This is a genomic window from Bradyrhizobium sp., from assembly GCF_035935975.1.
Classification (GTDB): domain Bacteria; phylum Pseudomonadota; class Alphaproteobacteria; order Rhizobiales; family Xanthobacteraceae; genus Bradyrhizobium.
In genome coordinates, this window is the sequence record NZ_DASYWN010000013.1 from 55,110 (window position 1) to 279,336 (window position 224,227).

The following is a 224,227-nucleotide window of genomic DNA, read 5'->3' on the forward strand; positions in this document are numbered from 1 at the left end:
TCGCCGGCGATGCCGCGGAAGTAGCATTCGCCATCGATCGCGCCGTACATCACGGTGTTGCCGACGATGATGCTCTCTTCCGGCACGATCGCGGAGTTCTTCGGCGGCTTGACGATGATCTTGCCGCCCGAGAGACCCTTGCCGACATAGTCGTTGCCTTCACCCTCGAGCTCGAAGGTGACGCCGTGGGCGAGCCACGCGCCGAAGGCCTGGCCGGCGGTGCCCTTGAGGCCGACATGAATGGTGTCGTGCGGCAGGCCGGCATGGCCGTAGATCTTGGCGACCGCGCCCGACAGCATCGCGCCCGCGGAGCGGTTGGTGCTGTTGATCTTGGTCTCGATCTTCACCGGCGCGCCGCGGTCGAGCGCAGGCTGCGCCTTCTCGATCAGCGTGCGGTCGAGCACCGCCTCCAGATGATGGTTCTGGCGCTCGGAGTGATAGATCTTCTGGCCCTTCTCTTCCTTCTGCTTGACGAAGAGCTTCGAGAAGTCGAGGCCCTTGGCTTTCCAGTGCGCAACCAGCTTGGTCTGGTCGAGCAGCTGAACCTGGCCGATCATCTCGTTGAAGGTCCTGAAGCCGAGCGAGGCCATGATCTCGCGGACTTCCTCGGCGACGAAGAAGAAGTAGTTGATCACGTGCTCGGGCTGGCCGGTGAAGCGCTTGCGCAGGACAGGGTCCTGGGTCGCGACGCCGACCGGGCAGGTGTTGAGATGGCACTTGCGCATCATGATGCAGCCGGCCGCAATCAAGGGAGCGGTGGCGAAACCGAACTCGTCGGCGCCCAGCAGTGCGCCAATCACGACGTCACGGCCGGTGCGGAAGCCGCCGTCGACCTGGACCACGATGCGGCTGCGTAGCCGCTCGCGCACCAGCGTCTGGTGGGTTTCGGCAAGGCCGATCTCCCACGGCGAGCCGGCATGCTTGATCGAGGTCAGCGGCGAAGCGCCGGTGCCGCCCTCGAAGCCCGCGATGGTGACATGGTCGGCGCGCGCCTTGGCGACGCCCGCGGCGACCGTGCCGACGCCGATCTCGGAGACGAGCTTGACCGAGACGTCGCCCGTCGGGTTGACGTTCTTGAGGTCGTAGATGAGCTGCGCCAGATCCTCGATCGAGTAGATGTCGTGGTGCGGCGGCGGCGAGATCAGGCCGACACCCGGGGTCGAGTGACGCACCTTGGCGATGGTCGCGTCGACCTTGTGGCCGGGCAGCTGGCCGCCTTCGCCGGGCTTGGCACCCTGCGCCATCTTGATCTGCATCATGTCGGAGTTGACGAGATACTCCGTGGTGACGCCGAAGCGGCCCGAGGCGACCTGCTTGATCGCCGAGCGCATCGAATCGCCGTTCGGCATCGGCTTGAAGCGATCGGCTTCCTCGCCGCCTTCACCGGTGTTCGACTTGCCGCCGATCCGGTTCATGGCGATCGCAAGCGTGGTGTGTGCCTCGCGCGAGATCGAGCCGAAGCTCATCGCACCCGTGGCGAAACGCCTGACGATGTCCTTGGCCGGCTCGACCTGGTCGAGCGGCACCGGCTTGCGCTTCTCCTCGTCAGCGTTCTTGATCCGGAACAGGCCGCGCAGCGTCAGCAGACGCTCGGACTGCTCGTTGAGGATCTTGGCGAAGGCGCGATAGCGCTCCAGCGAGTTGCCGCGCGCGGCATGCTGCAGCAGCCCGACCGATTCCGCGGTCCAGGCATGGTCCTCGCCGCGGCTGCGATAGGCATATTCGCCGCCGACATCGAGCGCGGTCTTGTAGACCTGCGCCTCGCCGAACGCGTCGGCATGACGGCGCACGGCTTCTTCGGCGATCTCGGCAAGGCCCACGCCCTCGACGCGGGTATGCGTGCCGGCGAAGAACTTCGTGACGAAGTCCGCCTTGAGGCCGACCGCGTCGAAGATCTGCGCGCCGCAATAGGACTGGTAGGTCGAGATGCCCATCTTGGACATCACCTTCAGCAGGCCCTTGCCGATCGACTTGATGTAGCGCTTGACGATCTCGTAGTCGTCGAGCGAGCCGGGCAGGCGGTCCTTCATCGCGACGATGGTTTCGAACGCGAGGTAGGGATTGATCGCTTCGGCGCCGTAGCCGGCAAGGCAGGCGAAGTGATGCACTTCGCGCGGCTCGCCGGATTCGACGACGAGGCCGACCGAGGTGCGCAGGCCGGTGCGGATCAGGTGATGATGCACGGCGGCGCAGGCCAGCAGCGACGGGATCGGAACCCGGTCGGTGCCGACCATGCGGTCGGACAGGATGATGATGTTGACGCCCTCGCGCACCGCGCTTTCGGCGCGCGCGCAGAGCTCGTCGAGCACTTGGTCCATACCGGCCGCACCAAGGCCGGCGTGGAAGGTGGTGTCCAGCGTGCGCGACTTGAAGTGCGACTCGGCGACCTCAGAGATCGAGCGGATCTTTTCGAGGTCCGCGTCGGTCAGGATCGGCTGGCGCGCTTCGAGACGCTTGGTGGTGGCGAGGCCCTGCAGGTCGAACAGGTTCGGCCGCGGTCCGATGATGGAGACGAGGCTCATCACCAGCTCCTCGCGGATCGGATCGATCGGCGGGTTGGTGACCTGCGCGAAGTTCTGCTTGAAGTAGGTGAACAGCGGCTTGGCCTTGTCCGACAGCGCCGAGATCGGTGTGTCGTTGCCCATCGAGCCCGCGGCTTCCTCGCCGGTGGCCGCCATCGGCGTCATCAGGATGGTGATGTCTTCCTGGCTGTAGCCGAACGCCTGCTGGCGATCGAGCAGCGACAGGTTGGAGCGCACGCCGGTGGTCGGCACCTTCGGCAGCTCTTCCAGCACGATCTGGGTCCGCTCCAGCCACTCCTTGTAGGGATGGCTCCTGGCGAGCTCGGCCTTGATCTCGTCGTCGGGAATGAGACGGCCCTGCTCGAGGTCGACCAGCAGCATCTTGCCGGGCTGCAGGCGCCACTTGGTGATGATCTGGTCCTCGGGGATCGTCAGCACGCCCATTTCGGACGCCATCACGATGCGGTCGTCCTTGGTCACGAGATAGCGCGCCGGCCGCAAACCGTTGCGGTCGAGCGTGGCGCCGATCTGGCGGCCGTCGGTGAAGGCGATCGCGGCGGGGCCGTCCCACGGCTCCATCAGCGCGGCGTGATATTCGTAGAAGGCGCGGCGCTTCTCATCCATCAGCGGATTGCCGGCCCACGCCTCCGGAATCATCATCATGACGGCGTGCGGCAGCGAGTAGCCGCCCTGCACCAGGAATTCGAGCGCGTTGTCGAAGCAGGCGGTGTCCGACTGGCCTTCGTAGGAGATCGGCCAGAGCCGGTTGATGTCCTTGCCGTAGAGCTCGGAGCTGACCGAGGCTTGGCGCGCCGCCATCCAGTTGGTATTGCCGCGCAGCGTGTTGATCTCGCCGTTATGCGCGATCATGCGATAGGGATGCGCCAGCGACCACGCCGGGAAGGTGTTGGTCGAGAAGCGCTGGTGAACGAGCGCGAGCGCGCTCTCGAAGTCCGCCTCGTGCAGGTCGGGATAGTACTTGCCGAGCTGGTCGGCGAGGAACATGCCCTTGTAGATCACGGTGCGGCAGGACATCGAGCACGGGTAATAGCCGGCGCCGCCGCGGTCGCGGCGCTGGTAGATCGCCTGCGAGATCGACTTGCGCAGGATGTAGAGCCGGCGCTCGAACTCGTCCTCGGTCTTGGCGATGCCGTTGCGGCCGATGAACACCTGCACGCAGGCGGGCTCGGTCGGCTTCACGGTGACGCCGAGCGAGGAATTGTCGGTCGGCACGTCGCGCCAGCCGAGCAGCGTCAGGCCCTCTTCCTTGATCTGGTCGGCGATGATGCTCTTGATGACGTTCCGCCAGGCGGTGTCGCGCGGCATGAACAGCGCGCCGATGGCGTATTCGCCCGGCGCGGGCAGCGTGAAGCCGAGCTCCTTGGCCTTGCGGGCGAAGAAGGTGTGCGGGATCTGCACCAGAATGCCGGCGCCGTCACCGGCGCGCGGGTCGGCGCCGACGGCGCCGCGATGCTCGAGGTTGCAGAGGATGCTCAGCGCGTCCGAGACGATCTCGTGAGACTTCTTGCCCTTGATGTTGGCGATGAAGCCGACGCCGCAGGAGTCCTTCTCCAGGCTCGGATCGTACAGGCCTTCAGCCGGCGGGCGCGAATTGTGCTCCTGAATCGGATCGGTCGTTTTCGAGGCGACCGTCGCCGACAGTTCTTCTGCCACGATGTTTGCGCGCTCGAATTGCGACCCGTTCATTGTTCCAATCCTCTCCATGCGGCAAGCTGCCTCACCGCTCTCTTCGGCGCACCTTGGGCGTTCCGCGGCACCCGCCTCTGGGTCACCGCTCGTCCGCTGCGAGCCGCATTTTCTTAAATTCAGGCCTCGGCGTTCTTCGTCCCCGAGAACGGTTTGGCCTGTTACCTTATGGCGCTCGAGAGCACCGACTTTCGCTGCAATCCCTATGCCGGAACCGCAGGCAAAATTGAGACAGTCTTCCTGTCCTAACAATCACCTTGCCAAATTTTTGTCTATCACACAAGCGCGCGGAAGTCCCGATTCCCGATATGTCAATCAATCGCTTTCCGAAAGTTGCGCGGCCCCGCTTTTGAAGCAAACGCGCCCTGATCCGGCCCTGTGGACGCCGAAATCCCGAATGAAGCTTCGGATAGCCCCTTCGGAAGGCGCGCCACGCCGCAAGAAGCGAAAGAGCGCCTGCCGTTCGAGGCCTGACAGGAGCGTCTCGACCATGAAGTTTTTCACAGGATGTGTGGCCGCCGCCGCGCTGGCACTGGCTGCGACTGCGGGACATGCGCAGATTTTGGCTCAGGTTCCGTCCGACGGTATTGCGAGAGGGGGCGTGATCCCGGTGTCGGATTTCGACGGACCCTACGGGCCGGGCGCAGCCGCGCCGCCACCGCCGCCGCGCTACGGCTATGGCTATGGCTATGAGGAGCGCGGCCCGGCCCCGGCGCTGCTGCCTTCGATCGAGGTCTACGCGGTGCTGCGTGACAACGGCTTCTCGCCGCTCGGCATCCCGCGCCTGCGCGGCAGCGTCTACACCATCGCGGTGATCGACCGCCGCGGCGACGACGGCCGGCTGGTGATCGATGCCCGCGACGGACGGATCATCCGCTTCCTGCCGAGTGCGGATGCCTACGGCATGGCGCCGGCCTATGAGGAGCCCATGGCTGCGCCCTATCGTCCGCAAAGTGCGCTGCCGCCAGCGACGATGGTCCGTGGCGGCCCGCCGCGTCCGCCGGCCCCGATCCCGCATGTCGCCAGCCGCACCGTGCCGCTGCCGAAGGCCGCTCCACAGCGCGGCGAGACGCCGGTCGCTGCGGCAAAGCCCGTTGAGCCCAAGACGCAGCAGGCTACGCAGCAGGCCCCGCAGCAAGCCCAGGCGCCGCAGGCTCCGCCCGCGCAGCAGGCCGCCGCCGTGCAGGCCGCGCCGCAAGCCGTCGCTCCGACCGTCGTCCAGGCGAAGCCGGCTCCCACGATCTTGCCGACGCAGGAGATGCCGGCCGCGCAGGGGCTTGATTAGACCCGAGCAGAACAAAAGCGCCCGATGACGTCGGGCGCTTTTGCGTTGTCGCGATGGAGCCCTAGCTGCGCGGATATCCCGCAGCGTCCAGGATCAGTTTCACCACTTCCTTCGGATGCGACACCAGCGAGAGGTGGCCGGCGTCGAGCTCGATCGTCGTGGCGTTCATGCGCTTGGCGAGGAAGCGCTCGAAATCGGGATTGATGGTGCCGTCGTTCTTCGACACCGCGTACCAGCTCGGCTTCGAATGCCACGCAGCCTCAGTCGTACGGCCGGCAAAGATCGAGGCGGCGGTCGGCCATTGCACCGCGTAGAGCTCCTTCGCCTGCTCCGGCTTCACGCCATTGGCAAAATACTTCAGGAAGGCGTCTTCCGAGAGCTTGGTGTAGCCGTCGCGCTCGACGATGCCGGCGCGCGCCGGACCCGCCGGAAACTGCTTCGACAGCGCAACGAAATCCTCATTCGCGTCGGGCGCGCGGGCGGCAATGTAGACAAGGCCGGTGACCTTCGGATCGGTGCCGACCTGGCTGATCACGGTGCCGCCCCAGGAATGCGCGACCAGCACGGTCGGCCCATCCTGCTCGGCCAGTGCGCGCTTGGTCGCCTCGACGGAGTCCGCAAGCGACGACAGCGGATTTTGCACGGCCGTCACGTGCAGGCCCGCGGCCTGCAGGATCGGGATCACCTCCGACCAGCTCGAGCCGTCGGCCCAGGCGCCGTGCACCAGCACGACGTTGGTCGCCTTCACGGTCTGCGGGGTCTGCGCATGGGCAAGGCTGATGGGAGCCGCCAGCAGGCTCGCGGCGACGAAAAGGCTGCGCCAAAGTGACATGATCGTTCTCCGTCTCGTTTTGGGTTCGATACCCAAAGGACGGGGCGCGAGGCCACGGCGTTACGCGTTCACCACCCTGTGATGCAGCGCAAAAAACGCCCCGGGGCACCGGGGCGTTTTCGCAAACCTGGAAGTTGATGGGCGCTTAGGCGGCGACCGAGCTCTCGATCACTTGCGCCTTGGGCGCGCCGGCGTTGATCGCGATCTGGCGCGGCTTCTTGGCTTCGGGAATCTCGCGGAGGAGGTCGACGTGAAGCAGCCCGTTCTCGAGCGAGGCGTCCTTCACCTGCACGAAGTCGGCAAGCTGGAAGGCGCGCTCGAAGGCGCGTGCGGCGATGCCGCGATAGAGCACTTCGGATTTCGAGTTCTCGTTGGCGACTTTCTCGCCCTTGATCGTCAGCGTGTTTTCCTTCGCGACGATGGAAAGCTCATCCTTGGCAAAGCCCGAGACCGCAACGGTGATGCGGTAGGCGTTCTCGCCGGTGCGCTCGATGTTGTAGGGGGGATAACCCGGGCTGCCGTCCGAACCGGCCTGGTCGAGCAGGTTGAAGAGGCGGTCGAAGCCGACGGTGGAACGATAGAACGGGGTGAGATCGTAGGTACGCATGGTCTAGTCCTCCAATGAGCGACTGTTTCGGTAACCCGCCCGCCAATCGGGCCGGGCTTTAGTCTGTGTGCAGCCTGATGTTCCGGTTCCGAAACACTGGTAGCGGCCTGCACTGAGGTGATATGGGTGAGTCCAGACGGCGTTCAAGAGGGCGGCACTGGCGCCTTTTCGGCGCTCCCGCCCCTTGATTTGCAGCACTTGAGTACAGCACTTGGCGCCCAAGCACTCCCAATCATGACGCTGGTCTCGATTCCGTCCAACCCCGTTCCCGAAGACGTCGTCAGCGGCACCATCAAGACACCTGACGGCGCCGAGCTTCGTTTTGCCCGCTGGGCGCCGCCGGCCAACCGCAAGGGCACCGTCTGCGTCTTCACCGGGCGCAGCGAGCAGATCGAGAAATATTTCGAGACCGTGCGCGATTTGCGCGACCGCGGCTTTGCGGTGGCGATGATCGACTGGCGCGGGCAGGGCCATTCCTCGCGGCGCCTGCGCGACCCGCGCAAGGGCTATGTACGCGACTTCTCCGATTTCGAGATCGACGTCGAGACCTTCGTGCAGCAGGTGGTGCTGCCGGATTGCCCGCCGCCCTTCTTCGCGCTGGCCCACTCCATGGGCGGCACGGTGATGCTGCGGGTGGCGCATGCCGGCAAGCGCTGGTTCGATCGCATGGTGCTGTCGGCGCCGATGATCGACCTGCCGGGCCGCACCACCTCGTGGCCGGCGCGAACGCTGCTGAAGACGATGCGCCTGATGGGAATGGGCGGTCGTTATGTGCCCGGGGGCAGCGACCGCATCACCGGGCTCGATCCCTTCATCAAAAATCCCGTGACCAGCGATCCCGTCCGTTATGCGCGCAATGCCGCGATCCTCGAGGAGGACCCGACGCTCGGGCTGGCATCGCCGACGGTCGCCTGGGCCGATACCGCCTTCCGCGCGATGCACACCTTCAGGGGCATGCACTACCCCTCGGAGATCCGCCAGCCGATCCTGATGCTGGCGGCCTCCAACGACACCGTGGTCTCGACCGCGGCGATCGAGGAGTTCGCCTATCATTTGCGCGCCGGCTCCCATCTCGTGATCGCCGGGGCCAAGCACGAGATCCTGCAGGAGCAGGACCGCTACCGCTCCCAGTTCTGGGCCGCCTTCGACGCCTTCGTGCCGGGGACGCCGCTGTTCAAGTAGCCGCATCCTCCGTCATTGCTTCGTCGCAAGTGCTCCTCGCAATGACGGCGTGGACGCATTCCGGCCTCTCCCCGCGAGCGGGGAGAGGCGAACGGCAGCTCACAGCGTCTTCAGATACTCGATCAAATCGTAGCGCTCCTGCTCCTTGAGCACGCGGCCGATGGTGCCGTCCTTGCCGGGGCCCGGCGTGCCATCGAAGGAGTGGCCGGCATTGCTGTTGCCGTACAGGTCGGTGCCGTCGGACGCGCGCGTCGAGAAGCGCGACTGCCCGGTCTTGCAGCTCTCGCCGTCGGAGACCGCAAAGCCCACCTGCTTCGGATCGTAGTCGCGGCCGCCACCCATGCAGAACGATTTGGGGCGGTCGGCCGCGGGGCTCAGCATCCAGTAGAGCGAGGGCACCGATCCGTTGTGCAGGTAAGGCGCAGTGGCCCAGACGCCGTTGAGCGGGCGCGCGCGATACCAGGGCGGCGGCTCATTTTTCTCGGCCGGCTGCGGACCGGGATTGGGGCAGTTCTTGCGCTTGCCCCACCAGGCCTGCTGAACCTTCGGGTCGATCTTGGCATCGTCCATCGCCTTGCGGCTGACGATGTCGACGAGCACCATCAGGCCGACCGCGTACGGCATGTCGGTCGACGAAATATCCTGCAGCTTGCAGTCCCACCAGGCATTGAGATTCTGCGTGGGGTCGAGCTTGAGGAAGCCCGGCACCTGAACCGTTCGCGTCGCCAGCACATTGGCCTGAGCGGGGTCGGTCCCCATGCCCTTGGCGCTCTTCTGGACCTCGTTCAGGAATTTGTCGTCGCCGATGGTCTCCCACCGTGACGAGGACCAGATGCTCTGCTGCGGAAATTCGGCGTCGAACTTGGCGTCGTTGACCGGGCCGAGATGGCATTCGGCGCAGATCTCAGCATAGAGCTTGCGGCCGCGATTGACGCGCTCGTCATCGATCTTCCAGGCGGCATCGCCGAAGATGTCCGACGGCCATTTCGGCGATACCAGTCCGGAGAGCTGCTTCTTCGGATAGGGCGCCTGCCCCTTCAGTAGATCTTCGATCCAGTTCAGGTTCTTGATGTCCATCGACGAGCGGAACAGCGTGTCCTTGGGCGTATTGTCGGACAGGTTGAGCAACGCGGTCACGCCCAGCGCCTCGCCGGCGTTGCGGATCAGCGGCTGCTCGATCGACGCGTCATATTGCGCGTATTTGAGCCAGGGCACGGTCCAGATCGGCGGGAAGCTGACCGGCGCGTCCTTCGCGTGCAGGTTCTTCTCGAAGCCGCTGAGGCCGCTCAGCGCCATGTCCTGGGAGAAGACCTGGTTGCCGATGCGGTTGAGCGCATCGAGGCGGCCATAGCCTTCCTCGGTGTCCTGCTGCGGCTCGTTCTGCTTGGTCTTCTCGTTGAACCGCGTCTTGCCCTCGATGGTCTTGGCGTAGGTCTTCTCCCAGTCGACCAGGAACGTGCCGATCGCGCTCAGCTTCTGCTTCAGCGCATCGCGGTCCGCATCGCTGGCGGAGGGGCCGAGCACACGGTCGGCGAAGCGCTTGAAGCGGCCCGGAACGTAGAGCGTATAGGCGATCGACAGGCCGGTCGTGACCTCGAGCTTCCTGAGGTCGGTCATCGCAGGGCCGCCGTCGAAGCGGATGTCGATGCCTTTATAGTGGATCTGGCCGGTGTGGCAGGCGGCGCAGGTGAGACCAATCCGGTCCTCGCCGACCTTGCCGGTCGCGGGATCAGGTACGCCGGTCATGCGTGCAAAGCCGACGGGCAGGCCGTCGACGTTCTCGGCCTGGGCACCCCAGTTGACCGGCGGGTCCCAAAGCCGCGCCGGCACCGGCTTGGTCTTGTCGTAGACGTTGGCATAGCCGAACCGGCGCAGCGTGGCGTCGTCGGTGTTGATCGTCTGCGGGCTCGGGATGAAGCCGAAGCGCTGCAGATGGTCGCTGTCATGGAGCATCCCGGGCTTGGCGAAGAAATGCAGGCGCGGCTGCTCGAGCGCCATGAACCAGGTATAGGGCACCGGGAAGGTCGCGGTGCCCTGGCTGGCGTGATGAAACCAGTGCCGGTCCTCCAGCGCCCAGTTCTGCTCGAGCCAGTACGCGGCCTTGGGTTCGACCAGCTTCGGCAAGGGCGGCGCCACGAGGTCGCCGAGGATGCCGGGCAGCATCGGCTGGAATTGATCGGGAAAGCGCAGCGCCACGACGCCGAAGATGAAGAGCGCGGCGGCTAATCCGCCGATCGCGCGCAAGAGCGGCGAGGGCGGGGTGACGGGCTGGGCGACGACCCGTTGGGTGACCCTGCCGGGGAATTTGCGCTCGTTGAACAATGTCCTCACCTCGGCCACGCTGAGATAGCGGTCGTCACCTTCGCCCTTGCCCATGATCCTGAGCAGGATCGGCCACTCGAACTTCATCAGGATCGGGTAGTACCAGCGCGCCTGATTGCCGGCGCGCTTGAGATTGTCCTTCATGAAGGTCTGGATCTGCGAGGCGTTGAGCCCGGTCTCGGTCCCGCCATCCGGATCAGTATAGGTGCCGCCGAAACTGGCGAGCCGCGCGATCTCGTCCTCGTTGACGTGCCCGTCGACGCCGAGGATGCGCGAGCCGGCCCCGAGCTTGTCGAGCGGGCCGCCGCGCAGCCGGTCGAGCTGCGCGCCCCAGAAGATGCTTTGCAGAATGTGACAGGCGCCATTGGCGATCAGCGCGACGCCGCGGACCTGGATGCGGGCCGAGGTCTTCTTCAGCCCGGTCTCGCCGCTTGCATTTGCGATGGTCTGCGACACCGTCCGCAGCGGCACGGTGCCGCCATCGAGAAAACCTTCGCCGACGAGGCCGCGCAGGAAGGGACAGGGATTGTTCGGTGAGACCTGGATCGAGGGGTCGAATGGCGGCTTCGGAGCGGGGTGATGCATGGCCCAAATCCTGAAAACGGCGAATCGCAAAAACCGGACGCGCCGATCAAGCGCGGAAAGTCCTAACAAAACGACAGCAGGCTATACTACTTCAGCGTGTAACGAAGTGTGGCCGAATTCACTGCCGTGTCAATAAAAGCCGGCGCGATGTCGCGGGGAAACTGACAGGAGATTGACCGCCGCGGCTCGCCCTCAGGACTCGGCGGCGCGTTTGAGGTCGCCCTGGACCAGGGTCAGCTTGCCGAGCGGCACGCCCGCCTTCAGCAGGCCCTCGCGGTAATGCGCGAGGTCCTCGGGCCGCTTCCAGTGGAAATTGCGCAGATGACGGTCCACGTTCAGGGTCGGGTAGTTGCCCATGAGTACGATTGTGGCCTCGCTCGCTTCGGCCGTCCGTCCCAGTTGCGCCAGCGCTGCGGCGCGGATCGCCAGCGCCTGCATGTGGTTCGGGTTGATGTAGAGCTGCTCGCGGGCCCATGACAGCGTCGCGTCATACTGCCTCAGGAGATAATGGCTGAAGGCGTTCAGCGCGGACCATTGGTAGCGCGGGTCGCTGTTGTCACGCTGGGAGGCCATCGAGAACAGCTCGATCGCCTCGCGGTGCTCGCCGACGACGAAATGGCAGATGCCGAGCACGCCGCGGGCGCCGTTGTCATAGGGATTGAGCGCGACCGCACGCTTGGCGGCGTCCATCGCGGCCTCGTAATGTCCCTCCAGCGCATGGGCCCAGGACAGGATCGAGAACGCGAAGGAGGAGCGCGGGTCGAGCCGGACGCTGGTCTCGGCGAGGTTCATCGCCTCCGCCCACATCTCCCGCGTCCCCTTGACCCAGCCGAACTGGATGCTCTGGATCTGGATCGTGGCGAGATAGGCGTGCGCGATCGACAGTTTGGGATCGAGCCTGATGGCCTCCCGGAACAGGTCGACGGCGGTGGCCAGATCCTCTTTGGTCTGCCGGTAGTAATGCGACAGGCCCTTGAGGAAACGGTCCCAGGCGCTGACGTCGGTCGAGATCCGCGCCGGCGCCGAGGCCTCGGCACGGACGATCTCGGTGGCGATGGCGGCCGACAGGTTGGTGGTGATCTCGTCCTGCATCGCAAAGAGATCGCCGATGTCGCGGTCGTAGCGCCCGGTCCAGAGCTGCTCGCCGGTCTCCGGCGCGATCAGCTCGGCGGTGACGCGGATCTTGGCGCCGGCGCGCCGCACCGAGCCCTGGATCAGATAAGTGGCATCGATCTCGCGCGCGATCAGGCGTGTGCTCACGTTCTTGCCCTTGAAGGCGAAGGTCGAGTTGCGGCTCAGCACCCGATAGAAGGATTGCAGCGAGAGCGCGTGGATCAAATCCTCGGTGAGGCCGTCGGAGAAATACTCGTCCTGGGCATCGCTGAGATTGGCGAAGGGCAGCACGCCGACGATGGCGGTGCGGTACTGCTGCGAGAGGGCGGAGGCCTCCCTCAGCTCGGGGGCGAGCGCAGGCGCGCCCTCGGGCGTCCAGGTCCAGACCCCGACCGCATCCTTGATGTTCTTGAAGCGATGGTTGCCGGCATCGGTCAGCAGCACGGAAACATGCTTGCTGGCTTCGCGATAGGCCTTGGCCGAGATGGCGAAGCCGCCGGGGCTCGCCACGGATTCGAGGCGGACGGCAATGTTGACATCGTCACCGAAGACCTCGTCCTCGTCGGCGATGACGTCGCCCATGTGGATGCCGAGCCGGAACTGCATGGCGCGCTCGGCGGGCAGATGGTGGTTGCGCTCCGCCATCAGCGTCTGCATCGCGATCGCCGCCTCGGTGGCGCCCACGATCGAGGCGAACTCCAGCAAAAAGCCGTCGCCGGTGTTCTTCACCACCCGGCCGCCGTGATTGAGGATGATCGGATGAATCGCGCTGCGATGGGCCTTGAAGGCGGCATGGGTGCCGGCCTCGTCGCTGCCCATCATGCGCGAATAGCCGGCGACATCGGCGCAGACAATGGCGGCCAGACGTCTTTCCATAGCCCCGGAGCTCCAAGGGATCGGAGACCAGCCACGGCGTGGCAGTCGCCTCGAATCCCGCATTTCAAGAACCCTGCCTTTATAGAGCAGATGTGGCCGAGCGATAGTATGAACCGCATTGCAAATTCCACGTAAATTTGACGCATACCGGCGGTGGACGGAGAGCAGCGAACCGACTAAGCCCGACTTCCAAGGCCGCAAGGCGGGCCGGGTGGGGGATTTCACATGCTGGGCATTCACGAGATCTGGCTCTTCATCCTGTCGGGCATACTGCTCAACATCACGCCCGGGCCGGATAGCGTCTATGTGATCGGCCGCAGCATGCAGATGGGCTGGCGGGGCGGCGCCGCGGCTGCGCTTGGCATCAGCTTCGGCTGCTTTTTCCACGTCGCGGGCGCCGCGATCGGCCTTTCGGCGTTGCTGATGGCCTCCTCGACGGCGTTCTCGATCCTGAAGCTGGTCGGCGCGGCCTATCTGGTCGTCACCGGGCTTCAGATGCTGTGGTCGCGCCCGGCGCTGGCGTCCGCCATCGACGAGCGGGCGCGGAGCTCGCTGCGACGGGTGTTCCTCCAGGGCGTCTTCACCAACGCGCTCAATCCCAAGGTCGCGCTGTTCTTCCTGGCCTTCCTGCCGCAATTCGTCGCAGCCGATTCCGCCCACAAGCCGCTCGCCTTCCTGACGCTCGGCCTGATCTTCATCTCGACGGGAACGCTGTGGTGCCTGGTGCTGGCCGCATTCGCGGCCAGGGCCGCCCACCGGCTGCGGAGCTCCGAAGGCGCGATTGCCTGGGTTAACCGCGCGCTCGGCGGCCTCTTCATCTATCTCGGCATCCGCGTCGCCATGCTGGAGACGCGGTAGATTTGTGTTGATCAAGGCCATGTCGACATCACCCAACTGAACGGATGCCTCGCGGGTCGCTATTCCGGTTCGAGGCGACGTAGTCGATCTCGCCACGCGCAATCCCGATATCCATGAGTTCCCGGTCGTTGAGGCTGCAAAGATCGGCGCGCAGCCGCGCCCGCTTGCGCCGATCTTGCAATTCACCCCAAAATTCCCTGAGCGCTCCGGAGAATCGCCGGTTCAATCCGGTAGTCTGGGTCGGGCGCGTCGGCGTGTAGATCGTGCTCATGCAGGATCTCCGGGGCATGCTCTCTCAGAGCCTGAGCGAGCGTGCGTTTGGCTGCGGGTTGGACGTTCCAACTCTCTGCTCTTTTTTGACTTTGCTCTCCGATACCTTCGCGCGCCCCCTCCGAATGGATGGGGCGACGGGAAATCATTCCGTTCAATGAGGGTGCATTGGGCGATGCCCGCTTTCGGTGCCGCGACAACCGGATGTTGCTCGGCAAAAATGGGTTGTACGATATGGCCAAGGCTCGCGCCGGGCGATTGCGAATGTGACGGTCCTGTCGGCACACCGCGATCAAGCCACCGCAATCAAGAAACGCCTGAAATCAGCAAGTGAGACATAGCATGACCGAAGCTCGTGATCTCTCGCAACTGCTGGCGGCAATGTACGATTGCGCCATCTCTCCCGACCTGTGGCCGCACGTTTTGCCGCTTCTGGCCGGCTACATGAATAGCCGGACCGCAGCCATCGGCGCCCGCCGCCGCGCCGCCGAGAGTCCTCATTTTTTTGTAGAGTTCGGTTTCGAGCCTGACGTGCACGAGATCTATGTTTCGAAATATCACGCAATCAATCCACGCGTGAGCGCGATGAGGATGTTCGGCGTAGACGAGCCGGTCCGGACCGAGGACCTTCTGGATATCGAGGAGTTCCGGCAATCGAGATATTACAAGGAGTTCAATCGGCCCTATGATGTGGGAGATGTTCTTGGCGCGAAGATCATCGAAGACGCAAATCGCATCGTGTCCTGTAACGTCAGCGGAAAAGACGGATACAGTCTTGAGGATGTCGAGCGATTTCGTGAACTCTGTCCGCATTTGCGCCGCGTTCTGACGATCTCGGATTTGCTCGAACAGAAGACGGTCGAACGCAATTCGCTTGCTGAAGTGTTGGACCGTCTCGCCGTCGCCGTCATTCTCGTTGACCGGAAGCAACGCATCATTCACGCCAATGCGGCCGCCCAAGAGTTCCTGTCCGACAACAAGGGCCTGAGTTCAGTGCATGGCGTGCTTACGGCGAACGATCCCCGCAACCGGGAGGGATTGCGCCGGGCTTCGCGAATGCCTGATCTGGATGCAAAATCGCTTCCACTGGAGACTGAAGAAGGGTGCTTTGCGGTCGCGACGCTGTTGCCTCTGACGAGTGGCCTTCGCGCAAGCTACGGCGGGCAGCTTTCTGCCAGCGCCGCAATCTTCGTGCACCATCAACCTTCGTTCGACGAAGGCATGGTGACCACATTGACGTCGGCCCTCGGCCTCACGGGCGCCGAGGCGCGTGTGTTGTCAGCCTTGCTCGAAGGTCTCAGTCTCGCGGACATCGCGGTGCGATTTCAGATTTCGATCAACACCGTCCGCTGGCATCTCAAACGGCTCTTCGAGAAGACCAACACCAAGCGACAAGCGGAGCTGATCCGATTCGCCTCGAGTGCCGTCCCGCAAGTCCGCATCGCCGGCGATGGGATGGGCAGTATTCATTGAGCATTGCGATTCGTTGAGCGACGATGTCGCGCTCGCGCGCTAGCGGAACTCCGTCACCAGCGCGCTGCCGGCCAGATAGAGGCCGAGGAAAATCATCGCGACCAGGAACCAGCGGCGAAACGCTTCCGCCGGCATCCGCGCGCGCACCGACTGGCCGATGAACATGCCGGCGAAGGCCATCGCCATGCCCACGGCGCCCGGCACGGCGTTGGCCGGTGTCAGCAAGCCGCCGGCGGTGAGGTTGAAGGCGAGCGCCAGCGTCGCCGTCGTAAAGAACACGCCGAGCGCCTGCACCAACTCGTCCTTCTCCATGCCGATCGCCTGCATGAACGGCATCGAGGGGATCACCTGCACGCCGGTCGAGGCCGAGATCATGCCGGTGATCACGCCGACCACGCCGCCGACCCATTTCTCGTGCCCCGGCGCGACGTGGAACTTGAATTTGCTGAGGCCGACGATGGCGTAGATCACCAGGAGGATGCCGAGCACCACGGTGCCGTAGCGCGCATACGGGCCGGTCAGCGCGCCGGCATTGAGCCAGCAGCCGATCACGGTGCCGATCATCAGCGGCCACAGCCGCCGCAGGATGTCGCGCAGATAGGGGCCGGCAAAAGTCTGCCAGATGTTGGTGACGATGGCGGGCACGATCACGATGGCGATGGCGCGGCTCGGCGCCATGCTGACGGCGAGCAGGCCCATGGACACGGTCGGAAGGCCGAGCCCGACGACGCCCTTGACGAATCCGGCGATCAGGAAGACGGCGGCGATGAGAATGAGAAGCGGGTCGATCATGGCCTGCACATTGACCGAAGCCGCGCGCCGGCACAATCTGAAGGTTACGGAGATAGCCTTCGTTAGCTACGAAGGCTAGTGCATGATCCGGAAAAGTGCGCGGCGGTTTTCCGGCGAGATCATGCTCCGATAAGAAGGCGGACCTGCCATGCGTTTCGACCTCGTCGACCTCCAGCTCTTCATCGCGGTCGCGGACCAGCGCAGCATCACGCGCGGCGCCGAACGTTCGAACCTCGCTTTGGCTTCCGCCAGCGCGCGGATCAAAGGGCTCGAGGACGCGCTCGGCGTCGCGCTGCTCAAGCGCGGGCGCCGCGGCGTCGAGCTGACCGCGGCCGGCGAGAGTCTGCTCGATCATGCGCGGGTGGTCATTCACCAGATCGACGCCATGCGCGGCGATCTCGCAGGCTTTGCCAGCGGCGTGCGCGCCAGCGTGCATTTCCTCGTCAACACCTCGGGGTTGTCGGAGCACCTGCCGAAGGCGCTGGCCGGATTCCTGCACGAGCATCGCGATATCGCCGTCGACATCGAGGAGCGCGAGAGCACCGATATCGCGGCCGCGATCACCGCGGGTGCCGCCGATCTCGGCTTCGCCGCCGAGCACGCGCTGCCCGACCATATCGAGCGCTTCGTCTTCAGCGAGGATCATTTGACATTGGTGACGTCGCGGCGCGGCCCGTTTGCGGGGCGCCGCCAGATCGACTTTCAGGAGACGGGCGCTTGCGACTTCATCGGGCTTACCAGCGCGACCGCGCTTCAGATGCACATTTCGAAGCATGCCGCCCGGCTCGGCATGCGCCCGCATTACCGCGCGCGCCTGCGCGATTTCGACGCGATCTGCCAGATGGTCGCCGCCGACGTCGGCATCGCCCTGGTGCCGGTCTCCGCCGCCCGCCGCTGCGCAAAACTGATGCCGCTTGCGATGGTCCGCCTGCGCGACGCCTGGGCCAACCGCAAGCTCGTGATCTGCGCGCGCAGTTTCAAGGCGCTGCCGCGCCCGGCCAAGATGCTGGTGGAGCATTTGAGGGCAGAGGCGGTGTGAAACCTACTTCGCCGTCTCCACCCCGGCGTCCTTGATCACCTTGCCCCACTTCTTCGTCTCGTCCGCGATGAACTGACGAAAATGCTCCGGCTCGTCGCCGATCAGCGTCGCGCCCTGCTGGGCGAGCTTCTCCTTCACGCCGGGATCCGCCATGGCCTTGGTGGCGAGGCCATGCAACGCGGTGACGATCTCCTTCGGCGTGCCCTTCGGGGCGACCATGCCATACCAGTTCTCGATGCGCAGGTCGGGAAAACCCGCTTCCGCCAAGGTCGGCACGTCGGGCGCGGTCGGTGCGCGTTCGGCCGACCCCATCGCGATCGGCCTCAAGGCGCCGGCCTTGACCTGCGGCAGCAGCACGGGGAGATCGAGGAACGTCATCTGCACCTGCTGGCCCAGCAGGTCGTTCACCGCAGGGGCTGCGCCGCGATAGGGCACGTGGACGATGTCGATCCTGGCCGTCAGCTTGAACAATTCACCGGCGAGATGCGGCAGGCTGCCGGGGCCGGAGGAGGCGAAGTTGAGCTTGCCGGGCTGCGACTTGGCGAGCGCAATCAGCTCGCTGATGTTGTTGGCGGGCACGTTGGTGGCGACGACGAGCATTTCCGGCACGGTCGCAACCAGCGTCACCGGCGCAAGATCGACCTGCGTGTCGTAGGCGACCCGCTCCATGCTCGGGCTGATCGCGAGCGCGCCGGCCGAGGAGATGGCGATGGTGTAGCCGTCGGGCGGGGCCTTGGACACCGCGTCGGTGCCGAGCACGCCGCCCTGGCCGCCGCGATTGTCGATCAGCACCGGCTGCCCCGACAGTTCCGACATGCGCTGGCCGATCACGCGGGCGATGATGTCGTTGGGGCCGCCGGCCGGGAACGGCACGATCAGCTTGATCGGTTTTGCGGGGAAATTCTGCGCCACCGCCGCTGACGGCAGCAGCGGAGGCAATCCAAGGAATATTCCAAGGAACGATCCAAGCAACAATCGAACAAGCGGCCTGCGTGAGATGGTCATGCAAGCCTCCCGCTCGCGTTTCTTATTGGTTGAGAAGCCTCAGTGCTTCTTCATGCACTCTTGCGTCGCCGGCGGCAATGATGCGGCCGCCGCCCTGGGCCGGCTTGCCTTCCCAGGTGGTGACGACGCCGCCGGCGCCGGTCACGATCGGGATCAGGGCCGCGATATCATAGGGTTTCAGCTCGGTCTCGACCACGAGGTCGACATGGCCGGCCGCCAGCATGCAATAGGAGTAGCAGTCGCCGCCATAGCGCGACAGCCGCGCGCTTTTCTCGATCCGGCCGAAGACGGCGCGGTCGCGCTCGTTCATCAGCAGCGGAGAGGTGGTGTAGGTCGTCGCCTCCGACAGCGAGGCGCAGCGGCGGACCTGCAGCCGGCGCTCGCCGGACGGGCCTTTATAGTTGGCTGAGCCGTTGTCGCCGGAAAAACGCTCGCCGATGAAGGGCTGGTGCATCATGCCGTAGACCGGCGTGCCCTTGTGCAGGAGCGCGATCAGCGTGCCCCAGATCGGAAAGCCGCCGATGAAGGACTTCGTGCCGTCGATGGGATCGAGCACCCAGACGTAGTCGGCGTCCTCGCGCTCATTGCCGAATTCCTCTCCGACGATGCCGTGCTGGGGGAAGCTCGCCTTGATCAGCCGCCGCATCACCGCTTCCGCGGCGCGGTCGGCCTCCGTCACGGGATCGAAATCCTTGGTCTTGCTCTTGTCGTCGATCGACAGCGAGGTGCGGAAGAACGGCAGAATGGTCTCGCCGGAGGCGGTGGCCAGCCGTCCGATGAAGGCAGAGAAGTCGATCACCGTCACGGCGTATCCTCAAAGCGAAAGTCGGGTGAAGCTCATCTTGCCTAGCTCAATTCGCCTTGCGCGTGCAGCGCTGTGTTGATTTGCACCCTGGTATTTTGGATGCCGGAAGCCGCTGCCCCATCTCAGTCATATGCTGGCCAAATATCGATCATTGAGTTGAAAACTTAGTTCCGAACATGCCTTGTTGGTATGCAAACGACTATCAACCCATTGAATTTCCTTATCAAAGAAACTGAATCCAGGTTTCTCTTAAAGCAATTGAGCCATGTGCGTATTGCATGGGGAATCGCTCAAAAGCCCTTGCACTTTGTGCGTCGCGGCCGCATATTGTTGCGGTGCGGTAGCGCTCTGCGTTACCGCTGCCCTCCTTGGGCGTTTCCTCCCTAGACTTGGGCCGCTTCTTCATCAGAAGCGGCCCTTTTTTCTGTCCGCCTCTGTTTTCAGTTTAGCGCGCGTAGCGATGCGAAGCGAAGGCGCATTCGCGCCAACCGCTCGCGGGACAATCGTTCAAAGAAAAAGCGTCTCGTCTATTCTGCCGCGGCCTGGAACGGGCCGAGATCGCCGAACGGGATCGTGGTCGCCAGAACGTCGGCGAGCACGCCGAAGTCGGATGCGACTTGCCCAAACCGCGGACCGCGCTCGCGCCGCCGCTCGTCCATGTAGATCCCGCGGTTGAACTCGAGCTGCACCGCGTGCAGGCCGCTCGCGGGATTGCCGTAATGCTCGGTGATGAAGCCGCCGGCATAGGGCTTGTTGCGGCCGATCGAATAGCCGAGCCCGCCCATGGTCTCCTCGACCCGGTCGGGCAGCAGCGGCGTACAGCTGGTGCCGTAGCGGTCGCCGATCACGATGTCGGGCCGGCGCGGCTCGTCCCTGCTGACGCCGACCGAGGGCATCGAGTGGCAGTCGACCAGCACCACGGTGCCGAACATCTGGTGGACCTTGTTGATCAGCCGGCGCAGCGCGCGATGGTAGGGCTTGTACAGCGTCTCGATCCGCGCCAGCGCATCCTCGACCAGGATGCGGTCGCGATAGATCTCCTGGCCGTCGCCGACAACGCGCGGAATGGTGCCGAGGCCGCCGGCGACCCGCATCGAACGCGTGTTGGCAAAGCTCGGCAGCCGCCCGCTGAACATGCGCGGGTCGAGCTCATAGGGCTCGCGATTGACGTCGACATAGGAGCGGGGAAAATTGACCCGCACGGTCGGAAAGCCGCGATCGCTCAAGTGGCCGATCAGCTCGTCCATGAAGGAATCTTCGGACCGCCGCAGCTGCGGCAGGTCGATCCGCGATGCTGCCAGGAATTCGTCCGGATAGGTCGAGCCGGAATGGGGCGAGTTGAAGATGACGGGCGCGCGCCACTCGGCGGGCTCAAAGATCTCGAAGGCTGGCGAAACCTCGCCGTCAAACCGGGTCATCTTCTCAGGCTTCGTCCCACATTCTCAGGCTTCATCCCTCGGCACCGCAGGTTCCCGGAAAACGTCCGGCGAAGACCTGAGCGCTATGATTCGGCCGTCCAACGGCTCTTATCTGTCCGTCATTGTCCGGAATCACAACCATTCTGCCAAGCGAAAAGATGTGATTTGCCGCTGGAACATGTCTTAACCGTGTGGGCAGGCAGGTGGGGACGCGCCGGTGCGGCTTGATTGATTCGCAGCCCGTTCGGGTTCACAAGGAGCCGGCAGTGCGCGCCGCCAGGGTAAAGATTTTCACCCCAAATTTACCGTCTGTCGGGCTTAGTGACCTCTGCTGATAATCCTCTGGGGATTCGACGTTTCCTGCCATGCCAAAGATCCTGCTCGCCGAAGACGACAACGACATGCGCCGTTTCCTGGTCAAGGCGCTGGAAAATGCCGGTTTTCAGGTCTCGTCCCATGACAACGGCATGGCCGCCTATCAGCGGCTGCGGGAAGAGCCGTTCGAGATGCTGCTGACCGACATCGTGATGCCGGAAATGGACGGGATCGAGCTCGCCCGCCGGGCCTCGGAACTCGACCCCGACATCAAGATCATGTTCATCACCGGCTTCGCCGCGGTCGCCCTGAACTCGGATTCGGACGCCCCCAAGAACGCCAAGGTGCTGTCCAAGCCCGTGCATCTGCGCGAATTGGTCAGCGAAGTGAACAAGATGCTGGCGGCCTAAATCGGCCCCGTTCCGTCCTTGCGCCGGGTCCCCCGAGCCGTTATAGGGACCCCACCCGATCTAGACGACATCTAGGGCACGTAGCTCAGCGGGAGAGCACTACCTTGACATGGTAGGGGTCACAGGTTCGATCCCTGTCGTGCCCACCATCTTCTTCAATGACTTAGGCGCCCCGCGCCTGAGGTCTGAAGGGGTGGTTTCCACGAGATTTCCACGAAGGCCCATTTCGACGCGGGCTGCCCCGTCCAGATGCGGCTGGCTGCCCAAATGCAGGCGCTCGGTTTCCGGCCCCCCGGAGAGGGATGCCGAAGCATAGCCTCGCTTCCCCCACGTTACTCCGAAGGTAACGCAGAAGGCCGCGTGCTCTTTCTCGATCGTCGCCTTGGACGTAGCCATCACTTCTCTATCTCGCATCGAGCGCGCTGGATCGTATCGATCTGGAGACAGTGCACGTGAAGAGTGTCACGCGAAGCGCCTCTTTCGTCAACAGCGCGTTTCTCGTGTTTAAGCCAGTGCACTGGCCTATACTAATGGGCCCTTCGCCTCTCGATTCGGCTCCGCAGCGCATGTCCTCATCTCCAGGCAGAATTGCCAGCGAGTGGCTCGCTTACATTCGGCCTCACGTCCGACCCTACGAGGCGCTGGGCCGGGGCGATCGCCGCGACTACATCGCCAAGCTGTCGAAGCGGGTGAAGCTGAGCGACAACACGCTCCGGCGTTTCATCTCGGCTGCCCAATACCTGGAGGCCGAGGGCATCACTGAGCTGCCGTCCGGAGTTCGGATGCCCGTGGCTGCCGTCGAGCGCGTCGCTCGCATTGCAGCACGCCAACCCGAGAAACGACAGCAACTGCTGAAGGATGTTGCCGAGGGTAGGCTCACGATCATTGAACTCAGGGGCCTTCTCAAGAAGAGCACCAAGGCTGCTGCCAAGCGCGAGCGCGCTGCACACCGTGAAGAGCCGCTGGAGCAGCGGGCGTTGGCGGCGCTCGAGGCGCGAGGCGTTCTCAAGCGTGCCGAAGCGTTGCTCGCGACGTTTCAGGATATGGACCACTGGTCGTACTTCGATTCGCACACCAAGCCTGTCCTGGTTATTCAGCTTCCGCGGGACCGGCGCATCGTCGTCATGGATGACAGATCGGTCGGTGGCACAGCCGCCTCGTTCATGAGGCAGCGGAAGGAGTTCTTGCGCAACATTCTCGCCGGCACGGGCCTCTATGACCAAGTGTGCGTCTTCGCTTCGATCTGGCACGAGGACGTCGGGAAATTGATGCGAGCGATGCGGCCGCAGATGCGGCGGCGCGTCATTTTGGTAGGGCCGGAAGAGTAGTAGTGGCGGTGCGCATCGGGCGGATGAGTTGATGTCCGCGCCCGCGAAGCTGCCTTTTGTTCGGCAGCGACCAAACAACAAGGGCAGAATGGCAAGCGTTTCAAGTGCTCTTGCTTCGCAAAAGCGTCTCGGATGGCGACTCACCAAACGTGACCTTATAAAGGTGCGACAGCTCTCCCATGTGCGAAAAACCGTTTGCGAATGCGGCCGATGACACCGACGTGGCCGGCATGCCTTTCGCGAGTTGCGCACGTAAAGCCCAAAGCCTTTTGTTGCGGAGATGTTGATGCAAGCTCGCTCCGTGAACTGCCTGGACAGCAAGCTGGAGCGTTCGGACTGACGTTCCCAGCTCTCGAGCTAGGCTCTCACTGTAGAGAGGCATTTCTGGATGCAAATGCGCAAATTCATCCAGCTTCGAAACCAGCTTGCGGTGCCTTTCGAAAGCGCGCGAGCTTGAAGATTTGGCGCTCTTGGGGACCAGCACATTATCCAAAGCATCTATCAAATCGTGTCGAAGCGATACGGCAGCAAACGCAAATTGCTGATGATGCATTGAAGCAGACGACAAGGTCAAAGCGCTTCGAATAACGTGTTGTAGACGTTAAAGGCACTCAGCGCTCGTATTGTGCAAACGTAGTCGTCCTTCGGACTCGTCCCATCCACGATTCTGCATGTCGGAAGAGAACCGGATGACAGCGAACGTATTAGGAGACGGCTCGCGAAGGTCGAGCAGGATCTCGCTTCTCAGCAATCCGACTTCGGACGAGCTCCAGGTCTTCCCGTTGAAAACGGCATCTGTCTGGTTGCTCATCGGTACGACCAAAGTGCAACCCATGGCATTCATCATCCCCGAAAGTGTGCGAGGCGATGTTTGCTCGAGCATAATCAGCATGCCAGGCAGCGCGGTGATCGCGCGACCGTAGAAATACGGTCCGAGCAAGGCGTAACGCTCCATCTCCAAAAATCCGATGGCCCTGAATTCGTCAGGGCTAGAGACGTGCTGCAGTCTCAGATGAGCGGATTGCTTCAGCTTCGAAATGGCACGGGTTTGCACCGAACTATTGAGTAGGATCAATATCGACCGAATTCCGATAGGCACGTTGGTTATCGTTTATATGACTGCCAGCATACTATCAATGCAATCATTGATAAGAGGAAAATGCCTCATGTCCAACATCGTACTCGCTGATCGAGGTCGCCCGGGAACGGGCAGACGGTTTGACTGTTGCTTTGTCCGCAATTCGGTCGGCCCAAGCTGGATGAGCATGGCGATGGCACAGCTATGCCGCGCAACTCGGTAATGATGACGAACTAAAAGCAAACCTGCCGATTTCCGATAGCAAGCGCAAGCGAGGTTTAAGGGCGGCCAAGTATGCAGTGCTGAAGCTCCGGCTGCTTGTTTTGGGGGATGCCGTGCAGGTTCGTTTGACCATTTCGCGTTCCATCGTAGTCTTCGGTATTGCCGTCGTCCTTGGACTCGCTGCCATCATAGGCACCAGCAGCTACGTCCTTCAGCAGATCAAAGTTGGCGGGCCGGTGTACGAAAGGATCAAGCTAGGCAACGACCTGATCGCCGATATTCTGCCGCCGCCAGAATACGTAATCGAGGCCTATCTGGAGGCGACGCTTGCGCTGCGCGATCCCGGCTTGCACATCGAGCGCCGTGAGCGGCTGTCGCAGCTCCGGAAAGACTACGATGACCGTCGGGAATTTTGGTCGAAGTCGGGGCTTGATCCAGCGTTGAAATCGCTTCTGGTTGAGAAGTCAGACGCCGAGGTTAGCCGTTTCTGGAGAGCTATCGAGGAAGGATTGCTGCCGGCCCTGTCGGCCGGCAGGATCGACGCTGCGGTCACGGCTTATGAAGCGACAACCTCGGCTTATAAGGCGCATCGCGCCGTCATTGACGAGGTTGTCAAAAGGACGACCGACGCGAATACGGCCGCCGAGGCCAGTGCTTCATCAACGGTCAGCACGCTTTCGAATGCTGTGTGGGGCGTATCCGCGTTCGTAGTTCTAATGATCTGCGCGGGCCTTGTTGCCGTGGCGCTGGGCGTCGTACGGTCGATCAGGTCCATGACCTCGGCGATGGAGCGGCTCGCCGGCGGCGACCCTGATGCTTCCATCCCCTCCGCCTCGCGCCGCGACGAAATTGGCGCAATGGCGCAGGCCGTGCTGGTGTTTAAGGACAATGCCGCGCGTGTGCGTGAGATGGAGACTAATCAATCTGCACAGCGCATTCTCGCTGAGCAGGAACGCAAGATTAAGTTCGCGCGCATGGCAGACGAATTCGAGGCGACTGTCGGCGGCGTCGTGGGCATTGTCTCTTCCGTATCCTCAGACATCGAGGCGACCGCTGTAACGCTCGCCGATGCCGCTCGCTCGACGCGCACTCTCACGGAAGGCGTCTCCATTGTATCAGAGAGTTCGTCCAAGAGCGTCGGCTCGGCGGCGGCAGCATCTGAGGAAATGGCGGCCTCTGTTGGTGAAATCGGCCGCCAGGTCGATGAAGCCAACCGCATCACCAGCGCCGCGGTTGGCCAGGCGCATCGCACCAATGAGCTAATGGCCGCATTGTCCGGGGCTGCAAGTCGCATCGGCGAGGTCATCAAGATGATTACGGCGGTCGCAGAGCAGACCAATCTGCTGGCTCTCAACGCCACTATTGAAGCAGCTCGCGCTGGCGAAGCTGGGCGCGGCTTTGCCGTGGTCGCTGCCGAGGTCAAGGCTCTGTCGGCCCAGACGGCGAAAGCAACGGACGAAATAGGCAGCCAGATCACCCAAATGCAGGCAGCGACAGAATCTTCAGTCGGCGCGATCCGGCAGATCGGCAGCACGATCTCGCGGCTCTCGGAGATCTCGGCAACCATTGCCGCAGCCGTGGAGGAGCAAGGCGCAGCGACTAAAGAAATCGCCCGCGGCGTGCAGCAAGCCGCAGATGGCAGCGACGAGGTCGTCAGCAGCATCCGGCAAGTCAATCGCGGCGCGGCCGATACTGGAGCGGCGGCAGATAAAGTGCGCCACGCGTCGGAAACACTTAGTGGCGAGACAGCACGTCTGACAACTGCGGTTCGGCGGTTCGCGGAGACAATCAGAGCGGCTTGACGTTCTCTTGATTTGATGATCGCCTACGTCCAAGCGCGAAGAGCGGCTGAGTTAGTTCGCATTGGATCAAACTAGGCAAAGCACATCGCGACCGCCCCCGATGGTTGGGGTGGACAGCCCATCGCCGGGAAGGTGGTCCGGGTGGACCCGGCCGGTTTCCTGAAGGTCTCCGCGCTCGGCATCGAGGAGCAGCGGGTCCGCGTGACCATCGATTTCAGTGACCCGCTGCAGGCATGGTCGCAACTGGGGCATGACTACCGTGTGGTCGTCCACGTGACCACTTGGAGCGCTCAGGACGTCCTGACTGTGCCGGTAAGCGCTCTATTCCGAAACGGTGATCAGTGGGCCGTTTTCGCCGATGATAACGGCCGTGCGCGGGCCAAGCCAGTTCAGATAGGTCACCGCAGTAACCGGTTCGCCGAGGTATTGTCCGGACTGACTTCGGGGGATCAGGTTGTTGTACGTCCAAGCGACCGAATCGTCGACGAAAGCAGGATTGCGCAGCGAGGGAGGTAGAGGCGCCTCGGGCCTTCGAAGCGGCTGCTTCTGGCGCAAAGCGGATGTTCGGAGGAACCCGCACCGGCTGCCTCGACTTTCGAGAAGGCAGTATGTCTTCCCCGTCGACGCCGCGGCCGGTCCTCCGCGCTTGATCTAGCGCAAGAAACTGGGATCGCTTTCAAGATAGCTTCCATCATTCAATGGCTCATTGGAGGTCGCAATGATCATTGAGGGTCTGTCCCGGGAACATCGCAACATCGAGACGCTGCTCGCCGTGCTTGAGCGCGAGCTTCAGATTTTCGATCGCGGGGACCACCCTGACTATGAGGTCATTCGCGCGATCATCAACTACTTTGAGCTCTATCCGGAGCTGTACCATCATCCCCAGGAAGAATTGGTCTTTGCCAAGCTAAAGCTTCGAGATCCAGCTGCGGCCGCAAGGGTCGGCGATCTGACGCTTGAGCACCAAAAAGGGACCCAGCGTTTGCGCCGCGTGGCTCAGGCGATCGACAGTGTTCTGGCTGATCGAGAGATTCTTCGGCAGAATGTGAACAACATCATTCGCGATTTCATAGAGAGCGAGCGGCGTCACATCATGATCGAAGACCGCGACTTCTTCCCCGCCGCCCTCAAGGCTCTCAAGCCTGCAGATTGGACTGAGATCGCTTCGGCCACAACCAATCATGAGGATCCGCTGTTTAGCGAGGCTGCCGAAACAACCTTCGACGCGCTACGAGCGCGCATCTTGCAGATGGAGCAAGAGTCCGAAGTCGAACGGCGTTAGAGCGTGCTGCGGGCTGGTTGACGAGCGTCCCAATGGCAGATTCTGTGCCTTGTTCGAGTCTATGGAAGGCAGTTAGATCAATTGCGTGCAGAAGCCTCCCGAGTTGCACGAGGCGATGCACGTGTCAGCTATGGGGGAGAGCGAGCAGATCGTTGATCTAGATCATTTCGCTATACCGCCAAGGAACGCATGCTGCGCATCGGATACGAGGAAGGTTCCATATGGCGCCGGTCTCAGCACCTCATAACGGAAAATGCCCTCGCGGTGGTTCTGGGCTGGTTCATCGCGAGTGGTACGAACGTATCAATGCTCAGGAAGCCCAAGAGCTCTGGCGCTGCTGGAACTGCGAGCGCGAATTCATCACCGCCGTCGCATCTGACGGGACAGAGCCATCAGTCACTGGGATCACCGAACCGTTCTTTACGAACCTGCTTGTCTAGTCATTGACGCCTGGGCCGATCGACAAGGAATTCGTTTGATGCGCTCGGTCGGTGCGTCGAGATATCGCCTTGGTGCCCGCGCATGACGTCAGTCATTTGGAAAGGTGTTGATAGGAATCGGCGCCGAGCCTGGCCTTGCCTCATCTTTTCGAGCGCTGGTATGAAGTGCCGGACGCTGCTGACCGCCGCGATCGTCGCCATGCTCCCGCTATTTAATGCGGGGGCAGAGAATCTGCCTGCTGGCAATGCGTCAACGCAACTATCCGACCTTATGGTCGCGCTCCAATTCCAACACATCAAATTATGGTTCGCCGGAAAGCTCAGCAACTGGAGCTTGGCGAATTACGAGCTTCGACAGATCGAAGCCAACTTGCGGAAGGCAATGCCCCGTCCATCCGAAAGCCTGCGATTGTCCCAAGCTAACGAACAGTTGCAAGCCCTGGATCGTGCGATTGAACTGAAGGATAGTGCAGCTTTCGCCAAGGCTTACTCGGATCTCACGAACGGATGCAATACCTGCCACCGCGCCAGCGGATTCGGTTCGATCACCATCCAGGTGCCGGTCAATTCGCCGTTCGGCGATCAGCTGTTCGCGGATCAGGTCGCGGAGGGTCGTGCGCTGGCTCGCGGGACCTGCGGCCTATGTCACGTCATCTCGGATGCTTCAAAGGAGACACCAGCCTTTCGCTTCCCCGCGCCAAGCTTCAGCGAAATTGCCAGTCGACCATCCTTCTCAGCCAGCGATCTCCGACTGTTGTTGGCGTCAAGCCACCGTCGCGTCGGCCCGAACGAAGCAATGCTCAAGCCAAAGCTCGCCGAACACCAGATTGACGCGATCGTGGCGTTCTTCGAGACCTTGCAGGCCGACCGGGCTCGCTAAGAACCCAGCCTACGGCACGGTCGCGGCGATCAGCGTTCTAGTCCTGACTCTTTAGGCTGAGGATATAATTCGCGAGAGCGTCGGCCTGATCGGGTGCGATGACCAGGTTAGGCATGTTCTGATGGCTGGTCTTCAGGAACACTTTCAGCGAAAGAGCTGTCGTTCCATGCCTGTTTGCGATTGCCGCGAAGCCCGGTGCCTGATCCGACGTCCCCGCCATGTGCGGTTCGATTGCATGACACGGCTTGCACCATGCTTCCGCGAGGCGGCGTCCTTCCAGCGCGCTGTCCGCAGCAAGTCCGTCCGCGTTGTGCACGCGGACGAGGAAAAAAGCTGCCAGCGCGACCAAAATCGCGAGGCTCTTGCCGACTTGGATGCTGCGAAACATGTTTCCTTCTCAATTCGCGGTTGGGCTCATAGCAACACCGCGAGCGCCCGCGGGTATTAGCTTCATCGCCAAAAACGCCGGCTGATCGGCTGCTTCGGCGAAGAAAAGCAAAAGGGCCGAGCGCAACCGCCTTGGCGGAGGCCGCGGCTCCCTAGCACGCGATCAGGTCGGTATGTCCAAATCCCTTTGAGTAGTCGAGCAGGGAAACGATCGTCGGTGTCAGGCGGAAGACGCAGACATCCGAAGTTGTCGGCATGGGAAGATCAAGGCCCCCTTGGTTTGGATATCGCGAGATCAGGAGCCGCAAGGCTTTTTCGAATTCGGCGGGATCCGTCACGAGCTTCGCGTGTGCCGCCATCGACAGGCCGGCGATGTCCATCACCTGGGCGGGATCGTCGTCCACCGCTAGCGAGACCCGATCGTCCCTCGCCAGGTTAGCTGCCTTCTGGCTGTCTGCTCCACAAAGGAAATAGATGACGAGCCCGTCATTGGCGTAACCAACCGTCGTCACCTGGGGCCAGCCGTCAGATCGTAGCGTTGCGATCCTCGTAGTCCGGTGCTGATCCAGAAGCCGAAGGATTTTCCGCTTGAACGTTTCGTCCATTGGTCGCCTCCGATTTGGATCAGTGTAGCCCCGAAGAGGCTTGCAGGTTTTGAGGCAGGTCAAGTATCGGAGCAGCCGGCCGTCAAGCCTCGGCGCAACCGGCCTGCCCATACCCTTGAGAGCAGTTACGCCAATCGCTTTCGGCGGGCACGGTGCCATTTGGCGGTCATACTTGTCGCTCCAGCGAGCCCTATCACCATCGCGCTCATCCTTTGAGCTGCATCAAGCCGACCTTCAACGGCGATGACATCGTGTGGGCTCGGAGGGCTGCTTCGATGCGCCGATTTGCCATGAAAGCCCTATTCACGGCTCTGGCTTTCAGAAGGGCCGAGAAGGAGCGAATCGATTGGGATCGAAATATTTCGATCCTCTCGACGGCGGTGACCGTCGGATTGGTTACGCTCTATGTTTACGGGAAGGCGACCTCGCGCTGGTGAACCGGAACGACTGCGATGATGCGATGCTTGCTGATACTTTCGACAATAGCCCTCTGGTCGAGCACCGGCGCCCACGCGCTCGACGAGGAATATCGACATGGCAAGGAGCTGCTGCAAAAAATGTGCGCCCGCTGTCACGCAGTTGGCAGGACCGGCGCGAGTCCTAACAGGCAGGCGCCACCTTTTCGCAGTTTTAGCGAAACCAAGCTCTACGACAGCGACTTCCTGCAGCGACTTCAGGATGGCTATAGCAGCATTCATCCTGCAATGCCGACCTTTCGCTTCAACAGGGATGATGCCGAGGCAGTTCTAAACTACATGAAGTCCGTTCAGGAAGCACCGAAGCCGAAACGATCTCTACAGGGGGGGCCGTCTCTAGGGCGGTAGCATTCCCAATGTTGTTGATTCCGGTCAGGCAACGAGGCTGGTTTCGGAAGAGAGTGATCTGCATGTGAAAATGCCGAACCAAACCATGTCGTTTGAGCGGGTTTGGCGGTGGACCCTGGTTGCGATCGCAATCGCGGGACTGACCGCGGGTATTGTTGCGCGAGCCGCAGGTCGACCTGATTTTGCCGATCTCGCATGGGCAATCGGCACGGCACCCGTGATAGGGGGACTGGCCGTTTCGATTGTCAGGGACTTGCTGGGCGGCCGCCTGGGGGTGGACGCGATTGCTCTCCTGTCGATGAGCGCGGCGTTGGCGCTCGGCCAACCGCTCGCGGGGGCTGTGGTCGCGCTGATGTATTCCGGTGGAAATGTGCTGGAGGATATCGCGATCGCACGAGCGGAGCACGACCTGCGGTCTCTGGTCGATCGTGCGCCGCGCCAGGCCCATCGCAAGACCGGCGAGGGGGTGGAGGAGGTGCCGGTCGAGGTAGTTTCCGTCGGCGAAGAGCTCCTGGTACGCGCCGGCGAGATCGTGCCGGTCGACGGCATCGTCCATTCGGCCGCGGCGACCATCGACGAGTCGGCCGTTACGGGAGAGCCGATACCTGTCGAGAAGACGCGGGGCAGCGCTGTTCATTCTGGTTCGCTGAATGCGGGAGAGACGTTCGAGTTGACCGTTACCGCACCGGCTGGCGAGAGCACCTACGCCGGTATTGTACGCATGGTAACGGCGGCGCAAACGGCGAAGGCGCCTTTTGTGCGCTTGGCCGACCGCTATGCGTTGATCTTCCTGCCGGTGACGCTCGTCATCGCCTTCCTGGCGTGGCAGATCTCCGGCGATCTGACCCGCAGCCTTGCCGTGCTGGTGGCGGCGACACCTTGTCCTCTGATTCTGGCCGCGCCGGTTGCCTTCATCGCCGGCGTGGCGCAAGCCGCCCGCCGTGGAATCTTGGCCAAGGGTGGAGGTGCGCTGGAGGCGCTGGCCCGCGCGCACACCGTCCTGTTTGACAAAACCGGTACCTTGACGGTGGGAGGTGCGCGGTTGCTCTCGATTGAAGTCGCCCCGGGGGAAAATCCCGACGAGGTCCTCACTCTTGGGGCATCGCTTGAGCAGGCCTCGCATCATGTCCTTGCCAAGACCGTCGTTGCTGCCGCCGTTGATCGCGGCCTCAAGCTGAAAACGCCCGAACAGGTCAAGGAGACCGTGGGCACCGGCTTGTCTGGCCTGATCGACGGCCGGCAGATAACCGCTGGCTCGCGAGAGCTGATTCGCTCGAGTGCTGAGCTGTCGCCGTGGGAGTTGCGGGCAATCCGGCGCGCATCTTGGCGCTCGGCGTTGATCGTCTTTGTTGCCGTGGACGGACGTCCGATCGGTGCGCTGCTGTTGGCCGACGAACTGCGGGCTGATACGCCGCGAGCGATCCGGCTGCTGCGCGACGCGGGCATTGCGCGAATGGTCATGGTCACGGGCGATCGCGCCGCAGCGGCGCAGGCCATCGGAGCAGCGCTCGACCTCGATGCCGTGCTGGCCGATCGCGTTCCCTCTGACAAGGTCGAGGCCGTGCGCACGGAGCAGCGGCTGCATCCGACCATCATGGTCGGCGATGGCATCAATGACGCCCCGGCACTGGCCGCGGCCGATATCGGAGTCGCGCTCGGCGCGCGCGGCGCGAGCGCCTCGTCCGAGGCGGCAGATGTCGTGATCCTGACGGATCGGCTTGATCGCGTAGGGGAAGCGATCATAATTGCGCAGCGAGCACGGCGTATTGCCCTTCAGAGCATCATTATTGGTATGGGATTGTCGTTGGCGGCCATGGTGGCCGCCACCGTTGGCTGGCTGAATCCCGTCCCGGCAGCGATCGTGCAGGAGGTGATCGATGTTGCCGTCATCCTGAACGCGCTTCGGGCGCTCACGCCAGCCCATCGGATTGCCGGCCGCCGGATATCCGCAGAGCAGGGGCTGACGCTTCATCACGAGCATCAGGCGCTGTTCAGAGATCTCGACCGGCTGCGGAAGATCGTCGATGCGATTGACGATGCGACCCCAGACACGGCGGCGACCTTGATCGAAGAGGCTCATCGCCTGGTCCAGGGCAGCGTTGTGACGCACGAGCGCGAGGATGAGGGCAGCGTCTATCCGAAAATTGCAGAGGTGCTGCGAGAACGCCATGGCCTTTCGGCCATGAGCCGCGCGCACCGTGAGATCCTACACCTTGCGCGGCTGCTCGCGCGGATCGCGGCCGACCTACCGTCAGAAAAGATCGATCGGTATCTTATACGGGACGCCCAACGTGTTATCGAGGCGATCGAAACGCTGGTGCGCATGCATACTGCTCAAGAGGAGGATATTTACGAAGCAGTGTCCGCGCAGTAATCAGGGGCGAGCTTTACGCTGTCTAAGCGCCAGGCGACAAAGCCCTGTTGATTAGTCGATCGTGCCGAATTCCGCCACGGGCAGGATCCAATAGACGAGATTGGTGCCGGTAAACGAAGCCCGAACCCGGTCCAGCAAGCGCTCGGCATCGCTCCGTGGCAGGATAATCCATACAATGACCTGATCGGCGTGCCCTTTGACGCGTTCGGCCGGGCTTTGGAGCCGCACGCCGGCGCCGTGCCCGGCCGCATCGGAGGCCGTGAAACCCCTCACCAGATCGGTCTGTTCGCCGAGATAGTCGAACAGCTCATCGCGAAGCTGGCGCGGCAGGATCAGTGTGAGGCAGACGGAGCCGCTCGTCATTTGGTCCCCTTCGCAGCGCCGCCGTAACGGCGGTACAGGATCGGCAGCAGGATCAGCGTCAGCAGTGTAGACGAGACCAGGCCCCCGATCACGACGATGGCCAGCGGTCGCTGCACTTCCGATCCTGGACCCGAGGCAAACAGCAGCGGGATCAACCCGAGCGCCGTGATACTGGCCGTCATTAGAACGGGCCGAAGTCTTCGCATGGCGCCTTCGACGACGATGCGCCCCTCGCTCAGCCCATGAGCGCGGAGCTGGTTGAAGTAGGAGACCAGCACGACGCCGTTCAGCACGGCTATGCCGAGCAGTGCGATGAATCCTACCGACGCCGGAACGGACAGATATTCGCCGCTCGAGACCAGCGCGAATACGCCGCCGATCAGGGCGAAGGGGATGTTGACCAGCACCAGCAGGGCGTGGCGGACTGAGCCGAACGTGGTGAACAGCAGCACGAAGATCAGGCCGATGGCGACTGGCACTACGACAGAGAGCCGCGCGGCGGCGCGCTGCTGGTTCTCGAACTGGCCGCCCCAGGTCAGCCGATAGCCGTCTGGCAGCGGAAGCTCGGCGGCAACCTTCTGCTGAGCTGCCTGGACGAATCCGACCATGTCGCGGCCGCGGACGTTGGCGCGAACCACGCTCATCCGATTGCCGTTTTCGCGGTCGATCTTCACGGGTCCATCGACGCGCTGGATACGGGCGACCTGCGACAGAGCGACGTGCTGCCCGGACGAAAGCGTCAATGGCAGGCTGGCGAGCAGAGTCGGCGCTTCCCTGGTCGTCTCGCTGCCGCGGACCAGGATGGGCGTGCGGCGTCCCTCCTCGAGTGCCGTCCCGATGGTGCGGCCCTCGATCTGCGTGCGCAGCGAGTTGGCAATGAAATCGACCGTCAGGCCGAGGCGGCCGGCCTCCATCCGGTTCACGGCTAAAGTGTAGTATTGGGCGCCTTCGTTGAGGGTGGTATAGACATCCTCGGCACCATCGATGCCGGACAGGATGGACGTCAGTTTCGCCGCGATCTCATTGAGCCTGACGATGTCCGGCCCGAAGATCTTGACTGCGACGTCGCCGCGTACGCCGCTGATCATCTCCTGCACACGCATGTCGATCGGCTGGGTGAAGCTGAGCGAGATGCCGGGAAAGCCCGCCAGAACCTCGCGAAGCTTCTGAAGCAGGGCCTCTCTGTCCGTAGTCTGCCGCTCTGCCGCAGGCTTGAGCACGAGAAACGTATCGGTTTGATTGGGACCCATGGGGTCGAGGCCGAGCTCGTCCGATCCGGTCCGGGCGACAATGCCGGCAACGTCCGGCACCTTCAACAACGCCGATTGCAGCCTGGCATTGATGGCGAGCGATTCGTCCAGGTTGACGGAAGGAAGCGTCTCCACGCTGACAATGACGTCGCCCTCGTCCATCGTCGGCATGAAAGTCTTGCCGAGTTTCGTGTAGGCAAAGCCTGCGGCGGTCAGGCCGATCAGCGCTGCCGCGACGACCTTGCGCTCATTGTTCAACGCCCAACCCAGGGCAGGGGCGTAGGCGCGCTGCGCGGCCCGGATCAGGAGCGGATCTCCATGCGAGGCGGACTTGAGCAGGAAGGAGGTCGCGACTGGAACGACGGTGAGCGCGAGCAGCAGCGAACCGGCCAGGGCGAATATGATTGCGAGCGCGACTGGAATGAAGAGCTTTCCTTCCAGTCCCTGCAGGGTCAAGAGCGGTACGAACACGATGATAATGATCAGGACGCCGGACGCGACAGGTTGCAGGACTTCGCAGACCGAGCGGAACACGATGTGGATCAGCGGCGTGGCTCTGCCGGGATCGTGCTTGCTGAGGTTGCCGACGATGTTCTCGACCACGACCACAAGTGCGTCGATCAGCATTCCAATCGCGATTGCAAGGCCGCCGAGACTCATCAGATTGGCCGACATCCCGACCGCCCGCATCACGATCAACGCCATAACGATGGCGAGCGGCAGGCTGAGCGCGATCACGAGCGATGCGCGCCAGTTACCTAGGAACAGCAGCAGAAGCACGATCACGAGCACAGTGGCTTCGCCGAGCGCCCGCACGACGGTGCCGACGGCACGGTTGACCAGATGGCTGCGGTCGTAGAACACGTTGATCGAGACGCTCTTTGGCAGCGACGGCTGCAGTTCCGCAATCCGCGCCCGGACGTCGCGAACGAGCTGGCCGGCATTGGCGCCACGCAGGCCGAGCACCAACCCTTCGACCGTCTCGCCGCGGCCGTCGGCCGTGACCGCCCCGTAGCGGGTCAGCGCGCCGACCTTGACGCGGGCCACGTCATTGACCCGGATCGGAATGCCGTCGCGGGTATCGACAACGATTGAGCGGATATCGTCGACGCCGCGAATGCTGCCTTCGATGCGAACCAGCGCACTGTCTTCACCCTGGTTCACGCGGCCCGCGCCGTCGTTGCGGCTATTGGCCTCGATGGCCCGGCGGAACAGGTCGTAGGAGATGCCGCGGGCGGCAAGCGCGTCGTTCCGCGGAACGATCTCGAAGGCACGGACATAGCCGCCGAGCGCGTTGACATCAGCAACGCCGGGAACCGTGCGCAAGGCCGGGCGGATCACCCAGTCGAGCAGGGTCCTCCGCTCCGCGAGCGAGAGCTCGGGGCTGTCGATGGTGAACATAAACATCTCGCCCAACGGACTCGTGATTGGCGCAAGCCCGCCGCTCACGCTGTCCGGAAAATCGCGCGAGATGTTTGACAGGCGTTCCGAGACCTGGTTGCGCGCCCAGTAAATGTCGGTGCCGTCCTCGAAATCGACGGTAATGTCGGCCAGCGCGTATTTGGTGGTCGAGCGTAGAATCTTCTTGTTGGGGAGTCCGAGAAGCTCAAGCTCGATGGGAACCGTGATGCGCTGTTCGACCTCCTCGGGGGTGAGGCCCGGCGCCTTCATGATCACCTTCACCTGAACCGGCGATACGTCCGGAAAGGCGTCGATTGGCAGGCTCGGAAGAAATACGGCGCCGGCACCGATCAACAGCAGCGCGCTCAGGACGACGAACAGTCGCTGCGAAAGTGCAAATGCGACGAGGCGCCGGAGCATCTATTGCCCCAACCCAGAGAGAATACCGCGCAGCGCCGAGATGCCGCCGATCGCGATCTCGTTATTGTCCGTGATAGGGCCGGATACCACCACGTGGTCCTGATCTTCCGCGAGCAGAGTGACTGGAACGAGGCGGAAGCCGCCGTCGATGGCCACGAAGACAGAAGTCTGTTCGCCGCGGCGGACCAGCCCGCTATAGGGAATCTCCCAAGCGCTTTCGCCGGCGGAAAGGAAGCCGATGCGTGCCGCAGCTGTCTGGCCAGGATGCAGCTCACCATTGTTGGGGATTACCGCGCGCACCAAAATGGTCTGAGTTGCCGCATCCGTGGTCTCGGAGACCAGCACGACGTTGCCCGGTATGGCATAGCCTTCGATTTCAATCTTCGCACCGGTGCGGATCGCACGGATGTTGGACGCTGGAATTGCGATCTCTGCCCAGAGTGACGATAGCTGCGCGAGCTTGACGAGCGGCGCGGACTGCTCGAGCCGCTGGCCTGGCGAAACCGCGATATCAACGACGGAAGCCGCCTGCGGTGCGTGGACGGTCAGCCTCGCGCTGATCGCCGCCTCGTTGGTCAGCCGCGAGACGGCCTCATCGGACAATCCGCTCAGGCGCAACATCTGGCGTCGCTCGGCGACCGCGATGCTCGCCTGCCGCGCCTCGGTCTGGCTCGCCTCCAGCACACGCTGCGGCACCGCCTTTCCTTCAAACAGGTCGGCGCTGCGCCTGAGTTGCTGGGCGGCGAGAACTTCTTGCGCGATCGCTTGCAGATACTCGCGTTGCTGCGAAACGAAGCCCGGGCTTTCCAGCGTGACGAGTGGCTGACCGGCGCTGACGCGGTCTCCGCGAGCGACAGCCAGATTGGAGACCATCCCTGCAACGGGAGCGCTGACGACCCACAATTGCGGCGTTGGAATCACGATCTGGGCCGGGTAGGGTAGCGTCTGGTCCGTACGACTCGATACCGGATGCGTGACCCGGACTCCGAGATTCTGAGCCTGCTCCGCGCTCAGCTTCACTTGATCTTCCGCTATCGACACGGAGGGCAGAAAACCGAGTGGGAGTGTAAGAAGAGCCCGGACCACGGTGCGAAAGAGGCTCGGACGGAAGGTCGCCTTCCGGAAGTGCATGACGGATGTCCTCTATCGCCGGGCAGCCGGAGCGCCGTGATTGCGGATCTTGCTTACTCTCCCAAGGCCATGATGGATTGATTTGCGTCAACCACGCCCCGCTTGTCGCCCGTAGGTGATGCAGTCGGGTGCTTCAACGGCTTCCCCGTGGGTCCTCGTACCGCCCCCGGAAATTCGAGCGGACGTGCGATCGGCTGCGCAATTTCGCCCGCGGTCACCAATGCATTGCGAGTTTCGCAGACTTACGCAAATCCGGAGTTCTGCTTCGCGTCAATACACGAAGGTCGGTGTCTCAAGCAGGTGATCATTCACTGTCACGACGCCAGGAATAGCTTCGGCCGCTACGCGGATGGCTGTCCGTTCGGCCACGGATGGTGCGAAGCCCCAGAGGTCGACGACCCCGTTCCGTACCGTTGCGTTCAGGTTGAACGTATGCGCCCAAGACTGCTTCTTGAGCTCCTCGAGGAGACTCTTCCTGATGGATGCATCGGAAAGCGACACCTCGAGCTTCGGCCTGGCGCTTGCGATCGCCTGAAGCAGGTTGGCCCGGCTGACGATTCCGACAAGCTGGCCGAGCTGGTTGACGATTGGCACACGTTTGATTTGATTGTCCTCGAGCCGCATTGCGATCTCGTGCAGCGGCGTCTCCGGCGCAGCGGTTACGACGTCGCGCGTCATGATGTCGTCGACCTTGACTGCGTGCGATTTGACATAGTCGGTTGCGAGTTGAGCATCGCCGGTCAAAAGACGCAGCCACCAGGAGTAGGGGCGTTCGGTGCCGGCTTCGGCTCGGTGGATCAGATCGCCTTCGGTCACAATCCCGAGGATCTTGTTGTCGGCATCGACGACAGGCACCGCGCTGATGCGTCGAGCAAGCAGGAGTTGCGCGACCTCGCGGACCGTGGCGTTTGCGTCGACGGTTATAACGGGGGAAACCATCACGTCTCGTGCCTGCATGACAACCTCCGTGTCAATCGCTCAGCTTCGATTTGTCGGCATCTTGCCGGATTGGGGGCGGTCGAGATTGATCGGGATCAAGCGACAGGGCCTGCCGAGCGGTCAGAATGATCGACCTTCGAGGGAGGACATTCGCATGACCAAGATACCGCATCGTGCCGTTGTGTTCGTCGGTGATGGGCGAAGGGCGCTATTCTTCCGGAACGAAGGCGACGAGAAGTTCCCGCATTTGAAGGTAGAAGCCGCCTTCGAGGATCAGAACCCGCCGGCCCGCGACCAGGGAAGCGATCGGCCTGGCCGGGTGAGCAAAGCCTCGCATAGCGGGCAGAGAAGCGCCGTGGAGGCAACCGATTGGCATGAGCTCGAGGAGCGCCGCTTTGTGAAGCAGGTGGCGGTTGCCGTGGAACGCATTGTGCGCGGCGAGCCGTTGACGGCGCTGATCATCGTCGCACCGCCGCGCACTCTGGCGGCGCTGCGGTCGGATTTTCATCCTGATGTAAAGCGACGGATCGTGGCGGAGCTCGCCAAGGACCTCACCAGGCACACGGTCGGCGACATCGAAAAGCATTTGCTGGACGAGTAGGGCAGACCGTCTGGAGTAACCTGTCCGAGCTCGCCTCCGACCACAAGCGATCGAGGACAGACGGGAATACCCCGCTTGATGTGCGTCAAGTCTGGAAACGTCCGAATGCAGGATAAGCGGCCATCGCGTCAGGTATTGGAGCACGGACATGTCTCTTGCCAGCGTCATGGTGTACGTCGACCCAAAGCAGCAGGAAGAGGGACAGATTGCTGTCGCTGAAGGCATCGCAGGAGGTTTTGGAGCGTCCCTGGTTGGTGTCTCGGCCGTCGCAGTAGAGGCCCCGTTCGTTGCCGAGGGCGTTATCATCGAGCAGACAACGGCCGAGGATCTCGAGCGAATACGGGCGATGCTTTCGGCCAAGGAAGCATGGTTCAGGCGGATTGTCCGCCTGCCGAGTGAAAAGGTGGAGTGGCGCTCGGCGATCGCACCTCCGACCGAGTTCCTGGTGGAGCAGGCCAGGGCTGCTGACCTTATCGTGGTCAGGGGCAAGAAGCTTAACGTCAATTACACCCGCCGTCTCGATCCCGCCGGCGCCATGCTGCGAATGGGCCGTCCAACGCTTTCGGTGCCGGACGGTGTAACGCAACTAGCCGGCGATCGAATCGTGATTGGCTGGAAGGATACCCGGGAGGCGCGTCTCGCCGTTCGTGAAGCGTTGCCGTTCCTTACGAGGGCGTCGAGGGTCGCAATCGCCGAAATCTGCACATCTGAGGAGCAGGATGCGGCGCATAGCCGGGTGCGGGATGTGGCTGGCTATCTCAAGAAACACGGAGTGAGCTGCGAACATGAAGTTCGTGTGCATACGGCAGAGCCGGATGCTGGCTATCTCATTCGCTTGGCTGCGGACGTGGGCGCCGACCTCATCGTTACAGGAGGTTATGGACATAGCCGGTTGGGCGAATGGATGTTCGGCGGCATGACGAATAGCCTTCTGCAGCAGGCGCGAGCCTGCCTGCTGATGGTCCACTAGGCCGCGATGCTCGCTCTCGACAACGGCGGTTCGACGCTGCAATCGAGAAAGCCCGGCTCGCGATTTTGATGGGAGACAGGCAATGCGAGCGTCAGATATCATGCGGAGGTCGTTTGCAACCGTGAAGCCGGAAGCGCCGCTGCTGGAGGCGCTCCATCTCCTGCTCGAGACCAATCAACGTGGCCTGCCGGTCCTCGATAATGAAGGGTCCTTGGTCGGCATCATTGCCGAAGGCGATTTCCTCCATCGTCACGAGCTGGGCGTTACCTATCCCGAGGGGTGTTGGCTCGAATGGCTACTGGGGAAGCAGGAAGGCGAGCTCGCTCGTGAGCGAACCAGAGGACTGCGGGTCGAAGCAGTCATGAGCCGTCATCCCGTTTGCGTCGACGAGAATGCGACGATCGATGCGGTCGTCAAGGAAATGGATGTCTACCAGATCTCGCAGGTGCCGGTGCTCCGCAAGAGAAAGGTCGTGGGTATCGTTGGCCGAATGCAGATGCTTACAGCGCTGGAGAGCTGTCTTAGGGAGCCTGGGCGAGCCTTACGGGAATAGGATTGGCGGGCGAAAATATTCTGAACAATCGCGATGGGCCCACTCGATAATATACCAGACCGAGACATTCGGCTCGATGCCTGCAGAGGCATTGCACTCTGGTTTGTCTTCATCAACCACATCCCGGGGAATATCTGTAGCTGGCTTACGTTGAGCCATTATGGATTCAGCGACACCACAGAGGTCTTCATGTTTGTCTCGGGGCTGACGTGCACGATGGCATATGGACACGTGTTCAGAAGCGCTGGGACTTGGGCGACGATCTGTCATACGGTTCGACGGAGCTGGGAGATTTATTCGGCATTTCTGCTGTTGACGCTGTTTCTGGTCGTGGCCGTCCATCGGATGGATGCCGACCTCGCAGACGAGGCAAATGTGGCGATCGTCCTGCAGCAACCGGGAGAAGCGCTGTCGCGTGCGGCAATCCTGCAATACCGGCCCGTCAATACGGATGTGCTGCCGACCTTCGTGCTCTTCCATTTGGTGTTTGCACCGTGGCTTTTGCTTTTGCTTAGATGGCCAAATGCCACTTTGGCCGCTTCGGCCCTGTTGTATGGCCTGGTTCAGATATACGGCTGGAATTTTCGGGGATGGCCGACGAACGACTGGTATTTCAACCCGCTCGCCTGGCAGTTTCTCGTCACGCTCGGTGGATGGTGGGTGGTGGTGGGGCGCTGGCGGCTAATGGCATTCGTGACGTCACGTCCGGTGATCGTACTGTCGGCCGCATACCTGATTTGGTCGCTAGCAGTTGCAATGAGTTGGATCAGTCCGGCTCTTGAGCTCGCAGTTCCGCAGTTCCTGAAAGGCTTGATCTACCCGATAAACAAGCCGGATCTTGATCCGCTGCGACTTCTGCATTTCCTTGCGCTTGCGATCTGTATCACCAATCTCGTGCCGGCGCATTGGGCCGCTTTGCGGTCGAGCGCGCTGCTTGGAGCCGTTCGTTGCGGAGAGAATTCGCTTGAGATCTACTGTGTGGGGGTCCTGTTGTCCCTTGCGGCATATATCGTTCTGAGAACCGTATCTGACGGCGCGCTCGCTCAAGTCATAGTCAGCGGCACGGGCATCGCCCTTCTGACCGTCTTTGCCACCTTGCTGACAGGGTTCACCCGCCTTGCCGCGCCTCGAACAAGGCTACTTTGATCAAGTACATCTTCGACATTTCGGACCGTTCACATGCCTTCAGGCGCTCTGCGCAATTTTCGGATGATCACGCCCGTGAGTCGTGGGGCGCCGGCGATGCGGCCGCCTCAGTGAGATCGATGCGCTCGTAATGTCTCCAGGCACGCGGCAGGTTGAGTTGGGGGCTGGCGGGCTCCTCAACAGGTCCTCCGACTTGATCCGTGTCAAATGACAGGCATCGGAAGCAGCTACCATTAGATCGCAGGCGGAGCAGCGATTATGTTGCCGTTTTCTGTCGAGCAATTTTTCGGGGTCTTCGCAAGCTACAACAGAGCGATCTGGCCGGCACAGATCGTTGCCTTGATCATAGGGGCTCTGGCGTTCGCACTGGTATTCCGCAGGTTCAAGCGATCCGATGAGATCATCGCCGGTGTTCTTGCCGCGATGTGGGCGTGGACGGGGCTCATCTATCATTTGATATTTTTCGCGCCCATCAACAAAATGGCCTATGCATTCGGTGCGCTGTTCGCAGTTCAGGCCATGGCGTTTGGATACGTTGGTGTCATACAGGGTCGAATGACTTTCGGCCGGAGCAACGGTCCGGCGGCGTGGATTGGCATTGCATTCGTTCTCTATGCGGCTGCCATCTACTGGCTTCTTGGAGTGGCGACCGGTCATGACCTTGCGGAACTGCCTGCGTTCGGTGTAACGCCATGCCCCCTCACGATCTTCACGTTCGGGATGCTGCTGCTCACAATCCGGCCGATTCCCCGCCTGCTGCTGATCATTCCTGTCCTCTGGTCGCTCATCGGCGGCAGCGCGGCAATCCTGCTGCACGTGCCGCAGGACTGGGCGCTGCTCGTGAGTGGAATCGTATCAGCCGCTTTGCTCGCTGGCCGCGACCAGAGGTTGGCGCCAGCCTCCTGACGATGAGCGGTAGCATTCTGTAATCTTGCTTCACTTTCGTCAGCTCTGGGTCCAGAAGACGACATCACAGACGATAGCGGCTGGCCTGCCTCAAACGCAGGTCTCCGCTCCTCCTTTCAGCGTCACGGGAATGGTGAGATAGCGTACTCCGTTGGCTTCGGCAGGTGGAAATTTGCCGGCGCGGATGTTGACCTGGATAGACGGCAGCAGCAGCCTGGGCGCCGAGAGCGTGGCATCGCGCGCCTGGCGCATGGCCACGAACTCAGCCTCCGTGACGCCCTCCTTGACCTGGATATTCTTCTTGCGCTGTTCGCGCACCGTGGTCTCCCAGGCGTATGTGTCGCGGCCCGGCGCCTTGTAGTCGTGACACATAAATAGCCGTGTCTCGGGCGGCAGCGCCAGGAGGCGCTTGATCGACCGGTAGAGCTTGTGCGCGTCGCCGCCGGGGAAGTCGGCCCGCGCAGTGCCGTAGTCCGGCATGAACAGGGTGTCGCCGACGAACAGGGCATCCTCGATCTTGTAAGAGACGTCGGCGGGCGTGTGCCCGGGTGTGAAGATCACCTCCACGTCGAGTTCGCCGACCTTGAAGCGCTCGTCGTCCCGGAAGAGGCGGTCGAAGTCGCTGCCGTCCGTCTTCAGGTCGGTGGCATTGAATATCGGCCGGAAGATGCGCTGCACGTCCTTGATGTGCTCGCCGATGCCGATTTGGGCACCTGTCTTCGCCTTGATGAAGGGGGCGCCTGAGAGATGGTCGGCATGGGCATGCGTCTCGAGCACCCATTCGATCGTGTAGCCCGCCTCTTCGGCGGTCTTCAGCATGGACGCAACCGATCGCGTGTCCACCTCGCCCGAGTTGTGGTCGTAGTCAAATACGGGGTCGATGATAGCGGCCTTCTTGGTCGCGGGATCGGCGACCAGATAGCTCACCGTGTTGGTCGGCTCGTCGAAGAACGCTCGGATGATGGGTTGTCCTGACATGGCTTGAACCTCCTGATGTCACCGGTTCGTTTGAACTTGACATGTATATTAGAACTTACTAAATAAGCAATATCTAATATATGGAGTTGGGCCAATGGCCTCCCGGGCCTTCGATCTGGAGACATTCGAAAAGCAGGCCGTTGAGGTCGCCGGAATCCTGCGCGCGCTCGCCAACGAGCGTCGGCTGATGATCCTGTGCAACCTCGTCGAATGCGGCGAGAGCAACGTGAATGCCCTCGCGGAAGCCGTGGGGCTGTCGCAATCGGCGCTGTCGCAGCACCTCGCGAGGATGCGCGAGGAGGGCCTCGTCACCTTTCGGCGCGAAAGCCAGACGCTCTGGTACCGGATCGCCGATCCGCGCATCGAGCAACTCTTTGCGACGCTGCACGAACTCTATTGCAAGCCCGTCAAGGCGAAGAGCTGATTTAGGAAAGTAGAGGAGCTAATCATGTCACTACCCACAATCAAGCCAGCTGAGGCACGCCGCCTGCTCGACAGTGGCGCCCTCCTGATCGACATCCGCGAAGCTGACGAGCACGCCCGCGAGAAAATTCCTGGCGCGCAGCACCTTCCCCTCTCGAAGCTCGACGAGGCCGACTTCGCCTTGCATCGGGGCAAGCCGGTCATCTTTCATTGCAAAAGCGGCGCCCGCACTCAGGCCAACGCGCCACGGCTCGCGGCGAAGCTGAGCGAACCCTGCGAGGCCTTTATCGTCGAAGGCGGGCTCGACGCCTGGCGCAAGGCCGGCCTGCCGGTCGTGAACGACCGGCGTCAACCGCTGGAGCTTCAGCGCCAGGTGCAGATCGGGGCTGGCAGTCTTGCGGTCGTGGGCACGCTGCTCGGGCTCTTCGTATCGCCGTGGTTCTTCGCCGTACCGGCCTTCGTCGGTGCGGGGCTGGTCACGGCTGGTGTCACGGGCTTTTGCGGCATGGCCCGCATTCTCACGCGCGCGCCTTGGAACCGCAGCGTCTACGGCCCGCCCAGACGGGCCGCGTGACAGTGCTTTAAAGCGAGGAGTTGCCCACAATGCTGTCGCTGACCCAAAGTGCGCTCGGCCTCGCCTCTGGCTCGGTGGTCGGCTTTTCGCTGGGGCTGGTCGGAGGAGGCGGTTCGATCTTGGCCGTGCCGCTTCTCGTCTATCTCGTCGGGGTGTCGGATCCGCATGTGGCGATCGGCACCAGTGCGATCGCAGTTGCGGCAAACGCTGCAGTGAACCTCGTCAACCACGCCCGGGCTGGTAACGTGAAGTGGCGTTGCGCTTCCGTGTTCGCGCTCGCAGGCATGGCCGGCGCCTTTCTCGGCTCTACCCTTGGCAAGGTCATCGAAGGACAGAAGTTGCTGGCGTTGTTCGCTATCGTCATGATGGCGGTGGGTGCGCTGATGCTGAAGGGCCGCGCCGGCGCAGGCGAGCCATCGGTCCGGCTTAGCCGAGAGAACCTGCCGAAACTCTTCGCCCTGGGAGGTCTCACGGGAGCCTTGTCCGGCTTCTTCGGGATCGGCGGCGGCTTTCTAGTCGTTCCGGCGCTGATTGCGGCCACTGGCATGCCTATCCTCTATGCGGTCGGTTCCTCCCTCGTGGCGGTGACAGCCTTCGGGCTGACGACGGCGGCCAACTACGCCCTGTCCGGTTTGGTGGATTGGTATCTCGCTGCGTTGTTTATCTCCGGCGGAGTTCTTGGCGGGATGCTCGGCGCCGGCTCGGCAAGCTCGCTCGCCGCGCGCAAAGGTGCATTGAACACCGTATTCGCTGCCCTCATATTCGCGGTGGCGATCTATATGCTGGTCCGCAATCTCGGCTTCACGTGATTGAGACCTCCGAAAAAACAAGCGATCGACGCCCTAGTTTTCCGGTGTTCGACTGGCAAACCCGCGGGTGGCCGCTTGACTGGCATGCGAGCTGACCGAGCGTTTATGAATCCTGGTGCGGATGGACGGAGTGCTGGCGCTTCCTTTGTCGCATCGACGACGACATGGCATGTTCCGCAAGATGAGTGAGCGAGAGATCGCCCCTCCGCTACTTGGTCGACGAACAATTGATTGGGGACTGGTAGTTGCTTGGCGGGATTTGCTTGCGCAGGGTCGGTCAGAAATCTGCCGGTAGCTTCAAGATTGGCGTCGATTTGTTGGATCTCATAGGTAGCCAAGCCCCAGTTGCTGAGCTTGCCCGCAAACCAAAGCTTTGCGTGCTGAAGCTGAAGTTTGGTCATGAGATCAGACAGTGTTGCGGACACGTCAGCCGGTGCCCCGGCACTGGAAGCCGACAGCGTCACTAGAATCGCGACCAACAGTAGGGTTTGCAGGTGCATAGTCGAGTTTTTCCGATGTCAATCGCCAAGTTGGCACCTCCACTCGTCCCGGCGTTGATTTCGATCAAGACGCTATCGGGCCCGGGACATATCTCTTGGACCTTTCCGGAGTGAACGATTTGCGCGCGCATCACATCATGTCCCGGCGGGTCCTGACCATACGACCCGAGGCTTCGGTCGCCGACGCCGTCAAATTGATGCTTGAGCATCACATCAGCGGCCTGCCGGTCGTGGATTCGGCGGGAAGCTTGGTAGGCATGCTGTGCGAGAGCGATTTTCTCAGGCGGAGCGAGATCGGAACCGAGCATGAGCGCAATCGGTTGCTTTCGATGCTGCTTGGAGCAGAGCGAGTCGCCGGGGAGTTCGTGAAGGAGCGCGGACGCAAGGTGGAACAGGTAATGAGCCGTCGGCTTGTGACGGCCAACGAGCAGGCGGCGCTCGACGAGGTGGCAGACATGATGGAGTGCCGGCACCTGAATCACATTCCGGTCATGCGCGATGATCGCATCGTCGGCATCATCACACGATCCGACTTCTTGTCGGCTGTCGCTGGATCGCTGGCGGGTGCTTCAGGCTATTCCGGAGGTGACAATCAACTCCGCCGCGCGGTTCTCGCCGCCCTCGCCAAGATTGCGTGGCAGCCGATCGGATTGAATGTCAGAGCGAAGGACGGCGTGGTCTCGCTACGTGGCGTCATCAGGGGTGAGAATGCGCACCGAGCTGTCATCGTAACTTGCGAGAACGTTCCTGGTGTTCGTCGGGTAGATGACCGCCTCTGTCTTCAATCTACGTGTCCGGACCCGGAGGATGATTATGGTGGCGGCGATTTTGTTTCACCTCAGATGGAGCCGTCCACGCTCGATGACGAGCCGCTGTAGCATCGTCAGTTAAGCCCGCGGTATCATGGCGCGGCGGCATCGAAGGACGCACGCGTGCATCGCACCATTGGACCGACCGAGCGTCCCGCCCCCTCAGTGCTCGCTCGAACTCGCGGCGCGCTTTCCGGCGTCGCGGCGAGCGGATCGCGCGGCGAGCCTCTCGGTGGATGACGACAGGAGCGCAATTTCAAGCACGCCGTAGAGGGCAAATAGCAGCAATACCTTGATCAACTCGTTGGTCATTTTGACGTCCTCCGCCAATCCGATTTAGATCGGACGCTTCTCGGCTTGGGTCATTTGGGTGAGGCTATTGCCCGGACGGGGTTTGTAGATCGTCTGAGTTGCCATTGCTTGCCCATTCGTGTCCGAATGAGCGATCTTGGCGCCCAGCGTTGTCGCCATGATGGCGATGCTTGCGAGCAGGACAGCGACGACAACCTTCAAATGGGTCGCCCGATCCGCCGTGTAAATCGAGTGGTTCATTGCTGGCTCCATTGGCAACGAGCCGAACGCTTTATTTGCGGATTGTTCCTACCGCATCGGGCGAGCGATCAAAATTCAGGGAGGTCACCTAGGGAATTATCCGGAGGTCCCGATTCGCTGGGATGCGCGGGAATTTGCGAATCCTCAAATCGAATCCAGCGCGGTTGATTAGGCTGTTCCGGCAACGTCACTCGGATCGCCTGAGGGGGCGCCATGCGAAGCGGTATATTTCGCCGATGTTTAGAATGGATCGCCGTCTCTCTATGCGGTCTGCTGCTGGTTGCCGACTCCAGCCCCTGTTTGGCCAACGATTATCAAGATCTGGGAGAGATGGATCCGACGAGAGGCCTGGCGGTTCTCGCGAAGCGTATCTCGCCGGCCGTGGTCGGAATACGAGGCTGGGGCGTGCCGTCCGAGCCGCGAGTATTCGATCCCGAAGCAGGTTTTCCGGATCCCCCAACGCTTCGCGAGTGGCAGGGGTCAGGCGTCGTCGTGGATGCATTGGCAGGCCTGATCGTCACTGCAAATCACTTGGTGGCAAACGCGACGACCGTAAGGGCATTTCTCCAGGATGGCCGAGTTCTTGACGCCGTCGTGCTTGTAAGATCGGAGCGAGATGACGTTGCGCTGCTTCGGATCGAGCCCGGAAACCTTCGAGCGTTGATTTTGGAGTATCCAGGCGTGCCCGATGTGGGGGAGCCGGTAATCGCGATCGGAAATCCACAGGACTGGGGGCAGAGCGTGACATTCGGCATCGTGTCGGCCCTGCATCGCTCCTGCCCAGGTATTGCGAACAGCGATCTAATTCAATCAGATGTCCGGATCGGTCAGGGGAGTTCGGGCGGAGCATTGGTGAATCTAAAGGGCAAGGTCATCGGCATAGTCGTTGCGCGAAGAAGCGGCTTCGCCTTCGCCGTGCCAGTAGACGCGGTCAGGAGGCTTTTTGTGGCTGCCCGTTAGACTTTCTCCCGCTGGAGAGCGCTCGCCATGATGTTCTGCGTCAACAGCGAGGCTGCGAGCGCCCAAAAGGCTGCTCCCGATTCCTTCGGGTTCAGCCCGCGGCCTTCAAGTCCTCTGGGGATTCGACATAATAGCCGGAGTATGAATCAACCAAGCAAAGGTGGTCGTGGACGTCCTTGACGCCATCGGTATTCTCGGCGGCGATGATCGTCGCCCGCCGGGCCTCGTCGGTCGTAATGAGGCCGTACAGGTGAACGACGCCTTTGCGGACATCCACCCTGAAACCAATCGGACGCCAGTCGGTACCGTTGACCGCACGCGTGATACGCTCGCGAATGTGCTCGTCATCGGCGGTCGGATCCGGAATTTCGTGCGCGAGGCTTGCCATCGCCTGCAGCAGATTGCTTCGCGAAACGATCCCGATCGCCGCCTTGCCCCGCATCACCGGAACGCGTTTGATGTCGTGCTTCTCCATCAAGTCGACCAATTCGGCCAGTGAGGTTTCTTCCCGAGCGGTCACGACCTGCCGCGTCATGACGTCTTCCACCTTTCGGCCGCTCTCGTGAACGAACTCGGCTGCGGCCCTTCCAGGTCCCATGAAGAATTTCAACCAGGCTGCGTGCTTGCGTCCGGTGCCGATCTCGCTGCGGCGGAGGAAGTCACTTTCCGAGACGACGCCAACGAGATTGCCGGCATCGTCGATGACAGGAAGGCCGCTGATGTGCATCTGGAGCATGATCTTGGCGGCTTCTTCGATCGTCGTATGAGGCGTCACGGAGACGACGTCTCTGGTCATCACGTGAAGTGCGTGCATGATGTGGCCTCAATATCACGGGGGTGCGATGTTGAGTGAGGCTGCGATGCAGCCTCACTCCGGCAGGCTATCAGGCCGCCTTCACGTTGATCGTCTTGGCCGGCTTCTGGGCTTCCTCGGTTTTCGGAAGAACGACCTTCAGTACGCCATTCTTGAAGGTTGCCTCGATCTTGTCGGCGTTGACGCTTTCCGGCAGCGTGAAATAGCGCTCGAAGGTGCCATAGCGGCGCTCGGAGACGTAGTAGTCCTTCTTCTTTTCCTCGGTCTCCTCGCGCTTTTCGCCTTTGATCGTGAGACCGCCGTTGGCCACCTTGATATCGATGTTCTTCTCGTCGAGCCCCGGCAGCTCGGCCGTGATCTCATACGCCTTGTCGCTCTCGGCGACGTCGACGGCAGGAGCGGAGATCGACTTGGAGAAGTCACGCTCGAGCCGCGCTAGCGAGCGGAACGGTCGGTTCCAGAAGCCGTTACCGAAATCGTCGAAGATCTGGTCGATCTCGTTTCTCAATGCCTGAAGAGGCCGCCATGTCTCGCCGGCGACAGCGGGCGGAGTAGACGATTTCGTGACGGGCAGTTTTGTTTCGGTTGCCATGATCATTTCTCCTTGGAGGCTTGACCATCTCGGTCGTCGAGGAGAGTAGCCACGGTCGTCCGTCGGAAAATTGATTTTGCTCAAGCCTTGAGTTTGACACGTTGAAATTCGTCGCTTCGGCAGACCGCGATAATCGAAGGCGCGCTGCTGGATTTGCAGACTGAGTATGCTGTGAACTTATCGTCTCCAACGGTCTGTGCGATGATGAGGCAGGAAGGCAGACGTTTTCCAATCTTCAGGCAGCTGTCAGTCTCGGTCCAATGCCATCGACTTCGGCACCCAGTGGTCATTGAGTTTAACGTATGAGCGCTTGACGGCCGACCAAGCCGTTCGGTGTGCGATCTCTTCCTGACGAATGTCTGCGGCATGCGAAGCAAAGGAATGGTTGAACGCTTCCCTTAGATATCCAGGGCGTGAGACGGCAAGTGACGTCGCAGTCTTGCAGGGAGATCATCGTTTGATCGATAAGGCACCGCCCACGCCTCCTGTCAAAGCACCATCGTCGCATGAATCGGTCGACGACGGCCGGATGTCGGAACCGCCAGCGCGAAAACGCGACCGCTACATGGCCAATTCCGTCTCGGGCAGCCTCTCACGTTTCGGCTCCGGGATTTCCGTCATCGTCGCTTCGGTCAATAGGAGCACGCTTGCGACGGAAACCGCATTTTCGAGAGCTGTCCGTACGACCTTTACTGGATCGACGATGCCGGCCTCGGCGAGATCGACATAGATTTTGCGGGCCGCGTCGAAGCCGAAGCTGCCTTGACTTTCGAGCATCCGCGAAACCACGACGCCACCGTCGGCAGCGGAATTCTCGGCAATCTGGCGCGCGGGCGCCTCGAGTGCGCGTCTCAGGATCTGTACGCCAGTCCGTTCGTCGCCCTCACAGGCTGCTTCCTCCTTGGCCACAGCCGCGACCGCACGAAGCAGTGCCAGCCCGCCGCCGGGCACGATACCCTCTGCGACTGCCGCTTTCGTCGAACTGATAGCGTCATCCAGGGCTTCTTTCTTCGCTTTCATTTCAGCCTCGGTCGGCGCTCCCACCCGGATCACCGCGACGCCACCCGACAGCTTGGCGAGGCGCTCCTCGAGCTTTTCGCGATCGTAATCGCTGCTCGTTTTGTCGATTTCGACGCGGATCTGCGCCAGTCGCGCATCAATGCGGGTGCGATCGCCACCGCTGCCGATCAACGTTGTATTCTCCTTGTCGGCGACCACGCGTGCGGCACGGCCGAGTTGCTGGAGGGTCGCGCTTTCCAATTTGAGGCCGAGTTCTTCCGAGATCACCTGGGCGCCCGTCAGGATCGCGATATCCTCGAGCATGGCCTTGCGCCGGTCGCCGAACCCGGGGGCCTTGACGGCGCAAGCCTTGAGCACGCCCCGCAATTGATTGACGATGAGCGTGGCCAGCGCTTCGCCCTCGATGTCTTCCGCGATGATCAGAAGCGGCCGGCCGCTTTTGGCGACCTGCTCGAGAACAGGGACCAGATCACGCAGCGCGCCGATCTTGTGATCGCAGAGCAGGACGTAAGGGTCCTGCAATACCGATTCCATCCGATCGGCATCGGTAACGAAATAGGGTGAAAGAAAGCCGCGGTCGAATTTCATCCCCTCAACAACGTCGAGAAGGGTTTCGGTCGTCTTGGATTCCTCGACCGATATCACGCCATCGCCGCCGACCTTTTCGATCGCATCCGCTACGAGCTCGCCGATCGACGCATCGTTGTGGGCCGAAATCGTGGCAACTTGCGCCTTCTCCGCCCTGGAGTTCACAGGCTTGGCCATGGCGCGCAATGCGGCGATGGCGGCCTGCGTCCCGCGATCAAGGCCACGTTTGAGGTCGATGGCGCTCGCGCCCGCAACTACGTTTCGGACGCCATCCGAAAGGATCGCGTGGGCGAGAATGGTTGACGTACTGGTGCCGTCGCCGACGACGTCGCCAGTCTTCTCGGCGGCCTGCCGAAGGACCTGGGCGCCGAGGTTTTCCTCTGCGTCCTTGAGATCGAATTCCTTGGCAATTGTCACGCCATCATTGCAAACGATCGGCGCTCCCCAGGCCTTTTGAATCAGAACGGATTTTGACTTCGGACCGAGCGTGACGCGAATGGCGTCTGCCAGCAGCGATGCGCCGCGCAGGACTTTCTCGCGGGCCGCGGAGTGAAACAAGACCTGCTTGTGCGCCATTTGAATGCCTCAAACGTTTTGTCGTCGCCAATCCGGATAGTCACTTTCGTACGGTTGCGCGCGGCTCAGCTTGATCCTGGTCAATTCATGGCTGAGGTCATCGAGGCGCACATTGCCGAGCTGCCCTCAATAGGGACGCTTGTGTTGACCTAGCGCAATCTGAGCGGCGCGCGGCGGCGCTATTTGTCGGCGAGAGTTCAACGGAGCCCCGCTTACCAGATCGGCTGACGGGCACGGCATCGCCATGGTCGAACAGGCATTTCCACTCCCAAGGCGGGAGCATAAGGGCAGCATCCCTGCCGCAACGGTATGGTCCGGGCTCGTTGCCCACAGATGGTTTGTCCTTGCGACCGCATTATGCCTGGGGGCCGTCGCCTGGCAGGGCATCCGAATTTTGCTGGGCCCCGCGGTCGTGGTGGATCAGGTCGAGCGTGGGCGGTTGATCGAGACCGTGGTTGCGAGCGGGCATGTCGAGACCCCATACAGGGTCGAGATTGGAAGCCAGATAACAGGAACAGTGGAAGACGTTCTGGTCCAGCAGGGTGAAAGAGTTGTAAGAGGCCAACCGCTGATCTTGCTGGAAGCACGTGAGCTGAAAGCATCTGTCGTGCAGGCACAGGGCGCGGTAGCCCAGGCCGAAGCTCGGATCAAGCAGCTTGAGGAGCTCACGCTTCCGTCCGCGAGGGAGGCACAGGCACAAGCTCAAGCGACACTTCTCAACGCCCAGCAGACTTATGATCGAACAGCGCAGTTGGAGCGCAACGGCTATGCGACGCGCGTCGCGCTCGATGAAGCGCAGAAGACGCTCGACGTGGCTCGGGCCGTCAAGCGCGCCGCCGAGTTTCAAGTCTATACCGCGAGCCCCGGCGGCAGCGACTATGTCATGGCCCAGACGCAGCTCAATCAGGCGCGCGCGAATCTCGACACCGCAGAATCCCGCCTCGGTTATGCTACGATTGTCGCGCCGCGCGACGGTGTGCTCATCACCCGAAGCGTCGAGCGGGGCACTGTAGTCCAGGCAGGAAAGGCGCTGCTGGTACTCGCGCCTGCAGGCGAGCTGCAGCTGGTTCTTCAGATCGACGAACGAAACCTCGGCAGGCTCGCACTCGGGCAGACCGCGCTGGCCTCTGCTGATGCATATCCGGACCGGCGCTTTTCCGCGACTGTCACTTATATCAATCCGGGCATAGACATATCGCGGGCAACCGTCGAAGTGAAACTCACGGTGCAGGAGCCGCCGGATTTCTTGCGCCAGGACATGACCGTTTCTGTCGATATCGAGGTCGCCGCGAAGGAGAATGCAGACGTGCTTCCCATGCGTTCTGTACATGACATCCTCTCCGGGCAGCCGTGGGTGCTTGCGGTCAGGAATGGACGAGCGATCCAGCATCCTGTGACGCTCGGACTTCACGGGACCAGCCAGATGGAAATACTGGAGGGGCTGGATGCGGGCGATATCGTCGTCCCGCAGAGCTCAGGTGTCCGCGCTGGGCAGCGCGTACGGCCAGTCCTGCCATGAACCACTGGCTTCCTTTCGAATGGATCGCCGCCGTGCGGTTCCTGCGTGAGGGGCGGCTACAGACCGTCTTCATCATCGGAGGCATCTCGATTGGCGTTGGGGTCATTGTCTTCATGTCGGCGATGTTGGCCGGTCAGGAGGCAAATTTCATCAGACGTGTACTCGCCTCCCAGCCTCAGATCCAGCTTGTTACACCGGACCAGATTGCGCGTCCTCTGCGCAACGCGGCCGGTGAGATCGAGGATGCAGTCGTGCAGCGACCAAGCCAAAGGGTCATCTCAATTGATCAGTGGCCGAAGATCATGAGCCAGATGCGCGCAATGCCCGAGGTCACCGCGGTCTCGCCGACCATCACCGGATCGGTCCTGGCGGTCCGCGGCGACGCCAGCCGGGCCGTGACGCTGACGGGTGTCGAGCCGGAATCGTATTTCAACATTGTCAAGGTGCCCGAGTACATCGTCGTGGGAGCGGCGCGTCTAACCAGTGAGGATATCGTTATCGGTACCGAACTCGCCAAGAACCTCGGCGCGACTGTCGGCGACAAGTTGAACCTGCAAGCCGCGGCAGGCGGCAATCGTGTATTGACGATCTCCGGACTGGTCGATTTCGGTAACAAGAGCATCAATCAGCGCGTGAGCTTCGTCGCACTGCGGACTGGCCAGTCTCTTCTTGGCATGATCGGCGGCATCACGACCATCGACATGACGGTCAAGGACATTTACGCGGCCGAAATCGTCGCCCGGCGCATTCAGGCCGCAACGACTGTCGAAGCCGACAGCTGGATCGCCACGAATGCGCAATTCTTCACCGCGGTCCAGGCGCAAATCTATACGAATACCCTGATCCGCATCTTTGTCGGCTTGTCAGTGGCCTTCGGCATCGCCGCGGTTCTGATCGTTTCTGTAATCCAGCGATCGAGGGAAATAGGAATTTTGCGTGCAATGGGCACGTCGCGTGGCCAGATCCTGCGCGTGTTCCTGCTCCAGGGAGGACTGCTCGGCTTTGTCGGCTCTCTGTTCGGCGCGGCCTTGGGCGCCGTCGCACTGGTGTACTGGCACGCCGTGGCCCGGCAGGCGGACGGCACCGAACTGCTTCCGCTTGTCCTGGAAGAGAGCCTGTTCATCTACACAGCGCTGCTTGCCACGGTGACCGGGCTGCTGGCCGCGATGGCACCGGCCGTGCGGGCTGCAAAGCTCGATCCAGTGGTGGCGATCCGTGGCTGACGAGATCCTCAAGCTCGAGCGAGTTTGCAAGGGCTACAATCTCGGCCTGCCCACCGAGGTTGAAGTTCTGCACGATATCGACCTCGAGCTCGACCGTGGCGAGTTTCTGGCATTGATCGGCCCGTCCGGCTCGGGCAAGAGCACGCTGCTCAATGTGGTCGGTCTGTTGGATCGGCCCACGAGCGGTCGCCTGCTGATCAAGAAACGCGACACGGCGTTGCTCAGTGACGATGAGCTCACGCATCTGCGGGGGCACACCATAGGCTTCGTCTTTCAGTACCATCTGTTGATTTCGGCCTTCACCGCCCGCGAGAACGTCATGATGCCGATGCTGGCGGATCGCGGCTTTTCGAGCGCGGAGATCGAAGATCGGGCCGATGATCTCCTGCGCCAGGTCGGTCTGGAGAAGTTCGGGAGCAACCTTGCCAACAACTTGTCGGGAGGACAGCAGCAGCGCGTGGCAGTTGCCAGGGCGCTGGCCATGAGCCCGGATCTGGTGCTGGCCGACGAACCGACGGGTAATCTGGACACGAAATCGGCGGATGCCGTCTTTGAGTTGATGCGGCGGGTCAACCGCGAGAGCGGCACGAGTTTTCTGTTGGTCACCCACAATCTGGATCTGGCACGTCGGTGCGATCGGATCATTCAGGTGGTTGATGGGCGCATTGCGGGCCACCAGGTCGAGAGCCTGGGCTGATGAACCGCTTCAGCGGCGACCACGGAGCGCAGCCGCCGCGGCATTCAGTAGCCTCTTTTTCGTGGCTCGATAGCGGGGCGGCCGGCCATGTCCCGTGCTCTTGAACCGTCTCAAGTCGCGCGCATCCCCCAGCGACGTATGCAGCTGCTTGGCAACGTCGCGAAAAAGCAAATCTTGAAAGGCCAAGCCGGCTCCCAGCTCCAGCAGCGAGTCGACGACATAGCGATAATACTTGCACTTCAGCCTCAGGCGATGTTGCTGCTTCGGGTCGAGCTTTCCGAGATGACGACCTGACTGTTGGATTTCGCTTCGCCATTCTGGCAGCCGCATTTCGGCGAACAGAGCCACGTCGGCGGAATGAGGTTCATCGTCGATGGGCAGCGCGGGCCGACGGGCTTGCTGGTCGATATCGCGCAGGAGGCGTCGGTAACCGCCCGAGCAAAGGTTGGCAGCCAATTTGCGATAGCGTTTCGCTCTTGTTCGTTCGACCGAACGCAGGTTGCCTTGCGCCCATCCGCGGTAGCGTCGTCGGCTCGAATATTGAAGCATGACATCCTGGTCGCGGGCTCTTCCGAGCCGGGAGTTCAGCGACCGAACGCGCGATGCTATCCTGCTCCATCCCGAGTCCGTAAGGATCGGCGAGAAGAATAGCAGAGCCGAACTGAGACGCGTCAGTTCAATGCGCATCTTGTGAACTGCATCTGCGTCGCCGTCGGCGGCAGGGGATCTGTGACCCTCCAAAGCTTGGACGCAGCCGATCAGGATGTGCTGGAGCGCTGCTCTGCAATCGGAATGCCCGGCTTGCGGATGGGGCGCCTCGTTAAGGAGCGGTGCGTTCCGTTCCATTTGGCAGAACTTGCCAGAGATTGTTCAAGTAAGCATCAGGCCAGCTTTCGGGATACCTGCGTTGACCTGAATCAAGCACACTTCGTTCGCCCAAATTACCATCTCCGGCGATTGATCCGGACGGGAGGTGCACGTGGACTCCAATCATATCTCGCGAAAGCAGACGATGATGATGGCCGTCATCTTCGCGGCGGGCATGCTGCTTGTTGTCCTGCAATTCATTGCGACGACTTACAATTCAATCGAGACCATCCCTTACAGCCAGTTCGAGCAGCTGCTTGCCCAGGACAAGGTCACCGAAGTTTCGGTCGGTCCCGATACGATCCAGGGAAAACTGAAGGAGCCGCTTCCTGGAGGAAAATCAGCTTTCGTGACATCGCGCGTTGACATGGCCTTGGCCGAGAAGCTGGCGGCCAAGGGCGTAAGTGTAACCGGTGTTCCGGGGAGCGGCCTGCTTCAGGGCCTGCTGTCCTGGGTCTTTCCGCTCGTCGTCTTTTTCGCGATCTGGTACTGGGCGGGACGCAGCATGAGCGGCGGCCAGGGTTTCGGCGGGTTGATGGCGATCGGGAAGTCCCGCGCCAAGGTCTATGTCGAGAAGGACATTAAGGTCACTTTCGCCGATGTCGCCGGCGTCGACGAGGCGAAATTCGAGCTTCAGGAAGTGGTCTCGTTTCTGAGGGATCCCGCGAGTTATGGCCGATTGGGAGCGCATGTGCCCAAGGGGATCTTGCTGGTGGGGCCGCCAGGAACAGGAAAGACCCTGCTCGCCCGCGCCGTGGCCGGAGAGGCGGGGGTTCCATTCTTCTCGATCTCAGGTTCGGAGTTCGTTGAAATGTTCGTCGGGGTGGGCGCGGCGCGTGTCCGGGACCTTTTCGAGCAGGCCCGCAAGGCCGCTCCATGCATCATTTTCGTCGACGAACTTGATGCACTCGGACGCAGTCGCGGGCCGCAGTCGTTCTCCGGCCACGACGAGAAGGAGCAGACCCTCAATCAGCTTCTGTCGGAACTTGACGGCTTTGATCCGAGCGCCGGCGTCATCCTGCTGGCGGCCACCAATCGCCCCGAAATCCTGGATCCCGCGCTTCTGCGGGCGGGGAGGTTCGACAGGCAGGTTCTCGTCGACAGGCCGGACAAGACCGGGCGCACTGCCATTCTCAATTTGCACGTCCGCAAGATTCGCATGGCTGAGAAGGTCGATCTCGACAAGGTGGCAGGCCTCACGACCGGCTTCACGGGTGCAGACATCGCCAATCTCGTCAACGAGGCTGCGATTGCCGCGACCCGGCGGGGAGGCGACAAGGTCTTGTTCGGCGATTTCGTCAGCGCCATTGAGCGGATCGTCGCCGGCGTCGAGAAGAAGAGCCGGGTGCTCGGCAAGGACGAGCGGCGCAGGGTCGCCTATCACGAGATGGGGCATGCTCTCGTGGCGGCGAGCCTGCCTGGCGTCGATCCGGTGCAGAAGGTTTCGATCATACCGCGTGGGATCGGCGCGCTCGGGTACACCATTCAGCGTCCGACCGAGGATCGGTTTCTGCTGACGGTCGAGGAGCTGAAGAACCGCATTGCCGTGCTGATGGGCGGACGGGCGTCGGAACGTTTGATTTTCGACGGCGCAATCTCGACCGGCGCCGCCGACGATCTTCAACGCGCGACTGAAGTCGCCATCGAGATGGTGACCAAATACGGCATGGACGAGGTGGTCGGGCAGCGCACCTACGCGCCCAAGCCTCAGGCATTTCTCGCGGCTCAGGATGCGGTCGTTACCGCCGCAGAAGCTACGGGTCGCGAGATCGATCTCGCGGTGCGAAACCTGATCGAGGAGGGTGACCGCCGCGCCCGCGACATTCTGCAACAGCGGCGTGCCGAGCTTGACGCCGGTGTCGAGCTCTTGATCGCGAATGAAACGGTGACTGCGGAGCAGTTTGCTCCGCTGCTTGCCACGAGCGCCGAAATAAACCAGCCGGTCGCCGCATGAGCGCGGGCCAGCGGTAGGGCGCAGCAGCCGTGCGACACCTCGCGCGGCTGATCGGGGCCGACTTTAGGAAGGAGGAAGGCCGCTTCCGCCTCAGCCCGTAGCACGCATCAGCGGATCTCGACGAGCATCCACCGGCTGTTGGCTGACCACGACGTCATGCCACAGCTTGGCGATGCTTGCTTGGGTCTCCGGCGCCACGAAACAGTGGCCCTCGTTGTCGAAGTCGCAAAAGCGTGCGTCGGTATCTCCGCGCAATTCAGCTAAAGCCGAACTGATGGCCCCCAAACCGACCATTACCTGGTCGATACTCTCCAGCTTGCTGTTGTGCAGCATATCCATCAGCCGGAAACTTCTGACCGGCGGCTCTCCAAAGGAGATACCGGGGTGCCTGAACTCGAACAGCACACTGAGGGCGGCTGGCATTCCACGCAGCCGGCCGAAGACCGCCGCCATGTCGTTTTCACTGCAAACAGCCAAGTGGCTGGAATGTGCCTCGGGCGGGACGGGAGCAGTCGGTGCCAGGCGAAGGCCGGTGATGACCTCATGCTCGATCCAGCGTCGCACTTCGATTGGCGCGTTGCAAATCTGATCCGCCGTTAATGTAATCCCGATCATGGCCAGCTCCTATTTTTGCTTACCATAACCGCCAGCTTGAGGCTGATATTGACGTCCATCAAAGGGGCGTGGTCACGTGGCGGCGCCCACCGCCCTGTTCGCTCTTAGTCCGAGCGTGACCCGACCGTATTTCGCAAGCGGTGGCAGAAGTCATCGAGCAAGTGTGAACATTCTCGAGATGAATCAAGTGCCGTTCCGCGCCTTGTGATGTGCCTGCGGCGAGGGAGTCGCAGATGGATGCCGCTTGTGCGACCTCTTGCCTGCTGACCGCAACCTTACTCTCGGCAAACGCGAGGTGCTCGGCATCATTGCTCAGTTTGTTCAACTCGGCGATGAGCAACGATGTTGTCGTGCTGCGTTGCTGCATCGTGAGCGTGGCGCCTCTCAGAATGCCTAGGTAGTGGTCGATATTTGCCCGGGCGACATACCGGTGCATGGCGTACTCCCCGCTACGCGTACCTGCCGAATGTTACCACTCACAGAGCGTCGCGGCGATATTGGGTTCCGCGCAGTATAGCAGGGTTACGGTATTTTAAGACCTGTAGGGCCCGGCGCCCCAAGTGATCCTCCCGAGTTGCTCAGCTTAGGGCGAAAGCGCAGCTAAGGAGCACGGAGAATTCATGTCCAATACCTTATTCCGCTGTCCCAACACCGGTATGAATGTTCAACACCTTATCGGCGAGTCATCCTCGGAGAAGGAGAGAGCTGTCGTGGTGGTGACTTGCCCAGCCTGTGCGAGAATTCATCTCGTTAATGCCGCGACGGGTGAGCTGGCGCGCGATGCCAAGACCCGATAGTGCTCGAGGTCAGATTTGACCCTGATCAAGTAGAGGCAGTGCGAGTGGCGTAGATTGTTGGCACGTAGCTGACCCACGGCTACGTCCCCAAGTCGCCGCCGAGGCCCCGACCCAAGTCCTCGGCGGCATTTCTTTGCCTTCAGCTGATAAAGACAGGTTGTATCGATGCACACCTACTATTTCGACATGAAGGACGGCGTTCCTGTTCGGGACAGGACAGGTGTGGAACTCGTGAGCGATGGCGCTGCGATTGCGCACAGCAAGCAGTTGGCCGACAAGGTACGGATCGAAAAGCCAGCAAGCGATCCGGACCTGCGGATCGTCGTCATCGACGAAAGCGGGCGTGAAGTTCACCGTGAGCAAGTCTACCCGTGAACTATCTGATCGAGCCCTCGGATATCGACTGCGGCCAGTTAACGCGAATCTAGCTCAGGCGAAAGTGCCTAGGCCGACGATCGGATGGAAGGCGCCGATCGAGCGGCCCAAGTGTGCTTTCAATGCGGGGCTGGTCTTAGCGATGGTTCATTCAACGGGGTATGAACTCTCACTCGCCACAGCGTCACGGCGAGAATGAGATACGCTGCACAAGTCCACAGTGACTGCCAATTGGCCGGCCCCTCGTTGAACCCTACGTAGATCGCCGCGAACAGGAATACGCCGGCGTATATCGACTCCGCCATGGGGCGAACCCCTCCGTCGACGGGATTGATCAGCATCACGGCGGCGAAGGGCACGGCTGCCATGGTCAGAGCTGCATAAGGAAAATCCACAAAACGCGGGTCGAACACGAGGCCGATCGCGGTCGCTGTGCCGATCACGATTGTTGCGATCCAGGACACTCCGTGCAGGATCGCAAGCGTGGATCTCGTTCGGTAAAACGCCGGACCCAACAATTCCAGGAGGGTGGGCGATGGACGGCCTGACATGAGGGCCGCGGCGCCAAACAGCGGCGAAACGGTTGCCGCCAGAAGAAGCGAGCCCCAGAGCGGCCAGCCAGTAGCTCCATAGCTTTCATAGACGATCTTTTGTGTGGCCACTCCAAACAGGATTCCCGACGTTGTGGCCGATATTGCGACTGCAAACCACGCGACGAGTCCAGGCTCCCTATAGTTGAGGCGCAACGTGAGCCAAGCCGCGCCGAATATCAGGATTGCCAGCCCCATCCCGATGCCCATCTGCAGCTTCCACGTTGGAAAGTTGCTGATCGGAGCGCCAGGCGGGTATTTAAGGCTACGCTGTTCGGCATCGAAGAGGCCCCAAGATCCCCCGACGGTGCCCTCGATCTCCCGTTTCCAGGATTCGTCATAGGCCTCGAACAGATTGACACGAAAATTCTCGCGCTGGGCCAAGTCGAGGATTTCGGAGACCACCCGAGCTTGATTCACCGGCGACGGCAAGGCTGAATCGCGCATTCGTCCTGCACTTGGCCAACCTATTTCTCCGATCAGGATTTCCTTTCCTGGAAATTCCGAGGCTATCCGGCGGCGAATTTCGCCGACATGAGCGGCAGCAGATTCTGCTCGGATCGGCACATTTTCCCAATACGGCAGGATATGAACGGTGACGAAATCGACGGAGTCATAGAGTTCGCGGTTGCTCAGCCAGAATTCCCAGACATCGGCATAGGTAACGGGGACGTCGACCTGTGACTTGACTGATCGCAGTGTTGCAGCGAGATCAGAGGCCGTGATGTCCTTGCGCAGCAAGGTCTCGTTTCCAACCACGAGCGCGATGATCGTGTCGGGGTATTGCTTCGCGAGGCGAACCGCCGTTGATATCTGGGTCGAATTCTTCTGGCGGTCCTTGTCGAGAAAGATGCCCTGAATGACTTTCAGCCCCTGCTTGGCTGCGAGTTCGGGAATCTCGTCAAGACCGAGATCGGTCGCATAAGTCCTGACGCAGTTGGATATCTGAGCGAGTTGGGCAAGATCTTCCGCGATCTGCTCACGCGATACCTGCGTCGCCTGGGAAAGCGACGTCTGATGATTGCGAAAGGGAGCGTATGATATGCATTGAAGCTTGTTGTTCGGATCGATCGGCGCGCGCACCAAATCGGCCGGTAGGCCGAGCCACCACCACGCAACAGCGATAACGGCCAGCGATACCAGCGGAAGCGCCAACTGCGTGTGAAAGGAAACTTGGCGCTTTCGTCGTGCGGAAATGATTTGCGTGGCGCTTTCGAGGCGCGTGATCCGAAGGTCGTAGGCCTGCGTTTGTGGAAGTTCTGCCATATCGAGTGCGCGCTATCCCCATCAGGGACAATATAGCGGAGCGATCAATGGGCTGCTTGTGACGCGATAGCTCGCCCAAGTGCTGCGGTCTACTTATCCTGAAGGCGGGAGACGTATTCGGTCAAGAGCAGAATTCGCGTGCGCACCAGCGCATCGCGGCTACCACGAATGTCGTCATGCATTCACTCTGCCAGAGGGCCCTGCGAAAACTGTGAGCTGTATCGATCACCCCAGATCGGCATGTCGCTTGGTCCATGCCCTGCCACCTGCTCGCGGCCATCGATCATCCCGTAGACACGTGCGACTGGAAAGACGCCGCCGTTTTCCTTGGCAAGAGTTGTCAGGCTAGGAACGCGGCTCTTGAGAGCCGGCGCAAACGGACCCTTGCCATCTCCCAGCAATCCATGACAGGCAGCGCAGCTGGTCTGGTACTCCAGCTTTCCCGGATCGTAGATCTTCGCGTTGCTCTGTTGCGCTGGAGCGGTGCCGGAAAAAGCAGAGACCGCCGCCAGCAGCATGATCGACCAAAATCCGGAGTGCATCTGCTTCCCTCCTGTCGAATGAAGGGACAATGCTGCGGACAAGGCAGGCAGGTCTTGACTTGCGTCAAGATGGATCGTCGCCCCGTGAGGCGGAAACCAGCAAGTGTATGGGGAGGCATTCGTAGAGAGCAATATTCTGCTCTCCAACGAAGCGTTGCATTCTCGGCTCTTGCGAGTGCGCAGACCTGCTGACCGCCTGCGCACGAAAGTGCGTTTGCCATCCGATGAGCGCCCTCAGCTCGCCTGGTTACATTATCGCGGACGACAGCCGGCTGCATTGGTCTCGTCAATTGCCTTCAGGACAGGTCACAAAGCGTCGGCGCTGTCCGCGAGCGGTACTCGGTGGCCGCGGTTTCCGTAGGAATACGCAGCCGCCGGCAAAATTGTTCTAGATCAAATTTGCTCCGTTTGCTCCGTCCTAGCATTTCCAAAAATCTAGGGAGGTAGCGATGCTAGTCAGGACCAGTGCGGTATGCGCGCGCCCGCCTGCTGGGATGTTGTCTGCCTTGGCCGGTGGACAGATATTCTCCAGCGAATTCAGGTATCGCAGAGGCGAGGAAGTTTTCGGTGAGGGTGAGGAGGCGCAGTACGTCTATCAGATCCTCTCTGGCGCCGCGCGTACTTACAAGTTACTTCCGGACGGTTGTCGTCAAATCAATTCATTCCACCTCTCGGGTGACATGTTCGGCTTGGAGAATGGAGCGAGCCATCGCTTTACGGCAGATGCGGTTGTCGAGACCAACGTCAGCATCATGAAGCGGGTCAGTCTCCTGGACGCCATGACGCGGTACAGGACGGGACCAGGCAGCCTTCTCAGTCTTGTCACACGAAATCTTGTACATGCTGAGACGCACATGCTTCTGCTCGGCCGGAAGACCGCTCTCGAGAAAGTGGCCGCTTTCCTGCTTGAAATGGATGAACGGCTGACCCATCCGGCGGTCTTGACCCTGCCGATGAGCCGGCGAGACATTGCCGATTATCTCGGAGTAGCGCTCGAGACCGTATCGCGTACACTTTCGATCCTAAAGGACGAAGGCCTGTTGCAGTTCTATGGGCCCACGCAAAGGCGCGTCGTGCTGCTTGACCGCGAAGGGCTTGCCAGGCTGGAGGCACAAGGCTGAGTGGCGGTGCGGACATCGCGCAAAGTTCACATCTGGACTGTTGCAGGGGAGGAGGTTGGAATGACCATTCGTCTATTACTCCATGATTGCTCAGCGCCAGCAGATGAAGTCAGTAAATTGTATGGGGCCTACCGCAGGACGCTTCGCAGCCTCTACCTGGTCGATCGTGGCGATCCTGTTTGCGAAATTGTCGCTCGTCGGATCATCGAGATTGCCGAAGCGGGGGTTCGAGATCCAAAGCTGATATCTCGGATGGCGATCGAACAATTTGATGATAGCGGAATGAGTAGGAGGATCGGATGACCAATCTCGGCGGCGCATTCGCAAAGGCTCATGAGAACAACATTGATCGCTGAGCGCAATTACATCGAAGCCGAATCTTGGCGGAAAGGGCCGCACTCCAGGCGCTCGGCACGGCTGATGACCGCGGGCTGGCGGCGACGGTCGCCGGCATGCCGGAGCCACGAGACACCGTCGGTGCTGATTCTGGCTCGAAATCAATCGAATGGATCTAGCGCCTCGCGGAGCCCGGCGGCGGCCTAATGCTTACCCGGGGGCGTAAAGATTTGATTGGCGGGCGCGCGTTGGTCGGTCGGTATGCCAATGGTGATGAAGCCGCGTTCCATCGAGGTGTGGCAAGCGTTGCAGCCGTCGGTCAGGCCACGCATGGAGGCTGCAAACTTTTTGCCGTCGCCCGCCGTAATGGCGTCAGCGACCGACAGCAGGGGGTCTTTCATCGTCGTGACGTTACTGACCGGCACTCCGGGGTAGAATATGGCAGCTTGGGCCATGCTGTCGGTCAATTGACGCAGCTCAAAATTGGCCAGGTCCCAGTTCTTCGACTTGCCTGCATACCAGAGCTTTAGATGCTGGAGCTGTGCGGCATTCATGGCTTCGACCAAGCGAGGCGCAACCCTTGCGTTCGGCGAGGGTGGAAAGTCGGGCTGTGCAACTGCGACAGACGTCACCGTTGCCGAGACCGCCAGGATCGCACACCAATTCCGCAGCTTCATTTGACCAATCCCGTTTGACTGAAGAAAGACTATCAGCATGACGGGTAAGCCTGTTGCGCTGAATCAAACGAAGCGTCGGCCTCAGATCGGTCGGCCGCGTCCTCGCTATGCGGCTCAATCCTTGGCGTCCGGTTGCGCCTACTGTGAAAGTGTGGATTTCCCGGAGTTCGAGACGGCATGGGCTCAAGCTGTCGCCGGGTCCGGAACGCACTGCCATTCATCAATCGGGAAGCGGTTCCACATGCTGAATGACGTCCTCGTCCATATCCCGAGCGAGCGGGCTTTTCGGCCCGTCGTGGATGTTGCGGTCTCGCTGGCCTCGATGTTCAACGCTCATGTTGACGCGATTTCCACCAGCTATGTCATGGGCCGCACATCCTATGCGATCCCTCCAGTCAGAGAGCGGCTCGATGCCGAGCAGCGTCGAGCTGTCGAGTGCAGCCGGAGGGCACTCGAGTTGTTCGAGACGACGGCGAACGGCCGCGGAGCTTCATATGAGTGTCGTTCGATGGTCGGTCCTCCGGCTCACGTGAGCTCCAGTTTTGGCGAGGCCGCCCGCGTTCGCGACCTGACGGTCGCTCTGCCGCCGGGCGCAACAGATCAATCACTCGATGACGCGCTCACCACGGAAGCACTTTTCCAAAGCGGCGGTCCCGTTCTCTTCATACCCGCCGATTGGGCTGGCTCCTTGGCACTCAAACGTATCGGCGTCCTCTGGGATGGCAGCATGTGTGCCGGGAGAGCGCTCAGGGATGCCCGACCATTCCTGTCTCGCGCCCACGCTGTCGTGATCGTTGCGGTTGCCGGAAACAAGACGATGCCGACCGCAACCGGCGCAGGAAAATTGGGCCACCATATGGGGCGCGTCGGATTGGCCCCCGAGCTGCTCGAGTTGACAGTGACGCAATCTGACGTCGCGCCCTTGATCTTGTCCGCAGCCGGCGATCAAGAGTTCGACATGCCGGTCATGGGCGCCTACGGACATTCTCGAGTGCGGGAGGGGTTATTCGGCGGCGTGACACAGGACATGCTGTCGAGGATGCCGGTACCGACCCTCATGTCGCACTGACGGTGCGACTATCGAGATTGTGTGCCCGATTGCGCTCGTCGCTCCGTAGTCGATCATGGGCGCAACACCGCGGCCCCAACGAGCTTGCCGTCTCTCAAGCGAGCGAGTGCTTCGTTGGCCTTGGCGAGCGGGAATACCGTCGTGTGCGTCTGAATATCCGTTCTCGCCGCGGCGGCGAGGAAATCGATGCCGTCTTGTCGCGTGAGATTTGCAACCGATATGACCTGCCGCTCGCCCCAAAGGATATTGTAGGGGAATGACGGAATGTCGGACATATGAATGCCTGCGCAGACGACGCGGCCGCCCTTTCTCACCGCGCGCAGGGCAAGCGGCACCAATGCGCCAACCGGTGCATATATGATCGCGGCGTCCAGCTCGGTCGGCGGCCTAGCCTCGGAAGCGCCGGCCCATGCCGCGCCAAGTGAAAGCGCCAGCTGCTGCGCATCTTGATCGCCGCCCCGCGTGAAGGCGTAAACTGATCGCCCTTGGGCTCGCGCGATCTGCGCCACGATATGGCCGGCAGCTCCGAAGCCGTAGATGCCAAGCGTTTTGCCTTCACCGGCCATCACCAGGGACCGCCAGCCAATCAGGCCAGCGCAAAGCAGCGGCGCAATGGCTGCGTCATCACCGTGCTCGCCGAGCGGAAAGCAATATCTCGCATCGGCAACCAGGTGGCTCGCAAAGCCGCCGTCGCGGGTGTAGCCGGTGAACTTGGCGCGGTCGCAGAGATTTTCCTTGTCTGCCCGGCAGTAGTAGCATGCTCCGCAGGTGTGGCCGAGCCAGGGCACGCCTACGCGCATGCCCAGCACCAGATCCTCAACACCTTCTCCTAGTGCGTCGATGCGGCCGACGACCTCGTGGCCGGGAATGATCGGATAGGGAATATCGGGCAGGTCGCCATCGACGACGTGCAGATCGGTTCGGCAAACACCACAGGCGCCGACCTTGACCTGGACTTCGCCCGGCCCAGGGCTGGGGTCTGGCCGCTCTTGGAGGACCAAGGGCGCGCCCGGCGCTTTGAGAACCATTCCATACACGTTGCAAGCGCTCCATTATCGTGGCTTCGCCGACTTTGGCCTCCTCGGTCGAGAGGTCGAAGGATGCAGGTTACGCTCCCTCCGCCCGGCGCGTAACGGCCTAATCCAATTCAAAGGCGGAACGGCAATCCTGCTTAAGACCGGGATTCTGGTCGTTCTTCCGCAGCACGCAGTTACCGATGACGAGCGCATCCAGTTCGTTACCCATGAAGCAGCGGAACGCGTCTTCTGGCGTGCATACGATCGGCTCGCCGCGCACGTTAAAGCTGGTGTTGACGAGAACCGGACACCCGGTCCGCGCCTTGAAGCGCGTCAGCAGCAGATGAAAACGCGGATTTGTCTCTGCAGCGACCGTCTGGATGCGGGCGGAATAATCGACATGGGTGACTGCGGGAATTTCTGAACGTGCGATGTTGAGCTTGTCGATGCCGAACAGTGCCTGCTCTTCGACGCTCATGCCGCGCCGCCTCTCCTTTCTCACGCCGGCAACGAGCAGCATATAAGGACTGTCCGTATCGAGCTCGAACCAGTCGGCGACGTCCTCGCGCAGCACCGCCGGCGCGAATGGGCGAAAGCTCTCACGGTACTTTACCTTGAGGTTGAGTGTCTTCTGCATGTTTGGTGAGCGTGGGTCGCCGAGGATCGAGCGAGCCCCCAGCGCGCGGGGGCCGAATTCCATGCGGCCCTGAAACCACCCGACTGCGAGCTGATCGGATAGTGTTTCGGCCGTCGTTTCAATCATGTCGTTCTCGTTGAGGACGGCGAAGTGCGCGCCGCAAGCGGTTAGCCTGCGCTCGATATCGCTTTGGGAGAATTCGGGGCCGAGAAACGCTCCGGACATTCCGTCAGTTGCGGCAATGCTGCGCTGCCCGCTCCTGAACTGATGGAAGGCCGCAAGCGCGGCGCCGACGGCGCCGCCGGCATCGCCCGCGGCCGGCTGAATCCAGATCCGATCAAACTTGCCGTCGCGCAGGACCTTGCCATTGGCCACGCAGTTGAGCGCCACGCCGCCAGCAAGGCAGAGATTGCGCGCGCCGGTTCGGCTCGCGAGGTCGCGGGTCAATCGGAGCACCGCCTCGTCCAGCACGGCCTGGATCGATGCTGCGATGTCCATGTGGAACGACGTCAGCAATTGGTCGGACGAGCGCACTGGGCGGCCGAACAGCTTTGCGAACCGTTCATTGGTCATGGTGAGGCCGGTGCAATAATCGAAATAGGACATGTCGAGCCGGAACGATCCATCCGGCTTCAGGTCGATCAAGTGGTCCAGCATGAGCTGCGCGTATTTGGGCTCGCCATAAGGCGCCAAACCCATCACCTTGTATTCGCCGGAGTTCACCTTGAAGCCGGTGTAATAGGTGACGGCCGAATAAAGCAGACCCAGGGAGTGGGGAAAGTGGATCTCCCTGAAGATCTCGAGGCGGTTGCCTTCGCCCGTCGCCGCCGAGGTCGTCGCCCATTCGCCGACCCCGTCCATGGTGAGAACCGCGGCCTTCTCGAACGGCGAGGGGTAGAAAGCGGACGCAGCGTGACTTATATGATGCTCGACGAACAACAGCCGTTCCGCTGCAAAGTCCTCGTCGAATTCCTGAAGCTTGGTCCGCAGCAGGCTTTTCTGGAACAGCTTTTCCCTGAGCCACAGCGGGATTGCCATCTGGAAGGAGCGGAAACCTCGCGGCGCCAGCGCGATATAGGTCTCCAGCAGGCGCTCGAACTTCAGGAACGGCTTGTCGTAAAATACGACATGATCAATCTCAGAAAGTTTGGCGTCGGCAGCTTCCAGGCAGTAAGCGACTGCATGGCGCGGAAACGAGGCATCGTGCTTTCTGCGGCTGAAGCGCTCCTCTTGCGCTGCAGCAACGATGCTGCCGTCCTCGACCAGCGCCGCAGCACTGTCGTGATAGAATGCCGAAATGCCGAGGATGCGCATCGGTTCAGAACAGCGTGTAGATGAACGGTGCGACCACGGAGCCCTTCGTCAGCACGGCAAGCCCACCGAATACGACCATCATGATCAGGATGGGCATCAGCCAGAACTTCTTCCGCGCTCGCGTGAAACGCCAGAGGTCGACTAGAAATTCCATCATCAGAACTGGTCTTTCATTGTTTCCGGTGCTGGTCCCGGCGTGCGCGCAATCCAATAGCTCTCGGCGTCGGGCTCGCGTTTCAGCCGTAGGAGGTCTTTGCCGCGCTGCCGCATGACGAGGCCTGTCGGCAAAATTGTACCGTAGAAAAGAAGGCCCATGACGATCGGGTTAACGATCTTGTGCAAGAGCAAGCCAAGTTTCGTCCAACGACGGTTCAGGGGATGCAACAAGGACGGCCTGCTCCAGGCGACGGCACAAAGCATCCCCGCGGCAGACAGAGTCCACGGCCACAGCCGCCCGTGATGCCAGCCGTTCAGGAGGCTCAAGAGGGCGAGCGCACCGGCCATGACCCAGCCGAAAGTCCGATCCGAGCCCGGACCCGGTGCCTCGTCGCGGACGAGATTCTCGTGGGTTGCTTGCGGCATCGTAGCTCACCAAGCCTCCAAGGATAATCCAGGCGATTAGCTATTCTTGCGCTGATCACCTAGGATTCTATTGATCGAAAGCAAGCTCAGTCCTGAACTTGATGCATTTATTGAGGGATTGAGAGTTTCATTCCGGAGATTTTCATGAAGCCGTGGTTTCGCCGGCTGGTGCATGGAGCGTTGCTCTTCATCAGCTGGGGTGCGATTTTCGAGATCGGACTGCGGCTGCAGCAATATTTTGGGCCCCTGTTCGATTTGGAGATGGCGAGCGTCAACCTGAATTGGGAATCCAACGTCCTGAACCATAAGCCGGCTCCGGAAAACCAGAGCCTCTGCATTTACGGCGATGTGACCGGCTTCAGCTACCGGAGGCTCTTTGACGAGAACGGTGTCAGGGTAATCGACGACAAGGCTCTACTCGAGGGATGTAGCAAGCCGCCGTCGGTTCTGTTTCTCGGCGATTCCTTCATGGAAGGCTACGACGACGAGAACACGCTTCCGTATCACGTTGCACAATACCTCAAGAAGGAGCACGGGGTCTGTCTGAAGACCCACAATGCCGGATACACGTCTTATTCTCCGGCAATCTTCGTGCCCCAGGCAAAGAAGCTGCTGCCCATCGTACATCCCGATTATATCGTCGTCGACGTGGACGAGACTGATCTCTATGACGACTTCGCGCGCTATCGTAAGTTGATCGTCCGCAACGAGCGCGGACAGAACGTCGGCGTCAAGGCCTCACCCATCGGACACGAATGCAGCGTCGGTCTGATGAAGGCTCGTGAGCATCCCTTGTATCTGATGCGGCTCGCGGCGAAAGGCTGGCTCTCTCTTGTACGTATGCCGGCAGTGATCAGGCAAAGCCGACCGGATGACTTTGTTCTCTTCGGCTATTCGAAGGACCAAAGCGCCGATATCGAGGGAAAATATGCGGAACCGCTCGCGACGTTCCGACAGAACCTGCGGGAGTTGGCTGACGTCCTGAAGGGTTACACCGCGGATGGGAGTCGGGTGCTCTTCATTTTTCATCCTCATCTCGGGCACTTGAAGGCCGATGCCGAAGGGCATCTCTGGAACAATCTCGTCAGCTCTTCTGTCGAGAAGATGTGCATCGACAATGGCTTTCTGTTCTTCAATGCTACCGAGACGTTGAAGCGGCGGTTCGGATCGCGGCCCGAGCGGTTTTATTGGTCGCGCGACATCCATTTCACCTTTGAGGGGTTGAAAGAATATTCCAAAGCAGTCGCGGCTTTCATGGCCTCGGATATGTTCAAGCGAAGGGGTAGTGCGCTTGATGATGGCGACCGATCTCACGCCGCCACGGGGCTCGTCGTACCCTCCGCGGATCAACTGCAATGAGAAGGTCCGGACTCGCGTTCACGTTCGGGCCGCATGATCTTCATCCAGGGCAAGCAGCAGAGAGGCAACCCGATTGGCCGAAGCGGCCCATTCGGCGAGCTTTGCATAATTGTCGGTGAACCAGTTGAAGGCGGTTTGCACGATGACGAACGCGGCCGATGCCTGAACGACTTCGCCCAGGGTCATCGTGTCGGCGAGATATTTGGGAAGGCAAAGCAACAGGCCGATCACCGGAGTGACCAGCAGGCTGCTGTAAGTCACGAGCGTCATTCGCATCAACTGCCAGCAGTAGATCCGCCAGATGTGGATTACGGCCTTCAATGCCGCTCCGACGTCATGACGTCCATTCGGGTCCGCAAGCGATGCTGTGCTTTCGCCTCTTTCGCGAATATGAGTGCCGATTGCCCGGACTTCGGCCTCCATCCGTTTGTTTTCCTCGATGATGCGTGTCAATCGGCCAGCCGTGAGCCAGATTCCAATCGCGAGCAGCGCCGAATACGCGACGGCCGCGAGGACGAGGTAGCCGGGGATGGTCAGAGAAAGTCCGTGGACGTCGATTGTCAGGTCGCCTCCCACCGACCAGAGCACGCCTATGAAGGTCGCGATCGTGAGAAGCGATTGAAGTAGCCCGATCGTGAGATCGACCGGCAAGTCGGTTGCCACTTTGGCGTCCTCTGCGATGCGGTATTCAGGGGCCTGATGATCGCCGACGATGAAGCGAAGGCGGGTGTGACGGTCATCCTGGAGCCAGTAGTCGTAGAGCACATTGCTGAGCCATGCACGCCACGACCGCTGGAGGGTCATGCGGGCCCATACTGAATGCACGGCAAGGGCGATGCTGGCAGCCGCCAGCGGTGCGAACCGCAAGGCGTGGTGCAAAAGGTCCGTTCCATCTTTGCGCCCGACGGCGTCGAAAAAATCGCGGTTCCAGATGTTCAGTTCGTATTGTGTCAGGAGTTGCAGGATCACATTCGCGATCAACGTAATAACTAGCAACCAAGGACCAAAGGCGGGTGGCGCCCGCCAATAGCCCGAGGCGCTTCGCCAGAAGCGAAGTAGCAACTGCGTTTCATCGGAGTTGAAGCGCGTTCGTGTAAGCATCGCAGCGACACCCACAATAGGTTAGCCATCGACCACGGCCCGCAATTGACCTGAATCAACATCGGGTGGCGCGCTGACGGCCGGCGTTCACTCGACCCGGTACTGCGCAGTATCCAGGTGTTCGGTGCGGCCGATACTCGAGAGAACTAGAGTCGTACGCGGATCAACCCAGCTCGACACACGTGAAATGAAGTGTTGTCGGTCATCCAGATCCGTCGGATATGACCTTTGTCGGATTTAATCGTGTGCTGAGGCTTGCGCACCCATTCTTCGCCGCGCGCTTTTGTGTACCGACGCGGGCAGACATCGACCCCGGAACTGTCGAGGGTCCCGCGATCTTTGGCATCGGGTGGGGAATGCGGCTTTTGCCCGGGGCCTGCGCTGACAGCGCTCGGTTTCGGCTCGGCGCCCGCGTTCATCTTCGTAACCGCGATGTGCGTGGGCATGGTGCTCGCTCGCTTCATCACTCACCTGCCGTCGTTAACGCGTTTATGCCACGCCAGCCGATCCCCTCGAAACCTGACATCAGCAGAGAGTAAGTCGCATGGATAAGGACTATCCCGAGATCATCCGGCAGATCTCCGCCAACATGCAGAAGCTGCGCGACGACATTCCCGACGCGATGAAGGGATTTGCCGCGCTTGCCCAGGCCGCCACGCGCGATGGCGCGCTCGACAAAAAGACCAAGGAGCTAATTGCGCTCGCGCTGGGCGTTGCTGCGCATTGCGATGGCTGTGTTGGACTTCATACCGAAGCTCTCGTCAAGCTTGCCGCGACACGCGAAGAGGTCGAGGAAGCACTCGGCATGGCCGTCTACATGGGTACCGGCCCGTCGCTGATGTACGCCGCGGACGCAATCGCGGCCTACCAGCAGTGTGCGAATTGCAATCGCGTCGTTCCGTGAGAAATAGCTGAATTTCCGGTGTGAGCCACAAGCGGGAGCCGCGGGTGCGTTTTCCCCGACGCTTGACGATACCAGGGAGTAAGATCCATACGGGTCGTCTCAGCTCCACTGCCCTGCTAAATCTCTGCTCCCTTGATTTTGCTCAAATCGCACGATCCAGCGCGTGCTAGTTGCTCTTGTACTGTTGCAACTACTGGGAGAGCCAAAATGAGCAAGGGCATTATGGTTTGCTGTCTCGCTGGCGGCTTGTTCAGCGGAAGCGGAGTTGCGATTGCGGATACAATCGGACGTTACGAATGCAACGTTGTCGGCACGCAGGCGCCTGAGCCTATCGGTGATCGCAACGGACACACCCTGGTAAGTACGCAATTCTCATGCTTTGGCGTCGATGGCATCTTCAAGAATGCCGTTTATTCGGCGACAAACGTCACGGAGTGGGACGGCCCGGGCAAGGCAAGGCAGTTGCAGGCTGGCGGCGTTCATCGTACGGCGGGCGGATTGGCAGTTACCCAGATTGTGGAAGGCACCGGCTCGATGATCATGAAGGACGAGAAGCCGATTGGCGGGCAAAGTTCAGGGACGGCGGCCGTTAGATTTTCCTCCGGGACTTTGGCGCCAATTTCTGGGAAAACCCTCAAGTTCACGACAAGGACGACCGGGCTTGGTCGATTTGTTTTGGAGTTCTCAGAGTAAGGCTTGTCCCGTTTGCCGGGCGTCCAAGTAAAATCGCGGCCTATGTTCTGCCGCCGCGCTGGTGGCGTCTGCACAGCCAGCGCAGCAGCGCTTTGATCGAAATTGAGCACTACCGACGCTCGAGCAGCAGTCGGGCAAACCTTAATAGAGCGGTTCTGGCGGCGAAACCAGGCGGTCAGCTTCGGGCCAAAAGGCGATGTGAATGATGGCGAGACGTTGCTTTATCGAGCGAGCAAGGCTGACTGTGACGCTTGTGCTTTGAGGCCACGTTGCTACCCGGACACGCCTGCTCGAAAGGTACCTCGTTCGATTCGTGAGAGGGCCCGCGACATGGCGGGTGCGATTGCTAACTCCTGGGAAGGTCGAACATCACGACGACTGCGCAAGAAGGTCGAAATGTTGTTCGCTCACCTCAAACGCAGTCTCAAGCTGGACCGACTGCGACTACGTGGACCGAATGGTGCCCGTGACGAGTTCCTTCTCGCCGCCGCTGCCCAGAACCTCCGGAAACTAGCTAAGCTGGTCCCAATGCCGCAGCCAAAACCGGCCTGAGAGGTGGTCGGTTCGCGCTGCAATTTGCGGCCGCCTCCGTCGCGGACGACTTCTTCAACGGAATCGACCCAGAACGGACATCTCGCAAGAGGCGTGGTTGATTAAAACGAGAACGGAATGCTGGCGCGCCCACGCACCGACCAAACGAGGAAGTCATTGCCGAGGCCGCCCAGTTCACCTCCGACGCTCCCGCGAATGCCGCCTGCGACATCGAAGTTGAGACCTCCTGTCACACGCGCCGACCAACCCTGCACGAATTGCGTCGGCAGAAGGGGCGCCGTGCTGCTATTGTTGAAGTAGTAGTCCGCATATGCCCCGACATAAGGCGCAACCGTCATGGTCGCGCCAAAGAGCCACGGATAAGCGACTTTCGCGCCGCCGCTCGCCCGACCGCTCGAGAAATCGTAAGCGCTCTGCAACGTCCCAAGACTGTCGAGATACTGGTTGTCGTGCTCCCACAGGATATAGACCTTGGCCGAGGGCTCGATCTCCAGAAGCGCAATCTTGTACATTCCGGTCAGGGCCGCAGTACCGATCCAGCGGCTGCCGGGGAAGGTCGCTGAGGCCGTCCCTGACACGCCGTCATAACTCACACCCGAGCGCGCCAGCCCGGCGTCGAAGCGAATGCCGGGAGAGATTCGCCAGCCGAGGTACCCACCCACTGTCCAGCCGTCGCCCTTCAACCGGCCGTTGAGCGTCGTCGAGGAATAGTTGAAGTTCTCGTAGCCGCCCACCGCGCCGATGAGGAAGTCCGGCGTGAGGCGGCGGGTGACGCCGAATAGCGCATTCACCTGGCCACCCACGATATCGCCCGCCGAGAGGCCGGTATTCCAGCCGGTGCCGCGAATGTCGGCCCAGAACTGCCACTCCCGAGGCGCAGGTACGGGCCGAAGCGGAGCCTTGGCGGGCATCGGATTGCCGGCGTAAGCAAGCGCCCCGAACGTGTCGTTGATGCGCGCATTGTTGACGGGCGCATTGGTGGGCGCTTGCCCCGGATAGGGCGTCCCAGTCCAGAGCCCCGTCTCGCGCAGCACGCTTTCGCGCGCGCTCATGGTCGAGTTGAACTCGCCAGGTGTCCCGCGAAGGCCGGCTTGGGGCTCGGCCCCGAAGTTGATATGCATCCCCCCACCGGTCGAAGTGATCAACGAACCGCCGCTGTCGGAGAAACCGTCCGCGATCGCGCCACCGACGGCGCCCTCGAACGCAGCCCCGGAGGCGTGTGCCTCGACGTTGGTGACGGCAAGTTGCAGCGCTCGCAGCCGCGTGCTGTCTGCAGGTACGCCAACGACCTGGGTGAGCGGCACCGACACGCTGGCCGCGAAGCCGCCGCCTCCGGGGAAGCTTGCGGTGATCAAATGCGAACCGACCGAAAGCGTGGCCGTCACGAAGGTCGCAACCCCGCCCGTCAGGACTCCAGTGCCGATGGCGCCGCCCGCATCGAGGAAGGTGATCGTGCCGGTCGGCGTGCCGCCGCCATTCGCAACGGTTGCGGTGAAGGTCACCGCCTGACCGTGGCTGCTTGGATTAAGTGAGGAACTCAGCGTCGTGGTCGTTCCCGCGGTATTGACCGAGATGGTGGCGCTCGCCGCCGCGCTGGGCGGAGCTTCGTTGGACGTCACACTCGCGATGGTGTTGGTCTTGGTGCCCGCAGTTGTTGCGGTGACGTTGATGGTGATCACGCAGCTTCCACTCGCAGCCAGCGTCCCGCCGGAGAGCGACAGGCCGGCGCCGCCGGCTGCTGCGCCGGCGGTTCCGCCGCAGCTATTGGTCAGTGCGTTCGGTGTCGCAACCACAAGGCCAGCAGGAAGACTGTCGGTGAAGGCCAGACCAGTTAGCGAGGTCGGGTTGGCATTGCTGAGTGTGACGGTAAGAGAAGTCGTTCCCCCGATTGCGATATTGGCCGCGCCGAACACTTGCGAAACTGCAAGAGGAGTGGCCGACCCGACCGTGATGGTCGCGCTCGCCGCAGCGCTGGGCGGAGCTTCGTTGGACGTCACACTCGCGATGGTGTTGGTCTTGGTGCCCACGGTTGTTGCGGTGGTGTTGATGGTGATCACGCAGCTTCCACTCGCAGCCAGCGTCCCGCCGGAGAGCGACAGGCCGCCGCCGGCTGTAGCGCCGGCGGTTCCGCCGCAGCTATTGGTCAGTGCGTTCGGTGTTGCAACCACGAGTCCGGCAGGAAGAGTGTCGGTGAAGGCCAGGCCGGTTAGCGAGGTCGGGTTGGGATTGCTGAGCGTGACGGTGAGAGAAGTCGTTCCACCGACCGCTACACTGGCTGCGCCGAATACTTGCGAAACTGCAGGAGGTGTGGACGAGCCGACCGTGATGGTCGCGCTGGCCATGTTGCCGGCGCCGCCAAAGGAGCTTACGACAACCAAGTTGGTCTTCGTGCCATTCGACGTGCCTATCACATTGACTGTGACGGTGCAGGATCCGCCCGATCCGCTTATTCCGAGAACGGGATTGACGAAACTGATACTGCCGCTGCCTGCCACTGCGGTGGTCGTCGGAGGGCCCGCGTTCGTGCAGGACTCCGAGAGGCCGTTCGGCGTCGCCACCACGAGGCCGGCCGGCAAACTGTCGGTAAATGTAACGTTGGCGGCTGAATCAGTCGAACTGGTATTCGTTACGGTAAAGGTCAGTGTCGTCGAGCCATTCAACGGGATCGACGCTGCACCGAATGACTTGGTGAGAGTGGGAATTGCGGCTTGGGCCAATGCCGGGCCGGCAAACGAGAACAACCCCAGCACGACTGTCGCAGCCACCGCAACGCCGCGCGCCCATCCCCCCTTTGGGCCAACAAAAGTCTGCTGGAATCGCCCAGCCGCGCGAGCTTCGCACCGACGTTGCAAACCGGTCTCCGCATCATCAGCCCCAGCCGAGTTCCGCGAACTTCCCGATATCGCCAAGCATATATTCGCAAGGGACTTCCAACAATTCGTGCCTTACGCAATCTCTGCGGGAACTTTCCTTTTTGTTCTCCGATGTTGCGACAAAGGCACAGCACCCCTCAATGCGACGAGCGCCGTTAAGACGGTGACGCACTCTTTTGATCCTGCGGACCGCTCCAGCGCCCGCCATGATCAATGGAAGCTGGGCGCCCCGCCGATGCGGGAGACAATCTTGATGGCTTTGGTTGTGGTGACGATGTCAGTTTGTGGCCCAGGCTGTGTGATAACCCTTTTGTCGATTGGCAGGTGGAGAGGCCCGGGATCGGTTTCGCGGCTAGAGTTGGCTTCGATACAAACTCCCCTATGTCTGCATCGCCTCCAGCAGCGTTCGGCAACCCAAGATCGCTATTACGCGTTTCATATTGTAGGCGAGCACATTGAGCGCCATCTCGGTCGCAACCTTGTGCTGTCTTCGCATCAGGAAGTGCGTCGCACCCATCCAGGCCTTTATGGTCCCGAACGGATGCTCCGCGGTCTGCCGGCGCAAAGTCATCTTGTTGGGGTCTTGGTCGAGCCGCTGCTGAACCTTCTCCAGCACAGCCTCGTGCTCCCAACGCGCGATGCGCCGTTCGGGGCCAGTCGTGCACAGAGCTTTGAGCGCGCAGGTTTGGCAAGCGGTCGTCCAGTAACGGCGCAGCATCTTACCATCCTCGTAGCCGGTGAAGTGGTACGTCAGCCGTTCACCGGCAGGGCAGCGATAGATGTCCTCGGCCGCGACATAGATGAAGTCCTGCTTGCCAAAACGGCCTGCGGCCTTCGCTCCTGAGGTCAGCGGTTTTGGCAATGTGACCGTGATGCCAGCCTCCTCGCAGGCACGAATCTCTTCACCATCGTAGTAGCCGCGGTCAGCAACGGCATCGATCGCCTCGACAACCATCTCGTCACGCGCCTGCCTGGCCATGTTCGTGAGCTGGTGCCGATCGCTGCCCACGTTGGTCACCTCATGGGCCACAATGAGATGATGCTGCGTATCAACTGCAATCTGCACGTTGTAGCCCACAATGCCGGTGTCCTTGCCACTCGTCGCCATCGAGCGGGCGTCAGGATCGGAGAGCGAGATCTGCTTGTCCTCGCTCTTCATCATCTCCGCGTTGATCGCGTTGAGCCGAACGATCTCTTCCTTGAGCTTTTCGATCTTGCCTTTCAACCGCTCAACCTTCGCCTCCGGCACCGCATCGCCGTGGCGATCGGCGGTTTCAAGCTGTGAGAGGTAGCGGGCAATGCTCTCATCGATCCGCTCAAAACGCCTCTTCATCTTGGCTTCGGTGAAGTTCTTGTCCCGTGCATTGACAGCCTTGAACTTTGATCCATCAATCGCGACGCTCGCTGCACCGAACAGATCAAGCTTGCGGCATAGCGCGACGAACTCGCGACAGACCTCACGAATGGCCTTGCCATTGTCCCTTCGGAAGTCCGCAATGGTCTTGAAGTCCGGCGCCAGCTGCCCGGTCAACCAGATCATCTCGATGTTGCGCTGGCATTCCCGCTCCAGGCGCCGGCTCGACGGAATCCGATTGAGATAGCCGTAGACGTAGAGCTTGAGCATAGTGCTGGGGTGATAGCTGGGCCGGCCGGTCTCCAGTGGCTGGACACCCACGAACCCAAGCCTGTCGAGATCGAGACCGTCGACGAACACGTCGACCGCTCGCACCGGGTTATCCTCGCTCACATAATCGTCGAGCGATGCCGGGAACAGCGTGCTCTGCCCGCGACCCACCCCTTCAACAAAGCGCTTCATCAGATGCCCCGCAAAGTTGGGGAATCTTATCGCGCGAATCACTTCAAATAGAGCGTTTTCACACAGCCTGGACCCATTGCAGACCTGTGGCCGATCGTTTCCGCCGACGCAATGAGGCGACATGTCCGAAGTCGGGAATCTGAGCTTCCGAAATACAGGGCGGACCGAAGTAATCGCCCCCAACGGTTGGTCCGTTGATTATCCAAGGTCGTCGAGCGATTCGTGCAGCGCTTCATGCAAACGAATGATGTTTGTGCGATGCTTGTTCAGTTATATGCGACGTTATGGAGACTTGACAGGGAGTGATGCATGGCACTGGCCAACGCAACGCCCCAAGCCCTTGGGCCCTTAAGCGCATTGAAAGAGCATGATACCGGGATGATCCGTTTCGTCCCTCGATCGGGCGGAGCAGTTGTCGACGGCGTTGAGTGGAAAGCAGTGCGGGAGCGGCCGCTGGATGATGGCGGCCCAATCAATCCTTTCGAAGTGCTGCCCCTCGAATTTTCCAGCGTTCCGGCGATCGAACATCTGGGCCGCGTCGTTGACCGCTTTCCCCACAAGATCTGCGTTGATGACGGAACGAACCAACTGACATTTGAGCGGCTTCATTCCGTCGCGGTCAACTTGGCCAATCTACTCTCTGCGCTCGTCCCTGCAGGACAAGCAGTGGGGCTGATGATGCCGAACTGCATATGGCAGCCTGTTGCGATGCTTGCCTGCATGGCGGCAAAGCGACCTTGCCTTCCCCTTAACTGCCGTGACCCAGCTAGCCGAAACGCCGAAATTTTGACCGACGCAGGACTCACTGTCGTGATCGGCTGCGAGCAGGACGCTTCGCCGAGCTTGGCAAACCTCGCGGAGATACGCTGGATCGACATCACGAATTTGACCGACGAAGAAAATGGCGGCTCCGTCCCTTCCCCCGCGCACTCCGTCGATGAGCCGGCTCTCATCCTCTACACATCGGGAAGCACCGGACGTCCGAAAGGCATCGTGAACAGCCAACGCAGCATCCTCCAGCGCGTATTGCAGTACGTAAATGCCGCCCATCTGACCCACGAAGATGTGTTCTTCCCGTTGAGCGGGCCCACCACGATTGCCGGCTGCAGGGAGATGCTCGCGTCATTACTGATTGGTGCGAGGCTATATATTGCGGACATTGAGGCCCTTGGACTTCATGGGGTGCGGCAGGCAATTGGATTGGAGCGCGCTACGGTCATTTATTCCGTTCCCACGCTGCTCCGCGCCATGATCTCGGCCGGACATCACGACGATTTTCAGTCCGTGCGGATCCTCAGAATTGGCGGCGAGAAGGTCTTAACGGCTGACATCGAGTTTTTTCGTCAGGCAATGCCGCGCGCTTACGTTCAGATCGGCTACTCTTCGACGGAGACGACAGGCTCCCAGTGCTTCCCTCCAGCACAATTCGCCGAGGGAGCCATCGCGGCTCCGGCCGGGCGCCTGCTGCCGGGGATTTGGTTTGCCGTGGTTGGCGACGACGGAACTTCCGTTGCAGAAGACAAATGCGGCGAGCTCATCATATCCAGCCCCTTCGTAACGCTCGGGCGATGGGAAAAGGGGGGACTGGTTCCATCTCGCAGTGATCCCACCGACCCGAAGCGTCGGATACATGCCACAGGCGATCTCGTCATGTTCGATGATCGAGACGTCATGCACATTGTCGGTCGTAAAGACCGGCAGATCAAGGTCAATGGAAGACGCCTCGAACCCGCGGAGCTCGAGGTTGCGGTTCGCCGCATTCCACACGTGGCTGACGCGGTCGCCGTCGTCACGGTTGCGAGTGAATTGGTGATCTTTGTCGTTCTTGAATCCAACTCCGGAATTGTATTCCCAGGCGCGATCTGGGAAGCCATCCGCAGAACCGTTCCGGGATCGCTTCACCCCAAGCGAATACATGAAATAGCGAACATCCCTCGACTTGAGGGCGGCAAGATCGATGTCGTCGCCCTGCGTGCCCAGGATGAAGCTTTCGCCGGAACCGGTCTCGTCTCGCCCGCACGGCAGGCACCAGATGAACTCCGTTATGCGTACTCGGCAGTCGAGCAGGGATGGAAACGGGTGCTTGGGACGCGGAGCGCGGTGGGGTCGTGGGATGAAGCGGGAGGAAATTCTCTGCAGCTTCTCCAGCTTGTCATGGAATTGGAAGACCGAATTGGCAGGCAACTTGACCTGAGGGCATTTGCATTGGACGCGAACGTCGCCCGTATGGCTGCCGCGGTAGCACGCGCACTCGGCGAGAATGCGGATCTGGATTGTGACCAATCAAGCAAGCCGCCGCTGTTTCTGGTGCCGGGTTCAGTCGGCCTCGGTCCGAGCCTAATCGCTTTCGGGGCCACGTTGGACGATGTGGCCCAAGTCACCACCATCCGATATCCGGCACTGAATGCGCTGTTATCCGGCCAATCAGAAGTCGCAGACATTGCGGCTGCAGCCATGGAGCAGATCTGCCGCGTCCAGCCCAGTGGCGACGTAAGGCTTTTGAGTTATTCGCTGGGAGGTGCAGTTGCTTTCGAACTCGGGCGTCGGCTCATAGCCCAGGGTAGGAAAGTAAGGTTCTTCGGCATACTGGACACCAATGTGGGAGATGAATTTAGCGGTTACGCGGAAACAATCAGCCGGACGCTTCAGCGCATCCGGACTCACCGAGTTACCATCTACAGGATGCTCTGCCGTTCCTTTACCAAGGTCATTGTACGCTTGGGTCGAGAGCAACTGCTCCGTCGCGTGCTCGAGTTCAGGCAATGGAAGCTCGCTCCAGCTACCCACTTTATGCTCACGCTGGAGACAGAGGAAGTTTTGCGTATGCGCGCGTTTCGGGATTGGGTCCGTCAAGCCCATGAGCAACTGCCAATCACCGGCACGCTTTTCTCCTGTAGACGCCCCCATGTCGCTCCGCGCATGGGCTGGGATCGGCTGGTGGAGCGAGTGGAGGTCATTCCAGTCAGTGGCGAACACCTGGACCTCATCGTTGAACCACATTTGGCAATCAATCAGCCGCTGATCGAAAGGGCTCTAATCGCAACCTACCGAACGTCGGCGATCCGCTAAGCGAGCTGAAAAGTGGGTCGTCTAACGGGATGCCGGCGATTGCAAGCGACCTCGTACGGCTTGGCATAGGGACGGAAGCGCCAACGACGCACCGCCCTATAGATATGGGACTGCACCAGGTAGCCGCCCGGCTGCCAGACGTGCATGCGATTTTTGCAACCGGTGAACAGCGGCTGCGTCAACAGCTTGAGCAGTTCCTCGTCATCGAACGCGTCGCGCGGCAGCGGTGCCAGGTTCTCCGGATTGATGCACTCAAACGTGTAGCGCACGCCGCTGTATTGCTTCTCCCTGGTCCAATCGATGAACTTGTACAGGCCTCCCCAGTATCTGCTTTTGATCGTGGTCGTGGTGACGCGGGTGAGCTCGGACCAGCCGCGCGCTTCCGCGTACTTGAAGCGCTGGTAGAGTGTTTTTGCAGCCTCGCGCGGGATGTCGTCGCGGTTCGGGACATCGGGCAGCGCCTCGTCGAGCAACTTCCACTTGTCGTCGGTGAGCTCGTTCATTCGGGGATCGCCAAGGAAGTCGATCGCGAACTGCACGACGGCCTCCGCCTCGCCACGGCCCTTCATCGTGTGCTGGCGCTTCCGGCTGGCCGGCCGCAGAAATTCCTGCAGCAGCGAGGACATGCGATCGGAATTGCTCGTGGTCGGATTGTCGGAGTTGGTCGGCTGGGCCGGGGCAATGATCGCGAGCGGCGCGATGGACGGCGCGACGGGGCGACATTGGCCGGCACCAATTGGGCCACGCGCTGGGCCACTGCGTCCTGAACGAGCCGATCGATCATGGCGATCGGATCGAAGGCGTCGGGCCGGGCGGGCAAGGCCGTCTTCGGCCCCGGCGCGCAGCCTTCGTTAGTTGCTTCGGTGGCCTCGTGGCGGCCGGCTTCGTAGGAACGGCGGACGTTGAGCCGGGCGATGTTGGTCTCGGCGGTCTTGTTCTGGTTGACGAAGTCGACCCAAAGGGTCGGCATCTGGGGAAAGCGCATCGGGTAGGCGTAGCCGCGTTCCTGCGCCCGCGTGAGAAAGCGCCGTACCTCGTGCTCGAAGGCGCAGCGCTCGGCCAAAAGCCGCTCGTCAGTCGGCGAGCCGCGGCCAACATAGGCGCGCAGCCGTACGTCGAGCACAGTTCCCATGGCTTCCAGGTCGGGAGCCTCGATCAGCTCCTGTACCATCCCTTCGTCTCCTTCTTAGGTGTCTTCATCATTCAAACTCCTGATTTGAGCTAGCAGTGCCGCGGAGCGGCGGGCGTGTGCCGGCAGGACGAAACCTGCCGGTCCGTTCGGTTCAGTCCGAACAGAACTGAGGCCGGGTAAGGGAGCCGGCGGTTGTTGAACGGGAAGAGGTCGGGGCAGGCCGCCAAACGAGCCGGTTTCTTCCTCGTTCTGTAGGGCATTGCAGGCCGATGCAGGGCTCGGCAGGGGCATGCAGGACCGGCCGAGGTGGCGGTGCGGCGGCCGGCGCGTTCGCGCGCACGGCTCAGGGCGCTGGTAAGAGTCCCATCCGGCAGGATCGTACCGTCCCTGCGCGTCACGCCGGCGGCCGCGAGCACCTCGCCGATATCGACCGCGGTCGCGCCATTGGCGGCCAATCGCTCGAACAGATGCAGGTTCTGATCGAAAATGTCCTGAAAGCGGATGCGGCCAAATATGTTTTTGGCACGCCGCCCAAGCGTGATGAGCTCGTCACGGAGCTCCCACGGTAGGCGGTTGAACAGGGCTTTCCGGTGCGCCGTGGATGCCTCCTTGCTCATGCGGGCACCCAGAGCGAGAGGCGGCCGTTTCCACGAACCTTCCAGGAAAGGCCGAAAACCCGCGCAAACGAGGCTTCACCGGACGTAACGAGCTGGAACGAATGTGAACCAAAATCAAGGGGATACGCCGGCGCGGCGAACCTTGACATGGTAGGGGTCACAGGTTCGATCCCTGTCGTGCCCACCATCCTTCGCTCGCGATAGCGAGAGAAGGATGCCGCGCCGAAGCCCAACGGGCGCAGGCGGGCTGAAGCCGAGGGCTTCGGCCAGTAAGCCACCGAAAATTTCAACGTGAAGCGTGTCCGGCGAATCTCGCGAGCGAAGACGGACTGGAACGCGCCCAAGACCGACCACGTCGCCCTGCACAAGGGCAGGGCGTTGCGATTGCTGCGAAGCTGAGCTCTTAGCGCGGATGCTGCATCCCGCTATTTCAGTTCCGTGTTCGCCACCGGCATGATGGAGGCGACGTGCCAGCCGTTCGCATCCTGAACATAGGTCTGGCTGATCAGAAATGTATTCTGCTGGGGCGGCTTGCCGGGAAGGGCGCGGGTGAAGACGATCGGGACGAGGATCTGCATGACCTCGTTCGAAATCACGGCAACGTGGAATTTCGACATGTCGGGTTCGAGCTGCCAGGTGCCCTCGTAATACGCCTTGAAGCGGGCTGCGACCGCATCACGGCCTCTCGTCTCGATCCCCCGGGCAAACAACAGCGTGCTCGGCGAATTCCAGAGCATCGCCTTCACGTCGTCCGCGTTGTGCGCATTTTGCGCGGCGATGAATTTCTCGAAGGCGGCTCGTGCCTCGGCATCGTTCGCCGCGGCCTGCGCGGGTCCGGCTGACCCGACTGTCGCGGCGAGGAGCAGCGCCGCGGCGGTTGCCGCAAGGCGACGGTTTCGTGTCAATGGTCGTGGACGGGTGCTGCCTGGAGATATCACGGGTCGGATCATGTTCACCTCTCGCCGTTGGCTGGTGGCGTTTGAATGGCGATCGTCATACCATTTGTGGCTTCGTCGACGTTTCCCGATCGCACGATCGGCGGTCACCGTGACATCACGGATGCGTTGGCAAAGGCCCTCGGATGTCGCGGGGACGCAACGGGCAAGCTCTCGCCGCCAACGCCAGGTTGAGCTATCGTCTCGCGGTGCCGTCCGGCCCGACGGAGCCAACCGGCGCGATGGATCACGGTGAGGGGAATGCGCATGATGCGGGTGACCTGTCTGGCCTTGGCGATGCTGGCGCTGTTCGCGTCGCACGCGGATGCCGCGATCATCGACTGGCAGGCCGAACTGCAGCGCTGCCGCACGCTGCGCGAGAACGTCGCGCCGCTGCTTCAGGCCGGTGAGGGGATTTCCGCCGTCGGCCGCTCCAACAGGTCCGTCCGCCGCTGCATCTGGATCCAGCGCATGGCGGTGCGCAAGAAGATCCCGGGTGCGGAGGTGTGGTAGCCGACGCGCTCGTTAAGCGGGCTTGCTCGTCCGACTGAGCAGCGCGTCCTTCAGTCCGGTCGGATAGAGGTGCGGTCCGCCCGCGACATCGAGATCGGCGAGGTCGAACCAGCGGGCGACGATCTGCTCGCCGTTATCCTCACGGAAATCGATGCGGTCCTGGCCGCTGAACGACCCGTCCGGAAACGCGACCTCGGCGATGAACATCACCTCGTGGCCAGTCGATCCCTCGTGCGCGAAAATGTTCTCCATCACCAGCGGCTCCCCCGTGATGGTGATGTCGATGCCGAGCTCCTCGTGAAACTCGCGCAGGAGTGCCGCCCGCCAGCTCTCGCCGAACTCGATCTCGCCACCGAGCGGGCGCACACCGTTGATCCGCCCCGCATCGTCACGCACCTCGGCCGCCAGCAGCCGCCCGTCCCGCCAGTGCAGGCCGATCGCGACGACGCGGATGTGGGGATGCGGGCGCCATGTGGTCATGGGGCATGGTTATCGCGCGCGCCGCGGCTGCGCAATGCGCGTGGGCGAGGTGTTGTCGGGCCGGAACCGCATTGCCTTCAGCATGCAAAGCTTCGCAGCCTTGATCCGTGAGGCCCCGCCTGCCATTGTCCTGTCATCCGCCCCGGGGCGACGAGCCCGGTGAGAGATGCTGATGGGGCGTTCGGCGACATGTGTCGCTTCGGACGTGAAGAGAAGGCCCGTTTTCGAGATGAGCAGCGTGAACAAGCCCGGCGGCAACTATTTGCCGGTGATCATTCATGATGGAGTTGCCTATGTCAGCGGCCAGCTCCCGCGTCGTGGCGAAGACCTTCTGTATGCGGGCAAGGTCGGCGCAGATGTCGATATCGCGGCCGCGCAGCAGGCCGCAGCCCTCTGCGCCGATCTCTGCATTGCGGCCATCAACCACGCAACGGGTGGAGAGGACAGGATCGTCCAGGTCCTGCAGCTCGTCGGATACGTCGCTTCAGCGCCTGGATTTACCCAGCAGTCGCAAGTCATGAACGGGGCCTCCGACCGGCTGATCGAGCGCCTCGGCGATCGCGGCCGTCACACGCGCACGTCCGTCGGCGTCGCCGAGCTGCCGCGGGGCGCTCCGGTCGAGCTGAGCATGATTGCCGCCGTCCGGTCGTAGCAGGCCGCCTTATGTAACGAGATATCTGGCGACCGCCGCCTCGTCCCATTCAATGCCGTTGCCGGGCTCCTCGCCCGGCAGTGCAAAACCGTCCTTGATCGCCAGCCGCGTCGCCAGCACCGCATCGGCCCAGTCGACATATTCCAGCCAGTGCGCGGTCGGCGTCACGCAGAGCAGATGCGCGCTGACTTCCGAGAACAGGTGCGTGGACATCTCGATGCCGGCGGCGTGCGCCAGCGCCGCGGCGCGGAGCCAGCCGGTGACGCCACCAATGCGCTGCACGTCTGGCATCACGTAGTCGCAGGCTTCCGCCGAGAGTGCGGCCTGCATCGAGAAGGCGCTGTCGAAATTCTCGCCGATCTGGACCGGCGTGCGCAAGGCGTCCGCGATGCGGGCGTTCCCGGCATAGTCGTCGTGGCGGATCGGCTCCTCGATCCAGCTCAGCCCTTCGTCGTCGAGCATCTCGCCGCGGCGGATCGCCTCCGTGACGGTCAGCGCCTGATTGTAATCGCACATCAGCGTCACCTCGTCGCCGACGGCCTTGCGTACCGCGCGCACCACGGCGAGATCCTCGCGCGCATCGGGCCGGCCGACGCGGATCTTTGCGGCGTGAAAACCTTCGGCCAGCAGCTTGTGGGCCTCCTCCACCGCGGCGCCGGCAGGCATGATGCCGAGCCCCTTCGAATTGTAGGCACGCACCGGCTTCGGCGCGCCGCCGAGCAGGCGCGCGAGCGGCAGGCCCTTGCTGCGCGCCAGCGCATCCCAGGCCGCCATGTCGATGCCGGATTGCGCCAGCCGCTGCAGGCCGGCGAGGCCGAGCAGGGTGAAGCGCTGGGTCAGCTTGCGTTCGATCTCGAACGGCAGCAGCTCGTCGCCGGCGAGCAGCTCTGACATTTCCGTGACCATCGCGGTCAGCGGTTTCAGGGCCGACGGTGTGATCGAGAACAGATAGGCATGCCCCACCGCGCCCTGGTCGGTCTCGCAGTCGATCAGCACCAGCGGCGCCTTTGCCACGGCCCCGGTCGAGGTTTTCAGCGGCAAGTTCATGGGCACGATCACGGGGCGCGCGTTGAAGCGCTTGATACGGATGTCGGTCATACGGAGGATCTCCCGGCGGAGTGAATGCAGGTTCATGCTCGATCTTAAACATTCGTCGTGAAACGAAAAGCCGTCTCGTCCGACCACCATAAAATGGGGTTGCGCGGGGGCGCGTTTATTGGCTCTGTGCGCCCCGATGTTGTGCCGCAAATCCTCCGGATTTGCGACAAAAACGCACACAACGGAGCCACGACGTGAAACAAGAGATCTCCGAAGAACAGCGCAAGAGCGGCATCCTGATGGGGGCCGCGGTCGCCTTCCTGCTGCTCGCTCTGCCGCTCGCGGTGTGGCTGGACCTGACCGAGCTCTCCAAGACGGCGCTGCGCCGGCAGGCCATCGATCTCAATTCGGTGATCACGAGCGTGCGCAGCTATTACGCCTCGAACGTCGTGGGGCGCGTGCTTGCCAACCCCAACGGCACCACCCGCGTCGTGCACAACTACGAGTCAATTCCCGGCGCGATCCCCATCCCGGCGACGCTGTCGCTCGAGCTCGGCCGGGTGATTGGCGCCCAGCAGGAGAACATCACCTATCGCTTCGTCTCGGATTTCCCGTTCCAGAACCGCGCCCCGCACCAGCTCGACAAGTTCGAGAAGGACGCGCTCGATGCGCTACGCAAGGATCCCGAGCAGAAGATCGTCGAGACCGAGACCTCGCTGTTCAACGACAAGGTCCGTCTGGTCGCGCCGGTGACGATGGGCCCGGCCTGCGTGAGCTGTCACAACAGCCACCCCGAAAGCCCGAAGAAGGACTGGAAGGTGGGGGATGTCCGCGGCATCCAGGAGGTGATCATCGCCCAGCCGATCGCCGCCAATATCTTCTCGTTCAAGTTCCTGCTGGCCTATTTCCTGATCGCGGCCGGCAGCGGGCTGTCGTTCCTGTCGCTGCAGCGCCGCCAGGCGCGCCGCATCAAGGGCATGAACAAGGAGCTCGAATCCGCCAACGACTTCCTCGCCTCGCTGTCGATGAAGATCTCGCGCTACATCCCGCCGCAGGTCTACAAGAGCATCTTCTCGGGCCAGAAGGACGTCACCATCCACACCGAGCGCAAGAAGCTCACGATCTTCTTCTCTGACATCCAGAATTTCACCGCGACCGCCGAGCGGCTGCAGCCGGAGCAACTGACCCAGCTCCTCAACGAATATTTCACCGAGATGTCGGCGATCGCCCATGAATATGGCGGCACCATCGACAAGTTCATCGGCGATGCCATGCTGATCTTCTTCGGCGATCCCGAGACCAAGGGCGATCGCGCCGACGCGCAGGCTTGTCTGCAGATGGCCTGGCGCATGCAGCAGCGCCTCGCCGAGCTCAACGCGAAATGGCGCGCGTCCGGCATCGAGCAGCCGTTCCGCTCGCGCATGGGCATCAATTCCGGCTATTGCAATGTCGGCAATTTCGGCAGCAGCGACCGCATGGACTACACCATCATCGGCGCCGAAGCGAACCTCGCCGCGCGCCTGCAATCGATCGCCGAGCCGGGCGGCATCGTGCTGAGCTACGAGACCTTCGCGCTCGTCAGCGACATCGTTCGGGCCCACGCGCTGCCGGCGATCACGATGAAGGGCATCAGCCGCGAGGTCATTCCCTATTCGGTCGACGCGCTGAACGATGCGGCGGCGGAAAAGAGCGGCGTCATCACCGAGCGCGCGCCGGGGCTCGAGCTCTATCTCGATCCGGCCGTGGTGAAATCCGGCGATGCGGCACGCGTGCGCTCGCTGCTGGAGAGCGCGCTGGCTTCGCTGAAGCCGGTGTGAGGGGGCCGCTCGCGAGTATCTTCTTTCTCGTCGAGAGAGTCCCCGTGCGGCACCCCTCTCCCTAACCCTCCCCCGCAAGGGGGGAGGGAACGCACCGTTGTCGTGGCGCGAGTTCGTTCCGTTCAATTGCGACGATGCTGAATGCGACGATGCAGTGAGGCACAGCGCCGCGGCACACTCGGCTGCGCTCCCCCCTTGCGGGGGAGGGCGGGGGAGAGGGGTGGCCCAGCAAACGGTCTACCCGAAGCACCTCACCTTGCCGCGCCCTCCGTAAACGCCGTCTCGATCACCTCGCCGAACGGCTGCCAGGAGCGGCCGTCGAATTGCACCAGCCGCATCTGCTTGATCGGCAGATAGCGGTCCGGCGAGGTGTTCATCCTGATTTTGGGCAGCGCGAGGGAGGGCTGGTAGGCCTTCAGCGACGCCGCCTGCCGCATGATGTTGTCGCGCGAAAGATCGTCGCCGCATTGCTTCAGCACCTGCGTCAGCGCCTCGGCCGCGGCGTAGCCATAGACCGCCGCGCTGTTGTTGGTGCTTTCGACCTGGTGATACCTGTCCATGAAGGTGAACCAGTCCTTCATGGCGGGATCGTCCTTCCATGCGGGATCGCTCGGGTCCTTCAGGAAGGCTGCCGAGATCACGCCGGCCGAATTCTCCAGACCCGCGGGCGCCATCGCATTGGCGATCGACGCCGAAGCGTCGTTCACGATGACGACCGGGCGCCATTTGAGCAAGGCCGCGATCTGGATCACCTTGGAGGCTGTCGACGGCACGCCGAGAAAGACGAAGATGTCGGCGCCGGTGCGCTTGAGGATCGAGACGTGTCCTTCGAGATGCTCGTCGTTGATGTCGAAGGCGATGTCGACGAGGATGTGGCGGTTCAGATCGCCGAGGCCTTCCTGGATACCCTTGTAGAGCATGCGGCCGAACTGGTCGTTCTGCCAGAGCACCACGATCTTCTTCTGCGGATAATAGGCCTGGATGTAATTGGCGTAGATGCGCCCCTCCGACCGGAACGACGGCTGCCAACCCATGGTCCAGGGAAACGCCTTGGCCTGGCTCAGCTCCTCATCGCCGGAAGCGACGAACAGCTGCGGGATCTTCCTCTCGTTCAGATACCAGCGCGTGGCGATATTGCCGGGCGTGCCGAATGATCCGAACATCAGGTGCACATCGTCCTTCTCGACCAGGTTTCGCGTCAGCTCCAGCGCGGCCGCTGGATCGGAATTGTCGTCGCGCGTGATGAAGCGGATCTTGCGGCCGTTGATGCCGCCGCGGGCGTTGACCATGTCGAAATAGGCGGCCTCCGCCTTGCCGATCGCGCCGAATTCCGAGAGCGGTCCCGAATACGGCATGACATTGCCGATGCGGATGTCGTTGTCGCTTGCTGGTTGCTCGGTGTGCTGCTGCTGTTGCGACATCGCCCCGAGCGACGCGAGAGCGGCGATCAAAACGAACAGCATCCTGCCGGTGACGCGCATGCTCGACACCTTATCGTTGGCCCCCAACGAGGTCGGCTCAATCCGCACCCAAGCGAATTGATCTACGTCAAGCGTTTGGCGATCGTGTGGCTAGGTGGTGCGCTTCAAAGTGGCGCACGGCAGGCTGAACGAAACGGCAGGCGTGTTGACCGGGCTGCTACGGTCTTTGTGCGTGGCGTTTCTCTGATCGAGAGAGTCCCCGTGTGGTACCCCTCTCCCTAGCCCTCCCCCCTTGCGGGTGTTCAGACCGGGGAGATAGTGGACGGGTGTTCGGAGACATCGTGGACACTTTCGAGCCGTCCGTCGAGGGGCCGGATGTCGGCGGTTGCAATCGTCTGGGTTCTGAAAACGACGTCGAAGACGCCATCTTTTGTGGTTGGCCGGAACGCGATGTCTTTGCCGCGGAAGGCCTTGGGGAGTTTGAGGTTGCGGCCGCGAAAGCTGACGTGACCGCCTTGCTGGACCCGGCGCACAGTGTCGCTTGGTGCGTATTCGAAGGGCGTGATGGTCTCGACATAGTCGCGCGGGCTCGGCTGATAGCGGCTGGCCGGCACAGCGAGGTCGAGCGCTTCGTGCGGCCGTTGCGTGTTGTAGACGGTGCGCCATCGCTCGAACGCATGCTGGGCCGCGGCGATGTCGGCGAAGGCAGGAGCGGACAGAACCTCGGCCTTGAGGCTGCGGTGGAAGCGTTCGTCCTTGCCCATGGTCTGCGGATGATAAGGTCGGGAATGGCTGATTTTGACGCCATGCTCGATCAGCCAGACCCCAAGCGGGGTAAACGGGCTGCCCGGACCGTCGCCCCAGGGCGAACCGTTGTCGGTGATCAGCCTCTCGGGCAGGCCATAGCGGCGGAAGGCCACGATAAGATGCTGTCTGACCGTCTCGGTCTGCTCGTCGGCGCATGCTGCCAGTGTCACCGAAAAGCGCGAATGATCGTCGAGCACGGTCAGCGGGTGAAGCCGGCCGGCGTGCATGGCCACGTGGCCCTTGAAGTCCATCTGCCATAACTCGTTCGGTCGCGACCGCTCGAAGCGGGTGAAGGCAGGCGAACCACCGCCGAATTTGCCTAGTTCCACTCCGTGTCGCTTCAGAATCGCCGTGACTGTCGAGGGCGCCGGAACTGCCTCCCGCCCTAAATCCTTCAGTCGCCTGGCGATCTTCCGCCCGCCCCAGGCCGGATGCTCGGCACGTACCGAAAGCACGGCATCCTCGACCGCCGAAACACTGCGCGCTGGAGAATGCTGTGGCCGACGAGACTGCTCTTGAAGTCCGCTCGTCCCGGCTGCTCGCCAACGCTCCAGCCACTTGTAGCCGGTCGTCGGGCTGATGCCGAACCGGCGGCACAACTGCCGAATATTGGCTCCTTCTTCCGAGGCCAACATCACAAACTCCAATCTCGCGTCCATCCGGGACACCTCGTGGAACGGCATCCGACAACCTCCTTACTGAGCTGTCGAAAGTGTCCACGATGTCTCCGAACACCCGTCCACTATCTCCCCGGTCTGAACAGCGGGGGAGGGCTGGGGAGAGGGGTGGCCCAGCAAACGGTCGAACTAATGAGCCCGCCGCCCCGCTACGGCAACCCCCGCGCCTCGAGCTGATGCACCAGCAGCAGCGTCGGCTCCGCAAGACTGTCGCCGGAGCCATCGAGCCCGAACGCGGCGGCGATGCCGTCGCGGTTGCGCAGGAGGGCGGCGCGCGGGCAGTGGCCGGCGCCACAGAGCGTCTTCTTCAGCGTCTCGCCCTGCGCAACGATGCCGGCGGAATCGTCCGTGGCCCAGGCCAGCACGATCGGCACGTCGACATTGAGGATGCCGGGGAAGGCCGACCGCTTGTCATATTGGGTGGGGTCGGTGCCGAGATAGGCCTTCTCGCTGTCGCTGGCATCCTTGCCGGCGCGGTAGACCCCGGACACCAGCACGACGCCCGCGACCTCGGCGCGATCGGTCTGGAGCTCGGGATGCGCCAGCAGGGTGGCGACGTGGAAGGCGCCGGCGCCGTAGCCGACCGCGACGATCTCGCGGGCATCGCCGTTGAACAAATCGATATTGCCGTGGATCCAGGACAGCGCCGCCGCGACGTCGGTGGCGCCGACCGGCCAGGCCGCCGACGGCGCCAGGCGATAATTGACCCGCACGCCGATCATGTCGTTGCGCGCGGCAAAGCACATCACCTGGTCCTGGATCTCGCGCGACAGGTCCGGCGCACCGCGGTCGCCGGTAAAGGTGTCGCCGGCCACGAACAGCAGCACCGGCCGCGGCGTGTCCGCCTTGGTCGTGCTGGCGGCGACATCGAGCACATTGGCCTCGGTCTCGCCGTAGCGCAGGCCGCGCGAGAAGGTAACCTGTTCACACAGCCGCGCCGTGCCGCCGGCGGTGGTGTCGGAATCGGTGAGGCCGACGCGGACGAGATCGGACGGCGCCAACCGCGATGCCGGCACGGGGCCATGCGCGGAGGCTGTCGTGACGGTCAGGAAAAGCAAAAATGCGAGACAATTCTTCATGGCGATGGGGCCTTGCGCGCCATATTGGCTCGCTCTCGGGGCCTGTCTTTTCTATTCGCCTTATTAGTTGGCTGGTGTTGAGGCGATTTCACGGCACCTCGCGGCTGCCCTCAGGACCGGCTCAATTCCCCGGCTGGAACGTGCAATCGGCACCGCTGCCGTCCTTCCGCCTGATCGCATTGGGGTCGATCGTGCAGCTCAGCTTGGTGAGGCTCTCGAAGTTCGATCCTGCCGCGCCATCGGGCGGAACGCCGGCCAGCGCTTCGGTGGCGAAGATTTCGTTGGCGGTGGAGCCGTTCACCGTCTTGACCTTCTTGCCGAAGGTCACCTCGCAGTTGCGAATGGTGATGTCGACATTGCCGGTTCGGCAGACGATCCGGTCGGCGGTCACGACGATCGGCTTCTTGTAGGGGATGTCGGCATTGGCGGCGAACAGCATCGCCACCGCCTTCTTCTCGGGCCCGGTCAGGTCCGGCGACAGCGGCGCGATCACGCCGGCGAGCGCCAGCGCGGTCGCGCCCGAGATTTTGCCGGGCGCGGCTGCGGCGGCGCCCTGTGTGCAGATCGCAAGGACGCCGCAGCCAAGGATCAATCGACCGAATTTCATCTTGCCCCGACCTGCCGTTCAGGCGGCTTTCTTCCGCGTAGCCGCCTTCTTGGCGACCTTCTTCGTGGTCTTTTTGGCCTTTTTCTTCTTCGCCGCCTTTTGCGCGGCGAGATACGCCTCGACCTTCTTGGAAGAATGCCCGGCTGCGGCGACGGCGGATTTCAGCTTGGCCGGGGTGATCTTGAACTTCTTCGACCAGTAGCGGACCTCATAGGCCTCGCTCAGCGCAATCCGGCTCTTGTCGGCGGCACGGTGCTTCTGGAGCTTGATGTACGCCTCGACCTTCCTGGCGGAGTGGCCGACCTTCTTGACCGCGTATTTCAGCTTGGCCGGCGTCACCTTGAACTTCTTCGACCAGTAGGCGACTTCGTACTTCTCCGTCAGCGCGATCAGTGCCCGATCGGCCCCGCCGCGCTTTGCCTTGTCGTCGGCCATGCTTTCCTCCTGCCCTGGATGGCGTCCAGTCTAGCATGCAACCCGATTTGGAAGGCAAGACGCCGTCTGCGCGGCGATTGCGCGGAGCTGCCGTTTTGCACTGATGTCTCAAACCGTTGCGTCGCGCGACCGCGTCTCGAGCGGGAAGCGGCGTTCTACTGTGCATGGGGTTGTTTTCGCACTTTTTGTTTTTGAGGTGCCTGTCACACCCGCTTCATCGTCCGGAAGGTGATGGAGTAGCGGCGTGCCTCGACCGGCGGAATGCTGTGCTCCCATTGCGACCGCGCCTCGCCGTCCATCAAGTAGAGCGAGCGCGGCAGGGCCTCGAGCGTGTGGCGCTCCCATTTGTCGCCGCTGCGGCGGCGGAAGCGGAATTTGCAGGCCGAGCCCAGCGACAGGCCGAGGATCTTGTCGAAGTGCGGCTTGTCGCGATGCCAGCCGATGCCGACACCGGCGTCGTATTCGGTGCACAGCACCTGCCGCACGCTGCCCTCTACCAGCCCCGCCCAGGCCTCGACCTGCCGTGCGACGGGGCGCACCCAGTCCGGGATCGGCGCGGCCTCGGTGAGCCGCTGCAGCGTGTAGTCATAGCTGTAGCCGAACCAGGCCACCCGGCGGTTGCCCTCGCAGGCGCCGAACTGGAAGCGCTGGAGCGGCAATGCTGCGATGCGGCCGATCAGATCCCGCTCGGCGGCGGCGTCGATAAAATTGTCGGTATGGCGAAGGCCGGCCGGTCCTGCCTCCGGTTCGGCGAATAAACCAAGCTGCGTCATTCCTCGCATTTCCGTGATGGAACCTTCTGGCGTCTGAAGCGACTTATCTATGACGCGGAAAAAAACGTGCGAGGCTGTCATGGCAGAGAAGCATACCGCCGATCCGGCAGAGATCATGCGGGCGACCGGTCATCCTGAGCTGGAATATGCCGCCGGCTGGACCATCGCCGGTCTGGTCACCATCGGCACGATTGTCGCCGCCTGGGTGTTTGCAATTTAGGCTGCGGGAAACTGGAGCTCGAAGGCGACGCCTTGCTCGGAGGGTTTGAGCCTGATCGAGCCGCCATGGCTCGCCATCACCGCGCGCGCGATCGCAAGGCCCATCCCGGTGCCGCCCTGGTCGCGGCGGGTGGTGAAGAACGCATCAAAGATCCTGTCGCGGTTCGGCGCCGAGATCGGCTCGCCGTCATTGCTCACCGTCAGCAGCAGGGTCGTCCGCTCGTCCATCGCTTCCAGCCGGATTGACGTCGCCTTGTGCCGCATCGCGTTGTCGGCGAGATGCGACAGCACGATCAACGCCTTCTCGCCGGACATGCCGATCGCCCGGTCTAGGCTGCCGCTGGCCTCGATGGAGCTTTCCGGAAACCGGTTCTTGAGGTCGGCGATGACGGGCGCGAGCTCCGTGCGTTCGTTCTGCGGCAGGCTTTCGGCGCGGGCGAGCTCGCGCAGCCGCTGCGCCATCGCCTCCAGCCGCTGGGTGTCCGACAGGATGTTGGCGATGAAGGTCTTCTGTTCGGCCGGCGTCAGGCCCTCGGGCTTGCCTTGAAATGAATCCTGCAACAATTCGGCCGCGCCCTTGATCGAGGTCAGCGGCGATTTCAGCTCATGGGTGAGATGGGCCGAGAACGTCGCGATATAGTCGGAGCGCCTCGCGAGCTGCTCGGCCATGCCGAGGAAACTGTGCGAGAGCTGGGCGAACTCGCGGGTGCCGTAATGCCGCAGCGGCTGGAACGCCTCGCGGTCTCCGCGGCCGATCCTGGCGGCGCGGTCGATCAGCTCGCGCATCGGCAGCGTGATGGTGCGGGAGAACACCAGCCCAATCGCGATCGTGCCAAGGATGACGGCCAGCCCCGCCAGCACGAACTTGCCGCGCTCCTGGTAGAGATGGTCGAAAATGTTGCTCGGCGTCCGCGTGGTGTAGATCACCCCCGCGACGCGGTTGTTGACGATGACCGGCATTGCCGAGAACACGTGCACGCCGAGGCCGCGACTGAAGGAATAGATCGGTGGCGGCGGCCTATCAGGGACGCGGTTGCGCAAGGTGGCGCGGTACTGCCCGTGCAGCGCGTCCGCGACCTCCTCGATATGGGCGAGCGACTGGCCGACCTCGTAGCGTCCGGCGATCACGACGCCCTGCGGATCGAGGATGCGAAAGCCCGCCAGCGTCACCTTCTGGGTCTCGCGGATGATCGGCGTCAGCCTTGCGCCGATCTCGACATAGGCGGGCTGTGCCGGCTGGGATGCGGGCAGCGCGTCCGGCCGGCGCCGCAGCAGATCGTTGGCGGTGAGGTCGAGCGCGGGGCGGATCGGCGTGACCTGGTCGCCGGGGTCGGGCAGCACGTTCGGCGGCACCTCTGGGCCGAGCACCAGGCCGCTGTCGAGCCTTGCCGTGACCTCCTGCGCATAGATGGTCGCGAGCACGCGGCTCTGCGCGATCAGCTCGGCCTGGGTCTGGCGGATCAGCTGGTTGTCATAGAGGCGGAAGAAGAACAGGCCGACCAGCGGGAGTATCGCGACGGTCGCCAGCACCGTGAAGATCACGAGCCCCAGCGACGGCCGCCATTTGTCGGGTGCCGCGCTCATGCCTCTTTCTCGCAGCGGCCGAGCTTGAAGCCGACGCCGTGGATGGTCTCGATCACGTTCTCGCAGTCTTGCGCCGCGAGCTTTGCGCGGATGTTGCGGATATGGCTGTCGATGGTGCGGTCGGAGACCTGGATGTTGAGCTGATAGGCCGCCCGCATCAGCTGCTCGCGGTTGAACACCGAGGTCGGCCTTGTCAGGAACGCGCGCAGGATGCCGAACTCGATCGCGGTCAGCTTCAGCGGCGTGCCGGCGAAGGTCGCGACATGCTGCTCGGGATCGATCAGCAGGCCGCCTTGCGACAGCGCGGCCGGACTTGCTTTGGCCTCGCCATTGCGCGGGCTGAGGCGGCGCAGGATGACGTTGACCCGTGCCACCAGCTCGCGCGGGCTGAACGGCTTGGTCACGTAATCGTCGCCGCCGATCTCGAGGCCGAGGATGCGGTCGATCTCCTCGTCGCGCGCCGACAGGAACAGGATCGGCATGTCGGAGCCTTTGCGGATCTCGCGGCAGACGTCGAGGCCGTCGAACTCGGGCATGCCGATGTCGAGCACGATCAGGTCGGGCTTGTCGGCGGCAAAGCGGGCGAGCGCCTCCTTGCCGTCGCGCGCCTCGATCACGTCCATGCCGGCCTTCTTCAGGGCGACGCGGATGACCTCGCGGATGTGGCCCTCGTCGTCGACGATGAGAATGCGATGCGCCAAGAATCTCTCCGCTGCCCCGTCAGCCGGCCGGGCGATTCGCCGCCTGCGCGTCCAGCCTGCGCTGGAGCCGCCAATTACGGAAGCCCCAGCTCCGCCAGGCCAGATCCTGGCGCTGCTGTTCTACAAGGCGGTCGCGGCGCGACACAAGGCAGCTCTCGGGGTCGCCGGGTCTGAGCATGATCGCCTTGTCGATCGCGGGCAGCGCCTGCGGCCCGAGCGTCAGCAGATAGTTAATGTCGATCTGCACGCCGTTGCCCGAGGCCTCCCGGCTGTGGGCGACATTGTAGTTGGCGATGAAGGCATCGAAATTCACCAGCGAGCAGCCATAGAGCACGATCGCCAGCGCGATCAGGTTGACGCCGACGAGCCATTCGTTGGACCTGTCGAGCACGATGCGGGCGACGATCAGGATCAGCCCGAGCGCCACCAGCCCCATCCAGATGAAGGCCGCGATGCGCCAGTAGGTCAGCATGTAGACGTCGACGTAGAGGTCGAGCCGGAGGATGGACGACGCGACAAGCAGCACGTTCTGCCCCACCCAGAGATAGACCAGCGGCCGGATCACTTTCGATTTCTCGGCCGGCCCGCCCGGGCGCATCGCCACCAGCACGAAAGCGGCGGCGAGCAGGGCGGTCGCGATCAGCGGATAGGCGCCGCGATGGGCGTACCACGCATAGGTCAGATTATCGGGCAGCCCCACCTGGCCCCAGAGATAGATCCCGTCGAGCACGGACTGCGCCGCGAACAGCAGATTGAACAGGATCAGCGATCGCAGAATGGTGGCGGGGCCCAGAAATTCCGGCGAGACGAAGGGCGGAAGCGGGGGCGGCTCGACAGTATTGACTTCGGTGGCGACGGTAACCTTCCTGCGCCGCCAGCGCACGTGAATGAACGGCCAGACTAGCGCCAGCATCAAGGTCCAGAACAGCACGCGCGAGACGCTGACATATTCGAAGATCACCTTCGGATTGAGCAGCGATACCCATTGCTCGATCACGGGATTGGCTGCGGCGAACAGCGCCACGAACACGGTGCCCAGCACCACCGGCATCAGCCACAACGCAAGGCCGCGGGTGAACGCCGACATGTTGAACACCTGAAGCGCGTCGGGGAAAAATCTGATGGGACCGAGCAGGACAAGGTTTCGGAGCGCGCGAGCACGGTCCGCGAGGCCGGTCGTCTCTGGATTGGTCGCGAGCAGGAGGGCGATGATCAGCGCCGTGACAAGGACGAAGAACGAGAGCGTGTTGAGCTCCTCGATGGCTGGCACGAGCCCGAGCGCGACGACTGCGCCACCGATCGCTGTGCGCCGAACGTCCAGGGACGCATGGTTGGCGAGCAGCGATGCGCAGACGAGAGCGGCCGCGAAGATCACCAGCGCCAGCCCCACCCTCTGACCGTAGAACAGCCAGTCGGCGAGTGCGGCGAGCACCAGCGCCATCACGAGCTTGACTGATACCGCCGAAGGCCTGATCGGTCGGATGTCCGTCGCAGGTGTCGTAGCCAGGCTCGTCATGTGCAAATGACCTTTCGTGAATATCGCTATCGTGCAATCTGCACGGCGCTTGCGCAGAAGCCGGGGCCTTCGTCTGCACGGTTTCAGGAGTCTTTTGCAGTTTTCGTGCAGGTGCGCTTTTGCCCCTCGCGCAGCTTCAGTCGCGCTGATAGGTGCGGTGCGTTCATCATTTTGGACGTGACGCATCATGCAATTCCTCAATCGCATCGGTCTCATCCTGCTCTGGCTCGTGGCGCCTCTTGCCGCGTTCGCCGCCGCCAACAAGAACGATCCTTATCTGCTGGTGTTGCGTGGCGCCGGAAACATCGCCCTTGTCGTCGCAAGCCTCCTGATCGTCGTCGTCCTGCTACGTCGCGGGCGCTGGCGCAGCATCGCGGGCAAGCTGCTCGTCATGCTCTGGTGCCTGCCGCCGGTCCTGATGTCGACAGCGCATCTGAAGTTCGAGCTGCGCAAGCGCGATGTCCTCGCCGCCAGCGCCGCCGAGGCGCGCCGGCTCGGGCCGCACTTCATGGTCGGCTATTCCTCCTTTCCCGAGGTCGCGCGCCTGGCCGAGCAGGGCTTGATCGGCGGTGTCTACGTCACGCGCCACAACATCCGCGGCCGGACCGTCGAGACGCTGCGGGCCGAGATCGCGGCCTTGCAGGACAAGCGGCGTGCCGCCGGCCTGCCGCCGCTGGTCGTCGCCGCCGACCAGGAGGGCGGCATCGTCGGGCACCTGGCGCCACCGCTGACGAAAGTGCCGGCGCTGGCGACGCTCGCAGGCCTCGCGCCCGACGAGCAGCAGGCCAAGGCCGAAGAGTTCGGCCGCACCCACGGGCGCGAACTCGCCGGCCTCGGCGTCAACCTCAACCTCGCACCCGTGCTCGATCTCAAGCCGCCGCAGCGGCGCAACCGTCTCGACTTCCACACGCTGATCGGCCAGCGCGCGATTGCGACCGATCCCGCCGTCGTCAGCGCCATCGCCAGCGCCTATGTCCGCGGACTTGAGGAGTCAGGCGTAGGCGCCACGCTCAAGCATTTTCCCGGTATCGGGCGCGTGCGCACCGACACGCATCATTTCAGCGCCAGCCTCGATACGCCGGTGAGGGAGCTCGAAGCCACCGACTGGCTGCCGTTCCGGCAGGTGCTGTCGCATTCGCGCAGCGCGCTGATGGTCGGCCACGTCACGCTCACCGCGGTCGATCCTGACCGTGCCGCCTCGCATTCGAAGCGCGTCGTCGACGGCATCATCCGCGGCACATGGGGTTACCAGGGCATGGTGATGACCGACGACCTCGTGATGGGCGCGATCTACCAGAACGACGTCTGCAAGGCCGTGGTCGAGGCCATCAATGCCGGCGTCGATATGCTGCTGGTCGCCTATGACGGCGCGCAGTTCTATCGGGTCTTTGCCTGCGCCCTGGAGGGATCGCGGCAGAACAGGCTCGACGCGGCCATGCTGCGTGCGAGCGAGGCTCGGCTGGAGCGGGGTCTTCCGATCCAGCAGGCGCAAGCGGCGTCAGGCGTGGTGCGAATCGTCGAGCGCCACTAGCCCTTGGCGAACTGGCGATAGTCCGGCTCGCGGTGAAACCAAAACTTGTAGCCGGTAATGGCCTTCTGCATGGCGACATCGTGGATCGGCTGGTTGAGCGGAACGACGGGGACATCGCGCATGCAGAGCGCGATGAAATCCTTCACCGCCTTGTCGTACTCGGTCGCATCAGAGGTGAAGCGTGCCTTGTCGATCAGCGCGTCCATCTCCTTGTTCTGGTAGGAGGAGATGTTGAAGATCGAATTGTTGCCGTGGAAATTCCAGTAGAAGTAATATTCGGGATAATCCAGCCAGCCGCTGAAGCGGTTGAGCGCGAGCGGCAGCTCCTTCTTGTTCAGCGTGGTGCGCCAGTTCGCGCCCGGAATCTTTTCGATTGATGCCTTGATGCCGATCTTGGCGAGGCTCTCCTGGATCAGGATGGCGGTCGGCTCGCCGACCGTGGCCGTGCCGGTGTCGAGCGACAGCGTCGTCTCGAGGCCGGATTCGAAGCCTGCCTCCTTCATCAGCGCCTTGGCCTTGTCGAGATCGGTGACGTAAGGAGAGGTCTGCGGCCAGACCGGCTTTGAGACGTCCGCGGCTCCGCCATACATCGGCACGGCGCGGCCGAAGAAGGCACTGCTCTGGATCTGCTCATAGGGCATCGCCCAGGCGATCGCCTGCCGCAGCTTGACATTGTCGAACGGCGGCTTCGCCGTGTTCAGCGCGACGTACCAGAGCGCGTTCGGGATCGGCACGCCCGAGACCTTGACCTTGCCCTCCTTGATGATCTGCTCGAAATCGCGCGGCGCAAAGCCGCTGGAGATATCCGCATCGCCACGCTCCAGCATGGCGCGGCGCGTGCCGGCGGAGGGGACGTCGCGCGCGATCACGCGCTTCACCTTCGGCAGCGGCCCGCTCTTCCAGTCGTCGAAGCGCGCCAGCACGGTCTCGCTGCCGGGCTTCCAGCTGTCGATCCTGTAGGCGCCGCCGCCGGCCTCGTTGGTCCTGAGCCACGCCAGCGCCCACGGGTCTTCGGCCGTCGCGTTCTTTTTCGCGAGCTCGGAGTTGATGATGAAGGGCACGACCACGGCGACATTGAACAGCAGCATCTTGTCCTTGCGCACATAGTCGATGCGGAAGGTGTGGTCGTCCACCACGACGAACTGCTCGGGCTTTTCCAGCGACCCCGCCGACATCTGGAAGGTCGGAAAGCCGCCGACCTTCACCGCGCGATCGAACGACCATTTGACGTCCTTCGCCGTAACTGGCGTGCCGTCGTGGAATTTGGCGTCCTTGCGCAAGTGGAAAGTGCAGGACATGCCGTCGGCTGCGACCTCCCAGCTCTCGGCGAGTTCGGGCGCGAGTTTTTCGCGGTCGTAGGACAGCGTCCCATCGGGCAGCGTCTTGGAGGCGTAGGTCAGCAGGCGGTCGTAGCAATTCCAGGACAGTCCGTTCACGGTCTGGTTGGAGCCGACGCCCTGCATGTCGAGCGAGTTCGGTCCCAGCTCCTGCACCACCAGCAGCGTCTCGGCGCGTCCCTGTGCCCAGGCGAAACGTGGCGCTAGCGCCGTTGCTCCGGCAGCTCCGAGGCTGCCAAGCACGACGTTACGGCGGCTGATATGGAATGTTGAATCGCTCATCGAAGCCTCTGGGAGAGAATTGTCTCGGGATCGAGAGGCAAGGTGTATGCCATCGGCGCGCTTCAAGGTGTCGCAAGCGGCGTCCTAGCACAGCTCGTCAGCGAGGAAGTCGACCAGCGCGCGCACCTTGGTCGAGGGACGCGGACCGGCCGGGAACACGGCGTAGACGTCGACCGGAGCGAGCTTGTAGTTCTTCAGCAGCGGCACCAGCACGCCTGCCGCGATCTCGGGGCCGGCCATCACGGGTGAGGTCATCGCGATGCCGAGCCCGGCCAGCACGCTCGCGAACACGCCCGGTCCGGAGTCGGTGGTGATGCGGCCGCGGACCTCGACCGATGTCTCCGCGCCGTTACGGGTGAACGACCAAGTGGTATGGCCGAACAGTCCGGGACCGAAGATGCAGTCATGCGAGGCGAGATCAGCCGGCGTCTTCGGGGTGCCGCGCATCGCAAGGTAGGTGGGTGCGGCGACGAGAAAGCGCGGCAGGGTCGCCAGCTTCCGTGCACCAAAGCTGGAGTCGCTCAGCGGGCCCAGGCGAATGGCGACGTCGGTGCCTTCCACGACGAGATTTTGCCGTTCGTCGGCGACGGACAGCTCGACGCGCAACTGGGGGTGCAGCCCAAGGAATTTCGGCAAGCGCGGGATGATGTGTCGCGTGCCGTACACGATCGGCATCGTGATGCGGATGGTCCCACGCAGCGAATCGATACCGCGCGCGGCGTCCTCGGCGTCCTCGATGTCGGCCAGTACTTCGCGCGCACGCGTCAGGAACAGCGCACCAGCGTCGGTGACGGTGATGCGCCGCGTGGTCCGCAGCAGCAGTTTCACGCCGAGCCGCGTCTCCAGTTCGCCGATGATGCGCGAGACCGAAGGCTGCGACAGGCCGAGCTCGCGCGCGGCCTTCGAGAAGCTGCCGCTCTCTGCGGCACGGACAAAAACAGCCAATTCCTGAAGACGGTCACTCATCTGAATTCCAAATAAATGTTCTCCATATTGTCCATATACCCCTTCGTTTGCAAATGATCCAGATAGGACGGGCCAACAGCAACCGATGGAGCTTCTCATGGCCCTGCAAGACAAACTCGACGCTCTCAAAGCCGACTTCGAAGGCGGCCGCTTCCCCCTCAAGCCGACGAAGGAAGCGTTGGACACGATGCATCGCGCGACCGCCGAGCTGATCGCGAGCGGCCGGGCGCAGCGCGCGAAGAAGGCTGGTGACGCCGCGCCGGAATTCACCCTGAAGGATCCCGACGGCAAGCCGGTCTCCTCGCGCGACCTGCTTGCGAAGGGACCGCTGGTGGTGTCGTTCTATCGCGGTGTCTGGTGTCCGTACTGCAACCTCGAGCTCCAGGCGCTTCAGGAGGCGCAGCCGGAGATCGCCGCGCGTGGCGCCAGTCTCGTTGCGATCTCGCCGCAGACCGCGCCGAACAGCCGTAAGTCGCAGCGTGATAACAAGCTGTCGTTCCCTATCCTGAGCGACATCAGGAGCGAGGTCGCCGGCGCCTTCGGCATCCGCTTCGCGCTCTCCGATGAGCTCGTCTCGCTCTACAAGTCCTTCAAGAACGACCTGCCGACCTTCAACGACGACCCGTCCTGGGTGCTGCCGATGCCTGCGCGTTACGTCATCGGCCGCGACGGCGTCATCGCCTATGCGGAAGTGAACCCGGACTACACGCACCGTCCCGATCCGTCCGAGCTTCTGCCTGTGCTCGACCGGTTGCGCACGGGCAAAGCGGCCTGATCGCTACGGCGTCACCGCTCCGCGTGCCACCGCGCGCGGGGCGGTCAGTTCCTTCCATGTGGAATTGGCGACATGCACCGGCGAGAACGCCGGACGCTCGACATAATGTCCGTCGCCGGCCTCGGCACGCAGATCGCCATCCTTCCAGACAATGCGGCCGCGCGAGAGCGTTGCCGCCGGGCCGCCGGTGCAGGCAAAGCCTTCGAACACATTGTAGTCGATCCGGCTCATCTGCCGCTTCGCGCTGATCGTCTTCGTAGCCTTGGGATCCCACACCACGACATCGGCATCCGAACCGACGGCAACCGCGCCCTTGCGCGGATAGATGTTGAGGATGCGGGCGATGTTCGCCGAGGTCACTGCGACGAATTCCTCCTTCGTCAACCGTCCCGTGGCGACGCCCGCGGTCCACAGCAGCGCCAGGCGATCTTCGAGCCCGCCGGTCCCGTTCGGGATCTTTCTGAAGTCGCCGAGCCCGAACCGCTTCTGCTCGGTGGTGAAGGCGCAATGGTCGGTCGCGACGACTTGCAGCGAGCCGGCCTGCAGGCCCGCCCACAGGCTGTCCTGATGCGACTTGTCGCGGAACGGCGGCGACATCACGCGCTGCGCGGAATGGTCCCAGTCCTTGTTCTGATATTCGCCATCGTCGAGCAGCAGATGCTGGATCAGCGGCTCGCCATAGACGCGCTTTCCTGCGGCCCGTGCCCGCGCGATCGCCTCATGCGCCTCGCGGCAACTGGTGTGCACGATATAGACCGGGGTGCCGGTCATATCCGCGATCATGATGGCGCGGTTGGTGGCTTCACCCTCGACCTCCGGCGGCCGTGAATAGGCGTGGCCCTCGGGTCCCGTGACGCCGCGCGCGATCAGCGCCTCCTGCATCTGGGCGACGACGTCACCGTTCTCCGCATGCACCACAGGCATGGCGCCGAGATGGGCGCAGCGCGCGAACGAGTTGTAGAGCTCGTCGTCGTTCACCATCAGCGCGCCCTTGTAGGCCATGAAATGCTTGAAGGTGTTGATGCCGTAGGTTTTGACCACGGTCTCCATCTCGTCATGGATCTGCTTCGACCACGACGTCACCGCCATGTGGAAGCCGTAGTCGGCTGCCGCCTTCTCGGATTTGTGCCGCCACTCCTGATAGGCGGCGAGCATCGACTGGCCGGGATCGGGCAGGCAGAAATCCACCACCATGGTGGTGCCGCCGGTCAGCGCGGCCTTGGTTCCCGATTCGAAATCGTCGGCGGTCACCGTGCCCATGAACGGCATTTCGAGATGAGTGTGCGGATCGATCCCGCCGGGGATGACGTAAGCGCCGCCCGCATCGACGATCTCCGCGCCTGCCGGTGCGTCGAGCGATGCCCCGATTGCGACGATGGTCCCGCCATCGATCAGCACGTCCGCACGGCGCGAATGATCATGATTGACGACGGTGCCGCCGCGGATGAGGAGGGGCATGGGGAACTCCGGCGAGAAAACGGGACGCCGCGAAAGCTAAGCGTGCGGCCTGCGATGCGACAGGCGAAATTTTAGTCAGGCACCGCCGACAATCTCGCTGTCTCCCGGCCGCTAAGCCGCCCGCGCGATCAGACCGTCGACCATCGCGCGCACGAGGCCCGCGATCTCCTTGCGCAGCGCCGGCAGCGGCACGGCGACCAGCTTCTGCTCCAGTCCCAGCGCCACCATGCCATGCACCGCCGAGAACAGGCTGCGCGCGGTGATGCCGAGCTCCTCCGCGCCTCGCTTTGGGAACAGCTGCGTCAGCGGCTGGTAGATGTGCCGGAACAGCTGCATCTGGTCTTCGATCGACCAGTCGGGCAGGGCCTTGTCGGCGTCCATGCGATGCTCGAACAGCGCGCGCCAGAGCTGGAGATTTTCCGCGGCGAAATCGCAATAGGCAATCGCGATGCGGACCAGCGTCTCCTGCGGCGAGGGATCCCCGGCGCCTTCCGCATCGGTGAGCGCCTTATCCAGTCGAAGCAGCGTGCGCGAGCCGACGCGCAGGATCAGCTCGTCCACGTCCGTGACGAGATTGTAGACCGCGCCGTTGGCGCAGCCGATCTCGCGGGCCAAATCGCGGGTCTTCAGGCCCGCCAATCCGCGGTCCGCAATCATCCGCTCCGCCGCCTGGATCAGGTCGGCGCGTAATTTCTCTCGACGTTCCAGGGCTTTAGTCATCTGTTAACCATTGGCGTGAGCATTGCTCAAATATTTCTTGAGCGTTGCTCAAGATGTGCTACAAAGCATCCGTGAGCAACGCTCATAACAGGGAGCAGCAAATGTTCAAGACGGTAGTGACACTTTTCCGCGGCAGCGTTGCCGCCGCAGGCGAGGAGCTGGAGGACCGCACGGCGCTCCTGATCCTCGACCAGCAGATGCGCGATGCGGCCGCGGCCGTCGAGCGCAGCAAGCGGACGCTGGCACTGGCGATCGCGCAGGACCAGCAGGAGGGCCGCAAGCTCGAGACGACCATCGCCCGTATCGCCGATCTCGAGACCCGCGCTATTGCGGCGCTCGACGGTGGCCGCGAGGATCTCGCCAAGGACGCGGCCGAAGCCATCGCCGGCCTGGAAGCTGATCGCGATGCGGCCATGACGGCCCGCGCGCTGTTCGCGACCGAGATCGCGCGGCTGAAGCGGCATGTCGCCAACGCGCAGGCCCGCATCACCGAGCTCGATCGCGGCCGCCGCGTCGCCCGCGCCTCGGAAGCGGTGCGTTCGCTTCGCCGCAGCGGAATCGAGGCGGCTCGCCCTTACGAATCCACGCTGCCGGAAGCCGAGAGCACTTTGCGACGCCTGCGTGAGCGGCAGATGGAAGCCCAGGCCGCCGATGACGCGCTGGTCGAGCTCGATGCGGCCACCGGCCCGCTCGCCACCGCCGAAAGACTCGCCGAGCAGGGTTTTGGCCCCCGGCTCAAGACGACCGCGGACGACGTGCTGGCGCGGTTGAAGTCTAAGCGCATGCCGACGGCCTGATCTCGAACCCGATCTCTCACAACCCCATCATCATTCGAACCAACAGGAGACCATCATGAACCAGAACGGCCAACCCCACAGCGGCGCCTGGGTGACCTTCACGTACGCGTCCTTCGCAGCTTCCGCCTTCCTCGTCGCGATCGGCATCTTCTTCCTGCCGATCGATCTCTGGATGAAGGGCTATCTCACCATGGGCATCGTGATGCTGATCCAGACCTGCGTCACCCTGACCAAGACCGTCCGCGACAATCACGAGAGCGGCCGCCTGGTGAACCGGATCGAGGATGCCAAGGCCGAGCGCCTGCTGATGGAGGTCTCCAAGGCGGCGTGAGAAGGCGGCTTAAGAAGGCGGCTTGAGACCGGCCGCAGCAAACAAGCAAAAGGGCGGCGGAACAACTCGTTCCGCCGCTGTACCCAAGCTATCGCTGTCGCCGACGAATTGTATCCCGTCAATTTGCTCCGCGTTGGCGTTATCGCGCCTGCGAAATGCAACCGACCCATGACGGATCGCACATATGTGCGCTCTTGCGCCGTGGCACCGGCCGGAGCACTCTGCGCGAGCGGTGCTGAGAATGCCGCCAATAAAGACGTGCTTATAAAATTTTGGCGAGGAAGCATCCATGGCGGTGACGCGGATCGACTGCGACATCCACCCGGCGGTTGGTGGCACGCGCACGACGCTGCTTCCCTATCTCAGCGATCACTGGAAAGAGCAGGTGGTGAGCCGCGCTATCGACGGCCTCGACCTCACCTCCTATCCGCCGAGCATGCCGCTGACCGGCCGCGCCGACTGGCGGCCGGCCAATGGCGCGAAGCCGGGCTCTGATCTGGCGATGGTGCAGAAGGGTGCGTTCGACCAGTTGGGCGCGAGTCACGCCATCCTCAACGTGCTCTACGGCGCGCAAGCCGTGTTCGATTCCTACATGGCGGCCGATTTCTGCAAGGCGATCAACGACTGGATCGCCGCCGAATGGCTGTCGCGTGACCCGCGCCTGCGTGCCTCGATCGTGGTGCCGATGCAGGCGCCGGATCTGGCGATCGAGGAGATCGAGCGCCGCGCCGGCGACGTCAGGTTCGTCTCCATCCTGGTGCTGGCGCAGGGCGAGACGCTGCTGGGCCGGCGGCATTTCTGGCCGGTCTACCAGCTCGCGGAGAAATACAAGCTGCCGCTCGCGATCCACGCCGGCACGCAATATCGCCAGGCACCGAGCTCGGCCGGCTGGCCGTCGCACCGCTACGAATATTACTTCGTCGAGGCCCAGGCGTTTCAGGCGCAGATCCTGAGCCTGATCTATGAAGGCGTGTTCGGCAAATATCCCGATCTCAAGGTCGTGCTGATGGAGTCGGGCGTGAGCTGGCTGCCGGCCTTCATGTGGCGCGCCAACAAGACCTGGCGCGGCGTCCGGGTCGAGGTGCCCTGGGTCGAGCGCGAGCCGGCCGCGATCATCCGCGACAATTTCCGCGTCACGATGCAGCCGTTCGATGCACCTGGCGATGCCAAGAGCGTTGAGGAAATCATCGACCAGATCGGCTCCGAAAAGATGTTCCTGTTCGCGTCCGACTATCCGCATTGGCAGTTCGACAGCGACGATCCGATCCCGCCGCATCTGCCGAAAAGCATCATCGACAAGATGTGCGTCGACAATCCGCTGGAGACGTTTCCGCGGTTGTCTCTTGTCAACTAATCCTGGAGGTTCGCATGAGTGAAGTCATCGACCGTCCGCTGCGTGACGACGAGAAGCCCGCTGCGAGCCGGCTGCGCATCGTCGATTGCGACGTGCACCCCAGCCTGCACTCGTTCGACGACCTCAACGAGTTCCTGCCGAAACGCTGGCAGCAGCACCTGAAGGAATATGGCAGCCATCTGCGCACGCCCTATCTCTTCACCACGCCCTATCCGCGCTCCTCGCCGCTGATCGCGCGGCGCGATGCGTGGCCGCCGACCGGCGGGCCGCCCGGGTCCGATCTCGCCTTCATGCAGAAGCAGCATCTCGATCCGCTCGATGTCGAGTTCGGCATCCTGCAGGTGCTCGACCTCTTCATCTTCTCGCAGCAGAACCTCGAATTCGGCGCCGCAATCCAGCGCGCCATCAACGACTGGCAGCTGGCGTTCTGGTCGCATCGGGATCCGCGCCTGAAGGCCTCGATCCTGGTCGGACAGGACGGGGTGGACCTCGCCATTGCCGAGATCGAGCGCTGCGCCAAGATCGGCGAATACATCCAGATCAACGTCTCGCCGCGCGCCAACGAGCCGCTCGGCCGCCGCCGCTACTGGCCGATCTACGAGCGCGCGCAGGAGCTCGACCTGCCGCTCGGCATCCATGTCGGCGGCTACGGCGGCCACGCACCGACCGGCGGCGGCTGGCCGTCTTATTATGTCGAGGAGCACCAGTCGAACGCGCACACCATCGCGGCGCAGCTCGCCAGCCTCGTGATCGAGGGCGTGCCGGAGCGGTTTCCAAAACTGAAGATCGTCTTCATCGAGGGCGGCTTTGGCTGGATCCCATCGGCGGTGTGGCGGATGGACCAGCATTTCGAGCGCTTCCGCAGCGAGGTGCCGCATCTCAAGCGCAAGCCGTCGGAGTATGTTCGCGAGCACTTCTGGTTCACGACCCAGCCGATCGACGAGCCGGACGAGGCGCGGCATCTGCGCGCGCTGATCGAATGGGTCGGCATCGACCGCCTGCTGTTCTCGTCGGACTATCCGCACTGGGATTTCGACGATCCGCGCTTCGCCTTCAAGACGCCGCTGACCGAGGCCGAGCGGAAGAAGATCTTCAGCACCAATGCCTGCGCGGTCTACAAGTTCTGAGATCGGCATGGCCCGTCACATCGTCGCGACCACCTCGGAGATCCCGCCCGGCGGCAACAAGGTCGTCGATATCGCCGGCCGCGATATCGTCGTGTTCCATGTCAATGGCGAGTTTTTTGCGCTCCTGAATCGCTGCCCGCACGAAGGTGCGCCGCTGGAGAAGGCGGCGTGCGTGGCGCGCCTCACCTCGCCCGAGCCCGGCGTCTATGAGCGATCACGTGTCGGCGAGATGCTGCGCTGTCCCTGGCATGGCTGGGAATTCGACATGCGCAACGGTCAGTCCTGGTTCGATCCGAAACGCGTCAAGATCCGGTCATATCCGGTTGCGGTGGAGCGCGGCGACGAATTGCAGAAGGGTCCGTATGTTGCCGAGACGTTTCCGGTCCATGTCGAAGACAGTTATGTGATTGTCGAGGTCTGAAGCGGCATTGCCGATTGAGATTCGAACGCAGGTGCGATATGGCTCTCGCGCTTTCCAGAGGCGGAGATGAGCTTTGTCGAAACAATCCCTGCGTGAGGAGGCCGAGCGCCTGATCCGCGAATCGATGGAAAAGAAGACCATCGTCGTCAAGCAGGGCACGACCCGCATCGAGGCCGTCTGCGGCAAGTGCGGCGCGCCAAACCGGGTTCAGGCGGAAAAAGGCCAGAGCCGGGTCAAGTTCTCCTGCAAGAATTGCGGGCACCAGCAAGAGACGCTGTAGGGCTGTCTGATCGCTCGGCGTCGTAACTCTATCCCCTCATCCTGAGGAGCCCGCAGAATGCGGGCGTCTCGAAGGATCGAGGCCCCAGCCGGGCCTGCATGGTTCTCAAGGCGATGCGAAGCATCGTCCGGGAGACGCGCGTTCCGCGCTCCTCACCATGAGGGTCTGATAGTCACTCCTCCTTCACGAACCTTGCGAACGCATCCGCATAATCCGGATGCCAGCGCGACAGCGGCGGGCGGTTCTCGACGATGTCGCCGGCGGCCCACAGCATGCGCTTCTCGTCGAGCGCGCGCGGCACGTCGTTGTCCGGGCACAGGATGTAGAAGTCGCCGGCCGCGAGCCGCGCCAGCATGAAATCCACCGTCTGCTCCGGCGTCCAGGCGCCGGCCGGTTTTTCGGTGCGGCCCTTCGCGGTCAGCCCGGTGAAGACGAAGCCGGGGATCAGCAGGTGCGCGGTGATGTGGCAGTCCCTGGTGTTGCGCAGCTCGTGCTGGAGCGCTTCCGTGAATGCCTTCACGCCGGCCTTGGAGACATTATAGGCGGGATCGCCCGGCGGTGTGGTGATGCCCTGCTTCGAGCCGGTGTTGATGATGAGGCCGGCCTTGCCGCGCGCGATCATGCCGGGCGCGAAGATGCGCGAGCCGTTGATGATGCCCCACATGTTGACGGCGATGATGCGCTGCCAATTGTCGGGCTCGCCGAACAACGTGCTGCCGGGCTGGATGCCGGCATTGTTCATGAGCAGGTCGGTGCCACCGAAATGCGCGCCCACCGCGCGTTCCAGTTCCCTGACGCTCTCCGCCTTGCCGACATCGACCGCGAAGGTCATCACATGTGTGGCAGAAGTAACGGATGACAGTTTTGTTGCGGCCGCGGCCAGCCGCGCCTCATCGACATCGGCGATGCACACCTTCATGCCGGCGCGCGCGAAGGCTTCGGCGGCGGCAAGCCCGATGCCGGAGGCGCCGCCGGTGATCACGGCAACATTGTCTTTGACGATGGCTGGATGTGGCATGGCTCGTCTCCGGGCAGGGGGCTTGGTCGAGCTATAACATGGCGCTCGCGCCACCCTGCACAAGTCGGCATGGGAGGTCTTCGTTCCGCGCCGCCTTTACGCCCCTCCGGCAGCGCTGTATTCTCTTCGACCTAACGATCCCGCCGAGATCGAACCCAATCAATCACCTGACAGGGAGTGCAGCCATGGCTGTGTCGCAGGCTATTCCGATCACGCGTCATCCGTTCGCCAACGGGTCCTACAAGCAGATGCTGATCGACGGGAAGTGGGTCGACGCCGCTTCCGGCAAGCGCTTCGAGACCCATAATCCCGCCACCGGCGAATTGCTCGCAACCGTCGCCGAGGGCGACAAGGAGGACATCGACCGTGCGGTCGCCGCCGCCCGCCGCGCCTTCGAAGGCCCCTGGAGCAAGGTCAAGCCGTTCGAGCGCCAGAACCTGCTGCTCAAGCTCGCCGACCTCGTCGAGAAGAATTTTGACGAATTGTCGCAGCTCGACACGCTCGACATGGGCGCGCCGCTCAGCCGCACCCGCGCCTATCGCCTCCGCGCCGTCGGCATGTTGCGCTACTATGCCGGCCAGACCACCGCGATCCATGGCGAGACCATCGAGAACTCGCTGCCCGGCGAGATCTTCTCCTACACGCTGAAGGAGCCGATCGGCGTCGTCGGCGCCATCATTCCTTGGAACGGCCCGCTCACCGCCACGATCTGGAAGATCGGCCCGGCGATTGCGACCGGCTGCACCGTGGTGCTCAAGCCCGCCGAAGAGGCGCCGCTGACCTCGCTGCGCATCGCCGAACTCGCGATGGAAGCCGGCATTCCGCCCGGCGTCATCAACGTCGTGCCCGGCTATGGCGAGACCGCGGGTGCCGCGCTCGCTTCGCATCACGATGTCGACAAGGTCGCCTTCACCGGCTCGCACGTCACGGGCCAGTCGATCATCCGCGCCTCCGCCGGCAACCTCAAGCGCGTCTCGCTCGAGCTCGGCGGCAAGTCGCCGGACATCGTGTTCGCCGATGCCGATCTCGATGCTGCCGTCCCCGGTGCGGCGATGGCGGTGTTCGCCAATTCGGGCCAGATCTGCAGCGCTGGCACGCGCCTGTTCGTCGAGCAGTCGATCTATGAAGAGTTTGTCGGCCGCGTCGCCGAGTTCGGCAAGAAGCTGCAGGTCGGCAACGGCCTCGATCCCAACGTGCAGATCGGCCCGCTGGTCTCCGAGCAGCAGCTCGAGCGCGTCACCGGCTATCTCGACATCGGCCAGAAGGAAGGCGCGCGAGCGCTCGCCGGCGGCGGCCGCGTCACCGAAGGCGCACTGTCGAAGGGCTTCTTCGTGTCGCCGACGGTGTTTGCGGGCGTGCAGGACAACATGCGCATCGCGCAGGAGGAGATCTTTGGTCCCGTTATCTCCGCGATCGCGTTCAAGGATATGGATGAACTGGTCAAGCGCGCCAACAACACCACCTTCGGTCTCGGCTCGGGCCTGTGGACGCGCGACGTCACCAAGGCGCATGCGGTCGCGAAAAGCTTGCGCGCCGGCTCGGTGTGGGTGAATTGCTACCAGGCGATGGACCCGGCCGTGCCGTTCGGCGGCTACAAGATGAGCGGCTACGGCCGCGAGTCCGGCAAGCAGCACGTCGAGGAATATCTCAATGTGAAGGCCGTCTGGATCAAGACGGCGTAAGGCCTGTTCTCCCCCGCGTTCCGCGCGAGGGAATATCTGCTTTTGTGAGGGGCGGCGCCTTTTCCGGCGGCCGCCCCTCGCTATATGATCCGCATCCTTTCATAGCCATCCGGGGTCCCCATGAAATTCGAGGCGTTGTTCAAGCCGTTGCAGGTCGGTCCGTACAAGCTTGCGCATCGCGTCGCGATGGCGCCGCTGACGCGCATGCGCGCCGAGCGCGAAAGCTTTTCGCCGCGCCCGCTCAACGCCGAATATTACGGCCAGCGCGCCACGAAAGGCGGCCTGCTCATCGCCGAAGCCTCGCCGGTGCTCTCGCACGGCCGCGGCAACCCCGCGACACCAGGCATCTATTCGGAGGCGCAGATCGCCGGCTGGCGCAAGGTCGTCGATGCCGTGCATGCCAAGGGCGGCATCATCTTCCTCCAGCTCTGGCATGTCGGTCGCGTCTCGCATTCGTCCTATCATGGCGGTGAGCTGCCGGTGTCGGCCTCGGCTATCCCGATCAAGGCCGAAGGCATGAAGGCGATGACCGCCGACGGCAAGATCGCCGATTATGAGACGCCGCGCGCCCTGGAGACCGACGAGGTCAAGGGCGTCGTCGAAGCGTTCAGGCAGGGCGCCAAGAACGCGCTCGCGGCCGGCTTCGACGGTGTCGAGATCCACGGCGCCAATGGCTATCTGCTTGAGCAGTTCCTGCAGTCGCGCAGCAACGAGCGCACCGATCAATATGGCGGCTCGATCGAGAACCGCGCGCGGCTGCTGCTCGAGGTCACGCAGGCCGCAATCGACGTCTGGGGCGCCAACCGCGTCGGCGTCCGGCTGTCGCCGCACGGCATCGCCAATGATTCCGGCGAGCCCGATCCGATGCCGCTCTACGCCCACGTGGTGAAGGCGCTCGACAAGCTCGGCCTTGCCTATCTGCACTTCATCGAGCCGCGCTCCAGCGGCGCCGGCCGCGCCGACGTTCACTGGGACAACGTGCCTTCTGCGATGGTGCTGTTCCGTCCGCTCTACAGCGGCGTGCTGATGACCGCCGGCGGCTTCACCGGCGAGACCGCAAATGCGGCGATTGCCGATGGCTACGCCGACATCATCGCCTTCGGCCGCATCTTCATCTCCAATCCGGATCTGCCGCGGCGGCTGGAGCATGATTATCCGATCACGCCGTATAACCGCGCGACGTTCTATGGCGGCGAGGAGAAGGGGTACACGGATTATCCCGTCTATGACGAGCTGACGCCGGCGTAGGCGACTTCGTAGCCCGGATGAGCGCAGCGAAATCCGGGACTTTCGCCTGAGCAAGAGCTTTCCCGGATGTCGCTGCGCTCATCCGGGCTACGGGGCTATTGTGACGCCGCGACCGCACCACAAATTCCGTCATTGCGAGCCAACGGGTTCGCGCTTCGCGCGGACCCGTTGGCTCGCAATGACGACGGAGGGACGTTCATGGCCAAAGCCGCAGTCGCCGCAGGAACCGCCACCGGCCAATGCCTCTGCGGCAAGGTCACCTTCGAGATCGACGTTCCCGCCCGCTGGGCCTGGCACGATCACTCCGCCCCCAGCCGTCGGGCCCACGGCGCGGCTTACGCGACCTATGTCGGCAGCTGGAAGAAGCGCTTTCGCATCACCTCCGGCAAAGCCGCGCTCGCCCGCTACGAGGACAAGGCCACCAAGACCACGCGCAGCTTCTGCTCGCATTGCGGCACGCCGATCGCCTATGAGCGCCCGCGCGGCCCGCACATGGTCAACATCCCCCGCGCCCTTTTCAAGGAGCGCACCGGCCGCCAGCCGCTCTATCACATCGCGATCGAGGAGTTGCAGGAATGGGCCTATACCGGCGAGCCGCTGGTGCCGCTGAAAGGTTTTCCGGGCGTGGTCTGGCAGCGCTCGAAAAAGAAGAAGCGTGCGGGTGGCGAGGATCCGTTCGAACTGGGGCGGGAGGAGATGTAGCGCGACTCTCGTGCCCCGGACGCGGAGCGGCACGAAGTGACGCACCGCTGAGCCGGGGCCCATGTAGCGGCGATGGTGGTGCCAATTTCTGGGTCCCGGCTCTGCGCCGCACCGCTGCGCGCTGCGTCGCGTCCGGGACACGAGCGCGCAGTTTGCCGCTCTCGCGCAACGCAGCCATGACCGCGCTCCATTGCGCGTCGCCTCTGACTTCGTCCATCATGCTTTCCGTCCTTGCGGCAACGTCCGCTCCTGGAGGAAGCATGAAGAACAAGATCACCGGCCGTTCCGCCTTTCTCGCGCTGCTCAAGGACGAGGGCATCACGCATCTGTTCGGCAACCCCGGGACCACCGAGCTGCCGATCATGCATGCGCTGAAGGACCATCCCGACCTCACCTATGTGATGGCGATGCAGGAGAGCCTGGTGGTCGCGATCGCGGACGGCTATAGCCGTGCCTCCGGAAAGCTCGTCGCCTGCAACGTCCATGTCGCGCCCGGCCTCGGCAACGCCATGGGCTCGCTCTACAACGCCCAGTTCACGGGCACGCCGATGATCCTGACCGCCGGCCAGCAGGAGCAGGGTCACGGCCTGATGGAGCCGGTGCTGTACGGCCCGCTGGTGCGCATGGCCGAGCCGCTGGTGAAATGGGCGGTCGAGGTGACGCGGCTGGAGGATCTGCCGCGCATCGTGCGCCGCGCCGCCAAGGTCGCGATGACGCCGCCCACGGGGCCGGTGTTCATCTCGTTGCCCGGCGACATCCTCAACAGCGAAGCCGGCATCGACCTCGGCCGCTCCACCCGCATCGACGCCCGCACGAAGCCATCGGATGAGGCGCTGAGGGCGTTTGCCGCACGCCTGCTCAAGGCCGAGCGGCCCGTGATCGTCACCATGGACGAGGTGGTCAAGAGCGATGCGCTGAAGGAGGCCGCCGAACTTGCCGAGCTGCTCGGTGCGGCGGCTTACCAATCCTCGACGCCCTATGGCTCGCACTTCCTGTCGGAGAGCCCGAGCTTCGTCGGCACGCTCGCGCGCGTGCAGAAGGTCGCGCGCGATACGCTCGCGCCTTACGACCTGCTGATTGCGCTCGGCGGCGATCCCTTGCGGATGTCTGTTTATAGCGAGGTCGACGCATTGCCGGATGGTCTCGGCATCGTGCAGATCGGCCTCGTCGATTGGGAGATCGCCAAGAACTACGGCGCCGAGATCGCGCTGAAGGCGGATCTCAAGGAAACGCTGCGCGCGCTGATCCCGGTGCTGAAGGAGATGGGCGGGGCCGCACTGGCAAGTCGCGCCAGGGGGCGGCTCGCCGAGCTGGCGCCACAGAACTGGACCGCACGCCGCGCCGCTCTTGTCGAGCAGATCGGCAGGGCCGCGGGACGCGCGCCGATCGATCCGGACTTTCTGGTGCTGCAAATGGTCGAGGCCATGCCAGACAACGCCATCCTCGTCGACGAAGGTCTCACCTCCAGCCGCCAGATCACGGCGCTGCGCCCGCATCGCGACCGCTATGGCTATCACGGCCTTGCCTCCGGCGGCATCGGCTGGGGCCTGCCGGCCTCGGTCGGCGCCAGCATCGCCAATCCGGATCGTCCCGTCGTGTGCTTCTCCGGCGACGGGAGTGCGATGTATTCGATCCAGTCGCTGTGGACCGCGGCGCATCACAAGCTGCCGCTCAACGTCGTCATCGCCAACAATGGCGGCTACCGCATCATCAAGCAGCGCCTGCTCGCTTTCCATGGCGACGACAATTACGTCGGCATGGACTTCGCCGATCCACCGGTGGATTTCGCCGGCGTCGCCAAGGCACTCGGCTGCGAGGCGATCAGGATCAGCGATCCGCGCGAGCTGAAGGCGACGCTGGCGTCGGCGTTCAACCGGCCGGGGACGAAGCTGATCGAGGTGATGGTGGACGGGAAGGTGTGAGGCAGGCTCTCTCCACCGTCATTGCGAGGAGCACTTCCGACGAAGCAATCCAGACTGATTCCGCGGAGGGACTCTGGATTGCTTCGCTGCGCTCGCAATGACGGAGAGATAGTGAACTCTACCCCTTCTTCCCCACGCGATACCCTGCCGCCGGATGCGGCGCGTCGAGCCGTGCGCGGCCGTCGCCGAACAGTTTTTCGCGCAGCGTGCCTTTCGCATATTCGGACTTGTAGCGTCCGCGCCTGGTCAGCTCCGGCACCAGCATGTCGGCGATGTCCTCGAAATCGCCGGGCGAGATCGCGAACGCGACGTTGAGGCCGTCGACGTCGGTCTTCTCGAACCAGTCCTCGATCTTGTCGGCGACGCTTTCGGGCGTGCCGACCACGACCGGGCCGGCGCCGCCGATGCCGACATGCTCGATGACGTCGCGCACGGTCCAGACGCGGTCAGGGTCGCCGCGGGTGACGTTGTCGAGCGCACTGCGGCCGGCATCGTTCTGGACGTGACGGACCTGCTGGTCGAGCTCGTAGCCGGAGAAGTCGATGCCGGTCCAGCCCGACATCAGGGCGAGCGCGCCTTCCGGATTGATGTGCGACCGGTAGTCGGCATATTTCGCCGCGGCTTCCGCTTCGGTGTTGCCGAGGATGATCGTCATCATGTTGAACATCAGGATCTCGGCCGGGTTGCGGCCGAGCGCGGCGGCCTCCTGGCGGATCGCCGCGACGCGCGGCGCGATGATCTTGGCCGACGGTCCCGACATGAACACGCATTCGGCGTGCTTGGCGGCGAACTGCCGCCCGCGCGGCGAGGTGCCGGCTTGGTACAGCACCGGCGTGCGCTGCGGCGACGGCTCGCTGAGGTGGATGGTGTTGTTGATGCGGTAGTTCGCGCTCTCGTGGTTGACGCGATGCACCTTGCTGGGATCGGTGAAGATGCCGCGCTTGCGATCGCGCAGCACCGCGTCGTCCTCCCAGCTTCCTTCCCAGAGCTTGTAGACCACCTCCATATATTCGTCGGCGATGTCGTAGCGGTCGTCGTGCCCGGTCTGCTTGTCCTTGCCGGCACCGCGCGCGGCGCTGTCGAGATAGCCGGTGACGACGTTCCAGCCGATCCGTCCCTCGGTGAGGTGGTCGAGCGTCGACATCCGCCGTGCGAACGGGTAGGGCGGCTCGAAGGAGAGATTGCTGGTGACGCCGAAGCCGAGATTTTTCGTCACCGCCGCCATCGCCGAGAGCAGCAGCAGCGGCTCGTTCGACGGCGTCTGTGCCGCATTGCGCAAGGCTGCGTCAGGGCTGTTGCCATAGACGTCATAGACCCCGAGCACGTCGGCCAGGAACAATCCGTCGAAACGGCCGCGTTCCAGCGTCTTGGCGAGGTCGATCCAATAGGGCAGGCGGTTATATTCGGCGGTGCGGTCGCGCGGATGGGTCCACAGGCCCGGTGACTGGTGCGCGACGCAGTTCATCGCAAAGGCGTTGAGCCTGATCTGTTTGGCCATCATGGTCCCCCGGCGCTCTGTACTGAGCGCTCTTCGAATGATAGATGTGCGCCCCAACTTGGCGAAGTTCTTGCATATAGCGCGACCTTGGCAAGGCCAAAATCGGCAGCAGTCCCGCCTTTGGCAAGCCAATCTCAAGAGAGCAAGAACGAAATCCCAAGAGCTGAGCAAGAGCTAAACAAGAACTATCCAAGTCCCCGCCACTTTCGACGGCCAGCGTAGCCCGCCAGGTTCGCCCCCCGTCGAAACCTTGAAAACGAAAGCAATGACCAGAGCCGACGCCATCGCCCGCGCCCGGGACGACTTCAAATCCGGTGCGTTCCTCGCTGAACTCGACCGCCGCGTCGCCTACAAGACCGAGAGCCAGAATCCGTCACGCGGCGCCGAGCTGCGTGCGTATCTGGAACAGGAGATGATGCCCTCCTTCGCCGCGCTCGACTTTACCAGCCGTATCGTCGAATCCCCGAGCGGCAAGGCGCCGTTCCTGTTCGCCGAGCATCACGAGAGTGCTTCCGCACCGACCGTGCTGGTCTATGGACACGGCGACGTCGTCGATGGCATGGAGGGCGAGTGGCGCGATGGCCGCGATCCCTGGCGCACGACGGTTGCGGGCACGCGTCTTTATGGCCGCGGCACCGCCGACAACAAGGGCCAGCACAGCATCAACATGGCCGCGCTCCGTGCGGTGCGCGAGGCCCGCGGCGGCAAGCTCGGCTTCAACGCCAAATTCATCGTCGAGATGGGCGAGGAGATCGGCTCGCCCGATCTCGGCAAGGTCTGCGACCTCAACCGCGAGGCGCTGAAGGCCGATCTGTTCATGGCGTCCGACGGGCCGCGCCTGTCGGCCGACCGGCCGACGCTGTTTCTGGGCTGCCGCGGCGGCATCCGAATTCATCTCGATGTCAATCTGCGCGATGGCGGCCACCATTCCGGCAATTGGGGCGGCGTGCTCTCCAACCCCGCGACCATCCTGGTCAACGCGATCTCGACGCTGGTCGACGGCCACGGCCGCCTCCAGCTCGACGCCCTGAAGCCGCCGCGGCTCACCAACCAGATCCGCAGCTATCTCGCCGACGTGCAGGTGGTCCCGACCGCGGATGAGCCCGCACTTGCGGAGAACTGGGGCGAGGACGGCCTGTCCGCGGCGGAGCGGCTTTATGCCTGGAACACGCTGGAAGTGCTGGCGATGTCGTCGGGCAATATCGAGAAGCCGGCCAACGCCATTCCCGGCCACGCCAATGCCGTGCTGCAACTGCGTTTCGTGGTCGGCACCAAGGTCGATGGCCTGATCGACGCTGTCCGCGCCCATCTGGTCGCGAAGGGTTTTCCGATGGTCGAGGTACGGGCGGCCCAGAGCTTCGCCGCCTCGCGCACCGATTTCGACAGCCCCTGGATCAATTGGGCGGCGGATTCGGTGAAGGAGACCACCGGCAAGCCGCCGGCGGTGCTGCCGAACTTCGGCGGTTCGCTGCCCAATGACGTGTTTTCCGAGATCCTGGGCCTGCCGACGATCTGGGTCCCGCACTCCTATCCCGGCTGCTCCCAGCATGCGCCCAATGAGCACATCCTGCTGCCATTGACCGAAGAGGCCTTGACGGTGATGGCCGGGCTGTTCTGGGATCTCGGGGAATTGCCAAAGCCACTGACCTGAGCCCGTTAACCTGAGCCGTCATCTCGCCGAAAGTCACATTCTAATCCGGTCTGATTTGTGCTTGCATCCGGCCGCATCATCCTGAAAGGGGAACAAAAAAGTGAAACATTTCCGTAGCATCGGGCTCGCGCTCGCCGCGACCTTCGCCGTCAGCCAGGCTGGGGCCCAGGAGCTGACCGGCACGCTGAAGAACATCAAGGACACCGGCGCCATCACGCTGGGCTTCCGCGACTCCTCGATCCCGTTCTCCTATCTCGACGACAACCAGAAGCCCGTCGGGTTCGCGATGGACATCTGCTACAAGATCGTCGACGCCGTGAAGAAGGAGCTCAAGCTCGACAAGCTCGAGGTCAAGCTCAACCCGGTGACCTCGGCGACCCGTATCCCGCTGATGGCCAACGGCACCATCGACCTCGAATGCGGCTCGACCACCAATAATGCCGAGCGCCAGAAGCAGGTCGCCTTCACCAACACCCACTTCCTGACCGCCAGCCGCTACGTCTTCAAGAAGTCGAGCGGCCTGAAGTCGATCGACGACCTCAAGGGCAAGACCGTGGTCTCGACCGCCGGCACCACCAACATCAAGCAGCTCACCGAGGCCAACGTCGAGAAGAAGCTCGGCGCCAACATCATCCCGGCCAAGGACCACGCCGAAGCCTTCCTGATGGTCGAGACCGACCGCGCGGTCGCCTTCGTCATGGACGACATCCTGCTCGCCAGCCTCGTCGCAGGCTCGAAGTCGCCGGATGACTACGTCATCTCCAAGGACGCGTTCTCCAAGCCCGAGCCCTACGGCATCATGCTGCGCAAGGACGACGCGCCGTTCAAGAAGGTGGTCGATGCGGCGACGGCCGCAGTCTACACCTCGGGCGATGGCCAGAAGATCTACGAAAAGTGGTTCATGGCCAAGATTCCGCCGAAGGGCCTCAACCTCAACACGCCGATTTCGGCCGAGCTGAAGAACGAGTTCGCCAAGCCTTCGGACTCGCCGAACCCGGACGACTACAAGTAAGATAGAACCTCGATCTCTGGATCGGGATCATGTCCGGCCACTCTTGACACCAGAGTGGCCGGACATTTGCATAGGCGCCGGGACATCCATAGCTGGCGCGTTCGCGCGGGGGACACGTGAACTATAATTGGAACTGGGGAATCTTTTTCCAGCCGAACCCGATGGGGACGGGCACCTATCTCGACATGCTGCTGTCGGGACTGGCGCTGACCCTCAAGACCGCGGTGCTGGCCTGGATCATCGCGCTGATCACCGGCTCGCTCGTCGGCGTGATGCGCACGCTGCCGTCGAAGGGCGCCAACCTGTTCGGCTTCTGCTACGTCGAGTTCTTCCGGAACATGCCGCTGCTGGTGCAGCTGTTCCTGTGGTTCTTCGTGCTGCCGGAAATTCTGCCGAAAGCCGCGGGCCTGTGGCTGAAGCAATTGCCGAACGCGCCGTTCTGGACGGCGGCGATCGGCATCGGCCTGTTCATGTCGGCGCGCGTGGCGGTGCAGTTGCAGGCCGGCATTTCCTCGCTGCCGCGCGGCCAGAAGATGGCGGCGACCGCGCTGGGGCTGACCACCGTGCAGGGCTATCGCTACGTGCTGCTGCCGATGGCGTTCCGCATCATTCTGCCGCCGCTGACCTCGGAGTTCCTCAACACCATCAAGAACACGGCGGTGGCGATCACCATCGGCCTGCTCGAGCTGACCGGACAGGCGCGCTCGATGCAGGAGTTCTCGTTCCAGGTGTTCGAGGCCTTCACCGCCGCCACCATCCTCTATCTCCTCGTCAACGCCGTCGTCGTGACCGCAATGCGCTTCCTCGAGCGCTGGGTCGCGATCCCCGGCTACATCACGGGGAAATAGCGCCATGCTCTCCAATTTCGATTTCGACGTCATCCGCCGCGCGCTGCCGTATCTGTTCTTCGAGGGCATGACCTTCACCTTGACGCTGACGGCGCTCGCCGCACTCGGCGGTCTGGTGTTCGGCACCGCGCTCGCGCTGATGCGGCTCTCCGGCTACAAGGTGCTCGGGCGCATCGCCGGCATCTATGTCGACTTCATGCGCTCGCTGCCGCTGGTGCTGGTCATCTTCTGGTTCTACTTTCTGGTGCCTTACATCGGGCAGTGGTTGACCGGCGCCTCGCGCCCGATCAGCGTCGGCGCGTTCGCATCCTCGCTCATCACCTTCATCATGTTCGAGGCCGCGTACTTCTCCGAGATCATGCGCGCCGGCATCCAGTCGATCTCGCGCGGACAGCCGGCTGCAGCCAACGCGCTGGGGCTGACCTACGCGCAGACCATGCGCTACGTCGTGCTGCCGCAGGCCTTCCGCAACATGCTGCCGGTCCTGATCACGCAGACCATCGTGCTGTTCCAGGACACCTCGCTGGTCTACGTCCTCTCGATCACCGACTTCCTCGGTGCCGCCAGCAAGATCGCGCAGCGCGACGGCCGTCTGGTCGAGATGTATCTGTTTGCCGCCGTCGTCTACTTCACCATTTCCTGTATCGCGTCTTTCGGCGTTCGCCGCCTGCAGTCGCGCATCGCCATCATTCGGTAGAGTGTATCGGTCATGATCGAAATCAGCCACGTCAACAAATGGTACAGCCCGACCTTCCAGGTGCTGACCGACTGCACCACCAGCGTCACCAAGGGCGAGGTCGTCGTGGTCTGCGGCCCCTCGGGCTCGGGCAAGTCGACGCTGATCAAATGCGTCAACGCGCTGGAGCCGTTCCAGAGCGGCGACATCAGCGTCGATGGCACCAAGGTCAACGATCCCAAGACCAACCTGCCGAAGCTGCGCTCGCGCGTCGGCATGGTGTTCCAGCACTTCGAGCTGTTTCCGCACCTCAAGATCATCGACAATCTCTGCCTTGCGCAGGAGAAGGTGCTGGGACGGTCGTCCGACAAGGCCGTGACGAAGGGCATGCAGCTGCTGGAGCGTGTCGGCCTGAAGGAACAGGCGCAGAAATTTCCGGCACAGCTTTCCGGCGGCCAGCAGCAACGTGTCGCGATCGCGCGCGCGCTCGCGATGGATCCGATCGTGATGCTGTTCGACGAGCCGACCTCGGCGCTCGACCCTGAAATGGTCAGCGAAGTGCTCGATGTCATGGTCGACCTCGCCCATGAGGGCATGACCATGATGGTCGTGACCCATGAAATGGGCTTTGCCCGGAAGGTCGCCAATCGCGTGATCTTCATGGACCGCGGCGAGATCGTCGAAGACGCCCCGAAGGACGATTTCTTCGGCAAGCCTCGCAGCGACCGCGCGCAAAAGTTCTTGTCGAAGATTCTGTCGCACTAGCTTCTCTGTCATTCCGGGGCGCGACGAAGTCGCGAGCCCGGAATCCATAACCACCATCGGGAGTATGGATCCTCAGATGCGCAATTGCGCATCATAGCTCGCGCTACGCGCGCCCCGGGATGACGAAGAGCAGGGTTTATCGGGCCCGGCAAATCTCCTATACCGGTGGGCAACCCCATTCCCCCAGGAGACCTGCCTTGGACTCGATCGCCTACGTCAACGGCTCATTCGTCCCGCTCTCGGAAGCCAAAATCTCGGTGCTCGACCGCGGCTTCCTGTTCGCCGACGGCATCTACGAGGTCTCGGCGGTGCTGGACGGCAAGCTGGTCGACAACGCCTCGCATCTGGCGCGGCTGGAGCGGTCAGTCGGCGAGATCAAGCTCAAGCTGCCGGAGACGGTCGAGCGCATCACCGAGCTGCAGAAGGAGCTGATCGCGCGCAACAAGATCGAGAGCGGTCTCGTCTATCTCCAGGTCACGCGCGGCGCCGACAAGGGCCGCGATTTCCCGTTTCCGAAGGGCGACGTCAAGTCGAGCCTGGTGATGTTCACCTCCGAGAAGGACATCGTCAACGCCGCGGTGGCCAAGACCGGCATCAACGTGATCACCGTGCCCGACATCCGCTGGGAGCGTCGCGACATCAAGAGCGTGGCGCTGCTGGCGCAGGTGCTGGCGAAGCAGGCCGCGGCGGAAGCCGGCGCCGGCGAAGCCTGGATGCTGCAGGACGGCTACATCACCGAGGGCGGTTCGTCGTCGGCGTTCATTCTGACCAAGGACGATGTCATCGTCACCCGCAAGAATTCCAACGCGATCCTGCCGGGCTGCACCCGCAAGGCGGTGATCGCGCTTGCCGAAGAACGCCAGCTCCGCGTCGAGGAGCGTTCCTTCACGGTCGCCGAGGCGCTCGCCGCCAAGGAAGCGTTCATCACCTCGGCTTCGTCGTTCGTGCAGCCGGTGGTCGCACTCGACGGCAAGACAATTGGCGACGGCAAGCCCGGCCCGATCGCGACGCGGCTCCGCGAGATCTATGTGGAGTTCGCCAAGGCGACGGCGGTCTAAGCCACACCCACCCCACGAGAGTGTCATCGCCCGCCTTGTGCGCTATTGCGCACTGGGGCGGGCGATCCAGTATTCCAGAGACGCCTGTTATTGAACCGAGAGGCCGCGGCGTACTGGATGCCCCGCCTTCGCGGGGCATGACAGTTGCGAATGTCTTACGCCACCGAGGCCTTCACCTTCACCGGATGCACCGCGCGGAACGCGATCGCGATCCTGTTCCAGGCATTGATGGCGCCGATCAGCATGGTGAGATTCACCGTCTCCGCATCCGAGAACTGTGCGCGAACCTGCTCGTAGACATCATCTGGCGCGTGCGTCTCGGAAATCAGCGTCACGGATTCCGTCCAGGCCAGCGCGGCGCGCTCGCGGTCGGTGTAGAGCGGAGATTCGCGCCAGGCGTTGAGCAGATAGATGCGCTGTTCGGTCTCGCCGCGCTTGCGGGCGTCCTCGGTGTGCATGTTGATGCAGAGGGCGCAGCCGTTGATCTGCGACGCCCGGATCTTGACGAGCTCGATCAGCGATTTTTCCAGACCGGTCGACTGGATCTGCTCCTCCAGCGCCATCAGCGCCTTCATCGTGTCGGGGGCGGCCTGGTAGAAATTCATGCGGGGTTTCATGGTCGTTCTCCTTGCTTGCGGGGTTGATCTCAATGGGCTCCGCCGGCCGACGCCTGGCCGGGCTTCTTCAGGAACAGGACGGCAGCGAGCGCCACGATCAGCGCCATGCCGAGCAGATAGAAGGTGTCGCTGAAAGCGAAGATGTAGGCCTGCTTCTGCACGGTGTGGCCGATCGCGACATAGGCGCGATGGGCGGCATCGGCACGGTCGAGCACGCCGTGATTGACGAAATACTGCGTGAGCTGTTCCAGCCGCGTGCGGGTGGCCTGTTCGAACACCGAGACCGACTGCATCAGCACGTTGGAGTGATATTGCTCGCGCTTGGTCAGCACGGTCTGGAGCAGCGCGATGCCGACGGCGCCGCCGAGATTGCGCATCATGTTGAACAGGCCGGAGGCCGAGCCCGCATTCTCCGGCTCGATGCCCGACGTTGCCACCGCCGACAGCGGCGCCATCACCAGCGCCTGGCCGATGGCGCGGACGACGTTGGGCCACAGCAACTGGTCGGCGGCGTAGTCGTTCGTCATGTAGATGTTCATGAAGTTCGAGGCCGAGAACAGCACGAAGCCGATGCCGATGATGATCCGCGCGTCGAAGCGCTGCATCAGCCGCGGCACCAGCGGGATCAGCAGGAGTTGCGGCAGGCCGGTCCATGCCAGCACCATGCCGATCTGCTCGGCATTGTAGCCCTGGATGCGCGACAGATATTGCGGCAGGATGAAGACCGAGCCGTACAGCGCGACGCCCAGCAGGAAGTTCGCGAGCATGCCGAAGCCGAAATTGCGGCGGACCAGCAGGCGCAGGTTCAGCAGCGGCTTCTTCACGGTGAGCTCGATGATCAGGAACGCAGTCAGGGCGACGGCCGCGATCACGCTCAGCTTGACGATGAAGGGCGAGCCGAACCAGTCGTCCTTGTTGCCTTCCTCCAGCACGGTCTGCAGCGCGGACAGGCCGATCGCCATGGTGATGATGCCGGCCCAGTCGCCCTCGCGCAGCAGCGCCAGCTTCATTGGCCTCGCGTCGAGCGCGTACCAGAGCATGCCGACCATGACCGCGCCCGGCACGAGGTTGACGTAGAAGATGTACTGCCAGCCGAAATTCTCGGTGAGATAGCCGCCGATGGTCGGGCCGATCGCGGGCGCGAACGTCGCCGACAGCGCGAACAGCGCGAGGCCGACCGGTTGCTTGGCGCGCGGCAGCAGCGTGATGATCAGCGTGAAGGCCATCGGGATCAGCACGCCGCCGGTGAAGCCCTGCACGGCGCGCAGCACGATCATCTGCGGCAGGTCCTGCGCCAGCGCGCAGGCCGCCGACAGCACCAGGAACAGGATCGCGTTGGTGAGCAGGTAGATGCGGATCGAGAACACCTGCGCGAGCCAGCCCGACAGCGGGATCACCACGATCTCGGCGATCAGATAGGAGGTCGAGATCCAGCCGCCGTCGTCGATGCCGGCGCCGATCGCGCCCTGGATGTCGGCGAGCGAGGCGTTGACGATCTGGATGTTCAGCACCGCCATGAACGCACCGAGCGTGGCGCCGATCACGGCAATCCAGGTCTTGGCGGAGACCGCCGGTGTGGCGGGCGCGGTAGGGGCGGGGAGGTTGGCGGCGGATGCAGCGTTGACGGTCGGTTGAAGCGTGCTCATGGAAGCCTCGTCTCGGTCTTTGAGACAGGATGCGTTAGGCGGATGGTTTCGATAATCAGGAAAGCCCTGGAAGGATTATCCGGCAGGATTTGAAAATCCTGCCGGGTCCTCCCGCGTCAGCTGCCGTTCGGGCGTGGCGCGTTATCTGCAACGCGCTTCGCGGTCTCCTGCTCCGCCACCACGGCCGCCTTGGTGTCGACGGTTAGCACCGCGGACATGCCGGGGCGCAGCAGTCCCGTGAGGCTGTGGTCGTCGAGCACGATCTTCACCGGCACGCGCTGCACGATCTTGGTGAAGTTGCCGGTGGCATTGTCGGGCGGCAGCAGCGCGAACTCAAGTCCGCTGGCCGGCGACAGGCTGTCGACATGGCCATGCAGCGTGCGATTGCGAAAACTGTCGACGCGCAGCTCGACCGGCTGACCCGGACGCACATGCGTGAGCTGCGTCTCCTTGAAGTTCGCGACGACATAGACCGCATCGAGCGGCACCACCGCCATCAATTGCGTGCCGGCCTGCACGTACTGGCCGACGCGTAATGAGCGGGCGCCGACCGTGCCGTCCACCGGCGCGGTGATCTCGGTATAAGACAGGTTCAGCGCGGCCTGCTCCGCGACTGCGCGAGCGCGTTCGAGCTGGGCCGTGGCCTGGGCGCGCTGGGTGGTGAGCACGTCGACCTTGCGCTGCGCGGCGACGAGGCCGGATTTGGCGTGCTGCAATTGCGCGTTGCTGGCGCGGAGTGCCGCGTCGGTCTGCTGCGCGCGCTGGATCGTGCCCGAGCCCGACTTCATCAGATCGTCGTAGCGGGCGCGTTCCTCCTGCGCGAATTTCAGATTGGCGTCGGCCGCCGCGACATCGGCGGTGCTCTGCTCGATGATGGGCTGCTGCAGCTCGAGCTGGGCGTCGATGTTGCGCACCGAGGCTTCGCCTGCGGCGACATCGGCGCGGGCCTGCTCGAGCGCCGTCTTGAAGTCGCGGTCGTCGATCGTGGCCAGCAATTGGCCGGCTCTGACCTTCTCGTTGTCGCCAACCAGCACCTTGGCGATGTAGCCGGAGACCTTTGGCGCGATGATCGTGGAATCGGCCTTCACATAGGCATCGTCGGTGGATTCGAGGTAGCGGCCGGTCTTCAGATAGTCGTAGCCGTAGTCGCTGGCCACAGCGATGCCGAGCACCAGCGCGAGGCCGATGGCCGCCCGCTTGATCGCCTGCCCGGACGGGCGGAGGCCGATTTTCTCATTGTTTTCAGTGACGTACGAAGCGTTCGACATGGCATCCTCGGCAATTCCCAACCGCCCCGATCCGAACGGGGCGCTGTTGATGGTGGCAAGATGCGTTGTCCCGGCTGTTGTGATAATCCCGGAAACAATGGAAGCATTATCCACCGAGAGTGGATAATTGGAGCCGGAGATCATGGACCGCTTCACCAGCCTCACAGCCTTCGTCCGGGTGGTCGAAAACGGCGGCTTTTCCGCTGCCGCCCGCCGCCTCAACATGTCGACGACCATGGTCAGCAACCATGTCCAGGCGCTGGAAGACCGGCTCGGCGTTCGCCTGCTCAACCGCACCACGCGCAAGGTGAGTCTCACCGAAATCGGCAAGGCCTATTACGACCGTTCGACCCAGATCCTCGCCGATCTCGAACAGGCCGACGATATCGCCGGCGAACTGCAGTCGGAGCCGCGCGGCACGCTGCGTATCCATGTCGCCACCCACATGGTGCCGTTCGTCGCACCGGTGGTGGCGAAGCTCCTGTCGCTCTATCCGGAACTGAAGATCGATCTGCGTATGGGCGAGGCCGACATCGACCTCATCGAGGAGGGCTATGACGTTGCCTTGCGCATGACCCCGCCGCCGGATTCAAGCCTGATCGTGCGGAGCCTCGCCACCTGGCGTCACGTGCTGTGCTGTTCCCACGATTATCTCGAGAAGCACGGCCGGGTGCAGAAGCTTGACGAGCTCACCACGCATAATTGCGGCCGTCACCTGAATTATCCGTTCGGCGACGAATGGCGCTTCTTCGATCGCAAGGGTGCACCGGCTTCGGTCCGCATCTCCGGCAGCTTCGTCACCAACAGCGGGGAAGCGCTGCGGAAAGTGGCGCTGGAGGGGGCTGCCGTCTGCCTGATGGCCGGATTTCTCATTCAGGATGATCTTGAAGCCGGGCGGCTGGTGCGCCTGCTGCCGGAATATCGTCCCGTCGAGATGTCGATGAACGCGGTCTATCCGCACCGGCATCATCTGTCGGCGAAGGTGAGGACCTTCATCGACACGCTGGTGCATCACAGCGCCGAGCAGCAGAAGCTGATCAATCCGTATTCGTGAGAATGTTGCTCCTCATCCTGAGGAGCGCGGAACGCGCGTCTCGAAGGATGAAGGCCCGACTGTGGCCTCGCCCTTCGAGACGCTTGCTTCGCAAGCTCCTCAGGGTGAGGGGATGGACATTCGTTCTGAGCCCGTAGGATGGGCAAAGGCGCACCGCGCCGTGCCCACGATCTCTCTCCATCATCGAAAATGGTGGGCACGCTTCGCTTTGCCCGCCCTACGGCAGCGTCAGCGCGGCGGCGGCAACCGCCCGAACACGGTGTCGAGCGCCATGCCGATCGCAAGCAGGCGACGGTCGCTCCCCGCGGAACTGTCCAGTTCAAGCCCGATCGGCAGTCTACTCGTCGCCCCCAGCGCGATCGGAATCTGGATGCCGGGAATCCCCGCATTGCTCCCAGGATCGGTGTTCTGGATGAACAGGCCGAAATTCTCGAGGCTGCTGGACTCCGGGTTGGAGGGAATCGCCACGCGCGGCGTGGTCGGGAAGGCGATGGCGTCGAGCTTGTTGGCGGCGAAGGTGTTGCCATAGAGCGCCTGAAGCGCGGGACGCGCGGACTTGATGGCGTCGTCGTAGATCGGCTTGGCGTCAACCAGCGTGCCGTCGGGGGCGGGCAGTTTTCGCGGGATCACCAGGCCATCATAGGTGCCCTTGACGTCGGCGCTGGAAATCTCGTTCGCGAGCGCCTCGATGCTGAGGCCGGTGCCGGTGTGCCTGAGATAGGCGACCAGATCGTCATAGGCCTCGTAGAGCGCGACCGGAAAGCTGACCTGGCTGTTGAGCTCGGCCAGTTGCGGCATCTCGATCTCGACAACGGTGGCACCCTGCGCCCCTAGCTTTGCGATTGCCGTCCGGAATGCGGCGTCGGTGTCAGCGTCGAGATTGGTCAGCATCGATCTGACGAGGCCGATGCGCACTCCCGCAAGATCCGCCGGCGCGATAGCATCACCGCCCGCGATGACGCGGTCGAGCAACGCGACGTCAGCCATGGTGGCGGCCATGGGGCCAGCGGTGTCGCGGGTGTGCGAGATCGGCGCGATGCCGGCTTGCGGATAGCGGCCGACGGTCGGGCGTAGCGAAGCGCATCCGTTCAGCGCGCCGGGCACGCGGACCGATCCTCCGGTGTCGGTGCCGAGGCCGCCGGCGACGATCCGTGCGCCGATCGCAGCGCCCGTCCCGGATGATGAGCCGCCGGCGATGAGAGTGCGATCATAGGCGTTGCGCACGCCGAACTCGGCGCCGGTCTTGAACGCGGTGTTGTAGCCGGAAATGCCGAAGGCGAGCTCGTGCATGCTGGTCTTGCCGATGATGACCGCGCCCGCAGCCCGCAGTTTCGCGGCAACCGGAGCATCGGCCTTCGGAACGTAGTTCTTCAGCGCCGGTGTGCCGGCGCTGCAGGGCAATCCCGCGACCTCGATATTGTCCTTGATCACGATCGGCACGCCGCCGAGCGGCTTTGTCTTGTCACCTGCTGCATCGAACGCAGCCGCCGCCCTCAAGGCGCCGGCCTCGTCCAGGGTGACGAAAGCATTGAGGTCGGCGCTGGCTTTGGCGCGGGCAAGAGCTTCCGTGGTGAGCGATGTGCTCGTGACTTTTCCGGCGCGGAGGTCGGCGGTGGCCTGGGTCAGGGTCAACTGGTCGAAATCCATGATGCCTCACCTGATTGCAGAGGCGCCGACAGGGCGCCCCTCAGGCTCCGAGGCTGAAGCCTTGCCGGCGCCGCGTCAACCGGAGGCGCGCTTCTTTTGTGTTACCGATGTCGTCGAATTCATGAGCAGCCGCTCGACCTCGGGCTTCACCTTGGCGATCGCGATGTCCTTCACCGGGCCATAGCCGCGGATCTCCATCGGAGCCTTGGCGATGGCGATGAGATCGGGCAGGCGCGCCGCATCGAGCTGTCCGAGCATGCGTTCGATCACGCCCTGATACCAGGCGATCAGCTCGCGTTCCGTGCGTCGCTCGGCGGTGTAGCCGAACGGATCGAACGGCGTCCCGCGCAATCGCTTCAAGCGCGCCAGCACCGCGAGCGGCATCTGGATCCATTGGCCGAACGCGCGCTTGCGCGGCCGGCCACGCGCGTCGCGTTCGGACGGCAGGAACGGCGGCGCCAGATGATATTGGACGCCAAAACCGTCCTCGAATTCGCGCTTGAGCTCGTCAAGGAAGCCGCTTTGCATGTGCAGGCGCGCGACCTCGTACTCGTCCTTGTAGGCCATCAGCTTGAACAGGGCGCGGGCGACAGCCTCGGTCAGCGCCTCGCTGTTCAGGGGAGCTTCGGCGCTGCGAACTTTTTCGATCATCGCGCGATAGCGCGCCGCATAGGCGCCGTTCTGATAGGCGGTGAGGAAATCGGCGCGGCGGGCGATGAGTTGGTCGAGCGTCTCGGCCTTTGGTGCTTCGTCCGTCTTCGGCAGAAAGTCCGGATCGGCGGCGGCAATCCGGCCCCACGCAAAAGCCTGCTTGTTGCGATCGACGGCGACACCGTTGAGCTCGATGGCGCGGAGCATCGCCTGCAGCGAGACCGGAACCAGCCCGCGCTGCCAGGCAAAGCCCAGCATGATGATGTTGGCATAGACGGCATCGCCGAGCAGCCGCTCGGCCAGCGCGTTGGCATTGATGGTGCCGAGATTGTCGTTGCCGATGACCTGCCGGATCGCACGCAGCCGGGCGGGCGAGGCGAGATCGGCATCGCGGAAGCGGACCACGTCACCGGTCGGCATCTCCGCGGTGTTGACCGCGGCGCGCATGCCGCGGTGATAGGTGCCGGACGCCTTTGGCGAGGAGCTGACGACGAGGTCGCAGCCGATCAGCGCATCGGCCGCGCCCTGGTCGATGCGCACCTGGTGCAGCGCGTCGGGGGAGGCGGCGAGGCGGATGTAGCTCAGCACGGGCCCGAATTTTTGCGCGAAGCCTGTAAAATCCAGCACCGAGACGCCGCGACGCTCCAGATGTGCGGCCATGCCGATCAGTGCGCCGACTGTGATCACGCCGGTGCCGCCAACGCCGGTCACGAGCAGGTCGTAGGGACGCTCGAGCATTGCAGGGGCCGGCAGGGGCAGTGTAGCGGCGCGGCCGATCGCGTCGATCTCGCTCGCGCTCTTCTTCCGGCGCGTCGCGCCTTCGACCGTCACAAAGCTCGGGCAGAAGCCGTTGAGGCAGGAAAAATCCTTGTTGCAGGCCGACAGGTTGATCTGGCGCTTGCGGCCGAACGGCGTCTCCTTCGGCTCGACGCTGAGGCAGTTGGATTCGACCGAGCAATCGCCGCAGCCCTCGCAGACGAGATCGTTGATGTAGGCAAAGCGCTTGGGATCGGCCATCTGCCCGCGCTTGCGCCGCCGTCGCTTCTCGGTGGCGCAGGTCTGCTGATAGATCAGGACGGAGACGCCGGGGATATCGCGCAGCTCGCGCTGCACGGAATCCATCTCCTCGCGCGGATGGATGGTGACGCCGATGGGGAGGTCCGCAGGCCGGAACTGTTCGGGATTGTCCGACGCCAGCGCGATGCGCTCAACGCCCTCGGCGCGGACGCTGTGCGCGATGGCGTGCACGCTGACGGGGCCGTCGACCGGCTGCCCGCCCGTCATGGCGACGGCATCGTTGAACAGGATCTTGTAGGTGATGTTGGCCTTGGCGGCGATCGCCTGCCGGATCGCCATCGAGCCCGAGTGATAATAGGTGCCTTCGCCGAGATTCTGGAAGATGTGCTTGTTGCCGGTGAATCGCGACGATGCCGCCCAGTTCACGCCCTCGCCGCCCATCTGGATCAGCGACGACGTTTCGCGATCCATCCAGCTCGCCATGAAGTGGCAGCCGATGCCGGCCAGCGCCTTCGATCCCTCCGGCACCTTCGTCGAGGTGTTGTGCGGACATCCCGAGCAGAAATAGGGCGTGCGCGTCGCGCCCGCGACGTTGATGGATCGTTCGGTCTCCGGGAGCAGTGCAGCGGCCCGCGCGGCGAGATTGAGGCCCGGAAACATCGGATCGAGCCGCCGCGCCAGCACGGACGCCAGCGCGCGCGGCGACAATTCGCCGATCCATGAGATCAGCCGCGCGCCGGTTTCGTCGTGCTTGCCGACCATGCGCTCGGGCTTGCTGCCGGGATAGTCGTAGAAATATTCCTTGAACTGGCTCTCGATGATGCCGCGCTTCTCCTCGACCACCAGGATCTCGCGCTTGCCCTTCACGAAATCCATGGCGTCATGCAGCGCCAGCGGCCAGACCATGCCGACCTTGTAGACGTCGATGCCGATGCGGCGGCAGGCGGCTTCATCGAGGCCCATCAGCCGCAGCGCCTCCATCAGGTCGAGATGCGCCTTGCCTGTCGTGACGATGCCGTAGGTCGCGCCGGGGATGTCGTAGATGTGGCGGTCGATCGGATTGGCTTTTGCGAAGGCGTAGACCGCGTGCTTCTTGGCTTCCAACCGCTCCTCGATCTGCGGGCCCGGCAGATCCGGCCAGCGATAATGCAACCCGCCGGGCGGCGGCGTGAACTCGGGCGTGCGGAACAGGCGCGGCGGACGCAGCGCGACGGATGCGGCCGACTCCACGATCTCCGAGATCGCCTTGAAGCCGACCCACATGCCGGAGAAGCGGCTCAGCGCGTAACCATATTCGCCGAACGCGAGATATTCGCCGACATCGGCCGGGTGCAGCGTCGGCATGAACCAGCTCATGAAGGCGACGTCGGACTGGTGCGGCATCGAGGAGGAGACGCAGCCATGGTCGTCGCCGGCCACCACCAGCACGCCGCCATGCGGGGAGGAGCCATAGGCATTGCCGTGCTTGAGCGCATCGCCGGAGCGATCGATGCCGGGGCCCTTGCCGTACCAGAGCCCGAACACACCATCGACCTCGCGGTCGGCCTGCGTCTCGACCTGTTGCGAGCCGAGCACCGCTGTCGCCGCAAGGTCCTCGTTCACGGCGGGGAGGAATTCGATGCGGTCCTGCTTCAGCCGTTGCTGGATGCGCCACAGCTCGAGATCGATGCCGCCGAGCGGCGAGCCGCGATAGCCGGAGATGAAGCCCGCCGTGTTGAGGCCGCGCGCCCGGTCGCGCCTCGCCTGGTCGAGCGCGATGCGGACGATGGCCTGCGTGCCCGTGAGGAAGACGCGGCCCTCCTCGCGGTCATAGCGGTCGGAGAGCTCGTAACTGTCGAGAGAGGGAATGGCGTCCATGGCGGACCTCGCGCGGCATCCTGCCGATAGGTGGAAGGGTATGCCTGGGAAGTTGGTAGGTCTTACCTATTTCTCCCGCACGAAATCGTTATTCGGTAGAATTTTGCAAAAAGAGGCAAAGTTTGGTAGATTCGATCAAACCGAGAGCCCTCCATGATCGAAGAGCAGGACACGCGGATTCTCACCCATCTCCAGAAGGACGGCCGCGCCACCAATCAGCAACTGGCCGACGAGGTCGGCATGTCCACCTCGGCCTGCTGGCGCCGGGTGCGGGCACTGGAAGAGAGCGGCGTCATCCAGGGCTACGCAGCGCTGGTCGCGCGCGAGCAGGCGGGCTTTGCAATGTCGGCCATCCTCCACGTGTCGCTGGAGCGGCATGACGCAAAGTTCGTCGACGAGTTCGTCTCCCGCGTCACCAGGCGCCGCGAAGTGCTGGAGTGCTTTGCGACCACTGGCGATGCCGACTACCATCTGCGCGTCGTCGTGCAGGACATGGTTGCCTACAACCGCTTCCTCGACGAGTTCATGTTCCGCATTCCCGGCATCCGCTATGTCCGCAGCAATGTGGTGCTGAAGGAGATCAAGACAGGCGTGGCGCTGCCGTTTTGAGAGAGTTTCGTGGGATGGGTAGAGCGATAGCGAAACCCATCAAGATCTATCCGAGACGGATCCTGGTGATGGGTTTCGCTGCGCTCTACCCATCCTACGGCAACTACAGCAACGGCACCTCCGCTACTGCCCCTCCCGCACAAACCTGTTCCGCAGCGTCCCGACACCGGTGATGTCGATCTCCACGACGTCGCCGTGCTTGATGTCCGGCGACGCTCCGTCGGTGCCCATCCAGATCACGTCGCCCGGCCACAGCGTGAAATATCTGGTCAGCTCGACCAGGAACGGCACCACGCCGAAGATCATGTCGCCGGTAGCGAAGCGGTTGGTCTCCTTGCCGTTGACCCGGACGATCGTTTCCATCCTGGCAAGATCAGCCTCGGTCTCGATCCACGGCCCCATCGGCTTGAACGTGTCGGCGTTCTTCGAGCGCCACAGGCTGCGATCGGCCTTCTGCCAGCTGCGTTCGCTGACGTCGTTGCCGATGGTGTAGCCGAACACGCAATCCATCGCGTTCTCAGCCGAGAGGTGCTTCACCTTCTTGCCGATCACGACGGCGAGCTCGCCCTCATAGTGGATCTTCTCCGTCGCAAAGGAGGGGATGACGACGTCCTCGTCATGCGCGATCAGCGCGTTCTGCGCGCGGTAGCCGATCTCGGGTCTTTCAGGGACGGCGGGCACCTCGCCGCGCTTGTCGGCGGCTTCCTTCAGGTGCTTGAGATAGTTCAGGCCGACGCAGTAGAACGTGCGCGGGATCAGCGGCAGCTCGATCTTCACCGCGCTGAGCGGATGCGTGCGCGAGGTGCGCTGCCATTCGCCGAACGGGTCGCCGTCGACCGAGATAACCTGGTCGCCCTCGACGATTCCCCACGAGGTCTTGTTCGAGGCGGTGAATTTCAGCCAGCGCATGATGTATCCTTGTTATTCCGCGGCGTCGCGCGGCTGTACTTTCCACGCGCCAGCGACGGGCCGCGTCAAGCCGAGATTCTCCCGCAGCGTCTTGCCGCGATACTCTCTCTGGAACAAGCCGCGTCGTTGCAACTCCGGCACGATGTGTTGCACGAAGTCGGCGTAGGAGCCGGGCACATAGGTCGCCGCGATGACAAAACCGTCGCAGCCGCGCTCGACGAACATCTCTTCGAGCTTGTCCGCGATCTCCTTGGGGCCGCCGACCATGGCGTCATGCACCTGGCCGCGACCGGAGAAGGTGACGAAGTCGCGCGCGCTCGGATTGCTCTTGCCTGATGTCTTCAGCACGCCGTCGCGGATGCCCAGAATGCCCTGCATGCTCGTCAGCTCCTCCGTCGTCAGCGGCTCGTCGAGACCCTTGGAGGCAAAGTCGTAGTTGAGCGCTTCGGCGAGCAGCGACAGCGCGTCGATCTCGAGCGGCAGCTTGTTGATCAGTGCCATCTTGTCTTCAGCCTCGGCCTTGGTCGCGGCGCAGACCGGCGTCGTCAGATTGCAGAGGAACATCTGATCGGGATCGCGGCCGGCTTTCGCGGCCTCGTTGCGCACGGCCGCATAGCCGTCCTTGGCGGCGGCGAGATTGCGAGCGGCGGTGAAGATCACTTCGCCCCAGCGCCCGGCAAAGCGCTGGCCGCGGCCGGACGCGCCCGCCTGGATGATGACGGGATGGCCCTGCTGCGAGCGCGGCACGGTGAAGGGACCGCGGGACTTGAAGGCGGCGCCCTTATGATCGAGCCGCTTCACCTTGGTCGGATCGGCAAAGCGGCCGCTCTTTTTGTCCATGATGAGCGCGCCGTCTTCCCACGTATCCCAGTGACCGAGCACGACCTCCATGAACTCGTCGGCCTTGTCGTAGCGGGAATCATGTTCGGGATGGGAGTCGCGCCCCATGTTGAGCGCCTCGCCGTCATTGAGCGAGGTGACGACGTTCCAGCCCGCGCGTCCGCCGGAAATCAGATCGAGCGTTGCGAAACGCCGCGCGACGTCGAACGGCTCGTAATAGGTGGTCGAGCAGGTCGCGCCCAGGCCGAGCTTGTCGGTGACCATGCCCATCGTGGTCAGCACGATCAGCGGATCCATCTTCACGCAGCGGATGCCGTATTCGACGGTGTGGGCGTGGTCGTTGCCGTAGCGGTCCGGCATCGCCAGCCGATCGTCGAAGAACGCCATGTGGAATTTGCCGGCTTCGAGAATCCTCGCGATCTCCTGGTAGTAATCCGCCGACATCGAATCGTCGCGCGAGTCCGGATGCCGCCAGGAGCTCGGCAAGTTGGTGCAGTTCTGCGCCTGGAGGAAGCCGACCAGTACCATCTGCCGATTCATGCTGCTGTTCTCCGGATTGCGTCAGGCCAGATCGAGGATCGTGTCGAGCCGGTAGTCACGCGCCAGCGCGCGCAGCTTCTCCCAGGTGGCATCTTCGATCTCGATGCCGTCGCGCAGGCGCTGCTGCTCGCGTACGCCCTCGATCTCGCCGGGATAGTAGACGCCCGCGCTGCCCTCGGACGGCGGGGTCGATTTCAGGTATTGCGCGAATTCCGCGACCTCGCACTTGAACTGCTGCAACGGGCGGAACGCGGCGACGTTGAACACCGCCATGAAGCAGCCGTCATTGTGCCGCCCGGTCGGCTCGACGCCGAATCCCAATCCGGTGAGCAGGCCGCACAGCACCTCGACCATGGCGGCAAGACCGCTACCCTTGTAACCCTCGGTGCCGCCGAGCGGCAGCAGCGCGCCGCCCTTGCGGTATTGCGTGGGATCGGTGGTGTGCCGCCCGTCGGCGTCGATGATCCATCCCGTCGGAATTTCCTCGCCGCGCGCGACCGCGAGCTGGATCTTGCCGGCCGCGACCGCCGAGGTCGCCATGTCCAGATAGAACGGCGCATCGAGATCGGACGGCACGGCGATCGAGATCGGGTTGGTGCCGAGCCGCGCCTCCTTGCCGCCGAATGGTGCCACATGCTTCGGCGAGCGGCCGGAATCCGCCGTCGCGATCCCGATCATGCCTTCGCGCATCGCCATCAAGGGATAAGCGGCGAGGCGGCCGACATGGCTCTGCCGGAATACGGTGCAGGCGGCGACATTCGCCGTCCTGGCCTTCTCGATCGTCAGCGCCATCGCCTTGGCGTTGACGTGGAAGCCGAACCCCCAATTTCCGTCGATCACGGTCGTGGTTGGCGATTCCTGGACGATGGTCCATTTGGCGCCGGGAACGATGTGTCCGGCCTTGATACGATCGATGTAGGTGGGAACCGCGATCACGCCGTGGGAATCGTGACCGGCGAGATTGGCGTTGACGCAGCCCGTTGCGACCGCGTCGGCCTCTTCCTCGGAAGCTCCGGCCGCCTGGAGCAGAGCGGCGCTGATGCGCGTGAGGCGGTCGGCCCTGACGATCGGCATGGCGTTTCCCCGGCATTGTGCCCTTAACGGGCTGCTTGTTGGGAGCCATCGTCTCAAAGCGCGGGCGCGATATCAATCTCCCGTAAACCAATACAGGGCTGCAAATTCGTAAAGAGAGCGCGCCTTTCGTCGACGATTCATCCCGCGCGGCGGCATTCCCGACAGTTTGGTGCGCCTCGTTCGCCGCTCGTTCACTTTGATGGAGGGTTTGCAGCGCGCAATAACGACCACTTAGGCGATCCCCGTTCATAAAGCACCCGGGAGAAATCGGCAGAAATGCCCGGGAGTTGAGATCGTGCCGACGACACTCGCGCGCACCTTTGCGGCGTTGAGCGCCATCAATGAAGCGATCCTCTACGCGAAATCGCCGGACGAGCTGTACCAGAAGGTCTGCGACGCCGGGTTTTCGAGCGGGGATTTCTTGGCCGTGGCCGTGTTCCTGGTTGGCCCGGACGGAAGGCGGTTGCGCTTTGCGGCCGGTTGCGGCGAGGACGTGGCGCGCCTGCGCGCGATCGAGATCACCACGGAAGACGGCACGCCTGAGGGCTCCGGCGTCGGCGGCGAAGCCTTTCGCAGCCGGAAGCTCTGCATCAGCAATGACTATCTGAACGATCCGCGCTCGCTGGCGTGGCGCGAGGGCGTGGCGAAAGCGCATATCGGTGCGGCGGCAGGGGTGCCGCTGTTATGCAGCGGCGAGAGCGTCGGCGTGCTGTTCGTGACCCGCAGCGAGGCCGGCTCGCTTGACGCGCAGATGGTGTCGCTGTTCGAGCGCATGTCGGCCAATGTGTCCTATGCGCTTGAGAATTTCGCGCGCGAGACCGCCCGGCAGAGCAGCGATCGGGCGACGCGGCGGCTCAACCGCATGTTCGGTGCGCTCAGCGCCACCAACGAGGCCATTCTGCGCGCCAAGACCGAGCAGGAGCTCTACCAGCTCGTCTGCGATGCCTCCGTGCATGGCGGCAAGTCGCTGGCGACCTTCGTCCTGCTCAAGGAGCAGGATTCGCATTGGCTGAAGCCGGTCGCCGGCACCGGCGAGAATCTGGAGATCGTGGCGCGGACCCATTACTCCACCGACCCCGAGAATCCCTACGGAGGCGGGATTTCAGGCGAAGTGTTCCGGACACAGAAGCCCATCGTCGAGCGCGATCTCGCGCGCCGCACCAAGGGAACAGCGTGGGAGCAGGCCAATATCAACACCGGCGTCGCCGCGGTTGTCGCGGCGCCCTTGATCAAGCATGGCCGAAGCATCGGCGTGATCCTGTCTTTCCTCAGCCAGTCCTGGGCCAGGGACGAGGAAATCGTCGGGCTGATGCTGCGTATCGCGGAGAACGTCTGCTTCGCCATCGACAATTTCGACCGTGAGGCCGAGAAGGCACGGATCGCCGCAGAGGAAGAGCGCCTCGCGCGCATGTATGCGGCGCTCAGTGCGACCAACGAGGCGATCCTGCGCGCACACTCGCGGGCGGAGCTGTTCGACCTCGTCTGCGAAGCGACGGCGAAGGGCGCCAAGTTCACTTCGGCCAACATCGCGCTGGTCGATCACGAAGCCGAGCTGCTTCGCGTCGTCGCCTGCTATGGGCCGAACGCGGATATGGTTCGGAACTTCAAGTTCTCCACCTCAGATCAAATTCCCGAGGGGCGGGGGCTCACCGGCACCGCCTTCCGGACGCGCCAGCCCTGCATCAGCAACGACGTGCTGTCCGACGACCGGATCAAGCCCTGGCAGGCCAATGCCCGCCGCAACGGCATCGGCTCCTCCGCGGCGCTGCCGCTCTTCAACGGCGCCCGCGTCGAAGGCATCTTTCTCTTCAACTCGCCGGAGCGCGGCACGTTCACGCCCGAATTCGTCGAGCTGCTGCAACGGCTGCAGGCCAATGTCGCCTTCGCGCTCGAGAATTTCGACCGCGCGGATGAAAAGGCGAAAGCCGAGTTGCAGCGCAATCGCCTGCGCGGCATGCTGGAGGCGCTGAGCGCGACCAACGAAGCGATCATGCGGGTGAAGACCCGCACCGAGCTGTTCGAGGCGGTCTGCGACGCCGCTGTGCTCGGCGGCACCTTCTCGTCAGCCACCATCGCGATGGTGGATCTGAGCGGACGCAATCTCGACATCGCCGTCACCAAGGGCGAATGCCGCCATCACGTCGAAAAGTGGCGCTTCGCGACCTCTGCCGACGAGCCCGAGGGGCGGGGACTGGCCGGAACCGCATTTCGCACCGGGGCACCCTGTGTTTCCAACGATCTGCTCACGGATGCTCGCGCGACGCATTGGCGCCGGGTCGCGCGGGATCAAGGCACGAAATCCGGCGGTTGCTTCCCGCTGCTGAAGAACGGAACCGATGCCATCGGAATCCTGCTGTTCCTCTCGCCGGATGAAGGCACGTTCACGCCGGACCTGATCCAGCTGCTCGGGCGCCTCGCGGAAAACGTCTCCTTTGCGCTCGACAATTTCGACCGGGCCGAGGAGCGGGCGCGAACCGAGGCGCAGAAGGAACGCCTGAGGCGCATGTTCGCGGCGCTGAGCGCCACCAACGAAGCGATCGTGCGCGCCAAGTCGCGCAGCGAGCTGTTCGAGCTGGTCTGTCAGGCCGCCTCCACCGGCGGCAAGTTCACCTCCACGACCATTGCGCTTCTCAGCGCCGACAGCGACCAGCTCGCGATCGTCGCGGCCGCGGGGCCGTCCGCCGAGACCACTCGCAATGTTCGTCTCTCCATCGACGCCGACCGGCCGGAAGGCCGCGGCATGAGCGGCACGGCGTTCCGCACGCGGCAGCCCTGTGTCAGCAACGACTATGTCAACGACAGCCGCGTCAGCGCCTTCCATGCCGTGCTGCAAGGCGACGGCGCGCGGTCAGGCGCGGCGTTCCCGCTGATCACCCACGACAAGGCTGTCGGCGTCATGATCTACATGTCGACCGAGCAGGAAACCTTCACGGTCGAGTTCGTCGAGCTGCTGCAGCGTCTCGCCGACAACGTCTCCTTCGCGATGGAGAATTTCGATCGCGCCGACGAGAAGAACCGGGCCGACGAACGGATCGAATACCTCGCCTCGCATGACAGCCTGACCGATCTGCCGAACCGCGAGACCTTCAACGGGCTGCTGCGCGAGGCGATCGACGAGGCCCAGCGCCACGATCGCCGCTTTGCGGTGCTGTTCATCGATCTCGACCGCTTCAAGGTCATCAACGATTCGCTTGGCCACGAGGCCGGCGATCTGCTCCTGCTCGAGGTCGCGAACCGGCTGCGTGGCGCGCTGCGGGCGAGCGACGTCGTTGCGCGCCTCGGCGGCGACGAGTTCGTGGTGATCCTCGACCAGTGCGGCGAGATCGACGACGTCCAGCACATCGCGACCGGGCTGCTGACGGCGCTCGCCGAGCCGATGGAGCTCGCCGGCCACGAGTGCCACACCACGGCTTCGATCGGCATCGCGATGTATCCGGCCAACGGCTCCGATGCGCAGACGCTGACCAAGAATGCCGACATGGCGATGTATCTCGCCAAGGAGGACGGCAAGAACGGCTATCGCTTCTTCTCCAAGGAGGTGAAGACGCAGTCGATCGAGCGGCTGTCGCTGGAAAGCGCGCTGCGCCGGGCGCTGGAGCGCGAGCAGTTCTCACTGAACTACCAGCCCAAGGTCGACATGGAGACCGGCCAGATCACCGGCGTGGAGGCACTGTTGCGCTGGACCCATCCCGAGCTCGGCAACGTCTCGCCCGCGCAGTTCATTCCGCTCGCGGAGGAAACCGGGCTGATCGTGCCGATCGGCCGCTGGGTGCTGAACGAGGCCTGCGCGCAGGCGATGGCCTGGCAGCGCCGCGGCCTGCTGCCGCTGTCGATGGCGGTGAACCTGTCGCCGCGGCAGTTCGCCGACGAGCATCTGCTGCAGGATGTCGACGAGGCCCTGGCGGCCTCCGGCATGTCGCCGGTGCTGCTGCAGCTCGAGGTCACCGAGAGCATGATGATGCGCAATGTCGGTCGCGCGCTGAAGGTGCTTGATGCCATCCAGAGCCGCGGCATTCGCCTTGCCATCGACGATTTCGGCACCGGCTATTCCTCGATGTCGCTGATGAAGCACTTCCCGATCGACACCATCAAGATCGACCGCTCCTTCGTGCGCGACCTGCCGCAGGATTCGGAGGATCAGGCCATCGCGCAGGCGATCATCAGCATGGGCAAGGCGCTCGGCATGACGGTCGTTGCCGAAGGCGTCGAGAACGCCGAGCAGGAGGCATTCCTGCGCACCCATGGCTGCGACGAGATGCAGGGCTTCCTCATCTCCAAGCCGCTGCCGGCCAGGCAGATGGCCGAGCTGCTGCGGCCGATGGTTCTGCCGGTGGCGCCGCCGCTGCAGCCCGAGCCGGACCTTGCCGCGAAGGAAGCTGCGGCGTTACGGCTGAAACGCGCTGTCGTCTGACGGCAGTGGATGAAGCTCGCGGACCTCGTGGTCTGCGCCTTCTGCAATGCTTGGAAAATCCTGCGGCCCGGTCAGCGAGGTCTGCTCGACGAACAGCGACAGGATCGTGCGCGCGCCTTCGGCGAAGCTCGTGCCTTCGTTCAGGCCAAGCTCGGCACACCATGAGCAGCTCATCGGCTCCTGGTCGTCGACCACCGCCATAGCAGGTCCCCACCACCAGGCAGGCGCGGGCGAGCGCTCGTCCGTGGGTACGACATGCCAGCGGACGAACTCATCCATCACGCGCTCGAACTCCAGGCGTGCAGCCTGATGCATGTGGTCGAAACTCCTGAGAATCCGCGCCTGATGACAGGCCGGCGCGCGGATCTGATCATGGCCTTGACGCTCGGAAAAATCGGCTCGCGCCAAATGGGCCGAGCCATGCATCCCGACCTCATCGTCGGCGATGCCAAAGAATGCGGCCGTTGGCGATACGCCAACGGCGGCGGTGAACATGCATTCTAGCCGTTTGGGGGCACGGCAGGCAAGGTACGGATGTTACGGTTGCTTAACGGGCCTTAAGCGGATGCGCCTTCTGGTGCCAGGCCCAGGCGGTGCGGATCACCGTGGCGAGGTCGGAATGGCGCGGTACGAAGTTCAGCACCTTTCGCGCGGCCGAGGCGTCGGCGACCAGGTAGGTGGGATCGCCGGCCCGGCGCGGCTTGACCGTGTGCGGCACCTCGCGCCCGGTCTCCTGCCTGATGGCGTTGAGGATCTCGCGCACCGAGAAGCCGGACCCGGTGCCGAGATTGAAGCTGCCGCCGGCATGTCCCTGTTCGAGCAGCTTCAGTGCCGCGACATGTGCGGCGGCGAGGTCGGTGACGTGGATGTAGTCGCGGATCGCGGTGCCGTCGGGCGTGGCGTAGTCGTCGCCGAACACGGCAAAGTCGACATGCCCCTGCAGCGCCATCATCGCACGCGGAATGAGATGCGTCTCGTTGTCACGCAGCTCGCCGATGCCGCCGGCGGGATCGGCGCCGCTGGCGTTGAAATAGCGCAGGCAGAATGCGCCGAAGCCATAAGCCGCGCGATAGTCGACGAGCATCCGCTCGATCATCCATTTCGAGGCGCCGTAGGGATTGATCGGTGCGCAGGGGAAGTCTTCCGGCAGCGCCTTGGAATCGGCATTGCCGTAGACGGCGCCGGTCGAGGAGAACACGATGCGATGGCAGCCGGCATTCCGCATCGCCTGGAGCAGCGACAGCGTGCCCTGGACGTTGTTGATATAGTATTTCTGCGGGTCGGTCATGGACTCGCCGACGAGGCTGGCTGCCGCAAAATGCATCACCGCCGTGATCTTGTGGTCGGCGAAGGCGCGCGCCAGCGCCGCGCCGTCGAGCAGATCGCCCGTCACGAGCTCTCCGGCAACGAAACTGCGATGACCTGTTGTGAGATTGTCGTAAACGACGGGCCGATAGCCGGCGGCGGTGAGGGCGCGGCAGGCATGCGAGCCAATATAACCCGCGCCTCCTGTGACGAGGACGGTCGGTCGGTCGGTCATGTCGTAATCTACTCTTCTCTCAGCGATTGAAGGGCCGTTGGCGGCTGAACAGAAGATAGATCGCGCGGGGACTGGTGGTCAAATAGCGCCAGAACAGGCGGCGCGGCTCGAGCCAGGTGCGCCAGGCCCATTCGAGACCGATATTCTGCATCCATTGCGGCGCGCGGGACCGGCTGCCCGACAAGAAGTTGAACAAGCCACCGGATGTCTTGATGACGCCAACATTGGTCAGTAGCGGCGTATATTCCTCGACGAATGCCTGCTCGCTGGGCACGCCGAGCGCAACCCAGAGATAATCCGGGGCGAGCGCGTTGATCTCCTCGACTTTCGCGCGCAGGGCGTCGCCGCGCAGATAGCCGTGGCTGTAGCCGACGATCTTGAGGTTCGGATAGAGCTTGCGAACATTCGCGACCGCGGCAGCGTTCTCCTCCTCGCTGGCGCCGAACATGTAGAAGGTGCGGCCGATCGCTTCGGCCTTGCGCGCGACGTAATGGAACAGGTCGGTGGTCGCGACGCGCTCGGGCAGCGGGAACCAGGATTGCAGTTTCGAGGCGGCCACCAGCGGCTGACCGTCGGCATTGATCATGTCGGCGGCGCGGAACAGGCGTTCGGTCTGCGGCTCGGTCGAGCAGCGCGCCAGCACCTCGCCGTTCGCCGAGGTCAGGTACAGCGGACGGCCGATGCGGTTGTCGGGATTGGTGGCCTCGATCATGAAGTCGGCGGTCGCTTCCAGGTCGAGTGCGGCCATGCGCAGGCCGCCGACCGTGATTCGTGGCACGTCGGCGGTTGCGGCTCTGCCTTCCGGGTTGATGCGGCGCTCAAGCATATTGTCTGCCTCCCTGGCGCGCTTGGGTTGTGGGAGTGAGCTCGTCGAGCACGACGCCGACGAGTTTGCGCTCGGCGCGGCCGAGCATGCTCAGGATTTCTTCCAGGCTGTCGTTGATGTCCGTGCTGGTCGGCAGCACTGCCACCAGCGCGTCAGTGTCGTCGAGCAGCTTGCGGCTGCTGGCTGCAAGCGGCATTGCGGGGCCGTCGAGGATGACGAGATCATAGCCGCCGGCGGAGCGCGCCTGCGCAATCGCCTTGCGGATGGCCTCGGCGGCCTTGCCGGCGTCGCCCTCGGCCGCCGGCAGCACCGAGATGCCGTTGACCGTCTTGATCTCGCGTGCGGCCTTGCTGCCGATCGAGAGCCAGCCACGCGCGCTCGGCTCGCTCTTGCCGGGGCGATTGACCTTGTTCGAGAGCGGGTGAGCCTGATGGTCGGCATCGATCATCAGCACGCGGACGCCGTCACGCGCGGCCGCGAGCGCGAAATTCAGTGCGGTTACGCTGCGCCCGGTGGTCTCGCCCGTACCAAGGAGCGCGATCACCGGCATCGTCTTGCCACCGGCACGCCGGGCGACCGCGGCGCGCATGTCGCGCCAGGCATTGAGCAGGCTCGTCAGAGGGAAGCCGGGGCGCAGCGTCGGCCAGCCCAGCCGTGTCAGGTCGACGCCGCCGCCGGTGGCGAGAATGGCGCCCAGCGTATGGATGACGTCGGCCTCCTGGAGGCGCGCGATCAGCGGCTTTTCGATCAGGGGCCGTTCGCCCATCGACGGTTGCAGCGGTGGCGCGGCAACTTCCGGCTGCGCCTCTGCAACTTCGGGGGCGCGCGAAGCCGGCTGCGGCCGCGGGGGCTCGGCAGCCCGCGGCGTCTCCGGGGTGCGGGGAGCCTGCGGCGCCGGCGTGCGTTCGCGGCGGGCCGGCGTGGGCGCACCGGCGAACAGCAGCTCGGCGGCAACGAACCAGCTCGACGCTGCGATCGCGCCGAAGATGAAGCCGATCATGGCGAACAGGCTCATCGCCGGCGGGAACGAGCGCCGCTGCGGTACCGTGGCCTCGCCGATGACGCGGGCAGCCGACGTGTTCAGCGTCTCCTGCTCCTCGGTCTCGCGCGAGCGCTTGAGGAAGGACTGATAGACGTCGCGGCTGGCGTCGGCCTCGCGCTCGAGCTCACGCAGGCGGACAGCCGCTTGGCTGAGCTGCACGCTCTGCCGCTTCTGCGCTTCCAGCGCCCGGTTGAGCGAGGCTTCGTAGTCGCGGGCCCGCGTCAGGTCGTTCTTGGCCGACTGGGCAAAGCGATCGATCTCTTCGCTGATGGTGCGCTTGAGATCCTCGACCTGCTTCTCGGTCTGGCGCAGCGCCGGATGGCGCGGGCCGAGCTCGCTCGTCTGCTCCGCATATTTCTTGCGGGCATCGGCATATTGTGCACGCAGATTGGCGATCGTCGGCGATTGCAGTGCTTCGGGAATCGCGCCGGCATCGGCTGCCGTGCGCCGGCTCGCCTCGATCTGGTCGAGCCGGGCCTGTGCGTCCATCGTCGCCGCGCGGGCCGCGGAAAGCCGCTGGTTGCTGGAGGAGAGCTGCTGGTCGCTGATCAGCGCGTCCTGGGTGCCGACGAAATTGTTCTGGGCCTTGTAGGTGGCGAGCGCGGTCTCGGCGTTGCGCAGCCGCTCGCGCAGCTCCTTCAGCCGGCCGGAGAGATCGTTGGTGGCGCGACGAGCGGCCGAAGCCTGCGAGTTGCGGGATTCCGCGAGGTAGGCGCTGGTCAGCGTGTTGGCGAGCATCGCCGCCTTCGCCGGATCGGTCGACCAGACCTCGATATCGACGATGAAGCTCTTCTCGGTCTTGCGGATCGTGATGTGCCGGTTCAGCGCGTCGAGCGCCGCAAGCTGCACTTCCTTCGTCTCCGCCGCGGAGGGCGCGCGGGGCTGCAGACCGATCAGGCCGAGCAGCGACGACATCAGCGACCTGGCGTCGCCGCCGCCGAATTCGGGATCCTTGTCGAGACCGGCCTGCTGGATGACCTGGAGCAGCACGCTGTTGGAGGTGATCAGGCGCGCCTGGCTCTCGACCACCATGGACATGCCGGAGACGTCCTGCGCGCGCGGCGTGAGCTCGCGGTCGACGAGCTGGAGCTCGCGTGGGTCGACATAGAGCTGGGCGGTGGCAGTGTAGCGTGGGGTCAGGCTCTTGCCGACGGTGACCGCCAGCGTCGCGCCGAGCAGGGCGGCGGCCGCAATCGCGATCTTGCGACGCCAAAGCAGATTGACCAGCTCCAGCACGTTGAAGCCGGCCTGAGGCGCCTGCTGCGGGGCCTCCGGTTGGGCCCGATCTATCGGCTGGCTATAGTCAAGCATGATCCCCAGCTTCCATTCCAACTGCCGCGGGCTGAGGGGTTACTCTTCGCTTTACGCCACGCACCCGGGATATAGGTGCCCAATCAACGCAACAGGGAAAATTAACCATACTCATTGAGGGACTATTCACCGAAATGGCAAACAAAGCGTTTAAACGCATGCCACAGTTCCACGCGTCGCCGTGACGCCGTCGATACCGGGGTCTCGCAGAGATTAACGGTTCGTTACCGCGCGCAGCGTCACCGCGAGACTTCGCTCGTTGCTCGGTGGATCGCGCGCGCATTCGTGTCAGCTTTTCCGCAGGATGACGTGATAATCGCCGCGGCGGACATCGGTGCCGCGCGGCAGCACGGCGTTGAGCATGGCGGCACCGGCATCGACCAGAGCCGCGAACAGCGGCTTGCGCTGTCGCATCTCGGGATAGCGGGGGCTTTCGACCTCGCGGCGATAGATCATCTCGAGGCCGTTGGCGGCCGCGAACGCCTCGAGCCGAGGCAGGGTCACCAGCGGGTGGAAAAAGGTCGGGAACGGCGGCTCGCCCGGCAGGCCGGCATCCTTGATGCCGCGGATATTCCGGTAGAACCAGACGTGAAACCAGTGCGGCGAGTATTTGGTGACGACGCCGGACAGCGAACGCGGATTGGGCGCGCCGATCAGGATCATCCCGCCAGGCTTGAGCGCGTCGCGGAAGTTCAATAGCGCAGCATCGACATGAGGCAGATGCTCGATCACGTTGTAGCAGATGACGAGATCGAAGCTTCCGGATCCGAAGCGATAGGTCTGAACGTCGCCGAGGATCGCCTCGTCCGCATAGGTGTTGTTGCGGACCTGGTCCTCGTCGATGTCGACGACGCTGACCTTGCTGCGGCTCAGCAACTCCGGCGGCAGAACGCTGCAGGAGCCGCCACCGGCCTCGTAGGTCGCGAGCTGGCCCTGCGGCAATTTCCGGCGCAGCACGTCGTGGACGGCGAGCAGGCTGTCGCGGGCTTCGCCGGGGACGAGATCGTGCAGCGCCTCGGCGGGGGCAGCGGTGGGGATGTCGATCGCCGTGGCTGTCGCGAAATCGATCGTGGCTGGCTTGTTCATTGTCTCTGACCGCGCTTGTTCTATTCAAATTTACAGGAAAAATGTCGCATGCCCGAAGAGCAAATCCGATGCCGTCGCGCTTCACCGGTCGCGGTGCTTACGGCCGGGTTAATGCGCATGGGCGTTAACTACGGCATTGTCCGCTTCGCGCCGTCACTGAACGCTGGACTGCGAATTGCAGTACCACGTGCGTATGGATTTGCGGGAGAAAGGCGCGAAAGCGGTTAAGCGTATGATGGTACGTCTGCATGGCCGCGAGATCCGCAAGGCGCTGCCGTTTGATGCCTCGATCGCGCCGGTCACTTTGGCACGCATCTGTCCCGCGGTGCTGTGCCGTCGCGGGACGGCGGCGGCGCATGCGATCGACGCAGGGCTTTCTCAACATATCTCGGGCATTTAGAGCGGAATGACATTGATCCCGACAGACCTGTCCGCCAGCCGGATCTCGGATGCCGTGCGCGATCCCAACCGCGAGATCGCGGCGAGCTCGCACGTCATCGACTTGTCCGTCGGCATCGTCGTCTGCATTCCCTGCTTCCGCCGCCCGCAGCATCTGCGGCTGACGCTGGACTCGCTGGCGAACCAGCGCACGCCGCGGTCCTTTGCCGTCGTCATGGTCGAGAACGATGCCGCAGGGCGCGCGAGCGCGCCGGTTGCCGCGGAGTATCTGGCCGACGGGAGGCTGCAGGGCATCTGCCTCGTCGAGCAGCGGCAGGGCAATTGCCAGGCAATCAACGCCGCGTTCGAGACGGCCCAGACGCTGTTTCCCGCCGCGACCCGCTTCCTGATGATCGACGACGACGAGATCGCCTCGCCCGACTGGCTGGAACTGATGGTCCGCACCGCGGAGGCGACCGGCGCCGACGTGGTCGGTGGACCTGTTCTGCCGGTCTTCGACGACGACAGCCAGCCATGGCTTGCGCGCCATCCCGCTTTCTGTCCGGCCTATGACTACACCGGAGCGGTGCCGTTGATCTATGGCTGCGGCAATTGCCTGATCACGCGCGCGGCGTTCGAGCGGCTCGGCAATCCGGCCTTCGATCTGCGCTTCAATTTTCTCGGCGGCGGCGATTGCGACTTCTTCGTGCGCTGCCGCGATGCCGGCATGATCTTCCACTGGACGGCCGAGGCCGTCATCACCGAGACCGTGCCGGAGAACCGCACCAGCTTCAGCTGGATCGCAAAGCGCGGCCTGCGCATCGGCGCGATCAACTATCGTGTGCAGTACAAGGCGGCACAGGGAGCGGGCGCCAGAGCACGCGTGTTTGCGCAAATGCTCGGACGGCTGCCGCTGTCGCTGGTTCGCTCCGCGCGCCTGTTCGCGACATCGAAAGCGGTCGTCGCCATGCATCCGGCGCTGGTCGCGATCGGCTCCATGCTTGCCGCGTTCGGCTTCGCGCCGAAGCCCTACGAGGCCTCGAAGATTGTCTCCTGACGCTGCGGACTAGATGCCAAAGCAGGCGAAGACGACCCTGATCGCGGAACGCGGCAGGGCCTTGAGTGACCTGCGTCCGACGATCGCGAGATAAGCCAGGGCATCGCGATATCGGCGGAAACGGATCGCCTGCATCGCTGAATAGGTCACGAGATGAATCTCGGCGGACTGACGCAGTCCGGCCGCAGCCCTCTCGGGCAGTCTTGCCAGGATCAGCCCGTCGTCGAAGATGCGTTCGACGGCCGGGAAAAAATCGTGCGGCGTCCGCATCGCGGCGTTCATGGTATTGGCCGTGTGCACGCGATAGTCGAGCAGCAGCTTCGGCGCGAACGCGAACTCGCCAATGGCCGCGAGGCGGCACCAGCAGTGCCAGTCCTCGCAATATCTGAGCGAGGTATCGAAGCCGCCGATGGCACGAAAAGCCTCCGCCCGTGTGAGCGCGATGCCGCCATTGACGATGAAGTTGCCGGCCGCGAGCCGCGCCAGCACGTCGCCGGACGGCTTGCGGCGTCCCTTCAACAACTCGCGCCGGCCGATCTGCCGTCCCTCGCTGTCGATCGTATTGTAGTCGCCATAGACGAGAACGGCGCGGGGAGCACGGCGCGCGGCCGCCAGCAAGGCTGCCACCGCGCCGGGACGCAGGCGATCGTCGGCATCGAGAAAGATCAGCCAGTCGCCGCTCGCATGTCGCGCGCCGAGATTGCGCGCGGACGAAACGCCGGCGGAATCGTTGGTCATCAGGCGCAGCCGCGGATCGCTGACGGCGCGGACGATCGCGATCGTGTCGTCGGTCGAGTCGTCGTCCACGACGATCACCTCGGTGACCTCGTCCTGCGCCAGCGCGCTCGCGATGGTTTCGCCGACATAGGCGGCAACGTTCTTGGCGGGAATGACGACGGACACCGACGCAACGGGGATCAGCGGTCGCTGGAGACGTGCGACTGTCGCCGCGCGCGGCGCGGCGGGGGCTTCGAGAACGTCGTCGGCTGTGCTCAAGCTGCGGCTCGTCCTTAACGATCTGTTAACCTGGGCGCATCTGCGCGGCTGCTGCGGATGATACCCGCATTACGGCGAATTCGTTTCCGGGAAGCCGCGTGCGAGGCCGGTTTCGTCAATTAGCGTTAAGCCGTTGGCATTAAGCCTGTCGGAAACTTCGAGCAGTGCGACAGCCGGTCCCATGCGAGAATGCGCGACCTGCTGCCGCGGATGGACCCAGTGCCCGCAAAGACATTCGACTACGATCCCGACGACATGGTCCTCAACCTGTTCTACGAGGACAAGGACGATCGCTGGTTTCCCGGCGACCGGCATCTGCGGCGCATGGCGCGCCGCATGCTGTTCGGCGAGCCCAGGATGAGCGGGCAGCTGCGCGTGTTCCTCAATCTCTGTGCGGGCCTCGACCGGCTCGGCATCCGCTACCGCGTCAACGATTACGGCTACATCGCGCAGCATCCCGAGGAAGTCGCCTGCATCATCGGCCGCACTTTCCTGCTCGACAAGTTCGCGTGGAAGAACCCGATCCTGCTCGGTGTCGCCGCCCACAATCATCCGCTCGACGACCCGGACCTGTTCAAGCGGCTGCCGGTGAAGAAGGTGGTGGTGCCCGGCCCGTGGTACGTCGACATGTACCGCCCGCATTGGCCCGAGACCGAGGCCTGGCCGGTCGGCATCGACACCGATCTCTGGTCGCCGTCGCGCGCCGCGCAGAAATCCGTCGACGTCCTGATCTACGACAAGGTGCATTGGGATCGCGAGCGCTATGCGCCCGACCTGATCGAGCCCGTCCGCGCCCGGCTCCGCAAGGAGGGGCGCACGTTCACGCAGCTGCGTTACGGCAGCTACAAGGAAGAGGACTATCAGGCCGCGCTGGCGTCTTCGCGCGCGATGATCTTCCTGTGCCAGAACGAGAGCCAGGGCATCGCCTATCAGCAGGCGCTGTCCTGCGGCGTGCCGGTGTTCGCCTGGGATCCCGGCGGACCGTGGCGCGACCCCGACTATTATCCGCACCGCGTGCAGTTCGCGCCGGTGTCGTCGGTGCCCTACTGGGACGACCGCTGCGGTGCCAAATTCGTCGACACCGCCACCTTCGAGGCGGGCTGGGACGATTTCTGGGCCGGCTGCGCCGAGAGCAAATTCGATCCGCGCGGCTTCGTGCTCGACAATCTCACGCTGGAGCAGCGCGCGCTGCAATATTACGAGATCGCACGGAGCGTGGCGCGGCAGCAGAAGGTGTCCGCGACCTCCGGCATGCTGGTTGACGGATGGTTAACGGGGATGGGCTAAGACCTGGGGCTTGCTTCCCCGGGTTCATCACACCGGCTTTGAGCCATGGATCGCAGCGCCGCTGACATGACCGACGTCGAGGCCCGATCGCTCGGCCACCTCCTGCGCGACGGCCTGTCCGGGCTCAATGCTCTGCAGGCGGCGCGCTGCCTCATCGTGGTTGCGGCGCTGCTGCTCGTGCTGGTGACGCTCGATCCGTTTCCGGACCTGCGCAATCCCGATGTCGCCACCGTCGTCGGCGGGCGAATGGCGCTCACCTATGTCTCATGGGGCCTGCTGGCTGCGGTCGCGGTGCTGTTCGTCGCCGCCACCGATGCGCCCGCGCTGAAGAGCCTGGTGACGCCGCTGCATCTCTGCCTCGTCGGCTGGCTTTTGATCAACATCGTCTTCTCCGAGAGCCGCGGGGTTTCGATGCAGCGCTTCGTACTGGCGGCCAGCGTGACGTCGATCGCGGTTCTGATACCGCTGTTGCCGCCGACGCAGCGCAGCTTCAACCAGTGCCTCGGCGCGGCCGCCCTTGCGTTGCTTGCGCTGTGCTATCTCGGAATCGTCCTCGCGCCGCAATATTCGATCCACACCGCGCTCGACATCACCGAGCCGCAGCTCGCCGGCGACTGGCGCGGCAGTTTCGGCCACAAGAACGTCGCCTCGCCCGTGATGACCATCCTGGTCTATGTCGGCATCTATTTGTCCGCCGTCGGCTCGTTCGTGATGGGACCGGCGATCGCGGCGCTGGCCGGCCTGTTCCTGGTCTTCACTGGCGGCAAGACGTCGTCGGTGCTGTGCCTTGCGATCTATGGTCTGGCATCGCTGGTCTACGTCACGCGAAACCTGTGGCTGAAGCGGATGGTCTGCTTCGTACCGCTGATCGTGATGAACCTGCTGACGGTCGGCAGCGTCATGAGCCCGTCGCTCGGCGCGATGACGCGGCTGCTGCCGCTCGATCCCACCTTCACCGGCCGTTCCGAGATCTGGGAGTTCGCGCTCGCGGCCGTCGCCGAGAAGCCGATCATCGGTCACGGCTATGCGGCGTTCTGGGACGATGTGACCGAGCGCCAGACCGCTGCGGGCTCCGAATGGGCGACATCTGCGGCGCATAGCCACAACAGCTATCTCGATCTCGCCGTCACCATCGGCCTGCCGGGGCTGCTGCTGGTCGTCCTCGTCTTCGTGCTCGCCCCGCTCCGCAATTTCCAGACGGTCCAGGCGCACAATCGCAGCAACGCGCTGGGCAAGCTGTTCCTGACCATCTGGCTGTTCGGCCTGTATTTCGGGACGACCGAGACCTTCCTGCTGGAACGCCAGAATCCGGTCTGGTTCATGTTCGCGCTCGCCGTCGCCGGCCTGCATTTCCTGGCGAGGTTCCAGTGCGTCGCGCAGATGGAACCGGGACGCTGACAGTTTGTCGCAGTAGCTCATCTATCGCAGGGCCGGAAGGTGGTATCGGCTTAACGATAAGCAGCGACGTCGCTTGTGATCGGCGGCAAAACATCATCTATCTGGAGACATTCTGTAACTGTATGCGCCGCGGATGACGTTTCTCAGCGTCGAGCAACCAGATGATCGGGTGTCCAGCACGTCGGGAATCGCAGTCGATTTCCTGCGCGACTGGCGGCTGGCCGCATCGCGCCTGAATTCCGGCCATCGCACCGCCTTCCAGCATGGTTACTGGCTCGACGCCTGGTACGCGGCGTTTGAAGACTCTGCGCCGCTGATCGCCGTGATTTCCGATGCCACGACCGGCAAGGACATCGCGGTCGTGCCGATGATCAGCCATGTCAGGCGCGGCATCCGTATCGTCGAGTTCGCCGATCTCGGCGTTTCCGACAACAACGCGCCGATCCTTGCAAGCGATGCGAAGTTCGATGCCGCCGATGCGCGCGCGATCGGTGCCGCGCTGGTCGATGGCTTGCGCACCTTGCCTGACGGCTTCGACCTGTTGCGCCTGAAGAAGATGCCGGCCCAAGTCGGCGGCAAGGTCGGCGGCAAGCCCAATCCGCTGGTCTCGCTAGGCCGCATCGGATCCTGCTCGGTCAACGGCAACCTCGTGCTGATGGGCGACGACTATGCCGACTATCGGGCCTCGATCCGGCGTCTGCAGCTGCCGCGATGCTGGCGCGTCTTCACCCGTCTTGGCAGCGCGAGATTCGAGATCGCCACCGATGCGGCACGCGCGCGCGAGTTCCTCGATGTGATGGACGTGCAGCAGGAGGAGCGGATGAAGCAGCTCGGCTCGCCGTTCGTCCTCAACGACGACGTCCACGCCGCCTTTTATCGCGAGGTGGCGCGGCAAGGCGCCGCCGAGGGTTATGCCGTCGTCTCGGCGCTGGTCTGCGACAAGGGAATCGTCGCCACCACGCTCGGCGTCCGCTACGGCGCGACCTATTTCCTGCTGCGCATCAGTCATACCGGCAGGACCTGGGCGAACTTCTCGCCCGGGCTGCTCGTGACCGAACGCACCATGGAGGCGCTGCATGCGCAGGGCGTGCGCCGCTTCGATCTCAGCGTCGGCAATCAGGACTACAAGCGCCGGTTGGGCGCCGAGCAGGTGCCGCTGACCGATGTCAGCGTCGCGCTGTCCTGGCGCGGCCTGCCCTTTGCCTGGCGCGACCTTGCCGCGCAAGGGCTACGCCGCCATCCGAGGCTCGCCGCATTTGCGGCGCGGGTGATGGGCAAGCGGGCGCGCTGACGCAACGCCGGTTGTCTCGCGGTCATCTCCGAAGGCCTGCACAAAACGCCTCCAGCAACGCCCGGCCCTGCGGCCAGTCACCGAGTCCGCTCGACGCATTGATGTGGCCGAGTGCGCCCGCCACGATCAAGCCGCACTGCCAGTCGCGCGCCTGCCGCTCCGTCGTCGCGAGCGCGCCGTAGGGATCATCCGTGCTGGCAATGATCAGCGATGGAAATCGCAGCGCGCTCATTGGGACCTGTCTGAATGCGGCGGCTTCTGCGGGAAAATTGCGGCCGTCCGGATCGGGGACCGCGACCAGGAATGCGCCTGCAATCGCAGTGGGGAAGCGAAGAGCCCAGTGCGCCACCAGCAGGCAGGCGAGGCTGTGCGCGACCAGCACCGGCGGGCTCTTGCTGCGCGCGACCGCGCGCTCCAGCGATTGCGCCCAGTCGTCGAGGTCCGGCTGGTCCCAGCTTGCCGGCTGAAATCTCGTAACGCGCGCGTCAGCGCGCTCCCACAAGGTCTGCCAATGGGTGTCTCCGGAGCCGCCGAGGCCGGGCAATGTGATGATGTCGTGCATGATCGTCTCGTGATATCTGATGTGCATGCAGTGTGGCCGATCCCGGTCCCGCATCACATGGCAAGTCATCGGCGCAATCGGGCATTGGCCGATGATCTCAAGGCGGAATGGAGAATTTCGTTGGATCGCTTCGGGAGCATCGATGCCAAGGATCTGAAGATCCTGGAGGCGTTGCAGGCCAATGCGCGCGTGCCGTTATCCGAGCTCGGCCGTTCTGTCGGGCTGTCCCAGCCGGCGATCTCGGAGCGGGTGAAGCGGCTCGAGGAAGCCGGCATCATCGAAGGCTACGGCGCCCGCATCAACCCGCGCGCCCTCGGGCTCGGCCTGATGGCGCTGGTTCGCCTGCGTACCTCGCATGAGCATATCAAGACCTGCCTCAAGCGGTTCAGCGAGATCCCCCACATCATCGAGGTCCATCGTGTGACCGGCGATGACTGCTTCGTGCTCAAGGTGCTCGTCCCCGCGCCGGAAGACCTCGAGACCATCGTCGATCGCATCGCCGGTTTCGGCGCGGTGACGACCTCGCTGGTGCTGCGGAGCGAGCCGCCGCGGCCGATCGGTAGAGACCTCGTCAGGAAGAAAGCGGAACGCTCCTAGACGGCGCTGACATCACGCAGGCCCAGCAGGTCACGTCCGCTTCACGCGTTCGTGCAGCCTTCACAGCGAAATCGGCCGCGCGAGGCCCTGAACAGGCTGCGGCAGTACCACCGCCGCGCCAGCGCCTGCGCGGGCTTGCGGATCATCTGCGCGATCAGGAGGAGTTCAAAGGCCATTGCGCATAGATGGGGCGGCATTCCCGAATGAGAATGCCGCCCCTGTCGCATCAGCCATGCAGCTTCTTGGCGGTCTCCGCGATCTGGCGGCCCTGGTAGCGCGCGCCGGCGAGCTCGTTGGCGCTAGGCTGGCGGCTGCCGTCGCCGCCGGTGATCGTGGTGGCGCCATAGGGCGCACCGCCCGTGACCTCGTCGAGCTTCATCTGGCCGGCAAAGCCGTAGTTCATGCCGACGATCACCATGCCGAAATGCAGCAGGTTGGTGATGATCGAGAACAGCGTCGTCTCCTGGCCGCCATGCTGGGTCGCGCTTGCCGTGAAGGCGCCGCCGACCTTGCCGTGCAGCGCGCCCTTGGCCCAGAGCCCGCCGGCCTGGTCGAGGAAGTTGGCCATCTGCGAGGCGATGCGGCCGAAACGGGTGCCGGTGCCGACGATGATCGCGTCGTAGTTCGCGAGGTCCTCGATCTTGGCGACCGGGGCCGCCTGGTCGACCTTGTAATAGGATGCCTTGGCGACCTCGGGCGGCACCAGCTCGGGCACGCGCTTGATGTCGACGGTGACGCCGGCCTCGCGCGCACCTTCGGCGACGGCATTGGCCATCGCTTCGATGTGGCCATAGGCGGAATAATAGAGGACGAGAACTTTGGTCATGGTGGTCTCCGTTGGGATATCGCGATGGGGTGAGTTGTCTGGTTCGCTGTCGTTGCGAAGGAGATGGATGCCCGGTTCGAGGCCGGGCATCACGAGTTGGTGTGGCGGCGGCGCTTACGCGGCGTCGACGAGCACGAGCTCGGTGTCTTCGAGCGCGGTGATCTTCAGCCTGGCCTCGTCGCGGATCGCGGCGCCGTCGCGGGCATTGACGCGCACGCCGTTGATCTCGACGGAACCCGCCGCAGGCACGAGGTACAGATGCCGCGACGTCTGCGGTTCGTACTCCGCGCTTTCGCCGGCCTTCAGCGTTGTGGCGAGCACCCGTGCATCGGCGCGGATCGGCAGCGCGTCGGTGTCACCCTCGATGCCGCTCGCGATGGTGACGAGCTTGCCGGAGCGGTTCGCCTTCGGGAACGGCTTCGAGCCCCAGGTCGGCTGTCCGCCGCGCGCCGTCGGCTCGATCCAGATCTGGAAGATGCGCGTCTGCGTCGGTTCCAGATTGTACTCGGAGTGGCGGATGCCGCTGCCGGCGCTCATCACCTGCACGTCGCCCGCTTCAGTGCGGCCCTCGTTGCCGAGGCTGTCCTGATGGGTGATCGCGCCCTCGCGCACATAGGTGATGATTTCCATGTTGGCGTGGGGATGAGCCGGAAAGCCGGTGTTCGGAGCGATCTCGTCGTCGTTCCACACTCGCAAGGCGCCATGGCCCATGTTGTTCGGGTCATAGTGGCTGGCGAAGGAGAAATGATGTTTTGCTTTCAGCCAGCCGTGATCGGCGCCGCCGAGCTTGTTGAAAGGTCTGAGTTCGATCATTTGCGTAATTCCTTTGAATGGATGGTGGTGGCGCCTGGATCAGGCGCCGAACCCGCCATCGACGTTGAGCACGGTGCCGGTGACGAAGGAGGCTTCGGGGCTTGCGAGGAAGACCACGCCGGCTGCCACTTCCTCGGGACGGCCGAAGCGCTGCAGCGCGTGCTGCTTGCGCTGGGTCTCGGCGAACTCGCCGCCGTCCTTCGGGTTCATGTCGGTGTCGATCGAGCCGGGCTGCACCACGTTGACGGTGATGCCGCGCGGACCGAGGTCGCGTGCAGCGCCCTTGGTGTAACCGACCACGGCCGCCTTGGTGGCGACGTAGTCGGCAAGGCCCGGGAACGAGGCGCGGTCCGCGAGCATCGAGCCGACGGTGACGATGCGGCCGCCTTCACCCATCAATTGCGAGGCCGCGCGGATCGCCGCGATCACGCCATGCACGTTGACCTGGTCCTGCCGCTCCAGCGCGGCCGTATCGGCGTTGGCGTCGTCGATCGCGCCGCCATTGGCGACACCGGCGTTGTTGACGAGGATGTCGAGATGGCCGAATTCCTTGGCAACGTCGTTGACGAGCTTCGTCACGTCCTTCGCCGAAGCCTGGTCGGCCTTGAAAGCGCGGGCCTTGACGCCCTTGGCCTTCAACTCGGTGACGACGGCTTCCGCCTTTTCCGGCGAAGCGACGTAGCTGATGGCGACGTCGGCGCCTTCATCGGCGAGTGCGCGGGCGGAGGCCGCGCCAATGCCGCGCGAGCCGCCTGTGACGAGGGCAACCTTGCCTGAGAGCTTCTTGGTCATTGGATTTCTCCATTCCTGAATTTCTGATGACGCTTGGATAAGCCTCCGCCTGTGGTATAGAAATAGAAACTGTTGAAACGTATTGTTTCCTGAAATATCCTTATTGGACCGATGCCATGGCTAAACTTCCCGATTTCGAGGCGCTCGCGATTTTCGCAAAAGTCGTGGAATTACGGTCGTTTGCGGGGGCCGCGAGCGAGCTTGCGATGTCCAAGGCGACGGTCTCCAAGGCGGTGACCCGGCTGGAGGAGCGGCTCGGCGCCCGCCTGTTCAACCGCACCTCGCGCCGGCTCGCGCTGACCGATGCCGGCCACAAGCTCGCCGACCGCGCCACGCGCCTGCTCGCCGACGGCGAGGCAGCCGAGAACGAGGCGCTGGCGCAATCGGTGGCGCCGCGCGGCCTGGTGCGGCTCGCCGTGCCCATGACGTTCGGCACCAAGGCGGTGGCGCCGCTGCTGCCGGAATTTTTCGAGGCCTATCCGGAAGTCTCGGTCGATCTTCACTTGAGCGATGCGACCGTCGATCTGATCGGCGAAGGCTTTGACATGGCGGTGCGGATCGCGCGGCTGCCGGACTCCTCGCTGATCGCGCGGCGGCTCTTCACCATGCCGCGCTTCACCGTGGCGGCGCCCTCCTACCTGAAGAAGCACGGCCGGCCGACGCATCCGATGCATCTGGCCCAGCACAAATGCTTCAGCTACGCCTATCTCTCTACGCCGAACGTCTGGCACTACACCAATTCGGCCGGCGAGCAGGCGAGCGTGCGTCCGGGCGGCCAGCTCCGCGTCAACAATGGCGAAGCCGTGATGCCCTCGCTGATCGCGGGCCTCGGCATCGCCGAGCTGCCGGAATTCATCGTCGGCGAGGCCATCTCCTCCGGTGCCGTCGAAGTGATCCTGAAAGACTGGAAGCAGGCCGAAGGCGCCGTGCACCTCGTGACCCCTCCCGGCGGCCCGAGGCCCGCACGCGTCGAGGCGCTTGGGGATTTTCTGGCGGCGAAGCTGCCGGGCACGTGCAAGCGTGTGGCGAAGAAGAAAACGTCGGCCAGTGTGGTCAAGGTCAAATGATGCTATTCTCTACGCGTTTGCCGAATGCCAACGTGCCTCATGCAGTGCCGCGCGGTGACAAGCAAGAACCAGAGAAACATTGTCATTTGTCTTATCGCCTTGGGGATGGCGTGCTTCCTTGGGCAAGGTTTGATCGCGAGCTCCGCGCCGGACTTCCTGAATGAAATTGAGCTTCCGAACTCGCTCGGATCGATGAGACTCGCGGCCCCCGACGGCCGTGTATTCATCGTCAGCGAACCTCTGGGACGCGTGCAGCGCTATGGGCCGTCAGGGTTCGAACGAGGGTTTCAGGTTCATGCAGGCGGCGGCACCTTCGATGCCGGGATTTCTCCGTCGGGCGAAGTTCTCTTATGCTTGGGACGTTCGCACGAGTTGGTCAGACTTGACCAGGACGGCAGAGAGACCGGTCCCCGGCAGTCTTGCGCACGTAACGTATGGGGAGACGATCGAATCCCTTTTCTCAATCACTACGCTGCGCGCGTCCAAGTACCCTTGATCGCGTTTAGCTGGATTGCCGCTATGGCGGTCCCGCTCTGGCACCCCTTTACAGCGTGGCTGTTGATGATGGTCGGGATTTTGCTATCCTATTATTTCCGTTTCCGTGAGGCCAAGGCCGATAGTGCCAAGCATGATGGCATCGGAGAGCGGAAGGTAACTTGATCACGACACCTTCACGCCGTCGATCGCGACAACCCGCAAGTTCGGCTTCAGCGTCCCCTCCAGTTGCGCCTTCAACTCGTGAACGCGCGGATCGCTCGAGCGTGCGGCGCACACACCGTATTGATGGACCGACTGCGCCAAGGCGCGCCGCGCTTCCGGCGTCCGCGTCAATTCGGGCGTTGAAAGCCGCAGGACGATCGCTGCGAGATTGACCAGCATTTCGTCCAGGGCGACGTCGATGGTCGCAAGATTCCGCATCACACACTCCATCAAGAGGGCAACGGCGGGTTCACGGATGCGTTCCGGTAGAGGCCTGACATGGTCAATGCTTCGTTAACGCCTTGTTCTTGCCGCGCGGCGCGCTAGGCTGGCGACACAAAAGAAAATCGGGGGGTAGGGGACCATGATGGATCGACGCAATCTCTTGCGTGCGGCTGCGGCGCTGCCGCTGCTGCGGGCTGCTGTGCCTGACAAGGCCTTCGCGCAAACCTATCCGGTGCGTAACATCACCATGATCGTGCCGTTTCCGGCCGGCGGCCAGGCCGATCTCGCGGCGCGCCCGGTGGCGATGGCGCTGGAGCGGATCCTTGGCAAGCCCGTCATCGTCGACAACCGCGCCGGAGGCGGCGGCGGATCGGTCGGCAATGCCGCCGCCGCCCGCGCCGAGCCGGACGGCTACACGCTGCTGATGACGCTGTCGTCGCTCGCGGTGCTCCCCGAGGCCGACCGTCTGTTCGACCGGCCCGTCGCCTACGAGGTCTCGCAGTTCATGCCGATCGCGCGCGTGCTCGCCGATCCCACGCTGCTCGCGGTGCCGGCCTCGGCGCCGTGGAAGACGGCGCAGGAGTTCGTCGAGGACGCCAAGAAGCGTCCGGGCCAGATCACTTACGGCTCGTCCGGACCCTACGGCACGCTGCATGTGGCGATGGAGATGTTCGCTAATAGCGCCGACATCAAATTGCTACACGTGCCGTTCCGCGGCGCGGGCCCGGCATTGACCGCGCTGCTCAGCGGCACGGTGCAGGCGATCGCGGCGGCGCCCGGCACGCTGAAGCCGCAGGTCGACGACGGCAAGCTGCGCGTGCTCGGCAATTGCGGCGCACAGCGCATCGCAAGCTTTCCGGATGTGCCGACCTTCCAGGAACTCGGCTACAAGGATGTCGAGATGTACATCTGGGCCGGGCTCTTTGCACAGCGTTCGCTTCCCGCGCCGATCGCGACCCGCCTGCGCGAGGCGATGGCGCAGGTGATGACGAGTCCCGATGTGCTTAAGGCGTTCGAAACCTCGGGCAGCCTCGTCGCTTATCAGGATGCGCCGGCCTTCTCGCAATTCGTCGCGACCGACAGCCAGCGGCTGATCGCGGCGGTCAAGAAGATCGGCAAGGTCGAGTAGGTTCCGCCGCGCTTTCACGTTTTGTTGTTGGTCCAGAACCGGCTCTCGCCTCATTGATTGATGAGAATTGGAGGGATTCGGGAAGGATCGACATATGCGAACAGAGCGGATTGCGCTGGGTGTGGCGCTTGCGATCGGCGGCATCGTCGCGCAGAGCGCCACCGCCGAAGAATATCGCGGGACCATGGAACAGCAGATGGCCTGCACGCCGGATGTGTGGAGGTTGTGCAGCGATCAGATCCCGGATGTGAGCCGCATCACGGCTTGCCTGCAGGCGAACACGCCGCAGCTCTCGAGCGGCTGCCGGGCGGTGTTCCAGTCCAATAACCAGATGCCACCGCAGCAGCCGGTTCCGCGTGGCCGCGCCGCGCCGCCGCCGCGCTACAACGCTGCGCCGCCGCCTCCACCGCCGCAGCCGCGGCCATATAATGATGATGACGATTAGCGCTGACTGCGCATGATCCGGAGAAGCTGCGGTCGTGCCGCTTCGTTAGCGCTCGCCCCTGCGGTCCGACTCGGGTCGATGTCCAAGCACCATCCGCAGGGCGACGCCGAAGAGAATGGCGGCGACTGGCCAGTGGAACCAGATCCTGTGCGCGCCCGTGAACAGATTGATCAGAATCAGGAAGACCGACACCGTGAGGGCCACTGCCACCGGGCGGGGCAGTTTTCCCAACCAATCCCAGACGATATTCGTCGGCAAGGATGGCTCGCGCCTGTCTTCCATCAGCGGGGCACGCGCTCTCTCCGCAGGCGTTGCGTCTTCGATCGGGAAGCTCCCTCGCCCTGCGGTTTGGCCACCCAGGGTCAACCGATAGCTGGTCAGCGGGGCGATGTTCTTCATGGGGCGCTGGCCGAGACAGTCGAAGCCGACAGATAGTTTGTTGTGCACCTGATCGTAGACGGAGCTCGAGATCACGACACCGCCGGGTTCAGCGAGTTCTTGCAGTCGCGACGCGATATTGACGCCATCGCCGTAGATGTCGGACCCGTCCACCATCACATCACCGAGGTTGATGCCGATGCGAAACCGCATCGAGCTCGCCTGGGGTGCGTCCGAATCCTGATTGGAGATTTCCTGCTGAATCTCGACCGCGCATTGCACGGCCTCGACGACGCTGGCGAATTCGGCGATCACGGCATCGCCCCAGGTGTTGACGATGCGACCGTCATGACGCTCGACCAATCGCGCAATGGCCGTGCGGTAGCGGCGGAGCGTCTCCAACGTTCCGGCCTCGTCCGCTTCCATGAGGCGAGAATAGCCGTACACGTCAGCGCACAGCACGGTGGTCAGTCGTCGTTTCACCTTGTCGTCGGTCATGGTCCCCATGCTAGCCGCCCTGACCGCCAAATGCATCAGGCATCGTGTCCCGGCCTGGGGTCAACGACTGATCGTGGCGCCGGGCCGTGACAGAAGTGCAACGAATTGCTGCCGGCCACGCCCGTCTTACGGCCTGACCTCGCAGACGTCGACCCATTCGGCAGCGGTCAACTCCGCCATCCGGTCAGGCGTGATGCGCACCGCGCTGTGGGTCGAGCCCGCAGCCGGCACCACCACGTCGAACGCCTTCAGCGAGACGTCGCAATAGATCGGCAGCGGCGATTTCAGCCCGAACGGGCAGACGCCGCCGACTTCGTGGCCGGTGATCTCGGCGACCTCCTCCAGCCCCAGCATCTTCGGCTTGCCGCCGAACTGCGCCTTCACCTTCTTGTTGTCCATGCGCGAGGTGCCGGCGGCGACGATCAGGATCACGCGCTCGCCGACGCGCAAGGACAGCGTCTTGGCGATCCGCCCGGGTTCGACGCCATAGGCCTCGGCGGCCAACGGCACGGTCGCGGAGCTGATCGGGGATTCGATGACGGAGATGTCGGGGGCTTTCTCGGCGAAGAAGGCGCGAACGGATTCCAGGCTCATTCAGGTCTCACGGGCAGGCAATGATCTCTAAAGCATGATCCGGAAAAGTGCGCAGCGCTTTTCCGCAAAGATCATGCTCAAACGACAACCTCAAGCGCGATGACGATTCATCCAAATCTCATCGCGCGTCAGGCAATCCCCAGCAACTCGGAGAGTGCGCGGACGCGGTGGTCCGGCGCAAAGCCAAGCTCGTCCATCTGGGTGCGGATCGCCCTGAACATCGTCAGCGGTGCCACGAGTTCGTTCTCGACGCAAGCCAGCGCCATCGCCTCCGGCGTCACCCGCTCGATCCAGGCGACGTTCAGCCCGAACGATTTCGCGCCTGCGACGTCCCAGGGGTTGGAGGAGACGAACAGGACCTCATCAGGCGCGGTGCCGAGCGTCTCGCCGATCAGCTCATAGGCCTCCGGGCTCGGCTTGAAGACCTTCTTTGCATCGACGCTGATGGTGGCATCGAGCAGGCGGTCGAGCCCGGAGTTGCGCACCAGCGCATTCAGCATGTCGGGGCTGCCGTTGGAGAGGATGGCGAGCTTTCGCGGCTTCAGCGCTGTGAGCGCTGTGGCTGCATCCGGATAGAGGTCGAGATGCAGATATTTGTCGATCACGCGCTCGAAGGTAACAGCCTCATAGGCAAGTCCGAGCAGGCGCAGCGTATAGGCGAGCGAGTCGCGGGTCACAGCGGCAAAATCCTGGTAGCGCCGCATCAGCGAGCGCAGCCAGGTGTATTCGAGCTGCTTGATCCGCCAGACCTGCGTGATGATCTCGCCATAGCCCGGGAACGCATCCTCGGTGATATCAGCGACCGACTGGATGTCGTAGAGCGTTCCGTAGGCGTCGAACACGACGGCTTTGATGCTCATTGGCTGTCCTTTCGGGCCGTTGCGATCGCAAGAACTCCGCTTGGGGAAATGCGCATAATCGTCAGCTTACCAAAGCACAGCGGAAGTCCGCCCTGCAAGAATGATCGGCGGCTTGTGACCCTTAGCTCCCGGCGCGCGCGCTCGCGTGGTGATGCCGCCGCCTTGCTCGCGCCGACACACGCGAGTAGGATCGCGAGGTCTACCGCTCTCGTGGAACGCCGCTGACAATGGCAGAGTTGATACAATCGAGAATCTGCAAGGGGTGCTGGGAACAGATGCACGTTCCGGTGCCGATTCGCGGTGTGATTTCGGTGCCATTTCGCGCGTTTGGCGTTCGTCCGAGCCGAATGAACCCCAATACCTGCACGATCTGCGAGCTGATGTTCGCGAAGGTCATGCGAGCCCGCAAGATCACCATCGACGCAACCATCATGTTCGCTGACCTGCGCGGTTACACCAGCCTGTCGCAGTCGCAGTCGTCGGATGCCGTCTCGAGCTTGCTCGACGCATTCTACGACGAATGCGCGAACGCGATCTGGGCGCACGATGGGATCCTCAACAAGACGATCGGCGATGCCGTCATGGCCGTCTTCAATTTTCCCCTGGTGCGCAACGAGCATGCGGGGAACGCTGTGCGCGCTGCACGGGACATTCAGCAAAACTGGCGCGGACGTCGCGAGGCGCTTGTTACAGCCTATGGCATCAATGCAAGCGAACTTGGGATCGGCATCGGCATCCACTCCGGCGCACTCAGTTTCGGCGAGTTCGGCCACGCCCATCGCGACCTGACGGCGATCGGCACGGTGGTAAATACCGCCTCGCGGGCCCAGTCAGTTGCCGAGGCCGGCCAGATACTGGTGACGCAGGAAGTGTTTCAGCGCGCCCAACCGGATCTGAAGGACAGCCACTCGAAGACATTCCAGCTCAAGGGATTCAATGCCTCGATCGAGCTTTACGCCGCCTAGCGCAGTCGGCCCGCACTGTCGAAGTCCGGTTTGCCGTCCGCAGAACTTCTCGAAGAGTACTGGCGAAACGATGTTCATCAAATTCTTGGACAAGGGCGACAGGCGTGCAAGCCGGTACTATGCAGTTCACCGCGGTTTCAACGGAGGATGTTAGGACTACTCGGTGAACGAGTTCGACCAGTAGATCGCAGCGGGAAGAGCGTTCTTGAGCGTTACTCGTGGACAGGTCCGTCGATCTCTCGCACCGTTGGTTGTGACGATTGGGTCAGCTTCTGGCCCCAAGCCGCGGCTGGTTGGTGTCTGCGTTATTCCGCCGCTGTTAGGGACTAAGCGGACATCCGTCGAATGGATCAAACCGACGCGAATGACCCGAAGCGGACATTCTGCTCCCCACTCCGAGCGTCACTTCCCGTCATCCTGGCGACTTCGGACCGACCGGAGTGAGCGAGACCCTGACAAACCGCAACTCCTTGACGCGACCATCATCGATCAACAAGGCATTGCATGCGCCGTCGTCCGTGCAGGCGAATCGCAGATTTCCGATCGGAAAGGCCGCCCCAAAAGTGTCAGTCCCGACGGGCATCAAATCGATGTCTCCTCTTGGATGGTGGACCTTTAGCACGCCATCGCTAACGAACACATCATATATGACGCCGAGTTCTGCGCTGTAGAATTGGCCCTCGTAGGCTTTGAGCCGCTCCAGTTTGGGCTTGGTAATCGCGATGCGCCTCAGAGGAAGGCTTGCGCCGTTCTGGTTGAGGACGGCGTTCTGAGCCTGCCCGCCTTCCACTGTCTCGTCAAAGACGACTTCTGCTGGAACCACTCTCAAGCGGAAGGCGATGTTTGAGACGGCGTACATTGGAAACGATGGCTGGCCGGTGGCGCGCGTGACGAGATGGTCATTATCCTTGCTAAAGGAAATGATGAATCCCGGCCTGAGTTCATAGTCGCCGACGTAGGCGTCGAGGACCTTGGGATCAACCACGACTTCCGGCTTGTCGCCGAAAGCTGGCTTGTCAGGCGTAGGCTGGAGCTGATCCTTGAGATAGATGTCGGCGATCGCGAATGAGAGCGCCGCAGGGTTCAGGTCTCCCGCGTTGGCAAGGACTACGACCGAGAAGTGTTGGTCTGGAAACCTGAGAATATTGGTTCGATATGCCGCATCACCGCCGGCGTGCTCAACCATCCTAAGCCCGCGGTATTTGCCGATGGACAGGCCAGAGGCGTAGGCGATTTCCGTGCCGGAATTGAGTTTACCCCTCTCCTGCATCTGTGCCAGGAGCGCCAGGCCACCGACCTCGCCGGTGTAGAAGTTCTCGTCCCAGCGCGCCAAGTCGCCGACCGTTGAAAATAGGCTGGAAGGCCCAACCGTCGAATAGGTGAGCGCTACATATTGATAATTCCCATCCCGCCGCCGCCCGTAGGAATAGGCTCGGTCCTTGACGACCACACCGTAGTTGTCCTGGAAGTGTGTATGAGACATACCCAGAGGATCGAAGATGCGCTCCTTCGCAAACTCGGGCAGCATCTTACCAGATACCTGCTTCACCACCATTGCGAGCAACGTGTAGCCGCTGTTGCTATAGAGAAACTGATCGCCGGGTTTGAAGTTCAACTCGGTTTGCTGAAACAGCACGCGGGCGACATCATCATCGGTAATCTCGTCGTCAAGCCGCCATCCTGCGAGGGCCAGAAGGTTCCATTGATCTCGTATTCCGCTCGTGTGATGGAGCAGATGGCGGATCGTGATAACCTTGCCGAAGTCGTGCAACTTCGGAACGTATTTGCGCACGTCGTCGTCGAGAGACAATTTTCCATCTTGCGCGAGGAGGTAAATCGCGAAGGCGGTGAACTGCTTGGAGACCGAGGCTAAGTGAAACACAGTCGCCGGCGTGTTTGGCACGCCATACTCCAGATTGGCCGCGCCATAGCCTTTGCCGTAGATGATTTCACCGTTCTGAATGACGGCGATGGAAGCGCCGGGCGAGCCCGATCCGGTCCATTGTGCAAATAGCTGATCGACGGCGCGCTCCATTGATGTAGCCTCCTCCGCCTCAGCGCCAGAGACGCGAGGTCCCAAAAGACAGAGAGCCGCAACAGCGATCGCTACGATCCTAGCCGGCATTCTACTTCCCCATTGACGCGCAAAGGTTGCACTGCGGATCGGAAATCGCAAGCTCACCGATGTCGAAAATTGGCCCAAGCCGGACTCAGCACGAGTTGCACCAATACGCCGCTATCCGGAGCGGAGCAGACCTCGGCCGAAGTGCAGCACAAGCTAGACGGTCGGCTGACGTGCTCGCCGCGTCCAGGTCTCCCGCTCGGCGAAGACCTTGCTGACCTCCGCCATGTGCTCCGTGCCCCATGAGCAGAGCGGCACCAGCGCCTCGGCAAGGCTGCGGCCCAAACCGGTGAGGCTGTAGTCCACCCGCGGAGGCACCTCCTTGTAGTCGGTCCGCTTCACGAGGCCATCGGCCTCCAGCTCCTTCAGTTGCTGGATCAGCATCTTGTCGCTGACGTCGCGCACGGCGCGCCGGAGCTCGCCGTAGCGGGTCGGGCCGTCCTGGGCGAGGAAGTAGAGGATCAGCGGCTTCCACTTGCCGGAGATCACCCGCAAGGTCGCGTCGAGGCCGCAGGTGAAGCCGGGCAGTGTCGGTGTGCAGCGCTGGACCGACAGTGGTGTCTGCGCCGGTGGAGAGATCGGGTCTGAATCATCGAGCGACATTTTTTGGGCACTTACCAAAAGGTGCATACTTGTCGATAGGTGGGTGGGCCGCCAGCTCAGTGCAACCCTAATGAAGGAGCACATCATGGGCAGACTACAAGGCAAGACGGCGGTGGTGACGGGCGGCGGGACCGGCATCGGACTTGGCGCGGCGAAACGGTTCGTCGATGAAGGCGCGTTCGTCTATCTGTTCGGACGGCGGCAGGAGCCGCTCGATGCCGCCGTGGCGCAGCTCGGATCCTCGGCGCGCGCCATCAGGGGCTCGGTGACGGATCTGTCCGACCTCGACAGGCTGTATGCGGCGGTGAAGGCCGAACGCGGCGGGGTCGACATTCTGTTCGCCAATGCCGGGACCGGGTTGTTTGCCCCGCTCGGCGAGATCACGGTCGAGCATTACGATCAGATCTTCGACGTCAATGTGAAGGGGCTGGTGTTCACGGTGCAGAAGGCTCTGCCGCTGATGACGAAGGGATCGTCGATCATCCTGACCGGTTCGAGCACGGGGGTGATGGGGACGCCGCAGTTCAGCATCTATAGCGCGACCAAGGCCGCGATCCGCAATCTGGCGCGGAGCTGGGCGCTGGACCTGCGCGGCACGGGCATCCGGGTCAATGTGCTGTCGCCGGGGCCGATCAAGACGGAACTGGCGCTGGAGATCGTCGGCGAGGAAGCGTTCGATGCGCTCGGAAGCGCCACGCCGATCGGGCGCGTGGGCGATCCGGCCGAGACCGGCGCGGTGGCTGCGTTCCTGGCGTCCTCGGACAGCAGCTTCATGACCGGCGGCGAAGTTTTCGCCGACGGCGGTCTGGCGCAAGTCTGAGATCTTGCGTGCGAGGGCTTCGGTCGTTGGATCGAAGCCCTCTGCGCTGCTGTTCCGACGCTTCCCGGATTTCGCGCACGCTCCTTCAACAAATCGTCATCTCATCGACCCTCGCGCAGCGGATTGACACTGCTCCTCGTCAGGCGTTCTATTCGGAGCACGGGGATTTGCGATCTCCCCGCGAGGCGACATGCCCAAGTATCGCGTCCTGGTATCAAGGACGCCGCATGTCTTCTTACACCTCGATCTCATCAGAAAAATTGTTCCGTCATGTTGGTGCCCCCAGCGCGCCGTCGCTCGTCGATGTCCGTATCGACGAGCGACGCGCGGCCGACTTGCGCATTCGACAAGACGGCGAGCGCCGCAAGCAAGCGAGCACATGGGACGCGTTGGGGACGACGATCAAGTGGAGGACGCCATGACCACCAATACCGACCGCCGGGACTTCGTCAGGGGCGTGGGGGCCGCCGCGGCGTCGGCCGCCATGCTCGCGGGGACGCAAGCCCTTGCGCAAGCCAGTCAGCCAACAGGAGCGAAGCCAATGACATATCAGTCCAAGCCGATGCCGTTCGATCCGAAATCCATTGCCGGCATCTCGGAAAAGGTGCTCGTCAGCCATTACGAGAACAATTATGTCGGCGCCGTAAAGCGGCTCAACGCGATCGGAACGCAGCTCGCCGAGCTCGACTTCGCGAAAGCCCCGAATTTCATCATCAACGGCCTGAAGCGCGAGGAGCTCATCGCGTCAAACTCGATGATCCTCCATGAAATCTATTTCGACGGGCTCGGCGGTGCCGGCAAGCCGAGCGCTGCACTGGCCGACGCGATCGCACGCGATTTCGGCAGCATGGAGCGGTGGCGCGCGGAGTTCTCCGCCATGGGCAAGGCCGAAGGCGGCGGCTCCGGCTGGGTGATTCTTTCCTACTCGCCGCGCGACAAGCGGCTCGTCAACCAGTGGGCCGCCGACCACACGACGACGCTGGCCGGCGGACGCCCCGTGCTGGTGCTCGATATGTACGAGCACGCCTATCACATGGACTACGGTGCTGCGGCCGCAAAGTATGTCGACATCTACATGGAAGCGATCAAATGGGACAACGCCGCGGCACTGTACGATCAATACAGGCGGGAAGCCTAGACGTCGTGAAAAGAATGAGTGTGGCGCTGCTGGGAGCGGCGCTGCTTCTATTGTCGGTGGGAGGAAACGCGATGGCGGAAACTGTCAATTTTGACAACGCAGCAACCGGCGCAGCGCCCGAAGGCTGGATTCTGACGATGACGGGGCGTGGCCAGCCTCAATGGACCGTCGAGGTGGAATCGACGGCGCCAAGCAAGCCCAACGTCCTGAAACAGTCCGGTCAGGCGACGTTTCCAGTGGCGCTCAAGAACGGCACCCGCATCCTGGACGGGTTCGTCGAGGTCAAGTTCAAGGCCATCGCAGGCTCCGAGGATCGTGCGGCCGGTATTGTCTGGCGCGCCAGGGATGCCGACAATTACTATGTCGTGCGGGCCAACGCGCTTGAAGACAATGTCGTGCTCTACAAGACGATCAAGGGAGTTCGCAGTGCGCTCGATATCGTCGGCCGGAAGGGCGGCTATGGCGTCAAGGTATCGGTGCCATCAGGTCAATGGCATTCGTTACGTTGCGAGTTCGCGGGAACGCTGTTCAAGATAAGCTACGACGGCAAGCCGATGTTCGAGGTCGAGGACGAATCGATCAGGGACGCCGGCATGATCGGCCTGTGGACCAAGGCCGACAGCGTCACCGTATTCGACGACCTGATTTATGGTGCGCTGAACTAGGCTACCGTCGGCGTCGACCTGATCACGTCGGAGGAACCATGCTCGCTCGAACCCTGATGACGACCGCCGTCCTGTTGACACTCGCGCATCCGGCAATGGCAGAGGAGCCGCTCACCACCTACAAATCCCTGAGTCCCGAATTGGCGCTTGATCTGGCCCGGGCATCGCTTGGCGATTGCCGGTCCCGCGGGTATCAGGTCACTGTTGCGGTGGTCGATCGCTTTGGGGTTACGCAGGTGATCCTTCGTGACAGGTTCGCAGGTGCTCACACCGTGTCAACGGCTTCGGGCAAGGCGTGGACCGCAGCGACGTTCCGTACCAGCACCACCGAACTCAATGCGATCAGCCAGCCCGGCATGATGCAGGCCGGCATTCGCAATCTTCCCGGCACGGTCATCATAGGCGGCGGGTTGATCGTCGAAGCGGGCGGCTCGCTGGTCGGAGCCGTCGGTGTGTCCGGCGCGCCTGGCGGGGACGCTGACGAAGCCTGCGCCAGGGCCGGTATCGACGCCATACGCGACAAGCTGGAGTTTTAAAGCATGATCCGGAAAAGTGCGCAGCGGTTTTCCGAAAAGATCATGCTCAAACAACAACCTAAAGCGCGATGACGATTCATCTAAATCTCATCGCGCTTTAGGGCCGCCTTGCCCCCGTCAGCGCTGGCAGAGCTGCTATAGCCGACCAAGCAGACTCCGCCAGTTGATGAATACGCGCCTAGATCCCCAAAATCTTGCGCGCGTTGGCCTTGAGCACCTTCGGCCGGATCTCGTCGCGGATGTCGATCTTGGCGAAGTCCGACAGCCAGCGGTCCGGCGTGATCACCGGCCAGTCCGAGCCGAACAGCATCTTGTCCTGCAGGATCGAGTTGATGTAGCGCACCAGGATCGGCGGGAAGTATTTCGGCGACCAGCCGGAGAGGTCGATATAGACGTTCGGCTTGTGGGTCGCGACCGACAACGCCTCTTCCTGCCAGGGGAAGGAGGGGTGGGCGAGGATGATCTTGAGGTCGGGGAAGTCGGCCGCGACGTCGTCCATGTACATCGGGTTGGAATATTTCAGCCGCATGCCCATGCCGCCCGGCATGCCCGAGCCGACGCCGGTCTGGCCGGTGTGGAACAGCGCGATCGCGCCGCCATTGTTGATCTCTTCGTAGAGCGGATAGGCCATGCGGTCGTTGGCGTAGAAGCCCTGCATGGTCGGATGGAATTTGAAGCCGCGGACGCCGTATTCCTCGATCAGCTTGCGCGCTTCGCGCGCGCCGAGCTTGCCCTTGTGCGGGTCGATCGAGACGAAGGGGATGAGGACGTCGAGATGGTCGGAGGCGGCCTCGATCATCTCGTAATTGTTGTAGCGGCGGAAGCCGGTCTCGCGCTCGGCATCGACCGGGAAGATCACCGCGGCGATGTTCTTGGAGCGGTAGTAGGCCGCGGTCTCCGGCACGGTCGGCGGATGCTTGTTGGGCGACTTGAAGTATTCCGCCATCTGCGCCTGGAAGTCGTCATAGCCATCGTCGGGATGGCAGCCGCAGGGCTCTTCCGCATGGGTGTGGATGTCGATGGCGACGACCTTGTCGATATCAGGCAGCTTCAGCTTCGGCATTGGTTTCCTCCCGAGGGTTGCCAAATTGATTATATGATATAACGAATTTGGCAAGGCGTCGCGGGAGGCGAAAGCGCAGCTCGCAAAAGTCTTTGGCGTGCGCGACCCCTGAGGGGCCGGATCAGGCCGATCCGGCCATTTCTACTGTGCATGGGGTTGTTTTCGCGAAAATGCCGGTTCGGAACCGGGCAGTTAACATTGACATGACCTCCCGCCATGCCTTAAGAACCGCCCCGTCCCGGGCGGTCGGTCCGCCGGCGGGAAAGATCTTATTTTGCCACATTCGCGCGTGCCGAAACGGTAGTGCCGAACACGGCCTTTCGAACGTTCAGGATTCTGCCATGAAGGTCCGTAACTCGTTGAAGTCGCTGCGCGGTCGCCATCGCGCCAACCGCCTGGTCCGCCGCAAGGGCCGGGTCTACGTGATCAACAAGGTGCAGCGCCGCTTCAAGGCTCGCCAAGGCTGATCTGAGCGGCTGATATTGCCCTCGCGGTCGCCTTCGCGCGCCCCGCAAGACCACGGTCTCACACGAGTTTGACGCCGCCTTTGCTTTGCAAGGGCGGCTTTACGCGTCTAGACTTTCGCCATGGCAGTCAGATTCCCCTTCGCGTCCACTTTGTGTCTGGCCCTCGTGCTGGGAGCCGCCGGCTTCGCTCCGGCCTTGGCGCAGGGCGCCCCGCCGGCCCCGCCGCCCGGCAAGGAGCAGAAGAAGCTGCCGGAGGCGCCGGCCAAGCTGCCCAAGGTCGATCGCGGCAAGAATCTCGATTTCCTGTTCGGTGCGCTGAAGGCCGCGCCTGACGAGGCCAGCGCCAAGCATGTCGAGGCGCGGATCTGGGCGATCTGGATCCAGACGCCGAGCGACACCGCCTCGCTGCTGATGGCGCGGGCCAAGACCGCGGTCGACGCCAAGAAGATCGAGGTCGCGATCAAGCTCCTGGATGCGGTCATCAAGCTCCGGCCCGACTACATCGAGGCCTGGAACCGGCGCGCCACGCTCTACTACATGCAGAACGACTACGGCCGCTCGCTCGCCGACATCCGCGAGGTGCTGATCCGCGAGCCCCGCCATTTCGGCGCGCTCGCAGGCCTCGGCATGATCATGCAGGAGGTCGGCGACGAGAAGCGCGCGCTCGAGGCCTACCGCAAGGCGCTCGCGGTCAATCCGCATCTCGAGAAGATCCCGGAGCAGGTCAAGGCGCTGACCGAGAAGGTCGAAGGCCGGGATATTTAGACTAGTCCAAAACTCGATCATGTCTTGAGCGAGTGCGGCGGCTTCGGATTAACCACGATCCGAAGCGCGGCAACGTGAGGACTATTGCCGGCGCCGCGACAGGCCTACCTGCAGTGCAGGAGCACAGCCATGAAGCGTTTGATCCTCGCAGGTGTATTGCTGCTGGCGTCCGGGACGATGAGTCTTGCGGACGGCTTGTTCTGGGTGGTCGGCGACCGCGCCACCGGCAAATGCAGCATCGTGACCAGCAATCCCGTGATCATCGGCGATATCTGGTTCGGTGACGGCCCCTACAAATCCAAGGCCGACGCCAAGCTTGCCCGCTCGACCATCCGTGCCTGTCCCGCCGTCACGCCCGATGACGAAAAGGACGAGGACAAGACCGACTAGGCCGATAGCGGCCTAGTGCAGCGCGCTGCCGCCGCGTTCGGCGAGGCCGCGATCGGCGGCCGCGGCGTAAGCCTTGGCGAGTTCCGACTCGAGGTGCTCGTTGATGAGGAGCAGCGCCCGCACGGCGCCGCGCAGGTCACCGTTGCAGCTCGCCACGATCTCATCGATCGCAGTGTCGTTGGATCTGAAGCTCATCGAAATTCTCCGGTTCAAATCAGGACAAATCCTGCCGGTCTTTCCCGCATCCCCCCGGGGTTGCGGGGAGGATCGGCGCCCACCCGCACATAAATGGCGGAACCGACCGTGGCGATTATAAGGAAGCCGCGATGACGACTGCATGAAGCTGGTCCGAGGCTGGTGTGTCCCGGCGGTCAGCATTGATTTCATTAGGTATTTTAGTTCGGCAATTATGCACATATCCACAGCCCCGCCGTTTCCGGTGGAAATGCCGAAGCTGGCGGGGCGAAACTGCGGCCTGCCGAATTCGTAGCTGCGATGTGCCCTGGATTGCCCGGACTCACTCCATGATCGTGATCTCAGTCGTGACCGCGCTGGTGCTGCTGGCGCTGGCCACGCAGGCCGGAATCGTTGCCGTGCAGCGCGCCTTTCCGCCGCAGGGCCGGATGATCGCGGTCGAGGGCGCGACGCTCCACGTCGTCGATATCGGCCCGCGCGATGCGGGCCTGCCGATCGTGATGCTGCATGGCGCGAGCTCCAATCTCGAAGCGATGCGGCGTCCCCTCGGCGACATGCTCGCCGGGAATCACCGTGTCATCCTGATCGACCGTCCCGGCCACGGCTGGAGCACGCGCGCGCGGCGGCAGGATTCGACGCCGCAGATCCAGGCGCGGATGATCGATGAAGCGCTCGGCAAGCTCGGGATCGATCGCGCGATCTTCGTCGTACATTCCTGGAGCGGCGCGCTCGGTGCACGGATTGCGCTCGATCATCCGTCCCGAGTCGCAGGTCTCGTGATGCTCGCGCCGGTGACGCATCCCTGGCGCGGCGGCGTCGGCCGCTACAACGAGATCATCGCAACGCCCGTGATCGGCCCATTGCTCGCCTATACGATCACGCTGCCGCTCGGCTATTTCCTGACCGAGCCCGGCGCGCGCAACGTCTTCCTGCCGCAGATGATGCCTGACGGCTTCGTGCAGGACTCCGCGACACCGCTGCTGCTGCGCCCGCGCGAGTTCATCGCCAATGCCTATGATCTGGTGACGCTGAAGGCAGCGGTGAGGGCGCAGGTCGCGCGCTATGGCGAGATCAAGGCGCCGGTCACGATCATCGCCGGCGAGCCGGACAAGACCGTGAAGACCGACATCCACGCGCGCCCGTTCGCCGCGACCGTGTCGAATGCAAAGCTGATCGTGCTGCCCGATCTCGGCCACATGGTGCAGAACGCCGTGCCGGATCTCGTGAAGACGGAGATCGAGGCGATGATCGGGAGAATCGCCCCGGTGCAGGCGGCCGCCGATTAGAGCGTCCGAGCGAAGCGGATGCCGGTCCGCGTGAAGAATACGCGTCAAAACAAAAAGCGAGAGCTTCGGTTCTGATTCAACAGAACCGAAGCTCTATCGGCCGCGGCCAGGCCGCTTACTGCTTGATCTTCCCGTCCTTGTCGAACTGGGAGACGTAGGTCCAGAGATTGTTGATCTCGGTCTCGTTCTTGATGCCGGCGAACGCCATCTTGGTGCCGGGGATCTTGGCCTTGGGATCCTTGATGTATTCCTTGAACGTCGCTTCGTCCCAGGTGATGCCGGAATTCTTGTTCGCGTCCGAGTAATTGTAGTCCGGCGCGGTGCCCGACTTGCGGCCGTTGAGGCCGTTGAGCTCGGGGCCGACCTTGTTCTTGGCGCCTTCGCCGATCGCGTGGCAGGCCAGGCATTTGTTGAACGAGGTCTTACCGGCGGCGGCATCCTGCGCCATTGCCGCCGGAGCGGTGGCCGTCACGGTGAGGATGGTCAGTACGCCAAAAATCAGTTTTGTCATCGGGTGCTCTTCGTCTCTTCCCTGGTGGGTCTAGCCTGGTCAGTCGCTTGCCTGGTCGGCGATCTCCGGACCCGCCGGTTTTGGCAGGCCGGCCCGGCTTGGACAAGCCACGAAACCATGACAGGTTTCATCATTTCCTACTTGTCCCAGAGCGAACTCGCGCAAGATCGCCGCTGCGACTTTCGGATGGCCTACCCAAATCGTCGCGGACGTGGTTGATTTGCCGCGACAAATTTGATCGTGGGCGACGAGCCGGAAGGATATGTCATGGCCATCATGATGCCTGCGAGCGACCAGGCGGTGCTCGCGCGCCGCGCGCAGATCATTGCTGCATTGCGCGCAATCGTGCCCGGCGAAGGGGTGATCGACAGCGCCGCCGAGATGCGGGCCTACGAATCCGACGGGCTGACCGCCTACCGGCAGCCGCCGATGGTCGTGGTGCTGCCCGATACGACCGAGCAGGTCTCGCTCGTCCTGAAATATTGTGCCGAACAGAACATCAAGGTCGTGCCGCGCGGCTCGGGCACCTCGCTGTCGGGCGGCGCGCTGCCGCTGGAAGACGGCGTGCTGCTCGGTCTCGGCAAGTTCAAGCGCATCCGCGAGATCGATTTCGACAACCGCGTCGTCGTCACCGAGCCCGGCGTCACCAACCTCGCGATCAGCCAGGCGGTCGCGCATGCCGGCTTCTATTACGCGCCCGACCCGTCCTCGCAGATCGCCTGCTCGATCGGCGGCAACGTCGCGGAGAATTCCGGCGGCGTGCATTGCCTGAAATACGGCATGACCACCAACAACGTGCTCGGCTGCGAGATCGTCCTGATGAGCGGGGAGATCCTGCGCATCGGCGGCAAGGGGTGCGAGAACGCCGGCTACGACCTGATGGGCGTCATTACCGGCTCTGAGGGCCTGCTCGGCGTCATCACCGAGATCACGGTGCGCATCCTGCAGAAGCCGGAGACGGCACGCGCCCTGATGGTCGGCTTCGCGCAAGTCGAGGCGGCCGGCGAATGCGTGGCGCGCATCATCGGCGCCGGCATCATTCCCGGCGGCATGGAGATGATGGACAAGCCCGCGATCCACGCTGCGGAGGCCTTTGTCCATGCCGGCTATCCGCTCGACGTCGAGGCATTGCTGATCATCGAGCTCGACGGTCCCAAGATCGAGGTCGATGAGCTGATCAATCGGGTCGAGACCATCGCGAATGGCTGCGGCTCGACCACCTGCCAGATCTCGACCTCGGAGGCCGAGCGCAATCTGTTCTGGGCCGGCCGCAAAGCCGCCTTCCCTGCGGTGGGGCGCATCTCGCCCGACTATCTCTGCATGGACGGCACCATTCCGCGCGGCGCGCTGCCGAAGGCGCTCGCGCGCATCCGCGAACTCTCGGAGAAATACCAGCTCGGCTGCGCCAACGTGTTCCATGCCGGCGACGGCAATCTGCATCCGCTGATCCTCTACGATGCCAACAAGCCGGGCGAGATCGAGCGCGCCGAAGCCTTTGGCGCCGACATCCTGCGCGCCTGCGTCGAGTTCGGCGGCGTGCTCACCGGCGAGCATGGCGTCGGCATCGAGAAGCGCGACCTGATGGGCGACATGTTCACCGAGATCGACCTCAACCAGCAGCAGCGGCTGAAATGCGCCTTCGACTCGCAGGGCCTGCTCAATCCCGGGAAAGTGTTTCCGACCCTGCACCGCTGCGCCGAGCTCGGCCGCATGCATGTCCATGCCGGCAAGCTGGCATTCCCGGACCTTCCGCGGTTCTAGCGCCGATCGCCGCATCGTCGCTGCGCCAGATTTGCTTTCTGTTCTAAACTTGGATACCGGCTCAGTCGTGGATACGCTCAAAGTTAGAGACGCCAAAGACGTCGAAGAGGTGGTGCGCGCGGCGATTGCCAATGAGCAGCCGCTCGAGATCATCGGTCATGGCTCCAAGCGCGGCATCGGCCATGCGATGGCGACCAACGCCGTGCTCGATGTCTCCGCGCTCAACGCCGTCACCTCCTACGAGCCCAACGAGCTGATCGTCACGCTCCAGGCCGGCGCGCCGCTGGCCGACGTGCTGTCGCTGATCGACGCCAAGAACCAGCAATTCGCCTTCGAGCCGATGGACACCGCGCCGCTGCTCGGCACGCCCGCGCTTGGCACCATCGGCGGCATGATCGCGGCTGGCCTCGCCGGTCCTCGGCGGATCAGGGCGGGCGGGGCGCGCGACCATCTGCTCGGCGCACATGCTGTCTCCGGTTTCGGCGACAGCTTCAAGACCGGCGGCAAGGTGGTGAAGAACGTCACCGGCTACGATCTCTGCAAGCTGCTGGCGGGCTCCTGGGGCACGCTGTCGGTGATGACCGAAGTGACGCTCAAGGTGATGCCGAAGCCGGAGGCCGAGCGGACGCTGCTGCTGCGCGGACTGGACGATGCCGCCGCCAACAAGGCGATGACCGCGGCGCTCGGCTCGCCCTACGACGTCTCGGGCGCCGCGCATCTGCCGAAATCGGCGTTCCGCGGCAAGACCGACGGGCTCGGCGATATCGCGGGCCAGGGCGAGGCGCTGACCGTGCTGCGGCTCGAGGGGATCACGGCGTCCGCCGCGCACCGCGCCGGCTCGCTGCGCGAATTGCTGGCGCCGTTCGGAACCGCAACGCTGATCGAGGACGCCGCCTCGTCCGCGCTGTGGGCCGCCATCCGCGACGTGTTGCCGTTCGCGGCCGGCGGCGCGCTCGGCGCCTGGCCGGTGTGGCGGATCGTCTGTCCGCCGGCTTCGGGAGCGGCGCTCGGCACCCAATTGGTGCGCGAGACCGGCGGCGACGTGATCTACGACTGGGGCGGCGGCCTGATCTGGGCGGCGCTGCCGCCGAATGGCGACGCGCATGAGCCCGCCGTGCGTCAGCGGGCCAACGCGGTCGGCGGGCACGCCACGCTGATCCGGGCCGCCGAGGACGTCAGGCGCGGTGTCGACGTGTTCCATCCGCAGGCATCAGGCATTGCCGCCTTGAGCGAGCGGGTGCGCGCCAGCTTCGATCCAAAAACCATTCTCAACCGGGGACGCTTGAGGCGGGACGCTGCGGCATGAAGACGGAATTCTCACTGGCGCAGCTCGCCGACCCCGATATCGCGCAGGCCGACAAGATCCTGCGCGCCTGCGTCCATTGCGGCTTCTGCACCGCAACCTGCCCGACCTATGTGCTGCTGGGCGACGAGCTCGACAGCCCGCGCGGCCGCATCTACCTGATCAAGGAGATGCTGGAGAAGGACCAGACCCCGACGGCAGAGGTGGTCAAGCATGTCGACCGCTGCCTGTCGTGCCTGTCCTGCATGACGACCTGCCCCTCCGGCGTGAACTACATGCACCTCGTCGACCAGGCCCGTGTCAGGATCGAGCAGCGCTATCAGCGGCCGCTTACCGAACGCCTGCTGCGCCAGGTCCTGGCCTTCGTGCTGCCGGACCCGCAGCGCTTCCGCATCAGCATGTGGCTGGCGCGGCTGGCCCGCCCGCTGGCCGTGTTCCTGCCGACGCCGCGGCCCTCGGCGACGCCCGGCCTGATCCAGCGCCTGAAGGCGATGCTGGCGCTGGCCCCGAGCCGGCTGCCGTCGCCCGGCGCGCTGCCGGGCAGCGTGTTCGCGGCGCTCGGCAAGAAGCGCGGCCGGGTCGCGCTGCTCCAGGGCTGCGCCCAGCAGGTGCTGGCGCCGCGCATCAACCAGGCCGCCATCAGCCTTCTCACCCGCCACGGCATCGAAGTCGTCCTGGTCCGGGACGAGCAGTGTTGCGGCGCGCTGACCCACCATCTCGGCAACGATCAGGATGCCTTGGGACGGGCCCGGGCCAACGTCACGGCCTGGCAGAAAGAAGCCGCAGGCGAAGGGCTCGACGCCATCCTGGTGACCGCATCCGGCTGCGGCACGGTGATCAAGGACTACGGCTATCTGCTCCGTGAGGATCAAGCTTTCGCGGCCGATGCGGCGAAGGTGTCCGCGCTTGCGAAGGACATCACGGAGTATGTTGCGGGCCTCGGACTCGAACCGTCTGAGCGTCACGACAACATCGTCGTCGCCTATCACTCAGCGTGTTCGTTGCAGCACGGCCAGAAAATCACGGGCCTTCCGAAAGAATTGCTTTCCAAGAATGGATTCGTGGTGAAAGATGTGCCCGAGAGCCATTTGTGTTGCGGCTCGGCGGGGACCTACAACATTCTCCAGCCCGAGCTTGCGGGCCGGTTGCGCGATCGCAAGGTTGCCAACATCGCAAGCGTCAAGCCGGACATGATTGCCGCGGGCAATATCGGCTGCATGGTGCAGATTGCCAGTGGCACGTCAGTTCCGGTCGTACACACGATTGAGCTTCTCGATTGGGCTACGGGCGGGTCGCGGCCGGCACTCAACACGTCGAGCTGAGCTTTCCTCCCGGGGTGACGGCAGAACGACGCCCGATCGACCATTGTTCGGCGGCAACAGGAGGACCACGATGGCGAAAGCGAAGAAGAAGAAAAGCAAGAAGGCCAAAAAGGCCAAGAAGGTTGTAGCGGCGAAGAAGACCGCGAAGAAGGCAGCCAAGAAGTCTGCGAAGAAGTCAGCCAAGAAGGCCGCGCCGAAGAAGGCTGCGAAGAAGACGGCGAAGAAAGCCGCCAAGGCTGCGAAGAAGGCTGCACCGAAGAAGGCTCCACCCAAGAAGGCCGCGAAGAAAGCGGCACCGAAGAAGGCGAAGGCAGCTCCCGCACCGCAACCGTCAGCGCCGGTGGCAGCTCCGGCTCCCGAGCCTGTCGCCGAGACGAGCTGGGCGATGCCTTCGTCTTCTGCGGAACCCACGCCGGCCGAGGGGCAGGGCTAGGCTCAATCTAGGCGCTGGGCCTGTCCCAACGACCATGATCGACAATAGGAAGGCCGCGGCGGAGGCGCTGCGGCCTTTTTGCATCGCCCGCGGGCGCTCGGTCGGCCGCCATTTCTCGCGCCAGTACGATTCGTAGCGTGGGCACCGCGCCCTGTGGGTTCCGTACTAACCCGGACCCTCCTGTGCACTTTGGAATGCAAATAATGTGATCGAGAAGCAACACAGGCTGACAACCTTTCGTGGAATCGCCAAAACGCCCAAAAAGTCGGCAGGTGCCCGTGTTTTTTGCTTCACGGTTTGCATCCCTCACTACAGATTGTCGCAGTAACGCAATTTTGCAGACAGGTCGTACGCCCCGGGGGGCTTCCGGGAAACCGACTAGGTAAGAACTGGTGATGGGGATCGAAATGAAAAAAGTGGCTTTGTTGGCAACGGCGCTGGCAATGGTGACGGGTTCGGCTTTCGCGGCGGACATGCCGGTAAAGGCGCTGAAGGCTCCCCCGCCGCCCGCGTTTGACCCCTGGGATATCGCCTTCGGCGGCGGCATCATGAGCGACTACATCTTCCGCGGTATCACCCAGTCGAACCACAACCCGTCGGTCGCGGCCTATTTCGAGCCGCGCTACAACGTCAACAAGGACCTGCAGCTCTACGTCGGTGCGTCCGCGGAGAGCATTTCGTTCCCGAACCGCGCCGCGGCCGAAGTCGACATCTACGGCGGTATCCGCCCGACCTTCGGCATGTTCGCCTTCGACTTCGGTATCTGGGGCTACCTGTATCCGGGCGGAAGCTGCTTCGGCTCGCAGGGCACCCTCGTCCAGGGCAATTGCGGCAGCAGCCTCGACAATTCCCAGGGCGCCATCGGCCTTCCGATCAACGGCAACTTCGCCAAGAAGGACGCGAGCTTCTACGAAGTCTACGCCAAGCTGAACCTCAACATTAACGACCAGTGGGTGGTTGGCTTCAACGAGTACTATTCGCCGAACTTCCTGAACCTCGGCGCCTGGGGCAACTACTCCTCGATCACCGCCAAGTGGACCGCTCCGAGCACGACCTTCGGCGCCAGCGGCGTCGGCATGTATGTGTCGGGTGAGTTCGGCCGTCAGTGGCTCGGCACCTCCGACGTCTTCTACGGCATCGCCGGCGACCCGCTGTACGCGAACGGCATCAAGGAGCCGAGCTACAACACCTGGAACATCGGTGTCGGCTTCACCTACAAGGTGTTCACGCTCGATCTGCGCTACTACGACACCGACCTGTCCAAGGGCAATTGCAACGCCTTCACCAGCGACTTCTCGGCCACCAATTCCAGCCCCGGCTTCGTCACCCCGGTCAACGGTGGCGCGAACGCGGCCACGGCCTTCGGCTCCAACTGGTGTAGCGCTGCTGGCGTCGCCAAGCTGTCGTTCGACCTGACGGCGATGAGCAACCTGAAGTAAGTTTCTTCCCGAGACGACTTCAAAGGGCGGCAGGGCAACCTGCCGCCCTTTTGCTTTGGGGGTTGGAGACGTGAGGCAGGGGAAGTCTCGGCCTTACGGCCAGGACACGGCCAAGACACGGCCAGGACGTGGAGTCAGCCTGCGCAGGCGTGTCGACTACCTGAATGCGAGCCGGTAGCGGCGCCGGTTCCTCACGCTCCGTCATTGCGAGCCACCGGGGCCGCGCTGTGCGCGGATCCGGTGACTCGCAATGACGAGGCCGTTCCCCGCGCCTCAGCGCGCCGCGGTCGTTTCCGCCTCGGCCGGCTCACCGTCCTTGCCGAGGACGTGGATCGCGCCGTCCTTCATCATCGTCACCTTGCGGGTGTGGAAGGCATCGAGCGTCGAGCGGTGGCCGATCGAGACGATGGCGGCCTGCGGCAGCTTCTCGGCCAGCAGCCGGTAGAGCCGGGCCTCGGAGGGCTCGTCGAGTGACGCGGTGGCCTCGTCGAGGAACAGATAGTCCGGCGCATGCAGCAGCGCGCGGGCGAGCCCCAGGCGCTGCTGCTCGCCGAGCGACAGCATCCGGTTCCAGTGGCCGTGCTCGTCGAGCCGTTCGGCAAGGTCGGGCAGGCCGACGCTGATCAGGGCGTCCCGGATCCGGGGAGCCTGGAATGCGCCGGGGGCTGCCGGATAGATCACGGCGTCGCCCAGTGCGCCGACCGGGAAATAGGGGCGTTGCGGCAGCATCATCAGCTTCGCCTGCGCGGGGATGGCGATGGTGCCGGTGCCGAACGGCCAGATGCCGGCGATGGCGCGGAACAGCGTCGACTTGCCGGAGCCCGACGGCCCGGTCACGAGCACGCGCTCCGGCGCCTGGATGGCGAAGCCGTCGGCTGCGACCAGAGGCGTGCCGTTGGGCAGATACACGCAGAGCTTCTCCAGGCTGATATTGCGGCTGCCGCCCGGCTTGAGCTCGACCGTCGCCTCATGCGCCGGCAGGTTTGCCGCGGTCTCGACCGACATTTCGAAGCCGTCGAGACGTGCGACGATCGCGCGCCATTCCGCCAGCGACCGGTAGGCCGTCACGAAGAACGACAATGCGCCCTGGACGCTCGAGAAGGCCGAGGCCGTCTGCATCATGTCGCCGAGCTGGATCTTCTTGGCGAAGAAGGCCGGCGCCACCAGCACATAGGGAAAGATCACGGCGGCCTGCTGATAGCTCGCCGTGAACATCGTGAGGCGCTTGGTCCGGCTCATGATCGCGTACCAATTGCCGATCACGAAGCCGAAGCGATCGAGCAGGCGGCTGCGTTCGGCGCCTTCGCCCTTGAGCAGCGCGATCTGCTCGGAGTTCTCGCGGACGCGGACGAGGTTGAAGCGGAAGTCCGCCTCATAGCGCTGCTGCTCGAAATTGAGGTTGACCAGGGGGCGGCCGATCCAGTGCGCCAGCGCGGTGCCGAAGATCGCGTAGATCAGCGCGCCCCAGCACAGATAGCCGGGGATCATGAAGTCGGTGCCGAACAGGTGCAGCGGCGCGGCGTTGGAGAGGCCCCAGAGGATGAGCGCAAAGGAGAACAGCGTCACGATCGAGGAGAGCAGGCCGAGCCCGATGGTCAGGGTCTGCTCGACGAAGTTCTTGACGTCCTCGGTGATGCGCTGGTCCGGGTTGTCGGCCGCGTCGCCCTTGAGCTGCATGCGGTAGTGCGTGGCGCCGTTGAGCCATTCGCCGAGATAGTGCTTGGTCAGCCAATTCCGCCAGCGGATCTGGAGCCACTGGTTCAGGTACAGCTTGTAGACCGCCAGCGCGATAAAGGTGAACGCGAGGGCGATGAAGATCCAGATCTGCGTGACGAAGGCGTCCCAATCGCTGTTCTGGAGCGCGCTGTAGAACCGGTTCTGCCACTGGTTCACCAGCACGTCGATTGCGACCAGCGCCAGCTCGATCGCGATCACGGCGCCGAGCAGGCCGCGGCCGGCCCATTTGTCCTCGGACCGGAAATAGGGAATGGCGATTCGCCAGACGATCGCGAGCGTGGCGCGGATGTTGTTCACAGAGCTAGGTCTCCTCGAGGGGATGTGCACAAATGCCCGAAGCCAAAGGCTTGCGGCAATGGCAGACATGGGCGTCCCTGGACGAAAAAGGGGCGCGCTTAGACTAAAGTCGCAAGTTCTGCAATTTGCGTTGTCTTGTCGCAGCTTGCAACCCTAGCATGGGCGTAACGGCGCGGGGTGGGGGCCTCCAGGATTTCGCGAGCTTGTGAGCAGGCGGGAACCGCCGCATTCGCGAGGAATTCGCGTCCAACTCGGGGGTTATCGCTTCCAACGCCAAGCAGGTCCGGCTGTCCACGCGGGCCGCCTGCCACACACATGCGTGGGGGAGGAAGACCATGTGGAATCAAATCTATGATCCGCTGCACAGTCCCGTGCTGTCGACCATCGCGGCGGCGATCCCTGTCGTCACGCTGCTGGTCCTGATCGCGAGCGGCCGTGTCCAGGCGCATATCGCGGCCATCATCGCCGTGATCGTGACCAACCTGATCACGATCTTCGTCTTCACCATGCCGGCCAACATGTCGATCCGCGCCTCCGTGCTCGGCATCGTCACCGGCTTCTTCCCGATCGGCTGGATCGTTCTCAATGTCATCTTCCTCTATCAGGTGACGGTCGCCACCGGCCGCTTCGAATTGCTCAAGCGCGCGGTCGGCGGCGTCACCGAGGACCGGCGGCTGCAACTCCTGCTGATCGCGTTCTCGTTCGGCGCCTTCTTCGAGGGCGCGTCGGGCTTCGGCACACCGGTCGCGATCACCGGCGCCGTGCTGATCGGCCTCGGCTTCTCGCCGCTCGCGGCCTCCGGCCTGTCGCTGATCGCCAACACTGCGCCGGTCGCCTATGGCGCGCTGGGGACGCCGATCCAGGGCCTCGCCTCGGTCACCGGACTCGATCCCTACATTCTCGGTGCGATGGTCGGACGGCAATTGCCGTTCTTCTCGCTGATCGTGCCGTTCTGGGTGGTGTGGGCGTTCGCGGGCTGGAAGGGCATGAAGGACGTCTGGCCGGCGATCCTCGTCACCGGCGTCTCGTTCGCGATCCCGCAATTCGTGATCTCGAACTTCATCAATCCCTGGATCGTCGACATCGGCGCGTCGCTGATCTCGATGGGCGCGCTGATCCTGTTCCTGAAGGTGTGGCGGCCGAAGCAGCTCTGGCTGTCGCCGGCGCTGCGCGGACATGACGAATCGGCGGCGACGATGGCCACCGCAAAGCCGATCGACAAGACGCCGCTGACGCAGAGCGAGATGTGGAGTGCGCTGCTGCCGTGGATCATCGTCTGCATCGTGATGCTGATCTGGGGCAACGGTGCCTTCAAGACCTGGGCGAACTCGATCTTCGTCTGGAACTATCCGGTGCCCGAGCTGCACCAGATGATCAACAAGATGCCGCCGGTGGCGCCGGCGCCGACCAAGGAAGCCGCGGTGTTCGGCTTCACCTATCTCTCGTTCACCGGCACCGGCATGCTGATCGCGGCGATCATCTCGGGCTTCCTGATGGGCGTCGGTCCCGGCCGGCTCGTCACCGAGTACGGCCGCACCATCCGCCTGTGCGCGATCTCGCTGATCACGATCTCGGCGATGCTCGCGATCGGGACGCTGACGCGGCTGTCCGGCGTCGACGCCACGCTCGGTCTCGCCTTCGCCGCAACCGGCGTGCTCTATCCCTTCTTCGGTACGCTGCTCGGCTGGCTGGGTGTGGCGCTGACCGGATCGGATACGTCGTCGAACATTCTGTTCGGCAACCTCCAGAAGATCACGTCGCAGCAGCTCGGTCTGTCGCCGGTGCTGATGGCGGCGGCGAACTCCTCCGGCGGCGTGATGGGCAAGATGATCGACGCGCAGTCGATCGTGGTCGCCTCGACCGCCACCAATTGGTACGGCCACGAGGGCACCATCCTGCGCTTCGTGTTCTGGCACTCGATCGTGCTGGCCTGTCTCGTCGGCGTGCTCGTGACGTTGCAGGCCTATGTCTGGCCGTTCACGGCGCTGGTCCTGCAGTAACGGGCCACGCTTCGACGCAAATCCCCGCGAGGTTCGCCCTCGCGGGGATTTTGCGTCCGCGCCCGGCGAACCTTCTCAATGACGCCATCCTCTTATAGAAGGTGCGGCAAATCAGGTCGGTCGAGAGGTTTCATGGTTTCGATCAAGCAGATCGCATGTGTGATGGTTGCAATGCTCGCGATGTCAACGCTCGCTCGCGCCGAGGACGGTTTTCCGTTCGGCACCGAGATGACGCTGGAGGCGCTGCCGCAGCCCGGCTCGAAGCGGATTCCGAACATCGAGATCGGCGACAATGGTGAGGTCGTGCTTGAGCTCTGGTGCAAGGGCGGCAAGGGCCAGTTCTCGGTCGCCGGCAACACCGTGATCTTCGTGCCGGGCCAGATCCAGGACCGCTCCTGCCCGCCGGCAAGGGCGCAGGCCGACGACGAACTCGTCGCCGCACTGAGCAGCGTCGAGACCTGGAAGCGCCAGGGTGATGTGCTGACGCTGATCGGCCCCAAGCCGCTGCGCTTTCGCTCGACCGGGAATTAGCGTTCGCTCTCGTGTCCCGGACAAGGCGTAGCGCGCAGGCGCTGCGTCCGGGGCACGAGAGCCTATTTCCACACCGACTTGTCGGCGTCCCAGCGCTGGCCCTTCAGTTCCTTGGCGAGCGCCTCGATCGAGCCGTTGTCGTCGGGCTGATCGCCTTCCTCGTCGGCCGAAGCTTCGTCCGAGAGGTTGAGCTTGGCGCCGCTGCTCTCGTCGGCGGTCGTGGTCGCGGGGCTGCCGATCCACAGCATCAGCTTGTCGGTGCTGCCGGGCTTGTCCGGCGAGATCAGCCCTGCGATCTCGATCGTGTCGGTGAGATCGAGCGCGGGGAAATCCTGGTTCGGCCGCTTGAACACCAGCTTGAGCTTGCCGGTCGCGGGATTGAAGTTTTGCGAGACGGGCTTTGCCGCGAGCGTCTTGCTCAGCACGCCGGCCACCGCGCTCGCGAGCTTGTCGCGGCTGATCTTGTCGCCGTCGCGCCAGTCGGCGGCGGCAAAGCGGATGGTGCGGTCCATCTCGGTCATGCCAGCGGTCCAGCCTGCGGCGGTGACGCCCGGCATCGCCTTGAACTTGGCCAGCAGCGCGGCCGCGCGCTCCGGATCGACCGACATGTTGATGGTCTGCTCGCCGGCGCGCAGCGCATCGCACCCGACCGACAGGCTCGCCAGCGTCACCTCGACCTCCTGGCCCTTCAGGCTCTTCAGGAACTCGGTGGCCGCATCCAGCTTGACCTTGACCGCGATCGCCTCCGGCGAGACGTCGGTGAAATCCTTCGGCTGCGCCGTGATGCCGTCGTCGGAGGTCTGGTTGTCCTGGAATTCCTTCTCACTGAGATCGGAATTGTCGGGCGAGGTGACCTCGGTGACAGTCTGGCCGATGCTGATCTGGCCACGGAATTCGAACGTGTCGCCGGACTGCTTGCGCAGCAGCTTCACGCTGACGGGCGACTTTTCGCCGAGGCTCTGCGTCGTGCCGGTCAGGTTCGGGCCGGCGACCTGGAGGTTCACGACGAAGCGGTCCTTGCGGTCGGAATTCTTTGCGACGGGATAGCAGACGTCGAGCACGGCCGCGGTGACCGTCTTGCCCTGGCGCGTCTCCTTCAGGATCACGTCGGCATTGCCGTCCATCAGCCCGTCGATCGAGGTGAAATAGCGCGTCTCGGTACCACCAGGCGCTGCCGCCTTCGGCGACAATTTCATCTGGGCGGATGCGACTTCGGGCGAGACGGCGAGCAGAGCCGCCAAAATGATCGTCGGGCAAACCAGGAGCGCGCGCATCGCCGAAATCCTCGAAGGAACAGAATCGGCCGCCACCGTAGTTGGTTTTGGCCGTCGGTTGAATCGGAAAGCGTGACCCACGATCGGCAAAAAAGAAGGCCGCCCGGAGGCGGCCTTCGCAACACTGTGATGGAACGGACGGCTTAGAAGCCGCCCATGCCGCCGCCGGCGGGCATCGCGGGCGGAGCGTCCTTCTTCGGCAACTCGGCGACCATGGCTTCGGTGGTCACCAGCAGGCCGGACACAGAGGCGGCGTCCTGCAGCGCGGTGCGCACCACCTTGGCGGGATCGATGATGCCCTTCTCGACCATGTCGACATAGTCTTCGTTCTGGGCGTCGAAGCCGAAGGTCTCGGACTTGTTCTCCAGGATCTTGCCGACCACGATCGAGCCTTCCACGCCGGCGTTCTCGGAGATCTGGCGGATCGGGGCTTCCAGCGCCTTCAGTACGATGTTGATGCCGGCCTGGACGTCGGCATTGGCGTTGGTGAGACGGCCGACGGCCTTCTTGGCGCGGAGCAGCGCGACGCCGCCGCCGGGGACGATGCCTTCCTGCACCGCGGCGCGGGTGGCGTTGAGCGCGTCCTCGACGCGGTCCTTCTTCTCCTTGACCTCGATCTCGGTGGCGCCGCCGACGCGGATCACCGCGACGCCGCCGGCGAGCTTGGCGAGGCGTTCCTGGAGCTTCTCACGGTCGTAGTCCGAGGTGGTCTCCTCGATCTGGGCCTTGATCTGGCCGACGCGGGCCTCGATCTCCGGCTTCTTGCCCGCGCCCTTGACGATCGTGGTGTTCTCCTTGTCGATCACGACCTTGCCGGCGCGACCCAGCATCTTCACCGTGACGTTCTCGAGCTTCATGCCGAGGTCTTCGGAGATCAGCTGGCCGCCGGTCAGGATCGCGAGGTCTTCCAGCATGGCCTTGCGGCGATCACCGAAGCCAGGCGCCTTGACGGCGGCGACCTTGAGGCCGCCACGGAGGCGGTTGACGACCAGGGTGGCCAGCGCCTCGCCCTCGACGTCCTCGGCGATGATGACGAGCGGCTTGCCCGACTGCACCACGGCTTCCAGCACCGGCAGCATGGCCTGCAGGCCCGACAGCTTCTTCTCGTGCAGGAGGATGTAGGCGTCCTCGAGCTCGGCGGTCATCTTCTCGGCGTTGGTGACGAAGTAGGGCGACAGATAGCCGCGGTCGAACTTCATGCCCTCGACGATGTCCACCTCGGTGTCGAGCGACTTGTTCTCCTCGACTGTGATGACGCCCTCGTTGCCGACCTTCTGCATCGCCTGGGCGATCATCTTGCCGATCGCGGCATCGCCGTTGGCCGAGATGGTGCCGACCTGGGCGACCTCGGAGGAGGCGGCAACCGGCTTGGCGCGCTTTTCGATGTCCTTGATGACGGCGGCAACCGCGCTGTCGATTCCCCGCTTGAGGTCCATCGGGTTCATGCCGGCGGCAACCGCCTTGGCGCCTTCGCGCACGATGGCTTGGGCCAGCACGGTCGCGGTGGTGGTGCCGTCGCCGGCGAGGTCGTTGGTCTTGGAGGCGACCTCACGCACCATCTGGGCGCCCATGTTCTCGAACTTGTCCTCGAGCTCGATCTCCTTGGCGACGGTGACGCCGTCCTTGGTGATGCGGGGTGCGCCGAAGCTCTTCTCGATGACGACGTTGCGGCCCTTCGGGCCGAGCGTCACCTTGACGGCGTTGGCGAGAATGTCGACGCCGCGCAGCATGCGATCGCGCGCGTCTCCGGAAAACTTGACGTCTTTGGCAGCCATGTCTGCAATCCCTCGTGTTTCGTGATGTGTCTTGTTTCGTGCCGTATCTTGCCGCCTTCGCATCAATTCCGGGATCGGCAGGTTGACCCCGGCGGAATGATGGATGCCCGGATCGAGCGATCCGGGCATGACATTCAGCGGCCGTTCAGGCGGATGGCCTTAGGCCAGAACGCCCATGATGTCCGACTCCTTCATGATCAGGAGATCTTCGTTGTCGATCTTGACCTCGGTGCCCGACCACTTGCCGAACAGCACGCGGTCTCCGACCTTGAGGTCGATCGGGATCAGCTTGCCGGCCTCGTCGCGGCCGCCGGGGCCGACGGCGACGATCTCGCCCTGGGACGGCTTTTCCTTGGCGGTATCCGGAATGATGATGCCGCCCTTGGTCTTTTCCTCGGCGTCGATACGTTTGACCACGACACGGTCATGCAGCGGACGAAATTTGGATTTAGCCATGACGTTTCCCTTTGGAAGGCTCGCTTCGGAAGTAGCGGAAGTGGGTGGGGCGGCGCTTCCGTCCCCCTCGTCCTGAGGATCGAACGGCGCGCTTAGCAATCGGGCTTTCCGAGTGCTAATAGTGCGCCCGGAAATATGGCTTGGCCGCGATCCTGTCAAGCAAAGGTGGTTAAGCGATTGGTGAGGCGGATATAGGATGGTGCCATTGGAAACTTGTTCGGGGCCCCGGCGTATCAAAGGACGTCATTGCTCCGGCAGCGGTTTTGCGCTTGGCTGCGGGAGGGGTGCGGCCATGGTCTTGTTCGGGGGAATGCCATGATCAGTTCAGCTCACGTGCGCACGGTTGCCAATCTGGCGGCCGCCTCATGCCTGGCGCTGCTGCTCGGCGCCTGCGGCGGCGGTATGAGCCTGCCGTCGTTCTCGTCGAACCAACCACCGCCCGAGGCCGACACCGGCGGCTCCGGTCCGGAAATGCCGGCGAGCATCCGTGCCGACGAGATCGTCGGCCGCTGGGGCCTCGCCTCATTCCAGAACCCGGCCGACCGCCCCCGCACCGAGAAGATGGCGCGCGAGCAGTGCAAGAATCCCTACGTGATCGGCGCCGGTTCCTCCGGCGGCGTGGTCATGCATCTGGCCGACCAGGCAACGCCCCAGGAGCTCCGGCTGAAGGGCTCGCCGAGCGGCAAGAATTATATCGGGCCGGCCGGTCCCACCCCCGGCGAGCAGGACCGCGAGATCGTCTCCTTCGACGGCCGCGTCATGATCACCCGTTTCATCGACAAGGACGCCGCCACCCGCTACGGCAACATGGTCTACGTCCGCTGCGCGCCGCGGGCGTGATCGGGGTTCGAACCTAACCACTCGTCATTGCGAGGAGCGAAGCGACGAAGCAATCCAGGCTGCCTCCGCGGAGGGATACTGGATTGCTTCGCTTCGCTTCGCTCGCAATGACGAAGACAACAAAAAACGCCGGCTCTCGCCGGCGTTCTGTTTTTCTCTATCTCGCGTCTGCTCAGTCGAACAGGGCGTCGATGTCGTCCTGCGAGGCGTGGCCGACGTCGCCGGCGAGCTTCGGGCCGTTGAGGAGCTTTTCGTCGTCGCTGCGCTGGTCGACCGGCGGGGGCACATGGGCCTTGATCGCGTCCACGCCGCCCCAGATGTCCATCATCGCATTGATGTGCTGCTCGATGAACTTCATGGTGGTCATGACCTTGCTGATGCGCTGGCCGGTCAGGTCCTGGAAGTTGCACGCTTCGAAGATCGAGATGACGCGTTCCTGGATGTCGTCGGCGAGACGCTTCTGCTGATCGACCGAGTCGACCTTGGAGAGTGCGGAAGCGGCCTGGTCGATCGACTCGGCGGCTTCGAGGATCTGCTGGGTGGCCTGCTCGGTACCGCCGACGACTGCGCCGAGCTCGCCATTGACCTTGGCCATCTCGCCGCCGTCGAAGCTCTTGCCATGCAGCGTCGCGATCTCGCGCTTGGTGCGGTCGATGGCGTCATGGATCAGGTCGAGCTCGACCTTCAGCTTCTCGCACTGCTCGATCTGCGCCCGGTAGGTCTCGAGCATGGTGCGGGCTTCGGAAAGCTCGTGGGCCGTGGAGGCGTCGATCGCCGCCATCGCCGCGCTGCCGGTCAGCGGGGCAGCAACGGCGCCCTTCGCCATCTGGGCGCGGATCGCGCGCAGCTCGGCCATGATCTCGCTATGCATCGGGGTTGCCTCATCAGTTACGTCGAGAATGGGCAACTCGCCACCGACGATATCTTCGACACGAAAACGCTTGCGGTGAACAGCCATCAGGATACTCCCCCCACCTCACTCACGCGGACTTTGTAGGCAGAAGCGATTTAACACGAGGTTCACGCCGGAACTGACTTGCAGTCGTGCGCGACGGCGCGAGAAGGAGCGATTAACCATGAGCGATCAGCATTCATCGAAAATAAACGCTGATCGCCAAATTGCAGGCCCGCTCGCGACGTGGTGAATCCAAACGCCGCTTCCGTTTACCAAACGCAACGGCTTTTGCTTTTTATTGACCACGTCGCGGCGGCGGATCAGCCAGGCGCCTTTCGCGACGCGTGTGATCTAGACGAAACAGTACAGAGTACGTCGATGTTCAAGAAAATGTCTGTCGCGCTGCTCGGCAGCGCTTGCACCTTCGTTGCCGGCGTAAACAGCGCCAGCGCCTTCGACAATACGGTGCCGAACGATCCGCCCGCGGTACTCTACCAGCCGCACGTGCCGGCGGCGCCGGTGCGCGTCGCCTCCAATGCCAACATGGGTGGCGGCTTCATCGAGTTCCTGTTCGGCGACGGCCCCGGCCGCGGTCCGGCCTACGCGCCGCAAGCACCGGTCTATCAGCAGCAGCCGGGCTATTACGACCAGCGCCGCCTGCCGCCGATGGGTGAGCCGCAGATGCAAGGCGGATATCAGCAAGGCGCCGGTCTCCAGCAGGAGGCGATTGACCCGCGGCAGCGTCCGTTCGATCCGAAATTCGAGAAACAGATTGTTGACTATAGCGGCAAGGAAACTGCCGGCACCATCGTGGTCGATACGCCGAACAAGTTCCTCTACCTCGTCGAGGGCAACGGTCGCGCGATGCGCTACGGCATCGGCGTCGGGCGTCCGGGCTTCACCTGGTCCGGCGTGAAGTCGATCACGGCCAAGCGCGAATGGCCGGACTGGACCCCGCCGGCGGAAATGATCGCGCGCCGGCCCGACCTGCCGCGGCACATGGAGGGCGGTCCGGAAAACCCGCTCGGCGCCCGCGCGATGTATCTGGGCTCGACGCTCTACCGCATCCACGGCTCCAACGAGCCCTGGACCATCGGCACCAACGTCTCCTCCGGCTGCATCCGCATGCGCAACGAGGACGTCATCGACCTCTACGGCCGCGTCAATGTCGGCACCAGGGTCGTGGTGATGTGAGAGGTCCTGAGCAAACAGCTTGAAATGAAAACGGCCGCCTCCCGGGCGGCCGTTTTGTTTGGTGCGCCAATCAGGCAGCCTTACGCGTAATCGCTGCCGCCATCGTCGCCGCCGCCGAAATCGCTGTCGTCGTCGGCCATGTCCATGTTGCCGTTGTCGTGATCGTCGTCGTAGTTCTGGTCGTTGTTGTCGCGGTCGTTCGAGGCCTGGTCGAAGAAGCCCTGGCGGGAATCCCGGTTCGAGCCGATGTCGTTGAGGCCGGCATCGCGCGCCAGCGAGCCGCCGGACTGATCGCCGCTACCACCCCAAGGGCTTCCACCCCCGCTGCCGCCACCGCGCTCCTCGATGATCGTGGTGTCGCCAAAGGCCTGCTGGTGCGATCCGCCCATCATGCCGCGGATGCTGGAGAGCAGCAGCGAGCCGCCGACGACGCCGGCCGCGGCTGCCGCCGCCGTGCCGAGGAACGAGCCGCCGCCACCGCCGACCGGCGGAGCGCCATAACCCTGACCCGGGGCCCCATAACCCTGGCCGGGGGCTTGACCCGGGCCTTGGCCGTAAGGCTGTCCATATTGCGGCTGGCCGTAACCCGGCTGCGCCTGCTGCATCGCCTGGCCGCTGTTCCAGACCGGCCGGGAGTCACGCGGCGGCACATTCGGAACCGAGCCGCGCGAGGGGCTCCCGCCGAACAAGGTGTCGCGCATGGTGTCGAGGAAGCCGCCGGACGGCGCCTGCTCGGGCGCATGGGCCGCTTCCAGCTCCTGGATGCGGTTATGGGCGCGCTTCAACGCCTCGTCCTGCAGCAGCGTGGTCTGCACCAGCGCGTAGACGGCGCCGGGGGCCTTGCGCAGCCCGTCGGAGATCGCGGCGATCGCATCGGGATCGCGCGGTGCATTTTCCAGTTTCGAAAGCCGGTCGAAAAGCTCGTCAACGAGCTGGCGTTCCTGCGGCGTCATGATCTGTCTCCTCTGCGCAAAACCAAGCGCGCCGAAGATGTAGGGTTCCAATGTGGCCCCAACAGTGCCCGCCGGATTAAATTTCCGTATGCGACAAGCTGCCTGACGGGCTCGCTTTTCGTCCGGGTCATCCCAGTGTCACGTTGCTGTCCGCCAGCAGGCGCGGGAAGGCGTCGCCCGAGAGATAGGCGTGCTCGCGCTCGCGCACGTCCGTCATCGGGTCAAGGCCGGTGAGGACATCGTCGACGAAGCCCGGATGGCACATCACGAGGCCGCCGTCGGGGAGGCCTTCGAGGAATTGCCGCATCAACTCGCCGAAATCGGACGCGCGCGTAAAATCATAGGCGCCGGCAAAGCCGGGATTGAAGCGGAGGCCGGCGCTGCCGGCGCGGCGGCGGAATTGCGCGCTGAGGATGTCGAGCACCATGGCCTTCGGAGAGGCGAGCCGCTGCGTCAGCGGCAGGTCGCGGCCGCCCTGGCGCACCCAGGCCTGCGGCGCGCCCTCGCTGACGGCATCGACGAAGCCGTCGCGCACCTGCGGATAAAGCTGCACATGCTGATGGCCGTCGACGAAGTCGGGCGCGCGTCCGAATGCCTCCACGAAGGCCGCCAGCTGCGCCTTCACCTCGTTGCGGACGAATTCGCGGTCCAGCCGCCGCATCAACCCTGCGCGCAGGAGTTTCGGAAACGGCATGAACATGTCGCCGTCGAGCGGACGGTAATGCATGGTGAGCGGCCGGAACGGTGCGGACAGCGTCACGTGCAATCCGATCGCGCAGCGCGGGCTTTGCCGTGCCGAGGCCTGAAGCGCATCGACCTCGCTGCGCTCGATCGCGGGGCCCACCATCATCACTGACGTGGCGTTGAGGCGGCCGCGCTCGATCAGGTCACGGATGGCGCGGTTGACGCCGGGGCTGATGCCGTAATCGTCGGCGCAGAGCCAGATCCGCCGCAGGCTCGCGGCCGCGCTCATTCAGCCGCCGTCCGCTTCGAGGCGTCGTCGGCCTTGTCGGTCTCGAAATGCTTCTCGCTGTGCTCGGCGACGAAGTAGATCGGGCGCGCCTTCAGCTCGGACAGGATCTTGCCGATATATTCGCCGACGATGCCGATCATGATGAGCTGCACGCCGCCGATGGTCATCAGGCCGACCACGAGCGAGGGATAGCCGGGGACCTGCTTGCCGGTCGTGAAGACCTCCCAGAGGATCGAGAGGCCGAACAGGAAGGCGATGCCGGCGAGGATGACGCCGAGCAGGCTGGCGAAGCGCAGCGGCGCCACCGAGAACGAGGTCAGGCCCTCGATCGACAGGCCGAGCAGGCTTGCGGCGTTGAAGGTGGTGACGCCATGGGCGCGCGCCGAGGGCTCGTAATCGACCCGGATCTGGCGGAAGCCGATCCAGCTCGCGAGGCCCTTGAAGAAGCGGTTGCGCTCCGGCAATTGCCGCAGCGCCGTGACCGCGCGCGGCGACAGCAGGCGGAAGTCGCCGGCGTCTTCCGGGATCTTCTGGCGGGCGCCCCAATTGATCAGCGCGTAGAAGCCGTGTACGGCGACCCGGCGCAGGAAGGTCTCGTTGTCGCGATGCGCCTTGGCGGTATAGACGACGTCATAGCCGTCATCGATCCAGTGTCGGACCAGTTGCTCGATCAGCGCGGGCGGATGCTGGCCGTCGCCGTCCATGAACATGACGGCGCCGAGCCGGGCATGGTCGAGGCCGGCCATCAGCGCGGCCTCCTTGCCGAAATTGCGCGACAGCGACACCACCTGGACGTCGATCGCATCGGCCGGCAGCGAGCGGGCGATCGACAGCGTCGCGTCCTTGCTGCCGTCGTCGACATAGACGACCTCGCAAGACAGCCGATAGCGCTCCCGCAATGTCCTGGCGAGATCGCAGATGCGCTGATGCAGGGCGGCGAGGCCCGTCGCCTCGTTGTAGACGGGGATGACAATCGACAGCCCCTTCGCGGCGGCGCTCGCCGCGGTGGTCGTCAGGGCGGATACGTCAGAGCCCAGCGTCATCGATCAAGGTTCCAGAGGGCGTTCAAGGTCATCTCAACAGCATATGGTAGCCGCCGTTAGCTGTCGCTACGCTGAACAAAGCTGCTCAACAAGCTTTGGTTTCACCGCCGCAGGAACGCCTCGAGCTTGGCGAACAGCGGGTTCTCCCGGTCGAACACGTAGTCGAGCGACACCACCGAGACGGTCTCGGCGCCGTGCTCGCGCAGGAAGCTCGCCAGCGCATAGAGCTGCCCCGGCGGGCAGTGCAGCGTCAGCATGCCCGACGAGGTCGGTCCGCCGAACGGGGCTACGACGCCGAACCGGCTATGGGCTTCGCCGAGCAGGGTGGCGTCGCACTGCCGGAAGCGGGTTCGGACCTCGCGGTATTTGTTGGCGCGCGCCCGCGCTGCGATGTGATCGAGGATGACGCGCGCGGTCTCGCGCGCCTGCGGCGTCCAGTCGGCATCCTTCGAGGCGACCAGATTGGCCTGGCTGCGCAGCATCACGCCGTCGTCGAGCACCCGCAGGCCGTTGGCGGCAAGCGTCGCGCCCGTGGTGGTGATGTCGACGATCAGCTCGGCGCTGCCGGCCGCCGGCGCACCTTCGGTGGCGCCTGCGCTCTCGACGATGCGGTAATCGGTGATGCCGTGGCTCTGGAAGAACGTGCGGGTGAGGTTGACGAACTTGGTCGCGACCCGCATCCGCATGTGATGCTGCTCGCGGAAGCCGGTGGTGACATCGTCGAGATCGGCCATGGTGCGGACGTCGATCCACGCCTGCGGCACCGCCACGACGACGTCGGCATAGCCGAAGCCGAGCCCCTCGATCAGCGACACGCGCTTGTCGGCGTCAGGGATGTTCTCGCGCACCAGGTCTTCGCCGGTGACGCCGAGATGGGCGAAGCCGCGCGACAGCTGCGATGCGATCTCGCTCGCCGAGAGATAGGCGACCTCGACATTGTCGAGGCCCGCGATGGTGCCGCGATAATCGCGTGCGCCGCCGGCCTTCGACAGCTTCAGCCCGGCACGGGCGAAGAAGGCCTCGGCGTTTTCCTGCAGGCGGCCCTTGGAGGGAACGGCCAGAACGAATGGCGCGCTCATGACTTAAGCTCCCACCTTGCGACCGATCCGGGTCAGCGTGCCCACCCAGACCGAGAAGCCGACCGCGGGGATCGGCTCGGCTGAACCGAGCTGGGTCATCAGCCCGTCGTAGCGGCCGCCGGCCACCAGCGGCTCGGCGCCGTTGCCGCGATGATGCAGCTCGAATTCGAAGCCGGTGTAATAATCGAGCCCGCGCCCGAACGCGGTCGAGAAGCGTGTCTGCTTCACGTCGATGCCGCGCGCCGCCATGAAGCCGACCCGGCTCTCGAACTGGTCGATCGCTGCGGTGAGATCGAGCCTGGCATCGGCGGTGAGCGCGCGCAGCGCGGCAATTGCGTCGTCGGGATTGCCCGCGATCGACAGGAATCGCTTGAGCACGGCGATTGCCTCGCGCGGCAACGCGCCGCCCTTCAGCGTCGATTGCTCGAGGAAGCGGTCGGCGATCTCGGCCGTGGTGCGGCCGCCGACATTGGTGGTGCCGGCAATCGACATCAAATCGGTGACGAAGGCGAGCGCGGCCTTGCGGTCGGAGCCGGCGAGCGCGGCGAGCACGCCTTCATATTCGCTGCGGGCCGCGGTGGTTGTGGCCGCCAGCTTCTCCAGATCCTTTTCCAGGCTGATCTTGCGGTTGAAATCCTTGACCAGGCGGCGGCGCCAGACCGGGTAGAGGTTGAGCGCGTCGAGCAGCGCATTGAACAGCGCGACATCGCCGGTCCGGATCTCGACATCGCTCACACCGAAGGCCGCGGTCGCCTCCAGCGCCAGCGCCAGCATCTCGGCATCGGCCGCGGCGCGGTCCTGGCGGCCGAACGATTCGATGCCGGCCTGAAGAAACTCGCTGGCCTGGCCGCTACGGTAACGGAACACCGGGCCGAGATAGCTGAATCCGGCCGGCTGGCCGGCGCGGCCCGAGGCCAAATAGTCGCGCGCCACGGGGATGGTCAGGTCCGGGCGCAGGCAAAGCTCCTCGCCGGAGAGGTCCGTGGTCAGGTACAGGCTCTTGCGGATGTCCTCGCCGGAGAGGTCCAGGAACGGCTCGGCCGGCTGCAGGATGGCGGGCTCGGCTCTGACATAGCCGGCCTGCGCGAACGACAAGAGCAGCGTATCCGCCCAGGCGGCGGAGCCGGCAGCATTTGAGGTGGCAGTCGCGGTCATCTCAGGGGTCCATCGTCCCGGTGGAACCGGGCAGGGCAAAGGGAGGCGAATTGGCGCAGCCCTTAGCATGGCCGGAAAGCGGTTTCGACCTCCAAAGGATCAATCGCTTAACGGCTTTGGGGTCGGGAGGCCGCGATCTCGCGGAAAGTAGCTCAGGTATTTTAATACCTGGAAGCGACAGCCCGGCCTTCACGCGGCCAGGCCAGGGACATCTATGGATACACCGCGGAGCAATGGATGAGCCCGAGCTCCTCGCGTCGCCGCATGTCCAATGCAACATCGTCGTCTGTGGCCATGTCGTCCCGTGCGACCGCCTCGTTGCCCGTCGCTGGCTATGTCCGCCGCATGCGACTCAATGCAGCAACCGCGGACATCACATTGAGAAATTAGCGAGGACGGGCAAGTCGTCGCATACTCATTTTGGGTATGGCGGATAAACCGTTCGCCGCTGCCTTCGTTTACAATGTGAATGTTGGTTTGATTCATGCGCAATGCAGCAGATGTTATCCGGACGGTCTCGCGGCACACGCTGGCCTATATGCTGTTTTCGATCAGCGAGATGTTCCGGCACTACGACGAATTCGATCCGCTCGACCTTCTGATCGTTCACGCGATCCTCAACGCGAACGTCATCAACGTGATGAACGATCCGTCGCTGGATGAGAGGTTCTCCAGCATTCACGCGGTCGAGCCGGATGCGATCAAACAAGGGGTGTCCCGGGCGGCGCTCTCTCGTTTCCTCAGCCTGCCGCTCGAGACGGTTCGCCGTCGCGTGACGGGACTTAAACGAAGAAAGATTCTGGCCGAGACCAAAGCAGGGCTGATCGTGACCGAGCAGAACGCATTCAGGTTTGGAAACAATCACGAACTGCAGAAGACCAACATGCTGCTGCTCACGAAACTGCTTCGCGATCTCAAGCGCGCCGGCATCAACGGGCCGGACGATTTGCGTGCCCCCAAGGGTGCTGCATCCACAAGGAAGGTGAAGTAAGCTGCAGGATATGGATCGAGGCCTTCTCAATACGGTTCGCGACGGAGCGCAAAGAACGGCAACGGACGGCTTGCTGTCGTTCCAGGATCTGAAGCCATCCGCGGCTCTCGAGCTCCAATCGTACGATATCGATCATTTCGGCGAGACCGAGAGATATGCGGGTGCGTCCAGCATGCCGCTGTCTGCCGGGACGACTGCAATCATGCGCGCCCGGCTCAGCCTGCCGATCCTGACCCTGTCTCTGGTGAAGACCTTCCCGCGGATCATTCGCGGTTACGATCTGGCGCATGCCGTCGCCGTGGCGCTGCCGATGGACCATGTGACCTCCACCCGCATCAATGGGCAGTCAATCGGCAGCTCCGTGCTGGTTCTGAAGGGGAGCTCCGATTGTCTGGTCTACGAGCCGGCGGGGCGTCTGTGGGCGGTCGCCTATTTCAGCCTGCCCGCGCGCGAGCCCTGGTCGCAACTGGATGACGGCTATCATTTGCTGAGCCCGGCGCCGGACGTGCTCGCCTCCCTGCGCTCTTTGATTTCCACCACGCTTGAAACCGCAGCCTATGATCCGGACTTCCTGAACGAGCCGGCGTCGCGAACGGTCGTCGAACAGTCCCTGTTCGCCACGATGGATGCCGTCATTCGGAGCAACGTGAATCGCAGTCCCTTGCACCTCACGACGGATAGCTATCAGCGGATCGTCGCAGAGATGGAACGATTGATCCGCCACGATCTCGCGATCTGGCACAAGACGACCGAACTGGCGGAGCGGGTGGGAGTGTCCGTTCGGACTCTCCAGAGTGCGACGCAGGCCATCTGCGGCATGAGCCCGCATCGCTACAGCCGGGTCCTGCGCCTGTGGTCGGTGCGCAAGCAGCTGCGCACCGGCAAGGCGGGGCGCAGCGTGAAGTCCTGCGCCATCGGTCACGGCTTCTGGCATCTGAGCGAGTTCGCGGCGAGCTACAGGGCCGCTTTCGGAGAGCTGCCATCCGAGACCCTGCATCGGTCGCTGCGAGAGGTGGTCTAAAGCGCGATGAGATTTGGATGGACCGTCATCGTGCTTTAGGTCGTCGTCTAAGCATGATCTTTTCGGAAAACCGCTGCGCACTTTTCCGGATCATGCTTTAGCGGCCTCCACCGCCCCAATCGCCCAGCACCGCCTGGACCAGTGCCAGCGCCGCCACCGCGGCGGTGTCGGCGCGCATGATCCGGGGGCCGAGGGCCAGCCGCAGGATCTTCGGCTGGCGCAGCAGCAGCGCCCGCTCCTCCTCGGCAAAGCCGCCTTCGGGGCCGATCAGCACGTCGATACCTTGTCCAACCTCGCGCGCGCCGAGCAGGCTCTGAACGGGGTCCTGGACCTCTGCCGCCTCATCGCAAAAGACGAGCAGCCGGTCGGCAGGGCGCTGACTGAGGTACCTGTCCAGCGGCACCGGCTCGGTCACGTCCGCAATGCTGAGGATGCCGCATTGCTCGGCCGCCTCGACGACATTGGCGCGCATCCGCTCGGTGTTGACCCGGGAGGCCTGGGTGAACCGGGTCAGGACCGGCTGCAGGGTGGCGGCGCCCATCTCGATGGCCTTCTGGACCATGTAGTCGAGCCGGGCATGCTTGAGCGGGGCGAAAACGTAGGCGAGGTCGGGCAGGCGGTCCTGGGGCCGGGTCTGCTGCAGGATGACGAGGCCGTCCGGCCGTTTGCGGCCCTCGATGGCGGTCTGCCACTCGCCGTCGCGGCCGTTGAAGGCCAGCACCTCGGCCCCGGCGGCCAGCCGCAGCACATTGCCGAGATAGTTGCTCTGGTCGCGGTCGAGGGCGACCCTGGCGTCCTGGGCCAGGGGGGTGTCGACGAACAGGCGGGGGGCGCGAAAATCGTGGGAGGGCATCGTTCAAAGGTCCGATTTGCCGGCGTTATTAACCTAAAGCCGCCATTTCGGGGGTAAATATTGCCAAACCGGTGCGTCGGCACGCCGCGCTCTTGCCCTATTCGACGGGTTGTTAAGGGCCGGCGGGAATCGTAAAAACGCGAACACGCTGGTTGCGCTTCAATTTGGGAAGACGCCGAACCCCGTAAGCTCCTGCCGGAGAGACTATCTTGATGATCCGTCGTTTGATGGTTCCGATCACTGCCGCCATGGTCACCATGGGTGCCGCTGGCGCCTACGCCCAGGGATTCCCGGCGCCACTGCCCGGACAAGCCGCGAGCAGCTCGCCGTTTCCGTCCGTAAACGGTTCGGCGCCGACCGCCTCGGTCGGTAGCGCCCCGCAATCCTCGTTTCCCGTGAACGGCGCGGCCCCGCTCGGCGGCGCCGGTGCTTTCAGCGCGGCCCCGCCGACGCAAGCCGGTCCCGGCGAGGACTGCATGAAGGCGTTCGTGCCCCTGCGCGAAGAGGCCGAGAAGCGCGGCAAGATGATCAAGGCCGCGAGCGATCGTCATGCCACGCCGGACGAAGCCTGCAAGCTGTTCAAGAATTACAGCCAGGCCGAATCCAAGATGCTCAAATATGTCGAGAGCAATTCCGCCAAATGCGGAATCCCGCCGCAGGTCGGCGAGCAGCTGAAGGCCAGCCACAAGAACACCGAGGCCACGCAGGCCAAGGTCTGCAACGTCGCGCAGCAGATGCAGCAGCAGCAGGCGCGTCCGGCTGGCCCGTCGCTGAGCGAGGTGCTGGGCTCGGGCTCGGCGCCTGAAGCCAATGCCGGCAAGAAGGGCGGCAGCACCTTCGACACGCTCAACGGCAACGTCCTCACCCGATGAGCGACGCCAGCGCCCGCGTTGCCGACTCCACCGGCAACTGGGTCGATACGCTCGCGCCGCCATGGGCGCGGCCTTATCTGCGCGTGTCCCGCTTCGATCGTCCGATCGGCTCCTGGCTGCTCCTGATGCCGTGCTGGTGGTCGGCGGCACTCGCCGCCGGCATGGCGCATGACGCCAGTCGCCTGCCGCTCACCATCGTCCTGTTCTTCATCGGCGCCTTCGTGATGCGCGGGGCGGGCTGTACCTGGAACGACATCACCGACCGCGACCTCGACGCCAAGGTCGAGCGCACCCGCTCGCGGCCGCTGCCCGCGGGGCAGATCACCGTGAAGCAGGCGCTGGCGTTCATGATCGCGCAGGCGTTGATCGGCCTCGTCGTGCTGCTCCAGTTCAACCGTTTTGCGGTCGCGACCGGCATCGCCTCGCTCGTGGTCGTCGCCATCTATCCGTTCATGAAGCGCGTCACCTGGTGGCCGCAGGTCTTCCTCGGCCTCGCCTTCTCCTGGGGCGCGCTGATGGGCTTTGCCGTCACCCTCGCCCGCATCGACGTCACCGCGCTCGTGCTCTATGCCGGCGCGATCTCCTGGGTGATCGGCTATGACACGATCTACGCCCACCAAGACTCCGAGGACGACGCGCTGATCGGCGTCAAGTCCACCGCGCGTCTGTTCGGCGCGCACACGCATCAGGCGCTGATCCTGTTCTATGGGCTCGCGGTGGTGTTGATCGGCGTTGCGCTGGCCTCGGGCGATGTGCGCTGGCCGGCCTGGCTCGGGCTTGCAGCCTTCGCCGCGCATCTGGCCTCGCAGATCGTGCGCCTGAGGATCGATGATCCCGAGCTGTGCCTGCGCCTGTTCAAGTCGAACCGGGATGCGGGCTTGCTGCTGTTCGCGGGATTGCTGGTCGACGCGGTGATGCGGGCGGCGTAGTTCGTAGGGTAGATTAGCGAAGCATAATCCACCAGTTTGCTTTCCGTGTGCGGATAGATATTGGTGGGTTACGCCTTCGGCTAACCCACCCTACGGCACCTGTGATTGTCGCTTAATTCCGCGCGATGATCTCACGCTCTGCGCGATGAACCGGCAGCTCGCGCGCGACGCCGGCGCGGCGGCGCATCAGGAATTTCGGACGGCGGGCGCGGATCGCATTGGCGCGACGGCGGCGCGGTGCGGGCTTGCGGGCGCCTTCGTCGAGCTGCGGCAGCGCGAACAGCTCGCTCCAGACCGCCCAGGCTTCAGCAAGCTCGTCGCCGTCGGCGCTGACCAGCAGCGGAACTGAGAGCGAGGGATCGCGATGCACGAGGACGAGGGTCTGCGCCTCGTCATTGCCACGCAGCGCGACGCCGGTGAAATCACTGACGCGGACGTTGATCGCCATCTGCATGCCGCGGACGGCACGGCGCAGCACGACGCGTTCGCGATGAAGCTCGATCTGCCTGGTGTATCCGTCGGCACGCGGATCATGCGCATCGAAGCGGACAGGAAGGGAAAGGGGGTCGAGCCGCAAGCTGCGGCCCGACCCGGCGGGAGCGACCCCGCATGTTGCTGTTTGACGCCTCACGGCTTTCGTTCTCCCCGCCGGGATTATGTTCCCGGTCGATGCGAGGACCTTAGCGCGCGGTGTCCGAAAACCGCTTAAAAAGGCTGGTTAACCCATCGTCACCGGCGGTCATGATTGACAAGAGCTTGGCGCACATGATTGACGAGACGTTGCGCGAGAGCTGCGAATCTGAGCTTTTTGCCGGCTGAAAATGCTTGAAGTCCGCACCATTTGGGCACATCTGGTGTTCAGGGCCCCGATCGCCCCGAAACCTCCCGCCCCAACAGGATTTCGTTTGTGAACCCTTCACCAAGCTCGACGCTTTCGTCCAAAGCCAATCGCGACCTGTTCGATCAGTCCGCGCTGTCCGACCTTGCACAGCGGCTGGTGGAGGCGGCCAAGCGCGCGGGGGCGGATGCGGCCGATGCGGTCGCGGTGCGCGGCATCTCGCAAGGCGTCGAGGTGCGCGACGGCCGCGTCGAGGAATCCGAGCGGTCCGAGGGCGACGATGTCGGCCTGCGCGTGCTGGTCGGCCAGCGCCAGGCGGTGGTCTCCACCAATGACGCCAGCGGCGATGCCGTGACCAAGCTTGCCGAGCGCGCGGTCGCGATGGCACGCGTCGCGCCTGACGACAAATATGTCGGCCTCGCCGATCCCGCGCTGCTCGCGCGCGACTTCCCCGATCTCGACCTGCTCGATCCCGACATTCCCGCAACCAGCGAGCTCGAGCGCCGCGCGCTCGAGGCCGAGGCCGCGGCGCTTGCCGTGAAGGGCGTGTCGAAGTCCGGCGGCGCTTCGGCCTCCGCCGGCATGGGCGGCATGGTGCTCGTCACCAGCACCGGCTTCCACGGCTCTTATTTGCGTTCCAGCCAGGGCATCTCGGCGACGGCGATCGTCGGCGAAGGCACCGGCATGGAGCGCGACTACGATTTCACCTCGGCGCCGCATGGGGCCGATCTGCTGTCGCCCGAGGTCGTCGGCCGTTCCGCCGGCGAGCGCACCGTGGCGCGCTACAATCCGCGCAAGGTCGAGACCTGCAAGGTGCCTGTGGTGTTCGATCCGCGCGTTGCAGGCTCGCTGGTCGGCCATGTCGTCGGCGCCATCAACGGCGCCTCGATCGCGCGCAAGACCAGCTTCCTCAAGGACAAGCTCGGCCAGCAGCTCTTTGCCAAGAACATCCGCATCATCGACGATCCGCTGCGCAAGCGCGGCCTGCGCTCGCAGACCTTCGACGCCGAGGGCGTCGCGGTGAAGAAGACCGCGCTGATCGACGAGGGCGTGCTGACCACCTGGCTGCTCGACTGCGCCACCGCGCGCGAGCTCGGCCTTGCCACCACCGGCCACGCCCATCGCGGCGTCTCCTCCTCACCCTCGCCGGGGCCGTACAATCTGCATCTCGAAGCCGGCACGCCGACGCCCGCTGAGCTGATCTCCGACATCAAGCAGGGCTTTTACGTCACCGATTTGATCGGCTCCGGCGTCAACGGCGTCACCGGCGATTACAGCCGCGGCGCCTCCGGCTTCTGGATCGAGAACGGCGAGATCACCTATCCCGTCAGCGAGGTGACGATCGCGGGCCACCTGTTCGAGATCTTCAAGTCGATGCAGCCTGCCAACAATCTCGAATTCCGCTACGGCATCAATGCGCCGACGGTGCGCATCGAGGGTTTGACGCTTGGCGGACGCTGACGCGAACTCTCTCGACGCGACGATCCTGACGCGCGATGCGGCGCTGCTGAAAGACACGGTGCGGGATGCGGGCGCGCTCGCCCGCTCGATGTTCCGCACCGAGCTGAAGAAATGGACCAAGGGCGCATCCTCGCCGGTCTCCGAAGCCGACATCGCCGTCAACGACCTGCTCGAATCGCGCCTGCGCGCGGCGACGCCCGATTATGGCTGGCTGTCGGAGGAGAGCGCCGACGATTCCACGCGGCTGTCGCGGCGGCTGGTCTGGGTGGTCGATCCCATCGACGGCACCCGCAACTATCTCAACGGTCACGACGAATGGTGCGTCAGCGTCGCGCTGGTCGAGAATTCCGCGCCGGTGCTGGCCGCGGTGTTCGCGCCGACCAGCAATGAGTTCTTCTTCGCGGCCCGCGGCCAGGCGACGCTGCTCAACGACAGGCCGGTGCGGGCGACGTCCGGATCCAGCCTCGACTTCTCCCGCATGTCGGGCCCGAAGCCCATGGTCGAGCGCCTCAACATGGCCGGCGGCGACATCAAGCTGCATCCACGAATCGGTTCGCTCGCGCTGCGGCTCTGCCGGGTCGCCCAGGGCGCGCTGGATGCGGCTTTTGCGGGCGGCAGCAGCCATGATTGGGACCTTGCGGCGGCCGATTTGATCGTGCAGGAAGCGGGTGGTAGGATGAGCGACCTCTCCGGAGACCCCATCCTCTATAACCGCAGGGAAGTTACGCACGGGGTGCTGGTGGCAGCGGGACGCGATCGTCATGCGAGCATTGTCGCGCATTTTCGAAATCGTCCCTTGCCCTGAGCGCTTTCGTCGTGCTTGTCGACCACTGCTTTGCCGGGCAGCCCATTAGGAACCGAACTCATGCCAGATAGCGCCCCGCAGCAACTGCTTCACCTCGTGATCGGTGGCGAGCTCGTCGACCTCGAGCACAACACCTTCAAGAACCTCGACGACGTCGAGATCGTCGGCCTCTATCCGAACTATGCGACCGCGCACACCGCCTGGCGCGCCAAGGCGCAGAGCACGGTCGACAACGCGCAGATGCGCTATTTCATCGTCCATCTCCACCGGCTGCTCGACCCGAATCAAGAACCGGCGCGTTGAAAAAACTGCTTCGCAATACGCTGCGAAGCAGCTTCGTTCAGCGTGCCGTCGGGGTTCTGGCGGCCGAATATCTGCGCTTTGTCTGGCGGACCAACAAGTTCACCTTCGATCCGCCTGATGTCTATGACATCGTCGAGCCGCGGATCCCCGGGATCTTCGCCTTCTGGCACGGCCAGCATTTCCTCACCCCCTTCATCAAGAACAAGGAGTCCTACCGCGCCAAGGTCCTGATCTCCCGTCACCGCGACGGCGAGTTCAACGCCATCGCGGTCGAGCGGCTCGGCATCGGCCTCATCCGCGGTTCCGGCGACCATGGCGGCGCCTTCCACCGCAAGGGCGGCGTCGGCGCCTTCAAGGAAATGGTGCGGACGCTCCAGGACGGTTGTAATGTCGCGCTGACCGCCGATGTCCCCAAGCGCGCGCGCGTGGCCGGGCTCGGCATCATCATGCTGGCACGGGAATCGGGGCGGCCGATCATGCCTTTCGCGATGGCGACCAGCCGCTTCATCCGGCTCAAGAACTGGGACCGCACGACCATCAATTTGCCGTTCGGGCGGGGCGCATTGGTCGGGATCAAGGAAATCAACGTACCGCCGGATGCCGATGCCGCCATGATGGAGGCGTTGCGGCAGGAGCTGGAAGACACGTTGAACGAGGCGACCCGCCGTGCCTATGCGCAGCTCGGCCGCCCGGGGCCCGAAGATGCCTAACGCGCTGCCCAATTCGCTGCCAATGACGCTGCGGATGTACCAGCGCCTGGCCTCAGGCCTGGTGCCGCTGGCGCCTGTGCTGATCAAGCGGCGGCTCAAGCAGGGCAAGGAAGACCCCGCGCGCGTCGGCGAACGGCGGGGGCTATCCCAGGACGTCCGGCCGCATGGCCCGCTGGTCTGGATCCACGGCGCCAGCGTCGGCGAGGTGCTGGCGGCCGGCGCGCTGATCGGGCGGCTGCGCGATCTGAACCTGCGCATCCTGCTCACCTCCGGCACCGTCACCTCGGCGGCCGTCGTCGCAAAGCGCTTCCCGCCCGACGTCATCCATCAATACGTGCCGTATGATTCCCCGCGCTATGTCGCGCGCTTCCTCGATCACTGGAAGCCGTCGCTGGCGCTGTTCATCGAATCCGATTTGTGGCCGAACCTGATCCTCGCGGGCGCGGCGCGCCGGGTGCCGATGGTGCTGATCAACGGACGGATGTCGCCGCGCTCCTTCCCGCGCTGGCGGCGCATGTACGGCACCATCTCGGCGCTGCTGTCGCGCTTCGACATCTGCCTCGCGCAGTCGAAGACCGATGCGGAGCGCTTCTCGGCGCTCGGCGGCCGTGACGTCGTCACCACCGGCAATCTCAAGCTCGACGTGCCAGCGCCGCCGGCCGATCCCGCCAAGCTCGAACGTCTCATGGCGACGACGCGCGGGCGTCCGATCATCGTCGCCGCCTCGACCCATCCGGGCGAGGACGAGATGCTGGTCGCGGCCCATCGCAGCCTCGTCGGTTTCTTCCCGCAGCTCTTGACCGTGATCGTGCCGCGCCATCCGGATCGCGGCTCCTCGATCGCCGGCCTGATCACGGCGTCCGGCCTGAAGCCCGCTCTGCGCTCGCGCGACGAGCCGCTGGCGGCGACCACCGATATCTATGTCGCCGACACCATGGGCGAGCTCGGCCTGTTCTACCGCCTCTCGCCGATCGTGTTCATGGGCGGATCGCTGATCCATCATGGCGGCCAGAATCCGATCGAGGCGATCAAGCTCGGCGCGGCCATCATTCACGGCCCGCACGTCTTCAATTTCGCCGATGTCTACGAGGCGCTCGATGGAAGCGGCGGCGCGCGCCAGGCGGACACGCAGGAGCTGCTGGTCAAGCAGCTCGGCCAGTTGCTCGCCGATCCCACCATTCGCGACAAGATGCAGCAGGCCGGTCACGGCGTCGTCGAGCAGCTCGGCGGTGCGCTGGATCGCACCATGACGGCGCTCGAACCCTATCTGCTGCAATTGCGGATCGAGATGGGAGCCGCCAATGCGTGAGCCGGCCTTCTGGTACCGGCCGCGTTCCCCGAAGTCGCATCTCCTCAGCCCGTTGGGCGCGCTCTATGGCGCCATCACCGCGCGGCGCATGGCGCGCAAAGGCTTTGACGCCGGCATCCCCGTGATCTGCGTCGGCAATTACCATGTCGGCGGCGCCGGCAAGACGCCGACCGTGCTGGCGCTGACGAAGCTGCTCCGCGAGCTCGGCGAGACGCCGGTGGTGCTCAGCCGCGGCTATGGCGGACGGCTGAAGGGCCCGGTGATGGTGGACCGCGAACGTCACACCGCAGCCGACATCGGCGACGAGCCGCTGATGATGGTGCGCGACGTCCCCGTCGCCGTCGCGCGCGACCGGCTCGAAGGCGTCGCGCTCGCCAAATCGCAAGGCGCGACCGTGATCCTGATGGACGACGGTTTCCAGAACCCGCGTTTGCTGAAGGATACGTCGCTGATCGTGATCGACAGCGAGCGTGGTCTCGGCAACGGCAAGGTATTTCCGGCCGGTCCCTTGCGCGCGCCCTTGAGAGCACAGCTCGCGCGCACCGACGCGCTGGTGCTGATCGGCGACGGCCACGCCGCGGACGATGTCGCGGCCGAACTCGCCAAGCGCAACAAGCCCCAGCTGCGAGCACGCCTGAAGCCGGATGCGGCTTCGCTCGCGCAGTTGTTCGGCAAACCGGTTTTCGCCTTCGCCGGCATCGGTGATCCCGAGCGCTTCTTCCGCACCCTGTGCACCAGCGGCATCCAGGTCGCGCGCACGCGCGCCTTCGCCGATCATCACATGTTCTCGGACAACGAGATCGCCGCGCTCGGAGCGGAAGCTAGCCGCGAGCAGCTCACGCTGGTGACGACGGAAAAGGACCTTGCCCGCCTGCGCGGCCGCGCGGGCATCCCCGACGGCATCGTGCCGTTCGCGGTCCAGCTCGAATTCGACGAGCCGGCAAGGCTGCGGCAATTGATCAGCGACCATCTCTACAAGGCGCGCGAGCGGCGCTTCAGCGCACGATGATCTCGCCGCAAGCCGTGAACTCGTAGGCACTTGAGCATGGAATTGCCGGTTGTCTGCGTCAAACGCCCAAAACATTTCACGCTTCTTCCGAACTAGAGAACCGAATTGCCCGCTTGCCCGCCTAAAGTTGCGGGAACACGAAAGGGCAGGCGATGACCAATGTGCGGGCGGGTTTCCTCGACTCCATCGGCAATACGCCATTGATCCGGCTGCGGGCGGCGTCGGAGGCCACGGGCTGCGAGATCTACGGCAAGGCTGAATTTCTCAATCCCGGCGGTTCGATCAAGGATCGTGCGGCGCTCGCCATGATCGATGATGCCGAGCGACGCGGCAAGCTCAAGCCGGGCGGTGTCATCGTCGAAGGCACCGCCGGCAATGTCGGCATCGGCATCGCGCTGGTGGCGAATGCGCGCGGCTATCGCAGCGTGATCGTGATGCCCGACACGCAGAGCCAGGAGAAGAAGGACATGCTGCGGCTTTGTGGCGCCGATTTGCGCCTGGTGCCCGCCGTGCCCTATTCCAATCCCGGTCATTACGCGCGCTATTCCGGCCAGCTCGCGGAGGAGCTCGGCGCCTTCTGGGCCAACCAGTTCGACAACACCGCCAATCGCGAGGGCCATTATCGCACGACCGGCCCGGAGATCTGGGCGCAGACGGAAGGACGGATCGACGGCTTTACCTGTGCGGTCGGCAGTGGCGGCACCCTGGGCGGGATCGCGCGGGCGCTCAAGGAGCGCAATCCCGCCGTCAAGATCGCGCTCAGCGATCCCATGGGCGCCGCTCTCTATAACTGGTTCACCAAGGGCGAGCTGACGGCGGAAGGCGACTCCATCACCGAAGGGATCGGCCAGATCCGCGTGACCCGGAATCTGGAAGGCACGCCGATCGACATGGCCTATCAGATCACCGACGCGGAAGCCTTGCCCGTTCTGTTCGACCTGATCGAACATGAAGGACTGGTGCTGGGCGGCTCAAGCGCCATCAACATCGTCGGCGCCATGCGGCTCGCGCGCGACCTCGGCCCGGGCAAGACCATCGTGACGATCCTTGCGGACGGCGGACAGCGCTATCAATCAAAACTGTTCAACCCGGAATTCTTGCGCGGGAAGAATCTGCCCGTGCCGAGGTGGTTGGAGGAGTGAAGCGCCATCCGCCGCCCAGGGAAAACACCGTCCCAGTAAGGCGTGGGACAGCCTCGGCATCGGCTGTCCCACCGTGAAGCATTGCGGATGCCATCTATTTTGCGATCGCCGCCCTGGCCGCTGCGATCTGGGCCTTCACGGCATCGAGGTTGAAGCTCGCGCCCCTCTGCATCGGCGGGAATTCAATCGCCGTCATCGCCAGTTTCTCGACCTGCTGCTGGACGAAGACGAAGCGCCAGAATTCATATTTGAACCAGTCGAAGTATTGTTGCGCGCCAAATTTGGTCCCGCTATCGGGCCAGCCCGTCCGCTCGAACGGATCGAGGCGAAGGTTGATCAGATAGGGAACGTCAACCTTCGACTTTTCGCCCAGCCATCCCCTGGGCTGGTCGATGAAGCGATACTTGAAGTCGTCGATGCGTACGGCTCCCAGCTCGCTCTCGCCGAAGTACCAGACTTCATGCCGGTTCGACGGTCCCTTGCCGGTGATCATGTCCATCTGATTGTAACCGTCCAGATAGCACTTGTAGGTGCGATCTCCGATCTGCTTGCCCTTCTTGAGTTCCTCGACAATGTTCGGGTTGCCGGCAGCGGCCAGCAAGGTCGGGAACCAGTCTAGTCCGGAGATGATGCCGTTCTCGACCTTTCCGGCCGGCACCTTGCCGGGCCAGCGGATCATCGCCGGCACGCGGAAGCCGCCTTCCATGACCGTGCCTTTGCTCTGCGCGAAGGGCGTCTGTCCGCCATCCGGCCAGGTGAAGACCTCGGTGCCGTTGTCGGTCGTGAAGATGACGATGGTGTTGTCATCCACGCCCATGTCCTTGAGCTTTTGCATGACGATGCCGACATCGTCGTCGAGCTGCGCCATGCCGGCTTCATGAATCGACCAGCCATTCTTGGAGTTCCGCATCGCCTCATACCTCGGTGACAGGTGCGTGACGATGTGCATGCGGGTTGGATTGAGCCACAGGAAGAACGGCTTGTTGTCGGCCTTGGCCTTTTCGATGAACTTCAAGGCAAGGTCCCGAATTTCGTCGTCCACGGTTTCCATCCGCTTGGGATAGAGCGTGCCGGCGTCCTCGATCCTCTGCTTGCCGACCTTGCCCCAGCGCGGATCCACGGTGGCATCGTCTACATCGGTCGCCCACGTATGCAGCATGTTGCGCGGACCGACGACGTTCAACAGATCCTGCGGATAGCCGGGGTGAGCCGGATCTTCCATCGCGTCAAGGTGATACAAATAGCCGAAGAATTCGTCGAAGCCGTGCACGGTCGGCAGAAACTCGTTCTTGTCGCCAAGGTGATTCTTGCCGAACTGGCCGGTGGCATACCCCATGCCCTTGAGCGCGGTGGCGATGGTCACGGCCTCCGCCGGCAAGCCGGTGGGAGCGCCGGCCTGTCCGACCGTGGTCATGCCGGTGCGGATCGGCAGCTCGCCGGTGATGAAATTGGCGCGGCCCGCCGTGCAGCTCGCCTCGGCGTAATAATCGGTAAACAGCATGCCTTCTGCCGCGATCTTGTCGAGGTTCGGCGTCCGGCCGGCCATCATGCCGCGATGGTAAGCACCGATATTCCAGATACCGATATCGTCCCCCATGATGACGACGATATTGGGGCGTTGTCCGGCCGGCGCGGGGGCTGGTTGCTGCGCCTGCGCGAAGCTTGCTGCGCCGACAGCGGAGAGCGCTGAAGCCGCGACGATGGAGCTGCCGCTCAACAAGAGATCGCGGCGTTTCAATCCTGCGCTGCCGGGCCCGGTCTCCTTGTTTGGCTCGGCCGGGATCCTGTCGTTACTCATGGGACGATCCTCTTCCTGGCAATGCACCAGCCGGCATGGCCTGCGCCGGTGTCGATCGGCTCGGCGTTGGGCGCGGCCGATCGATAGCGGCGGCAAATGGTCGAAATCGCAAAGATGCCTGCCGCCTTCGAGCACCCTCACGCATGAACTTGGGAGCGGGGCCTTTGGTGGAAGATCAGGTTGACGGAAGCAGGCGAGTACAGCTTTGAATTGATCCAGATCAAAGGATTGACCTAGATCAACGAGGGGCCGGCCAGGCCCTTGCACGCTGGGGCTCGTAAGAGTGACACGAAGGGCAGCGACGCCTGCTGCTTCGAGCGAAATCTGCTTTGACGACAATTCCACGTTCAGTCGAACGGGCACCAGTCGCTTATCGGCTATTTCATCGGAGAGTTTCATGAAGACCTTCGACCCGTTGCTGTTGCTAGTACTGCTCGTCATGCAATCGGCCTCGGCGCAGGCTGCGGATTTGAACGGAGCATGGTCGATCGACGCCTCGGCCTGTGGCAGCATGTTCACCAAGGAAAACAACAGGATTTCGTTCAAGAAAGATGCCGATCTCCATGCAGGCGGTCTGATCGTCCAGGGAAGGGAGATCACCGGCACGCTGCAAAAATGCACCGTCAAATCGCGGCGCGATGACGGGCCGAATGTGCGCGTGGTGGCGGCATGCTCGGACGGCGTCGCGATTTCAGATGTCACGTTCGAGGTGAAACACTCCGGAGAGAATCAGATCACACTCAGCTCCAACGGCCCCGTGCCCATGGATATGATCTACGTTCGCTGTCCGATGTGACGTCGACGGCTTGCGAGCATCCCGGAACGCCTGCGTGGCGCCCGCCCCCGGAGGACCGGCGTCGGTCCCTGAAATGACCGTGTATTTTCAGACCACGCTTTGCTCACCCGACGGCAAGGCGCCATTCAGGTGGCATTCATCGCCAGACTTCTATCGGTTCCATCCGATCCTGGAGAATGCGATGAAACTGCCCCCTGCGGCTATGGCCGCCAGCCTTGTATGTCTGATTGTTGCGCCGGTGTTCGCGCAGACGACGCCGTCCGCCGCGCCGACCAGCACCGTGCCGGTTCCCGCGACCAAGCGCGTGACCTGTCTCGCCACGACGGCAAGTCTGAAGGGGCAGGACAAGCGCGACCAGATGCAGCTCTGCATGGCGCAGGCGCGGGTGGACTGCCTGAAGCAGGCGATCGATCAGAAGATTGTCGGCGAGGCGCGCAAGAGCGCGATCAAGACCTGCGTGGGCGGCGATGGTCCCGAGCCGCAATAGCCGCACGATGCCACGAACCCGGTCTCGTAGGGTAGGCAAAGCGGCTTGTCCGCCGAAGCTCGGAGAGCGAAGGCGGAAGCGTGCCCACGTTGCTCCTCGCGGTCTTGAAAAGATGGTGGGCACGGCGCTTTGCGCCTTTGCCCACGCTACGAGAGCTACAAGGTCACGGCTGCTTCAGCGCACCCGGAAAATGCCGCTGCAGCACGGCCGCGGGCGTGGCGTAGGCTTCCTGCAGATCCACGCTCCAGTACTTCAGCTCGTCGAGCGGGATCCGCGTGTCGGTGATCGCGCAGCGCACGAACGTCCCCGGCGAGATCACACGGAAATCGCCGTCAAGATATTGCACCTGCGCTTCGCCATGGCCGGAAGAGCCGAACTTGTTCAGCACGGTCGAAAGTCTCCGTGGAAGGCCTCTCCCAGGAAAACCTTGAGGCAAACCCTAAGGCAATCCCTGGAGGGCACGATGTGTTGGACGGGATTTAGCATAGATAGGGTGGCTTGTCCGCCCGGTAAACCCACCGGTTTGTGATGTTTTGCAGCCGTTTCAGCGTGATAGTGCTCGATCCGGGATCGCCGGCTCCCGCGCGGACCGGCTCCTCCTACGGCAGAGTCCGATGCGCCTTCGACTGACCGCCCTGTTCCTGACGCTGCTGATGTCGGCCGCGCGCGCCGCGCCGGAGACTGCGCCGCATCAGGTCGAGATTCCGCTGTCGTCCGGAACCCTGCATGCGCAGCTGTTCAAGCCCGCGGGCGAGGGGCCGTTTCCGACCGTGATTGCGCTGCATGGCTGCGGCGGCCTCGGCGGCCATTCCGATCCGGTGCTGCCGCGCTATCGCGACTGGGCCGAGCGGCTGCTCAAGGCCGGCAATGCCGTGCTGCTGCCCGACAGCTACGGCTCGCGCGAGCTCGGGCCGCAATGCCGCGTCAAGGAGATGCACGTCAAGGCGCGCCGCGAACGCGTTGCCGACATCGCGGCCTCGCGCGCCTGGCTGATGAAGCAGAGCTGGGTCGCGCGCGACCGCGTCAGCCTGATCGGCTGGGCCAACGGCGCCAGCGCGCTGCTCTGGGCGGTACGTCCGCAGAGCGTGGCGCGCGATCAGGGTCCGGATTTCCGCGCCGCGATCGCGTTCTATCCGGATTGCCGGATCTCCGCCGGCCTCGGCTGGAGCACGCGGGTGCCGACGCTGGTGCTGATCGGCGCGAACGACGACGTCTCCTCGCCGCCGGCCTGCCGCCAGATGGTGGACGGCGCGCACGGCCGCAGCGCGCTCGCGCGCATCGTGGTCTATCCCGGCGCCTATCACGATTTCGACCGCGCCAACACGCCGCTGCACGCAGCCAGCGCCAGCACCGATGCCGCCGTGCCCGAGCACGGCCATCTCGGCACCGATGCCGAGGCGCGCGCGGAGTCGCAGCGGGACGTCGCGGAGTGGCTGGCGCGGTGAGGCGGTGTTGAAGGTCCTGTAGCCCGGATGAGCGAAGCGATATCCGGGGAGGTTTGTCCTGCATGTCGCTGTGCTCATGCGGGCTACGCGTCCCGTACAAGCGGGGCCGTCCGAGGAACAACGTGACGCGGACAGCCCCGCATCGACCACCGCCCTGCACGGAAGTTGGCCGACCCGGAATCTACGGATCGCGCGCCAAACCGGTTTCAGCATGTAGCGATGCCTTAGTTCGACCATGATATCGGCTAAACGCATTCACATGCGCAACCGCATTGTCCTCTTCTCCTCCGCACTGATCGTCTTCACCGTCGCGATCTTCCTGTTCGAAGCCCATGCCGGCTCGCCCATGCTCGCGCCGGAACATTGCGGCTTCTGGACCACGATCGACGCGGGATTGTCCTGCCGCTAGGCGTGAGGGTGCCGTAGCCCGGATGAGCGCAGCGATATCCGGGGCGACTGGTCCCGCATATCGCTGCGCTCATGCGGGCTCGCGCTGCTTCCACATCGTCATTGCGAGCGCAGCGAAGCAATCCAGAGTCGCTCCGCGGAAAGATTCTGGATTGCTTCGTCGCTTCGCTCCTCGCAATGACGGGGATAGAGCGTGCGCTAGCAGGACTCTAGAACAAGCTGCCCTGATCCACCGGCTTGCCTGCGCGCTTCGGCGCGGGCTTGGTCTCCTGCGCGGTCTGCTTCGGCTGTGCCGGCGCCCGCTTCGTCGTCGGGGCCGGGCGGTCCGAATCCGCGGTCGCAGCCACGCGGCCGTCGGCGAACTCGATCTCGATCCGCGCATTCGGCCCGATGCTGTCGGCCGCGTGCACGGGGTGTCCCGCTTCATCCCGCACCAGTGCAAAGCCGCGCGCGAGCACGCTGCGATAGGACAGCGCCGACAGCAGCTTGCCGCTGTTCTCGACGCGGGCTTCCAGCCGCTGCAGCAGCGTGAGCAGCGCGCGGTTGGCGCGCTCGGCCAGCCGATGCGTACGCTCGCGCTGGCGGGCGATGGCGTTCCGCTGCACCTGCGCATTCGAAAGCTTGGAGGCCCGCAAGCGCACCTCGAGCCCGGCAAAGCGATCGCGCCGCTGCCGCAGCAGCGAGCGCGCGGACAGGCCGAGTCGCTCGCCGCACACCGTGAGGCGATGATCGGCCTGCGAGATCTGGCCGTGCAGCACGCGCAGCGTCAGCTTGGCGCTTGCCGCAGTGAACCGGCGGAAATGCGCATGCGTGTTGGCCTTGAGGCCGCGGGGCAGGGAGGCGCCCGCCGAATCCAGCCGCTGCCGCGGGATCGCCAGCAGATCGCCGGCCGACGGCAACGCGCGCGCGGCGGCGCGCAATTCGTTGCGGCGGCTTTCCTGGGCGCGCTGCCAATAGGCGTGGGTGCGCCGTCCGAGATCGGCGACCTCGACGAACAATTCGCTGCGCACCGGCACCGCCATCTCGGCGGCGGCCGTCGGCGTCGGCGCGCGCTTGTCGGCGACGAAGTCGATCAGCGTGATGTCGGTCTCGTGGCCTACCGCCGAGATCAGCGGGATCATGCTCTCGGCCGCCGCGCGCACGACGATCTCCTCGTTGAAGGACCAGAGATCCTCCAGCGAGCCGCCGCCGCGCGCGACGATCAGCACGTCGGGCCGCGGAATCTTGCCGCCCTCAGGCAGCGCGTTGAAGCCGCGGATCGCGGCCGCGACCTGCTCGGCCGAGCCTTCGCCCTGCACCTTCACCGGCCACACCAGCACGCGGCGGGGGAAGCGATCCTCCAGCCGATGCAGGATGTCGCGGATGACGGCGCCGGTCGGCGAGGTCACGACGCCGATCACCTCCGGCAGCCACGGCAAGAGCTGCTTGCGCGCCTCGTCGAACAGGCCCTCGGCGGCGAGCTTCTTCTTGCGCTCCTCCATCAGCGCCATCAGCGCGCCGATGCCGGCCGGCTCCAGCGCCTCGATCACGATCTGGTACTTCGAGGAGCCCGGATAGGTCGTGAGCTTTCCCGTGGCGATGACCTCGAGCCCTTCCTGGGGCTTGAAGCGCATGCGGCCGTGCACGCCCTTCCAGATCACCGCCTCGATCTTGGCGCTCTCGTCCTTGAGCGCGAAATAGCAATGGCCGGAGGAGTGAGCGCCACGGAAGCCCGAGATCTCACCGCGGACCCGGACATGGCCATAGGTGTCCTCCACGGTCCGCTTCAGGGACTGCGAGAGCTCGGAGACGGTGAATTCGAACGCGTTGTTCAGTTGTTCCGCAGGCGGCATCGGCAAACGATTCGGCATTTTGGGGTCGGACCCGACGTTAAGGATTTTCGCAGCGCGGCGCCAATCCGGAGATTGATTGGAAGAGTACTCTGCATTATAGAGTTCTCTATAGATGGCGAGTCCGGCGGAGTTCGGTCATGGCGATGCAGTTGCTGCGAGGTGCTCTTGGCTTGCTGAAATGGGGGCTGTGCGCAGTCGGCGCCGTGGCGCTGCTGCTGACCGCCCTGATCGCGACGCCGCTGCAGCGGCCTGCGGAGATGCGCTCCGTCTCGGACTCCGCCAAGGGCATCGACTGGTCGACGCTGCCGCCGCTCGAGCGCTTCCAGGCCCGCGACGGCACCTGGCTCGGCTTCCGCCATTACGCGCCAAAGGGGACGGCGGCTGACCGCGGCGCCATCTTCATTCACGGCTCCTCGGGCTCCTCCGGCACCGTCAACCACGCCCTGACCCACGCGATCGCTTCGCGCGGCGTCGAGACCTGGGCGCTCGACATGCGCGGCCACGGCGCTTCCGGCACGCGGGGCGACATCGGCTATGTCGGCCAGCTCGAGGACGATCTCGTCGACTTCGTCGCCCATGTCCGCAAAAGCGCGCCGGATCTGCCGCTGACCCTGATCGGTCATTCCGCCGGCGCCGGCTTCTCGTTGCGCGTGGCCGCGACGCCGATCATGCAGGATCTGTTCGTCCGTACCGTCTTGATCGCGCCCTATCTCGGCTACGACGCGCCGACCAACAAGCCGCATTCCGGCGGCTGGGCCAATGCCGACGTTCCACGCCTCCTCGGCCTCGCCGCGCTGCGCAAGCTCGGCATCGACTGCTGCGCGCAGCTTCCGGTGCTCGCCTTTGCAGTACCGCCGAATTCCGAGCGGATTTTGACTCCGGCCTATTCCGATCGCCTGATGCGCAATTTCGCGACGCGCGGCTATCGCCTCGATTTGCAGGGCGTGACGCATCCGATGACGATCTTCGGCGGCGCCGAGGACGAGATGATGATTTCGGACAAATATGCCGAGACCGTGCAAGCGATCAAACCGTCAGTCGACGTCAAGGTGATCGACGGCATCAACCACATGGGCATGGTCACCAATCCGAAGGCGGTCTCCGCGATTGCGGAGGACGTGGCGACGCGCGGCGCAGCGGGGAGCTGACCATGCATCTGACAACCGCGGGCACGATTCATGTGGTGCTGGCGGCGCTGTGCCTCGTTGCCGGATTCATCCAGTTCATGCGCCCCAAGCGCGGCGCGGGCCATCGCGCGCGCGGCTACTTCTACGTCTATGCCATGCTGGTCTCGGACGCCGCGACCTTGCTGCTCTACCGCTTCACCGGTCATTTTAACGCATTCCACGTCGCTGCGATCGTGAACTTCATTCTGATCGTGCTGGCGATCGTGCCGCTGCTGCGCACGCCGCGGCCGTCGAACTGGCGAAGGACGCACTATTACTTCATCGCCTGGTCCTATGCGGCGCCGGTCTCGGCTGGACTCACCAACATCGCGGCGCGGCTATTGCCGGTCACGACGCGGGAGCAGGTTGGATTGATTGCCCTTGTCGCCTCACTCGTGACGATGACGATCGCCTCCATCCTGATCCGGAAGCATCAGCCGCCATCGGATGCGCCGACGCCGTCCGCCGGGCTGGTCGAGCAGAGCGGAGCGCCATCGTGATCGACAGCAAGCAGGCCTCGGACGCGCTGAACGACATCGAGGACACCGTCCGCCGCGTGCGGCAGTCGCAGATCTACCAGGTCTCCAGCCTGGTCCTGCTTATGTGGGGCGTGCTGGCGTTCGTCGGCAACATCGCGGGCTGGCTCTGGCCGCGCTACGGGCTCTATTCGTGGTTCGCGGTGTACGCGGTGTCGGCCGTAGGGCTGATCGTCATCGGCGCCTATCATCGCTCCAGGGACCGTATTCGCGTGTTCGACGGCCGCTATTTCCTGACGTTCGCGCTGATCGCCGCCTTCGGCATCTTCTGCTGCTATTTCGGCCATTTCACGCCGCGCCAGCAGACCGTGTTCTGGCCGATCTACATCATGCTGTTCTACATGATGGCAGGCGTGTGGTTCGGCACCGCCTTCCTCGTGATCGGCGCGATCATCATCGCGCTGACGCTGATCGGCTATTTCTACATTCCGGGCCTGTCGCTGTTGTTGTGGATGGCGGCCGTCAATGGCGGCGGGTTGACTCTCGGCGGCCTCTGGATGCGGCGGAGCTAGACTTGGCAGAGCTCGACGACATCATCCACCAGCCGCTGCGCCTGAAGATCATGGCCGCGCTCAACGCGCTGCCTGCGGAGGTCGGGCTGGAATTCGCCCGCCTAAAAAAGCTCACCGGCGCCACCGACGGTAATCTCGGCGCGCATATCGAGACCCTGGCCAAGGCCGGCTACGTCTCGGTCGACAAGGCCTTCGTCGGCAAGAAGCCGCAGACGACGGTGACGGCCACCGCAACCGGCCGTGGTGCCTTCGCGCGGCATGTGGCGACGCTGCAGGAGATCATCGCGGGGAAGCAGGGGTAGCCCCGTTGTCATGGCGGTGCGAATTGCTGTGCCCTCTCCCCTTGCGGGAGAGGGTCTCTCCGCTGGTCAACACAGGCCCACTTGGGTGAGGGGTTCTCTCGGCGAGTCCTGCCCCGTTTGAGTCTGCGATTAAAGATTACAGTGACAGCGCACCGTCGCCATTGGGGCTGACGCTGCGCAGGCGAGCCAGAAAGTCCTTGACGCAACGGAACACCATGGATTTCTTTCGCTCGGAAGACCAGGAATGGTCGATGGACGGAGCCGACCCGTGAGATTTTTTCTGAGAATTTTGCTCGTAACCGCTCTCGTGAACCTTGCCCCAGCCGTCGCCCAGGCGCCGAAGAAAGCACTCGCTTCTCCTGCCTTGCAGAAGGAATTCGATGGCTTCATCGAGAAGTTTCGCGCGGCGCTCAAGGCAAACGATTCCGCCGCCGTCGCCGGCATGACACGATTGCCGTTCATGAACGACAGCGCAATTCGCGACGCCGCGCAATTTCGCGCCAAGACCTATCCGACCTCGTTCACGGCGAAAAATCGCGCGTGCATCCAGCGCGGCAAGGCCGTCTACGATCGCGATCAAGAGAACAATGACAATTACTTCGTCTTCTGCGGCGAACTCATCTTCGTCTTTACCAAGACGCCGACGGGATTCCTTTTTACGGAGGTCGGCGCGAATGACTGATCCGGGACTCCGGTGACAGTCACCGTAATTCTGATCCTCGCACGCCTTACAGCGAGCAGCACCCGCCGCCTGCATCTCACTTCAACAAGGGATCGAGGAAGCGCATGTTCTGCCGTACGAAAACCGGACGCAGGTGAGAGCCATCGGAGAATTTGGGCTCTCCCGCCCCGAAGAATGGCGAGCAGGTTTCGCCGGCGCCGCAAATGTCAGGAAAAGGATCGAGTAGCGTCGCTCCAGTGTGCTCACCAACCGCGCGCAGTTTGGTGTCGGCGAAAGAATGAAGGACTCGTAGCTCCGCGATTGGCACTGCCTGCTCAGCGGCCGGAGCAATTTGAAAGCCGGTCAGCCTTCGCGCTACCATTTGGCCTGGATTGAAGCGCGGGTGACTAGGTACGCCTAGCACTAAGTAGACCTTGGCTCCCTCGCCCTGCAGCAACCGCACATGGTCTGCAAGATTGGCGTAGAATGCATCCGCGCCCTCCCTTGTGGTTAGCGGAAGCCGCTCACCCTCGCGTTCGATCAGCGTACCTTCGGCGCCGTAGCCTGACCAAAAAGCTCCAAGCACCACCGACTGAACCTTCTCGCGCCGGACCAACTCGATCAATTTGTCGGGCAAATTGCCGCAACTGGCAAACTTATCTTGCTGGATCACGCCCGGCACCGGCGGGCAGCGGGGACCAGTCACGAAGTAGGTGCTGGCCGTCAGTTGGCCTTCGTCAGCCAGTTCCTGCACCCGTGGGCCGTAGTGAAACAGCACGCTGTCACCGCTAAGCGCCACCTTACGCTCGCCGTGTCCCAAATGGGCCACGAAAGTCCAATCGTGGTTTGATACGGCCATGCCCTTCGTTGGCTTGAAGTCGGCATCGAGTTTCGCGTCGCCAATCTTCCGCACGTCGATACCGGGAAGCGGTGGGAAACGTTCTGGAAAACCACCCTGCGTCCAGACGATCAGCCCGCACGCACCGAGTGCGGCTACGGCGATGGCGACAAGCCAGGTGTTGCGATGGCGATGCGTACCAAACCGAACCGGGCACTCGATGAAGCGATAGGTCGCCCAAGCCAGCAGAAAACTGGCAACCAAAAGAGCCGTGGCCATCAGAGGCGTCGGCGGTTTACTCAGGCGAATGACGTACGCGTAAGAAATCAATGGCCAGTGCCAGATATAGAGCGGATAGCTTATCAGTCCCACGAAGACGAGGGCGCGGTTGGACAAGATTGTTCGGTTCACCGTCGCGTTTGGCCCGGCTAAAATTACCGCTACGGCCCCTGCCACCGGCAGCAGAGCGGGCCAGCCCGGAAAGCGTGTCTCCGGCGTGAACAGTGCCACCGACGCCAACAGCGCGACGAAGCCAGCAAAGGAAATCGCGGACCGAACATTGGGGGCGAGGACAATTTGGCCGCGTGAAGCCAGACACGCCCCGGCCAAAAGCTCCCAGAAACGCGAGACGGGTAGGTAGAAGGCATCAGCGATGTTCGTGATGGACAGCGCGATGTTGGTCGCGAAGGACGCCAGCAACAACACGGCGAGCAGGCGCCCCATCTTCGCCTTCATGCGGAAGGCCATCCATAGCAATGCGGGCCAGAGGATATAGAACTGCTCCTCGATACCCAAGGACCATAGATGCAAGAGCGGCTTTAGGCTCGCAGCGCTGTCGAAATAGCCGCTTTCAGCCCACAGCGCGATGTTAGACAAGAAGCCCGCCCCGAAGAACACGTGCTTACCCAGGCGTGCCAGCTCGGACGGCATCAGGGAGACGAACCCGTAAGCCAACACCGCAGCCAGGCAAACAGTGAGTGCCGGGAAGATGCGCCGGATACGCCGCCCATAGAAGGCCGTGAACGAGAAACGGTGTTCGTTGATCTCAGTGAAAAGTATTTTCGAGATGAGAAAGCCCGAGATGACGAAGAAGATGTCCACGCCGACATAGCCGCCTCGGATCGCGTTCGGGTAAGCGTGATAGAGGACTACCGAAAGTACGGCAAAGGCCCGGAGCCCATCGATATCCGGGCGGTAGTTTTCGGTGACAGATGACCAAGGAGCGAGCTTCGTCATGCAGGCAGAAATTCCGACAAGTAAGTTGGCGCCACTGATCCGTTGGACTTAGGGCTTCTCTCAAAGTCAGAAACATTCCGAAATACTCGGAAACATATGAGGCCGCAAAGAGGCCGCTCCGCGGCTGAACGCAATCCGTCAGCACGCGGAGGACTTTGGGTTACCTGCGGACGCCCTCGTTTGAGAAACAGCTACGTAGTGCGAAACAACTTGTGCACCGCAACGTTTGTGGTTCCGCCGAAAGCCGGGGTAGCTTCCGGAGCGTCACCAACTGGTCTGCGTATGGCACGCCGAATGCCGGCTCGCGCCCAAGGCGCGCGGCCCGGAATGACGGGGAGTTTGGGCCGTTTCCCCTTGAGGCCCGCTCCGATTCGTGCGACCTCCGCCCCCAGCAAAACCCCTCATTTCGAGCCTTCGATGCACATTCTCCTGCTTGGTTCCGGCGGCCGCGAACATGCCCTGGCGTGGAAGATCGCAGCTTCCCCCCTGGTGACCAAATTCTGGTGCGCGCCCGGCAATGCCGGCATCGCGCGCGAGGCGGAGTGCGTGGCGCTCGACGTCGCCGACCATGCCGCCGTGATCGACTTCTGCAAGACAAACGCGGTCGAACTCGTCGTGGTCGGCCCGGAGACGCCGCTGGCCGCCGGCATCGTCGATGATCTCACCGCCGCCGGCATCAAGGCGTTCGGTCCGAACAGGATCCCCGCCCAGCTCGAAAGCTCGAAGGGCTTTACCAAGGCGCTCTGCACCGAATTCGGCATTCCGACCGGCGCCTACAAGCGCTTCACCAAGCCTGAGGATGCGCGCGACTACGTCATCAGCCAGGGCGCGCCGATCGTCGTGAAGGCCGACGGGCTCGCCGCCGGCAAGGGCGTCGTCGTCGCCAAGACGGTGCGCGAGGCCGAGGACGCCATCGCCATGATGTTCGAGGGCGCCTTTGGCGAGGCCGGCGCCGAAGTCGTCATCGAGGAGTTTCTGCCGGGCCGCGAGATCAGCTTCTTTGCGCTGTGCGACGGCGAGACCGCGATCCCGCTGGCCTCCGCGCAGGACCACAAGCGCGTGTTCGATCACGACGTCGGCCCGAACACCGGCGGCATGGGTGCCTATTCGCCGACGCCGCTGGTGACGCCGGCGATCCACGACGCGATCATGGCCAAGATCATCCTGCCGACGGTCGCCGGCATGAAGCAGCGCGGCACGCCGTTCCGCGGCATCCTCTACGCCGGCATCATGCTGACGACGCAGGGCCCAAAGCTGTTCGAGTTCAACGTCCGCTTCGGCGATCCCGAGTGCCAGGTGCTGATGCTGCGCATGATGTCGGACATCGTGCCGGCCTTCCTCGCCGCCTGCGACGGGCAGCTCAAGAATTTCGATCTGCGCTGGCATCCGGAATCCGCGCTCACCGTGGTGATGGCGGCGAAGGGCTATCCCGGCGACTACCAGAAAGGCACGCGCATCGAAGGGCTCGATGATGCCGCCAAGGTGGATACCGTCGAGATTTTCCATGCCGGAACGGTCGCGAAGGACGGCGCGATCCTCGCCAATGGCGGCCGCGTGCTCAACGTCTGCGCGCTCGGCAAGACCGTGACGGAGGCGCAGGCGCGCGCCTACCAGGCCGTCGACCGCATCAACTGGCCGGAGGGCTTCTGTCGCCGCGACATCGGCTGGCAGGCGGTGGAAGCGGAGAAGGCGAGGGGCTGACAGGGTGTTTGCCGGTCGGCGCGCAATTGCTGGCGGCGCCCGTCGGCACTCCAAAAATGTGCAGGCGGGGCTTGAACTTAGCTACTGTGCATGGGGTTGTTTTTCGACTTTTTTGTTGAGGGCCCTTCGCGACTGACCAGATAAGGATGCAGAAGATGTCCGATCTCGCCGACCTCTACCCCGGCTTCGCCTCCGAATGGATCAACACCTCCCTCGGCCGCATCTTCGCCCGCGTCGGCGGCAGCGGGCCGCCGCTGCTGCTGCTGCACGGCTTCTCCGAGACCAACGTGATGTGGCACCGCGTGGCGCCGCAATTGGCCGACAAGTTCACGCTGATCATCGCCGACCTGCCGGGCTATGGCTGGTCCGACATGCCCGAGAGCGATGCGCAGCACACCCCCTACAGCAAGCGCGCGATGGCGAAGGCCATGGTCGAGGCGATGGAGCAGCTCGGCCACGTCCACTTCGCGCTCGCCGGCCACGACCGCGGCGGCCGCGTGTCGTATCGCCTCGCGCTCGACCATCCCGGCCGGCTGTCGAAGCTCGCCGTGCTCGATATCCTGCCGACCTATAATTACTGGGAGCGGATGAACCGCGCCTATGCGCTGAAGATCTATCACTGGACCTTCCTCGCCCAGCCCGCGCCGCTGCCCGAGACGCTGATCTCGAGCAATGGCGAGTTCTTCCTGCGCTTCAAGATGGCGAGCCAGACCAAGTCGAAGACGCTGGACGCGATCGATAAGCGCGCGCTCGAGCACTACATCGCCCCGTTCCGCGATCCCGCCCGCGTGCATGCGATGTGCGAGGACTACCGCGCCGGCGCCTATTTCGACTACGATCTCGACAAGGCCGATTTCGAAGCCGGCAAGAAGATCACGGTGCCGATGCTGGCATTGTGGGGCAA

General features: G+C 63.4%; 214 protein-coding genes, 2 tRNA genes and 1 pseudogene (2 of these 217 only partly in view). 115 read left to right on the top strand and 102 right to left on the bottom strand.

From position 1 onward, the window contains the following. A protein-coding gene (gene gltB, locus VGR99_RS05925; protein ID WP_326897390.1) for a glutamate synthase large subunit crosses the window boundary here: on the bottom strand, positions 1–4,229 show its 5' portion. The gene continues 505 nt to the left of window position 1, outside the view; only the first 4,229 of its 4,734 coding nucleotides appear in the window; it begins with the start codon at positions 4,227–4,229; its stop codon lies beyond the left edge, outside the window. Positions 4,230–4,719: 490 nt separating this feature from the next. On the opposite strand from gltB, the gene VGR99_RS05930 reads away from it, so the two are divergent. Then, entirely contained in the window at positions 4,720–5,514 is a 795-nt protein-coding gene (locus tag VGR99_RS05930) for a hypothetical protein (protein ID WP_326897391.1), read from the top strand. 61 nt (positions 5,515–5,575) lie between these two features. On the opposite strand, the gene VGR99_RS05935 is transcribed toward VGR99_RS05930, so the two are convergent. Together VGR99_RS05935 and VGR99_RS05940 are read right to left on the bottom strand one after the other, a co-directional pair. Beyond that, entirely contained in the window at positions 5,576–6,346 is a 771-nt protein-coding gene (locus VGR99_RS05935; RefSeq protein ID WP_326897392.1) for an alpha/beta hydrolase, read from the bottom strand. A 145-nt stretch (positions 6,347–6,491) separates the two neighbouring features. After that, positions 6,492–6,953 (bottom strand): Hsp20 family protein, encoded by a 462-nt coding sequence (locus VGR99_RS05940; protein WP_326897393.1) that lies wholly within the window; start codon positions 6,951–6,953, stop codon positions 6,492–6,494. A gap of 234 nt (positions 6,954–7,187) precedes the next feature. Between VGR99_RS05940 and VGR99_RS05945 the strand changes: the two genes are divergently transcribed. Then, complete coding sequence (locus VGR99_RS05945) at positions 7,188–8,135, top strand: alpha/beta hydrolase (RefSeq protein ID WP_326897394.1); 948 nt, start codon at positions 7,188–7,190, stop codon at positions 8,133–8,135. Positions 8,136–8,234: 99 nt separating this feature from the next. Here VGR99_RS05945 and VGR99_RS05950 read toward each other — a convergent pair whose 3' ends face one another. Continuing rightward, positions 8,235–11,042 (bottom strand): di-heme-cytochrome C peroxidase, encoded by a 2,808-nt coding sequence (locus VGR99_RS05950; protein WP_326897395.1) that lies wholly within the window; start codon positions 11,040–11,042, stop codon positions 8,235–8,237. Between the two features lie 192 nt (positions 11,043–11,234). Next, positions 11,235–13,031: an adenylate/guanylate cyclase domain-containing protein gene (locus VGR99_RS05955; protein WP_326897396.1), complete on the bottom strand. Its 1,797-nt coding sequence runs from the start codon at positions 13,029–13,031 to the stop codon at positions 11,235–11,237. 225 nt (positions 13,032–13,256) lie between these two features. On the opposite strand from VGR99_RS05955, the gene VGR99_RS05960 reads away from it, so the two are divergent. Next, positions 13,257–13,889, top strand: coding sequence for a LysE family translocator (locus VGR99_RS05960; protein WP_326897397.1), 633 nt, complete (start codon positions 13,257–13,259; stop codon positions 13,887–13,889). Between the two features lie 28 nt (positions 13,890–13,917). Here the strand turns inward: VGR99_RS05960 and VGR99_RS05965 are convergent, their stop codons facing one another. After that, the gene (locus VGR99_RS05965; protein WP_326897399.1) at positions 13,918–14,160 is read right to left on the bottom strand and encodes a DUF1127 domain-containing protein; all 243 of its coding nucleotides are present in this window, start codon (positions 14,158–14,160) and stop codon (positions 13,918–13,920) included. Between the two features lie 341 nt (positions 14,161–14,501). Here VGR99_RS05965 and VGR99_RS05970 point away from each other — a divergent pair, with 341 nt between their 5' ends. After that, positions 14,502–15,632, top strand: a complete 1,131-nt coding sequence (locus tag VGR99_RS05970; RefSeq protein WP_326897400.1) for a helix-turn-helix transcriptional regulator — start codon at positions 14,502–14,504, stop codon at positions 15,630–15,632. Between the two features lie 39 nt (positions 15,633–15,671). Here the strand turns inward: VGR99_RS05970 and VGR99_RS05975 are convergent, their stop codons facing one another. Further along, positions 15,672–16,424, bottom strand: a complete 753-nt coding sequence (locus tag VGR99_RS05975) for a sulfite exporter TauE/SafE family protein (RefSeq protein ID WP_326897401.1) — start codon at positions 16,422–16,424, stop codon at positions 15,672–15,674. A 148-nt stretch (positions 16,425–16,572) separates the two neighbouring features. Here VGR99_RS05975 and VGR99_RS05980 point away from each other — a divergent pair, with 148 nt between their 5' ends. Next, positions 16,573–17,463, top strand: a complete 891-nt coding sequence (locus VGR99_RS05980) for a LysR substrate-binding domain-containing protein (RefSeq protein ID WP_326897402.1) — start codon at positions 16,573–16,575, stop codon at positions 17,461–17,463. 3 nt (positions 17,464–17,466) lie between these two features. Here VGR99_RS05980 and VGR99_RS05985 read toward each other — a convergent pair whose 3' ends face one another. The 3 genes from VGR99_RS05985 to VGR99_RS05995 all read right to left on the bottom strand — a co-directional run bounded on the left by VGR99_RS05985 (position 17,467) and on the right by VGR99_RS05995 (position 20,691). Continuing rightward, positions 17,467–18,468 carry a tripartite tricarboxylate transporter substrate binding protein gene (locus tag VGR99_RS05985; RefSeq protein ID WP_326897403.1) on the bottom strand — a complete coding sequence of 334 codons (1,002 nt, stop codon included), beginning with the start codon at positions 18,466–18,468 and terminating at the stop codon, positions 17,467–17,469. A gap of 22 nt (positions 18,469–18,490) precedes the next feature. After that, the gene (hisN, locus tag VGR99_RS05990) at positions 18,491–19,273 is read right to left on the bottom strand and encodes a histidinol-phosphatase (RefSeq protein WP_326897404.1); all 783 of its coding nucleotides are present in this window, start codon (positions 19,271–19,273) and stop codon (positions 18,491–18,493) included. A gap of 527 nt (positions 19,274–19,800) precedes the next feature. Beyond that, complete coding sequence (locus VGR99_RS05995) at positions 19,801–20,691, bottom strand: N-formylglutamate amidohydrolase (protein WP_326897405.1); 891 nt, start codon at positions 20,689–20,691, stop codon at positions 19,801–19,803. 365 nt (positions 20,692–21,056) lie between these two features. Between VGR99_RS05995 and cpdR the strand changes: the two genes are divergently transcribed. The 3 genes from cpdR (at position 21,057) to VGR99_RS06010 (ending at position 22,744) form a co-directional block, all read left to right on the top strand. Beyond that, positions 21,057–21,416: a cell cycle two-component system response regulator CpdR gene (gene cpdR, locus VGR99_RS06000; protein WP_007597092.1), complete on the top strand. Its 360-nt coding sequence runs from the start codon at positions 21,057–21,059 to the stop codon at positions 21,414–21,416. 74 nt (positions 21,417–21,490) lie between these two features. Further along, positions 21,491–21,565: transfer RNA gene (locus VGR99_RS06005), tRNA-Val, on the top strand. A gap of 417 nt (positions 21,566–21,982) precedes the next feature. Continuing rightward, positions 21,983–22,744, top strand: coding sequence for a hypothetical protein (locus VGR99_RS06010; protein ID WP_326897413.1), 762 nt, complete (start codon positions 21,983–21,985; stop codon positions 22,742–22,744). 100 nt (positions 22,745–22,844) lie between these two features. Here the strand turns inward: VGR99_RS06010 and VGR99_RS40080 are convergent, their stop codons facing one another. Together VGR99_RS40080 and VGR99_RS06015 are read right to left on the bottom strand one after the other, a co-directional pair. Beyond that, positions 22,845–23,297 (bottom strand): helix-turn-helix domain-containing protein, encoded by a 453-nt coding sequence (locus tag VGR99_RS40080; protein WP_414645091.1) that lies wholly within the window; start codon positions 23,295–23,297, stop codon positions 22,845–22,847. A 48-nt stretch (positions 23,298–23,345) separates the two neighbouring features. After that, on the bottom strand, positions 23,346–23,699 hold the full coding sequence (locus VGR99_RS06015; protein ID WP_326897414.1) for a hypothetical protein: 354 nt from the start codon (positions 23,697–23,699) through the stop codon (positions 23,346–23,348). Positions 23,700–24,121: 422 nt separating this feature from the next. Between VGR99_RS06015 and VGR99_RS06020 the strand changes: the two genes are divergently transcribed. The 4 genes from VGR99_RS06020 to VGR99_RS06035 all read left to right on the top strand — a co-directional run bounded on the left by VGR99_RS06020 (position 24,122) and on the right by VGR99_RS06035 (position 28,448). Next, positions 24,122–25,846 carry a methyl-accepting chemotaxis protein gene (locus VGR99_RS06020; RefSeq protein WP_326897415.1) on the top strand — a complete coding sequence of 575 codons (1,725 nt, stop codon included), beginning with the start codon at positions 24,122–24,124 and terminating at the stop codon, positions 25,844–25,846. Positions 25,847–25,987: 141 nt separating this feature from the next. Further along, positions 25,988–26,362 carry a hypothetical protein gene (locus tag VGR99_RS06025; protein WP_326897416.1) on the top strand — a complete coding sequence of 125 codons (375 nt, stop codon included), beginning with the start codon at positions 25,988–25,990 and terminating at the stop codon, positions 26,360–26,362. A gap of 202 nt (positions 26,363–26,564) precedes the next feature. Beyond that, a complete protein-coding gene (locus tag VGR99_RS06030) occupies positions 26,565–27,128 on the top strand; it encodes a hemerythrin domain-containing protein (protein ID WP_326897417.1) in 564 nt (187 codons plus the stop codon). 600 nt (positions 27,129–27,728) lie between these two features. Further along, positions 27,729–28,448 (top strand): c-type cytochrome, encoded by a 720-nt coding sequence (locus VGR99_RS06035; RefSeq protein WP_326897418.1) that lies wholly within the window; start codon positions 27,729–27,731, stop codon positions 28,446–28,448. A 37-nt stretch (positions 28,449–28,485) separates the two neighbouring features. Here the strand turns inward: VGR99_RS06035 and VGR99_RS06040 are convergent, their stop codons facing one another. Further along, positions 28,486–28,836, bottom strand: coding sequence for a cytochrome c (locus VGR99_RS06040; protein WP_326897419.1), 351 nt, complete (start codon positions 28,834–28,836; stop codon positions 28,486–28,488). Between the two features lie 151 nt (positions 28,837–28,987). Continuing rightward, entirely contained in the window at positions 28,988–29,440 is a 453-nt protein-coding gene (locus VGR99_RS06045; protein ID WP_326897420.1) for a pyridoxamine 5'-phosphate oxidase family protein, read from the bottom strand. Positions 29,441–29,892: 452 nt separating this feature from the next. Here VGR99_RS06045 and VGR99_RS06050 point away from each other — a divergent pair, with 452 nt between their 5' ends. Then, positions 29,893–30,264: a c-type cytochrome gene (locus VGR99_RS06050; protein WP_326897421.1), complete on the top strand. Its 372-nt coding sequence runs from the start codon at positions 29,893–29,895 to the stop codon at positions 30,262–30,264. A 70-nt stretch (positions 30,265–30,334) separates the two neighbouring features. Beyond that, positions 30,335–32,638, top strand: coding sequence for a heavy metal translocating P-type ATPase (locus VGR99_RS06055; protein ID WP_326897422.1), 2,304 nt, complete (start codon positions 30,335–30,337; stop codon positions 32,636–32,638). Positions 32,639–32,689: 51 nt separating this feature from the next. On the opposite strand, the gene VGR99_RS06060 is transcribed toward VGR99_RS06055, so the two are convergent. The 4 genes from VGR99_RS06060 to VGR99_RS06075 all read right to left on the bottom strand — a co-directional run bounded on the left by VGR99_RS06060 (position 32,690) and on the right by VGR99_RS06075 (position 38,160). Next, positions 32,690–33,001, bottom strand: coding sequence for a DUF3240 family protein (locus VGR99_RS06060; RefSeq protein WP_326897423.1), 312 nt, complete (start codon positions 32,999–33,001; stop codon positions 32,690–32,692). Beyond that, on the bottom strand, positions 32,998–36,072 hold the full coding sequence (locus tag VGR99_RS06065; protein WP_326897424.1) for a CusA/CzcA family heavy metal efflux RND transporter: 3,075 nt from the start codon (positions 36,070–36,072) through the stop codon (positions 32,998–33,000). Before VGR99_RS06065 ends, VGR99_RS06060 begins: the two co-directional genes overlap by 4 nt. Continuing rightward, positions 36,073–37,203 (bottom strand): efflux RND transporter periplasmic adaptor subunit, encoded by a 1,131-nt coding sequence (locus VGR99_RS06070; RefSeq protein ID WP_326897425.1) that lies wholly within the window; start codon positions 37,201–37,203, stop codon positions 36,073–36,075. Between the two features lie 270 nt (positions 37,204–37,473). Further along, entirely contained in the window at positions 37,474–38,160 is a 687-nt protein-coding gene (locus VGR99_RS06075) for a CBS domain-containing protein (RefSeq protein ID WP_326897426.1), read from the bottom strand. 136 nt (positions 38,161–38,296) lie between these two features. Here VGR99_RS06075 and VGR99_RS06080 point away from each other — a divergent pair, with 136 nt between their 5' ends. The 5 genes from VGR99_RS06080 to VGR99_RS06100 all read left to right on the top strand — a co-directional run bounded on the left by VGR99_RS06080 (position 38,297) and on the right by VGR99_RS06100 (position 42,318). Continuing rightward, positions 38,297–38,743 carry a host attachment family protein gene (locus VGR99_RS06080; protein WP_326897427.1) on the top strand — a complete coding sequence of 149 codons (447 nt, stop codon included), beginning with the start codon at positions 38,297–38,299 and terminating at the stop codon, positions 38,741–38,743. 148 nt (positions 38,744–38,891) lie between these two features. Continuing rightward, on the top strand, positions 38,892–39,713 hold the full coding sequence (locus tag VGR99_RS06085; protein ID WP_326897428.1) for a universal stress protein: 822 nt from the start codon (positions 38,892–38,894) through the stop codon (positions 39,711–39,713). A gap of 82 nt (positions 39,714–39,795) precedes the next feature. Beyond that, the gene (locus VGR99_RS06090; protein ID WP_326897429.1) at positions 39,796–40,266 is read left to right on the top strand and encodes a CBS domain-containing protein; all 471 of its coding nucleotides are present in this window, start codon (positions 39,796–39,798) and stop codon (positions 40,264–40,266) included. A gap of 33 nt (positions 40,267–40,299) precedes the next feature. Then, a complete protein-coding gene (locus VGR99_RS06095) occupies positions 40,300–41,412 on the top strand; it encodes an OpgC domain-containing protein (RefSeq protein WP_326897430.1) in 1,113 nt (370 codons plus the stop codon). Positions 41,413–41,670: 258 nt separating this feature from the next. Continuing rightward, positions 41,671–42,318 carry a DUF6064 family protein gene (locus VGR99_RS06100; protein ID WP_326897431.1) on the top strand — a complete coding sequence of 216 codons (648 nt, stop codon included), beginning with the start codon at positions 41,671–41,673 and terminating at the stop codon, positions 42,316–42,318. A gap of 90 nt (positions 42,319–42,408) precedes the next feature. Here the strand turns inward: VGR99_RS06100 and VGR99_RS06105 are convergent, their stop codons facing one another. Beyond that, positions 42,409–43,296: an MBL fold metallo-hydrolase gene (locus VGR99_RS06105; RefSeq protein ID WP_326897432.1), complete on the bottom strand. Its 888-nt coding sequence runs from the start codon at positions 43,294–43,296 to the stop codon at positions 42,409–42,411. Between the two features lie 94 nt (positions 43,297–43,390). On the opposite strand from VGR99_RS06105, the gene VGR99_RS06110 reads away from it, so the two are divergent. The 4 genes from VGR99_RS06110 (at position 43,391) to VGR99_RS06125 (ending at position 46,480) form a co-directional block, all read left to right on the top strand. Beyond that, entirely contained in the window at positions 43,391–43,720 is a 330-nt protein-coding gene (locus VGR99_RS06110) for a metalloregulator ArsR/SmtB family transcription factor (protein WP_326897433.1), read from the top strand. Between the two features lie 24 nt (positions 43,721–43,744). Continuing rightward, positions 43,745–44,293, top strand: coding sequence for a rhodanese family protein (locus VGR99_RS06115; RefSeq protein ID WP_326897434.1), 549 nt, complete (start codon positions 43,745–43,747; stop codon positions 44,291–44,293). 29 nt (positions 44,294–44,322) lie between these two features. After that, positions 44,323–45,102 carry a sulfite exporter TauE/SafE family protein gene (locus VGR99_RS06120; protein ID WP_326897435.1) on the top strand — a complete coding sequence of 260 codons (780 nt, stop codon included), beginning with the start codon at positions 44,323–44,325 and terminating at the stop codon, positions 45,100–45,102. A gap of 595 nt (positions 45,103–45,697) precedes the next feature. Then, complete coding sequence (locus tag VGR99_RS06125; RefSeq protein WP_326897436.1) at positions 45,698–46,480, top strand: CBS domain-containing protein; 783 nt, start codon at positions 45,698–45,700, stop codon at positions 46,478–46,480. Between the two features lie 93 nt (positions 46,481–46,573). Here VGR99_RS06125 and VGR99_RS06130 read toward each other — a convergent pair whose 3' ends face one another. Both VGR99_RS06130 and VGR99_RS06135 read right to left on the bottom strand, forming a co-directional pair. Continuing rightward, positions 46,574–46,723, bottom strand: coding sequence for a hypothetical protein (locus VGR99_RS06130; protein WP_326897437.1), 150 nt, complete (start codon positions 46,721–46,723; stop codon positions 46,574–46,576). 24 nt (positions 46,724–46,747) lie between these two features. Then, positions 46,748–46,963, bottom strand: a complete 216-nt coding sequence (locus VGR99_RS06135) for a hypothetical protein (protein ID WP_326897438.1) — start codon at positions 46,961–46,963, stop codon at positions 46,748–46,750. Positions 46,964–47,293: 330 nt separating this feature from the next. Between VGR99_RS06135 and VGR99_RS06140 the strand changes: the two genes are divergently transcribed. Next, on the top strand, positions 47,294–47,923 hold the full coding sequence (locus tag VGR99_RS06140; protein WP_326897439.1) for a S1C family serine protease: 630 nt from the start codon (positions 47,294–47,296) through the stop codon (positions 47,921–47,923). Positions 47,924–48,014: 91 nt separating this feature from the next. Here the strand turns inward: VGR99_RS06140 and VGR99_RS06145 are convergent, their stop codons facing one another. The 4 genes from VGR99_RS06145 to groL (VGR99_RS06160) form a co-directional block, all read right to left on the bottom strand. Next, positions 48,015–48,737 carry a CBS domain-containing protein gene (locus VGR99_RS06145; protein WP_326897440.1) on the bottom strand — a complete coding sequence of 241 codons (723 nt, stop codon included), beginning with the start codon at positions 48,735–48,737 and terminating at the stop codon, positions 48,015–48,017. A 70-nt stretch (positions 48,738–48,807) separates the two neighbouring features. Continuing rightward, on the bottom strand, positions 48,808–49,329 hold the full coding sequence (locus VGR99_RS06150; protein WP_326897441.1) for an Hsp20/alpha crystallin family protein: 522 nt from the start codon (positions 49,327–49,329) through the stop codon (positions 48,808–48,810). Positions 49,330–49,575: 246 nt separating this feature from the next. After that, positions 49,576–49,686 (bottom strand): ChaB family protein, encoded by a 111-nt coding sequence (locus VGR99_RS06155; RefSeq protein WP_326897700.1) that lies wholly within the window; start codon positions 49,684–49,686, stop codon positions 49,576–49,578. A 204-nt stretch (positions 49,687–49,890) separates the two neighbouring features. Beyond that, on the bottom strand, positions 49,891–51,513 hold the full coding sequence (groL, locus tag VGR99_RS06160) for a chaperonin GroEL (RefSeq protein ID WP_326897442.1): 1,623 nt from the start codon (positions 51,511–51,513) through the stop codon (positions 49,891–49,893). 244 nt (positions 51,514–51,757) lie between these two features. On the opposite strand from groL (VGR99_RS06160), the gene VGR99_RS06165 reads away from it, so the two are divergent. Genes VGR99_RS06165 through VGR99_RS06175 form a run of 3 tightly spaced genes read left to right on the top strand, consistent with a single transcriptional unit; the run spans position 51,758 to position 54,952 of the window. Continuing rightward, positions 51,758–53,032 carry an efflux RND transporter periplasmic adaptor subunit gene (locus VGR99_RS06165; protein WP_326897443.1) on the top strand — a complete coding sequence of 425 codons (1,275 nt, stop codon included), beginning with the start codon at positions 51,758–51,760 and terminating at the stop codon, positions 53,030–53,032. Beyond that, on the top strand, positions 53,029–54,255 hold the full coding sequence (locus VGR99_RS06170; RefSeq protein WP_326897444.1) for an ABC transporter permease: 1,227 nt from the start codon (positions 53,029–53,031) through the stop codon (positions 54,253–54,255). Before VGR99_RS06165 ends, VGR99_RS06170 begins: the two co-directional genes overlap by 4 nt. Beyond that, a complete protein-coding gene (locus VGR99_RS06175) occupies positions 54,248–54,952 on the top strand; it encodes an ABC transporter ATP-binding protein (RefSeq protein ID WP_326897445.1) in 705 nt (234 codons plus the stop codon). Before VGR99_RS06170 ends, VGR99_RS06175 begins: the two co-directional genes overlap by 8 nt. Positions 54,953–54,961: 9 nt before the next feature. Here VGR99_RS06175 and VGR99_RS06180 read toward each other — a convergent pair whose 3' ends face one another. After that, positions 54,962–55,798 (bottom strand): CHAD domain-containing protein, encoded by an 837-nt coding sequence (locus VGR99_RS06180; RefSeq protein ID WP_326897446.1) that lies wholly within the window; start codon positions 55,796–55,798, stop codon positions 54,962–54,964. Between the two features lie 166 nt (positions 55,799–55,964). Between VGR99_RS06180 and ftsH the strand changes: the two genes are divergently transcribed. After that, on the top strand, positions 55,965–57,773 hold the full coding sequence (gene ftsH, locus VGR99_RS06185; RefSeq protein ID WP_414645093.1) for an ATP-dependent zinc metalloprotease FtsH: 1,809 nt from the start codon (positions 55,965–55,967) through the stop codon (positions 57,771–57,773). A 90-nt stretch (positions 57,774–57,863) separates the two neighbouring features. Here the strand turns inward: ftsH and VGR99_RS06190 are convergent, their stop codons facing one another. Together VGR99_RS06190 and VGR99_RS06195 are read right to left on the bottom strand one after the other, a co-directional pair. Next, positions 57,864–58,388, bottom strand: coding sequence for a hypothetical protein (locus VGR99_RS06190; protein WP_326897447.1), 525 nt, complete (start codon positions 58,386–58,388; stop codon positions 57,864–57,866). Between the two features lie 58 nt (positions 58,389–58,446). Beyond that, entirely contained in the window at positions 58,447–58,824 is a 378-nt protein-coding gene (locus tag VGR99_RS06195; RefSeq protein ID WP_326897448.1) for a hypothetical protein, read from the bottom strand. A gap of 526 nt (positions 58,825–59,350) precedes the next feature. Between VGR99_RS06195 and VGR99_RS06200 the strand changes: the two genes are divergently transcribed. Further along, complete coding sequence (locus VGR99_RS06200; RefSeq protein WP_326897449.1) at positions 59,351–59,560, top strand: DUF6894 family protein; 210 nt, start codon at positions 59,351–59,353, stop codon at positions 59,558–59,560. A gap of 119 nt (positions 59,561–59,679) precedes the next feature. On the opposite strand, the gene VGR99_RS06205 is transcribed toward VGR99_RS06200, so the two are convergent. After that, positions 59,680–61,416 (bottom strand): beta-(1-6) glucans synthase, encoded by a 1,737-nt coding sequence (locus VGR99_RS06205; RefSeq protein WP_326897450.1) that lies wholly within the window; start codon positions 61,414–61,416, stop codon positions 59,680–59,682. 182 nt (positions 61,417–61,598) lie between these two features. Continuing rightward, complete coding sequence (locus VGR99_RS06210) at positions 61,599–61,958, bottom strand: c-type cytochrome (RefSeq protein WP_326897451.1); 360 nt, start codon at positions 61,956–61,958, stop codon at positions 61,599–61,601. 449 nt (positions 61,959–62,407) lie between these two features. On the opposite strand from VGR99_RS06210, the gene VGR99_RS06215 reads away from it, so the two are divergent. Next, positions 62,408–63,079, top strand: coding sequence for a helix-turn-helix domain-containing protein (locus VGR99_RS06215; protein ID WP_414645094.1), 672 nt, complete (start codon positions 62,408–62,410; stop codon positions 63,077–63,079). Positions 63,080–63,139: 60 nt separating this feature from the next. Further along, positions 63,140–63,382, top strand: coding sequence for a hypothetical protein (locus VGR99_RS06220; protein WP_326897452.1), 243 nt, complete (start codon positions 63,140–63,142; stop codon positions 63,380–63,382). A 236-nt stretch (positions 63,383–63,618) separates the two neighbouring features. On the opposite strand, the gene VGR99_RS06225 is transcribed toward VGR99_RS06220, so the two are convergent. Further along, on the bottom strand, positions 63,619–64,092 hold the full coding sequence (locus tag VGR99_RS06225) for a hypothetical protein (RefSeq protein ID WP_326897453.1): 474 nt from the start codon (positions 64,090–64,092) through the stop codon (positions 63,619–63,621). A 241-nt stretch (positions 64,093–64,333) separates the two neighbouring features. On the opposite strand from VGR99_RS06225, the gene VGR99_RS06230 reads away from it, so the two are divergent. Then, on the top strand, positions 64,334–65,161 hold the full coding sequence (locus VGR99_RS06230) for a universal stress protein (protein ID WP_326897454.1): 828 nt from the start codon (positions 64,334–64,336) through the stop codon (positions 65,159–65,161). A 53-nt stretch (positions 65,162–65,214) separates the two neighbouring features. Here the strand turns inward: VGR99_RS06230 and VGR99_RS06235 are convergent, their stop codons facing one another. The 4 genes from VGR99_RS06235 to VGR99_RS06250 all read right to left on the bottom strand — a co-directional run bounded on the left by VGR99_RS06235 (position 65,215) and on the right by VGR99_RS06250 (position 68,710). Beyond that, positions 65,215–66,198: a zinc-dependent alcohol dehydrogenase family protein gene (locus tag VGR99_RS06235; protein ID WP_326897455.1), complete on the bottom strand. Its 984-nt coding sequence runs from the start codon at positions 66,196–66,198 to the stop codon at positions 65,215–65,217. 100 nt (positions 66,199–66,298) lie between these two features. Further along, positions 66,299–68,128 carry a carbamoyltransferase gene (locus tag VGR99_RS06240; protein ID WP_326897456.1) on the bottom strand — a complete coding sequence of 610 codons (1,830 nt, stop codon included), beginning with the start codon at positions 68,126–68,128 and terminating at the stop codon, positions 66,299–66,301. Positions 68,129–68,132: 4 nt separating this feature from the next. Beyond that, positions 68,133–68,282, bottom strand: coding sequence for a DUF5989 family protein (locus VGR99_RS06245; protein WP_326897703.1), 150 nt, complete (start codon positions 68,280–68,282; stop codon positions 68,133–68,135). Between the two features lie 2 nt (positions 68,283–68,284). Further along, positions 68,285–68,710, bottom strand: a complete 426-nt coding sequence (locus tag VGR99_RS06250) for a hypothetical protein (protein ID WP_326897457.1) — start codon at positions 68,708–68,710, stop codon at positions 68,285–68,287. A 144-nt stretch (positions 68,711–68,854) separates the two neighbouring features. Between VGR99_RS06250 and VGR99_RS06255 the strand changes: the two genes are divergently transcribed. Beyond that, on the top strand, positions 68,855–70,069 hold the full coding sequence (locus VGR99_RS06255) for a hypothetical protein (protein WP_326897458.1): 1,215 nt from the start codon (positions 68,855–68,857) through the stop codon (positions 70,067–70,069). An 18-nt stretch (positions 70,070–70,087) separates the two neighbouring features. On the opposite strand, the gene VGR99_RS06260 is transcribed toward VGR99_RS06255, so the two are convergent. After that, positions 70,088–71,170 carry an SbmA/BacA-like family transporter gene (locus VGR99_RS06260; RefSeq protein WP_326897459.1) on the bottom strand — a complete coding sequence of 361 codons (1,083 nt, stop codon included), beginning with the start codon at positions 71,168–71,170 and terminating at the stop codon, positions 70,088–70,090. Positions 71,171–71,455: 285 nt separating this feature from the next. Between VGR99_RS06260 and VGR99_RS06265 the strand changes: the two genes are divergently transcribed. The 4 genes and pseudogenes from VGR99_RS06265 to VGR99_RS06280 all read left to right on the top strand — a co-directional run. Next, positions 71,456–71,722 (top strand): DUF6691 family protein, encoded by a 267-nt coding sequence (locus tag VGR99_RS06265; RefSeq protein ID WP_414645098.1) that lies wholly within the window; start codon positions 71,456–71,458, stop codon positions 71,720–71,722. Continuing rightward, positions 71,715–72,074, top strand: coding sequence for a carboxymuconolactone decarboxylase family protein (locus VGR99_RS06270; RefSeq protein WP_326897460.1), 360 nt, complete (start codon positions 71,715–71,717; stop codon positions 72,072–72,074). The genes VGR99_RS06265 and VGR99_RS06270 overlap by 8 nt, the downstream gene beginning before the upstream one ends. 207 nt (positions 72,075–72,281) lie before the next feature. Then, positions 72,282–72,767 (top strand): hypothetical protein, encoded by a 486-nt coding sequence (locus VGR99_RS06275; RefSeq protein WP_326897461.1) that lies wholly within the window; start codon positions 72,282–72,284, stop codon positions 72,765–72,767. A 219-nt stretch (positions 72,768–72,986) separates the two neighbouring features. Continuing rightward, positions 72,987–73,319 (top strand): annotated as a pseudogene (locus VGR99_RS06280) (transposase); the annotation flags it as partial. 101 nt (positions 73,320–73,420) lie between these two features. Here the strand turns inward: VGR99_RS06280 and VGR99_RS06285 are convergent. Both VGR99_RS06285 and VGR99_RS06290 read right to left on the bottom strand, forming a co-directional pair. Next, positions 73,421–76,084: an Ig-like domain repeat protein gene (locus VGR99_RS06285; protein ID WP_326897462.1), complete on the bottom strand. Its 2,664-nt coding sequence runs from the start codon at positions 76,082–76,084 to the stop codon at positions 73,421–73,423. A 487-nt stretch (positions 76,085–76,571) separates the two neighbouring features. Then, positions 76,572–78,008: an IS1182 family transposase gene (locus tag VGR99_RS06290; RefSeq protein WP_326897463.1), complete on the bottom strand. Its 1,437-nt coding sequence runs from the start codon at positions 78,006–78,008 to the stop codon at positions 76,572–76,574. Positions 78,009–78,317: 309 nt separating this feature from the next. Here VGR99_RS06290 and VGR99_RS06295 point away from each other — a divergent pair, with 309 nt between their 5' ends. Further along, complete coding sequence (locus tag VGR99_RS06295) at positions 78,318–81,077, top strand: non-ribosomal peptide synthetase (RefSeq protein ID WP_326897464.1); 2,760 nt, start codon at positions 78,318–78,320, stop codon at positions 81,075–81,077. Here the strand turns inward: VGR99_RS06295 and VGR99_RS06300 are convergent. From VGR99_RS06300 to VGR99_RS06310, 3 genes are read right to left on the bottom strand one after another with little or no spacing between them, the layout of a single operon-like run. Further along, positions 81,074–81,703 (bottom strand): hypothetical protein, encoded by a 630-nt coding sequence (locus tag VGR99_RS06300; RefSeq protein WP_326897465.1) that lies wholly within the window; start codon positions 81,701–81,703, stop codon positions 81,074–81,076. The genes VGR99_RS06295 and VGR99_RS06300 overlap by 4 nt on opposite strands. Beyond that, a complete protein-coding gene (locus VGR99_RS06305) occupies positions 81,643–82,248 on the bottom strand; it encodes a hypothetical protein (protein ID WP_326897466.1) in 606 nt (201 codons plus the stop codon). The genes VGR99_RS06300 and VGR99_RS06305 overlap by 61 nt, the downstream gene beginning before the upstream one ends. A gap of 50 nt (positions 82,249–82,298) precedes the next feature. Then, positions 82,299–82,826, bottom strand: coding sequence for a hypothetical protein (locus tag VGR99_RS06310; protein WP_326897467.1), 528 nt, complete (start codon positions 82,824–82,826; stop codon positions 82,299–82,301). 119 nt (positions 82,827–82,945) lie between these two features. Between VGR99_RS06310 and VGR99_RS06315 the strand changes: the two genes are divergently transcribed. Further along, positions 82,946–83,013, top strand: a tRNA-OTHER gene (locus tag VGR99_RS06315). A 238-nt stretch (positions 83,014–83,251) separates the two neighbouring features. Here VGR99_RS06315 and VGR99_RS06320 read toward each other — a convergent pair. Continuing rightward, the gene (locus tag VGR99_RS06320) at positions 83,252–83,872 is read right to left on the bottom strand and encodes a DUF4440 domain-containing protein (protein WP_326897468.1); all 621 of its coding nucleotides are present in this window, start codon (positions 83,870–83,872) and stop codon (positions 83,252–83,254) included. A gap of 156 nt (positions 83,873–84,028) precedes the next feature. Between VGR99_RS06320 and VGR99_RS06325 the strand changes: the two genes are divergently transcribed. After that, a complete protein-coding gene (locus tag VGR99_RS06325; RefSeq protein ID WP_326897469.1) occupies positions 84,029–84,274 on the top strand; it encodes a hypothetical protein in 246 nt (81 codons plus the stop codon). Positions 84,275–84,286: 12 nt separating this feature from the next. On the opposite strand, the gene VGR99_RS06330 is transcribed toward VGR99_RS06325, so the two are convergent. After that, positions 84,287–84,754: an NUDIX hydrolase gene (locus VGR99_RS06330; protein ID WP_326897470.1), complete on the bottom strand. Its 468-nt coding sequence runs from the start codon at positions 84,752–84,754 to the stop codon at positions 84,287–84,289. Between the two features lie 229 nt (positions 84,755–84,983). Between VGR99_RS06330 and VGR99_RS06335 the strand changes: the two genes are divergently transcribed. After that, the gene (locus tag VGR99_RS06335) at positions 84,984–85,406 is read left to right on the top strand and encodes a RidA family protein (protein WP_326897471.1); all 423 of its coding nucleotides are present in this window, start codon (positions 84,984–84,986) and stop codon (positions 85,404–85,406) included. A gap of 9 nt (positions 85,407–85,415) precedes the next feature. Here the strand turns inward: VGR99_RS06335 and VGR99_RS06340 are convergent, their stop codons facing one another. Next, positions 85,416–86,504, bottom strand: coding sequence for an enolase C-terminal domain-like protein (locus VGR99_RS06340; protein ID WP_326897472.1), 1,089 nt, complete (start codon positions 86,502–86,504; stop codon positions 85,416–85,418). A 194-nt stretch (positions 86,505–86,698) separates the two neighbouring features. Between VGR99_RS06340 and VGR99_RS06345 the strand changes: the two genes are divergently transcribed. Then, the gene (locus VGR99_RS06345; RefSeq protein WP_326897473.1) at positions 86,699–88,261 is read left to right on the top strand and encodes an adenylate/guanylate cyclase domain-containing protein; all 1,563 of its coding nucleotides are present in this window, start codon (positions 86,699–86,701) and stop codon (positions 88,259–88,261) included. Between the two features lie 251 nt (positions 88,262–88,512). Here VGR99_RS06345 and VGR99_RS06350 read toward each other — a convergent pair whose 3' ends face one another. The 6 genes from VGR99_RS06350 to VGR99_RS06375 all read right to left on the bottom strand — a co-directional run bounded on the left by VGR99_RS06350 (position 88,513) and on the right by VGR99_RS06375 (position 94,060). Next, positions 88,513–89,742 carry an ABC transporter substrate-binding protein gene (locus tag VGR99_RS06350; RefSeq protein ID WP_326897474.1) on the bottom strand — a complete coding sequence of 410 codons (1,230 nt, stop codon included), beginning with the start codon at positions 89,740–89,742 and terminating at the stop codon, positions 88,513–88,515. A gap of 242 nt (positions 89,743–89,984) precedes the next feature. After that, positions 89,985–91,172, bottom strand: a complete 1,188-nt coding sequence (locus VGR99_RS06355; protein WP_326897475.1) for an IS481 family transposase — start codon at positions 91,170–91,172, stop codon at positions 89,985–89,987. Positions 91,173–91,315: 143 nt separating this feature from the next. Then, a complete protein-coding gene (locus VGR99_RS06360; RefSeq protein ID WP_326897476.1) occupies positions 91,316–92,245 on the bottom strand; it encodes an alpha/beta hydrolase in 930 nt (309 codons plus the stop codon). A 121-nt stretch (positions 92,246–92,366) separates the two neighbouring features. Next, entirely contained in the window at positions 92,367–92,852 is a 486-nt protein-coding gene (locus VGR99_RS06365; RefSeq protein WP_326897477.1) for a hypothetical protein, read from the bottom strand. 18 nt (positions 92,853–92,870) lie between these two features. Continuing rightward, a complete protein-coding gene (locus tag VGR99_RS06370; RefSeq protein WP_326897478.1) occupies positions 92,871–93,287 on the bottom strand; it encodes a DUF3606 domain-containing protein in 417 nt (138 codons plus the stop codon). A gap of 203 nt (positions 93,288–93,490) precedes the next feature. Next, positions 93,491–94,060, bottom strand: coding sequence for an alpha-ketoglutarate-dependent dioxygenase AlkB (locus tag VGR99_RS06375; RefSeq protein ID WP_326897479.1), 570 nt, complete (start codon positions 94,058–94,060; stop codon positions 93,491–93,493). Positions 94,061–94,139: 79 nt separating this feature from the next. Between VGR99_RS06375 and VGR99_RS06380 the strand changes: the two genes are divergently transcribed. After that, on the top strand, positions 94,140–94,280 hold the full coding sequence (locus VGR99_RS06380; protein ID WP_007597071.1) for a hypothetical protein: 141 nt from the start codon (positions 94,140–94,142) through the stop codon (positions 94,278–94,280). Here VGR99_RS06380 and VGR99_RS06385 read toward each other — a convergent pair. Genes VGR99_RS06385 through VGR99_RS06395 form a run of 3 tightly spaced genes read right to left on the bottom strand, consistent with a single transcriptional unit; the run spans position 94,277 to position 98,080 of the window. Continuing rightward, complete coding sequence (locus VGR99_RS06385; protein WP_326897480.1) at positions 94,277–95,863, bottom strand: ATP-binding protein; 1,587 nt, start codon at positions 95,861–95,863, stop codon at positions 94,277–94,279. The two genes, VGR99_RS06380 and VGR99_RS06385, sit on opposite strands and share 4 nt — an antisense overlap. Next, the gene (locus tag VGR99_RS06390; RefSeq protein ID WP_326897481.1) at positions 95,860–96,564 is read right to left on the bottom strand and encodes a response regulator transcription factor; all 705 of its coding nucleotides are present in this window, start codon (positions 96,562–96,564) and stop codon (positions 95,860–95,862) included. The genes VGR99_RS06385 and VGR99_RS06390 overlap by 4 nt, the downstream gene beginning before the upstream one ends. 19 nt (positions 96,565–96,583) lie before the next feature. After that, positions 96,584–98,080: a DUF4173 domain-containing protein gene (locus VGR99_RS06395; RefSeq protein ID WP_326897482.1), complete on the bottom strand. Its 1,497-nt coding sequence runs from the start codon at positions 98,078–98,080 to the stop codon at positions 96,584–96,586. Positions 98,081–98,267: 187 nt separating this feature from the next. On the opposite strand from VGR99_RS06395, the gene VGR99_RS06400 reads away from it, so the two are divergent. After that, positions 98,268–99,611, top strand: coding sequence for a glycoside hydrolase family 3 N-terminal domain-containing protein (locus VGR99_RS06400; protein ID WP_326897483.1), 1,344 nt, complete (start codon positions 98,268–98,270; stop codon positions 99,609–99,611). Here the strand turns inward: VGR99_RS06400 and VGR99_RS06405 are convergent. Together VGR99_RS06405 and VGR99_RS06410 are read right to left on the bottom strand one after the other, a co-directional pair. Further along, entirely contained in the window at positions 99,608–101,230 is a 1,623-nt protein-coding gene (locus tag VGR99_RS06405; protein ID WP_326897484.1) for an ABC transporter substrate-binding protein, read from the bottom strand. The two genes, VGR99_RS06400 and VGR99_RS06405, sit on opposite strands and share 4 nt — an antisense overlap. An 84-nt stretch (positions 101,231–101,314) precedes the next feature. After that, positions 101,315–102,196 carry a LysR family transcriptional regulator gene (locus VGR99_RS06410; RefSeq protein WP_326897485.1) on the bottom strand — a complete coding sequence of 294 codons (882 nt, stop codon included), beginning with the start codon at positions 102,194–102,196 and terminating at the stop codon, positions 101,315–101,317. A 97-nt stretch (positions 102,197–102,293) separates the two neighbouring features. Here VGR99_RS06410 and VGR99_RS06415 point away from each other — a divergent pair, with 97 nt between their 5' ends. Next, positions 102,294–102,971 carry a peroxiredoxin-like family protein gene (locus VGR99_RS06415; RefSeq protein ID WP_326897486.1) on the top strand — a complete coding sequence of 226 codons (678 nt, stop codon included), beginning with the start codon at positions 102,294–102,296 and terminating at the stop codon, positions 102,969–102,971. Positions 102,972–102,974: 3 nt separating this feature from the next. Here the strand turns inward: VGR99_RS06415 and hydA are convergent, their stop codons facing one another. Next, positions 102,975–104,429: a dihydropyrimidinase gene (hydA, locus tag VGR99_RS06420; protein WP_326897487.1), complete on the bottom strand. Its 1,455-nt coding sequence runs from the start codon at positions 104,427–104,429 to the stop codon at positions 102,975–102,977. A 111-nt stretch (positions 104,430–104,540) separates the two neighbouring features. Further along, positions 104,541–105,149: a TetR/AcrR family transcriptional regulator gene (locus tag VGR99_RS06425; protein WP_326897488.1), complete on the bottom strand. Its 609-nt coding sequence runs from the start codon at positions 105,147–105,149 to the stop codon at positions 104,541–104,543. A 101-nt stretch (positions 105,150–105,250) separates the two neighbouring features. Between VGR99_RS06425 and VGR99_RS06430 the strand changes: the two genes are divergently transcribed. The 6 genes from VGR99_RS06430 to VGR99_RS06455 all read left to right on the top strand — a co-directional run bounded on the left by VGR99_RS06430 (position 105,251) and on the right by VGR99_RS06455 (position 109,459). Next, positions 105,251–105,946, top strand: a complete 696-nt coding sequence (locus tag VGR99_RS06430; protein ID WP_326897489.1) for a PspA/IM30 family protein — start codon at positions 105,251–105,253, stop codon at positions 105,944–105,946. Between the two features lie 55 nt (positions 105,947–106,001). Next, complete coding sequence (locus VGR99_RS06435) at positions 106,002–106,277, top strand: YiaA/YiaB family inner membrane protein (RefSeq protein ID WP_195800661.1); 276 nt, start codon at positions 106,002–106,004, stop codon at positions 106,275–106,277. Positions 106,278–106,566: 289 nt separating this feature from the next. Continuing rightward, positions 106,567–107,631, top strand: a complete 1,065-nt coding sequence (locus tag VGR99_RS06440) for an amidohydrolase family protein (protein ID WP_326897490.1) — start codon at positions 106,567–106,569, stop codon at positions 107,629–107,631. Between the two features lie 14 nt (positions 107,632–107,645). Beyond that, the gene (locus tag VGR99_RS06445; protein WP_326897491.1) at positions 107,646–108,758 is read left to right on the top strand and encodes an amidohydrolase family protein; all 1,113 of its coding nucleotides are present in this window, start codon (positions 107,646–107,648) and stop codon (positions 108,756–108,758) included. A gap of 7 nt (positions 108,759–108,765) precedes the next feature. Further along, positions 108,766–109,179: a Rieske (2Fe-2S) protein gene (locus VGR99_RS06450; protein ID WP_326897492.1), complete on the top strand. Its 414-nt coding sequence runs from the start codon at positions 108,766–108,768 to the stop codon at positions 109,177–109,179. A gap of 73 nt (positions 109,180–109,252) precedes the next feature. Then, the gene (locus VGR99_RS06455) at positions 109,253–109,459 is read left to right on the top strand and encodes a hypothetical protein (RefSeq protein WP_326897493.1); all 207 of its coding nucleotides are present in this window, start codon (positions 109,253–109,255) and stop codon (positions 109,457–109,459) included. Between the two features lie 172 nt (positions 109,460–109,631). On the opposite strand, the gene VGR99_RS06460 is transcribed toward VGR99_RS06455, so the two are convergent. Further along, a complete protein-coding gene (locus VGR99_RS06460) occupies positions 109,632–110,477 on the bottom strand; it encodes an SDR family NAD(P)-dependent oxidoreductase (protein WP_326897494.1) in 846 nt (281 codons plus the stop codon). A 185-nt stretch (positions 110,478–110,662) separates the two neighbouring features. Between VGR99_RS06460 and VGR99_RS06465 the strand changes: the two genes are divergently transcribed. The 4 genes from VGR99_RS06465 to VGR99_RS06480 all read left to right on the top strand — a co-directional run bounded on the left by VGR99_RS06465 (position 110,663) and on the right by VGR99_RS06480 (position 116,031). Next, on the top strand, positions 110,663–112,159 hold the full coding sequence (locus VGR99_RS06465; RefSeq protein ID WP_326897495.1) for an aldehyde dehydrogenase family protein: 1,497 nt from the start codon (positions 110,663–110,665) through the stop codon (positions 112,157–112,159). 120 nt (positions 112,160–112,279) lie between these two features. Then, entirely contained in the window at positions 112,280–113,407 is a 1,128-nt protein-coding gene (locus VGR99_RS06470) for an alkene reductase (RefSeq protein WP_326897496.1), read from the top strand. Positions 113,408–113,605: 198 nt separating this feature from the next. Next, positions 113,606–114,109, top strand: a complete 504-nt coding sequence (locus tag VGR99_RS06475; RefSeq protein WP_326897497.1) for a GFA family protein — start codon at positions 113,606–113,608, stop codon at positions 114,107–114,109. Between the two features lie 260 nt (positions 114,110–114,369). After that, a complete protein-coding gene (locus VGR99_RS06480; RefSeq protein WP_326897498.1) occupies positions 114,370–116,031 on the top strand; it encodes a thiamine pyrophosphate-binding protein in 1,662 nt (553 codons plus the stop codon). Between the two features lie 118 nt (positions 116,032–116,149). Here the strand turns inward: VGR99_RS06480 and VGR99_RS06485 are convergent, their stop codons facing one another. Beyond that, positions 116,150–117,529, bottom strand: a complete 1,380-nt coding sequence (locus VGR99_RS06485; RefSeq protein WP_326897704.1) for an LLM class flavin-dependent oxidoreductase — start codon at positions 117,527–117,529, stop codon at positions 116,150–116,152. Positions 117,530–117,794: 265 nt separating this feature from the next. On the opposite strand from VGR99_RS06485, the gene VGR99_RS06490 reads away from it, so the two are divergent. The 6 genes from VGR99_RS06490 to VGR99_RS06515 all read left to right on the top strand — a co-directional run bounded on the left by VGR99_RS06490 (position 117,795) and on the right by VGR99_RS06515 (position 123,539). Further along, positions 117,795–119,180 (top strand): M20 family metallopeptidase, encoded by a 1,386-nt coding sequence (locus tag VGR99_RS06490; protein WP_326897499.1) that lies wholly within the window; start codon positions 117,795–117,797, stop codon positions 119,178–119,180. Positions 119,181–119,280: 100 nt separating this feature from the next. Then, the gene (locus VGR99_RS06495; protein ID WP_326897500.1) at positions 119,281–120,192 is read left to right on the top strand and encodes an amino acid ABC transporter substrate-binding protein; all 912 of its coding nucleotides are present in this window, start codon (positions 119,281–119,283) and stop codon (positions 120,190–120,192) included. Between the two features lie 116 nt (positions 120,193–120,308). Continuing rightward, positions 120,309–121,040, top strand: a complete 732-nt coding sequence (locus VGR99_RS06500; protein ID WP_326897501.1) for an amino acid ABC transporter permease — start codon at positions 120,309–120,311, stop codon at positions 121,038–121,040. 4 nt (positions 121,041–121,044) lie between these two features. Continuing rightward, positions 121,045–121,737 (top strand): ABC transporter permease subunit, encoded by a 693-nt coding sequence (locus VGR99_RS06505; protein ID WP_326897502.1) that lies wholly within the window; start codon positions 121,045–121,047, stop codon positions 121,735–121,737. Positions 121,738–121,749: 12 nt separating this feature from the next. Then, entirely contained in the window at positions 121,750–122,481 is a 732-nt protein-coding gene (locus tag VGR99_RS06510; RefSeq protein WP_326897503.1) for an amino acid ABC transporter ATP-binding protein, read from the top strand. Between the two features lie 197 nt (positions 122,482–122,678). Next, complete coding sequence (locus tag VGR99_RS06515; RefSeq protein ID WP_326897504.1) at positions 122,679–123,539, top strand: D-amino-acid transaminase; 861 nt, start codon at positions 122,679–122,681, stop codon at positions 123,537–123,539. A gap of 155 nt (positions 123,540–123,694) precedes the next feature. Here VGR99_RS06515 and VGR99_RS06520 read toward each other — a convergent pair whose 3' ends face one another. The 3 genes from VGR99_RS06520 to VGR99_RS06530 all read right to left on the bottom strand — a co-directional run bounded on the left by VGR99_RS06520 (position 123,695) and on the right by VGR99_RS06530 (position 127,070). Beyond that, complete coding sequence (locus VGR99_RS06520; protein WP_326897505.1) at positions 123,695–124,156, bottom strand: carboxymuconolactone decarboxylase family protein; 462 nt, start codon at positions 124,154–124,156, stop codon at positions 123,695–123,697. Between the two features lie 29 nt (positions 124,157–124,185). Then, on the bottom strand, positions 124,186–125,802 hold the full coding sequence (locus VGR99_RS06525) for an MDR family MFS transporter (protein WP_326897506.1): 1,617 nt from the start codon (positions 125,800–125,802) through the stop codon (positions 124,186–124,188). A gap of 116 nt (positions 125,803–125,918) precedes the next feature. Beyond that, positions 125,919–127,070: an HlyD family secretion protein gene (locus VGR99_RS06530; protein WP_326897507.1), complete on the bottom strand. Its 1,152-nt coding sequence runs from the start codon at positions 127,068–127,070 to the stop codon at positions 125,919–125,921. A 142-nt stretch (positions 127,071–127,212) separates the two neighbouring features. Between VGR99_RS06530 and VGR99_RS06535 the strand changes: the two genes are divergently transcribed. Further along, positions 127,213–128,124: a LysR family transcriptional regulator gene (locus VGR99_RS06535; RefSeq protein ID WP_326897508.1), complete on the top strand. Its 912-nt coding sequence runs from the start codon at positions 127,213–127,215 to the stop codon at positions 128,122–128,124. Positions 128,125–128,352: 228 nt separating this feature from the next. Here VGR99_RS06535 and iaaH read toward each other — a convergent pair whose 3' ends face one another. Next, positions 128,353–129,771: an indoleacetamide hydrolase gene (iaaH, locus tag VGR99_RS06540; protein ID WP_326897509.1), complete on the bottom strand. Its 1,419-nt coding sequence runs from the start codon at positions 129,769–129,771 to the stop codon at positions 128,353–128,355. Between the two features lie 75 nt (positions 129,772–129,846). Further along, positions 129,847–133,296, bottom strand: coding sequence for an indolepyruvate ferredoxin oxidoreductase family protein (locus tag VGR99_RS06545; RefSeq protein WP_326897510.1), 3,450 nt, complete (start codon positions 133,294–133,296; stop codon positions 129,847–129,849). Between the two features lie 153 nt (positions 133,297–133,449). Here VGR99_RS06545 and VGR99_RS06550 point away from each other — a divergent pair, with 153 nt between their 5' ends. After that, on the top strand, positions 133,450–133,905 hold the full coding sequence (locus VGR99_RS06550; protein ID WP_326897511.1) for an Lrp/AsnC family transcriptional regulator: 456 nt from the start codon (positions 133,450–133,452) through the stop codon (positions 133,903–133,905). A gap of 123 nt (positions 133,906–134,028) precedes the next feature. Here VGR99_RS06550 and VGR99_RS06555 read toward each other — a convergent pair whose 3' ends face one another. The 3 genes from VGR99_RS06555 to VGR99_RS06565 are packed head-to-tail and all read right to left on the bottom strand — an operon-like array spanning position 134,029 to position 137,268. Further along, positions 134,029–134,814, bottom strand: coding sequence for a fumarylacetoacetate hydrolase family protein (locus VGR99_RS06555; RefSeq protein WP_326897512.1), 786 nt, complete (start codon positions 134,812–134,814; stop codon positions 134,029–134,031). Between the two features lie 12 nt (positions 134,815–134,826). Beyond that, positions 134,827–136,194 carry an LLM class flavin-dependent oxidoreductase gene (locus VGR99_RS06560; protein ID WP_326897513.1) on the bottom strand — a complete coding sequence of 456 codons (1,368 nt, stop codon included), beginning with the start codon at positions 136,192–136,194 and terminating at the stop codon, positions 134,827–134,829. 21 nt (positions 136,195–136,215) lie between these two features. Then, on the bottom strand, positions 136,216–137,268 hold the full coding sequence (locus tag VGR99_RS06565) for an Ldh family oxidoreductase (RefSeq protein ID WP_326897514.1): 1,053 nt from the start codon (positions 137,266–137,268) through the stop codon (positions 136,216–136,218). Between the two features lie 295 nt (positions 137,269–137,563). Here VGR99_RS06565 and VGR99_RS06570 point away from each other — a divergent pair, with 295 nt between their 5' ends. Then, complete coding sequence (locus VGR99_RS06570; protein ID WP_326897515.1) at positions 137,564–141,679, top strand: bifunctional diguanylate cyclase/phosphodiesterase; 4,116 nt, start codon at positions 137,564–137,566, stop codon at positions 141,677–141,679. Here the strand turns inward: VGR99_RS06570 and VGR99_RS06575 are convergent. The 5 genes from VGR99_RS06575 to VGR99_RS06595 form a co-directional block, all read right to left on the bottom strand. Next, positions 141,653–141,994 (bottom strand): hypothetical protein, encoded by a 342-nt coding sequence (locus tag VGR99_RS06575; protein WP_326897705.1) that lies wholly within the window; start codon positions 141,992–141,994, stop codon positions 141,653–141,655. The genes VGR99_RS06570 and VGR99_RS06575 overlap by 27 nt on opposite strands. A 232-nt stretch (positions 141,995–142,226) precedes the next feature. Then, a complete protein-coding gene (gene galE / locus VGR99_RS06580; protein WP_326897516.1) occupies positions 142,227–143,219 on the bottom strand; it encodes a UDP-glucose 4-epimerase GalE in 993 nt (330 codons plus the stop codon). A gap of 19 nt (positions 143,220–143,238) precedes the next feature. Further along, positions 143,239–144,045 carry a WecB/TagA/CpsF family glycosyltransferase gene (locus tag VGR99_RS06585; RefSeq protein ID WP_326897517.1) on the bottom strand — a complete coding sequence of 269 codons (807 nt, stop codon included), beginning with the start codon at positions 144,043–144,045 and terminating at the stop codon, positions 143,239–143,241. Continuing rightward, on the bottom strand, positions 144,038–146,398 hold the full coding sequence (locus tag VGR99_RS06590; protein ID WP_326897518.1) for an exopolysaccharide transport family protein: 2,361 nt from the start codon (positions 146,396–146,398) through the stop codon (positions 144,038–144,040). Before VGR99_RS06590 ends, VGR99_RS06585 begins: the two co-directional genes overlap by 8 nt. Before the next feature lie 288 nt (positions 146,399–146,686). Continuing rightward, a complete protein-coding gene (locus tag VGR99_RS06595) occupies positions 146,687–147,484 on the bottom strand; it encodes a class I SAM-dependent methyltransferase (RefSeq protein ID WP_326897519.1) in 798 nt (265 codons plus the stop codon). A gap of 175 nt (positions 147,485–147,659) precedes the next feature. On the opposite strand from VGR99_RS06595, the gene VGR99_RS06600 reads away from it, so the two are divergent. Next, positions 147,660–147,884 carry a hypothetical protein gene (locus VGR99_RS06600; RefSeq protein WP_326897520.1) on the top strand — a complete coding sequence of 75 codons (225 nt, stop codon included), beginning with the start codon at positions 147,660–147,662 and terminating at the stop codon, positions 147,882–147,884. A gap of 6 nt (positions 147,885–147,890) precedes the next feature. Next, on the top strand, positions 147,891–148,919 hold the full coding sequence (locus VGR99_RS06605) for a glycosyltransferase family 2 protein (protein ID WP_326897521.1): 1,029 nt from the start codon (positions 147,891–147,893) through the stop codon (positions 148,917–148,919). A 9-nt stretch (positions 148,920–148,928) separates the two neighbouring features. On the opposite strand, the gene VGR99_RS06610 is transcribed toward VGR99_RS06605, so the two are convergent. Continuing rightward, complete coding sequence (locus tag VGR99_RS06610) at positions 148,929–149,915, bottom strand: glycosyltransferase (protein WP_326897522.1); 987 nt, start codon at positions 149,913–149,915, stop codon at positions 148,929–148,931. A 219-nt stretch (positions 149,916–150,134) separates the two neighbouring features. Here VGR99_RS06610 and VGR99_RS06615 point away from each other — a divergent pair, with 219 nt between their 5' ends. From VGR99_RS06615 to VGR99_RS06625, 3 genes are all read left to right on the top strand, one after another. Continuing rightward, entirely contained in the window at positions 150,135–151,202 is a 1,068-nt protein-coding gene (locus VGR99_RS06615) for a glycosyltransferase family 1 protein (protein ID WP_326897523.1), read from the top strand. Positions 151,203–151,247: 45 nt separating this feature from the next. Continuing rightward, positions 151,248–152,600, top strand: coding sequence for an O-antigen ligase (locus VGR99_RS06620; RefSeq protein WP_326897524.1), 1,353 nt, complete (start codon positions 151,248–151,250; stop codon positions 152,598–152,600). A 133-nt stretch (positions 152,601–152,733) separates the two neighbouring features. After that, complete coding sequence (locus VGR99_RS06625) at positions 152,734–153,891, top strand: GNAT family N-acetyltransferase (RefSeq protein WP_326897525.1); 1,158 nt, start codon at positions 152,734–152,736, stop codon at positions 153,889–153,891. 22 nt (positions 153,892–153,913) lie between these two features. Here VGR99_RS06625 and VGR99_RS06630 read toward each other — a convergent pair whose 3' ends face one another. Continuing rightward, positions 153,914–154,453, bottom strand: a complete 540-nt coding sequence (locus VGR99_RS06630; RefSeq protein WP_326897526.1) for an RBBP9/YdeN family alpha/beta hydrolase — start codon at positions 154,451–154,453, stop codon at positions 153,914–153,916. A 120-nt stretch (positions 154,454–154,573) separates the two neighbouring features. Here VGR99_RS06630 and VGR99_RS06635 point away from each other — a divergent pair, with 120 nt between their 5' ends. Then, complete coding sequence (locus tag VGR99_RS06635) at positions 154,574–155,050, top strand: Lrp/AsnC family transcriptional regulator (protein WP_326897527.1); 477 nt, start codon at positions 154,574–154,576, stop codon at positions 155,048–155,050. 226 nt (positions 155,051–155,276) lie between these two features. Here the strand turns inward: VGR99_RS06635 and wrbA are convergent, their stop codons facing one another. The 3 genes from wrbA to VGR99_RS06650 form a co-directional block, all read right to left on the bottom strand. Then, positions 155,277–155,876: an NAD(P)H:quinone oxidoreductase gene (wrbA, locus tag VGR99_RS06640; protein ID WP_326897528.1), complete on the bottom strand. Its 600-nt coding sequence runs from the start codon at positions 155,874–155,876 to the stop codon at positions 155,277–155,279. Positions 155,877–155,990: 114 nt separating this feature from the next. Next, positions 155,991–156,689 carry a pirin family protein gene (locus tag VGR99_RS06645; RefSeq protein WP_326897529.1) on the bottom strand — a complete coding sequence of 233 codons (699 nt, stop codon included), beginning with the start codon at positions 156,687–156,689 and terminating at the stop codon, positions 155,991–155,993. A 39-nt stretch (positions 156,690–156,728) separates the two neighbouring features. Continuing rightward, complete coding sequence (locus VGR99_RS06650) at positions 156,729–157,481, bottom strand: SDR family NAD(P)-dependent oxidoreductase (protein WP_326897530.1); 753 nt, start codon at positions 157,479–157,481, stop codon at positions 156,729–156,731. A 116-nt stretch (positions 157,482–157,597) separates the two neighbouring features. On the opposite strand from VGR99_RS06650, the gene VGR99_RS06655 reads away from it, so the two are divergent. Together VGR99_RS06655 and VGR99_RS06660 are read left to right on the top strand one after the other, a co-directional pair. Next, the gene (locus VGR99_RS06655) at positions 157,598–158,548 is read left to right on the top strand and encodes a LysR family transcriptional regulator (RefSeq protein WP_326897531.1); all 951 of its coding nucleotides are present in this window, start codon (positions 157,598–157,600) and stop codon (positions 158,546–158,548) included. 54 nt (positions 158,549–158,602) lie between these two features. Next, positions 158,603–159,208: a hypothetical protein gene (locus tag VGR99_RS06660; protein ID WP_326897532.1), complete on the top strand. Its 606-nt coding sequence runs from the start codon at positions 158,603–158,605 to the stop codon at positions 159,206–159,208. Here the strand turns inward: VGR99_RS06660 and VGR99_RS06665 are convergent, their stop codons facing one another. Then, positions 159,209–159,466 (bottom strand): hypothetical protein, encoded by a 258-nt coding sequence (locus VGR99_RS06665; RefSeq protein ID WP_326897533.1) that lies wholly within the window; start codon positions 159,464–159,466, stop codon positions 159,209–159,211. It lies immediately after the preceding gene. Between the two features lie 148 nt (positions 159,467–159,614). Between VGR99_RS06665 and VGR99_RS06670 the strand changes: the two genes are divergently transcribed. Then, positions 159,615–160,601 (top strand): tripartite tricarboxylate transporter substrate binding protein, encoded by a 987-nt coding sequence (locus tag VGR99_RS06670; RefSeq protein ID WP_326897706.1) that lies wholly within the window; start codon positions 159,615–159,617, stop codon positions 160,599–160,601. A 94-nt stretch (positions 160,602–160,695) separates the two neighbouring features. Then, positions 160,696–161,046, top strand: a complete 351-nt coding sequence (locus VGR99_RS06675; protein WP_326897534.1) for a hypothetical protein — start codon at positions 160,696–160,698, stop codon at positions 161,044–161,046. A gap of 45 nt (positions 161,047–161,091) precedes the next feature. Here the strand turns inward: VGR99_RS06675 and VGR99_RS06680 are convergent, their stop codons facing one another. The 3 genes from VGR99_RS06680 to VGR99_RS06690 form a co-directional block, all read right to left on the bottom strand. Next, complete coding sequence (locus VGR99_RS06680; RefSeq protein WP_326897535.1) at positions 161,092–161,922, bottom strand: adenylate/guanylate cyclase domain-containing protein; 831 nt, start codon at positions 161,920–161,922, stop codon at positions 161,092–161,094. Positions 161,923–162,048: 126 nt separating this feature from the next. Next, positions 162,049–162,516, bottom strand: coding sequence for a YbaK/EbsC family protein (locus VGR99_RS06685; protein WP_326897536.1), 468 nt, complete (start codon positions 162,514–162,516; stop codon positions 162,049–162,051). A gap of 128 nt (positions 162,517–162,644) precedes the next feature. Then, positions 162,645–163,376: a haloacid dehalogenase type II gene (locus VGR99_RS06690; protein WP_326897537.1), complete on the bottom strand. Its 732-nt coding sequence runs from the start codon at positions 163,374–163,376 to the stop codon at positions 162,645–162,647. 236 nt (positions 163,377–163,612) lie between these two features. Between VGR99_RS06690 and VGR99_RS06695 the strand changes: the two genes are divergently transcribed. Further along, entirely contained in the window at positions 163,613–164,341 is a 729-nt protein-coding gene (locus VGR99_RS06695) for an adenylate/guanylate cyclase domain-containing protein (protein ID WP_326897707.1), read from the top strand. Positions 164,342–164,753: 412 nt separating this feature from the next. Here the strand turns inward: VGR99_RS06695 and VGR99_RS06700 are convergent, their stop codons facing one another. After that, positions 164,754–166,376 (bottom strand): serine hydrolase, encoded by a 1,623-nt coding sequence (locus tag VGR99_RS06700; RefSeq protein ID WP_326897538.1) that lies wholly within the window; start codon positions 166,374–166,376, stop codon positions 164,754–164,756. Between the two features lie 243 nt (positions 166,377–166,619). Beyond that, a complete protein-coding gene (locus tag VGR99_RS06705; protein ID WP_414645095.1) occupies positions 166,620–167,066 on the bottom strand; it encodes a winged helix-turn-helix transcriptional regulator in 447 nt (148 codons plus the stop codon). Positions 167,067–167,151: 85 nt separating this feature from the next. Between VGR99_RS06705 and VGR99_RS06710 the strand changes: the two genes are divergently transcribed. The 5 genes from VGR99_RS06710 to VGR99_RS06730 all read left to right on the top strand — a co-directional run bounded on the left by VGR99_RS06710 (position 167,152) and on the right by VGR99_RS06730 (position 170,225). Continuing rightward, positions 167,152–167,886: an SDR family NAD(P)-dependent oxidoreductase gene (locus tag VGR99_RS06710; protein WP_326897539.1), complete on the top strand. Its 735-nt coding sequence runs from the start codon at positions 167,152–167,154 to the stop codon at positions 167,884–167,886. 227 nt (positions 167,887–168,113) lie between these two features. Beyond that, entirely contained in the window at positions 168,114–168,308 is a 195-nt protein-coding gene (locus VGR99_RS06715; RefSeq protein WP_326897540.1) for a hypothetical protein, read from the top strand. A gap of 119 nt (positions 168,309–168,427) precedes the next feature. Next, positions 168,428–169,024: a superoxide dismutase gene (locus tag VGR99_RS06720; protein ID WP_326897541.1), complete on the top strand. Its 597-nt coding sequence runs from the start codon at positions 168,428–168,430 to the stop codon at positions 169,022–169,024. Continuing rightward, complete coding sequence (locus tag VGR99_RS06725; protein ID WP_326897542.1) at positions 168,976–169,689, top strand: hypothetical protein; 714 nt, start codon at positions 168,976–168,978, stop codon at positions 169,687–169,689. Before VGR99_RS06720 ends, VGR99_RS06725 begins: the two co-directional genes overlap by 49 nt. A 38-nt stretch (positions 169,690–169,727) precedes the next feature. Continuing rightward, positions 169,728–170,225 (top strand): heme-binding protein, encoded by a 498-nt coding sequence (locus VGR99_RS06730; RefSeq protein ID WP_326897543.1) that lies wholly within the window; start codon positions 169,728–169,730, stop codon positions 170,223–170,225. A 178-nt stretch (positions 170,226–170,403) separates the two neighbouring features. Here the strand turns inward: VGR99_RS06730 and VGR99_RS06735 are convergent, their stop codons facing one another. Then, entirely contained in the window at positions 170,404–171,288 is an 885-nt protein-coding gene (locus tag VGR99_RS06735) for an amidohydrolase family protein (RefSeq protein ID WP_194477893.1), read from the bottom strand. Positions 171,289–171,629: 341 nt separating this feature from the next. Between VGR99_RS06735 and ykgO the strand changes: the two genes are divergently transcribed. The 3 genes from ykgO (at position 171,630) to VGR99_RS06750 (ending at position 172,910) form a co-directional block, all read left to right on the top strand. Beyond that, positions 171,630–171,755 carry a type B 50S ribosomal protein L36 gene (gene ykgO / locus VGR99_RS06740; RefSeq protein WP_006611362.1) on the top strand — a complete coding sequence of 42 codons (126 nt, stop codon included), beginning with the start codon at positions 171,630–171,632 and terminating at the stop codon, positions 171,753–171,755. Positions 171,756–171,875: 120 nt separating this feature from the next. Beyond that, a complete protein-coding gene (locus VGR99_RS06745; RefSeq protein ID WP_326897544.1) occupies positions 171,876–172,520 on the top strand; it encodes a tetratricopeptide repeat protein in 645 nt (214 codons plus the stop codon). A 129-nt stretch (positions 172,521–172,649) separates the two neighbouring features. Further along, positions 172,650–172,910, top strand: a complete 261-nt coding sequence (locus VGR99_RS06750) for a hypothetical protein (RefSeq protein ID WP_326897545.1) — start codon at positions 172,650–172,652, stop codon at positions 172,908–172,910. Between the two features lie 12 nt (positions 172,911–172,922). On the opposite strand, the gene VGR99_RS06755 is transcribed toward VGR99_RS06750, so the two are convergent. Further along, positions 172,923–173,105, bottom strand: coding sequence for a hypothetical protein (locus tag VGR99_RS06755; RefSeq protein ID WP_326897546.1), 183 nt, complete (start codon positions 173,103–173,105; stop codon positions 172,923–172,925). Between the two features lie 329 nt (positions 173,106–173,434). Between VGR99_RS06755 and VGR99_RS06760 the strand changes: the two genes are divergently transcribed. Next, positions 173,435–174,391 carry an alpha/beta hydrolase gene (locus tag VGR99_RS06760; protein ID WP_326897547.1) on the top strand — a complete coding sequence of 319 codons (957 nt, stop codon included), beginning with the start codon at positions 173,435–173,437 and terminating at the stop codon, positions 174,389–174,391. Positions 174,392–174,506: 115 nt separating this feature from the next. On the opposite strand, the gene cycA is transcribed toward VGR99_RS06760, so the two are convergent. Continuing rightward, the gene (gene cycA, locus VGR99_RS06765; protein WP_326897548.1) at positions 174,507–174,902 is read right to left on the bottom strand and encodes a cytochrome c-550 CycA; all 396 of its coding nucleotides are present in this window, start codon (positions 174,900–174,902) and stop codon (positions 174,507–174,509) included. 267 nt (positions 174,903–175,169) lie between these two features. On the opposite strand from cycA, the gene VGR99_RS06770 reads away from it, so the two are divergent. The 5 genes from VGR99_RS06770 to VGR99_RS06790 all read left to right on the top strand — a co-directional run bounded on the left by VGR99_RS06770 (position 175,170) and on the right by VGR99_RS06790 (position 181,160). Then, positions 175,170–176,663: an FAD-linked oxidase C-terminal domain-containing protein gene (locus tag VGR99_RS06770; RefSeq protein WP_326897549.1), complete on the top strand. Its 1,494-nt coding sequence runs from the start codon at positions 175,170–175,172 to the stop codon at positions 176,661–176,663. 67 nt (positions 176,664–176,730) lie between these two features. Continuing rightward, complete coding sequence (locus tag VGR99_RS06775; RefSeq protein ID WP_326897550.1) at positions 176,731–177,969, top strand: FAD-binding protein; 1,239 nt, start codon at positions 176,731–176,733, stop codon at positions 177,967–177,969. Further along, positions 177,966–179,288: a glycolate oxidase subunit GlcF gene (glcF, locus tag VGR99_RS06780; RefSeq protein ID WP_326897551.1), complete on the top strand. Its 1,323-nt coding sequence runs from the start codon at positions 177,966–177,968 to the stop codon at positions 179,286–179,288. The genes VGR99_RS06775 and glcF overlap by 4 nt, the downstream gene beginning before the upstream one ends. A 70-nt stretch (positions 179,289–179,358) precedes the next feature. Then, positions 179,359–179,721, top strand: coding sequence for a histone (locus VGR99_RS06785; protein WP_326897552.1), 363 nt, complete (start codon positions 179,359–179,361; stop codon positions 179,719–179,721). Positions 179,722–180,128: 407 nt separating this feature from the next. Further along, the gene (locus VGR99_RS06790) at positions 180,129–181,160 is read left to right on the top strand and encodes a TorF family putative porin (protein WP_326897553.1); all 1,032 of its coding nucleotides are present in this window, start codon (positions 180,129–180,131) and stop codon (positions 181,158–181,160) included. 273 nt (positions 181,161–181,433) lie between these two features. Here the strand turns inward: VGR99_RS06790 and VGR99_RS06795 are convergent, their stop codons facing one another. After that, the gene (locus tag VGR99_RS06795; protein WP_326897554.1) at positions 181,434–183,194 is read right to left on the bottom strand and encodes an ABC transporter ATP-binding protein/permease; all 1,761 of its coding nucleotides are present in this window, start codon (positions 183,192–183,194) and stop codon (positions 181,434–181,436) included. A 335-nt stretch (positions 183,195–183,529) separates the two neighbouring features. Here VGR99_RS06795 and VGR99_RS06800 point away from each other — a divergent pair, with 335 nt between their 5' ends. Next, positions 183,530–185,194: an L-lactate permease gene (locus tag VGR99_RS06800; RefSeq protein ID WP_326897555.1), complete on the top strand. Its 1,665-nt coding sequence runs from the start codon at positions 183,530–183,532 to the stop codon at positions 185,192–185,194. Positions 185,195–185,326: 132 nt separating this feature from the next. Beyond that, positions 185,327–185,725 carry an META domain-containing protein gene (locus VGR99_RS06805; protein WP_326897556.1) on the top strand — a complete coding sequence of 133 codons (399 nt, stop codon included), beginning with the start codon at positions 185,327–185,329 and terminating at the stop codon, positions 185,723–185,725. A gap of 62 nt (positions 185,726–185,787) precedes the next feature. Here the strand turns inward: VGR99_RS06805 and VGR99_RS06810 are convergent, their stop codons facing one another. From VGR99_RS06810 to VGR99_RS06820, 3 genes are all read right to left on the bottom strand, one after another. Next, positions 185,788–186,999: a hypothetical protein gene (locus VGR99_RS06810; protein WP_326897557.1), complete on the bottom strand. Its 1,212-nt coding sequence runs from the start codon at positions 186,997–186,999 to the stop codon at positions 185,788–185,790. Between the two features lie 143 nt (positions 187,000–187,142). Then, positions 187,143–188,774, bottom strand: a complete 1,632-nt coding sequence (gene groL, locus VGR99_RS06815) for a chaperonin GroEL (protein WP_326897558.1) — start codon at positions 188,772–188,774, stop codon at positions 187,143–187,145. A gap of 159 nt (positions 188,775–188,933) precedes the next feature. Beyond that, positions 188,934–189,230: a co-chaperone GroES gene (locus VGR99_RS06820; RefSeq protein WP_027525027.1), complete on the bottom strand. Its 297-nt coding sequence runs from the start codon at positions 189,228–189,230 to the stop codon at positions 188,934–188,936. Between the two features lie 315 nt (positions 189,231–189,545). On the opposite strand from VGR99_RS06820, the gene VGR99_RS06825 reads away from it, so the two are divergent. Then, positions 189,546–190,070: a hypothetical protein gene (locus tag VGR99_RS06825; protein ID WP_326897559.1), complete on the top strand. Its 525-nt coding sequence runs from the start codon at positions 189,546–189,548 to the stop codon at positions 190,068–190,070. Positions 190,071–190,242: 172 nt separating this feature from the next. On the opposite strand, the gene VGR99_RS06830 is transcribed toward VGR99_RS06825, so the two are convergent. Then, positions 190,243–191,028, bottom strand: a complete 786-nt coding sequence (locus VGR99_RS06830) for a protein phosphatase CheZ (protein ID WP_326897560.1) — start codon at positions 191,026–191,028, stop codon at positions 190,243–190,245. Positions 191,029–191,343: 315 nt separating this feature from the next. Between VGR99_RS06830 and VGR99_RS06835 the strand changes: the two genes are divergently transcribed. Then, the gene (locus VGR99_RS06835) at positions 191,344–192,159 is read left to right on the top strand and encodes a L,D-transpeptidase (protein WP_326897561.1); all 816 of its coding nucleotides are present in this window, start codon (positions 191,344–191,346) and stop codon (positions 192,157–192,159) included. A gap of 80 nt (positions 192,160–192,239) precedes the next feature. Here VGR99_RS06835 and VGR99_RS06840 read toward each other — a convergent pair whose 3' ends face one another. The 5 genes from VGR99_RS06840 to VGR99_RS06860 form a co-directional block, all read right to left on the bottom strand. Then, positions 192,240–193,112, bottom strand: a complete 873-nt coding sequence (locus VGR99_RS06840; RefSeq protein WP_326897562.1) for a DUF2076 domain-containing protein — start codon at positions 193,110–193,112, stop codon at positions 192,240–192,242. Positions 193,113–193,239: 127 nt separating this feature from the next. Next, positions 193,240–194,085: a ChbG/HpnK family deacetylase gene (locus VGR99_RS06845; RefSeq protein WP_326897563.1), complete on the bottom strand. Its 846-nt coding sequence runs from the start codon at positions 194,083–194,085 to the stop codon at positions 193,240–193,242. Beyond that, complete coding sequence (locus tag VGR99_RS06850) at positions 194,082–195,128, bottom strand: glycosyltransferase family 2 protein (RefSeq protein WP_326897564.1); 1,047 nt, start codon at positions 195,126–195,128, stop codon at positions 194,082–194,084. Before VGR99_RS06850 ends, VGR99_RS06845 begins: the two co-directional genes overlap by 4 nt. A 101-nt stretch (positions 195,129–195,229) precedes the next feature. Continuing rightward, positions 195,230–196,207, bottom strand: a complete 978-nt coding sequence (hisG, locus tag VGR99_RS06855) for an ATP phosphoribosyltransferase (protein ID WP_326897565.1) — start codon at positions 196,205–196,207, stop codon at positions 195,230–195,232. 3 nt (positions 196,208–196,210) lie between these two features. Further along, entirely contained in the window at positions 196,211–197,362 is a 1,152-nt protein-coding gene (locus VGR99_RS06860) for an ATP phosphoribosyltransferase regulatory subunit (RefSeq protein ID WP_326897566.1), read from the bottom strand. A 484-nt stretch (positions 197,363–197,846) separates the two neighbouring features. Here VGR99_RS06860 and VGR99_RS06865 point away from each other — a divergent pair, with 484 nt between their 5' ends. After that, the gene (locus tag VGR99_RS06865; protein WP_326897567.1) at positions 197,847–198,353 is read left to right on the top strand and encodes a hypothetical protein; all 507 of its coding nucleotides are present in this window, start codon (positions 197,847–197,849) and stop codon (positions 198,351–198,353) included. A 172-nt stretch (positions 198,354–198,525) separates the two neighbouring features. Continuing rightward, a complete protein-coding gene (locus tag VGR99_RS06870) occupies positions 198,526–199,374 on the top strand; it encodes a helix-turn-helix domain-containing protein (RefSeq protein WP_326897568.1) in 849 nt (282 codons plus the stop codon). A gap of 97 nt (positions 199,375–199,471) precedes the next feature. On the opposite strand, the gene VGR99_RS06875 is transcribed toward VGR99_RS06870, so the two are convergent. Next, a complete protein-coding gene (locus tag VGR99_RS06875; protein ID WP_326897569.1) occupies positions 199,472–200,227 on the bottom strand; it encodes a 16S rRNA (uracil(1498)-N(3))-methyltransferase in 756 nt (251 codons plus the stop codon). A gap of 212 nt (positions 200,228–200,439) precedes the next feature. Between VGR99_RS06875 and VGR99_RS06880 the strand changes: the two genes are divergently transcribed. Together VGR99_RS06880 and ubiA are read left to right on the top strand one after the other, a co-directional pair. Continuing rightward, positions 200,440–201,099 carry a hypothetical protein gene (locus VGR99_RS06880; RefSeq protein WP_326897570.1) on the top strand — a complete coding sequence of 220 codons (660 nt, stop codon included), beginning with the start codon at positions 200,440–200,442 and terminating at the stop codon, positions 201,097–201,099. After that, positions 201,096–202,028 (top strand): 4-hydroxybenzoate octaprenyltransferase, encoded by a 933-nt coding sequence (ubiA, locus tag VGR99_RS06885; protein ID WP_326897571.1) that lies wholly within the window; start codon positions 201,096–201,098, stop codon positions 202,026–202,028. Before VGR99_RS06880 ends, ubiA begins: the two co-directional genes overlap by 4 nt. Positions 202,029–202,140: 112 nt before the next feature. Here ubiA and VGR99_RS06890 read toward each other — a convergent pair whose 3' ends face one another. Further along, positions 202,141–202,659, bottom strand: a complete 519-nt coding sequence (locus VGR99_RS06890) for a DUF6101 family protein (RefSeq protein ID WP_326897572.1) — start codon at positions 202,657–202,659, stop codon at positions 202,141–202,143. Between the two features lie 276 nt (positions 202,660–202,935). On the opposite strand from VGR99_RS06890, the gene VGR99_RS06895 reads away from it, so the two are divergent. The 7 genes from VGR99_RS06895 to VGR99_RS06925 all read left to right on the top strand — a co-directional run bounded on the left by VGR99_RS06895 (position 202,936) and on the right by VGR99_RS06925 (position 209,605). After that, positions 202,936–204,327 (top strand): TldD/PmbA family protein, encoded by a 1,392-nt coding sequence (locus tag VGR99_RS06895; RefSeq protein WP_326897573.1) that lies wholly within the window; start codon positions 202,936–202,938, stop codon positions 204,325–204,327. Continuing rightward, positions 204,314–205,132, top strand: a complete 819-nt coding sequence (locus VGR99_RS06900; protein WP_326897574.1) for a 3'(2'),5'-bisphosphate nucleotidase CysQ — start codon at positions 204,314–204,316, stop codon at positions 205,130–205,132. The genes VGR99_RS06895 and VGR99_RS06900 overlap by 14 nt, the downstream gene beginning before the upstream one ends. 60 nt (positions 205,133–205,192) lie before the next feature. Next, a complete protein-coding gene (locus VGR99_RS06905) occupies positions 205,193–205,435 on the top strand; it encodes a DUF4170 domain-containing protein (protein WP_063687197.1) in 243 nt (80 codons plus the stop codon). Next, positions 205,432–206,145, top strand: a complete 714-nt coding sequence (locus tag VGR99_RS06910; RefSeq protein WP_326897575.1) for a lysophospholipid acyltransferase family protein — start codon at positions 205,432–205,434, stop codon at positions 206,143–206,145. The genes VGR99_RS06905 and VGR99_RS06910 overlap by 4 nt, the downstream gene beginning before the upstream one ends. Continuing rightward, positions 206,108–207,454, top strand: coding sequence for a 3-deoxy-D-manno-octulosonic acid transferase (locus VGR99_RS06915; RefSeq protein ID WP_326897709.1), 1,347 nt, complete (start codon positions 206,108–206,110; stop codon positions 207,452–207,454). The genes VGR99_RS06910 and VGR99_RS06915 overlap by 38 nt, the downstream gene beginning before the upstream one ends. Continuing rightward, a complete protein-coding gene (gene lpxK / locus VGR99_RS06920) occupies positions 207,447–208,463 on the top strand; it encodes a tetraacyldisaccharide 4'-kinase (RefSeq protein ID WP_326897576.1) in 1,017 nt (338 codons plus the stop codon). Before VGR99_RS06915 ends, lpxK begins: the two co-directional genes overlap by 8 nt. A 152-nt stretch (positions 208,464–208,615) precedes the next feature. Then, positions 208,616–209,605, top strand: a complete 990-nt coding sequence (locus tag VGR99_RS06925; protein ID WP_326897577.1) for a cysteine synthase A — start codon at positions 208,616–208,618, stop codon at positions 209,603–209,605. Between the two features lie 94 nt (positions 209,606–209,699). Here VGR99_RS06925 and VGR99_RS06930 read toward each other — a convergent pair whose 3' ends face one another. Beyond that, a complete protein-coding gene (locus VGR99_RS06930) occupies positions 209,700–211,403 on the bottom strand; it encodes an arylsulfatase (protein WP_326897710.1) in 1,704 nt (567 codons plus the stop codon). 397 nt (positions 211,404–211,800) lie between these two features. On the opposite strand from VGR99_RS06930, the gene VGR99_RS06935 reads away from it, so the two are divergent. Continuing rightward, on the top strand, positions 211,801–212,199 hold the full coding sequence (locus VGR99_RS06935) for a hypothetical protein (protein WP_326897578.1): 399 nt from the start codon (positions 211,801–211,803) through the stop codon (positions 212,197–212,199). Between the two features lie 181 nt (positions 212,200–212,380). Continuing rightward, positions 212,381–212,686, top strand: coding sequence for a hypothetical protein (locus VGR99_RS06940; protein WP_326897579.1), 306 nt, complete (start codon positions 212,381–212,383; stop codon positions 212,684–212,686). Between the two features lie 163 nt (positions 212,687–212,849). On the opposite strand, the gene VGR99_RS06945 is transcribed toward VGR99_RS06940, so the two are convergent. Beyond that, complete coding sequence (locus VGR99_RS06945) at positions 212,850–213,074, bottom strand: DUF2093 domain-containing protein (RefSeq protein ID WP_326897580.1); 225 nt, start codon at positions 213,072–213,074, stop codon at positions 212,850–212,852. A gap of 226 nt (positions 213,075–213,300) precedes the next feature. Between VGR99_RS06945 and VGR99_RS06950 the strand changes: the two genes are divergently transcribed. Then, complete coding sequence (locus VGR99_RS06950; RefSeq protein WP_326897581.1) at positions 213,301–214,131, top strand: dienelactone hydrolase family protein; 831 nt, start codon at positions 213,301–213,303, stop codon at positions 214,129–214,131. Between the two features lie 259 nt (positions 214,132–214,390). After that, positions 214,391–214,540 (top strand): hypothetical protein, encoded by a 150-nt coding sequence (locus VGR99_RS06955; RefSeq protein WP_326897582.1) that lies wholly within the window; start codon positions 214,391–214,393, stop codon positions 214,538–214,540. A gap of 208 nt (positions 214,541–214,748) precedes the next feature. Here the strand turns inward: VGR99_RS06955 and xseA are convergent, their stop codons facing one another. Beyond that, positions 214,749–216,389: an exodeoxyribonuclease VII large subunit gene (gene xseA, locus VGR99_RS06960; protein ID WP_326897583.1), complete on the bottom strand. Its 1,641-nt coding sequence runs from the start codon at positions 216,387–216,389 to the stop codon at positions 214,749–214,751. A gap of 119 nt (positions 216,390–216,508) precedes the next feature. Between xseA and VGR99_RS06965 the strand changes: the two genes are divergently transcribed. The 5 genes from VGR99_RS06965 to VGR99_RS06985 all read left to right on the top strand — a co-directional run bounded on the left by VGR99_RS06965 (position 216,509) and on the right by VGR99_RS06985 (position 219,569). Next, a complete protein-coding gene (locus tag VGR99_RS06965; protein ID WP_326897584.1) occupies positions 216,509–217,519 on the top strand; it encodes an alpha/beta hydrolase in 1,011 nt (336 codons plus the stop codon). Between the two features lie 2 nt (positions 217,520–217,521). Further along, the gene (locus VGR99_RS06970; protein ID WP_326897585.1) at positions 217,522–218,037 is read left to right on the top strand and encodes a DUF2306 domain-containing protein; all 516 of its coding nucleotides are present in this window, start codon (positions 217,522–217,524) and stop codon (positions 218,035–218,037) included. Beyond that, positions 218,034–218,585 (top strand): hypothetical protein, encoded by a 552-nt coding sequence (locus VGR99_RS06975; RefSeq protein WP_326897586.1) that lies wholly within the window; start codon positions 218,034–218,036, stop codon positions 218,583–218,585. The genes VGR99_RS06970 and VGR99_RS06975 overlap by 4 nt, the downstream gene beginning before the upstream one ends. Before the next feature lie 2 nt (positions 218,586–218,587). After that, positions 218,588–218,887, top strand: a complete 300-nt coding sequence (locus VGR99_RS06980) for a transcriptional regulator (protein WP_326897587.1) — start codon at positions 218,588–218,590, stop codon at positions 218,885–218,887. A 244-nt stretch (positions 218,888–219,131) separates the two neighbouring features. Then, positions 219,132–219,569: a hypothetical protein gene (locus VGR99_RS06985; protein WP_326897588.1), complete on the top strand. Its 438-nt coding sequence runs from the start codon at positions 219,132–219,134 to the stop codon at positions 219,567–219,569. A gap of 76 nt (positions 219,570–219,645) precedes the next feature. On the opposite strand, the gene VGR99_RS06990 is transcribed toward VGR99_RS06985, so the two are convergent. Then, positions 219,646–221,622 (bottom strand): acyltransferase family protein, encoded by a 1,977-nt coding sequence (locus tag VGR99_RS06990; RefSeq protein ID WP_326897589.1) that lies wholly within the window; start codon positions 221,620–221,622, stop codon positions 219,646–219,648. Between the two features lie 417 nt (positions 221,623–222,039). Between VGR99_RS06990 and purD the strand changes: the two genes are divergently transcribed. Together purD and VGR99_RS07000 are read left to right on the top strand one after the other, a co-directional pair. Then, a complete protein-coding gene (gene purD / locus VGR99_RS06995; protein ID WP_326897590.1) occupies positions 222,040–223,323 on the top strand; it encodes a phosphoribosylamine--glycine ligase in 1,284 nt (427 codons plus the stop codon). Positions 223,324–223,478: 155 nt separating this feature from the next. After that, positions 223,479–224,227, top strand: partial view of an alpha/beta hydrolase gene (locus VGR99_RS07000; protein ID WP_326897591.1) — the 5' portion only. It continues 157 nt past the right edge of the window; 749 of the gene's 906 nt are visible here — the first part of the coding sequence; its start codon is at positions 223,479–223,481; its stop codon lies off the right edge, out of view.

What these genes read in the sequence shown, in the direction of transcription:
- VGR99_RS05930 (WP_326897391.1), top strand. Translation starts at nt 4,720, where the DNA reads ATGAAGTTTTTCACAGGATGTGTGGCCGCCGCCGCGCTGGCACTGGCT.
- VGR99_RS05935 (WP_326897392.1), bottom strand. Translation starts at nt 6,346, where the DNA reads ATGTCACTTTGGCGCAGCCTTTTCGTCGCCGCGAGCCTGCTGGCGGCT.
- VGR99_RS05940 (WP_326897393.1), bottom strand. Translation starts at nt 6,953, where the DNA reads ATGCGTACCTACGATCTCACCCCGTTCTATCGTTCCACCGTCGGCTTC.
- VGR99_RS05945 (WP_326897394.1), top strand. Translation starts at nt 7,188, where the DNA reads ATGACGCTGGTCTCGATTCCGTCCAACCCCGTTCCCGAAGACGTCGTC.
- VGR99_RS05950 (WP_326897395.1), bottom strand. Translation starts at nt 11,042, where the DNA reads ATGCATCACCCCGCTCCGAAGCCGCCATTCGACCCCTCGATCCAGGTC.
- VGR99_RS05955 (WP_326897396.1), bottom strand. Translation starts at nt 13,031, where the DNA reads ATGGAAAGACGTCTGGCCGCCATTGTCTGCGCCGATGTCGCCGGCTAT.
- VGR99_RS05960 (WP_326897397.1), top strand. Translation starts at nt 13,257, where the DNA reads ATGCTGGGCATTCACGAGATCTGGCTCTTCATCCTGTCGGGCATACTG.
- VGR99_RS05965 (WP_326897399.1), bottom strand. Translation starts at nt 14,160, where the DNA reads ATGAGCACGATCTACACGCCGACGCGCCCGACCCAGACTACCGGATTG.
- VGR99_RS05970 (WP_326897400.1), top strand. Translation starts at nt 14,502, where the DNA reads ATGACCGAAGCTCGTGATCTCTCGCAACTGCTGGCGGCAATGTACGAT.
- VGR99_RS05975 (WP_326897401.1), bottom strand. Translation starts at nt 16,424, where the DNA reads ATGATCGACCCGCTTCTCATTCTCATCGCCGCCGTCTTCCTGATCGCC.
- VGR99_RS05980 (WP_326897402.1), top strand. Translation starts at nt 16,573, where the DNA reads ATGCGTTTCGACCTCGTCGACCTCCAGCTCTTCATCGCGGTCGCGGAC.
- VGR99_RS05985 (WP_326897403.1), bottom strand. Translation starts at nt 18,468, where the DNA reads ATGACCATCTCACGCAGGCCGCTTGTTCGATTGTTGCTTGGATCGTTC.
- VGR99_RS05995 (WP_326897405.1), bottom strand. Translation starts at nt 20,691, where the DNA reads ATGACCCGGTTTGACGGCGAGGTTTCGCCAGCCTTCGAGATCTTTGAG.
- cpdR (WP_007597092.1), top strand. Translation starts at nt 21,057, where the DNA reads ATGCCAAAGATCCTGCTCGCCGAAGACGACAACGACATGCGCCGTTTC.
- VGR99_RS06010 (WP_326897413.1), top strand. Translation starts at nt 21,983, where the DNA reads ATGTCCTCATCTCCAGGCAGAATTGCCAGCGAGTGGCTCGCTTACATT.
- VGR99_RS40080 (WP_414645091.1), bottom strand. Translation starts at nt 23,297, where the DNA reads ATGCATCATCAGCAATTTGCGTTTGCTGCCGTATCGCTTCGACACGAT.
- VGR99_RS06015 (WP_326897414.1), bottom strand. Translation starts at nt 23,699, where the DNA reads ATGGAGCGTTACGCCTTGCTCGGACCGTATTTCTACGGTCGCGCGATC.
- VGR99_RS06030 (WP_326897417.1), top strand. Translation starts at nt 26,565, where the DNA reads ATGATCATTGAGGGTCTGTCCCGGGAACATCGCAACATCGAGACGCTG.
- VGR99_RS06035 (WP_326897418.1), top strand. Translation starts at nt 27,729, where the DNA reads ATGAAGTGCCGGACGCTGCTGACCGCCGCGATCGTCGCCATGCTCCCG.
- VGR99_RS06040 (WP_326897419.1), bottom strand. Translation starts at nt 28,836, where the DNA reads ATGTTTCGCAGCATCCAAGTCGGCAAGAGCCTCGCGATTTTGGTCGCG.
- VGR99_RS06045 (WP_326897420.1), bottom strand. Translation starts at nt 29,440, where the DNA reads ATGGACGAAACGTTCAAGCGGAAAATCCTTCGGCTTCTGGATCAGCAC.
- VGR99_RS06050 (WP_326897421.1), top strand. Translation starts at nt 29,893, where the DNA reads ATGATGCGATGCTTGCTGATACTTTCGACAATAGCCCTCTGGTCGAGC.
- VGR99_RS06055 (WP_326897422.1), top strand. Translation starts at nt 30,335, where the DNA reads ATGCCGAACCAAACCATGTCGTTTGAGCGGGTTTGGCGGTGGACCCTG.
- VGR99_RS06060 (WP_326897423.1), bottom strand. Translation starts at nt 33,001, where the DNA reads ATGACGAGCGGCTCCGTCTGCCTCACACTGATCCTGCCGCGCCAGCTT.
- VGR99_RS06065 (WP_326897424.1), bottom strand. Translation starts at nt 36,072, where the DNA reads ATGCTCCGGCGCCTCGTCGCATTTGCACTTTCGCAGCGACTGTTCGTC.
- VGR99_RS06070 (WP_326897425.1), bottom strand. Translation starts at nt 37,203, where the DNA reads ATGCACTTCCGGAAGGCGACCTTCCGTCCGAGCCTCTTTCGCACCGTG.
- VGR99_RS06075 (WP_326897426.1), bottom strand. Translation starts at nt 38,160, where the DNA reads ATGCAGGCACGAGACGTGATGGTTTCCCCCGTTATAACCGTCGACGCA.
- VGR99_RS06080 (WP_326897427.1), top strand. Translation starts at nt 38,297, where the DNA reads ATGACCAAGATACCGCATCGTGCCGTTGTGTTCGTCGGTGATGGGCGA.
- VGR99_RS06085 (WP_326897428.1), top strand. Translation starts at nt 38,892, where the DNA reads ATGTCTCTTGCCAGCGTCATGGTGTACGTCGACCCAAAGCAGCAGGAA.
- VGR99_RS06090 (WP_326897429.1), top strand. Translation starts at nt 39,796, where the DNA reads ATGCGAGCGTCAGATATCATGCGGAGGTCGTTTGCAACCGTGAAGCCG.
- VGR99_RS06095 (WP_326897430.1), top strand. Translation starts at nt 40,300, where the DNA reads ATGGGCCCACTCGATAATATACCAGACCGAGACATTCGGCTCGATGCC.
- VGR99_RS06100 (WP_326897431.1), top strand. Translation starts at nt 41,671, where the DNA reads ATGTTGCCGTTTTCTGTCGAGCAATTTTTCGGGGTCTTCGCAAGCTAC.
- VGR99_RS06105 (WP_326897432.1), bottom strand. Translation starts at nt 43,296, where the DNA reads ATGTCAGGACAACCCATCATCCGAGCGTTCTTCGACGAGCCGACCAAC.
- VGR99_RS06110 (WP_326897433.1), top strand. Translation starts at nt 43,391, where the DNA reads ATGGCCTCCCGGGCCTTCGATCTGGAGACATTCGAAAAGCAGGCCGTT.
- VGR99_RS06115 (WP_326897434.1), top strand. Translation starts at nt 43,745, where the DNA reads ATGTCACTACCCACAATCAAGCCAGCTGAGGCACGCCGCCTGCTCGAC.
- VGR99_RS06120 (WP_326897435.1), top strand. Translation starts at nt 44,323, where the DNA reads ATGCTGTCGCTGACCCAAAGTGCGCTCGGCCTCGCCTCTGGCTCGGTG.
- VGR99_RS06130 (WP_326897437.1), bottom strand. Translation starts at nt 46,723, where the DNA reads ATGACCAACGAGTTGATCAAGGTATTGCTGCTATTTGCCCTCTACGGC.
- VGR99_RS06135 (WP_326897438.1), bottom strand. Translation starts at nt 46,963, where the DNA reads ATGAACCACTCGATTTACACGGCGGATCGGGCGACCCATTTGAAGGTT.
- VGR99_RS06140 (WP_326897439.1), top strand. Translation starts at nt 47,294, where the DNA reads ATGGATCCGACGAGAGGCCTGGCGGTTCTCGCGAAGCGTATCTCGCCG.
- VGR99_RS06145 (WP_326897440.1), bottom strand. Translation starts at nt 48,737, where the DNA reads ATGCACGCACTTCACGTGATGACCAGAGACGTCGTCTCCGTGACGCCT.
- VGR99_RS06150 (WP_326897441.1), bottom strand. Translation starts at nt 49,329, where the DNA reads ATGGCAACCGAAACAAAACTGCCCGTCACGAAATCGTCTACTCCGCCC.
- groL (WP_326897442.1), bottom strand. Translation starts at nt 51,513, where the DNA reads ATGGCGCACAAGCAGGTCTTGTTTCACTCCGCGGCCCGCGAGAAAGTC.
- VGR99_RS06165 (WP_326897443.1), top strand. Translation starts at nt 51,758, where the DNA reads ATGGTCGAACAGGCATTTCCACTCCCAAGGCGGGAGCATAAGGGCAGC.
- VGR99_RS06170 (WP_326897444.1), top strand. Translation starts at nt 53,029, where the DNA reads ATGAACCACTGGCTTCCTTTCGAATGGATCGCCGCCGTGCGGTTCCTG.
- VGR99_RS06180 (WP_326897446.1), bottom strand. Translation starts at nt 55,798, where the DNA reads ATGGAACGGAACGCACCGCTCCTTAACGAGGCGCCCCATCCGCAAGCC.
- ftsH (WP_414645093.1), top strand. Translation starts at nt 55,965, where the DNA reads ATGATGATGGCCGTCATCTTCGCGGCGGGCATGCTGCTTGTTGTCCTG.
- VGR99_RS06190 (WP_326897447.1), bottom strand. Translation starts at nt 58,388, where the DNA reads ATGATCGGGATTACATTAACGGCGGATCAGATTTGCAACGCGCCAATC.
- VGR99_RS06195 (WP_326897448.1), bottom strand. Translation starts at nt 58,824, where the DNA reads ATGCACCGGTATGTCGCCCGGGCAAATATCGACCACTACCTAGGCATT.
- VGR99_RS06200 (WP_326897449.1), top strand. Translation starts at nt 59,351, where the DNA reads ATGCACACCTACTATTTCGACATGAAGGACGGCGTTCCTGTTCGGGAC.
- VGR99_RS06205 (WP_326897450.1), bottom strand. Translation starts at nt 61,416, where the DNA reads ATGGCAGAACTTCCACAAACGCAGGCCTACGACCTTCGGATCACGCGC.
- VGR99_RS06210 (WP_326897451.1), bottom strand. Translation starts at nt 61,958, where the DNA reads ATGCACTCCGGATTTTGGTCGATCATGCTGCTGGCGGCGGTCTCTGCT.
- VGR99_RS06215 (WP_414645094.1), top strand. Translation starts at nt 62,408, where the DNA reads ATGCTAGTCAGGACCAGTGCGGTATGCGCGCGCCCGCCTGCTGGGATG.
- VGR99_RS06220 (WP_326897452.1), top strand. Translation starts at nt 63,140, where the DNA reads ATGACCATTCGTCTATTACTCCATGATTGCTCAGCGCCAGCAGATGAA.
- VGR99_RS06225 (WP_326897453.1), bottom strand. Translation starts at nt 64,092, where the DNA reads ATGAAGCTGCGGAATTGGTGTGCGATCCTGGCGGTCTCGGCAACGGTG.
- VGR99_RS06230 (WP_326897454.1), top strand. Translation starts at nt 64,334, where the DNA reads ATGCTGAATGACGTCCTCGTCCATATCCCGAGCGAGCGGGCTTTTCGG.
- VGR99_RS06240 (WP_326897456.1), bottom strand. Translation starts at nt 68,128, where the DNA reads ATGCGCATCCTCGGCATTTCGGCATTCTATCACGACAGTGCTGCGGCG.
- VGR99_RS06245 (WP_326897703.1), bottom strand. Translation starts at nt 68,282, where the DNA reads ATGGAATTTCTAGTCGACCTCTGGCGTTTCACGCGAGCGCGGAAGAAG.
- VGR99_RS06250 (WP_326897457.1), bottom strand. Translation starts at nt 68,710, where the DNA reads ATGCCGCAAGCAACCCACGAGAATCTCGTCCGCGACGAGGCACCGGGT.
- VGR99_RS06255 (WP_326897458.1), top strand. Translation starts at nt 68,855, where the DNA reads ATGAAGCCGTGGTTTCGCCGGCTGGTGCATGGAGCGTTGCTCTTCATC.
- VGR99_RS06260 (WP_326897459.1), bottom strand. Translation starts at nt 71,170, where the DNA reads ATGCTTACACGAACGCGCTTCAACTCCGATGAAACGCAGTTGCTACTT.
- VGR99_RS06270 (WP_326897460.1), top strand. Translation starts at nt 71,715, where the DNA reads ATGGATAAGGACTATCCCGAGATCATCCGGCAGATCTCCGCCAACATG.
- VGR99_RS06275 (WP_326897461.1), top strand. Translation starts at nt 72,282, where the DNA reads ATGAGCAAGGGCATTATGGTTTGCTGTCTCGCTGGCGGCTTGTTCAGC.
- VGR99_RS06290 (WP_326897463.1), bottom strand. Translation starts at nt 78,008, where the DNA reads ATGAAGCGCTTTGTTGAAGGGGTGGGTCGCGGGCAGAGCACGCTGTTC.
- VGR99_RS06295 (WP_326897464.1), top strand. Translation starts at nt 78,318, where the DNA reads ATGGCACTGGCCAACGCAACGCCCCAAGCCCTTGGGCCCTTAAGCGCA.
- VGR99_RS06300 (WP_326897465.1), bottom strand. Translation starts at nt 81,703, where the DNA reads ATGTCCTCGCTGCTGCAGGAATTTCTGCGGCCGGCCAGCCGGAAGCGC.
- VGR99_RS06305 (WP_326897466.1), bottom strand. Translation starts at nt 82,248, where the DNA reads ATGGTACAGGAGCTGATCGAGGCTCCCGACCTGGAAGCCATGGGAACT.
- VGR99_RS06310 (WP_326897467.1), bottom strand. Translation starts at nt 82,826, where the DNA reads ATGAGCAAGGAGGCATCCACGGCGCACCGGAAAGCCCTGTTCAACCGC.
- VGR99_RS06325 (WP_326897469.1), top strand. Translation starts at nt 84,029, where the DNA reads ATGATGCGGGTGACCTGTCTGGCCTTGGCGATGCTGGCGCTGTTCGCG.
- VGR99_RS06330 (WP_326897470.1), bottom strand. Translation starts at nt 84,754, where the DNA reads ATGACCACATGGCGCCCGCATCCCCACATCCGCGTCGTCGCGATCGGC.
- VGR99_RS06335 (WP_326897471.1), top strand. Translation starts at nt 84,984, where the DNA reads ATGAGCAGCGTGAACAAGCCCGGCGGCAACTATTTGCCGGTGATCATT.
- VGR99_RS06340 (WP_326897472.1), bottom strand. Translation starts at nt 86,504, where the DNA reads ATGACCGACATCCGTATCAAGCGCTTCAACGCGCGCCCCGTGATCGTG.
- VGR99_RS06350 (WP_326897474.1), bottom strand. Translation starts at nt 89,742, where the DNA reads ATGCGCGTCACCGGCAGGATGCTGTTCGTTTTGATCGCCGCTCTCGCG.
- VGR99_RS06355 (WP_326897475.1), bottom strand. Translation starts at nt 91,172, where the DNA reads ATGCCGTTCCACGAGGTGTCCCGGATGGACGCGAGATTGGAGTTTGTG.
- VGR99_RS06360 (WP_326897476.1), bottom strand. Translation starts at nt 92,245, where the DNA reads ATGAAGAATTGTCTCGCATTTTTGCTTTTCCTGACCGTCACGACAGCC.
- VGR99_RS06365 (WP_326897477.1), bottom strand. Translation starts at nt 92,852, where the DNA reads ATGAAATTCGGTCGATTGATCCTTGGCTGCGGCGTCCTTGCGATCTGC.
- VGR99_RS06370 (WP_326897478.1), bottom strand. Translation starts at nt 93,287, where the DNA reads ATGGCCGACGACAAGGCAAAGCGCGGCGGGGCCGATCGGGCACTGATC.
- VGR99_RS06375 (WP_326897479.1), bottom strand. Translation starts at nt 94,060, where the DNA reads ATGACGCAGCTTGGTTTATTCGCCGAACCGGAGGCAGGACCGGCCGGC.
- VGR99_RS06380 (WP_007597071.1), top strand. Translation starts at nt 94,140, where the DNA reads ATGGCAGAGAAGCATACCGCCGATCCGGCAGAGATCATGCGGGCGACC.
- VGR99_RS06385 (WP_326897480.1), bottom strand. Translation starts at nt 95,863, where the DNA reads ATGAGCGCGGCACCCGACAAATGGCGGCCGTCGCTGGGGCTCGTGATC.
- VGR99_RS06395 (WP_326897482.1), bottom strand. Translation starts at nt 98,080, where the DNA reads ATGACGAGCCTGGCTACGACACCTGCGACGGACATCCGACCGATCAGG.
- VGR99_RS06400 (WP_326897483.1), top strand. Translation starts at nt 98,268, where the DNA reads ATGCAATTCCTCAATCGCATCGGTCTCATCCTGCTCTGGCTCGTGGCG.
- VGR99_RS06405 (WP_326897484.1), bottom strand. Translation starts at nt 101,230, where the DNA reads ATGAGCGATTCAACATTCCATATCAGCCGCCGTAACGTCGTGCTTGGC.
- VGR99_RS06410 (WP_326897485.1), bottom strand. Translation starts at nt 102,196, where the DNA reads ATGAGTGACCGTCTTCAGGAATTGGCTGTTTTTGTCCGTGCCGCAGAG.
- VGR99_RS06415 (WP_326897486.1), top strand. Translation starts at nt 102,294, where the DNA reads ATGGCCCTGCAAGACAAACTCGACGCTCTCAAAGCCGACTTCGAAGGC.
- hydA (WP_326897487.1), bottom strand. Translation starts at nt 104,429, where the DNA reads ATGCCCCTCCTCATCCGCGGCGGCACCGTCGTCAATCATGATCATTCG.
- VGR99_RS06425 (WP_326897488.1), bottom strand. Translation starts at nt 105,149, where the DNA reads ATGACTAAAGCCCTGGAACGTCGAGAGAAATTACGCGCCGACCTGATC.
- VGR99_RS06430 (WP_326897489.1), top strand. Translation starts at nt 105,251, where the DNA reads ATGTTCAAGACGGTAGTGACACTTTTCCGCGGCAGCGTTGCCGCCGCA.
- VGR99_RS06435 (WP_195800661.1), top strand. Translation starts at nt 106,002, where the DNA reads ATGAACCAGAACGGCCAACCCCACAGCGGCGCCTGGGTGACCTTCACG.
- VGR99_RS06440 (WP_326897490.1), top strand. Translation starts at nt 106,567, where the DNA reads ATGGCGGTGACGCGGATCGACTGCGACATCCACCCGGCGGTTGGTGGC.
- VGR99_RS06445 (WP_326897491.1), top strand. Translation starts at nt 107,646, where the DNA reads ATGAGTGAAGTCATCGACCGTCCGCTGCGTGACGACGAGAAGCCCGCT.
- VGR99_RS06450 (WP_326897492.1), top strand. Translation starts at nt 108,766, where the DNA reads ATGGCCCGTCACATCGTCGCGACCACCTCGGAGATCCCGCCCGGCGGC.
- VGR99_RS06460 (WP_326897494.1), bottom strand. Translation starts at nt 110,477, where the DNA reads ATGCCACATCCAGCCATCGTCAAAGACAATGTTGCCGTGATCACCGGC.
- VGR99_RS06465 (WP_326897495.1), top strand. Translation starts at nt 110,663, where the DNA reads ATGGCTGTGTCGCAGGCTATTCCGATCACGCGTCATCCGTTCGCCAAC.
- VGR99_RS06470 (WP_326897496.1), top strand. Translation starts at nt 112,280, where the DNA reads ATGAAATTCGAGGCGTTGTTCAAGCCGTTGCAGGTCGGTCCGTACAAG.
- VGR99_RS06475 (WP_326897497.1), top strand. Translation starts at nt 113,606, where the DNA reads ATGGCCAAAGCCGCAGTCGCCGCAGGAACCGCCACCGGCCAATGCCTC.
- VGR99_RS06480 (WP_326897498.1), top strand. Translation starts at nt 114,370, where the DNA reads ATGAAGAACAAGATCACCGGCCGTTCCGCCTTTCTCGCGCTGCTCAAG.
- VGR99_RS06485 (WP_326897704.1), bottom strand. Translation starts at nt 117,529, where the DNA reads ATGGCCAAACAGATCAGGCTCAACGCCTTTGCGATGAACTGCGTCGCG.
- VGR99_RS06490 (WP_326897499.1), top strand. Translation starts at nt 117,795, where the DNA reads ATGACCAGAGCCGACGCCATCGCCCGCGCCCGGGACGACTTCAAATCC.
- VGR99_RS06505 (WP_326897502.1), top strand. Translation starts at nt 121,045, where the DNA reads ATGCTCTCCAATTTCGATTTCGACGTCATCCGCCGCGCGCTGCCGTAT.
- VGR99_RS06510 (WP_326897503.1), top strand. Translation starts at nt 121,750, where the DNA reads ATGATCGAAATCAGCCACGTCAACAAATGGTACAGCCCGACCTTCCAG.
- VGR99_RS06520 (WP_326897505.1), bottom strand. Translation starts at nt 124,156, where the DNA reads ATGAAACCCCGCATGAATTTCTACCAGGCCGCCCCCGACACGATGAAG.
- VGR99_RS06525 (WP_326897506.1), bottom strand. Translation starts at nt 125,802, where the DNA reads ATGAGCACGCTTCAACCGACCGTCAACGCTGCATCCGCCGCCAACCTC.
- VGR99_RS06530 (WP_326897507.1), bottom strand. Translation starts at nt 127,070, where the DNA reads ATGTCGAACGCTTCGTACGTCACTGAAAACAATGAGAAAATCGGCCTC.
- VGR99_RS06535 (WP_326897508.1), top strand. Translation starts at nt 127,213, where the DNA reads ATGGACCGCTTCACCAGCCTCACAGCCTTCGTCCGGGTGGTCGAAAAC.
- iaaH (WP_326897509.1), bottom strand. Translation starts at nt 129,771, where the DNA reads ATGGATTTCGACCAGTTGACCCTGACCCAGGCCACCGCCGACCTCCGC.
- VGR99_RS06545 (WP_326897510.1), bottom strand. Translation starts at nt 133,296, where the DNA reads ATGGACGCCATTCCCTCTCTCGACAGTTACGAGCTCTCCGACCGCTAT.
- VGR99_RS06550 (WP_326897511.1), top strand. Translation starts at nt 133,450, where the DNA reads ATGATCGAAGAGCAGGACACGCGGATTCTCACCCATCTCCAGAAGGAC.
- VGR99_RS06555 (WP_326897512.1), bottom strand. Translation starts at nt 134,814, where the DNA reads ATGCGCTGGCTGAAATTCACCGCCTCGAACAAGACCTCGTGGGGAATC.
- VGR99_RS06560 (WP_326897513.1), bottom strand. Translation starts at nt 136,194, where the DNA reads ATGAATCGGCAGATGGTACTGGTCGGCTTCCTCCAGGCGCAGAACTGC.
- VGR99_RS06565 (WP_326897514.1), bottom strand. Translation starts at nt 137,268, where the DNA reads ATGCCGATCGTCAGGGCCGACCGCCTCACGCGCATCAGCGCCGCTCTG.
- VGR99_RS06575 (WP_326897705.1), bottom strand. Translation starts at nt 141,994, where the DNA reads ATGCATCAGGCTGCACGCCTGGAGTTCGAGCGCGTGATGGATGAGTTC.
- galE (WP_326897516.1), bottom strand. Translation starts at nt 143,219, where the DNA reads ATGACCGACCGACCGACCGTCCTCGTCACAGGAGGCGCGGGTTATATT.
- VGR99_RS06585 (WP_326897517.1), bottom strand. Translation starts at nt 144,045, where the DNA reads ATGCTTGAGCGCCGCATCAACCCGGAAGGCAGAGCCGCAACCGCCGAC.
- VGR99_RS06590 (WP_326897518.1), bottom strand. Translation starts at nt 146,398, where the DNA reads ATGCTTGACTATAGCCAGCCGATAGATCGGGCCCAACCGGAGGCCCCG.
- VGR99_RS06595 (WP_326897519.1), bottom strand. Translation starts at nt 147,484, where the DNA reads ATGAACAAGCCAGCCACGATCGATTTCGCGACAGCCACGGCGATCGAC.
- VGR99_RS06605 (WP_326897521.1), top strand. Translation starts at nt 147,891, where the DNA reads ATGACATTGATCCCGACAGACCTGTCCGCCAGCCGGATCTCGGATGCC.
- VGR99_RS06620 (WP_326897524.1), top strand. Translation starts at nt 151,248, where the DNA reads ATGGATCGCAGCGCCGCTGACATGACCGACGTCGAGGCCCGATCGCTC.
- VGR99_RS06625 (WP_326897525.1), top strand. Translation starts at nt 152,734, where the DNA reads ATGACGTTTCTCAGCGTCGAGCAACCAGATGATCGGGTGTCCAGCACG.
- VGR99_RS06630 (WP_326897526.1), bottom strand. Translation starts at nt 154,453, where the DNA reads ATGCACGACATCATCACATTGCCCGGCCTCGGCGGCTCCGGAGACACC.
- wrbA (WP_326897528.1), bottom strand. Translation starts at nt 155,876, where the DNA reads ATGACCAAAGTTCTCGTCCTCTATTATTCCGCCTATGGCCACATCGAA.
- VGR99_RS06645 (WP_326897529.1), bottom strand. Translation starts at nt 156,689, where the DNA reads ATGATCGAACTCAGACCTTTCAACAAGCTCGGCGGCGCCGATCACGGC.
- VGR99_RS06650 (WP_326897530.1), bottom strand. Translation starts at nt 157,481, where the DNA reads ATGACCAAGAAGCTCTCAGGCAAGGTTGCCCTCGTCACAGGCGGCTCG.
- VGR99_RS06655 (WP_326897531.1), top strand. Translation starts at nt 157,598, where the DNA reads ATGGCTAAACTTCCCGATTTCGAGGCGCTCGCGATTTTCGCAAAAGTC.
- VGR99_RS06665 (WP_326897533.1), bottom strand. Translation starts at nt 159,466, where the DNA reads ATGCGGAATCTTGCGACCATCGACGTCGCCCTGGACGAAATGCTGGTC.
- VGR99_RS06670 (WP_326897706.1), top strand. Translation starts at nt 159,615, where the DNA reads ATGGATCGACGCAATCTCTTGCGTGCGGCTGCGGCGCTGCCGCTGCTG.
- VGR99_RS06675 (WP_326897534.1), top strand. Translation starts at nt 160,696, where the DNA reads ATGCGAACAGAGCGGATTGCGCTGGGTGTGGCGCTTGCGATCGGCGGC.
- VGR99_RS06680 (WP_326897535.1), bottom strand. Translation starts at nt 161,922, where the DNA reads ATGACCGACGACAAGGTGAAACGACGACTGACCACCGTGCTGTGCGCT.
- VGR99_RS06685 (WP_326897536.1), bottom strand. Translation starts at nt 162,516, where the DNA reads ATGAGCCTGGAATCCGTTCGCGCCTTCTTCGCCGAGAAAGCCCCCGAC.
- VGR99_RS06690 (WP_326897537.1), bottom strand. Translation starts at nt 163,376, where the DNA reads ATGAGCATCAAAGCCGTCGTGTTCGACGCCTACGGAACGCTCTACGAC.
- VGR99_RS06700 (WP_326897538.1), bottom strand. Translation starts at nt 166,376, where the DNA reads ATGGAGCGCGCCGTCGATCAGCTATTTGCACAATGGACCGGATCGGGC.
- VGR99_RS06705 (WP_414645095.1), bottom strand. Translation starts at nt 167,066, where the DNA reads ATGTCGCTCGATGATTCAGACCCGATCTCTCCACCGGCGCAGACACCA.
- VGR99_RS06710 (WP_326897539.1), top strand. Translation starts at nt 167,152, where the DNA reads ATGGGCAGACTACAAGGCAAGACGGCGGTGGTGACGGGCGGCGGGACC.
- VGR99_RS06715 (WP_326897540.1), top strand. Translation starts at nt 168,114, where the DNA reads ATGTCTTCTTACACCTCGATCTCATCAGAAAAATTGTTCCGTCATGTT.
- VGR99_RS06720 (WP_326897541.1), top strand. Translation starts at nt 168,428, where the DNA reads ATGACATATCAGTCCAAGCCGATGCCGTTCGATCCGAAATCCATTGCC.
- VGR99_RS06725 (WP_326897542.1), top strand. Translation starts at nt 168,976, where the DNA reads ATGGGACAACGCCGCGGCACTGTACGATCAATACAGGCGGGAAGCCTA.
- VGR99_RS06730 (WP_326897543.1), top strand. Translation starts at nt 169,728, where the DNA reads ATGCTCGCTCGAACCCTGATGACGACCGCCGTCCTGTTGACACTCGCG.
- VGR99_RS06735 (WP_194477893.1), bottom strand. Translation starts at nt 171,288, where the DNA reads ATGCCGAAGCTGAAGCTGCCTGATATCGACAAGGTCGTCGCCATCGAC.
- ykgO (WP_006611362.1), top strand. Translation starts at nt 171,630, where the DNA reads ATGAAGGTCCGTAACTCGTTGAAGTCGCTGCGCGGTCGCCATCGCGCC.
- VGR99_RS06745 (WP_326897544.1), top strand. Translation starts at nt 171,876, where the DNA reads ATGGCAGTCAGATTCCCCTTCGCGTCCACTTTGTGTCTGGCCCTCGTG.
- VGR99_RS06750 (WP_326897545.1), top strand. Translation starts at nt 172,650, where the DNA reads ATGAAGCGTTTGATCCTCGCAGGTGTATTGCTGCTGGCGTCCGGGACG.
- VGR99_RS06755 (WP_326897546.1), bottom strand. Translation starts at nt 173,105, where the DNA reads ATGAGCTTCAGATCCAACGACACTGCGATCGATGAGATCGTGGCGAGC.
- VGR99_RS06760 (WP_326897547.1), top strand. Translation starts at nt 173,435, where the DNA reads ATGATCGTGATCTCAGTCGTGACCGCGCTGGTGCTGCTGGCGCTGGCC.
- cycA (WP_326897548.1), bottom strand. Translation starts at nt 174,902, where the DNA reads ATGACAAAACTGATTTTTGGCGTACTGACCATCCTCACCGTGACGGCC.
- VGR99_RS06770 (WP_326897549.1), top strand. Translation starts at nt 175,170, where the DNA reads ATGGCCATCATGATGCCTGCGAGCGACCAGGCGGTGCTCGCGCGCCGC.
- glcF (WP_326897551.1), top strand. Translation starts at nt 177,966, where the DNA reads ATGAAGACGGAATTCTCACTGGCGCAGCTCGCCGACCCCGATATCGCG.
- VGR99_RS06785 (WP_326897552.1), top strand. Translation starts at nt 179,359, where the DNA reads ATGGCGAAAGCGAAGAAGAAGAAAAGCAAGAAGGCCAAAAAGGCCAAG.
- VGR99_RS06790 (WP_326897553.1), top strand. Translation starts at nt 180,129, where the DNA reads ATGAAAAAAGTGGCTTTGTTGGCAACGGCGCTGGCAATGGTGACGGGT.
- VGR99_RS06800 (WP_326897555.1), top strand. Translation starts at nt 183,530, where the DNA reads ATGTGGAATCAAATCTATGATCCGCTGCACAGTCCCGTGCTGTCGACC.
- VGR99_RS06805 (WP_326897556.1), top strand. Translation starts at nt 185,327, where the DNA reads ATGGTTTCGATCAAGCAGATCGCATGTGTGATGGTTGCAATGCTCGCG.
- VGR99_RS06810 (WP_326897557.1), bottom strand. Translation starts at nt 186,999, where the DNA reads ATGCGCGCGCTCCTGGTTTGCCCGACGATCATTTTGGCGGCTCTGCTC.
- groL (WP_326897558.1), bottom strand. Translation starts at nt 188,774, where the DNA reads ATGGCTGCCAAAGACGTCAAGTTTTCCGGAGACGCGCGCGATCGCATG.
- VGR99_RS06820 (WP_027525027.1), bottom strand. Translation starts at nt 189,230, where the DNA reads ATGGCTAAATCCAAATTTCGTCCGCTGCATGACCGTGTCGTGGTCAAA.
- VGR99_RS06825 (WP_326897559.1), top strand. Translation starts at nt 189,546, where the DNA reads ATGATCAGTTCAGCTCACGTGCGCACGGTTGCCAATCTGGCGGCCGCC.
- VGR99_RS06830 (WP_326897560.1), bottom strand. Translation starts at nt 191,028, where the DNA reads ATGGCTGTTCACCGCAAGCGTTTTCGTGTCGAAGATATCGTCGGTGGC.
- VGR99_RS06835 (WP_326897561.1), top strand. Translation starts at nt 191,344, where the DNA reads ATGTTCAAGAAAATGTCTGTCGCGCTGCTCGGCAGCGCTTGCACCTTC.
- VGR99_RS06840 (WP_326897562.1), bottom strand. Translation starts at nt 193,112, where the DNA reads ATGACGCCGCAGGAACGCCAGCTCGTTGACGAGCTTTTCGACCGGCTT.
- VGR99_RS06845 (WP_326897563.1), bottom strand. Translation starts at nt 194,085, where the DNA reads ATGAGCGCGGCCGCGAGCCTGCGGCGGATCTGGCTCTGCGCCGACGAT.
- VGR99_RS06850 (WP_326897564.1), bottom strand. Translation starts at nt 195,128, where the DNA reads ATGACGCTGGGCTCTGACGTATCCGCCCTGACGACCACCGCGGCGAGC.
- hisG (WP_326897565.1), bottom strand. Translation starts at nt 196,207, where the DNA reads ATGAGCGCGCCATTCGTTCTGGCCGTTCCCTCCAAGGGCCGCCTGCAG.
- VGR99_RS06860 (WP_326897566.1), bottom strand. Translation starts at nt 197,362, where the DNA reads ATGACCGCGACTGCCACCTCAAATGCTGCCGGCTCCGCCGCCTGGGCG.
- VGR99_RS06865 (WP_326897567.1), top strand. Translation starts at nt 197,847, where the DNA reads ATGCGCAATGCAGCAGATGTTATCCGGACGGTCTCGCGGCACACGCTG.
- VGR99_RS06870 (WP_326897568.1), top strand. Translation starts at nt 198,526, where the DNA reads ATGCCGCTGTCTGCCGGGACGACTGCAATCATGCGCGCCCGGCTCAGC.
- VGR99_RS06875 (WP_326897569.1), bottom strand. Translation starts at nt 200,227, where the DNA reads ATGCCCTCCCACGATTTTCGCGCCCCCCGCCTGTTCGTCGACACCCCC.
- VGR99_RS06880 (WP_326897570.1), top strand. Translation starts at nt 200,440, where the DNA reads ATGATCCGTCGTTTGATGGTTCCGATCACTGCCGCCATGGTCACCATG.
- ubiA (WP_326897571.1), top strand. Translation starts at nt 201,096, where the DNA reads ATGAGCGACGCCAGCGCCCGCGTTGCCGACTCCACCGGCAACTGGGTC.
- VGR99_RS06905 (WP_063687197.1), top strand. Translation starts at nt 205,193, where the DNA reads ATGCCAGATAGCGCCCCGCAGCAACTGCTTCACCTCGTGATCGGTGGC.
- VGR99_RS06915 (WP_326897709.1), top strand. Translation starts at nt 206,108, where the DNA reads ATGCGCAGCTCGGCCGCCCGGGGCCCGAAGATGCCTAACGCGCTGCCC.
- lpxK (WP_326897576.1), top strand. Translation starts at nt 207,447, where the DNA reads ATGCGTGAGCCGGCCTTCTGGTACCGGCCGCGTTCCCCGAAGTCGCAT.
- VGR99_RS06925 (WP_326897577.1), top strand. Translation starts at nt 208,616, where the DNA reads ATGACCAATGTGCGGGCGGGTTTCCTCGACTCCATCGGCAATACGCCA.
- VGR99_RS06930 (WP_326897710.1), bottom strand. Translation starts at nt 211,403, where the DNA reads ATGAGTAACGACAGGATCCCGGCCGAGCCAAACAAGGAGACCGGGCCC.
- VGR99_RS06935 (WP_326897578.1), top strand. Translation starts at nt 211,801, where the DNA reads ATGAAGACCTTCGACCCGTTGCTGTTGCTAGTACTGCTCGTCATGCAA.
- VGR99_RS06940 (WP_326897579.1), top strand. Translation starts at nt 212,381, where the DNA reads ATGAAACTGCCCCCTGCGGCTATGGCCGCCAGCCTTGTATGTCTGATT.
- VGR99_RS06950 (WP_326897581.1), top strand. Translation starts at nt 213,301, where the DNA reads ATGCGCCTTCGACTGACCGCCCTGTTCCTGACGCTGCTGATGTCGGCC.
- VGR99_RS06955 (WP_326897582.1), top strand. Translation starts at nt 214,391, where the DNA reads ATGCGCAACCGCATTGTCCTCTTCTCCTCCGCACTGATCGTCTTCACC.
- xseA (WP_326897583.1), bottom strand. Translation starts at nt 216,389, where the DNA reads ATGCCGAATCGTTTGCCGATGCCGCCTGCGGAACAACTGAACAACGCG.
- VGR99_RS06965 (WP_326897584.1), top strand. Translation starts at nt 216,509, where the DNA reads ATGGCGATGCAGTTGCTGCGAGGTGCTCTTGGCTTGCTGAAATGGGGG.
- VGR99_RS06970 (WP_326897585.1), top strand. Translation starts at nt 217,522, where the DNA reads ATGCATCTGACAACCGCGGGCACGATTCATGTGGTGCTGGCGGCGCTG.
- VGR99_RS06985 (WP_326897588.1), top strand. Translation starts at nt 219,132, where the DNA reads ATGGTCGATGGACGGAGCCGACCCGTGAGATTTTTTCTGAGAATTTTG.
- VGR99_RS06990 (WP_326897589.1), bottom strand. Translation starts at nt 221,622, where the DNA reads ATGACGAAGCTCGCTCCTTGGTCATCTGTCACCGAAAACTACCGCCCG.
- purD (WP_326897590.1), top strand. Translation starts at nt 222,040, where the DNA reads ATGCACATTCTCCTGCTTGGTTCCGGCGGCCGCGAACATGCCCTGGCG.